Genomic DNA, 230,686 nt, shown 5'->3' on the forward strand with positions numbered 1-230,686 from the left:
CACGCGACGATCAGCGGACTCGGCATCGTCATCAGGACGTCCGAAGCGGGCACCTACCGGGCCCTTCGGCACGGACGCGGGCTCGGCTACCACCTCCGAGGCCGGGACGACGTAAGCGATCAGGCGGTCACCGGCGTGCTCGTCGGCGCGCACGATCACCGCGGACTGGCCGACGCCGGGTACGCGCAACAGGGCGGCCTCGATCTCGCCCGGCTCGACCCGGAAGCCGCGCAACTGGACCTGCTGGTCGCCGCGGCCGCCGTATTCGAGGGTGGGGGTGCCGCGGAACCCGATCCAGCGGCCGAGGTCGCCGGATCGGTAGCGGCGGGCACCCGGTTCGCCGAACGGGTCGGCGACGAAGCGGGTCGCGGTGAGGCCCGGCTTGCCCAGGTAGCCACGCGAGAGTTGATTACCCGCGATGTAGAGCTCACCCGCGACGCCGAACGGGACGGGGCGCAGCCGGTCGTCGAGGACGACGACCGACAGTCCGGGCAGTGCGCGGCCGATGAGGCTGCCCGCCAGTTCGGCGGCAGTGTCGTGCCGATCTTCGGTCGCCTCCGCCGTCCCGGTGTGGTCGGTGTCCGACCCTGCCCGGTGGGCCACGATGTCGGCCGTCCGCTCGGTCAGTACCTGGTGGGAGACATGGACGGTCGTTTCGGTGATGCCGTACATGTTGACGAGTTCCGGTGCGCCCGCGCTGTTTCCGTAGCGGTCGTACCACCGGTTGAGCTTGCGGGGGTCCAAGGCCTCGCCGCCGAAGACCACGTAGCGCAGCGGCAGCGGTGCCGCACCGGCGGCCTGTGCGGCGCGGTCGGCTTCGTCGAGTTGGGCGAAGGCAGTGGGGGTTTGGCTCAGCACCGTCACGTGTTCGCGGGCCAGCAGTTCGCGGAATTCGTTCGGCGAACGAGAAGTCAGGTGGTCGACAACGACGACCGACGATCCGCCTGCCAGCGCGCACCACAGTTCCCAGACGGAGAAGTCGAACGCGAAGGAGTGGAACACCGTCCACACATCGTCGGAGTCGAATTCGAACAGCAACTGGGTGTTGGCGAACAGTTCGAGCACATTGCGATGGGTCACCCCGACGCCCTTGGGCAGGCCGGTGGAACCCGAGGTGTAGATGACGTACGCCAGATGGTCCGGGCGCAGCGCGGCACGGCGCTCGCCGGGCTGCAGCGGTGCGGTGGAGAAAGCGGTCTCCTCGCCGAGCAGCACCACAGGCAGGTTCGCCAGCGATGTTCCCAACGGCACCGTCGACAGCGGATCGCGATCGGACGAGGCCCTGAGCAGGTCGTCTTCACCCGAAGTCGTCAGCAGGACAGTGGGTTTCGCGTCGGAGATCACGTATTCCAGGCGCTGCACGGGATATCCGGAGTCGATCGGGAGATATCCCGCACCGGAGAGCAGTACCGCCAGTAAGGCGACCGGCAGCTCCGAGGTGCGCGGAACGGCAACGGCCACCAGGGTTTCCGGACCCGCGCCCTTCTCGATGAGCGCACGAGCCAGGGCGGAGGCACGCCCGAGCAGATCGGCGAAGGTGAGAGACCGCTCCCCCGCTCTGACCGCGATCGCCTCGGGCCGCTGCTGTGCCTGGGCACTGATCAGATCGGCGAGCGTCACCTCGGGAACCGCGATGCCGGGCGAATTGCCCTCGCGCAGCACGAGTTCACGCTCACCGGGGGCGAGCACATCGATATCGCCGACGGGTGTGCGCGGATCGGCGGCGACCGCGGCGAGCACCCGCATCCAGCGATCGGCGAAGTCGGCGACGGTGGCGCGATCGAAAAGGTCGGCGGCATAGACGAAGGTGGCCGCCATGCCCTGCGCCGCGCCGTCGACACCGATGTGTTCGGCGAGTTCCACCTGCAGGTCGAACTTCGCCAGCGGCACCGTGAAGTCGGCGGCGGAGACGGCGAGGCCGGGGAGCGCCAGGTCGGTACGGGCCAGGTTCTGGAAGGTCAGCATCACCTGGAACAGCGGGTGCCGTGCGGTCGAGCGCACCGGCTCCAGCAGATCCACGAGTCGTTCGAACGGCACGTCGGCATGCCCGAAGGCGGCGAGATCGCGCGCTCTGACCTCGGTGAGCAGGTCGGCGAAGTTCACCGCCGGGTTCACCTCGGTGCGCAGGACCAGGGTGTTGACGAACATGCCGATCAGCTCGTCGAGCGCCTGCTCACCGCGGCCGGCGACCGGGGTGCCGATCGCGATGTCGCGGGTGCCGGAGAGCCGGGCCAGCAGCATGGCCAGCGCGGTGTGCACCACCATGAACAGCGTGGCGTTGTGCTCGCGGGCCAGCACGGACAGGCCAGCGTGGACCGAGGCGGGCACCTGAACACTCAGCGAGCCACCCGCCCGGCTCGACACGACGGGACGCGGCCGGTCCGCTGGTAGTTCGAGCTGCTCGGGCAAGCCGGACAGGGTCTTTCGCCAGAAGGCCAGTTGCGCGGCGAGCAGCGAATCCGGGTCGTTCTCCACGCCGAGCAGTTCGCGCTGCCACAGCGTGTAGTCGACGTACTGCACCGGCAGCGGCGGCCATTGCGGCGCGCCGCCGCCGCGGCGCTCGGCGTAGGCGGTGAGCAGATCCCTGGTCAGCGGCGCGAACGAGAATCCGTCGGCGGCAATGTGGTGCACCACGCACACCACGACGTGTTCGTTGTCCGAGATCGCGAGCACCCGCACCCGCACCGGCGGGCCCGCTGTGACGTCGAAGCCGGTCAGCGCGGCTGCCCCGATCGCCTCGGTGAGCTCGTCCTCGCCGACCTCGACGACCTCGAACTCCGGCATGGCGGCGGGATCGCCCGCCGCGAGCACCAACTGATGACCCTCGCCGTCGAGTACCACGCCGTCACCGATGGGTCCCTCGGCCACCGGGTACACCGTGCGCAGCACCTCGTGCCGCGCGATCAGATCGGCGATCGCGGCGCGCAGGGCGGGCAGGTCGAGGCGCCCGGACAGGCGAACCGCGACCGGGATGTTGTCCACCGCCGACGCGGGATCGAAGCGATTGAGGAACCACATCCGTTGCTGCGCATACGAAAGCGGGACCAACTCGGGGCGCGGCCGCGGCGTCAGCGGCAGCGCGTTCACCGAAAGGCGTTGCTGCTCGGCACGATTGGCGAGACCGGCGACGGTCGGCGCCTCGAAGACCGCCTGTACCGGCACCCGCACGTCCAGCGCGGCACCGATGCGGGCCACCGCCTGCGCGGCGAGCAACGAGTCACCGCCCAGTTCGAAGAAGTCGTCGTCGGCGCCGACCCGGCCAGCGCCGTCGCGCAGCAACAGTGCGGCGAATACATCGGCGACCACCTGTTCGGCCGGGGTCGCGGGCGCGCGGAAGCCACGCGCGGTGAACACCGGCGTCGGCAGCGCGGCGCGATCGAGCTTGCCGACCGACGTCAGCGGCAGCGCGTCGAGGACCATGATGACCGACGGAATCATGTACGCGGGCAACGATTCCGCGAGGAATTCCGCCAGTTCCCCGGTGTCGACCGTGCGGCCGACGCGCGGCAGCACGTAGGCGACCAGCGCCGTCGCGCCCGAGGGCATCGTCTTGCCCAGTGTCACCGCGTAGTCGAGGTCGGGGTGGGCGGTGAGCGCGTTCTCGATCTCGCCCAGCTCGATCCGGAAACCGCGCACCTTCACCTGGAAGTCGGTGCGACCCAGGTATTCCAGCGTGCCGTCGTGTTCGAATCGGCGCACCAGATCACCGGTGCGGTACAGCCTGCCCGGCCCGAACGGCGAGGCGACGAAACGTTCCGAAGTGAGCCCCGGCCTGCCCAGATACCCCTGTGCGAGGGCGGGACCGGACAGGTACAGCTCGCCGACCACCCCGGCTGGCACCGGCCGCAGCCGCGCGTCGAGCACGTACAAGCCCATGCCAGGCACCGCGGTGCCGATGGTGATCGGCGCGTTCGCGTGCAGCTTTCCGGTGCTGGTGGCGAGGATCGTCGCCTCGGTCGGCCCGTACCCGTTGTAGAACGCGCGCCCGCCGGTGGCCCAGCGGCCGACCAGCTCCGGCCCGAACCGGTCGCCCGCGACGATCACGGTCGTCAGGTCCGGCAGCCCGGCCGGGTCGACCGACTCGAGCGCGCCCGGGGTGATCAGCAGGTGGGTGATGCGTTCGCGGCGCAGCAGGTCCGACAGTTCGAATCCACCGAACACGCGCGGCGGCGAGATCACCAGCGTCGCACCGGCCCCGAAGGCAAGCAGCAGCTCGAGCACCGACACATCGAAGTTCGGCGAGCAAACGTGCAGCACACGCGAATCCGCCTGCACACCATAGTGTTCGCGCTCGGCGGCGACCAGCGTGGCAAGCCCCGCGTGCGTGACCTCGACACCCTTGGGCTTGCCGGTCGAGCCGGAGGTGTAGATGACGTAGGCCGGATGACCCTCGTCGATCGGACGGATCCGGTCGGCGTAGCTCACCGCGTGCCCGGGCCGCACCGCGATGCGTCCGGCGACCACCGGGTCGTCGAGCTCGATCCAGTACGCGGTGGTGCCGAGGCACGCGCGGTGCGCGGCGGTGGTCAGGCCGATGGTCGCGCCGGAATCGGCCACGATGTGGGCGATCCGGTCGGGCGGGTAGGCCGGGTCCACCGGCACGTACGCGGCGCCGGTTTTCGCGATGGCCCACACCGCGAGCACGGACTCGATCGAGCGGGCGATGGCGATCGCGACAACGTCGCCCGCACCCATGCCACGGTCGATGAGTTCTCGTGCCAGGCGCGAGGATCGCTCGTCGAGCTCACGATAAGTGAGGCACTGTTCCGCGCCGGGCGACCCGGTGGGGTTGTAGCGCAGCGCGATCGAATCGGCCGCGGACTCGACGGCGGCCGTGAGCAGTTGTCCGAACAACGGTGCGCCGGTTGCACGTCGGCGACCGGCACGGCCCGTGCGGCGGGGGGTTTCCACAGACCAATACACCTCTCGCGTCCGGCGGCCGAGTCGGACACAGCATAGCCACACCTATATAGCTATCGCCGACCGTCGCCGAGGTGTGCGCCACGACACACCACCTCTATCGCAACGGAATCGTAATACCCGTGTAGTCCGTTACGGAGAGGTATGGACGGATCGGTCCGCACCCGCGACGACCTGCGCAATCACCGGTCCGGCTGTAGCTAACGCCACAGGCGAGAGCATCTGCTGGTGGGTGGCCTCGACCGGGTGGTCAGCAATGATCCCGCTGACGAAAGGCCGCCATCTGGATGCTCCGTCCCCCAGTTTTTGGGGGGTCCGCACGGCCGTGAAATAGGTCAGATCGCCGTCGAATCGGGCGGGCCGGAGTTCGGTGAGAAGGGCCACCGAGCGCAGTGCGCCGCGATACATACCGACGAATTGCGCTCGCGAGATCGGTGCGTCTCCCGCCAGCGCGGCGTGCAGCGATCCCAGCGCGGCGTCATCGAGTTCGGCGAGCCGCTCGGGTAGCTGGTGTTCAGTGAGGCCGAGTTCGGTGAGCACGTGCCGCAGTTCGGCCTCGAAATCAACGAGGGCAGCGCCCGGAAGGCTGTCGAGCATCGTCAGCGACGCCACGGTTTCGCCCTCGGCCTGCAGGCGGGTCGCGACGGCCTGAGCGAGCACGCCGCCGAGCGACCAGCCGAGCAACTGATAGGGGCCGTGCGGTTGGACGCCACGAATTTCGGCCAGGTAGCGGTCGACGAGCTCCTCGGCCGAGGTGGGCCGGAAATCCGGGTCGTTCAGTGCGGGCGACTGGATGCCGACGACGGGCTGATCGTCGGGCAGATACGGCACCAGGCTCGCGTAAGCCCATGCCAGGCCGGAGACCGGGTGCACGCAGATCAGCGGTGCGCGGGTGCCGCGGCGGGCGATCGGGAGCACGACCGACAGCGCGGCTTCCATGTCCGCCGCGGTGGCCGGGCCTTCGCTGATTCTCGTCGCGAGACCCGCGACGGTCGGATCGGCGAAGAACGCGGCGACGGTGAGCTCCACGCCGGTGTGTTCGCGCAGGTGGTGCACCACGCGGGTGGCCAGCAGGGAGTTGCCGCCGAGGGCGAAGAAGTCGTCGTCGAGGCCGGGGGTTCGCGCGCCGAGAACCTCGGTGAAGACCGTGGCTACCGCGATCTCGTCGGCGGTCTCGGGGGCGCGGTAGCGGCGGGGTTCGAGCACCGGTGCCGGGAGGGCGGCTCTGTCGAGTTTGCCGTTCGCGTTCAGCGGGAGGCGGTCGAGGACCACGAAGGCCGCGGGCACCATATATGACGGCAGTACCTGCGCCACTGCGGCTTTGGCGTCCGCGGGGGTGAGCGTTGTCGCGGGTGCGGGTACGACGTAGGCGGCGAGACGTCCGCCGAGTCGCGGATCCTCGGTGGCGACGACAGCCGCATTGGCGATCCGCGGTGCGGCGAGCAGAGCGGCTTCGATCTCGCCGAGTTCGATACGGAATCCGCGAATCTTGACCTGGAAGTCGGTGCGGCCGCGGTATTCGAGTTCGCCGTCGGCGGTCCACGCGACGAGGTCACCGGTGCGGTACATGCGCGCGCCACCGGCGAAGGGATCGGCGATGAATCGGTCGGCGGTGAGGTCGGGGCGGGCGTGGTAGCCGCGAGCCAGTTGGGCGCCCGCGAGATACAGCTCCCCCGCGACCCCCACCGGGACCGGGCGCAGCCGGGCATCGAGGACGTAGACGCGGGTGTTCCATGCGGGTCGGCCGATCGGGACCGTGGCACTGTCGGTGGTGGTGACGCGGTGATCGGTGATGGAGACAGCGGCTTCGGTCGGGCCGTACAGGTTGTGCAGTGCCGCGGGGTTGCTCGCGAGGAAACGCTGGGCGGTCGCGGCGGGGAGGGCTTCACCGATGGCGAGCACCCGGCGCAGTGAATTCGGCAGGGTGCCTTCGGATTCGGCGAGCAGAGCGTCGAGCATGGAGGGCACTATGTGCAGGGTTGTCACCGATTGCTCGGCGAGGACGCGAAGCAGGTAGGCGGGGTCCCGGTGACCGTCGGGGGCGGTGATCACCAGGCGGCCACCACAGACCGCGGCCGACCAGAACTCCCAGACCGAGAGGTCGAACGTGGCGGCGGTCTTCAACAGCACCGAGTCGTCGCGGCCTAGGCCGAAAGCCGCTGTCTTCCAACGCAACTGATTGACTATCGCACCGTGCGAGACCGCCACGCCTTTCGGCTTACCGGTCGAGCCGGAGGTGAAGATGAGGTAGGCCGTGTTCTCCGGACGCAGCACACCGATGCGCTCGCCCGCCGTGATCGGGGCTGACGAGATCGCGGACAAGTCGATCGTGTCGATGGCGATCACCGATGCAGACGCACTGCCGGTGGCCTCGATGACGCCATCGCGCGCGAAACCGTCACGCGCGGTGGTCAGGACGCAAGCGGGCGCAGCCGTCTCGAGCACATACGCGATACGGTCGGCCGGTTGATCCGGGTCCACCGGGACATAAGCGGCACCTGCCTGGGTCACCGCGTACATGGCGATGACGAGGTCGGTGGATCGGCGCACGGCCAGCGCGACGCGGTCCTCGACTCGCACCCCCCGCGCGATCAGGTGCCGTGCGAGCTGATTCACGCGGGCGGCGAGATCGCGGTAGGTGAGCTGCGTGCCGTCGGCATCGACGAGTGCGACGCCATCGGGGTCGGCCGCCGCGGTGTCGGCGAAGAGGGAGGCGAGGGTCGCACTCGGATAGGGGTGGTCGGTTGCGTTCCAGCCGTGCAGGATTCGTTCCCGCTCGGCATCGAAGAGTAGTTCGATGTCATCGACGGGGCGTTGCGGCGCGGTGGCGATCGCGGTGAGAACTCGCGCGAACCGGTCCGCGTAGGTCCGGGCGGTCGATGCGTCGAAAAGGTCGGTGGCGTAGGTGAACACGCCGCTGATCCCCTGCGCGACACCGTCGCTGTCGTAGGCGTCGGCGACGATCGCGTGCAGGTCGAACTGAGATACCGCGAGGTCGACGTCGACACCCTCGACCGCGGTATCGCCGAGTTCGAGGCCGGTACGGCTGAGGTTCTGGAAGGACAAGCCGACCTGGAACAGCGGATGGCGGGCGGTGGAGCGGGCCGGGTTGATCGCCTCGACGAGGCGTTCGAAGGGCAGGTCCGCGTTCGCGAACACCTGCAGGTCGATATCGCGTTGGCGGGCGAGGAGTTCGGTGAACGACTCGCCCGGTTCGAGGGTGGTGCGGAAGACCAGGGTGTTGACGAACATGCCGATCAGGTCGTCCAGCGCGGCGTCACCACGGCCCGCGATGGGGGTGCCGACCGCCAGATCGTCGGTGCCCGCAAGCCTGGCCAGGGTCACCGCGAGGGCGGTGTGCACAACCATGAACAGGGTCGCGCCACTGTCGCGCGCCACGGCCAGTAGTGCGCGGTGGGTTGCGGCGTCGACCTCGATCGGGACGCGCCCGCCGGCGAAGGACTGCATCGCGGGGCGTGGCCGGTCGGCGGGCAGGTCGAGCTGGTCGGGCAGACCGGCCAGCGCGTCCCGCCAGTAGGCGAGCTGGGCGGCGGCCAACGACCCCGGGTCGTCCTCGCTGCCGAGCAGAGCTCGCTGCCACAGCGCGTAGTCGGCGTACTGCACGGCCAGCGGTGCCCAATCCGGCGCGTCACCCGCCGAGCGCGCCGCGTAGGCGAGCATGAGATCCCTGGTCAGCGGCGCGAGCGAGGATCCGTCGCCGGCGATGTGGTGCACGACAACGGCGAGCACCGATTCGTCGGCGCCGAGCTCGAACAACGCGACCCGCAGCGGCACCTGGCCGCGCACATCGAACCCGGACGAACCGAACTCGCGCACGGCGGCGGTGAGCTGGTCGGGCGCGATCGAGCGCACCTCGAGCTGTGGTGTCGCTGCCGATCCAGCCAGAATCCGCTGGATCGGCCCGTCGTCGGTCTCTGGGTAGATCGTCCGCAGGGTTTCGTGCCGGGCGACGAGGTCTGCCACGGCCGCGCGCAAGGCCTCGCGATCGATGGCACCGTGCAGCCGCACCGCCATCGGGATGTTGTAGGCGACCGAGCCGGGATCGAACTGATTGAGGAACCACATCCGCTGCTGGGCCAGCGACAGCGGAATCCGCGCGGGCCGCTCCCCCGCCACCAGCGCGGGACGTGCGCCGGCGCCGGCGGATTCGGTGAGGTGCCGCGCCAGGGCTTCCACGGTCGACGCCTCGAACAGCAGCCGGACCGGGAAGTCGGCATCCAGCGCGGCGCCGAGGCGGGCGGCGACCTGAGTGGCCATCAGCGAGTTGCCGCCGAGCGCGAAGAAGTCGTCGTCGCGGCCGATCTGCATGTCGCCGAGGCCGAGCACCTGGACGAAGGTGCCCGCCACGATCTGCTCGACTGGTGTTGCAGGAGAACGGAATTCGGCGTGTTCGAGAACGGGCGTGGGCAGTGCCCTGCGATCGAGTTTGCCGACCGGGGTGAGCGGGATGGTGTCGAGTTCCATCAGCACGGTCGGCACCATGTGCGCGGGCAGGCTGCGCTCAGCGAAGGCGGTGAGGGCGGCGGTGTCGACGGTGGCGCCCGGCACCGCATGCACATAGGACACCAGAATGGTTGCGCCACTGTCCAGTTCGTGACCGATAGTGGCGGCGAAGTCGAGACTTTCGTGAGCCGCGAGTACCGCGTCGATCTCACCGAGTTCGATCCGAAAACCACGAATCTTGACCTGGAAGTCGTTGCGGCCCACATAGTCCAGTGCGCTGTCGGGGGTCCAGCGGACCAGGTCGCCGGTGCGGTAGAGGCGAGACCCGGCCGGGTCGAACGGATTCGCGACATATCGGGAAGCGGTGAGGCCGGGGCGGGCGTGGTAGCCGCGGGTCAGCTGGGCGCCGGTGATGTAGAGCTCGCCGGTGACGCCGGGCGGGACGGGACCGAGCCGGTCGTCGAGAACGTATTCGGCGACGCCGGTGATCGGGCCGCCGATGGTCATCGGGTCACCCGGCTTCAGCGGCACACTGATATTGGTGACGATGGTCGTCTCGGTGGGACCGTACACGTTGAGAAATGCGCGCAGCGTGCCGTCGGCGAGCGGAACAGCCCAGCGCCGCAACAGATCAGGGGGAACAGCCTCGCCACCGGCCGCCACCACCCGCAAGTCGTCCAGTCCGTCCGGGTCGACCGACGCCAGCACGGCCGGGGTGATGAAAGCGTGACTCACCCGCTCACGTCGAAGCAGCGCGGCTAGGTCGTCGCCGCCGTACACACTCGGGTCGACGATCACCATCGTGGCGCCCGCACCGATCGCCAGCAGCAGCTCCAGCATCGAGGCATCGAAGGACGGCGACGCGAAATGCAGAGTGCGCGAGTTGGATTCGACGCTGTAGTGCCGACTCTGCTCCGCACAGAACCCAGCGAGCCCGGCCTGGGTCACCGCGACGCCCTTGGGCAGACCGGTGGAGCCGGAGGTGTAGATCAGGTAGGCCAGATCCTCAGCCCGGACAGGACGCAGCCGGTCTGCCGCAGTGATCGCCTCGCCGGAGAGATCGTCGAACAGTCGGCCGGTTGACTCGGCGTCGAGTTCGAGCCATCGGACCTCGGCGGGAAGACCATCGGCCACGGCGGCGACCGTCAGACCGAAGACCGCGCCGGAGTCGGTGACCATGTGGGCCACGCGGTCCGGGGGGTAGTTCGGGTCGACCGGGACGAAGCCCGCGCCGGTCTTGGTGATGGCCCAGACCGCGAGTACCGATTCGATGGAGCGTGGGATTCCGATAGCCACCAGGTCGCCCGCGCCGATGCCGCGGCCGATCAGGAGGCGGGCGATGCGGTTGGAGCGCTCGTCGAGTTCGGCGTAGGTGCGGGCGCCGAGGGTACGGGTGGCGTCGGCGAGGACGACCGCGAGACCGTCGGGGCTGATCTCGACCGCGGTGGCCAACAGCTGTGCCAACGCGGTGACGCGCGGGCGACGAGTACGTACCGGTCGGGTTCTCGCCGGTCGTGTCATAGCTGTTCCACCTCACCCATCACCGAAACCTTTGTCCCGCACAGGGACCCGTGACGCGAACTCCGGGCTCACGCCACCGGGGCGCGCAGATCTCCGATTACCAGCACGACCTCGGCCGATCCCGGATTGCCCGGTACGGCATCCGCAGCGATCAGCGCCTGCAGATCGCCCAGTCCGGCGGTATCGAGCGCCTCGATACCGGCCCGATCACCGAACAGGTGGGTCACCCATTCCTCGGCCAACACCGTCGACAATTCGTTCGCGTGCGACTGGCCGTTAGCAGCCGCGACCGCCGTCGAATCCGAGGCCTGCACCGGCACTCCTGCGTCGGCGGACCCCGATACCGACGAGGCATCCGCGAACGACGCACCTGCGACACAGGGTGCCAACACCATCGACGCGCCCGCGACACCGGCGGCCACCGGCTCGACGAGCGCGGTGAAGCTGTCGACGGCGCTGTAGCCGAAGGTCCGTGCTTCGAAGGTCAGGTCGGTGTCGGTGCGCACTTGCGCACCCGCCGTGGCGAGTTCGTCGTAGCTGCGGGTGCCGTCGGCGCCGACGAAGGCCGGATCCGTGCCGCGCAGGGCACGGGTGCGGTCGGCGTAGGTGACGGGGCGAGCGGACTGGGTGGACAGTTCGGTTCTGATCGCCGGGTCGTCGAGGGAGATCCAGTCGACGCCGCGAGGTTCACCGACGGTGATACCCAGCTTCGCGGTGGGTTCGGTCCGCGGCTCGGAGCCGGTCAGCGGGATCACCGCCGCGCCCGCCTTGAGGATCGCCCAAACCGCGACGGCCCAGTCGACCCCGCGCGGAAGATCAACGGCCACACCGTCGCCGGGGCCGAAGCCGCGGCCGATCAACAGCCGGGCCAGGCGTGCGGAGCGGGTGTCGAGCTGGTCGTAGGTGAGCACGTCGTCGCCCCATACGAGGGCCGGGCCGTCGGGGTCGTCCTCGGCGGCGGCGGTGAAAGCCTGGGCGAGGGTGGTACCGCCCGACGGGGTGCTCGGCGCGGGAGCCGTCGCCGCACCGGCGAGCAGCCGCGCGCGTTCGGACTCGTCGAGGATGTCGATGTCGCCGATGCGGATCTGCGGGTCGGCGGCGACAGCGGTCAGGATGCGGGCGAAGCGGGCGCCGATGCCGCGCACGGTGGCTTCGTCGAACAGGTCGGTGGCGTAGTTGAACAGCGTCACCAGTTCGCCGGGCTCACCCGCGGCGGTGAAGCGCGGTTCGACATCGACCTGTAGGTCGAACTTGGCCGCGACCGCGGTATCCAGCGCATTCACGGTCAGACCGGGCAGTTCGAGCGCGGCCGTCTCGTTGTTGCTGAAGGTGAGCGCCACCTGGAACAGCGGGCTCTGCGCACTGCCGCGACCCGGCGCGACGACCTCGGCGACCCGCTCGAACGGCAGGTCGGCATTGGCGAACGCGCCGAGATCCGTCTCGCGGGCCACGTCGACGGCCTCATCGAACGATCCGGCCGGATCGAGCGTGGTCCGCAGGGTCAGGGTGTTGACGAACATGCCGACCAGATCGTCGAGCGCCCGCTCACCGCGACCGGCGACGGCGGTGCCGATGGCGATATCGGCAGTGCCCGACAGCCGTCCGAGCAGCACGGCCAGCGCCGCGTGTACGACCATGAACAGCGACGACTTGTGTTCGCGCGCGAGGTGGTTCAGTGCGGTGTGCACCTCGGCGGGCATGCGTAGTTCGGCGGTGGCGCCGCGCAGGGTCGGCACCGAGGGACGCGGGCGATCCTGCGGCAGCTCTAGCAGCGGTGGCACATCGGCCAACTGGTTACGCCAGTAGTCGAGCTGGGCGGCGGCCAGGGATTGCGGCTGCTCGTCGTCGCCGACGACCGCCCGCTGCCACAGCGCGAAGTCCGCGTACTGAACTTCCAGCGGCGCCCACGCTGGGCTCTGCCCCGCCGCACGGGCGACATAGGCGGTCATCAGATCGCGAGCGAGCGGCGCCAACGATGCGCCGTCGGCCGAAATATGGTGCACCACAACGACAAGCAGCCAGTCGGCCGAGGTTCCATCGGTCAGCAACCGTGCGCGCAGCGGAACCTCACGCGTCACGTCGAAACCCGCACCGGCCAATTCGGCTGCACGAGTAAGGATTTCGGTAGTCGTCTCGACCTGGAGCCCATCCGGCAGCACGTCGGCTACCGAGCGAATCTCCTGGACCGGCATCCCATCGGCCACTGCGGTGTCGTCAGCAGCGGCCTCTGCGCCACCAGCCACCGGAAAGTACGTGCGCAAGGACTCGTGTCTGCCGAGCACGTCGGTCACGGCGGCGTCGAGCGCGGCCACGTCGAGGTCGCCGGAGAGGCGGATCGCGAAGGGGATGTTGTAGGAACCCGAGGTGGGGTCGAGCTGGTTGACCACCCACATGCGCTGCTGGGCCAGCGACAGCGGAATGCGTTGCGGGCGTTCGGCGGCGACCAGCGGCGGGCGGGCGGGCGTACCGCTCGCCCCGCCGATGCGCGCGGCCAGGGCCGTCACGGTGGGCGTCTCGAAGAGGTCGCGAATGGTGAGCTGGGCGTCGAGGGCCTCGTTGATGCGGGCGATCGCGCGGGTGGCGAGCAGCGAGTTACCGCCGATGTCGAAGTAGTCGTCGTCGGCGCCGACCCGGGCCATGCCGAGCAGTTCCGCGAAGACCCCGGCGATGATCTCCTCGGCGGGGGTGGCGGGCGCGCGGAATTCGCCCGCGGTGAAGGCGGGTGCCGGCAGGGCCTTGCGGTCGAGTTTGCCGCTCGGGTTGAGGGGGAAGCTGTCCAGCACCGTCACGACGGTGGGAACCATGTACGCGGGCAACGATTCCGCGACGGCCGTACGCAGCTCCGTCGGCTCGGGCTGTTCGCCGGGGCGCGCCACCACATACGCGACCAGGTGCTGGCCCGACGCCGTGTCGAGCACCAGAGCCACGGCCTGGGTGACCGAATTCCGCGCGAGCAGGGCGGTCTCGATCTCGCCGAGTTCGATGCGCTGACCACGGAACTTCACCTGGAAGTCGGTGCGGCCCAGGTATTCCAGCGCGGGCTCGGCCGAAGTTCCACCCCAGCGAACGAGGTCACCGGAGCGATACATCCGCGCACCGGGCTCGAAGGGGTTGGCGACGAACCGATCAGCGGTCAGGCCTGGACGGGCAACGTAACCGCGAGCGAGTTGGTCACCGGCGAGATACAGCTCGCCGACGACCCCGGCTGGCACGGCACGCAGCCGCGAATCCAACACGTACACACGGGTGTTCCACTCCGGCACGCCCATCGGCACCGAACCACGATCGGAGTCGCTTGCGGGCCAGCGCGTCACAGTGACAGCAGCCTCGGTAGGTCCGTACAGGTTGTGCACACGGGCCGTGGACACCCTGGCTACGTCGGTCACGGTCTCGGTGGGCAGCGCCTCACCGGCGGCGAACACCGCACGCAGACTCGAAATCGACCCCGCGGTGGTGTGCGCGGCGAAGACCGACAGCATCGACGGAACGAAGTCGGTGAGCGTAACACCCTGCGCCGCAATGGTTTCAGCGAGATACACCGGGTCACGATGTCCGTCGTGGGTCGACACGACCAGCTTGGCGCCGGTCCGCAGCGGCAGGAAGTAGCCCCACAGCGACACGTCGAACGTGGCGGGCGTCTTCTGCAGATACACATCCGACGGGCCGATCCCGTACTCGGCGCCCATGTAGACCATCTGGTTGACGATCGCCGCGTGCGACACCGCCACGCCCTTGGGCCGCCCGGTGGAACCGGAGGTGAAGATGACGTAGGCCGGATTCTGCGGCAGCACAGGGCAAGCCAACTCGAGCGGCTCACCCGAGAACTCCTCGAGCGACACGGAATCCACCAGGATCACCGGCACACCGGCGGGAACCTCGACAGCATCCGCGGTGGTGCTCAGGACAGCGGCGGGCGCGGCGGTATCGAGAATGTGCGCGATGCGATCGGCCGGATGATCCGGGTCGATCGGCACGTACGCCCCACCGGCGGTCACGATCGCGTACATCCCGACCACCAGGTCGAGCGAACGCCGCATCGCGAGCCCGACCAGGGACTCGGGGCCGACACCCTGCGCCACCAGCAACCGCGCGAGTCGGTTGACCCGCTCATCGAATTCCCGATAGGTCAGCTCTGCACCCTCGTAGGCAACAGCGACAGCGGAGGGATACTCGGCCACGGCACGCCGATAACCATCGAGCAGCAGCTCCGGTGCGAGATCGTGGCGAGTGTCGTTCCACTGCACCAGGATTCGATCCAGCTCAGCGGGCTCCATGAGCTCGATCGCACCGAGCGGCTCGGCCGGGGCGGCGACGATCGATGCCAGCAACCGCTGGAACCGGTCGGCGAACCCGGCAATGGTGTCGGCGTCGAACAGATCGGTGGCATAGGTGAGCCCGACCGCGATGCCGTGCGGCGCACCGTGGCGATCGGTGTCCTCCACCATCTCGAACTGCAGGTCGAACTTGGCGAACGGCATGGTCAGCTCGACACCGGAGACCGTCATGCCGGGCAGCTCGAGTGCCGTCCGCGCCATGTTCTGGAAAGCGAGCATCACCTGGAACAGCGGGTGGCGCGCGGTCGACCGAGCCGGATCGAGCAGCTCGACCAACCGCTCGAACGGCACGTCGGCGTGGCCGAAGGCCGCGACATCGACAGCGCGGGTCCGGGTGAGCAGCTCTTCGAAACCGGCCGCCGAATCGACCTCGGTGCGCAACACCAGCGTGTTGACGAACATGCCGATCAGGTCGTCGAGCGCGGCGTCACCGCGACCCGCGACAGGCGTGCCGATGGCGATGTCGGTGCTACCCGACAGCCTGGCCAGCAACGCCGCCAGCGCAGCGTGCACAACCATGAACAGCGTCGAATTATGTGTGCGCGCAAGCTGATCCAGCCCGGCGTGCACCTCGGCCGGGATACGGAAGTCCAGGCTCGCACCCCGGTAGGAGGCGGTGGCGGGCCGCGGCCGATCGATCGGCAGCTCGAGCTGATCGGGCACACCGGCGAGCTGGGTGCGCCAGTAGTCGATCTGCTGGGACAGGATCGACTCCGGGTCGTCCTCGGTGCCGAGCACGGCACGCTGCCAGAGTGTGAAATCGGCGTACTGGACGGCCAATTCGGGCCAGCCCGGCGCATTGCCCGCGCTGCGCCGCACGTAGGCGGTCATCAGGTCACGGGTGAGCGGACCCATCGACACACCGTCACCGGCGATGTGGTGCATCACGCAGACCAGCACATGCTCGGTCGCGCTCAGCCGCAGCAGGCGCAACCGCAGCGGCGGGGCGACGGTGACGTCGAAGCCAGCACCGACGGTCTCGGTGACCAAGGCCGCGATCGCGTCCTCGGTGGCGTCGTCCGCCGCGAGGGCGGGCACGGCGCGCGGGTCCGACAGCGGCAGCACCAGCTGCGTGCCGACCCCGTCGACCGGCGGATACATCGTGCGCAGCACCTCGTGGCGGGCCACCAGGTCGGTGACCGCGACGCGCAACGCGTCGACATCGAGCGCACCCGACAGGCGCACCGCGATCGGCATGTTGTTCACAGCGCTGGCCGGATCGAACTGGTTGAGGAACCACATCCGCTGCTGGGCGAACGACAGCGGAATCGAATCGGGGCGCTGCTGGGCCACCAGCTCCTGGCCCGAACCGGTGCCGATACGCCGTTCGACGCGTTCGGCCAGTCCCGAGACCGTGCTGACCTCGAACAGCACCTGCACCGGAATCCTGGTGTCGAGCGCGGCGCCGATGCGCGTGGCGGCCTGCGCCGCCAACAGCGAGTTGCCGCCGAGTTCGAAGAAGTCGTCGTCGGCGCCGACCCGGATCTCCTCCGGCGCACCGGCGGTCAGCAGTTCGGCGAAGACACCCGCCACCACCTGCTGCACCGGTGTCGCGGGTGCACGGAACTCGCGCATGGCGAAGACGGGTTCCGGCAACGCCTTTCGATCCAGCTTGCCCACCGGAGTCAGCGGGATGCGGTCCAGGACCATGATCGCGGCAGGAATCATGTAGCCGGGCAAGGATTCCGCGAGGAAGGCGTCGAGCGCGGCGACATCGACCGAGGCGCCGGGGCGGGGCATCACATACGAAACCAGTGCTGTCACACCGGAAGGCAGGGTCTTGCCGAGGGTGGCCGCGAAATCGATATCGGGGTGCGCGGTGAGCGCGTTGTCGATCTCACCGAGCTCGATCCGGAAGCCACGGATCTTCACCTGGAAGTCCGAGCGGCCCATGTACTCGATGACGCCGTCGCCGGATTCGGCACGGCGCACCAGGTCACCGGTGCGATACAGGCGCGCGTTCGCGTCACCGGACTCGGCACCGAACGGGCTGGCGACGAATCGTTGCGCGGTCAGCGCGGGTCGGTTCAGATAGCCCTGGGCCAGTGCGGGACCCGACAGATACAGCTCACCGATCACGCCGACGGGGACCGGGCGCAGCCGGGAATCCAGCACGAACGCGCCGACGCCCGCGATCGCGGCACCGATCGTCACCGGCGCGGCCGGGTCCATCGGCGCAGTGCTGGTGGCCAGGATGGTGGCCTCGGTGGGGCCGTACCCGTTGTAGAACTCACGCTCGCCGACAGCCCAGCGACCGACCAGTTCCGGACCGAACTTGTCACCCGCGACGACCACAACCCGCAGCTCGTCCAGGTCGGCCGGATCGACCGATTCCAGCGCGCCCGGCGTGATGAGCATGTGCGAAACATGTTCGCGGCGCAGCAGATCCGCGAGTTCGAAACCACCGAACACGCCGGGCGGCGCGATCACCAGGGTGGCGCCCGCGGAGAAGGTGAGCAGCAGTTCGAGCACCGACACGTCGAAGTTCGGCGAGCACACGTGCAGCACCCGCGAGTCGGCGGCAACACGGTAGTGCGCGCGCTCGGCGGCGACCAGCCCGGCCAGACCGGTGTGGGTCACCACAACGCCCTTCGGCTTACCGGTGGAGCCCGAGGTGTAGATGACGTAGGCCGGGTGCCGCTCGTCGAGGGTGCGGATCCGGTCGGTGTAGGAGATCGGGTGCGCGGGCTGGGCCGCGATGTGGGCGGCTGTCGCGGCATCGTCGAGTTCGAGCCAGGTCAGCGCCGTGCCGAGCACCTCGTGCTGGGCGGCGGTGGTGAGCCCGAGCACCGCGCCCGAGTCGGACACGATGTGCGCGATGCGGTCGGCCGGATAGTTCGGGTCGACCGGGACGTAGGCGGCGCCGGTCTTGGCGATCGCCCATACCGCGAGCACGGATTCGATCGAGCGGGCGATGCCGATGGCCACCACGTCGCCGGGACCGATGCCGCGGGCGATGAGCGCGCGGGCCAGCTGGGAGGACTGCTGGTCGAACTCCGAATAGGTGAGCTGACGCTGATCGGCGGAGTCACCGGACGGGTTGAACCGAACCGCGACCCGATCGGCGGCCGATTCGACGGCGCCCGTCAGCAACTGCCCGAATGTCGGACTGCTCGACCGGCGACGGCGGGTACCGCGGGCAGAACGACGGGCAGTTTCCATTCGAGTTCATTCACCTCTCATCGAGCCTGTACGCGCGGCTGCCCCGCATCGTGCAGATCGAGCCATCATATAGACCGACAGCATCATGTCCGAGTCGCGTGCCCCCAGTGCTCGGGGCCCAGAGACGTATCGACCCGGCCCAGCGAGGTGTTGCCCCCGTCAACGGCAAAGTGACGGGGTTCATAGAACCACCGTCACTCGCTGTGCGGAGAAAGCTCCGCGCTCATAGGCGCTCAGTGCGCGGAAGGGCCCCACTCCAGCGGCACGCCCTTGGACGCGAGGTACGGAATCGGGTCCATCTTGTCGCCGCCCTGATCCCAGATCTCGAGGTGCAGGTGCGGGCCGGTGGACTGGCCGCGGTTGCCCACGGTCGCGATGACCTGGCCCGCGTTGACCCGCTGGCCCTCGCTGACCAGCATTTCGTTGACGTGGCCGTAGACGCCGGTGGTGCCGTCGTCGTGCAGCACGCGCACCCAGAGACCGAAGCCCGAGGCCGGGCCCGCCTCGATGACGGTGCCGTTGGACACGGACTTGATCGGGGCGCCGATCGAGTCGGCGAAGTCGATGCCGTAGTGCATGGCACCCCAGCGGGCGCCGTAGCCGGAGCTGATCGGACCCGCGACCGGCCGGGCGGCCTGCGGCGGCGCGACCTGGTGCTGGATGCCCTGCAGGATGTCCTCGACCTGCGAGAGCGGGCCGGAGATCTCGGGAGGCAGGTTGCCGATACCGAAGGGCGCGGCCACGGGGGCGGCGATCGCCGCGGCGACCGCGTTCACCGGTGCGGGGGTCTCGACGTGCGCGGAGACCTGCTGCGCGGCGACGAGGTCGACATCGGCGCGTGCGGACTCGGGTACGACCGATTCCTCGACGCTGTCGTCGTGGGTCGGCAGCAGCGGCGCGGCGAAGGCCAGGGCCGGTGCGATCTGGGCTGTGACGCCGACCAGGGCACCCGCGGCGACCGCGGCACTCGCGGCGACGCGCACCCGATCGGTGCGCGAGGCCTCGGCGCGGTGCCTGCTCCTGCTCGGGCTCCGAACATCCGCGTGCGCAAGCAGAGCCTGCACGGAGATGGATTCGGGACCCACACGGTGCTGCGACAAGATCTCGTCCTAGCGTCCGACCAACAAGGAAACGAAACCGGTCTGCGACCGGCCCGGAGCCCACCTGGGTGTTCTCCACTGCCGAACTATGTGTAACGGTTCGGCATACGTTGTGACGCGAACACTACTCGGCCGTGACCATTCCGCAACCTTCGATCACAAAATCGCAGGTAGATGACGGTGCCACACAGTAACGATCACGGTGTCCGACGCATCACACGTGTTGTCATGGGGCCTGAACACGGCCGCGACCGATCAGACTCGACCCATGGTGATCGAGACCTTGACTGCCCCCATCATCGCCGCGCCCATGGCAGGCGGCCCTTCCACACCCGAACTGGTGGTCGCCGTGACGGCCGCGGGCGGGTTCGGCCAGCTCGCCGCGGGCTACCTCGGCACCGAGGCGGTGGCGGCACAGATCGCAGCGACGCGAGCGGCCACCGCGGCACCGTTCGGCGTGAACCTGTTCGCACCGGGGCCGGTGGCCGATCCGGTCGCCTACGCGACCTACCTCGCCGAACTCGGCGCCGAATTCCCCCTCGGCACCCCGGAGCACGACACCGACGGCTGGGAGGACAAGCTCGATCTCCTGGTCGCCGATCCGGTCGCGGTGGTCTCGACGACCTTCGGGTGCCCCACCGCGGTGGAGGTGGACCGGCTGCACGCGGTCGGCTCGGAGGTGTGGGTGACGGTCACCTCGGCTGCCGAGGCACTGATCGCCGTCGACGCGGGCGCCGACGTGCTGATCGCCCAGGGCGCCGAGGCGGGCGGGCACCGCGCGAGCTTCCTCGACGACCCCGCCGACGACCCGATCGACCCGCCCGGCCTGCTGACCCTGATCCAGCTGCTCACCGCCGTCACTTCCCGACCGCTCGTCGCGGCGGGCGGGATCGCGACGGGCGCGGGCGTGGCCGCAGTGCTGGCAGCAGGCGCGTCGGCGGCGCAGATCGGGACCGCGCTGCTGCGCTGCCCGGAAGCGGGCACCAATCCCGTGCACCGCGGCGCGATCGGGACGGCGGAACCGACGATGCTCACGCGCGCGTTCACCGGACGCCGCGCCCGCGGGATTCGCAACCGTTTCCTCGTCGAACACACCGCCGACGCGCCGGCCGCCTACCCCGAAATCCATTACGCCACTGCCCCGTTGCGGGCCGCCGCGCGAGCGGGCGGCAACTCCGACGAAGTGAATCTGTGGGCGGGACAAGCGCATTCGCTCAGCACCGGGCAACCAGCAAGCGAACTGGTCGCCGACCTGGCCGCCGACGCGAAAAGCGCACTCCGAAAAGCACTTTCGGAACGAATCCAGGGTTATTGACAACGAATTTCGTTTAGACTCGGACCTGGCATCGCATCCCGCCGACCACCCCCAAGCAGGAGGAGAGCGCCATGTCCCTCGATGTTCCCGCCGCACTACTCGAACGCGCCGAACAGGGCAATATCGACGACGCCGAATTCGTCGAATGTGTCCGTACGTCACTGCCCTACGCATGGGAGGTGGTGAGCCGGGTCGCGGACGACCTGCGCACCGGCACCGACGAATACGCCGACAACCGGATCCCGCCGCCGGACGAGGTGGCCCGCGGTCAGCTGCTGCGCGCCTTAGCCTCCGACGCCATTCGTGGCGGCCTGGAACGGCATTTCGGTGTGAAGCTGGCCTTCCAGAACTGCCACCGGGTCGCGGCCTTCCCGCTGTCGGCCGTCGGCGGGGAGACCTACACCCGCTACATCAGCCCGCGAGCCCAGCTCCTCAACCAGAGCCCGGAGCTCCGCAACTGCTGAGGTAGAACCGAAAAGGGCGGGCGTGGAAGCAATTCCACGCCCGCCCTTTTTGCGCTTACTTCGTCATCGCGGCCCGAAGGGCCGCGATTCGAGCGCGCCAGCGCTCCAATTACACCGTGGTGACTTCCAGTTCACCTTCGGCGTACTGGGCGCGCAGGCGCTTCTTGTCGAACTTGCCCACGCTGGTCTTGGGGACCTCGGCGATGAAGGTCCAGCGCTCCGGCAGCTGCCACTTGGCGAACTTGTCGGCCAGGTAGTCGCGCAGTTCGGTTGCCTCGGCGGCGGCGCCTTCGGCGAGCACGATGGCGACCAGCGGGCGCTCGTCCCACTTCTCGTCCGGAACGCCGATGACCGCGGCCTCGGCGACGGCCGGGTGGCCCATCACCGCGTTCTCCAGGTCCACCGAGGAGATCCACTCGCCACCGGACTTGATGACGTCCTTGGAGCGGTCGACCAGGGTGAGGTAGCCGTTGGGGCTGATCTTGCCGACATCGCCGGTGCGCAGCCAGCCGTCGTCGAACTTGTCCGGGTCGATCTCCGCGCCGGTGGGCGAGTAGTAGGAGCCGGTGATCCACGCGCCGCGGACCTCGAGCTCACCGAGCGCCTCGCCGTCGTTCGGGACGACCTTGCCGTCGTCGCCGACCAGCCGCGCCTCGACGTTGGCCGGGAAACGACCCTGGGTGTAGCGGTACTCCCAAGCCTCGTCGTCGCTGACGCCCGCGGGCGCGTGCGCGACGCTGCCGAGCGGGGAGGTCTCGGTCATGCCCCACGCGTGCAGGATGCGCACGCCGTGCTTCTCCTCGAACGCGCGCATCATCGCGGGCGGCACCGCGGAACCACCGACCACGGCGGTGCGCAGGTGTGAGATGTCCTGCGGTGCGGCGGCAAGCGCGGCCAGCACGCCACCCCAGATGGTGGGCACGGCAGCGGCGAAGGTCGGCTTCTCGGCCGCCATCATCTCCAGCAGCGGGCCGGGCTGCAGGAAGCGGTCCGGCATCAGGATGTTGGCGCCCGACATCAGCGCCGCGTACGGCAGGCCCCACGCGTTGGCGTGGAACAGCGGCACGATGGCCAGCACGTAGTCCGAGCCCTGGAAACCCATGCCGTTGGGCGAGTTCACCTGCATGGCGTGCAGCCAGTTGGAGCGGTGCGAGTAGACGACGCCCTTCGGGTCGCCGGTGGTGCCGGAGGTGTAACACATCGCGGCAGCGGAGCGTTCGTCGATGACCGGGAAGTCGAAGTCGGCCGACTGCGCGTCGAGAAGTTCACGGTAGGAGTGCACCGTGACGCCCTCGGGCGCGGTGAGCGCCGCGGGGTCACCGTTGACAACGATCACGTGCCGCACGGTCTTCAGGTTCGGTAGGTACTGCGCGAACAGCGGTAGCAGCGTGCCGTCGACGAGCACGACCTTGTCCTCGGCGTGATTGGCGACGAACACCAACTGCTCGGGGAACAGCCGGATGTTGAGCGCGTGCAGCACCGAGCCCATCGCGGGCACCGCGATGTAGGCGACCATGTGCTCGTTGTTGTTCCACATGAAGGTGCCGACGCGGTCGCCCTCTTCGATGCCGAGCCCACGCAGCGCGTTGGCGAGGCGAGCCGAATCAGCACCCAGCTCGCGGTAGGTCATGGTGCGAACACCGTCACCGGTCCATGTGGACACGGTCGAATCGCCCTGGAAAGTTGCGGCATAGTTGAGCAGTTTGGCCAGCGAGAGCTGGTCTTCCTGCATGGTGCTCAGCATCGATGCTCCTTCAAGTCCCTGCCGTGGCATGAGCCACGTCACAACGGATGCTACCGAAAGGTTTGAGCCTCGCAATCGTTTACTCCGACAACATTCCTGCAGGTCGGCTCGTCATCATTAACTAGACGGCGGCTCATGGGGCGGCTGACCATCAGGGCCGCTATGGTGCGACGGCACGCCCGGGCCAGCGTGTTCGGCGTTGTGTACCGCGTCGACGACCAGCCTGCGGACGTGATCATTATCGAGGCTGTAGTAGATGGTGGTGCCCTCTCGGCGGGTCCGCACGAGTCGTGCCATGCGCAGTTTCGCCAGGTGCTGGGATACCGAGGGGCCCGGCTTGCCGACCCGGTTCGCCAGTTCGTTCACCGAGAGTTCATGGTCGGCCAGAGCCCACAGGACCTGGACCCGAGTCGGATCGGCCAGCATTCGGAACACCTCGACCACCAAGCCCACCTGATCCTCGGCCAGCGGCGAGCGGGCATCTGCATTCATGCGCAGATAATAGATCGCCCGAGGCGGTCTCCCGTCACCGCCGATCCGGGCGTTCGTCAGACGGGCATCCCCAGTGCCGAGGCGAGTGTCTGGCCGAGGGCTCCGACCAACGCGTCGAACGCACCGGGATCGAGGATCTGGCTGTACACATCGCGGCTGTGGCAGCCTGCCGGCGCAGGCACGCCGTTGAGCCGGTCGTTCAGCCAGAGGGCGACCGAGCCCGCACCGGAGACGGCCGCGATGCCGTGTTCGCTGAACAGGTCGCGGGTGTAGGAGACCGTGGCGGCCGGATCCTGGCAGTAGGTGTCGTAGAGCTTGTTGACGGCGTTGATCGGCATCGCCTCGTCCAGCGGCGCCTGATAGATGTAGAGCGGGGCGGTCGGGGTGCCACGGTTTCCGAGGGTCAGTTCGCCGAGCACGGCCTGCATTTCGGGCGCGCCCATCGGGTCGCCGGGATAGTCGAAGAGACCTTTGATGTTCACGAACGGAAATGCCGCGAATTGCACCGCGACACATTGCTCTTCGTGCACCAGTCGCAGACCCTTGCCGAGCGGGTTCATGTACCGCTCGATGAATCGGTCGACTTCGGGATATTCGCGGGCGACACCGAACAGTCCGCCGAGCACGGCGCCGCCGAAGGTCGACGTCGCGTTGTTGTAGTCAACGGCGGCCCGGATATCGGCGAGCAGGCCGCCGGTCGCCGAGCCGACCAGGTTCAGTTCGGGCGCGTACGCCGGCTGTAGTTCGGCGGCATGCGCGGTGGGAATCGCACCGCCGGAGTATCCCCACATCGCGGTGCGGGTCGCCGCGCCCGACAACTCGGCTTGCTCGAAGTTCTGCGCGGCGCGAATGCCGTCGAGGGTGATCCGGCCGCCGAGTGGACCGACGGCGTAGGCCGCGTCGGGGCCCTGATGATCGGGCACCACGACCGCGTGGCCGAGTTGCAGCATCGACTGCACCTCGATGAATTCCAGCCCGATCACGCTGTTGAGCGGGTTCGGCAGCGATCCCATCTGCAGGGCATAGGACGGCGCGCAGTTCTGCGACAACGAATCCTCGGCGAACTGGAAGGAGACCAGACTGCGCTCTCCCGTCGGCGCGGGCCGATGCGGCACGATCACCGTCGCGACGGCGGGAATCGCTTCGCCGCGGGTATTGGTGCTGCGGTAGGACAACTGCCATGCGCGCACGTTGAGCGGTATCAACCAGAAGTTGGCCAGGTTCACCTGTCGCGCGGACAGAATCTCGCCGGGGGCTGCCGCGGCCACCCGTGCCTGGTCCGGGTTGTAGAAGGCGGGGTCGAGGAACGGCGGTGCGGGCGGCACCGGGAACGGCAGCGGCGGGGCCACCGGCACCGGATCGGCCACGGCCGGACTCGCCACGGCGGGGCAGGTCGCGATCGTGAGCCCAGCGATCAGCGCCAGACACGCCCGCGCGAGCACCCTGCCGGTGCTGCCTGTGGTGGCGATCTTCATATTCGGCTCCTCGAATCCCCAGGTGGCGGCGCATGCCGACCATAAAAGAGAGTGAATGTTTCCTAAAGTGTGACGACTGTAGGACGCGCCGAGCCACTGTGTCAACGATCACGTCCCCCGGGGATCGCCCGCGACTGCCGCAACGGCAGGATGATCGGCCATGACCGCCGCGACCCCACGCCCACGCCGCACTCAGCAGCAACGCCGTGCCGCGACGGTGGCCAAACTCGTCGACGCGACCATCGCGGCGATCGGCGAGCTGGGGTACCAGCGCACCACCGTCCAAGAAATCTGCGGCCGCGCCGGACTGTCCGTCGGCGCGATGTTCCGCCAGTTCGACAGCAGGCTGGACCTGATCGTGCGGACCGCCGACGAAGTCTTCGCTCGCCAACTCGCCGCGTTCCGAGCACTGATGGAACACCTGGGCGCACAAGAGGATTCGCTCGACACCGCCCTGCGATTCCTGCGCGAGGCCCAATCCTCCAACATCACCCACGCGCTGCGCGAGATCTACCTCGCCGCCCGCTCCGATGCCGAATTGCGCGCCCGCATCGAGCCGACGGTGGCGAGCTACTACGCCGCGATGGTCGAGGGCGTCGAGCAGACCGGCGTACTGAGCCAGTTCCCCGACAGGCTTCGGGAATCTGTCTTCTTCCTGCTCCTGCACCTGTTCTCGGGCGAGGCGATCGTCCGCCCCGTCTATGCCCGCCCTGACCTGGATGCCTCGATCCTCACCTTGATCGAAGACATGCTCAGGACCTACGCCGAGTCCCTGCCCACCGGCGATTAGTTACCTGCTCGGGTTCACACCGCGGCCGGATCCGCTCAGCGCAGAGCGATCTCGGCCAACGCGGTCCAGTCGGCCAGCACCTGTTTGCGACGAACGCGGTCACGGCCGACCATCTCGTCGAGCGTGGCGCCACGGACCAGGTTGATGGTGAGCCAGAAGGTGCTCTCCAAGCGCTCACCGGTGATGGCGGGGTCGATCAGCCCGGCACAGCGGTCGAGCAGTTCGACGGTGAGTTCGTGCTGCACCCGCAGCATTTCGCGGCGCAGCGCCGCGTCGTTAGCGATGCCCACATACAACTCCACCGCGGCACGACCGAGCTTGCCCGCGAAGGTAGCGGTGACCAACTCGACCAGCACAGCTCCCGCCGACCTGCCGTCCGGCAACGCTTTCGCCTTGCGCAGCATGGCTTCTCGCTGACGATCGGTGAGGTGGCCGATGGCCTGCGCGAAAAGTTCACCGCGCGTGTGGAACTGGTGCAGCTGCGCGCCACGCGTCACCCCGGCCCTGGCTGTGATGTCGGCGATGGAGGCACCCGCGTAGCCGACCTCGGCCAGGCTCTCGATGGCGGCATCGAGCAGCAGCGTCCGGGTCCGCAGACTCTTCTCCTGATGCTTGTTCGGTGGAAGCGCAGCCATAACTCCAGTATAGGGGTACGAAATTCCATGTCGCATTGCACGCAATTCAGTGCTCGACGTACTGTGATGAGTATGGCTGTAGACCGGATGTTGCCCACCGACGAGGCACGCGAGCTGATCGAACTGACCCGCGACATCGCCGACAAGGTGCTCGAGCCGCGTGTCACCGAGAGCGAGAAGACCGGAGTCTTCCCGGACGGCGTGTTCCCCGCGCTCGGCGCGGCCGGGTTGCTCAGTCTGCCGTACCCGGAGGAATTCGGCGGCGGCGCGCAGCCGTACGAGGTGTACCTGCAGGTGCTGGAGGAGATCGCGAGTCGCTGGGCCGCCGTCGCTGTCGCGGTGAGCGTGCACGGACTGTCCTGCCATCCGCTGTTCACCTACGGCACCGACGAGCAGAAGCAGCAGTGGCTCGAAGGCATGCTGTCGGGCGAAACCATCGGCGCCTACAGCCTTTCCGAGTCGCACGCCGGTTCCGATGCCGCCGCGCTGCGCTGCCGGGCAACGGGAATCGACGGGGGCTACCGGCTCAACGGCACGAAAGCCTGGATCACCAACGGCGGCCGCGCCGACTTCTACACCCTGTTCGCCCGCACCGGCGAGGGTTCGCGCGGCATCTCCTGCTTCCTGGTCCCCGCCGACACCGATGGCCTGAGCTTCGGCAAGCCCGAGGAGAAGATGGGCCTGCGCGGCATCCCCACCACCACCGCCGCCTACGACGACGCCTTCCTGCCCATTGACCGTCGCATCGGCGAAGAGGGACAAGGACTTTCGATCGCCTTCAGCGCCCTCGACGCGGGCCGCCTCGGCATCGCCGCCGTCGCCACCGGCGTCGCCCAGCGCGCCCTCGACGAGGCAGTCGCCTACGCCAAGGAACGAGAAGCCTTCGGCCGCAGGATCATCGACCACCAGGGCCTCGGCTTCGTCCTGGCCGACATGGCCGCCGCCGTCGACAGCGCCCGCGCCACCTACCTCGACGCCGCTCGCCGCCGCGACGCGGGCCTGGCGTATTCGCGCCAGGCCTCGGTCGCCAAACTGGTCGCCACCGACGCGGCCATGAAGGTGACCACCGACGCGGTCCAGGTCTTCGGCGGCTACGGCTACACCCAGGACTTCCCCGTCGAGCGCTACATGCGCGAAGCCAAAGTCATGCAGATCTTCGAAGGAACAAACCAGATCCAGCGCCTGGTGATTGCCCGGAATCTCGCAGGTAGCTAATCGGCAACGCGCTGATCAACGCCGGTCAGCGCGTTTGGGCAACTGATCAGTAAACTGGATGGCATCTCGAGACCTCGACGAAATGAGGCACGCGATGCTGTGGTGGTTGATCGTGATCGTGGTGGTGTGCGTCGGTACCCTGCTGTACCTGCGTGCCGAACAGAACAAGCGCAACGCGCGCGAGCTCGAAGAGGCCAAGGCCGACGCGAGGGTGACGAACGAGCGACTCGGCGGACAGGTCTACCAGCTCTCCCCCCGCAACGAAGCCGCCCGCCAGGCGTTGGCCGACGGGTCAGAGCGGTACAACGCCGCGGGCAGCCAGATCGACCGCGCGAGCTCCCCCGCCCAAGCCCGACTCGCCAAGCAATCCGCGCTGGAAGGCCTCTACTACATCCGCGCCGCCCGACTCGCGATGGACATGGACCCCGGACCCCCGATCCCCACCATCGACGGCCAGGACATCGCCGGTCAGGTCGACGAGAAACGCACCGTCGCCCACAACGGCCGCACGATCACGGCCTCCCCTTCCCCCTCCGCCGGCACCCCGAACTACTTCCCCGGCGGCCGCGTGGCAGGCCGCCCCGTCCCCGCCGGCTGGTACTCCGAGCCATGGTGGAAACCCGCCCTGATCGCAGGCGCGTGGGGCGCGGGTTCGGTGCTGCTGTTCACGACAATGTTCGCCGGAATGGGCGGGGTCGGCTACGACGCCCAAGCCTTCGAAGACGGCACCGGCGAAGCGGCCCTGGATCCCGGCTACGACCAGGCCGGACTCGACCCCGGCGATAGCGGCACCGATTTCGGCAGCAACGGCGGTTACGACAGTGGCTTCGACAGCGGCGGCGGCGGTTTCGACGCCTTCTGAACAGGCCCACACCCCCACCCTCGACCCCACGCTATACTCACCTCGGCCCACCGAAGCGGCCCCCCGCCCTCGTAGCTCAGGGGATAGAGCACCGCTCTCCTAAAGCGGGTGTCGCAGGTTCGAATCCTGCCGAGGGCACCACAAACGATCGAGGCCTTACCCGATTGCCCTAAGGGCAGTCGCAGGTTGGAATGTCACTGTTCAACCCCGAAACCGTCGCTTCGAGTCACCCCGTAATACGTGCCCAGGCGTCTCTCACCGCGGACATCGCGATCTCGGCGCTGATCACCAGGCGAGTTTGCCCGGCCAGTTGTGCGTTCCAGTCGTCCTCGTCAGGTGCTCGGTCGAACAACTGCGGGGCTGGCAGCCGGTTGGTCGGGCCGTGCCTGCGGTACAAGGTTCCCGCAGTGGCGTCGATCGCGCCGATGCCGTTCAGCGCCCAGAGGTCCCACAGGTCGCGTGCTGCGCGCCGGTCATGCCATGTCACGGTCTTCCCCGCGACGAAAGCTGGCAATGTGGGCACGAGAAGTTCGGCCGGTGGCACGTCGGTGTACCGCTGCTCGAGGTCGCGGAGTTCGGTCGGCCAAGCCGCTCTGCCACGTGCCGACAGCAACTGGATTTTGACCGAAACACCGGACGCGGAGCGAAGGTGGGCGGCACCGGTATCCGGAACATTGCTCAACGACGGCGCCCATTCCAGCCGACCGTAGCTTCGCGCGACGGATCGCGGTAGTGCAGCGTCGAGTTCGCCTGCCAGTACTGTCCGGTTGTCCAGGGCAACGAGATCGATGTCTTCGCTGAGTCTGCCGCTGACCAGATGCGTACGAGCAAGGGCGGTTCCGCCGATGAAGTGCAGCCGCTCGCCGAACGTTGCGCTGATTGCCGCCAGTAGATGGGAGATCAGATGGTCTCGTTCCACCTGCTCCGGGGAAACACCGAATTGAACTGCGACACTGTCGCGTTCGTCGATCCTCATGCCTCCACCCAACTTTGCGCACGCCGAAGGGCCGCACCCAGGCGCTGGTCAGTAGCGAGCTGCGCGAGTCTCACCGGATCGCTACGACGGTAGAGCGTCTCGATCGACGGACGAACCTCCGCCTCGGCATTGCCCAGCTCCGGGCGTCGGGCCAGATCGAGCACGGTCTGCTCCGGCGTCGTGACCAGCGCAGGGCCCAGCGGCGTTTCGACACGCTCGGCGTCGAGCGCTTCGGTATCGCGGCGAACGAACCGGACTTGCGCCGAGCGATCGGTCAGTGCGATCGACCGGTGCTGGCGCGGAACGGCGACAATCGCGGTCGCCAGCGCACGCGGCACGGCTCCCAGTACACGAGCCGCGCTGATTCCCATGACGATGGCCTGATCCGGCCCGTAAATCGATGCCGCGATACCTGCGGCGACAGCCTCCAGAGCGGGCAGCCAGGTCTGGCCGACATGGTCCGGCGCGACGACTACGTAGTAGCCGTGAGCAACGCGATGCAGTACGCCCCGATCGACGAGCCGCGCGATCTCGGGACGCGGTTGGGCGTAGATGTCGGCCAAGTCCTGCGGCCGAAGGGTCCGAAGGGGTGCCCGCCAGAGTTCGCCGGGCAGCGCGGTGCTGCGATGCTCAGCCATCAGCGCCATCCCTCCTGGTGAGAGTATGCATTTAGTTGGCTATTACCCAACTAAATGCATACTACTGGATTGGTGACGGACGCCCAATCCACCGACTGGATTTGTCGCCCGTCTGAACGTTGCCGACCGACCAGCATGATCAGCAACGCTGCTCAGACCAGATACATCCCCTCTACGACCAACCCCCAAGAACTCGCCGACGCAGGCGAGCAGGTCTGGCGCCGGCTGTTCGGATCACCCCGCTGACGGCACCAAGGTGTTCTGCCGGGCTGCGGTCCACCACTGCCCGTCCTGCTTGACCAGCACATAGAGCGCGACCATCGCAGGTTCGGTGTCGATCAGGGTGCCGTCGGCGGTGATGGCGCGTGCTGTCTTGTGGGCGATGGCTACGTCCGGGCGCAAGAAGGTCACGTCGACGACGTCGTATCGGACGTATTCGTCCTTCAGGAATCCGGCCAACCCGCGCCTGTTCGCGTCGAGCAGCGCGTCACGTCCACTGATCAGCATGCCAACGGCATTGCCCACCACAGCATTCGCGGTGAACTGTGCGGTCATGAGTTCTGCGTCGTTGGTGTTGTACGCCGTCTGCGTGTCGGTGATGATCTGACGAATCGCGGCGATGTCGGCGGTGTGGTCCACGGTGTCGTCGTCGACAACCGGGGGCTGAATCATGTTCGTAGTCATGAGTGTAACCCTCTAACCTCAACCATAGTTCAAGTCAAGAGTTATGGGCAGGACAGGCCTACCTCGCCGAGGATGACCAGGAGACAACGCCCCTCTATGGATGAACCGACGCGTTCGAGATTTGACGTACATGGATCGGCAGATTGACGACTATAGGTAAGCCTGCGGGGTTTCTCCGAGGTGACCAAACGCTACCTCGACGACGTACGAACCCGTACCTCTGCGGCAGCGGATCCCGCCGGTTTCCTCGATGCCCCGGCACGATGATGATCGATGAAGTCCAACGCGTCCCTGACCTGTGGCTGTCGATCAAACACGCAGTCGACCGCGACCCACGGCCCGGACACTTCCTACTGACCGGCTCGGCCCGGCTACTCGGACTGAGCAAGTTGGGTGATTCACTACCTGGGCGGTCGGAAACCGTGGAACTGTTCCCTCTCTCCCAAGGTGAAATCAGCGGCACTCCAGATGGTTTCGTCGATGCAGTGTTCGCCGCAGGCAGCAATTTTCGCACCGGCCCGTCGGAGCTCAGACGCAAGGACTATCAGGCATTGGCCGCCAGGGGCGGATATCCCGAAGCCATCCGCCGCACCGCACCCCGACGACGCGCCCAGTTCTATAGCTCCTACCTCGATGACATCATGAGCCGCGACGTGCATCAGGTCGCCGACATTCGACGCCGAAACTGACCTTCACCGACTCCGGTCTCGCCGCCCACCTTTTGACTGGCATCACCAACGACGCGGCCACCGGCGCCATCATGGAAACCTTCGTACTCGGCGAAGTGACCCGCCAACTCACTTGGAGTACGACCATGGCCAGACTGCATCACTACCGCGACCGCGACGGCTACGAAGTCGACGCGATCCTCGAGGACAACGCAGGCCGCGTCGTCGCGATCGAGGTCAAGGCCGCCGAGACCATCCGCACCGATGATTTCCGGGGACTGCGGGCCCTCCAACGCCGACTCGGCGACCGCTTCCACGCCGGTTTCGTCGTCTACAGCGGTGACCAGCAACTCCCCTTCGGAGACGGCCTGTCCGGCATCCCGATCAGCGCCCTGTGGACCACCCCGCCCCCTGACCATCCAGGTATGCCGACACCGCCGGAACGGCGAGCCTGAGCCGAGCTCAATTGCTCAATGGGTCAAATCCCGCTAGTGCGAGGGTCTCGAACTCCCGGACCCCAGCAACGGGGCGGTCGAAAGGGATCAGGGAATGAGTACGACAGTTTTGCCTGCCAGACGGCCGGCGGCTGCGTCTGCGTGTACGTCGGCCAGTTCGGCCAGCGGGCGGCGGTCGGCGATGTGGATCTGGAGCTTGCCTGCGTCCACCTTGGCGACCAGCTCGCTCAGTTGTGCTCCGTCGCTGCGGACCCACAGGCTCGCGGTGCGGACTCCGCGGGTGGTGTCTTCGGGAATCGGGCCCGCCGAGCTCACTGCGACCCCGCCGTCGGCGACGTAGTTCGTCAGCTGGGCGAGTTCCTCGGGGGAAAAGCGCACGTGGTTCACCACGACCTCGAACGGACCGCCCACCGCGGCCGGACCAGCGGCGAGGTCGAGGGGGCCGTTGACCCGGACCGCGCCGTAGCCGCGAAGGCGGTCGGCGTGCTGCGGTGCGTCCATCGCGGTCACCTGAGCTCCCGCGTCGACGGCCAGTTGCACGACGAGGCTGCCCACCGCGCCCGCCGCACCGTTGACCAAGACGGTCTGGCCGGGCTTCAGCTCGGCGAGCTCGAACGCCAATTGCCAGGCCGCGAGGCCGGTGAGCGGCAGCGCCGCGGCGTCGACGAGCTCGGTCGTCCGCGGCGCCGGGGCCACGGATTCGACGGGGACGAGCGCGTATTCGGCGCCGCCGCCCGCGGAGTTCAGTGGCAGCATCGCCACGACCCGGTCGCCGACCGCAACACCGGTCACGTCCGCGCCGAGTTCGGTGACAGTGCCCGCCAGGTCGAGGCCCGGCACGTAGGGCAGCGCGATCGGGAGCATCTCGACCATGTGGCCTGCGCGGATGTGGTCGTCGACCGGGTTGAACGAGGTGGCCGCCACCTGCACCAGCACCTGCCCAGCGCCGGGAACCGGACGGTCGATGTCTTCGTAGCGCAGGACTTCGCTGGTACCGAAATCGTGGAAACGGATTGCCTTCATGGAACTGTCCTCCAGGGTGTTCGGTTTCCGTCGCCACGAGATGAGGCGCTCGAGTAAGAAGGTGAAAGTCGAATCCGCTCAGTCGAATTGGACCGAGCGGATGGAGTTGCCCATGACCAGGCGGTCGATGGCGCTCACCGCGCTCGCGGGGTCGTCGGCGGCGCCGACGGCGAGTAGCAGCGGGACGAAATGCTCGGCCGTCGGATGGGCGACCGCGACACCGGGCGCCTTCTTCCGGTAGTCGGTGAGTGCGTCGACGTCGCCGCGGGCGAGGGCGTCGACCGCCCATTCATCGAAGGCAGCGGTCCGGGTGGCGAGCTCGGGCCGCCCGAACACCGCGAAGCTGTGCGTCATGAACCCCGAGCCGAGCACGAGAACGCCTTCTTCGCGCAGGGGCCGCAGGCGTGCTCCGAGCGCCAAGAGCGCGCCGGGGTCGAGGCTGGGCATCGACAGCTGAACGACCGGCACATCGGCCGCCGGATACATCGCCATGAGCGGGATGAACGCGCCGTGGTCGAGCCCGCGATCGGCGAACTCGTGCACCGGGGTGCTGCCGAGCAGACCCGTGAGTCGGTGAGCCAAGTCGGTGGCGTCGGGAGTGGCGTAGGGAAGAGTCTTGTAGCGGGGGTGGAAACCGCTGAAATCGTAGTAGAGCGGGGTGCCCGCCTTGGCCGCGGTGATCGAGACCGGCGCCTGTTCCCAGTGGGCCGAAATGACAACGACGGCACGAGGTTTGGGCATCGACTGCGCCCAGGCGAAGAGGTCGCCGAGCCACTGCGGATCGTCGAGGGTGAACGGGGCACCGTGGCTGACGAACAGGCTGGGCAGTGGCCCGTCGGACGGATTCCACTCGCGTTGCGCCCGCGCCTGCGGCAGAACGCGGGCGAGGAGATCGTCGTACGCGCCAGCCGGTGTGCGGGAATTCGGGTCGCCCCTGGATGTGAGGGTGGTCATCGAAATCAGCTCCTTTACTTGCCTAGGCAAGTTAAAAGGTAGCCCACAATGACTTGCCTAGGCAAGTGCGAGTTGTCCAGGCAAGTACGATGTGCTCATGAACACCCCCTCAACCTGGCTCGATGAGGATGAACAGGACCTGTGGCAGGCGCTGCTCACGGTCGTCATCGCCCTGCCCTCAGCCCTCGATCGCCAGCTACAACGCGACGCGGGCATCTCCAACTTCGAGTACGGGGTGCTCGCTCAGCTGTCCATGGCCGACGACGACACGATGCGCCTGAGCGATCTCGCCCGGGTCTGCGACAGCACCCAGCCCCGCCTGTCGAAGGCGATGGACCGCTTCGAAGCCCGCGACTGGGTCACCCGCCGCCCCGACCCCAGCGACGGCCGATACACCTTCGCCACCCTCACCGACGGCGGCCGCCGTAAGCTCGTCGAGAGCGCTCCGGCGCACGTCGCGCACGTCAAACGGCTCGTGTTCGATCCGCTGACCGCTGCTCAGCGCCGCAACCTCGGCCCCGCTCTCACCCGCATCGCCGCCACCGTGCGCGGAGAACTCGAACCGAGCTGAGCGGCCCGAGCTTCCATCCGGCGAGTGGAATCTAGAACGCCGCCTCGTCGAGTTCCATGATGTCGTTGTCTATGTCGGACAGAATGTTTCGGGTCGACGCCAGTTCCGGGAGGACATTCTTCGCGAAGAAAGCCGCAGCAGCGACCTTGCCCGCATAGAAAGCGGTGTCCCCGTTGTCGGCGCCGGTATGCAGTGCGGTCAGCGCGATCTCGGCGTGACGCAACAGCTGCCAACCGATCACCAAGTCACCGACCGCCAACAGGAACCGCACCGAGCCGAGACCCACTTTGTACAATTCGATCGGATTCTGCTGTGCGGCAACCAGATAGCCGCTCATCGCGGTGGTCATCCCCTGCACCTCACCGAGCGCGGTCTTCAGCAGCAGACGTTCGGCCTCGAGCCTGCCGTCGACCGCGTCGCTGTCGATGAATTCGGCGATCTCACCCATCAGATGCGCCAACGCCATGCCGCCGTCGCGGGCGATCTTCCGGAAGAAGAAGTCCTGCGCCTGGATCGCGGTCGTGCCTTCGTAGAGGCTGTCGATCTTGGCGTCACGGATGTACTGCTCGATCGGATAGTCCTGCAGGAAACCCGATCCACCGAGCGTTTGCAGCGACTCGGTCAGGTGTTGGTAAGCCCGTTCCGAGCCGACGCCCTTGACGATCGGCAGCAACAGATCGTTGACCCGGAGCGCGGTCTTCGCGTCCGCACCGGAAACCAGCGCGGCGATGTCGGGATCCTGATGCGCCGCCGTATACAGATACACCGCGCGCAGACCTTCGGCGTACGCCTTCTGCAGCATCAAGCTGCGACGCACATCCGGGTGGTGGGTGATGGTGACGCGAGGTGCGGCCTTGTCCGCGACTCGGGTCAGGTCAGGGCCCTGCACACGCTGTTTCGCGTAGTCGAGGGCGTTCAGGTAGCCGGTGGACAAGGTGGCGATCGCCTTGGTGCCGACCATCATCCGTGCGTTCTCGATGATGTCGAACATCTGCACGATTCCGTTGTGGACCTCGCCGACCAGCCAGCCGACCGCGGGAACCCCGTGGCCGCCGAACGTGATCTCACACGTGGCCGAAGCCTTGAGGCCCATCTTGTGCTCGACATTGGTGACGAAAACACCGTTGCGCGCACCGACCTGCCGGGTCTCGAAGTCGAAATGGAATTTCGGCACGAAGAACAGCGACAGCCCCTTGGTGCCCGGGCCCGCGCCTTCGGGCCGGGCCAGGACCAAATGCATGATGTTGTCGAACAGGTCGTCCGAGTCACCAGAGGTGATGAACCGCTTCACGCCCTCGATGAACCATGTGCCGTCCGCCTGCTCGATCGCCTTGGTGCGGCCCGCGCCCACGTCGGAACCGGCATCGGGCTCGGTCAGAACCATGGTGGCCCCCCACTTGCCCTCGGCGATGACCTTCGCCCACTCCTTCTGCGCATCGGTGCCGTTGCGGTAGAGCACGTTCGCGAAGTTCGCGGCACCGTTGTACAGGTACGCGGCCGGCTGTGCGCCGAGGATCATCTCGTAGAGCGCCCACGACACCGCGTTCGGCGCGGGCGTACCGCCGAGCTCCTCGGCGATGCCGATGTGCGCCCAGCCGCCCGCCTCGAGCGCCCGGAAGGACTTCTTGAACGATTCCGGCAGCGTCACGCTGTGCGTCTCCGGGTTGAATACCGGGGGGTGGCGGTCCGCCTCTGCATAGGATTCGCCGAGCGGCCCCTCGGCCAACCGGCGAACCTCACGCAGCATCTGGCGAACGGTGTCGGAATCCAAGTCGCCATAGGCATCGGAGTCCAGGATCGGACCGATTCCGAGCGCCTCGAAGAGATTGAACTCCAAGTCGCGGAGGTTGCTTTTGTAATGACCCACTTTTCTGGATCCCTTCTTTGATGAGTATCGGTTCCTGCGGGTAGGGCTTCGGAGAACAGCGACGGGACGGCTACGGTCGACTCGGCGTCCAGTCAGGTGAGCGCCCGAGGAGGCGCAGGATCCGGTCGAGGGTCGCCGCCGCGTCGATGCTTTCCTTCGCCTGACCGGGCTGGTTGACCAGCCCGCCCGGCAAATTTGTGACGTCGAGCGCGGGAGCGAAGGCAGCGTCGGGGCGCAGACGTGACGCACCGGCGGGGACCGCTTCGGCGATACTCAGGGCCGTCGGGGCCAGGTCGTGGTCGAGGTCTATCGAGCGGCCGATGGATCGGGCGACGTCCCAGGCGTGGACGACGCTGTCGATGAGGTGGAAGCCGAGGGCGATCGGGGCGGGGAACCGGCCGGGTGGGATCTCGGGCAGGGCCCAGGTGTGAGCATCGGATTCGGCGACCGCGGCGACGACTTCGTTCGCGGAGCGCAGGTAGTCGTCGATCGGGTCGGCGGCGGAACGGACCTCCCAGACCGTCGGATCCTGCGCACCGCGCGCGGCGGCAGCGAAGCCGCGGTTCTGGGTGCTCATGTGATCCAGCAGTGCGCGCAGATCCCATCCCGCGCAGGGTGTTTCGATTTTCAGCGGCACGTCGACGGCCGCCTGGACCGCGTCGGTACTCAGTCGAACCGCGCGCTCGTGGCGGGTCAGCAGAAGGCGATCGTCCAGAATGCTACGCATATGCAGACCATACGCTTATGCTTATCATCTGCCAAGGGTTACCGACGCCCGACCTCGCCACAGTAGATTTCGACCATGCCCGAACCCACCCGCCCCGACCTCGCGGCCATGCTCGTGCCGCTCGGCCGCGCACTGACCGACGCGGAACGACCCGTCCTGGAACGACACGGGCTCACCATGTGGGCCTACATGGTGCTGCTCGGGCTGGACGAAGAGCCCGTCCACACCCAGGCCGCGCTCGCCAAGGCGATCCGAGCGGACAAGACGCGCATCATCCCCGTCCTCGACGACCTCCAGAGCCGCGGCTTGATCCTGCGCGAACCCGACCCGGCCGATCGGCGAGTCAATCTGATCCGGCTCACCGCCGACGGCACGAGCCTGCGCGAGCGCGCACAGCGCGACATTCGGGAGCAGGAGCGGCAGTTGCTGGCCGACCTCCCGGCCACCGATCGCCGCGTCTTCCTGCGAGTGCTACAACTGCTCGCCGACCGCACCGCAACCGCGACGTGAGAAGTGACCCGGCCGGGCCTATTCTTCGCAGAGCGCGCGGTCTACCAGTTCGTTGACCGCCCGCAATTGCGCGAATCCCCTGCTCCGCGTGACGTCTTCACCGACTGCCAGAGCGGCGGACAGGGAGACCACGGCGCTTCGGGTGCCGTCGTCGGTCACGCCGGCATTGGTGAGGAACCCCGTCTGGCCGCCGTTGTGCATCCAATACGTGCCGCCGCAGGACAGCGGCACCGAGAACAGTCCGAGGCCGTAGCTCGCGCCGGGCCATACCAGCCCGGTGACGCCGTCGACCGGCACCGTGGTGCGCATCTGGGCCAACTCTTCGGGTCGGAGCAGTTGTCCGCCGAGCAGGCTTCGGTAGAAGGTGCCGACATCGGCGGTGGTGGAGAGGTAGCCGACGGAGGCGTCGGCGTCCACCAGTTCGGTGACATCGATCAGTGGACCGTCGACCTCGAATTGCTGATAGCCGTTCGCGTGGGGTTCGGGGAGCGTCGGCGCGTCGCCGGGCCAGTGGGTGTCGCGCAGTCCGAGAGGTTCGAGGATTCGTGTGGCGACCTCGTCGTGCCAGGGACGGTTTCCGACCTGTTCGATGATCAGACCCAGCAGGACGTAGCCGACATTGGAGTACGACCACCCCGCACCCGGCGCGAGATCGGGTGCGTGCCGCATGGCCGCGGCCACCGTGTCGCGCGGATCGCGCACCTGATAGCGGAGCCGGTAATAGTCCTCGGCAGTGGCCATTTCGGGCGGACTTTCATGAATACCGCTGGTGTGCTGCAGTAATTGCCGGACAGTGATCGATGAGCCATCATTTCCGTTGCCGTGCAACATATTCGGTAGCCACTGCTCGACGGTGTCATCGATCGACAGACGACCTTCGCCGACCAGCATGAGAACCACGGTGGCGACCATCGTCTTGGTCAAACTGCCGATCCGGAAGTGGCCGTCGGGCGAAACATCTTCCAGGGAAACGATATTCGAGTAGCCCGCTACCGCTGTCCGGTCGCTGCCGTCGCCCACGACCCTGGCCTGTACTCCGGTAGTGCCCAGTGCCGCGATCGCATCGACGTCACTTCGCAGAGTGTCCATGGCGGCGCATCCGCTGATCACCGAGGCCAGTGCGAGCACCACAGCTACTGTTGTGTATCGCATCGTTCCCCTCTCGAATCAATGGGAACTTATCGACGCCACACACTCCCAGCCATCGCGCTGCGGTACTGCGGCCCACTCACCCCGGGGTACCGACTCCGGCCATAGGGCGCGCGGCGGCGAGGTTGGAGGTGAACCCGTGCCATGGGCTCGGGTCGGCGGTGAGGGCGGACTCGAGTCCGGCGGGCTCCGGGATTCGGAGGATGACCCGACCTGATCATGCGAAGGTAGAACCACGCACAGAGAGGACAACCCATGAATGTTCGGACTCGCCGATTCGGCTTTGCTGTGATGCTCGGCGCCGTGCCCGCCATGATGACGGCCGCACCGAATGCGACCGCGGCAGTGACCGGAATCAGTGTGGAACAGTCGGCCGAGGGCCTTCGTACCGGCTGCTCTTATACGGTCACGGTCGGCGTCGACGCGCCGGTTTCCGAAGCCGGTGAGGTGACCATCGGCATCAGTGGGGGTTCGGTTCCCGGCAACGGAAAGCAGCTGGGGGTCGCTGTCTATCATCCCGAGAACGGCACCGCGACCTTCGACTGGACACCTGAGTACACCGGTCGGCAAAATCTGGTCGCCCAGCAGTTCAAGCCCGGCCAATACACCTCCGCGCAGTACATCGTGGTCGAGGTCGGCGGGCGCGGTCTGGATACCGGAAGCTCCTGCCTGCCGCTGCCGTAGCACCGCGGGCCGGGCCTATTTCACCGGAATTCCGGCAGGCCGCGCGATTAGGATCGCACGGTGGGATTGGTGTTCGAGACCCGATTATCGGATTCGCCGTGGGTGGCGTCGGTCTGGACCTGCCGCAGTGAGCGGGTCGCGGAGATGACTTCTGTGGCGACCGAGACCTGGGGTTTGGTGTTCTGGGAGCAGCAGGGTCTGCCCTGTGCGGCGGTCACCGGGCCCGAAGTCACCACCAGTACCGCGCCCGTTCCCGAGGGTGCCGACTTCGTCGGGATCCAGTTCGCGGTCGGCACATCGTTGCGGGCGGTGCCCGCCACGACCCTGGTCGACAGTGGGATCGTCCTGCCCGATGTGAGCTCACGGGGTTTCTGGCTGGACGGCGACCGCTGGGAGACGCCGGGCGCCGACGACGCGGAAGCGCTGGTCGAGCGGCTTGTCGACCAGGGTGTCGTGGTCCGCGATGCCCTGGTCGCCGACACGCTGCGTGGTCTGCCTGCCGCGATCACCGAACGCACGCTCGAACGTCGCTTCCGGGCGGCGACGGGCCTCACCCAGGGCGCGGTCCGCCAGATCGAGCGGGCGCGCACCGCGGCGCTGCTGCTGAGCGCGGGTTCGGCGCCGGCCGATGTGATCGACAAACTCGGCTACTACGACGAGCCCCACCTCGCCCGCGCGCTGCGCCGCTTCGTCGGCCGGACGGCGCGGCAGCTGCGCGAGGGTAGCGAGGGCGCGATCGCGCTGGATGTCGGTCAGCGCACGACGTCGTAGACCATTTTGGCGACGCCGTTGGCATAGGCCGCCGAGTCACGCAGGCGCAGTTGCTGTTTGGGTCGATCGGCCCGACCGAACAGGCTCTTGCCAGCGCCGAGCAGCACCGGGAACACGAGCAGGTTGTACCGATCGATCAGGTCGGCGTCCGAAAGACGCTGTGCCAGTTCGGCACTGCCGTGGATATAGATCGGGCCACCGTCGGTCTGCTTGAGTTTCTCGATGTCCTCGGTCGAGCGCAGAATGGTGATCTCGCCCCACCCGTCGATCAGCGCGTCGTCGGCAAGCGACGAGGAGACAACATATTTGGGCAGAGCTTTGTAGGCGGCGTGGTCCTCGGAATCGCGCCAGATCGGGGCGAACGCCTCGTAGCTGCGACGGCCGAACATCAGCGCGGTGGTGTCGGCGAGTTCCTCACCCTTGAGCGAGAACGCCTCCGGCACGAACTCGGTCTCCATCACCCACCCGCCGCTGCGATGCCCCTCAACCGTTCCACCGGGCGAGTCCACCACGCCGTCGAGCGACATGAACCCCGTGTAAACCAGTTCGCGTGCCATCACAATCCTCCTGAATACGAACGTCGGAAACTGCCTGCGGTCAGCCTAGAGAACCTCCCCGACCGCGTCTTGGACGAAACCGACACGCGTGTTCGGGAGAGCAAGGCCGACGCCGACAGACCGAACGACGAGCGCAGCTTTCGGCAGTGCGGCGGGTGTTCGTCGGGGGCTCGGATGACCCGCGATCGTGCTTCGCGGGTGTGCGGGACCGCTATCGACGTGCCGGCGATGGGCCGGTGTGACGGTGACGGTCGCCGAGACAGCTCAGCGCTGGCGCCAGCTCATGGGGCCGGGCAGGTCGACGCTGTTCTTCCGGGTGCGGGAGTTCCAGGACCAGGGGCCGATCTTGATGCCCCAGGACGACAGTCCCGACTGGGTGAAATTGAACTTCAGCGGTCCGAAGGATTTGCGCTGACGGAACTTGATAGGCATGAGTGACCTCCCTGATCGGCTCCAGGATAGCTGATCCGGTTATGCCCCACCGGTTTCCGCAGGTGTCGGCTACGAAGGGCTGACGATCGTCATGTCCTGAGCGTCTCATTCGAGCCGAGGCCCGAGCGACCGGGTCAGTGCATGTCGACCAGTTCACGCCCACGCAACGCGTCGACAGTGTCGCTCGCGGGCGAGGCCGGGTCCACCGTGTAGACCACCAGCAGCTGATCCTCGTCGCCGGGCAGATCCAATGTCTCGTAACCGAATTCGATGCGGCCGACCACCGGATGCTGAATCAGCCTGTTGCCGTGCGGATTACCCGCGGGGGCCTGGACCGACCAGATGCGGTGGAACACCGGGTTCCCGGCGATGAGTTCGTCGATGAGCGAGGTCAGTCGGCGATCGCGCGGGCAGCGGGTCACCTGGCGACGGAGGTAGGCGGCGGTCTCCGCGGCGACCGGTTCCCAGTCGGGATAGAAGACGCCAGCGGCGGGGTGCAGGACGGTGAAACGGGCCAGATTGCCTTCGGGTTCGGCCGCGAAGCCGAACACCTTGTCGCCCATGGCATTCCACGCCAGAACTTCCATGTGGCGACCGAGGATGAACGCGGGCGTGGTGATCGCGTCGAGCAGTAGTCGCGTGCCGGGGCGAATCGTCGGGCAGTAGTTGTAATCGGGGTCGGCGGGGCGGACCAGCGTGTAGAAATGGTCGCGCTCTGCATCGTCGAGGCGCAGGGCGCGGGCGACCGAGTCGAGTACCGAATCGGGGAAGTCCGCGCCGCGCCCCCGCTCCAACCGGGTGTAGTAATCCACACTCATCCCGGCCAGTTGGGCGACTTCCTCGCGGCGCAACCCGACCATTCTGCGGCGACCGTATTCGCTCAGTCCGACGGCGGCGGGTTGGATGCGGGCGCGCCGGGTGCGAAGGAACTCGCCGAGAGCGGGTGACGACATGGCAGCCAGCGTAGAAGGTGACTGCCGACCCCACTGCATCGCACTGTGCGAAGGGTTTGTTCGGCTGGTCAACGACGTGCGTCACCCTGCCGGCCACCTACAGCTAGCTGGGCTGGCGCGTTCGCAACAGCTCGATCAACGCGGTGATGCTCTGCGCACCGCGCCCCTCGGCGACCGCACGGCTCAGCAGCTCGTGCATCGGCTCGCGGCGATGGCATCGGCGATGTCGGGATGGGCGGTGGCGCCCGCGCGCAGCAGAGGTGCCGTTCGTGCGTGGGTGCGGTTCCAGACATGGGTGCGGTAGCCCGCGGCGAGGAAGGCGCCTGCCAGCGCGCTGCCCATCGACCCCGCGCCGAGCACCGTCACCGATTCCTTGATCATCGCCACTCCCTGTCCTCGCGGGTGGTCGGGGCGACCTCCCTGGACCGAGTGTCGGTTCGCCGTCCGACCACGGACAAGTACGCACTTTTGTCAGCCGTTGCGCACCGGCGGGTAAGTGACCAGGTTACCGACATCGAGGTCGGCGGCGCTGTGCCGGGGGTCACCGTCGGGGGAAGCGGATTTATGAAGGTTGCCAATGCGATGACGAGGATGACCATCGCTCGCGCGGCGCAGTCGTAGAGTTTGGGTATGCCGGAGGCCGAGATGACCGAGTTGGTGCAGCACACTGTCGAGGAGGCGTTGCTCGGTGGGCCGCGGCGGTATACGCGCACGCAGGTGGCCGAGCAGTCGGGTGTGCCGGAGGCGGAGTCGCGGCGATTGTGGACCGCGCTGGGATTCCCGGCCAATCAGGACGCCGAGGTCGACTACACGCAGATCGATGTCACCGCGGTCACCAACTTTCGGAGCATGAGAGTTGTTGCCGAGTCCGATATTCGGCAGCAGGCCGCGGCGGCGCGGACGATGGGTCAGGGGATGGCGCGGCTGGCGGAGTGGCAGGCCGATCTGGTGTTGGCCGAGATCAAAGCGCGCGCGGCCGCGGGCGACCCCGCGATTGCGCTGGAGGAACGGGTAAGGGCCGCGACAGAGTCCACGATGGCGAGCATCGAACAGTTGCAGTCGTATGTGTGGCGCAGGCATCTGGCGGCCGCGGTCGCTCGGTCCAACGAGACCAAGGGCGGCGGTTCGACGCGGACGCTGGCGGTGGGATTCGCCGATATGGTCGGCTTCACCCGGCTCACCAGGCACCTGCATCCCGACGAATTGTCCACGCTCCTCGAAGCTTTCGAGTCGACCACCACCTCGGCGATCACCGACAACGGCGGCTGGGTGATCAAGAATGTCGGCGACGAGGTGATGTTCGCGGCCGAGACCGCCCAGGACGCCGCCTACATCGCGCTGGCCATCCAGGAGTCGACCATGCTCGTCGGCGGCACCCCGGAACTGCGCGTCGCCTTCGCCTACGGCGAGGTACTGCAACGCTTCGGCGACGTGTACGGCTCGGTCGTCAATATCGCCGCCCGGCTCACCGGTGTGGCCCGTCCCGGCAATGTCCTCATCGACGACGCGGCGGCCGATGCCCTACACGACCATCCCGATTTCGCCATCCGCCACCTGCGCAGCGTCCGCGTCCGCGGGTTCAATCGCCTGCGCCCCCACCGCCTGCGGCAGGCATGAGCCGCGCCACCGCACGCCGGGTGACGACACCATTATCTAGGGTGTTGTAGTGGATTTGGATTGGCGCAGCGTGCGCGAGAACTGCACCGTGTTCGCCGATGACGCGGTGCTCGCGTTGAACAAGCCGTCGGGGATCTCGGTGACGGGGGAACGGCACGACACCGATCTGGTGGAGTTGGCGCAGGCGGCGGGGACGCAGTTGTATCCGGTGCACCGCATCGACAAGGTCACCTCCGGGCTGGTGCTGCTGGCCACCGACCTGGCCGCGCACGGTCCGTTGACCAGGCAGTTCAACAATCAGACCGCGCGTAAGGCGTATCTGGCGATCGTGTCGGGGGCCGACCTGCCCGATCGTGGCGAGATCGATCTGGCCTTGAGTGTGGGGCGCAAGAATCGGGTGCGGATCGCGGCGCCGCGCGAGGCCATCCAGCGCGCGGGCGATCGGTGGTTCCTCGACGAGGCCGACCTGCTGCCCGCGAAGAACTATCCGTCGCGAACACTGTTCAGCACCGTCGCCCGGCACGGCGAGCACGCGCTGCTGGCGCTGCGGCCGGTGACCGGACGCCGCCATCAGATTCGCGTGCAGCTGGCCTGGATCGGCCACCCGATCCTCGGTGACCCGCTGTTCGACCGCACCGCCGCGCTCCCCCGCACCCACCTGCACTCCTGGAAACTCGGCCTCGACGCCGACTGGCTGGCCCCACCGGTCCTCGACCTCGAGGCCACTCCCGGCCCCGATTTCTGGGAGCCGTTCACCAGCGACCCCGACGAGGGCGCGCACCTTCTCCACCTCGCCGCACAGGCGATTTCCGACTGGGATCGCCAGAGTGACGAGTGACACAGACCACTTCTTGGGTTTCGGCCCGTGGTACGGCTCATGCAGACGAATAAACGCAGGTCATCTAGCCTGGAAGGGTGCTGATGAGTCATACCGGCACACTCTGACGCAACGGAGCGATCCCAGAGAAGAAAGCGACTGCCGATGATCCTGGCGGCTCAGCTCAGCGATACCCACTTCGACCTCAGCGCGCGCAACGCCGAACGGGTGGAGGCGGTGATGGGCTACCTGGCGGACCTGCCACGCAGGCCCGACGTCATCCTCGTCACCGGCGACATCACCGACTCCGGCACCACGGAGCAGTACGCGCAAGCACGGATGGCCTTGCAAGCCACCGACATTCCCGTGTACCTACTGCCCGGCAACCACGACGACCGCGTGAACTTCCGTACCGCGCTGCTGGGCGAGCCCGCCTCGACCACTCCGATCAACCACGTCTATCGCGTCGGCGAACTCACCGTCGTCATGCTCGACTCGAGCGTCCCCGGTGAATCGGCCGGGCTACTGGGCGAGGACACCTTCGACTGGCTGCGCGCGACACTCGCCGAGACGCCCGCCGGGCCCGTCCTGGTGGCTCTGCACCACCCACCCAAGCGAGTCTTCAGTCCCGTCGTCGATGTCATCGCGCTCGCCGATCCCGGCAGGCTGGCCGCCGTGGTCGCGGGCGACCCACGCATCGTCGGCATCCTCACCGGCCACGCCCACTCCCCCATCGCCACGACCTTCGCGGGCAAACCCATGATCACCGGCCCCAGCACCGCTTCCGTGCTCGGCGGCGAGTGGGAGGTGACGCCACCCCATCGCGTCATGGACTACGCCCCCGACCCGGCCATCGCCCTGCACGTCATCGACGAGAACTTCGGTCTCACAACGCATTTCCGCACAGTTGCGATGGGCGGTTGGCTGTCCGAACCGCCACCGGCCTGATCGCCAGTGGTCCGGCGCCGATCACGCCGGACTCGCGGCGGTCCGCAGTAACGCCATCGTCCGGGTGACGACCGGGTTGTAGGACTCGGAGTCCTTGATGTGCGCGCAGATCGTGCGGCGCGGGGTCGGGTTGGTCAGTTCCAGCGCACAGGCACCGGGCGGCAGGTCTGTGGCGCCGAGGAGCGGGACGACGGTGATGCCGACGCCGCGCGCCACGAATCGGAGGGCGGACGGGTAGTCGGTGGTTTCCACCACGAATCGCGGGGTGAAACCCGCTGCGACGCAAGCGTTCAGCATGGCCTGCCTGCAGGGTCCGTGGCTGGTGTCGTTGTCGATCCAGCGGTACTGCTCGAGTTCGGCGACGTCGACGGTGGTGCGCGTCGCGAGTTCGTGGTCGGCGGGGACCACCGCGACGTAGGGCTCGGTCATCAGGTCGTGGTGGGTGTAGCCGGCCACCTGGGCCGGTTTGTCGAGGCGGACCGTGAGGGCGATGTCGGGGCGGTTGTCCGACAGCGCGGCCAGTTCGTCGACGATCCGGAGCCGGACCCTGGTGTCGGGGAATTCGTGGGTGAGGGTGGCGACCACGTCGGGCATCCAGTTGGTGCCCGCCGAGCTGAACGAGTTGATCGTGATCCGGGCGGCCTTGCCCGCGCGCAGGTCCGACACCGTCGACCCGAGCGCGGCCAGCTCGTCGAGCACCTTGGCGGCCTCGCCCGCGATCACCCGGCCCGCCGGGGTGGGCTCCACCCCGCGGCCCACCCGTTCCAGCAGCCGCAAGCCGGTTTCGCGCTGGAGCGCGGTGAGGTGCTGCGAGATCGCCGATGGTGAGTAGCCGAGGGTCGACGCCGCCGCGGCCACCGAGCCGGTCGCGACCACGGAGCGGAAGATCATCAAGCGATGCGTGTCGATCATGCGGACTCCTCAATTCAGTCTTACTGAATATTAGATGGCAAATAACCGCTTGTGCTTATCTCTGGACAAGGCCACCGTAGAGGCATGAAGTCACGCCTGCCCGCTCTCGCCCTGGTCGCCGTGATGCTGGCCTGGGCATCGTCGTTCGTGATCATCCGCGGCATCGCGCCGTACATCTCGCCCGCGGCGATGGCGTCGGGACGAATCCTCATCGGCGCGATCGTGTTGGGGGTGGTGCTCGCGGTCCGGGGTGGGCGGATGCCGCGCGGCCTGGCGCTGTGGCTGACCCTGACGTACGGCGCGCTGTGGTTCGGGCTGTACACGGTGCTGGTGAACGCCGCCGAGCATCATCTCGACGCGGGCACCACGGCACTGCTGGTGAACATCGCGCCCATCGTGGTGGCAGTGCTGGCCGGGTTGTTCCTCAACGAGGGCTTCCCGCCGCTGCTCCTCGTGGGAATCGCCGTCAGCTTCAGCGGCGCGGCGATCATCGCGTTCACCGGGCCAGGGCAGCGCGACCGCATCGGTGTCCTGCTCGCGGTGGCCGCCGCACTGCTCTACGGGGTGAGCGTGGTGGCACAGAAACTCGTGTTGCGAACAACCGATCCGGTGACCACGACGGCAGTGGGCGCGATCGCGGGGGCAGTCGTCCTGCTCCCGTGGGCGCCCCGAATGGCGCGCGAACTGGCCGAAGCCCCGCTGTCGACCACCATCGGCGTCATCTACCTCGGCCTGGTCCCGACCGGGCTCGCCTTCCTGCTCTGGGCCTACGCCCTGTCCCACACCCCCGCCGGCGTCACCGCCTCATCGAGCTACGCCGTCCCCGCCCTCGCCATCGTCATGTCCTGGATCTTCCTCGCGGAAGTCCCCACCCCCACCGCCCTCCTCGGCGGCACCCTGTGCCTGACCGGCGTGGCGATCGCCCGCCTGAAGCCCAGCATGTTCCACCGCACACCCCAGGACCACACCCCGCGGGCAACACCCGCAGCCCTACCGCACTCCTAAGTCCACAAATCCCACCAACCCCACACAACCTCCACATCAGCCCCACACCCGCAATCACAACCCCCTGGCAGACTGGACACGTGAGAGACAAGCCCGTGGACCTGCCGAGCGGTCCCCTGCGCCCGATCGAACTCGCAAGCGGCGCGGTGATGGCTGGACTCACGGTCGGCCTCATCACCGTCGGCTCCCTGGTTCCCATGGCCGCCGCATTACAGCTCGTCGCGGCAGTCCCCCTCGGCCTACTCGCCCAGCGCTATCGTCTCCGCGCACTGGTCACCGCCACTATCGCGGCGGGTCTGGTCACCTTCGTGGCAGCGGGCGTGATGCCCGCACTCGGCGTGCTGGGCGCGGCCACCATGGCGGGCATCATCGGGACGGTGAAGCGCCGGGGTGGCGGATTTCCCGCGGTGCTCGGGCTCGGACTCGTCGCCGCGATGGGCTGGGGCGTGTTCACCGTCGGCAGCCTCCTGGTCTTCGCTCGAACCAGAGAGCTCTTCTTCGAGGCGTTCCGAAACACCGCGAAGGGCATCGAGGAACTGGCGGGCCAGGTCTCCGCGCTGGAACCGCTGGGCCGCATGGCCGCCGACGCTGTCGAGTTGATTCTGCGCTGGTGGTGGATCTACATCGGCGGCACGGTAGCCCTCGGCGTGCTGGTCAGCACGGTGATTTCCTGGTTCGTGCTCGGCGCGGTACTCGATCGGCTGGCCTGGTTGCCGGGCAGCGATCGCCTCGACGCACCGGCCGACGATCGTCCGGTCGGACCGCTGCCGGTCTCCCTGCACGGTGTCGGCTACCGGTACGAGGGCACCGCTATCGACGCGCTCGCCGATATCGATCTCACCATCCGGCAGGGCGAATTCGTCGCCATCGTCGGTCACAACGGGTCCGGCAAATCGACACTGACCCGAGTCCTGGCAGGCAGACCACCGACACAGGGCGCGGTGGATCGCCCGGGTTCGGCGGGCCTCGGTGCCATCGGCGGAACCGCGCTGGTGCTGCAACGTCCGGAGAGCCAAACCCTCGGCGTCTCGGTCGCCGACGATGTGGTGTGGGGTCTGTCGGCGGAGTCGGCCGCCGAGGTCGACGTCGACGCCCTGCTCACCGAAGTCGGCCTCGCCGATATGGGCGCCCGCGAAACCGCCACCCTCTCCGGCGGCCAGCAACAGCGCCTCGCCGTGGCGGCCGCGCTGGCCCGCCGCCCGGCCCTGCTCATCGCCGACGAGGCCACCTCGATGATCGACCCCGACGGCCGCCGCGAACTCGTCGCCCTGCTCGCCGAACTCCCCCGCCGGCACGGCACCGCCGTGGTCCTGGTGACCCACCACGAAGCCGACGCGACCGCCGCCGACCGGGTGATCCACCTCGCCAACGGCCGCACGGTCGACCACCTCGCGAGCTGGCCGCACCCTGCCCGCGACCAGCGCCGCAGGCCGATGGGCGGCCCCGTCCTCGAACTCGCCGACGTGCGCCACACCTACAACCGCGGCACGCCGTGGGAGGCACCCGCCCTGCACGGCGTCGACCTCTCGGTCCGCAAGGGCGAAGCACTACTGATCGTCGGCGGCAACGGTTCCGGCAAATCGACGCTCGCCTGGATCATCGCGGGACTCATCGCGCCGAGCTCGGGACGCTGCGAACTGCGCGGCACAGCGGTCGACAAGCAGGTCGGCGGGGTCGCGCTGGCGTTCCAGCATTCCCGGCTGCAACTGCAGAAGCAGACCGTCGGCGCCGAGATCGCCGACTGGGGTGGACGGGCTACCGGCTCCGGCGCGGTCGGTCGGGCACTGGACGCGGTGGGCCTGGATCGCCGACTCGCCGCCCGCTCGGTCGAGGAACTCAGCGGCGGGCAGGCCAAGCGGGTTGTCCTCGCCGCCATGGTGGCCAGTCACCCACAGGTGGTCGTCCTCGACGAACCGCTGGCCGGCCTCGATCCACAGGGCCGTGCCGAGATCGTGGAACTGCTTGCCCGGCTGCGGGATTCGGGGCTGACGCTGATCATCATCTCCCACGATGTCGCCGAGATGTCCATGGTCTGCGACCGCACGGTACACCTGGACGGCGGCGTGATGGTCTCGGCGGACGGTCACGCGATCGCGAGAACCGAACGCGCACTGGAGAAGTCGTCGTTCGCGGCCGGTCTGCCGCTCGGTCGCCGCGGCGACGAAGGCGCGACGGCCCACACCAGCGCACCGAAAGGCACCACCCCATGAGCACAGTGCTGCTGCGTGAAGTACCGGTCGACAGCGTCGTGCACCGCCTGTGGGCGGGGACGAAGATGATCGCGGCGTTCGGAATCAGCCTGCTGCTGATGTTCCTGCCGTCCTGGCCGGTACTCGGCATGATCGCGGCCTTCCTGGTCCTGATCTGGGTGCTCGCGCGGCTGCCGCTCGGCGCGATCCCCCGGCTGCCGTGGTGGTTCTGGGGACTTGTCGTACTCGGCGGCCTGATCAACGCGCCGATCGGGATGAAGGCGGTGCTCGGCTACCTGCAGATCTTCGTGTTCGGCATGGTTCTGGTAGTGGCCTCCTTCCTGATCGCCTTCACCACCCCGATGGGCGAGATCGCCCCCGCGCTCGCGAAACTCGGTGCGCCACTGCGTAAATTGCGACTGCCGGTCGACGAGTGGGCGGTGGTCGTGGCCCTCACCCTGCGCGGACTCCCGCTGCTGTTCGACGAGATCCGGGTGCTGCGCGCCGCGCGCAAGCTGCGTCCGAAGGACAACCTGCTGCACCGTGCCGCCGACAACCCGCTCATCGACATCCTCACCGCGTGCATGGCGGTGTCGTCGCGGCGCGCGGGTGAGCTGGGCGAGGCGATCACGGCGCGTGGCGGGACGGGGATGCTGACAGCACACCCGAGCGCACCGCATCGTCGCGATGCGATCGCCCTGGCCGTCGTGGTCGCGGTCTGCGCGGGCGCCGTGGTGTTGAGCAACGTCATCGGCTGATCCGAAGCCCGCAAGCAATACCCGGAATTCACCGCCCCGAAACCCTACTGCGGGCTATTGTTCGTCACGGATATCGAGCTAGGCAGCTTCAAGCGCCGGTCACGAATTTTCGGGGGAAATCGCTACCACGGCGCATGTTCGGACACCTCACACCTGATGAATTCCAGATGGGAATGTTCATATGATCATCCGCAAAATCGCCGCTGCCACCATTCCGGTGCTCGCGGCAGCGCTGGTGGGAACCGGCGTGGCCGGTGCCGACCCGGTGACACCGAATGTCGAGTACCGCACCGAACTCGTCGGCAACACCGTCATCACCACCCTCACCCACGGCACCTTCGTGATCACCGGCGGCGCGGTCGACATCCGCGACGAGGCGGGCGCGACCCTGATCTCGCTGCCACTCTCGGTCCGCGACGGCGCTCTCGAATACCCGCTGCCGCACACGGTTCGCGAGGACAGCCGAGTGCTCGAGCTGACCGCGGTCAAGGATGTCGCGGCGGCACGGCCCAACCTGACACCGGTCGCCTCGCCCGCGGAGAACTACGCGGCGCAAGCGAACTTCGCCTCCACCTTCGGCCTGGCCACCGCCGTCGGTAGCTTCGTCGGCATGGCCATCGGTGCCGTCATCGGCCTCGTGATCGGCGCGGCGGCGGGCGGGGTCGGCGCGATTCCCGGCCTCATCACCGGCGCCAGCGTCGGCGGGATCATCGGCACCCTGGTCGCAGGTGGGCCGATGCTGATCATCGCGGGCATGGATCTGATCAACACGTGGAACGCCCCGCCGGGAACCACCCAGTGGGCAACGAAATAACTTGCGCCACAGCTGAATTACTCGATCGCCCCGACGCCGACAGCGGCGGCGGGGCGACTCGGTTTCCGGTGCTCGGCAGTCCGGTCACCTGGTCGCTCGCAACGGGGTCGGTGAGTCTCGACAGACTCGCGAAGCACGACGATACTGGCGCCGGTGCGACAAGGAAACGGACTCGACATACCCGACACCCTCGGCGATCTGTGCGCGCCCGACCGGATGGCGCTGATCGTCTACGACATGCAGGTCGGCGTCCTCGGCCAGCTGCCCGACGGGCAGGAGATCGTCGAACGCGTCGTGCGCGTGGTCGAAGCGGCCCGGCGCGGCGGCTATCCGGTGATCTTCCTGCGGCACTTCTTCCCGCCGCGGCGACTGACCGGCGTGTACGGGATGCGGCTGCTGATGAGCTGGCAGAACGCCGAATCCGTCGACGACGTGGCCTTCATTCTGCAACGCGATACGCCCGCGTTCGAGCTGGTACCGGAACTGGTGCCGCGCGCGGACGAGCTGGTCTTCGACAAGATGTCGATGTCGGCGTTCGAGGGCACACCCCTGGCCACCCTGCTGCGCGATCTACGAATCGGCTCCTACGCCATCGCCGGTGTCGCGCTCGAAATCGGGATCGCGCCCACCGTCACCCACTCCACCGATCTGGGTTTCGTCCCCGTGGTGATCAGCGACGCCTGCGGCGGCCGCGACTCCGAAGCGATCGCGCGCGCCTACGACGACTTCACGTTCCAGGGCAACGCACTGGTCACCGACGTCGACACGATCTCCGCACTGATGACCGGAAACTGACACCACCCGGCGAACTTCCAGCAGTGGGTTTTCGGCCGCCTCGGATCCGAGGGACGAGACGGAACGCCGAAGGCGCAGTATCGTCCCTCGGATTCGAGGCCCACAGGGCCGAAAATCCCGCGGCGCCAGCCGCTAAAGATTCAGCGCAGGGCTTTCTTGGCAGCGTCCTGGGCGGAATCGACCTGGCCGCTGAACTTGCCGCCGGTCTTGTCGTCCACCACGTCACCGGCCTTGTCGATGACGCCGTCGACCTTGTCCGCGTGCTGGGCGGCCATGTCCATCGCCTTGCCTGCCAGGTTCTTGAAATCCACCGCGCACTCCTCGTTGATTCGACACCGGGTCTACCGCGATTACCGTAGCAACATCACAGCTTTCGCGGTGCGCGTCATCGTGGCTTGCTCGTCACACCGTCCCAAACGGGATGCCAGAGCCGTCCGGTATCGGTCCACGCCTGGAAGCGGACCGTGCCGGTGAGCTCCGGGTTGACCCATTGCGCGTCGTGGCGTTCGTCGGCGGTCAGCTCATTGATGAACGGTGACGTGTCGCGGCGCAGCTTCGCCAATTCGTCGGCGATGCGGCGCGACTGTTCGTCACCGAATCCGGTACCCACCCGGCCGATATAGATGAGGCCGTCCTCGTGCGGCATACCGAGCAGCAACGACTTGAACAGGCGCTTGTCGCTGCGCCGCCACCCGCCGACCACCACCTCACGCGATCGCCAATTGCGCTGCTTGAGCCAGGTCTGACTGCGCTTACCCGGCTGATACACCGAACCGAGCCGCTTGGCGACCACCCCTTCCTGACCTTGCTCGCGGCTGGCTTTCATCGCCTCGGAGCCCGAACCAGCCAGCAGCGCAGTGACATTCATCGATGGCGACAGCCTGCCCAACGCCTCGAGCACGGCGCGGCGGTCGGTGTACTTCTTGCGCAGCAGGGAGGTGCCGTCGAGGTAGAGCACGTCGAAGGCGACGAACACCGCGCGGGCCGAATCCGCTTGCAGCGCGGAGATATCGGAGAGGCCGGTGTCATCGAGGACCACCGCTTCGCCGTCGAGCACCACCTGGTGTCCGGCCAGTTCCTCGCCGAGGGCAGCCAGGCGCGGATAGCGGGCAGTCACCGTGTTGCCCGCGCGACTGCGCACAGTGACTGTGCCGTCGTCGATCTCGACGATCACCCGGAAGCCGTCCCATTTGGTTTCGAAGGCCCAGTCGACGGGAGTCAGCGATTCGACATCGCCCGCGGTGGCCAGCATGGGCGACAAGCCGCGCGGAAAACCGCTGTCCACCATCGGTTCTCGACGGGACTGGTCGCGCATGAAGTGCATCAGCCACTGGTTGCCCTTGGTCTGGATGAACGCGTAGCGGCCGGCCACCCGCTCTCCGTCGAGTTCGACGATCACCTCGTCGGAGCGCCACTTCTCGGTGACATAGGTGCCCGAATCCCAGATCGTCATCTCCCCCGCACCGTATTCGCCCTTCGGAATACTGCCGTGGAAGTGCAGGTATTCGAGCGGGTGATCCTCGGTGCGCACAGCGAGGCGGTTGTGTTTCGGCTCGGTGGGCGGGCCTTTGGGCACCGCCCAGGAGGCGAGGACACCGTCGCGTTCGAGGCGCACATCCCAGTGCAGGCGACGGGCATGATGCTCCTGGATGACGAAGCGATTGCCGGGGCCGGGTTCGGGTGTTGTCTCGGGGACCGGTTCGGGAGTCCGTTCCGGGTCGCGCATGCTGCGGTACTTGGCGAGGGAATCGGGGCGCGTCCGACCGGAGTCGGCGGGAAGCGGCGGATCGAGGTCTGCTAGCAGGTCGCCGTCGGCCTTCCAGCGGGCGAGAACCTCGTCGAAACGTAACTGGCGCAACGTATCCGCGTCTTCGATCTCGGCCCAGACCCGGGGGGCAGCCACCGTGGGTTCAGCGCGACCGCGCAGTGAATAGGGGGCGATGGTGGTCTTGGCCGCGTTGTTCTGACTCCAGTCAAGGAACACCTTGCCCTTGCGGGCCGACTTCGCCATGATGGCCGTCACCAGATCCGGGTGCAGCGCTTCGAGATTGGTGGCCACCTGCTTGGCGACCGTGGATGCGCCACGCGAACTCACCGGCCGATCCAGCGGCACATAGACGTGAATCCCCTTGCTACCGCTGGTCACCGGGAAAGCCCGCATGCCGATATCGGCGACCAACTCGCGCACAGCCAGCGCCACCTGCGCGCATTCGGCCAGCCCGGCACCGGGGCCGGGGTCGAGATCGAACACGATCCTGGTGGCGTGGCCACGCTCGTCACCGTCGAAACGCCATTGCGGCACATGGATTTCCAGCGCTGCCTGCTGCCCGAGCCAGGCCATCCCGGCCTCGGAATCGATGAGCGGGTACACCACCCGGCGGCTGGAATGCTCGATCGCGGCCCGGTGGATCCACGCGGGCGCGTGCTCGGGGAGGTTCTTCTCGAAGAAATCGGAGTGGTCGACCCCGTTCGGCCACCGTTTCCTGGTGACCGGGCGACCGACGAGATGGGGCAGCGCGGCCTCCGTGATCGCCGAATAGTAGGCGATCACTTCGCCTTTCGTGGTACCGGTCTCCGGGTACAGCACCTTGTCGAGGTTGCTGAGCTCAACCTCGATGTCCGGTTCACCCGGCGCGCCCCGAAATTCCCGGCGGACCATCGACGCGAAACGGCCGCGGGGACCGACTACCGGTCCCCGCGCACCGAATCAGGCCTTGGGTCCCGGATCGGTCGGAGTGGGGCCGGCCGCCCTGGGCGTGCCGGGGATGTTGCCGGGAGCAGTGCCGTTGGTGGTACCGGGAGCCGTGCGGGGAGTGGCGCCGGGAGTAGTACCGGGGCCTGCTTGCGGCGGCACGATTTTCTTGGCCGCGACCTTGCCCTTTTCGATCTTGTCGGTGTACTTGCCCTTGGTCTTGCCGTCGATGAAGGTACCGGCCTTGTCGACCGCTCCATTGATCTTGTCGGCGTTCTGCTCGGCCGCCACCTTGCCCTTACCGAGCAAGCCCTTCAACGTATTTACGAGACTCATATGCGACATTCCTTTCGAGAGGAGGGTCACTCCACATCTTCCCACCACGAATCCCGTGGTGGAAGGTCATTCGGAACCACCCTCTGGCCCGGCTTGGGCACTACCACGGGGGTACCCGCTTTCTCGGCGGCCGACACAAGCCGCCGTACGGGTTCGGACCAACCGTGGAAGGCCAGGTTGAACGTGGCCCAGTGGATCGGGACGAGCAGGCCGTAGCCCGGATCGCCCAGGCAGAGGTCGGCGTGCGCTTGCACCGCCTCTTCGGGATTCATGTGCACATCGGTCCAGCGCTCGTCGTAGGCGCCGATGGGCAACAGTGTGAGATCGAAGGGGCCGAGCACCGCGCCCGCCTGGGCGAACGCCTTCGTGTAACCGGTGTCGCCGCCGAAGTAGACCCGCTTGGACGGGCCCGACAGCGCCCACGACGCCCACAGTGTGGTGTTGCGGACCAGGCCGCGGCCGGAGAAATGCCTGGCCTCGGCACAGGTGATGGTGAGGCCGCGGTCGTCGGCGTCGTGACCGAGGGAGACCGAGCCACCCCAGTCGAGTTCGATGATGCGGTACTCGGGCACACCCCACTGCCGCAGGTGCGCGCCGATGCCGGTGGGCACCACGAACGGCGCGAGCTGGGTGCGAACGAGCTCGTCGACGGTGGCCTTGTCGAGGTGGTCGTAGTGATCGTGGGAAATGATCACGGCGTCGACCCGTGGCACCTGCGACAACTCACCGGGGACCGGATGCAGTCGGGCCGGGCCGAGCACCGGGGACGGGGAGACCCGCTCACTCCACACCGGGTCGGCCAGCACCCGGTAGCCGTCGAGTTCGACCAGGGCGCTGGCGTGTCCGTACCAGGTGACCGCGAGTTCGGCGGCCTGCTCGGGAGCGGCCGGGGTGACCAACGGGACGGGCTTGGCCGGACGGCCGACGCGTCCCTTGGTGAGCCCCGACCACAGCAGCGACGGTGCAGCACCGGCGGCGAGCATCGAGCTCGGCTCGGTGTTGTGGAAACGACCGTCGCGATAGGAGGACTTGCCGATCGCGGTCGGCGCGATGGCCGACGGGCCCGCACCGATCGAGGTGGGCAGGCCCCACACCGCGCGCGCCATCCAGGCGAGACCAAGGGTGCTCGCCACCGAACCCGCCAGACGTGTGATCCGCATCAGCGCCCCACGAACTTCGCCGGACGCTTCTCTTGCCGGGCCAGGCGGCCCTCTTTCGCGTCGTCACTGCCCCACGCGGCGGCCAGCGCGGCCTGCTGCTGCGCGCTCGCCGGATCGCCGGTGCCGTCGTCGTTGAGCATCAGTTTCATGGCCTGCAGCGACAGCGGCGCGAGTGCGGCGATGGACTTGGCCCAGTCCTGAGCATCGGCCAGGGTGCCGAGTCTGTTGGCGAAACCGTACGCGTAAGCGTCTGCGGCGGAGACGGATTCGGCACCGAGCAGGATCGTGCGGGCCGGGCCGCCACCGATCAGGGCCGCCAGCCGCGACACCGTCCAGCGATCGACAGAGATGCCGAGCTTGGCCGCGGGCACCGCGATGTAGGCATCGGGCTCGATCACCCGCAGGTCCGAGGCGAGCGCCAGTTGCACGCCGGCGCCGAGCGCACCGCCGTTGATCGCCGAGATCACCGGAACCGGAACCGATTCGATGGTGTGCAGCATGTCGAGCAGACCGCCGAGGAACGACTCGGAGTACACCCCCGAGAGATCGGCACCCGCGCTGAAGATCGGCCCGCGGCCGGTGAGCACGATGGCACGCGCACCTTGCGCCACCGCGTCGAGTACCGCGGCGCGCAACTGCCCGACCAGGTCCTCGTTGAGCGCGTTGCGCCGTTCCTCGCGCTGCAATTCGATGGTGATCACGTCACCATCGCGAGTCACGCCGAGCATTGCATCCTCCCCAGAATCGGCAGATTTCGTGGATGTTCACACTCTGCCACAGGCCACCGACAACGCCCGGCAAGGCGATAGCATCCACCACTGTGCGTCATGCCGCCGTGAGCTACGACTTCGACATCCTCGTGATCGGTGCGGGTCAGGCCGGGCTCTCCGCCGGTTACCACCTGCGCAAGCTCGGGCTGGTGCCCGACCGCGACTTCCGCATCGTCGACCACGCGCCGGGTCCCGGTGGGGCCTGGCAGTTCCGGTGGCCTTCGCTGACGTTGACGACGGTGAACCGGGTGCACGATCTGCCGGGGATGTCCTTCGCCGAGACACTGCCCGCAGGATCGGAGTCGGCACCCGCAGCCACCGCGGTGCCGCACTACTACGAACTCTACGAAAAGCGCTTCGACCTGCGAGTTCAGCGGCAGGTGACGGTGAAGGTGGTGTGTGACCGGACCGCTGACGGCCAGAGCTGCGCGGGCCGAGGCGAGGTCTTACAGGTCGAAACCGAAGGCGCGGGCACCCTGCGCACGCGCGGACTGATCAACGGCACCGGCACCTGGGAGCGCCCGTTCATCCCCCGATATCCGGGCGCCGACACCTTCGCGGGCCGCCAATTGCACACGCGCGACTATCGGACCGCCGACGAGTTCGCCGGCAAGCATGTGGTCATCGTCGGTGGGGGTATCTCGGCCGTGCAATTGCTCGACGAAATCTCGCTCGTGACTTCCACCACATGGGTCACCAGGTCGGAGCCGCGGTGGCGGGAAACGCCGTTCGCGGAGCAGGACGGGCGTGACGCGGTAGCCCTGGTGGAGGACCGCGTGCGCGCCGGACTGCCGCCGGGGTCGGTCGTCTCGGTGACCGGCTTGCCGCTCGACGAGCGTTTGCGGGCAGCGCGCGAGCGCGGTGCGCTGCGTCGATCGCCGATGTTCGAGCGGATCGAGCCGACCGGCGTGCGATGGGCCGACGGCGGTTTCCAGGCCGCCGATGTCATTCTGTGGGCAACCGGTTTCCGCAGCTCACTGGACCATTTGGCGCCGCTGCGGCTGCGCGGACCCGGCGGCGGGATCACCATGACCGGGCGATTGGCGACCCAGGTGGCTGTCGATCCGCGCATCCATCTCATCGGCTACGGACCCTCGGCCAGCACGATCGGCGCCAACCGGGCGGGCCGGGCCGCCGCCCGTGAACTGACCGACTACCTCGGGATCAGTCCAGACCGAGGCTGAACGTGGCCGGATCGCCGCCGACCCTTTTGCCCACGTCCAGGCCGCTGATCGATTCCATCGCCGCGGCATCGAGCTCGAAGGTGAACACGTCGAAGTTCTCGGCGATCCGCGACGGCGTGACCGACTTCGGGATGACGATATTGCCCAGCTGCAGGTGCCATCGGATGATCACCTGCGCGGGCGTGCGGTCGAGTTCCTTCGCGATGCCCGCGATGGTCGGGTTGTCGAGCAGGGTGCCCTGCCCGAGCGGGCTCCACGCCTCGGTGGCGATCGCGTGATCGGCGTGGTAGCGGCGCAGTTCAGGCTGGGACAGCGTGGGATGGAGTTCGATCTGGTTCACCGTGGGGATCTCGCCCAACTCGGCGATCAGGGTCTCCAGATCGGTCACCCGGAAGTTGGAGACGCCGATCGAAGCGATCCGGCCCTGCGACTTCAGTGCCTGGAACGCGCGGAACGTGTCGATGTACCGACCGGCCGACGGAACGGGCCAGTGGATCAGATACAGGTCGAGATAGTCCAGGCCCAGGCGCTGCATGCTCGTATCGAAGGCGCGCAGGGTGCTGTCGTAGCCCTGGTCGGAGTTCCACAGCTTGGTGGTGATGAACAGTTCGTCGCGGGGGATCCCCGACTCACGGATGGCGCGGCCTACGCCTTCCTCGTTTCCGTAGACCGCGGCCGTGTCGATACTGCGGTAGCCGACCTTCAACGCCTCGGCCACCACCCCGGTGACGTCTTCCGCGGGCACCTGGAACACCCCGAAGCCGAGCTGTGGGATCACGTTCCCGTCATTGAGCACGATGGTGGGGACAGGGCTGCTATCACTGCGAAAGGTCACCCCTTCGACCGTAGAAGCGGTTCGGGGTGCCGTCAACGACGGTGCGTGGTGTGTTTCACGTGCCCGCGAGTCCGATTCGTCGGTATCTGGCCTGGCGCAGGGTACGTAGTTCGGCCGGATCGCCGCCGCGCAGGGCCGCCAGTTCGGCCGCGATCGCGAGGACCGTGCGACGGGCGAAGGCGACCGGCTCGTCCGCGGCGTCGGGGTACTCCTCGACGATCCGGTCCACCACACCGTCGGCGAGCAGATCAGCTGACCGGATGCCTTGCGCCGCGGCCATTTCCGGTGCGTGCGCGGTATCGCGGAAGACGATGGCGCTCGCCCCTTCCGGTGGCAGCGGGGCCAGCCAGCCGTGTCGCGCGGCGAGCACCCGGTCGGCGGGCAACAGCGCAAGCGCGCCGCCGCCGGTGCCCTGGCCGAGCAGCACGGAGACGGTCGGAGTGTCGAGGGTGACGAGATCGGCCAGGCAGCGGGCGATTTCAGGAGCCAGCCCCCGTTCTTCGGCCTCCTTGGACAGGGCCGCACCGACAGTGTCGATGACGAGCACCAGCGGCAGCCGCAATTCCCGCGCGAGAACCATCGCCCGTCGCGCCTCGCGCAGGGCGGCCGGGCCCATGGTGTGCTCGCCCTCCTGGCCGGATCGGTCGTGTCCGAACACGACGCACGGTTGCCCGGCGAAGCGAGCGAGGGCGAGCAGTACGGTGCGATCGGACTCACCTCGGCCGGTGCCACTGAGCGGAACCCGTTGTGTCGTATGACGAAGCAGGTCACGAATGCCCGGTCGTCCCGGCCTGCGCGAGCTGAGTACCGAATCCCAGGCGCTGGCGGTCGGATTCGCCTGCGTCACCGGACTGCGCACCGGCGCAGCCCAACCCGGCTCGGTCGTCACCGGCTCGACCGCGCCACTGGCGACACTCATCGCCCGGTGCGCGATGCGGCGAAACACCTCCACCGACACCACGCCGTCGATCACACCGTTGCGATAGAGGTTCTCCGCGGTCTGCACGCCCGGCGGAAAAGGCCTGCCGTACAAGGCTTCGTACACGCGTGGCCCGAGGAACCCGATGAGTGCGCCGGGTGCGGCAAAGGTGATGTGCCCCAACGAACCCCACGATGCGAACACCCCACCCATCGTCGGACTACGCAGATACACCAGGTACGGATGACCCGCCGCCTTGTGCACGGCCACCGCACCCGCGATCTTCACCATCTGCACGAAAGCGACTGTCCCCTCCTGCATCCGAGTGCCACCGGAGGTAGGCGAGGCGATCAACGGCAGCCCGAGTTCGGTAGCGCGCTCGACCGCACACACGATCCGCTCCGCCGCGGCCACCCCGACCGAACCGGCCAGAAACGCGAACTCACAGGCGATCACCGCGACGCGGCGCCCGCGCAACAGGCCCTCCCCCGTCAACACGGCCTCATCGGTGCCCGCCCGATCGGCCGCGGCCACGAGCTCCTGCCGATAGCGGGGCGACGTCGCTACCTCGATCGGCGGCCGATCCCAACTCACGAACGAGTCCGCGTCGAGCAACTGTTCGAGCAGGTCATCCGCCGACATATGCACGCTGTGAGCGTAGCCGGACCGGGTCCGAGTGGTTCACACATTCGTGGCGCCATGTTAGAACACCTTGACTTTATGTTGTGTTTTTACAACACTCTGTTAGGTGAGCCCAGTCAGACGAGGGGAAACCCTGCCGATCTTCAATCGCATCGCCGTGTTGCGCGCGGAGCATCGGATGAGCCGGGCGGCGCTTGCCGAGGCCGTCAACGTCAATGTCCAGACGATCGGCGCGCTCGAGCGTGGCGATCACTATCCGAGCCTCGATCTGGCGATGCGCATCTGCGATGTGTTCGCACTACCGATCGAAGTCGTGTTCTCCCGCAAGGAATTCGGGCCGCTCTCGGCCGAGCTGTACCCACGCACGAAAGGTGAAATGCCATGACCAGCACACTCATCGACCGCTATCAGAACTATCGGGTCCGGCGCTGGCTCATCCAGGAACAACGAACCGCGGGGATGCTGCGGAGCTGGCGACCGCTTCGTCGGCGACGGATGCTGGTGATCGGTGTGGTGATCGCGCTGCTCGGAATCGCCGTCGCGGGGGTGATGTGCGCGCTGAATCTGGCGGCGGCTCCGGTGGTCGCGCTCATCGCGCTGATACTGTTTCTGCCCAGCTGGACAATGCTGCGGATCGCGTCGGGCGGGCAGGACCACGCGCCCGACCCGATGCTCGATGAGCTGGAGATCGCCGAACGCAACAAGGCGCGCTCGGCGGGACTGGCGATCACCCAGACGCTGACGGTGCCACCGCTGGCGTACCTGGTCTTCGTCAGCGCGATCGCGCCGGAAGCCGAGGCCTATCGCACCGCCTACGCGGGCGGACTGATGATGCTGGCCACGATCTTGGCAGGCGGTTGCGCGCCCGCGATGATCCTCGGCTGGACCAGGCCCGATCCGGAACCCGAGTCCTGACACGAGCACGAACTGAGCGAGGAGCGGGGCTGCTGCCTTCATCGCGGCAGCCCCGTCCATCGCTGGAGAACCAGCTCAGTAGCCCTGCATGACCTTGCGCAGTGCGTACTCGGTCAAGGCGACCAGTGCCTGCTTGGCAGGCTCCCGGCGACGGGCGTCGATCGACATGATCGGCACGTCGGCGGGAACCGCAAGGGCCTGGCGGATGTCCTCGAGCGGGTACTTCGGCGCGTCGTCGAACTCGTTGAGCGCCACCAGGAACGGCAGCCCGCGGGCCTCGAAGTAGTCGACAGCGGCGAAGCTGTCTTCGAGCCTGCGGGTGTCGACCAACACCACGGCGCCGATGGCGCCGCGGATCAGGTCGTCCCACATGAACCAGAACCGGTACTGGCCCGGCGTACCGAACAGGTACAGGACCAGGTCGTCGGCGAGGCTGATACGGCCGAAGTCCATCGCCACCGTGGTGGTCGATTTCTGCGGAATACCGGTCAGGTTGTCGATTCCGGTACTGGCGTTGGTGACCAACGCCTCGGTGCGCAGCGGAACGATCTCCGACACCGCGCCGACCATCGTGGTCTTACCCACGCCGAAGCCGCCGGCGACCACAATCTTCGCCGAAGTCGGCTTGGCCGTACGGGTGTCGACCTGCGCCGTCGAATCAAATACGCCGGAGTCCACTGAGAACCCTTTCGATCAGCTCGCGACGTTCATCGTCGCTGGAATCGTCTTTCAAAGTTGCCGAAACCCGGACGTGACCGGCCTCGATCAGATCGGCTACGAGTACCCGGGCCACCCCGATCGGGATGTACAGCTGGGCAGCTATCTCGGCAACGGACGGCGATTGCCTGCACAACTCCACGATGGACGTTTCGAGGTTGTTCAGTTCGTACTGCCGCTCCATGGCGACCGGATGCGATGCGACGAGTGCCTCCAGCGCCAACTCGACCGCCGGCCTGGTACGGCCGGCAGTCAAGGAGTACGGGCGAACGAGGCTGGGCTCGGCGCTCCCCATGCGGTGATCGTCTATGTCCATCCCACCATCAGGAACCCATCGTGACGCGAGGCGTGGCTTGGACCGTCTGGCCAACGCGCTCGACCAGAAGTGCCATTTCGTAGCCGACCTGACCGATGTCACACGAGGTGTTGGTCAGGACCGCGAGATACGAGCCGTCACCGACTGCCATCAGCAGCAGGTAACCGTGCTCCATCTCGACGACGGACTGGAGTACCGTACCGCCTTCGAACAGATTCGACACGCCGACGGACAGGCTTGCCAGTCCGGCGGTCACGGCGGAGAGCTGCTCGGCGCGGTCGACCGGGAGCTGAGCGCTCGCGGCCATCAAGAGTCCGTCAGCCGAGACCAGAACGGCATGGGCTACGCCAGGAACCTCGTTGGCGAAGTTCGAAACCAGCCAATCCAGCTGACGGTTCGTACCACCTAGATCGGGGTTCATCGGTCTCCTTTATCTCCGGTTAGGTTCATTGCCTTCATTGCGCGGCCATCCCGGACGCCCTGCTGGTGACGACTCAGGCTGTTGCGGATCGTGGCGGGATCGCGTTGTTGCGGGGTGCGATCGGCGGTGCCGCTCACACCACCCGGTACGAGCCTTCCGCCTGGACTGCGCTGAGGCAAGCCGGCGGCGGTACGCACCTCGGACTGGGCTTCGCTGGCCGCGCGAGCAGCCTGCCAGCCGTCGTCACCCGGCGATTCGAAGGCGGCGGCCATCTGGTTCCGGTCAGAACTCTCGTCCGTGAGCCACGCCGACATCATCTCAGCGAAGATCGGTGTTCCGCCCATCACGGAATCACCTTCCGGTGCCGGCTGCAACCTGGTCTGGAAGAACGACGCAGCCTTGACCGGATTGGACCGGAAGCTGTGCCGACCCGGATCACGCCCTGCCGACGCAGCGTTATCCGGACCCACAGGGTCCCGATCCCGTTGCGGCAGAGCTACTCCGGGCCCGGCGGTCGCCTGCGGTACAACACTAGCCCCGGGATCGCGCTGCGGCAGCCCAATCGGCGCAGCCGCACGCTGGGGCAGGCCGTTGGACGCGTCTCGCTGCGGTTGACCTGCGGCTGGGGTGCGCTGGGGCAGACCGTTGGCGGCCGGATCCTGCTGCGGCGCGGGGTTTGCGCGCTGCGGCAGACCGTTGGCCGCACGGGCGGGCTGGGCCCGCGGCGGGAGTCCGTCGGCCGGCTCACGTTGTGGCAGACCACCGCTCGGATCACGCTGCGGCAGACCGGTCGACGGATCACGCTGCGGGAGGCCGCCGCTCTGATCCCGCTGTGGTAGGCCCATTGACGGATCGCGCTGGGGCAGACCACCGCTCGGGTCGCGCTGCGGGAGACCGGTCGACGGATCACGCTGCGGCAAACCACCGCTCGGATCACGCTGGGGCAGACCAGTCGACGGATCACGCTGCGGCAAACCACCGCTCGGATCACGCTGGGGCAGACCACCGCTCTGATCGAGCCTCGGCAGACCGCCGGACTGATCTCGATGCGGCAGGCGCGGCGTGGGTTCACGCTGCGGCAGACCGCCCGAGGCATTGCCCCGCTGCGGGAGACCGGTCGCCGGATCACGCTGCACCGGCGGCGCGGAATCACGCTGCGGCGCAGTGTTTCCCTGGCCACGCTGCGGTAGACCCGTTGCCGGGTCACGCTGCGGCAGGCCACCGGTCTGCTCACGCTGCGGCAGACCCATCGACGGATCACGCTGCGGCAAACCACCGGCCTGATCACGCTGCGGTAGTTGCTGCGACGGATCACGCTGGGGAAGGCCGACCGAAGGATCACGCTGCGGTGCGCCGTTGGCGCCGGGCGAACGTTGCGGCAGACCACCGGGGGTGCTCCCCCGCTGAGTCTGTGCCGGATCACGCTGGGGTGCCGAATCACGCGGCGGCTGCGCGGGCGGCTGCGCGGAATCCCGCGAGGGCGCGCCGTTCGCACCCGGCTGACGCTGCGGCAACCCACCGGCCTGCGACGGCTTCTGCTCACCCGGACCCTGCGGCCCCGGCCCGGCGGGCGGACGCTGCGGCCCACCCGGTGCCAGATTGCGCTTGGGCATGCTCGCCGCGGCGAGCTTGCCGCGCTGCGGCACATTTCCCTGTCCCGGTGCGGGCGGACGCAGCGACGGCGACGGCTGGTCGGTCGCGTCCTGAGCCATGCCCGAAGACATCGAGTTACCCGGCTGACGCTGTGGCAACCCACCGCCGGCACCCGCCGGGGCCGGTCCGCTCACGCCGGGATCCACGGTGACCATCACGTTGCCACCCGGGGTGCGGGTGATCGCGCGGGTCTGCATGGTGCTCGGCTGCTGCTGCGGGTTCGGCCGCTGCTGCTGCGGGTCCGGTGCCTGCTGCTGCTTCTGCAGCTGATGCGGCGGTACGACGGGCCCACCGCCGCCACCCGAGACGATCAGGCCGACCGGCACGTGCACGGTGACGGTGACGCCGGGATCGCGGGCGGTGTCGAAGGTCGGGCGCAGTCGCACGGTGAGACCGTGCCGCTCGGCCAGTCGGCCGACCACGAACAGACCCATGTGGCGGGCGGTGTCGGGGCCGGGCTCGGCGGTCTGCTCGAGCCGGTGGTTGATCTCCGACATCTCCACGGGCGGCATACCGATACCGCGGTCGGCGACCTCGATCAGCAGACCCTGGTCGTGCGCCTGGGCGAAGGTGAACTTGACGTCGGTTTCCGGCGGGGAGGCCCGCAGCGCGTTGTCGAGCAGCTCGGCGAACAGGTGCGCCATGTCGGAGGCGGCCGGTTCGACCAGCGAGCCACGCGGGGTGGCGCCGAGCTTGACCCGCTCGTAGTCCTCGACCTCGGAGATCGCGGCGCGCAGCACGTCAGCGATCTCGACCGGGGCCGACTTGGTCCTGCGCTGCTTGGTGCCGGCGAGGATCAGCAGGTTGTCACCGTTACGGCGCATGCGCGCGGCGAGGTGGTCGAGCCGGAAGAGGTTCTCGAGCAGGCGCGGGTCCTTCTCGTCGTACTCCATCGCCTCGATGAGGGTGAGCTGATGGTCGACGAGCGACTTGGACCGGCGCGCCAGGGTCTCGAACATGTCGTTCACCTGCGAACGCATCTGCGCCTGATCACTGGCAAGGCGCAGGGCCTGACCGTGGATATCGTCGACGGCGCGGGCGAGCTGGCCGATCTCCTCGTCGGAGCGCACCGGCATCGGCTCGAGCGGCACATCCTCGGGCGCGGCACCGTTGCGGAGCTGGGCGACCTCGTGCGGCAGATCGGATTCGGCGACGCGCAGCGCGGCCAGGCGGAGGCGGTGCAGCGGCACGATCATCGAGCGGGCCACGAACACGGCGAGCATCAGCGCGGCGAGGATCGTCGCGATGACCACCGCGGTGTAGGTCCAGGCGCCGGTCGCGGCCGTGTTGGTGAGCTCGTTCATGGAGGATTCGATGGCCTGAGTGGCCTGGTCGACGACGCCCTCGTAGCCGGCGAGACTGGTGAGCAGCGAGGTACGCATGTCACCGACGGGGAGTTTGCCCGCTTGCACGTCGGGACCGGTGGCCAGGTTCTGGCGGACGTCGGCCTGCGCCTTGAGATCGGCGATCACCCGGTCACCGTCGGGGAAGCGGTTGGCGAGCACATCGAGCAGGTGTCGCTCGGTGCTGACGCCGGTGAGGTAGTTCTGGCCGCCGGTCGGAATACCGCGCAGCATCTCGGAGATGCCTGCGAGCTGGTCGACGAGAACCGAGCGCGTGTTGAGCGAGTCGACCAGGCGCAGCTTGGCCGTGTCCATGACCGGATCGCTCACCTGGGCGATCGTGGACTCGACGATGCTGACGCTGTCTTTACGCATCTGCTCGACCGAGGCCAGCGCGGGCTCGGGCGAGGAGGTGAGCGCATGGCCCTGCGCGCGCACCGCCTTGGCTTGGGAGATCATCCGCTCGAGAGCGGAGTGCGCCCTCGGCAGTTCGGTGAGCCTGCCGAGCGATGTCTGCGCCGCGGCGATGGCGGTGTCGAGGTCGGTGAGGTCCTTGTCGGTGACAAGGGTCGCCCCCGGCCCTGCGGGCACCATCTGGCTGCCGGTCACCTTCGCCGAGGTTGCGCTCAGCGCGGTGACCGACGGAATCGTGTCTACCTGCTCGTTGATACTGGAGAGCCGGTTGGCCTCCGAGAACTCGGCGGTAATTCTCGACACGCCGAGCCCGACCGCGACCGCGAGTGGCACGGCAAGCACGGCCGTAACCTTCCAACGCAGGTCCCAGTTGCCGAGCGCCCAGCGTTTGCTGCCGGACCTAGCGGCGTCACGCATCTCCCACTCACTTTCCAAACTGGCCTCGTACCGTACGCCTGAGGCGAACCTCCACAGGCGCGATGGTGGCTCGCCAGTGGCTGCTGGCCGAGAACTACGGCTGGCCGAGAAATTGCGTCTACGACTGCCCGAATAAGTGACATCGGATTCTAACGGATCAATAACTTCTTGGCTGACTCCCGGTCGAGGTCCGCTCGATGACCAGCCTGTTGTAGGCAAAACCAAAGGTCGCGGCACCCCCTCGGGTGTCGCGTGAAGTCTGCCACAATCATCTGGATCTATCGAGCGGGCATCGAAGCGAGGCTAGGGAGTCACGGGGTTGGACACCGAACACGAGTACCGGCCGGTCTATCAGACCAGCCTGGTCGACCCGGCCGAGTTCTGGTCCGCCGCAGCTCAAAGCATCGAGTGGGATGCCGAACCGCAGCAGATCGTGGACGCCGCCGACAAACGGTCGGCCCGATGGTTCCCGGATGGGCGCCTCAATACTTGTGTGAACGCACTTGACCGCCACGTCCGGGCAGGCACTGTCGACCAGGGTGGACACGCCGATCAACCCGCCCTCATATATGCCTCCGCTATGACGGACACCACCACGATTTACACCTACGCCGAATTGCTCGACACCGTGGCGGAGTTCGCCGGTGCCATGCGCGATCTCGGGGTGGTGGCCGGTGATCGGGTGGTGATCTACCTGCCGATGATCCCCGAAGCAGTGATCGCGATGCTGGCGTGTGCCCGCATCGGCGCGGTGCACTCGGTGGTGTTCGGCGGATTCGCCGCACCCGAGCTGGCCGCCCGCATCGACGACGCCGAGCCGGTCCTGATCATCACCGCCTCGGGCGGGCTGGAGCCCAACCGCCGCATCGAGTACCCGCCGATCGTGATGGCCGCGCTCGATCTGGCCGAGACCGCGTCGGTGCGCACGGTGATCGTCAAGCAGCGACCCGAGTTCACGACGATCGAGTTCGCCGCCGCCCTGCCCGCCACCGACGTGCTGCCGTCCTCGGAGCAGACGGTCGCCGCCCGCTGGGTCGATTGGCAGGCCACGGTCGACGGCGCCGCGCCCGCCGATCCGGTCTCGGTGGCTGCCACCGATCCGCTCTACATCCTCTACACCTCCGGCACCACCGGGAAACCCAAGGGCGTGGTGCGCGACAACGGCGGGCACGCCGTCGCACTGGCCTGGTCGATGCGCAATATCTACGACGTCGGCCCTGGTCAGGTGTTCTGGGCCGCCTCCGATGTGGGCTGGGTCGTCGGCCACTCCTACATCGTCTACGCGCCCCTGCTGGTGGGCGCGACGACCGTGCTCTACGAGGGCAAACCCGTCGGCACCCCGGATGCCGGGGCGTTCTGGCGGATCGTCGACGAGCACAACGTGCGGGTGCTGTTCACCGCGCCCACGGCGTTGCGCGCGATCCGCCGCGCCGACCCCGAGGCCACCGCGGCCCACCGGCACGACCTGTCCCGGCTGCGCGCGCTGTTCTGCGCGGGCGAGCGCCTCGATCCGGCCACGCTCGACTGGGCGAGCAACACCCTGCTCGCCGACCATCCCGATACCCCGGTGGTCGATCACTGGTGGCAGACCGAGACCGGCTGGCCCATCTGCGCCGACCCGCTCGGCCTGCAGGAACTGCCCGTCAAGCCGGGTTCGGCGAGCGTGCCGGTGCCGGGTTACCGGCTGCGCGTACTCGACGCGAACGGCAACGCGGTACCCGCCGGAACCGAGGGCAACATCGTCATCGGGCTGCCGCTGCCCCCCGGGTGCCTGACCGGGCTGTGGCGCGACCGGGATCGCTTCGTCCGCTCGTACCTGTCGGCCTTCCCCGGCCACTACCTCACCGGTGACGCGGGCTACTTCGACGAGGACGGCTACCTCTACGTCCTCGGGCGCAGCGACGACGTGATCAATATCGCCGGGCACCGCCTGTCGGCGGGCAGCATCGAAGCCGCCATCGCCGGGCACTCCGCTGTCGCCGAGTGCGCGGTGATCGGCATGCCTGATGAGCTCAAGGGCAGCCTCCCGCTGGCGTATGTGGTGCTCAAGCAGGGTGTCGAGATCGACCAGCGGCAGTTGCGCGCCGAACTCGACGACCGGGTGCGCGCCCAGATCGGCGCCATCGCCACCCTGCACGACTCGATCATCGTCACCGGCCTGCCCAAGACCCGCTCCGGCAAGATCCTGCGCAAGACGATCCGCCAGCTCACCGCCGGTGAACACGTCGAAACCCCCGCCACCATCGAGGATCCCCACGTCCTCACCGCACTCGCCGACCGCATCCTCGCCAACCCCCCGCTGGGCAACCCGCCGTCGGAAGTCCCGACCGGGAACGGCGATCCGGTAGCTCCACCTGCGTAACTCCCCCACCTAAGATCAGCGGGGTGACTACCTCAACGGTGCTTGTCGTCGATGACGACGAGGACGTTCTCGCCTCTGTCGAACGGGGCCTGCGACTGTCCGGGTTCCGGGTACTGGTCGCGCGCGACGGTGGTGCCGCGCTGCGGGCCGTCGCCGAGCAGGCACCCGACGCGGTGGTCCTCGACATGAACATGCCGGTGCTCGACGGTGCGGGTGTGGTCACCGCCTTGCGTGCGATGGGCAACGACGTGCCCATCTGCGTGCTCAGCGCCCGCGCTTCGGTGGACGACCGGATCGCCGGCCTCGAATCGGGCGCCGACGACTACCTGGTGAAGCCGTTCGAGCTGGCCGAACTGGTGGCCAGGATCAAGGCCCTGCTGCGCCGCCGCACCGACACACCCGACCCCGTGGCACCCGGCGCGCTGACCGTCGGTCCGCTGCTGGTCGATGTCGCGGGTTATCGCGCCCTCCTGCACGGACGCGAAATCGAGCTCACCAAAAGGGAATTCGAATTGCTGTCCACCCTCGCCCGCAATGCCGGGGTGGTGTTGACGCGCGAACGGCTGTTGGAATTGGTGTGGGGTTACGATTTCATAGCGGATACGAATGTAGTGGATGTGTTCGTCGGATACCTGCGCCGAAAACTCGAAATAGATGACACGCCAAGGATTTTGCATACGATTCGCGGGGTGGGTTTCGTACTCCGGGAATCGAAATGATCTCCCTGTCTACGAAACGTCGTCGCCGACAATCGTTTTCGCTGCGAACAAGAGTCGCGGGGGCGGCCGCGGCAGGGGCCGTCATCATCGTCACGATCGCCGCTTTCGTGGGTTTCCAGGCTATCGAACGCAATAATGTCACCCAAACCGATCAGCAACTGGAAATCGCGTCGCGCATCGTCCTGATCGAGCCGGTGCTCGCCACCGGTTTTGTCAATCTGACCGGCCTGCAGAACACCATGGCGCTCACGGTGCGCGACAACGGCCAGGTCACCGCGTCGAGCTCGACCCAGCTGCCCGATCTGCCGCCCGGTTCGCAGACCGTCGAGATCGACGACCAGCCCTACCGGGTGCTCACCACCACCGAGAACCAGCCAGCGGGTCGCACTGTCTCCCTGGCGATTCCGACCACCGAGGCGACCAAGGCGACCGACGACCAGCAGCGCTGGGTGCTCGCGGGCGCGGCGATCGCGGTGGCGGCCGCGGCGGCGCTTGGCTGGTTGCTCGCCGGGCGCGCGGTCGACCCGATCGTGAAGCTGACCAGGCAGGTGTCCGCCGTCGGCGAGCCGGGCGATCCCGCCCAACCGGTCGACGGTTCCGGCGTCGATGAAGCGGTGAAGCTGGCCGACGCGGTGAACACCATGCTCGCCCGCGTCGACCAGGCCCAGGCCGAGACGGCCGCCGCGCTGGAGACGGCCCGCGATTTCGCCGCCGTCTCCGCCCACGAACTACGCACGCCGCTCACCGCGATCCGCACCGATCTCGAGGTCCTGCGCACCCTCGACCTCACCGACGAACAACGTCGCGAGATCCTCGACGACCTCGCCCGCAACGAAACCCGAGTGGAAACCACCCTGTCCGCGCTGGAGCGACTCGCCCGCGGCGACCTCACCGCCGAAACCGAGCACGTCCCCACCGATGTCGCCGACCTGTGCGACCAGGCCGCCCATGACGCCATGCGCCACAATCCCGGCTTGTCGGTGCACATCGACACCGACGCCGAACTGGTGACCCGCGGCCTGCCCGCAGGCCTGCGCCTTGCCGTCGACAACGCGCTCACCAATTCGGTGAAGCACGGCGGTGCCACCACCGCCGTCGTGTCGGCGCACCGCACGCCACACGGTCGCATCGTCATCGCCGTCGACGACAACGGCACCGGCATCGTGCCCGGCGAGCGCGAGGCGGTCTTCGCACGGTTCGCCCGTGGTACCAACGCCACCAAGGGCGGTTCGGGACTCGGCCTCGCGCTGGTCGCCCAGCAGGCACAGTTGCACGGTGGGCTGGCGTACTTCGAGGACAGCCCGCTCGGCGGTGCCCGCCTCGTCATCGACCTGCCCACCCGACCGGCCCGGTAGAGATACGAAAGCCCCGCACCCCCGGTGATCGGGGTGCGGGGCCGAGCTCGCTACTACTTGTCGCTGGAGAAGCCGTTCTTCACTCTGCCCGCCGCGCGATCGGCAGCTTCCTTCACCTTGGCCGCTGCCTTCTTCGCTTCCGCCTCGATCTTCTCGCCCTCAGCTTTGGCCTTGGCTTTGACATCGTCGGTGTCGGACATCGAACCTCCACTCTCGTGAGTTCCGCGCCTGATCGGCGCGGGGTGAAGATACTCGCGAGACTACCGCACAGTTAACGCCCAGCGACTGAAGCGGGAATCAGGGAAGAACCTGCGGGATCGACTCCGGGATCACCAGGCCGATCACCGCGCCGAGCACCGCGCCGGTGATCGCGAAGGAGACGCCCGAGGTGAACGCGCAGAAGAAGTAGCCGATGATGAACGCGGCCAGGGCGGGGATGCACAGGATCGCCGCGGTAAGGAAGCCGATGGTGGCACCGGCGGCCGCACCGTTCTGGACGGGGTCGTGGTTGCCCGCCTCGGGGTTGGTGGCGATGTTCTTCAGCTCGGCGGTGGTGGCGGCCGAGAGCTGCGGAGCGATCTGCAGCGTGCGACCGTCCTCGGAGATGACCGAAGCCAGCGCGACGTTGTTGCCGCCCGTGGTGGCCAGGGTCAGCGGAAGCTCGCTGACCTTGGCGCCGGTGGCGGAGATGACGGCGACGTTGGTGGAGTCGGGCGACAGCACGAAGGTGCCGTTGTCGACGGTCGCGGAGATGGTGCGCAGGTCCGGTGAGACGGCGGTCTTGTAGCTAACGCCCTCGGAAACCCCTTCGCTGCCGAGTGCGGTCGCGATCTCGGCCTGACGTTCGATAGCGACATCAGCGGCCGCGGTGCCCGTGGTGACGAGCGAAGCGGCGACGACGAGCGGCAGTGCGGCGAAGACCGCCCGGCGACCCGCGCGAGTGATGTTGTGGCTGAACATGTTCGGTTCTCCCTCCCGATGCTTCCGAAGAATCCCCGAACCCCCCGGACGAATCGAAAAAATATTCGATGTCGATTGACTCGAGAGTTGTACCGAACCACCACGGGTTCGCGAAACATGTTGTGACACAAGGCATAGTTCGGCAGGCTAGCTATCGATCGGCGACCGCTCGCGTGACCCGACGAGCATCCCGACAGCTACCCGCGACCCGGCCTTCCTCAACAAACTCTCAGACATCTCCCACATCCGGCACCGAAGTCCGGGGATACCGTGCCGGATGTGATCGACAAACGCGCTCGTCTGCTCTGCCTTGCCACCGCCCTCGCGCTGGCGGGCGGTGCCGTCGCCTGTTCGGGCAAGGATGCCGCACCGACCGGGATCGCGCTCGTCAACGCCGATTCCGGGCCCACCGGTGCGCGGGTGGCCAAGGCCGTGCAGGATGCGGGTGGTTACGAATGGACCGTCGCGAAGCCAGGCGAGATCGATGCGGCCGACTACGCCGCCGTGATCACCCTGCCCGCCGACCTCACCGCGTCGATGGCCACCCTCGCCACCCCGGAACCCAAGCGCGCGAAGGTCACCGTCACCACCCACGATGAGGCCGACACCAACACGGTGAACGGTGCGGTCGACGTGGTGACCCATCGGATCGGCGCATCCGGTGTCGATGCCGCGCTCGCCGCTGTCTCGCAGGCACGCAACCAGATGACCTCCGTGCAGTTCACCGCACAGCTACTCAGCGCGGGAGTGAACGCGGCAGCCGACGGCGCAGGCCAGTTCAGCGGCGGCGCGCAGGAGATGCTCGGCTTCCTCGACTACGCGAAAGAGGGTGCGGGCCAACTCACTTCGGCCATCGAGCTGCTGAATCAGACGGTCGACGGTGCCGCCAAACAGGCCAACCAGCTGGCCGACGCCCTCGGCGCCACCGGCGTCACCATCGCCGGGGTCCAGGCCAGCGCGACCGCACTCGGCTCGGGCCTGGATCAGATCCTGCCACCATTGAAGGCGCTCCCCTTCGCGAGCGACCCCCAGCTCGCCGACATCATCACCAAACTCGAAGCGCTACGCGGAGTGTCGAATCAGGCGGGCACCCAGCTCGACGGCCTCAGCGAACTGACCGGCGCCGCGGTCGACCCCGACACCGACCTCGGCACTCTCCTGCGCACCGTCGTGGCCCGCCTCAACAGCGCCCGCGACCAACTCACCCAGGGCGCTGAACTCGCCAAGGGCCTGCCCACCCTCGCCGAACAGGGCGGCGCCCAACTGGTTTCGGCCATCGAACAGCTCACCGGCGGCGTCGGCGCCCTGCAGAACATCGTCGGCAATCTCAACAACCAGACCGCCAAGGCACTCGAAGCACTCCCCCCGCGCGGCCAGTCCCAACAGTCCGCGCTCGCGCTGGCCCTCACCGACCCGGTAGAGATCGTCCGCGAGTGAACGAACTGCGGCCCGGTCGATGTCGACCGGGCCGCAACGGTTCACACGCTCAGGGCAGGACCTGCGGGATGATATCCGGCGCGGCCAACCCGACCACCGCACCGATCAGCGCGCCGACCAAGGCGTTCGGCAGACCCACCAAGCCGACACACGGCAGGTAGAGGATCATCGTGGTGATCATCGGGATACACACGACCGCGGCGATGAGCGCCCCGACGCCGGCGCCGATGGCGGCCGCGTTCTGGACCGGGTCGGGGAATTGTGCGGTGGGCGTGGTGGCGATGGTCTTCAGTTCGGCGCTCGCCTCTTCCGTTGGCCGCGGTGTCACCGTCATACTTCGCCCGTCGGCCGCGATCTCGGTCGCCACGGCGATCACATTGCCGCTGACCGTGGTGAACGAGGTGGGGATCTCCCCGATCGGATCACCGGTCGCCGACTCGACGACGATCCGGCCCAAGTCGGGTGCGAGCAGGAAGCGCCCCTCGTCGACCGAGGCGGAAACGGAGCGCAGATCCGGCGCTACAACGGTGCGATAACCCTCACCCGCACTCGACAGTCCGGCCGCGTACTGGGTCTGCTGATCGGCCTCGGCCGAGCACACCCCGGCCCCGGCCATACCCACCGCGACGGGCAGCGCCACCGCCAGTACACGGCGAAAAAGCTTGTGTTGGAACATGATCGAGAATCTCCCTCCCGAAACTCCCGAAGAACCCGGCCCCGGGCGAATCGAACAAGTCACTGTCATGGACAACGCATTGGCAACGAATCACGCGGGAGCCGACAGGCTCCGTCATACGCGGGGAACATTACTCCGCGGCCGCGGGCCGACAGTCCGCACCCCTGAAACAGCAACGGCCCGTACCTCCCTGCGGAAGTACGGGCCGTTGCGGCTTAGATCAGTTCGCGTTGAGCAGGTCGATCACGAAGACCAGGGTCTTGCCCGAGAGCGCGTGGCCTGCACCGGCGGAGCCGTAGGCGAGCTCCGGCGGGATGACCAGCTGACGGCGGCCGCCGACCTTCATGCCGGGGATGCCGTCCTGCCAGCCCTGGATCAGGCCACGCAGCGGGAAGGTGATGGATTCGCCGCGGTCCCAGGAGGAGTCGAACTGCTCACCGTTGTCGAACTCGACGCCGACGTAGTGCACCTCGACGGTGCCACCGGGCACCGCTTCCTTGCCTTCGCCCTCGATGAGGTCGGTAATCACGAGCTCGGTGGGCGCGGGGCCCTCCTGAAAGTCGATCTCCGGCTTGGTCATGCGGGCTATCCCCTTCGATAGATTGCGTTGTCCAACAAACGATGACTAACGATTGTCGATCGCACGATAGTCGCGTTCACCGTAGCCGGTGTAGATCTGGCGCGGGCGGCCGATCTTCAGTGGCTCGGAATGCATCTCACGCCAGTGCGCGATCCAGCCCGGCAGTCGGCCCATCGCGAACAGCACGGTGAACATGCGAGTCGGGAAGCCCATGGCGCGGTAGATGACGCCGGTGTAGAAGTCGACGTTCGGGTACAGGCGACGCGAGACGAAGTAGTCGTCGGTGAGGGCGGCCTCTTCGAGCTGCTTGGCGATGTCGAGCAGCTTGTCGTCGCCACCGATCTTCGACAGGATCTTGTCGGCGGCCTGCTTGACCAGCGTCGCGCGCGGGTCGTAGTTGCGGTAGACGCGGTGCCCGAAGCCCATGAGCTTCACGCCGTCTTCCTTGTTCTTGACCTTGCGGATGAATTCCTTGACGTCGCCACCGCTGGCCATGATCTCGTCGAGCATCTCGAGCACGGCCTGGTTGGCGCCGCCGTGCAGCGGGCCCCACAGCGCGTTGATGCCACCGGAGACCGAGGTGAACAGGTTGGCGTCGGAGGAGCCGACGAGGCGCACGGTCGAGGTGGAGCAGTTCTGCTCGTGGTCGGCGTGCAGGATCAGCAGCATGTCGAGCGCGGCGGCGACCTCGGGGTCGACCTCGTAGGGCTCGGCCGGGAACCCGAAGGTCATCCGCAGGAAGTTCTCGACCAGCGACAGCGAGTTGTCGGGGTAGAGGAACGGCTGACCGACCGACTTCTTGTACGAGTACGCCGCGATGGTCGGCAGCTTCGCCAGCAGGCGGATGGTCGACAGCTCGACCTGCTCGGGATCGCGCGGGTCGAGGGAGTCCTGGTAGTAGGCCGACAGCGCGTTCACCGCGGACGACAGCACCGGCATGGGGTGCGCGTTGCGCGGGAAGCCGTCGAAGAACCGCTTCAGGTCCTCGTGCAGCAGGGTGTGGCGACGGATGCGATCGGTGAAGTCGTCGAGCTGGGCTTGGGTGGGCAGCTCGCCGTAGATGAGCAGGTAGCTGACCTCGATGAAGGTCGAGCGGCCCGCCAGCTGGTCGATCGGGTAACCGCGGTAGCGCAGGATGCCCGCTTCACCGTCGATGTAGGTGATCGCCGACTTGGTCGACGCGGTGTTCATGAAACCGGGGTCGTAGGTGACGTAACCGGTGCTGGCCAGCAGCTTGCCCAAGTCGAGCCCGTCGTTACCCTCCGCGGCCTTGGTGACCGAGATCGGGAACTCGCCACCGGGGTACTGGAGTACCGCCTTGGCGTCTTCGGTGACGTTGGTGATGTTCTCAGCGGGCACGGAAGGATCCCTCTCAGGCTAGAACCATAGGCACCGATGCGGTCGGCACAGGTGCACTTGCGCTAACGCTAGCTGTTGTTCGCTCAGGACAAGCAATCAGGGTTGCCCTGTCCGGTTCTCACACCGACCGCGTGCGGCGGTGAGGTCGATGCGGGGCCGGGGACCTGCGCCGATCCGCTTTTCCGCACCGTGACCCCGACGATCTGCGGCGCCGCTGCGGCGACCGCGCTCGCTGCTCGAATTCGATTGCTGCACAATTCAATTCACTACCGGCGTGGCGTGTGCGCGAGTTACCCGATAACGGACGAAGGCGGGGAAGGCCAGCGCGGCCAGCGCCACTCCGATCACCACGAGTACGCCGCCACCGGCGGCAGCTACAGCAGTACCCAAGCTCGCCGCCGCGAAACCGTGGGCAACGTCACCGATCCGCGGCCCACCTGCGACGACCACGATGAACACACCCTGCAGCCGCCCGCGCATCTCGTCGGTGGCGACATTGAGCAACATGGCCGTGCGGAACGCCGCCGACACCATGTCGGCCGCGCCGCCGAGCGCCAGGAACGCCACCGCGATCCATAGCCACACACCCAGCCCGAACAGCCGCCCGGCCAACCCCACCGCGAGCCCGAACCCGACCATCGCCACACCCCACAGCGCGATGCACACGAGCACCGCGAGCCCCTGCCTGCGCACCCGCGGAATCCACCCGGAGAACACCCCGCCCAGCACCGACCCGACCGCCATCGCCGCGAACAACAGACCGAGCGCCACCCCGCCTTCGGCCGGATCGTAGAAGGTCTCGTGCGCGATCTGCGGATACAGCGCGCGGGCCAGGCCGAACACCATGGCGATCAGGTCGACGACGAACGAGGCGAGCAGGATCCGCTGGCCCGCGAGGTACCGGAAGCCGTCGAGCACCGCGCGCACCCCGGCCCGGCGCTGCTCACCGGTCGGCGGAAACGCGGGCAACCGCCACACCGCCCACAGCGTCGCGAGCAGGGCGATCGAGTCGATCAGATACAGGGTCGCCAGGCCGATCACCGGAATGAGCAGCCCGGCAAGCACCGGTCCCACGATCGCCCCGACATGGAACACGGTCATGCTCAGCGAACTGGCCGAGGCCATCTGCTCCGGCGGCAGCAACCGGGCGATCAGGGCGCTGCGGGTGGGCTGATTGACCGCGAAGAACGCCTGCTGCGTGGCGAACAGCCCGAGCACGAGCCACACATTGTTCACCCCGAGCGCGGCCTGCACCCAGAACGCGACCGCGGTCAGCCCCGTGCCCGCCGTGGTGATGACGAGCAGGGTGCGCCGGTCCATCACATCGGCGAGCGCACCGCCCCACAGCCCGAACACGACCAGCGGAACCAGACCGAACAACCCGGCCAGGCCGACGTAGCCGGAACTGCCGGTGAGCTGGAAGATCTGCTGCGGCACCGCGACCACCGACAGCTGCGCGCCGATGACGGTGACGATATTGGTCGTCCACAACCTGCGATATTCGCGATTGCGCAGTGGTTCGGTGTCGGCGAGCAGCTTCACTCGGCGCAGATTAGCCACCACCGGGCGGTCGTCCCATGTTTGCGCGCGGTGAGATTCGTTACGGCTGCAGGCGTTCGACCCGGGTGTCCGTCCCGTCGATCCGCACGACGATGCGGTTGTGCAGCCTGCCGTGCCTGCCCTGCCAGAACTCCACCTCGTCGGGGCGAAGCAGGTAACCGCCCCAGAACGGGGGCACGGGAATGTCGTCGACGTCAGCGAACCGTGCCGTCGTCTCGGCCAGGGTGCGATCCAGTTCGGCCCGCGAGGACACCGGCCGCGACTGCCGCGAAGCCCACGCACCCAGCCGCGACTCCCGCGGCCGCGCCGCCCAGTAGGCCGCGGTCGCCTCTTGCGGCACCCGCTCGGTCACCCCGCGCACATGCACCTGCCTGGCGAGCGCGGGCCAGACGAAGCTCGCCGCCGCGTACGGGTCGGCGGCGAGCTGGCCGCCCTTGGCCGAGTCGTAGTTCGTATAGAAGGTGACGCCGTCGGGTGCGAGTCCCTTGCACAGCACGGTGCGTGCCACCGGTCGCGGCACCGGGCCCGTGAGCGACACCGTGGCCAGCACCATCGCGTTCGGTTCGGCGACTCCGAGATCGCGCGCCTGCTCGATCCAGGTGCGCAGCAACGGTTCCCAGCCACCGGCCACCCAGGTCTCGTCGAGGTCGGGTTCATCGGCCGCGGCGACGAGCGGATTGCCGTAATCGACACGCATCGCGGCGAGGTCGGCCACACGGTCTTGGTCACGCATAGGGGCGAGATTACTCCGCGGTATGTCCGGGTCTAGGGTTCAGAAATATCGGCATGCCCCTGCAAGGAGAGTCACCATGACTACCAGCTCGGTTCCACAGGATTTCGTCAGCGGATTGGAAGGCGTGGTGGCCTTCACCACCGACATCGCCGAGCCGGACAAGGACGGTGGCGCCCTGCGATATCGCGGCGTCGACATCCAGGATCTGGTCACCGGCAAGGTGACTTTCGGTGATGTGTGGGCCCTGCTGGTCGACGGTGAGTTCGGTCGCGGCCTGCCACCGGCCGAGCCGTTCCCGCTGCCGGTGCACACCGGCGATGTGCGCGTCGACGTGCAGGCAGGCCTGGCCATGCTCGCCCCGATCTGGGGCTACGAGCCGCTGCTCGACATCGATGACGAGACCGCCCGCGAGAACCTCGCTCGCGCCTCGGTGATGGCGCTGTCGTATGTGGCGCAGTCCGCGCGCGGCATCTACCAGCCCGCCGTTCCGCAGCGCAAGATCGACGAGTGCGACACCGTCACCGAACGGTTCATGACCCGCTGGAAGGGTGATCCCGACCCGCGCCACACCGACGCGATCGACGCCTACTGGGTGTCGGCGGCCGAGCACGGCATGAACGCCTCCACCTTCACCGCCCGCGTCATCGCCTCCACCGGCGCCGACGTGGCGGCCTCGCTGTCCGGCGCGATCGGCGCCATGTCCGGCCCGCTGCACGGCGGTGCACCGGCTCGCGTGCTCCCGATGATCGAGGCCGTCGAAAAGTCCGGCGACGCACGGGCATTGGTCAAGGGCATCCTGGACCGCAAAGAAAAGCTGATGGGCTTCGGCCACCGCGTCTACCGCGCCGAGGACCCCCGCGCCCGCGTGCTGCGCGCCACCGCCCAGCGCCTGGACGCCCCCCGCTTCGAGGTAGCCGCGGCATTGGAGCAGGCCGCGCTGGCCGAGCTGCGCGAACGTCGCCCCGATCGCGCCATCGAAACCAACGTCGAGTTCTGGGCCGCGGTCATCCTCGACTTCGCCGAGGTCCCCGCCCACATGATGCCCGCGATGTTCACCTGCGGCCGCACCGCGGGCTGGTGCGCCCACATCCTCGAGCAGAAGCAGCTGGGCAAGCTGGTCCGCCCCGCCGCCATCTACACCGGCCCCGGCCCCCGCACCCCGGACGAGGTTCCGGGCTGGTCCACCATCTCGCAGAACTGAGTCGTCGACCGGGTGCCGGATCACCGGCACTCGGTTCGGGCAACTCGTGCGGATCGGTGGGCGGCTATCGGGTCAGCGCCGCGAAGTCGATCGCGACCGAAGCCCCACGGTCGACGGTGAAGAACGCCGCCTCCAACCGTGTGCCCAGTTCGATCTGCCCGATCGCCGAGAGCGGCACCGGCTGGATCAACCGCACCCGCCACGGCACCGGTTCGTCCCAGGCCCGCATCTCCAGGTCGAGCCGCAGCACCGGATCATCGCGTCCGGTGTAGTCGGCGGCGATCGGCGCCACCGCGAGCACCGTCGCCTCGGCTCGCCGCCCGTTCGCCAAGATCTTGGCCGCGGCCTTGCGCCCCGACTCCGGCACCTCGGGGACGAACAACACCACTCGTTCCCGATCCCCTGGATCGACTCGGCAGCCGACCACGTCCCCGGTCTGCATCCACTCCAGATCCTGGCTACGCACCCGCTGCCGCACCCGCGCGTCATAGGCCAGCTCCCCCGGCACCGACACCCGCACGCTGAACCGGTACCCGCCCTCCCCCCGGCGGGTGCGCACGGAAAGCACGCTCGCCGTCGCGGGCAACCCCCTGATCAGCAGTTCCCGCCGAGCCCCCTCCGACAGCAACCCCGGCCGCCGCCCGAACGCCCACACCCACCGGTCGAGCAGGGTCCGACCCGAGTCGGCCACAACGAGGCTCATGGCAGCAGAGTAATGCGAACGCCCTTCGCGCATGGGCAAATTCCCCGCATCACTCGCGGTCAGACTGCGGCGATCCCGGCGAGGATGTAATCGATTCCGGCGAGGAACTGTTCGCGGTCGTCGTGCTCGCGCAGCTGCTCGGCGATCTGATGGGCGAACGGGAATTCCGCTGGATCCTGCTGTGTCCAGCGGTCGGCGACGGCCGCGAGGAAGGCCGCGCGGTCTCCCTCGCGCACATCGAGTCGAGCGTTCGCCGCGTTCTGGCCGGCGACGCCGAGGATGTAGTTCACCAGCGCGGACGCGGCGTAGAACAGCGACCGCTCGGGGACGGCGAGTATCCGCAACTGCGCGCCGACGCGCTCATAGATCTGCAGCATCGCCAGCTGCCACGGCACCCGGACCAGCTGCGCACCCACCCACGGATGAACATCGATCGCGTCGAAGATCCCGAGCGCGACGGCACGGATCGCGGTAAAGGGCTCCGCGCTGTCGTCCGAGCCCGCGAGGACCCGCGCGATGACGTCGTCGGACGCCGCGAGCAGCAGGTCGCTCTTGTTCTCGACATGCCAGTAGATCGCGCCGCTGCCGGTCTCGAGCCGCGACGCCAGGGCACGGAACGTCAGCGCACCCTCACCGTCGGCGTCGAGGATCTCGATCGCGGCATCGACGATGCGCTGCTTCGACAGCGCGTCGGTGCGTCGAGTGGTCCGCTGAGCACGTGTCGTCATGCACACCATCTTGACACTCCTGGAACGATGTTCCAAACTGGGTTCATGGAACGCCGTTCCAAGAAAGGAATCACCATGACAACACCGGTCACGATCATCGGAGCAGGCCTGGGCGGCCTCATCCTCGCCCGCGTCCTGCACGTCCACGGCATCCCCGCGACGGTCTACGAGGCCGAGCCGTCGGCGGGGGCCCGCACCCAGGGCGGCCAACTCGACATCCACGAACACGACGGCCAATTCGCGCTCGCCGCGGCGGGTCTCACCACAGAGTTCCGCGCGGTCATCCACGAGGGCGGCGCGGCGTCCCGCGTCCTCGACCAGCACGGCAAGCTGCTGCTCGACGAGCCCGACGACAGCAACACCGGACGTCCCGAAGTCCTGCGTGGCGACCTGCGACGAATCTGCTCGACTCCCTGCCCGCGGACGCGGTCCAGTGGGGCAAGAAGGTCATCGGCGTCGTCGCCGTCGACAACGGTCACCACGAGCTGACCTTCGCCGACGGTTCGATCGTGCGCACCGCACTGCTCGTCGGTGCCGACGGCGCCTGGTCGCGAATCCGCCCACTGCTCTCGGACGCGCGGCCCGAGTACGCGGGCGCCGTCTTCATCGAGACCTATCTCCACGACGTCGACGAACAGCATCCCGCGGTGGCCGAAGTGGTCGGCGCCGGCGGCATGTTCGCACTCGCGCCGGGCCATGGCATCGCCGCGCACCGCGAGCGGGGCGATGTCGTGCACACCTATGCCCAACTCGCGCGCCCCGCCGAATGGCTCGACGGCATAGACGTCTCCGACCCCACCGCCGCACTCGCCCGAGTAGCGACCGAATTCGACGGCTGGGCACCCGAACTCACCGCACTGATCACCGACGGCGACACTCCGCCGGTCGCACGCATGATCCACACGCTCCCGACCGACCACCGCTGGGACCGCGTCCCCGGCGTGACCCTGCTCGGCGATGCCGCCCACCTGGCGCCACCCGCGGGCGAGGGCGCCAATCTGGCAATGCTCGACGGCGCCGAACTCGCCATGGCGATCGCCGCGCACCCCGACGACATCGAAGCCGCACTCACCGCCTACGAGGCGGCCCTGTTCCCGCGCAGCGCACAGGCCGCCGCGGACGCGCACCTGATCCTCGACCTGTGCATCGGTAACAGCGCGCCGTTCGGACTCGTCGACTTCCTGACCGGTGTGTCCTGAGGATCCACGGCGAACGCGAGTGGGCCGCCTCACAGCGCCACCCACCCCGACGCCCGCGATCCGCCCACCACTAAACTCGCCCCCATGACCAGTGCGTTCCCGACCATTCCCGCCGACCTCAAGCCCGCCGACGGACGGTTCGGCTGCGGTCCGTCCAAGGTTCGTCCGGAGCAGCTGCAGTCCCTGGTGACTGTGGGCGCCTCGGTGTTCGGTACCTCGCATCGCCAGAAGCCGGTCAAGGACGTTGTCGCGCGCGTTCGCCACGGCCTGCGTGAGCTGTTCTCGCTGCCCGATGGCTACGAGGTCGTGCTCGGCAACGGTGGCACCACCGCGTTCTGGGATGCCGCCGCGTTCGGCCTGATCCGCGAGCGTTCGCTGCACCTGACCAACGGCGAGTTCTCCTCGAAGTTCGCCTCGGTCGCCAAGGGCAACCCCTTCATCGGCGACCCGATCGTCGTCAAGGCCGAGCCGGGCAGCGCGCCCGAGCCCGTGTCGGACCCCTCGGTCGACCTCATCGGCTGGGCCCACAACGAGACCTCCACCGGCGTGTCCATCCCCGTGTCGCGTCCGGTCGGTTCGGAGAACGCCCTGATCGCCATCGACGCCACCTCGGGCGCGGGCGGTCTGCCGGTGAACATCGCCGACTCCGATGTGTACTACTTCGCCCCGCAGAAGTGCTTCGCCGCCGACGGTGGCCTGTGGGTCGCGATCATGAGCCCGGCCGCGCTGGCGCGCGTCGCCGAGATCAAGGAATCGGGTCGCTGGACCCCGGAGTTCCTTTCGCTGCCGATCGCGGTCGACAACTCCTCCAAGGACCAGACCTACAACACCCCGGCGCTGGCCACCCTGCTGCTGTTCGCCGATCAGATCGAGTGGATGAACGCCAACGGCGGTCTGGACTGGACCGTGAAGCGCACCCTGGATTCGTCCTCGCGGCTGTACTCGTGGGCCGAGTCGAGCTCCTTCGCCACCCCGTACGTGACCAACCCGGCGCACCGCTCGCAGGTCGTCGGCACCATCGATTTCGACGACGCGGTGGATGCGGCTCAGGTCGCCAAGATCCTGCGCGCCAACGGCATCGTCGACACCGAGCCCTACCGCAAGCTGGGCCGCAACCAGCTGCGTGTCGGCATGTTCCCGGCGATCGACCCGGAAGATGTTTCGCAGCTGACCCGTTCGATCGACTGGGTCGTCGGTCAGCTCTGAGATAAGACCGCGATAGGGCCGGTGCCCCGTGATCCCATTCGGGTTCGCAGAGCACCGGCCCTTCGTGATTTCACTGCACACATTCGTGATATTCGCCGTGTTTCGACAGATCTCGGTACCGAGATTTGATGTTGATCTATCACCAAAACGCCTGTACACAAGCGGAATTCGTGCGGTGAGCCGCTCAGATTAGCCCCCTGGGCAGCGATCGTGCGCGATTTAAGTCGTGCGTGTCTGCTGCCACGGCCAAGTAAAGTGCACTACTGTCGAGGAAAGTGGGCGGTGTCGTAGCCGACGCGATAGGGAGGTAACGGTGCGTGAACTTCGAGTGATCGGGGTGACGCCCGACTCCACCCACATCGTGTGCAGTGACACCGAGTCCGGCACCAAATTCCGGTTGCCCGCTGACGACAAGCTCCGCGCCGCGGCGCGCGGCGACCTCGCACGATTCGGCCAGATCGAAATCGAAACGGAGGCGACTATGCGTCCTCGCGATATTCAGGCCCGTATTCGCGCTGGAGCGTCCGTCGAGCAGGTCACGGCGGAGTCCGGGATGCCGGAATCCAAAGTCGAACGCTTCGCCTACCCGGTGTTGCTCGAGCGCGCTCGCGCAGCGGAACTGGCGCAGAAGGCACACCCCGTGCGCCCTGACGGTCCGTCGGTGGAAACGCTGCACGAGATCGTCACCGCGGCCTTCACCGAGCGCGGACACACCATCGAACAGGCCGAGTGGGATGCCTGGAAGGACGAAAAGGGGTTCTGGGTCGCCCAATTGCAGTGGCGGCACGGACACTCCGAGATCGCGGCGCACTGGCGCTACCAGCCCGACGCGCACGGTGGCTCGGTGTCCCCGCTCGACGATCCGGCCAACGACCTGATCGATCCCGACTTCGGCCGCGCCCTGCGTGGACTGGCCACCATCCTGCCGACGCCGGTTCCGGCCGCCTCGCCGGTGCTCGAACCGCCGACCCCGGTGGAGCCGCGTCCGCGCGAGCAGATCGCCGCGCCTGCCGCACGTCCGCAGAGTCGTCCGGCGCCGAACGTGGACGAGTACTACGAGCAGCGTCAGGTCGCGGCAGGCGGTGGGACGGCGGCGATTCCGGCCGCGCCGATCCCCACGGCACCGATTCCCGCTGCCGCCCCGAAGCCCGCTACCCCGATTCCCGCGGTCCCCGCCGCACCGAGTCAGCCTGCGGCGCAACAGGAGAAGCCGGCCGAGGAGCCCGCGGTCGAGAAGCCCGCGCCGAAGCCCGCACGCACCAAGCGAGGCAAGGCGCCCATGCCTTCTTGGGAAGACGTCCTGCTCGGCGTCCGCAGCTCCGGCAACTGACGAACACCAAGGGCCTGAATACGCACCAGTGGCGGACAGGGAGGCGCGACAGTGGCTTCTACTCTCTGGTACGTCGATACGCCCGACCCCGTCGCGGTGTTGAAGGCGCGGGTCGAGGCTGACCCTGTCGCGGCGGCAGCCTTGGCCGGGCAGCTCTACGGTGACCACGATGTTCGCCCGCACATGGTCGGGACGCTGAGTGGGTGTGCGGCGCCGGATCGGGACGAGGTCTATATCGGCTGCTATCCCGGGTTGACCGTGGTGTGCACGGCCGAGGCCGCGCTGGTTCACCCGACGAAACTGCCCGATCTGCTGGTGCGTCCGCTCGCCTCCGAGCACACGTTTCTCGTGTCCTACGACCAGAAACTGCACTGGGGCGCGTTCGCGCATTGGGAGCGTGGCGAATTCCGGCGGTCGTTCAGTTCCACCAGGGTGGATATTCTCGAGAACGAGGGGCTCCCGATGGTGTGGGAGCGCACGTTCTGGGCTGGTGAGCATCCGGTGCCGTGGCGGGGCCATGACCATCCCGAACCCCAGTCGCTGCCCTTCGATCCGCCGGATTTCGCCGACGCGGCCAATGCCGAATGGCTCGGTTTCCGCCATCTCACCGCGGCCGCACCCGGCCAGCTCTCCCCCGGCGACCTCGAGGTCTGCGGTTTCACTCTGTACCCGAAAGGCCAGGCGCCGGAACAGAAACATGCGCTGATGGGGCGCCCCGGTGCGGCGACGCGGCGCAAGCGGGGGCTCTTCGGATGGCTGCGCGGCGCCGACCGGGTGCAGTGAACCTCAGCCGAGCACGTAGATGATCGCGGCGATCCAGCCGAGCACGACCGCCGCGGCCGCCCCGGCCAGCACCCACCGCACCACCGGCGTGAACCGCCACCGCCACGCCGTCGGCGCCACCCCGACCGCCGCCACCACGTTCACCCCGACCGCCAGCAGCGGATTGACCGCGGCCAGCGCACATCCGAAGGCATACACCGCGACCCCGCCGAGCAGCGCGACCAGCACGACAACGGTGCCGCCCGCCGCCCACGGCACCGAATCCGTGTGCGCCCGGTAGGGCCCCTCGTATTCCTGGCTCATGACGTGCGCACTCGTTCGTAGAACGCCATCGCCGCGGCGGTCGCGACATTGAGCGAATCGGTGCCGGGTGACATCGGGATGCGTGCGCGAATATCGGTGGCACGCATGGCTTCTTCAGTGAGTCCGGGCCCTTCGGCGCCGAGCAGCAACGCCACCCGCTCCCCCGTCATCGCCGTCGCCAGATTCACCGCTTCGGGATTCGGCGTCAAGGCGATGATCTGGAAACCCCTGTCCCGCAGCAGATCCAGACTCTCCGGCCACCGTGGCAATTGCGCGAACGGCACCCGCAGCACGTGCCCCATCGATACCCGCACGGCCCGCCGATACAGCGGATCGGCGCACCGGTTGCCGAACAGCACCGCGTCCGCGCCGAGCCCCGCGGCATTACGGAACATCGAACCCAGGTTCTCGTGATCGTTTACACCTTCGAGGACCGCCACCGTGCGCGCACCGTCGAGCACCTCGTCGACAGTCAAGTCCGCTGGACGCGACGCGACGGCGAGCACGCCGCGATTGAGATGGAACCCGACCACCTCGGCCATCACCTCCGCGCTCGCGCGGTAGTACGGCAGATCGCGATCGGCGAGGTCATCGGCGAGGGTCTCGAAGCGTTTCCCGACCCCGAGCAGCGCGTTCGGCGCGAAACGCGAATCGAGCATCCGCTGCACGACCACCACACCCTCGGCGACGACCAGGCCTTTGCGGCCCGGCAGGTCCGGCCTGCGGTCGGCATCGGACAGGTCACGGAAGTCGTCGACGCGCGGGTCGGTGGGGTCGTCGATATCGATCACTTCGGCCACCGGCTAATCCTGGCATGCTGGAAGCATGAAGATTGTCCAGTTGATCTTGAACGTGCTCTGGGTGGTGCTCTGCGGGTTCTGGATGGCGCTGGGGTACCTGCTCGCGGCACTGATCTGTTTCATCCTGATCGTCACCATCCCGTTCGGGATCGCGTCACTACGCCTGGCCGGGTACGTGCTGTGGCCGTTCGGTCGCACGGTGGTCGACAAACCGAGCGCGGGCGCGGGCTCACTGATCGGCAATGTGATCTGGTTCATCTTCGCGGGCTGGTGGCTGGCACTGGGCCACGTGTTCACCAGCATCGCGCTGGCGGTGACGATCATCGGCCTGCCCTTCGCCTGGGCGAATCTCAAGCTGGTGCCGCTGTCGCTGTTCCCGCTCGGCCACGACGTGGTGTCGGCCGACGAGGCCGGACAACTGCGCTGATCACTCCGATTCGGCGACGATCTGGTTCATGATGCCGACGGCTTCCCCGAGGACCACGATCTGCTCGGGGCGAAGTCCGGCGAGCTGACCGGTCATCCACACCTCGCGGGCATTGGTCTCGTCGGCGATCAGCGCGCGACCGGCGGGCGAGAGCGAGACGATGATCTGTCTGCCGTCGGTCGGGTGCGGGCGGCGCTGGACCAGGTCGAGGTCGGCGAGCGAGGCGATGACCCGCGTCATCGACGGCGGTTGCACACGTTCTTTGCCTGCCAGCACGCCGGGCGTCATGGCACCATCACGAGCCAGCGTCGCCAGAGCCGACAGCTGAGTGAGCGAGATCTGCGCGTCGGAACGGCGTCCGCGCAGGTGTCTCGTGAGCCGTACGACGGCCAGTGAAAGGTCACCGGCCAGGGCACGGACGTCCGATGGCGTTGTCACAGTGCAGAACTCTACGGTAAGTCCGGCTGTGCTGACGGGTTTCACCCAGCTACTGTTTGGGTATGGACGCCGGACCCGTCAGTCCCGAGATGCCGCATCTGCCCCGATTCCTGGTCGATCCGCGCCCGGTCGTGTTGGGTGGCTTCGCCCTGTGGGTTATCGCGACGGTGGTGGTGTGGATGAACGCGAGCTGGGCCGATGCCCGCCCGGTGTGCCTGATGGGGTTCGTTGTGGGGGTGATGGGGTCTTCGATCTTTCTCGCGCAGCGACGTTCCGCCCGTCGCGGCGACAAAGGCGCTCAGGTGGGGCTCGACACCGACTAGTCGTACCCGGCACCTTCGCTGCGTGCCCGCGCCGATCAGGCCACCGCGAATTCGTCGCTGGTCCCGGTGACCGGGCGCAACGTGCCGTCGGTGCCGAGTGCGTCGGCGTAGTGCACGAAGCGGTGCACCCCGGGTTCGGCGCTCGCGGGGATGTCCCAGGTGAAGCGGGCGATCGAGACCGCGGTGCCTTCTTTGCGCCAGTGGAAGCGGACGTCCCATTCGCCTTCGTTGGCCACGCGCGCCCAACCCGCCGCGGTCTTTCGCTGCACGTGCAGGAAGGTGTCGCCGCGGCGCGGGTTGTGTTTCGGGTGGGCCGAGACGAATTCGACGGCCGCCTGTTCGCCACGTCGACACGATGACGGCTGGATCAAGACGTCACCGAAACCACGCCCCGGTGGGGTCGCGTCGGGGCCCGGCGTGCTCGCGAAGTTCGGTTGCAACGCGGAGACATCGCGCGGTGCCGGACCACGGCCGACTTCCTGCCCTGCGGCGAATGCCTGTGCCAGCCTGCTGAATTCCTGCACATACCCGCACAGCGTGTAGCGACCGAACAGGGTCGACGCGCCCTCGTACTGCTGCGCGTCGTATTCCTCAGGCGTGGTGACGTATTCGTGGTAGCTGTTCGTATAACCCTGCAGCAGCACCTGTTCCAGCTCGACGCCGAGTACCGCCGCCACCGCGCGTCGCACCCGAAGACCCGCGACGATCGTGAACTCCGCGCCCGCGGCGGCCAGATACAGGTCACCGATGCGAATCAGCTGGATCGGCAACACATTCGGCACCCACGGCACCGGTGGCATCAGCCCGAGCGGAGCGAAGATCGCCTTGGGGGCCTGCGCGTCGGCCAGCCAGGCGGGGTGCGGGTGGTCGATGCCGCCGAGGAAGTCGATCATCGGATTGCGCACGCCTTCGGGGATCGGTCCGCCGGGCAGGCCGGGACCGTCCTCGACGCTGCCCGCCGCCAGGGAAACGCCCGCCGCGGCCGGTGAGGTGCGTCGCGGTGCGCCGTCGGGGGTGAAGCGGCCGTCGATCGTCAGGTCGGCGAGATCGATGTAGCAGAGCATCGAGGCGACGGCGGCCGACTGCGTAGCGCCTTGGGCCGCAGCCGCTTTCGCGGCGGCGTGCTGGCGTTCGCCGAGGATCCTGGTGTTGTCGAATTCGTCGGTGGTCGGCCCGTTGCCGGGGGTGAGGTTGAGATTGGGCGACATGTCGCCGGCGTTGGTCTGCGCGAAGGCGGCGATGAAGTCGGCGCCGTCGAGGTGGCGGACGCCGTGTTCGAGGTGTTCGGCGGCGTAGCTGGCGTAACCCTTGTTGTCGGAGCTGATCAGGCGGTTCGCATTGGTCATCGAGGTGTTGTGGGTGGCGAACCAGGTGAGCGCACCGACCTGGCGGCCGTTTCTGGCGAACGTCAACGTGGTCACCGCGGGGTCGATCGCGTCGGGGAAAGCAGCGCGATCGGCGGCCGGATTGCGATCGAAGGCCACGCGCGAGCGGTTCACGCTGGCGTCGTGCAATCGCGCGCGGCCCAGTGTGATGGCACCCGGCGCGACATCCGCGTCGGCGGCGACGATCGCCTCGACGATTCCGTCGACCTCGGCGTCGAATACCTGTCGTTGAAATCCCAGCGTCGCCAGCGTGTAGGCGTAATCGTGCGCGGAACCACCACAACCGGCGTGGGTGTGGGTGGAGGTGAGCACCACATTTCGTTCGGTGTACCGGTCACCGAATCGGCGGGCGAGTGCGAACAGCACCGCGCCGTGCACCGAACCGAACACCGCGCCGTTCTCGACCGCGACGAACGCGATCCGGTTTTCCCCCGCACCGATCACGAACGCGCGAGCGCGCGGGCGTAGGTGAATTCCCGCCGTGGTCTGTTCGAGTTGGGAGTAACCCATCATCCCGCATTCCGCGGCCGGGCCGGTGAGATCGGCGATGCCGAGCCCGAATTCGAATCCACCCGGATTCGCTTGGGCGACCGGCATTCCCAGATTCGAGAGGACGGGCAACGCGGTGGCACTCAGTGCCGAGGCGGCGAGCACAGTGCGGCGGGACAGGGACATCGGGCGACTCCTTCGCAACTTTCCATTCCGGAGACAACCACATCAACTGGTCAAATGTCCAGGATTTTCTGGCGGACCGGCGAATTGACTGTTCGTGGTGTGAGCGCTTAACTCGCACAGTGTCCTCCCGATTGAGCGTCGAAGAACGACGAGCCCACCTGATCGAGGCAGCGATCGGTCTCGCCGAGAAAAAGGGCGTTGCGGGCGTGACCACGCGTGATGTCGCCCAAGCAGCGGGCGTCTCGCTAGGCGTGGTGCATTACTGTTTCGAAAACAAGGACGCGCTGATGACCGAGCTGGTCAAAGCGCTCTCGATGGAATTGCGTGATTCCGTCGATGCCGATGAAACGGTATGGGAAGACGCCGGAACAGGAAAAGAAGCACTTCAGAAATTGGTGCGCCGCGGTTTGGAACTGATGTGGCGCAACATCGAAGCCACTCCCGAACGGCAGTTGCTCACCTACGAGACCACCACCTACGCGCTGCGCGAGGGGGAGTCGACGCCGGCCAAACTGGCGATCGCCCGCGAGCAGTACGGGTTCAACGACAGCACCATCGCCGATGTGATCAACCAATGCGGCGAGGCGACCGAAACGCGGTGGAATACACCGGTGACGACGCTGAGCCGGTTCATGCTCAATGTGATCGACGGGATCGTGCTGCGGTGGTTGGTCGATGACGACAGCGAGTCGGTGCAGGTTCAGCTCGACCTGCTCTCCGAGATGATCAGCGCGCACGCGGAATAGCCCGCAGCACGCCGAGCTAGCCGCGTGGCGCCTGTACGTGGGTGACGTCGCCCTCGCACCACCACGGGACGTGGACGGTGCCCGAGATCGCGCCACGCAGCTGCACCTCGAGGGTTTCGTGCAGGACGAGTTCGCCGACGGTGTCGTGCGGCGACCACAGTTGGCGCAGCACCACACCCAAAGGTTCCGCGTCCCAGGTGCTTCGGCGGCCGGTGCCGATCACCTCGGCGCTGACCTGTTCCGAGACCAGCGGTAGGTCAAGCAGGGTGGCCAGCGCTTCGGCGTGTTCGGTGTCGCCGACGATGAGACGTTGCGGCGGGACTACCAGACCGAAGCAGGGCTGGTCGAGGACCATGGCGGTGCTCGCGTCGATGACCTCGCCCGACAGGGCCCGGACCTGTTCGGGGAGATCGAGTTCGCGCGGATCCAGCACGCCGGACGCGACCGCGGCGGACAGGCGGGCATTGGTTCGGGCGATGACCTCGGGGGCAGGGGAATTCGATGGATCGGCGAGCGCGTCGAGAAGTTCCTCGGCCAGCGCGGCGGACATGACATCGGGGCGGACGAGGACCGGGCGCAGGGCATCGAGGTCGGTGCCTTCGATGCCGGGCACCGCGAAAGTCGGCAGGAGTCCGGCGAATTCGTTGTCGTCCGGGTGATGGAGGCGGCCGAGTGCGATGCCGTCGATGTGGGCGTGGCGGTGCAGCCACCAGGTGGTGTAGCCGTCACGGTCGGCGAGTAGCGCGCGGGTGCGCGGCTCAGACAGTAGGTGGCGCAGGGCTTGTGGCCAGCGGTCTTCGTCGACCAGGTCGAGGTCGCGGACCGCGGTGAGTTCGCGGGGATCCTCGGAAAGGCTGTTCCACCAGGACTGTTCGTCGTCGAGGTCGTGGTCGGGGCCGGTCGGCTCCGGATCGGTGAGTACCGCGAAACCCCAGCCGACACCGATCGCCCGCAAGGCCCGCTCGCCGTATTCGGCGACGGTGGCCTCGGCGATGGTGGCGAAGGGCGCGTCGGGTGCCAGGACCTCGGCCAGCGGTGCACCGGGCAGCAGCAGTTCGTCGGCGGGGCTCAGTTCGCCTGTGTCGTCGGGTAGTTCGAGCAGGCCGAGCCAGTCGGGCAGCGAGCCAGGCGACGCGAACGGCGCCAGCTGGAGTACGGCGGCGACGGTGTCCGGGTCGGCCGGATCCTGCTCGAGCAGATCGCGCAGGGCGGGATCGGTGAGCAGGTCGTCCGAACTCGCGCTGCGGGCCCCCAGACGGCCAAGGAGCGGGTGCGTGGCGTCCGGGTGAACCAGGCGAGCCCAGTGCACCGGCACGGCGACTGTGAGCTGATCATCGAGCACCACGGTGCGCGGCCCGGTGACCAACCGCCCGTCGGCCAGCGGCACCGCGAGCGCGCCCAGCTCCTCGGCGGTCCTTGTGTCGACGACGAACGGTTCCAAGGCGGTGTAAAACCGTCGCCACCAGCGTGGTTCGCGCTGCAACCCGCTCGACAGGTCGGCCAGCGACGCAGGTCCGAGCCGATGGACATCGAGGACCGCCAGCTTGTCCTGACCGGCTCGACCGGACAGTTCCGGAATCACCAACGGGCCGGTGATCTCGGCCAGGATCTCAGCCGATTCCGGTGTGAGATCGGGGATGACGCTCGCACGCGTCGGAGTGCTGCACGGCGTGTCCGCGCCGGCCTGCCCCCACGGCTCGTCAGACGCGAAGGGATCGCCGCCCAGTGTGGATTCGCCCGGGCCGAACGAGGTCGTGCCGTGGGGACCGAAGCTGTCGATCTGGTCGGAATCCTCGGATGCGAAGAGCGCCGCGAGATCTGGCAGGTCGGGATTTTCGGGCGAGGATGGCGTGACGAGGTCCGACGGGTCGACCGTGGTGTCACGCGTCGCGCACACCGGGAGCCACGGGTTGGTGCGAAGTTCGGTGATGAGGGCTTCGCGCAGGATCGCGTCCGCTTCGCTGCGGGCGAAGCCGGGTGTGGGGACCAGGACGAGGCGATCCCGAGGCGGGAGTGCGCGGGCGAAATCCGCGTAGCCCGCGGCTGATTCGGTGATCCGGGCGCCGGGGAGGAGGCGGCGGCGGTCGGGTTGCATGGGGACGTCGGCGATCAGGATCGCGGGGAGGGAGAGTTCCTCGTCGGATCGAGTGGGCGCGCGCAGGACGTCCGGGGCGGTCGCGACCGGGCGACCCTGACGGAGTGGGAGTAGCCAGCGAGCCCTGGGGGTGCGGTACTGCCACCACGCTCGGCGTGTGCCGGACGGGAGGGTGATCGTCAGCTTGGAGAGGGTGCCGGGCTCGTCAGCGCCGACGTCGACGGCAGGAGCAGTGGCGTTCGCGGCAGCAGCAGCGGCGCTCGGGGCAGCAGCGGCGGCGCTCGGGGCAGCGGCAGCGGCAGCGGCAGCAGCGGCGTCGGCGTCGGTGGTGGCGTCGGCGTCGGTGGTGGCGTCGGCGTCGGTGGTGGTGGTGAGAATGGTTACCGCGCTGGTGAATTCGTCTGCTTCGATTCGGATGCGCTGTAGGGCCGGTAGTTCGAGGAGGAGGTCGGGGGCCTCGGCTCGCATGGCGGCGAGGAGGGCTTCGGGGTCGATGTCGTCGCGCAGGTGGACGACGATTTCGGTATCGGTGCCCGCGAGCGGGGTGGTCGGGACCGGCCAGACGAGTCTCAGGACCGGGGGTGCGACGCTCACGAGGTCATCGGGGATGCCGATGCCGTTCTCGTGCAAGGCGTTCAGCGTCGCCGTGCGGGAGAAGCGGAGGGAGCCGGTGGTCGAACGGACCTCGATCTCGTCGCCGACCGAACGCACCGCGGTGAAGCCGACACCGAAGCGGCCGACCTCGGTGGTGTCGACCTTTCCGGAGGCACGCAGTGCCGTCAGCGCGTGCACACCGGAAACGCTGAGTGGCGCACCGGTGTTCGCGACGTGCAGCCGCCCGTCGAGCACCCGCACGATCAGCTCACCCGCGACACCGGCCTTGGCCGCCGCGTCGGCCGCGTTCTGCGCGAGCTCGGTGAGCAGCCGATCCCGGTAGCCCGCGGCCACCAGATCCGCCTCACTGGCACTGTCCTCGCGCAGCCGCGTCGGCGAATCCCGCCACGCCGCAAGCACTCCGGCCCGCAGCTCGGCGGTGCCGAACGGGTCCCCCGCTCCGTTCAGCGCGACACCGACGATCCGTGCTCGTTCAGATCAGCAGATCCCACCGCTTCGCCGGACTCCGCGCCACCCGAAGTGGCCTCGGCGTCAATCTCGGCGGGAACCTCGGTGTCAGAAGCGATTTCGGCGGTGACGACCTCTTCGGCCGACTCGGGCAGCGCGCCCTCGGCGAGCGCCGCACGCTCCGCGTCTACCGCAGCGACCGCTGCTGCCTCGGCGGTTTCCTGCTGGTCGCCGGCACGCTCCGCGGCGGCCTCGCCGACCTCGGTCAACGAGTCCGCGGGGCTCTGCTCAGTCGCGGCCTCGTTGATCGCGGCTTCGACAGCCGGGCGGACGATCTCGACGAAATCGACCGCGTGGTCGTCGAAGGCCTCGTACAGCGGTGATCCGTTGCCGCTGGGGGCGACCACGTCGGAGTGGGCGCCGCAGCCGTATTCGATGTGGACGACGTGGCCGTCGGCGCCCATCGCGTTGCCGCAGACGCCGAAGGATTCGCGCAGCGCGCCGGCCAGTGGCAGGTAGAAGCCGCACATGCCGCAGGTGGCGGGGGCGGCCTTGGCCATCTCGGTGTCGGGGCCGTACTCGGTGAACCAGCGCTGGGCGGCGTCGGCGCGGCCTTCCACGCTGAGTACCTGGACGCGGCCGAGGCCGACCTCGCGGGCCACCTCGTCGATCACCGGGTCGCCGGTGGCGACGTAGCCGGGGACCAGGCGTGGGTCGTCGGCCGAGGTGGCGATCAGGTCGCCGGGGCCGAGGTCGCCGGGGCGGACACGCTGATCCCACGGGACGAAAGCGGGGGCGATCAGTGCGTCGAGGGCAGGCAGCAACGCCGACTCGCTGACCGTCGCGTGGTCGGCCCCGGGGGGCGCGGCGACCACGACGGCCCACTGCCAGCCGCGGTAGCCGGGCAGGGTCGCCTCGAACCGGTGGGTGGCCGCGGTGTCGTCCTCGGCGCTCACCCCCAGATGGACTCCTACCCCGTCGGGTTCCAACGCGACGAGCGCACGACGTGCGACCTCGGCCGCGTCGGCCAGAACGGGACGCACGCCGGACTCCGAAACAGATACTGCGCTCACGGCATACATTTTGCCGTATGAAGTGCAATCGCAGTTCGTTGGCCGTCGTAGTGCTGGTCAGTGTGCTCGGCGTGGGGGCTTGTAGCGGACCTGAGGAGCCCGGTCCGCCACGGTGGCGAGTCGAGGTGATCGGCTCGTCACCGCACGATCCGCAGGCCTTCACCCAGGGCCTGGAAGTGGTCGACGGCGTCCGCTACGAGAGCACCGGAATGTGGGGCGTGTCGACCGCGCGAGCCGCCGACCAGCGCACGGGCACCGAAACGGCCCGCGTCGCCCTGCCCGGGCGGGTGTTCGGCGAGGGCATGACCAAGGCGGGCGCGATCGTCTGGCAGCTGACCTGGCAGGACGGCTTCGCCATCGCCCGCGACCCGGTGACCCTCGCCGAAACCGGTCGAGCCGACTATCAGGGCGAGGGCTGGGGTCTGTGCGCACAGCCACACCGGCTGGTGATGAGCGACGGCACCGACACCCTCACCTTCCGCGACCCGGTGACGTTCGCGCGGACCGGCTCGGTGACCCTGTCCGGCTTCCGCGACCCGAAGCCGAACGAACTCGATTGCGCCGAGGACGGCACGGTGTACGCCAACAATTACCCGTCGGACGAAATACTCCACATTGATCCACAGGACGGCCGGGTGCTGGCCGTCATCGAGGCGGGCGGCCTGCTCACCCCCGCCGAACAGAAGGGCGCCGAGGTGCTCAACGGCATCGCGCAGCTGCCCGGCACCGACCGGTTCCTGCTGACCGGAAAGTACTGGCCGCGCATTTTCGAAGTGCGCTTCGTCGAGAAATAGATGAACCTTCGTCTTCGCCGCGGTCGTGCGCGGCGGAAAATTTGCCAGGCAAACAGTGTGTGCCGCCACGCTGTGGCCGACATTGCTACGGCGCGAGTGAACACGCACAGCCCGAGTGCGACAGAATTGGACCTGTGACTACGCCCCGCGAACCATCCGGTCCCGACCGTGGTCGCCGGGACGGTACTGCCGCCGACCCGCACCCCGGCTACGGGCAGTACCCGCCGCGCGCACCGCGCAAGGTCTTCCCCCGGCCCGAACGGCCGCTGCCCGCCGAGCCGCCGACGGTCCGGTCCAAGAGCCTGTTCCGCCGCAACCGCCCCGTCGACCCGGGCGCCCCGACCACCCCCGTCCCGAACGGCGGCCCCACCGGGCGCATCCCGGACGAGCCCTCGAAGAGTCGACAGGTTCCGCCGTTCGACGAGCGGTCCCGTCCCGTCCCGGGCGAGGACCGGGCTCGACCGGACGACGTCGGCCCGGACGGCACCCGCCCCTTCCCTCGCGACGAGGGCATCGACGATCCGATCAACCAGCGCGTCCCCCGCAAACTCACCGTCACCCGCGTGGCCGCCATGCGCAGCCGTGAACTCACCGAACGCGGCATCGCCACCTTCCAGCGGGCCGCCAAGGCCGACGGCGCCGACCAGTCCGGCCTGACCGCGCTCACCTACGCCACGATGGCGAACTTCGCGCTCGACGCCGCGATCGCCGTCGCCCTGGCCAACACCCTGTTCTTCGCCAGCGCCACCGCCGAGTCCAAAACCAAGGTGGCCCTGTACCTGCTGATCACCATCGCCCCGTTCGCGCTGATCGCGCCGCTGATCGGCCCGCTGCTGGACCGGCTGCAACGCGGTCGCAGGCTGGCTCTGGCGACGACGTTCGGTCTCCGCGCGGGTTTCGCACTGCTGTTGATCTTCAACATCGACACCTGGGGTCTGTATCCGCTGGCCCTGTGCATGATGGTCGGTTCGAAATCCTTCGCGGTACTCAAGAGCGCGGTGACCCCGCGCGTGCTGCCACCGGATATCGACCTGGTTCGCACCAACTCCCGGCTGACCGTCTTCGGCCTGGTCGGCGGCACCATCGGCGCGGGCGCACTCGCCGCGCTCGCCGCCCTGATCGCCGGTTCCACCGGCGCGCTGATCTTCGCCACCGGCATCGCCGTCGCGGGCGTGTTCCTCAGCTTGCGCATTCCGCGCTGGGTCGAGGTCACCGAGGGCGAGGTCCCCGCGACGCTCACCTATCACGGCCCGGACGCGCACACCGAGGTCATCCACCGCGGCCAGGAATCCTCGGTGCCACCGCGGAAACGTCGTCAGCCATTGGGCCGAGCCGTGGTCACCGGCCTGTGGGGCAACAGTTCGATCCGCGTGCTCACCGGCTTCCTCACCTTCTACATCGCCTTCGTCGCCAAGGGCTCTGGCGGCAGTCCCACCGAACAGGCGGCGATGCTCGGCCTGGTCGGCGCGGCGGCGGCTGTCGGTAACTTCAGCGGCAACGCGACCGGCGCCCGGCTGCAATTGGGCAGGCCGTCGCCGGTGGTGCTCGGCTGCACCGGCGCGTGCGCGGTGGTCGCGCTGTTCGCGGCGTTCACCGGGAATCTGTTCGGCGCCGCCGTGGCCGCGCTGGTGGCCTCGGCGGCCAGCGCACTCGCGAAGGTGTCCCTCGACGCCGCCATCCAGGACGACCTCCCGCCGGAGTCGATCGCGTCCGGCTTCGGCCGCTCGGAGACCGTGCTGCAACTGAGCTGGGTCATCGGCGGGGCGGCCGGTGTGCTGATGCCGACCGAGTACTGGAAGGGTTTCGCTGTGATCAGCGTGATCCTGCTGGCCGGACTGCTCCAGACGTTCGTCAGCTACACCGGACACTCGCTGCTGCCGGGGCTGGGCGGCAATCGCCCCCAGCACGTCGAGCAGGAAGTGCCGAGCACCCATCCGAGAGGGACAGGAGACCCCACCTGGTGAGCAAACTCAACGCTCGAACGATCATCGCGCTGGTCGCGGCCGGATTGTTCGCCGTCGCCGCGGTGACCGCGGGGCTGGTCGCCTTCGCTGTCTCGAAGGCGCCCGCGCACAGTCCGCAGCTCACCGCCTACGCCAACGGCACGACCATCACCGTCGACCCGTTCATGTACTGCACGGTGCGGATGCAGGAATGCCAGTACGGCGAGACCGCGCCGTTGGAAGTACCGGCCGGGGCGCCCGTGCAGCTCTCGCTGCCCGCCGAGGTCTCCGAGTCACCCTGGCTCATCCAGCTGATCTACCAGCGGCCCAGCGGCGAACAGCTGGACCGGGTGCTCAGCTTCGCCGACTACCCGGACCGCGCCAGGGCCCTCACCATCGAGTCGAAGCCGGAGCCGGACCTGCGCCTGATCGGCATCGAAGTGCAGCTCCCGATCCTGGCTCGTGACGTCGCCACCGGCCAGGAGAGCTACATCCCGCACGCCGCGTGGTCGATCGTCACACCCGAGCCCGAGCCTCGCGAGTCCTGAGACGAGACCGGCCCCGAACGAATAGTCGTTCGGGGCCGGTTCCGCGAAAACCTCAGTGATCCAGTTCGCGAGCCACGGCCCGCACAACCTCGGAAATACGCTGGGACATCTTGCGATCCGGGTACTTGCCCCGCCGCAGGTCCGGCTGCACGGTGCTTTCCAGCAGCGTGATCATGTCCTCGACCAGGCCGTGCAGTTCGTCGGGTGTCTTGCGCGGCCCGGCGTCCTTGCGCGCGGGCGCCTGCCCACGGTCCCGATCACGAACGACGGTCGGCGGTGCCTCGAGCACCGTCACACTCAGCGCCTGCGGCCCACGACGGCCGGCCGCCATACCGAATTCGACGCGTTGTCCGGGCTTGAGCCCCTCGACGCCGTCGGGCAGCGCGGACGAGCGCACATAGACATCCTCGCCCTCGTCTTGAGACAGGAAGCCGAAGCCCTTCTCGACGTCGTACCACTTCACCCGGCCGGTCGGCACTGCGCTCACCCGTTCATCATTCGGCACCCGAGCCCTTGTGGCCCGCGTTACACAATCTTGCTAGTCGCGAAAAGAACGCGCCCCCCAACAAGGCGGGACGCGATGCGGTGCGAGTCTACCCCGGTGGCTATTACGCGAGCACATCAGTTTTACGGTTCACCGGTGACGAACTCACCCGAGCCGGCCTCGACCGGTCCGCGACGCTCCGGCGATCGCCTGCTGCACGTGGCCCTTGCCCTCTTCGGGATCGGACTCCTGGCGGTGATCGGGATCTTCGTGACACCGATCGTGTCCGACGGCGAACCGGGGCTGTGGCTGTACGGACTGGCGATGCTCGCGCCGGTCGGCTTCCTGCTCGCGCTGATCTTCGCGCTGTGGTCGGGCCGACGCGCACGTTGATGCGTCAACCGATTCCCCCGGAAACTTCATCCACCTAAACCTGTGATCCTCGTCACATAACGGCATGGTCACGAAGTGAGCGCACAGCCGTAGCGCACATTCGCCACGGCAACTACCTGCGCGGACGCATCAGGGATCACCCTGAGACGACCCCGAGACCACCCGGGACCCGCCGGTTACCAAATAGTGACATTCGACGCTGACCGTCGTACCGTTTCTCTCAGCCGGGGCAAGTCCCCGGAACCACCGGCCCGCCGCATCGAACCTCACCCCGCGGGTACCGGACCCCGATTCAAAACACGGGGTGAGGGCGGACCGGGAGACCTCTCAGTCCGGGCCACATGCAGGTGCGAACGAGAGGAAGAAACCCGATATGAGTGGACGCCACCGCAAACCGACTTCCACCGGGCGCGCCGCGGCCAAGGTCGCCGTCACCGGCGCGATCTTCGGCACCGCAGCCGCAGCCCTCGCAGGAAACGCCAGCGCTGCCCCCGACTCCGACTGGGATCGCCTCGCACAGTGTGAAGCCGGCGGCAACTGGGGCATCAACACCGGCAACGGCTACCAGGGTGGGCTGCAGTTCTCGCCCTCCACCTGGACCGCGCACGGTGGTGGCGAGTACGCCGCTTCCGCCAACCAGGCCTCCCGCGAACAGCAGATCGTGGTCGCCGAAAAGGTTCTCGCTTCCCAGGGTTGGGGCGCTTGGCCCTCGTGCTCGTCCAAGCTGGGACTGAGCAGTGGACCGTCCGAGCGTGTCGCCCCGTCGGCCCCGAGCTGGGCCCCGCAGGTCAACGTCCCGCAGGTGCACGATCCGAGCGCCGAAGTGTTCTCGGCCGTCGACCGCGCCCTCACCGTCGTGCAGCAGCAGGGCATCGCCGTGCCGCAGCAGGCTCTCGACTTCGTCAACTCCGCCAAGGGCGCTCCGCTTGACCCGGCCGTGATCGACTTCTTCCAGGCGAACAAGGGCCTGCTGCCCTCCTGATTCGTCTCCCCGGAACACAACAAGAGCCCGCATCCTCGAGGATGCGGGCTCTTGTCTTTCTCGTCCGAATTACACCCGGTTGATGGTGGTCTGGGGGTGTAGGTACGGCAGCGTTGCGGCCGGGACGGGAAACTCGGTGTCCTCACCGAAAGGCGAGAGATTACCGGCGCGGGCCGCCGACAGTTCGGTCACGGCGTGCTCGCCGTCGGCCACTTCGGGCCAGCCGTTGTCGACATAGGGTTTCTTCGATTTGTTCACCACCGGCTCATTCTGACATAACCGGCCACGTAGTCTCGATCGCGTGATCGCGACAGACTCTCTCGCCGACTGGCTCGGTGCGCGCACCGATGCCCAGCTGGTGAAATTGCTGCAGTTGCGGCCCGACCTGGCGGTGCCGCTGCCCGCGTCGATGTCGGTGCTCGCGGTGCGTGCCCAGCAGCGCGCGTCGGTGTTGCGTGCCGCCGACGACCTCGACACGCTCGAGTTCGCGATCATCGAGGCGCTCACGACCAACGAGGACGCCCGCACGATCGGCGCCGACCTCACGCCGCTGACCCGAACCACCCTGCACGCGCAGCTCAAAGATCGCGTCACCAAGACCGCGTTCACCACCGCGCTGACGCGACTGCTCGACCGCGCCCTCGTCTGGCAGGTCGGCGACGACCTCGACCTGACGCCCAGTGCCGCCGAGGCCCTCCCCTGGCCGCTCGGCGCGACGACAGCGCTGCCCGACGCCCTCACCGAGCCCGAGGTCACCACCGCGCTGGCCACGGCCAGCCCGCCCGAACGCGCGCTGCTGGACAAACTCGCCACCACCGGCCCCCGCGGTCGCACCAGGGACGCCGCGCCCGGCACCGACCCCGACCGCCCGGTGCCGCGTCTGCTCGCCGCCCGGCTGTTGCACTGGATCGACGACGAGACGGTGGAATTGCCCGTCACGGTCGGCCAGGTGTTACGCGGCGAGCCCGTCACCGACCCGCACGCCCTCGCCCCGCCCAAACCCGCACTCGCGAAGAACGCCGCCACCGAGGTGAATGCCGTCGGCGCGGGCGAAGTCGGCGAACTGCTGCGCGACGCGGGCGATCTGATCGACGCACTCGGCGCCATGCCCGCCCCCGCCCTGCGCGCGGGCGGCCTCGGCGTGCGCGAGCTACGCAGGCTGGCCAAGCAGACCGGCATCGACGAGCAGCGCACCGGCCTGCTGCTCGAATTGCTTGCCGCCGCGAAACTCGTCGAAAAGGGCCTGCCGGAGCCAACGCCTGATCTCGACTCCACCGACGACTTCTGGGCGCCGACGCCCGCCGCCGACGCCTGGCTCGACGCCCCGCCCTCGACCCGCTGGGTCACGCTCGCGCAGGCGTGGCTGGAGCTGGACCGGATGCCGTGGATGATCGGTTTTCGCGATGCCGCCGACAAGCCGATCGCGGCACTGTCGGCGGAGCTGCGCGTGCCCCACGCGGTGCGCGACCGCGCGTCGATCCTCGGCCTGCTCGCCGAATACCCGACCGGAACCGCGCTCACTCCCGGCGACATCGGCAAACTGCTGGCCTGGCGAATGCCGCGCCGCCGCAGACACTTTCGACTCGAAGCCGTCACCGCCACGCTCGCCGAAGCGGCGGTCGTCGGCCTGCTCGGCCGCGGCGCGCTCGACTCCGCCGCCAGGGCCCTGCTGCACGGTTCCATCGCCGACGCCGAATCGGAAATGGCCGCGGCACTACCGAAACCGGTCGACCACGTGCTGGTCCAAGCCGACCTGACCGTGATCGCCCCCGGCCCACTGATCCCCGAACTGCGCGGCAAGATCGCCCTGGTCGCCAACGTCGAATCAGCGGGCGCCGCGACGGTGTACCGAGTCAGCGACGCCACGGTCCGGCGCGCACTGGACGCCGGCCTCACCGCCGCCGAACTGCACGCCCTGTTCGCCACCCACTCCCGCACCCCCGTGCCGCAGTCGCTGACCTACCTCATCGACGACGTGGCCCGCCGCCACGGCCAACTTCGCGTCGGCATGGCCCAGTCGTTCCTCCGCAGCGACGACCCCGCGCTGCTGGCGCAAGTCCTGGCCGCCCCCGTGGCCGAAACCCTGGCCCTACGCGCCATCGCCCCCACCGTGGCGATCGCCCTGGCCCCACTGGCCGAAATGCTCGACCAGCTCCGCAAGGCGGGCTTCGCCCCCGCAGGCGAGGATTCCGGCGGCACGATCGTCGATCTGCGCCCTCGCGGCGCGCGAATTTCGGTCCGCCCCCTCGCCCGCAGGCCCTACCGCCCCACGCCCCCGAACGACGACCAGCTCGCCCAACTGGTCACCGAACTCCGCGCGGGCGAACGGGCCGCGGGTGCGCGCACCGGCCGCTCGGTCCGCACCGACGGCTCCCGCACCGGTACCGCGGCCACCCTCGCACTACTCCAGTTGGCAGCGAGGGTCGGCCGTCCGGTGAACATCGGCTATGTAGACGCCCAGGGCGTCGCCACCCAGCGGGTGGTGGAACCCCTGCGCGTGGGCAACGGCCAACTGGACGCCGTAGACCCGGTCTCCGGCGCCACTCGCCACTTCACCCTCCACCGAATCGCGTCGGTGGCCCTGCTCGATTAGGGCCTCGATCAGGGCTTTGCCATGCACAACGTCGTCTTCGGATCGGGAACGGTGCGGAACTGCGTCGCGTCGGCTCCGCACAGCAGCTCGTCGGCCTCCCCGTCGATCCGCTTGACCACCTTGAACGAAGCCTCCGGCGCGGTGCAGGCGACAGCCTCCGCGGGCCGCTTCCCGGCATCCGCGTAGCAGCTGCCCTCGGCGAAGTTCGGCGCCAGGCACAGTGTGTTCTTCGCGTCCCCGACAGTGCCGTTGAACACCGCGTTGTCCGCGGCGCAGTCCGCGCCCACCTTCACGATCCGGTAGTTGGACTTCGCCGAGGAGCAGTCGCCCACCGTCGCCTTCATCGCGTCGGCAGCGTTGTCACTGACCTCCACACACGATCCCACCGCGACAGCACCGGCCGACGACGCGTCATCGGACGAGCACGAAACCACCGCACCGACCAGGGCCATCGCGGCCACCGGTCCGAGCACGATCCGCGCCAACAGTCGCTTCTCCGGGAAAATCACTGAAAACCTCACTCACCGAACGGTTCAGGGTGAACACAACCGCCGGTGACGATACCCAAGTGCCCCGCGCCCGCGCTCCCCCATGTCGCAACCTGTCTACCATCACAAAGATGACCCTCGACGACGTCGCAGGCGAGCTGTACTCCCTCGACCCCGGCGACTTCGTGTCCACCCGCGCCGAGCGCGCCGCCCAGGCCCGCGCCGACGGTGATCGGGACCTGGCCAAGGCCGTCACCGCCCTGCGCAAGCCCACGGTCGCCGCCTGGACGGTCAACCTGCTGGCGCGGCACGCGCCGCGCGAGATCGCCGCCCTCCTCGCGCTCGGCGACGCTCTGCGCTCGGCCCAGCGCCAACTCTCCGGCGAGAAGCTGCGCGCCCTGGGCACCCAGCGTCAACAGGTCGTGAACGCGATGACCAAGCGCGCCGCCGAACTGGCCGACGAACACGATCGGCCCGCGAGCGAGCAGGTGCTGCGCGAGGTCGGCCAGACTCTCACCGCGGCGCTGGCCGACCCCGATGTCGCCGACCTGGTCCGCGCGGGCGTCCTGCCGACCACGGTCACCTACGACGGCTTCGGCCCGGCCGGTCTGGTCGCGATCACCGGCGGCAAGGCGACTCCCAAACGTGCGAGCAAACCCGCCCCGAAGGACACGCGAGCCGAGGCCCGACAGGAACTCGACGACGCCGAATCCGGCCTGGCCGCGGCTCGCGCCGACCGCGATGAAGCCGAAGCCGCTGCCGCACAGGCGAAATCGGACCTCGATGCGATCGAGAGCCGGATCGCGGACCTGCGCACCGAACTCGAGCACGCCGAACAGCAACGTCACTTCGCCCACACCGCCGAACATCGAGCGCGCGGCGAGTTCACCGCCGCGCGTAGTCAATTCGATCGAATGCAGCGCTGGGTCGAGCGAGCCGGCGCGCGGCTGAGCGAGGACTAGCGGCGCAGCGTGCCGGGGTAGAGGAACGCGTCACGCGGCGGCCTCGTCCCATCGAGCCATTCGGCCAGGAACTCACCGAGCGGCATCGAGGTCCGGCTCTGCAGGAACGCCCGGAACTCCGGCATCGAGGCGTGACCGTCGCGGTGGGCGTTCACGAAATCTCTGATCGCCGTGAAGAACACGTTCTCACCGAGCAACTTGCGCAGCGCGTGCAGGAACAGTGGCCCGCGGTAGTAGACGGAGGTGAACTCGTCGCCGACGCCGGGCGCGGCCAGCGCGATCTTCCAGAACTCGGGCTCCCAGAGGTACTTCGCGACCGTTTCGCGGTACTCGGTGTCCACATCGGCGTTGTCGATCCGCTCCGGCCACAGATAATCGGCGGTGTAGCTGGCGAAACACTCGTTGAGACAGATGTCGGACCACTGACGCACCGACATCGTGTCGCCCCACCACTGGTGGGCCAGCTCGTGCACCACGGTGTTGAGATCGGCCCACGGCGCGTAGATCGGGCGGGTCTGGGTCTCCAGCGAGAACGGCAGCTCCGTATCCACATAGATCCCGCCTGCCACATCGAACGGGTAGGGGCCGTAAAGATTTTCGAGGAAGTCGAGGATTTCGGGCAGTCGCTGCTCGTCTGCGCGGTTGTCCTCGGATTCCGGCGCGAACGCGCTCAGCACCGCGGTCCCGTTCGCGCGCCGCTGTTCGAGGAAGGTGAAGTGATCCACCGCGAGCGTGGTCAGGTAGCCGATCGTGGGCTGACGGGTTTCCCAGGTGGTGTGCAGGCGCCCGTCGCGCAGCACGTGCTCGGTGCGATCGCCGGTCGACATGACTTCCCAGTCCGCGGGCACCGTGGCGTGCAGCGTGAACGTCGCCTTGTCCACCGGGGTGTCGTTGAGCGGGTACCAGGTGCTCGCGCTGTGTGGCTGGCCGACGGCGAACGCTCCGCCGCTGGGTGCATGGGTCCAGCCTTCGCCCACGGTGTCGGCGGCCTCGCCCGCGTAGTCGACGATGACCCGCATCGGCAGGCCGGGTGGCAGGGGTAACAGGGGTGTGACCACCAGCTCGTGCTCGTCGTCGCGCGTGAACCCCGCGGGCTGGCCGTTGACCGTCACCATCAGCACCTCGGGCCCGCTGTAGTCGAGATTGAACTGCGCCAGCGGTTGGGTCACGCGGCCATCGATGCGGGCGGTGCCGCGCAAGTAGTGATCCACCGGCTCGTAGTCGATCGACACGTCGTAGTGGGTGACGTCGTAGCCACCGTTTCCGTCGAGCGGATAGTACGGATCACCCAGCCCCGGGGCCCCGATCAACGTCGAATCCGCCGCTACCGGACGCACTCCCAGCGCCAGCAGCGCCACCACCACCCAGATCCCGGCCGACCATCGCATGTCGAGGACACCTTTCGCCGACCGGACCGCACAGACTCGACCATCGTCGCAGGCGCACGCCCCGGGCCCTAATAGGCAGGGCGCGTCCGTCCTCGCATACGGCCGGCGCGAAAGTCGAGGTCCGGGCGCTGTGATCTAGCCCAGGTCGGAGGGCAGCTGTTGCGGGTCGAGGAGCAGGCGCTTGGTCGCGGTGCGTTTCACCCGGGCAGCCAGCGCCAGATTCTCCACGAGCAGCTGCCATTCGACGTCGTTGATGGCAGCGCGCGCCCGCTCGATCACCGCGTCGTCGCGGGTGCCCCAGGCGATCGGCATCGCGGTGACCACCTGCCAGCGTTCGCCGACCTGCCGTGGGGCGCGATCGGTGCGCACCGCGATGGCGGGCACCCGTTCACCCGGCTGCGGCGCGTGTCCGGGCAAGGTGCGGACTTTGCGGGTGATCAATGCCCAACTACGCACCGGCGCAGTGGGTTCGGCGATATCGACCAGGGCGAGCAGCACGATCGAGCCCGGCTCGGCATCGCTGACCACAGCGGGGACCAGCACACCGTCGTGGTAGAGCTTTTCGATACTGGATCGGTGCGGCGTCCACAACGCCACCCACAGCGCGATGCCCGCGACCAGCACGCACACCCCCGCGAGCAGAAACCCCCACGCCTGCCCGCTCCACACCAGCGCCACCGTGGCCGCGACGGCGAGGGCAGCGACCAACAGGGCCACCAGCCGCAACCTGCGCAAACCGGTGAACGTCTCGTTCACCGCATGGGCGTGTTCTCGGTCGACCACGAATTCGAAGCGGCGCACGCCTTCCTTCCTAGCACAAGTTGCGGAGGAGTTGCCTCCACTTATCTGCTCAGGGTTTTCACACACCGGACGTTACCCCCCTTTGACCTGGCGAACAGTGCTACACGCCGTCTCCGATGGGCGGCCCGAGCAGGTCGTCGGCATCGACGATGCGGTAGGCATACCCCTGTTCGGCGAGAAAACGCTGCCGGTGCGCGGCGTATTCGGCGTCGAGGGTGTCGCGCGCGACCACCGAATAGAAATGCGCCTGTCCCCCATCCTTTTTCGGGCGCAGCAGTCGGCCGAGGCGCTGGGCCTCTTCCTGGCGGGAACCGAAGGTGCCCGAAACCTGCACCGCCACGGACGCTTCCGGTAGGTCGATGGAGAAGTTGGCGACCTTGCTCACCACCAGGACGGGGATCTCGCCGGAACGGAACGCGTCGAACAGCGCCTCACGTTCCTTGTTCTTGGTGGCACCGGTGATGACCGGGGCGTTCAGGTCGACGCCGAGTTCGTCGAGCTGGTCCAGGTAGGCGCCGATCACCAGGGTCGGGGCGCCTTCATGGCGGGCCAGGATGGACTCGACGACCGGGATCTTGGTACGCGCGGTGGAACAGAGCTTGTAGCGTTCCTCCGGCTCGGCCGTGGCGTAGGCCATCCGCTCGGCATCGGTGAGCGTCACCCGCACCTCGACGCAGTCGGCGGGCGCGATCCAACCCTGTGCCTCGATGTCCTTCCACGGCGCGTCGTAGCGTTTCGGGCCGATCAGCGAGAACACGTCGCCCTCGCGGCCGTCCTCGCGCACCAGCGTGGCGGTGAGGCCGAGCCTGCGGCGCGACTGCAGGTCCGCGGTCATGCGGAAGACCGGCGCGGGCAGCAGGTGCACCTCGTCGTAGATCACCAGGCCCCAGTCGCGGCTGTCGAACAGCTCGAGGTGCTTGTACTCGCCCTTCGTTTTGCGCGTGATGACCTGGTAGGTGGCGATGGTGACCGGGCGGATCTCCTTGCGCTCGCCGGAGTATTCACCGATCTCCTCCTCGGTGAGCGTCGTCCGCGCCAGCAGCTCGCGCCGCCACTGCCTGCCCGCCACGGTATTGGTGACCAGGATCAGGGTGGTGGCCTTGGCCTTGGCCATCGCGGCCGCGCCGACCATCGTCTTGCCCGCACCACACGGCAGCACGACCACACCGGAACCACCCGCCCAGAACGAGTCGGCGGCCATCTGCTGGTAGTCGCGCAGGTGCCATTTGCCCTCGGCGTAATCGAGGCCGATGTCGTGCGCCTCACCGTCGACATAACCGGCCAGATCTTCCGCGGGCCAGCCGATCTTCAACAGCATCTGTTTGATGTGGCCGCGTTCGGAGGGGTGCACGATCACGGTGTCGTCATCGATGCGGGCGCCGAGCATCGGTGCGATCTTCTTGTGCCGCAACACTTCCGCGAGCACCGCACGATCCAGGCTGATCAGGCACAACCCGTGCGTGGGATGTTTCACCAGCTGCAACCGGCCGTAGCGGCCCATGGTGTCGACGATGTCGACGAGCAAGGGCTGCGGCACGGCGTACCGCGAGAAGTTCACCAGCGCGTCGACGACCTGCTCGGCGTCGTGACCCGCCGCGCGGGCGTTCCAGAGCGCCAGCGGCGTGATCCGATAGGTGTGCATGTGCTCGGGCGCACGCTCCAGCTCCGCGAACGGGGCAATGGCCTGCCGCGCGTTGCCTGCCAGCTCGTGGTCGATCTCGAGCAGCAGGGTCTTGTCGCTCTGCACGATCAAAGGACCGTCGGTCACACGTTGCTCCTGTGTTCATGGGCGGCCGGAGCCGCGTCGGTCAGGGCTTGTCACCCGAACGACGCGTAAGACTTCGCCTGTGGGCGGGGACTTGCTGAATGCCCCGATCGGAAGGTCTCCGGTGGGACAGCCTTGTCAATTGTACGGACCGATACCGACATGACCTGGGCGGAGAACACCGAAGCTCCGATGCGCCGTCGCCGCGCGCCGGTCACGGCCGGGGTCCACCGAGTGCTGACTGGACCGCGACAGCACCCTCCTGACCGGGGGAAACTCAGTGCATGCTTCAGACAACGGCGGTTCTCGGGGTTGCGGCGGCGGCGCTCGGCATGGTGCTGACGCCCGGGCCCAACATGATGTATCTGGTCTCGCGCACCGTCGCGCAGGGGCGGCGGGCGGGGATGATCTCGCTGCTGGGGGTCGCGGCGGGGTTCGCGGTCTATCTGACGGCGGCCGCGGCGGGGATCACCGCGCTGTTCGCGGTCGTTCCCGGTCTGTACATGGCGGTGAAGCTGGCGGGGGCGGGGTATCTGCTGTGGCTGGCCTGGCAGGCGGTGCGGCCCGGTGGGGTTTCGGTGTTCGCGCCCGCCGATCTGCCGCATGATCGCGCGCGACGCCTGTTTACCATGGGGTTGGCCACCAACCTGCTCAATCCGAAGATCGCGATCATGTACATGGCGCTGATCCCTCAGTTCGTCGACCCCGATCGCGGTGCGCTCTGGTTGCAGAGCCTGTCGCTGGGCGCCGTCCAGATCACGATCGCCCTCACTGTCAACGCCATGATCGTTCTCGGCGCCGCAGGCCTGGCCGGATTCCTCACCGCCCGCCCGCTGTGGCTGCGCACCCAGCGCTACGTCATGGGCACCGCCCTCGGCGCCATCGCCGTGCTCCTCGCCACCGACAAGGCCCGCCCCACCCCCGCCTGACATCGCTCACCTCCACAACGGTTGTGCCTTTACCGCCCCGGCTCGCCGACCCCCGCGCCCTCTCATGTCACGCTGCTCCGGACAGTTGATGGAAGGAGCGTGCCGTGAGCACCGGGATGCTGATGGGAATTGTGGCGGCGGGCCCCTCCGTGACAGAGCTCGATTCGGCCGTGGCGGCCGTGCATCGAAGCGGCGAGATGATGGGAGTGATCTCGTTCGCGGCCTCGGGCGCGCTGGTCGCCGTGCGCAAGCGGCTCGACCTGTTCGGGATGGTCGTGCTGGCGTGCGCGACCGCGCTCGGCGGCGGCATCGTGCGTGACCTGCTGATCGGGCGAACGCCACCGGCCGCGTTCACGAACCTGACGTACCTGTCCGCGTCGATGGTGACCGCGCTGATCCTGTACTTCATCGCGCCGTCGCGCCGCCTCACCAAGGGGCCACTCGAAATCGCCGATGCGATCGGGCTCGGGCTGTTCTGCGTCACCGGCACGGTGATCGCCTACTCGGCGGGCATCGGCGCACCCACCGCGGCCCTGCTCGGGATGACCACCGCGATCGGCGGCGGGGTGATCAGGGACGTGCTCAGCGGCGAGGTGCCCAGCGTCCTACGGCCCGATCAGGACCTCTACGCGATCCCGGCCCTTTTCGGTGCGGCCGCCACCGCCACACTGCTGCACTTCGACGTGTACGAAACGTGGACCGGGCTGCTCGCGGCAGCGGGGGCGGTGGGGTTTCGGCTGCTGGCTCGCCATTATCAGTGGCATGCGCCGTTGGCCCGGCATGCGCGCGACTGATCCCCACGAATCAGGTTGCCTGCCTGTGGTCAACGCATGGTGACGCCGGTTCGGAGTCGGCGAATTCCTTCGTCGATCGTCTCGTCGCGCTTGCTGAAGGTGAAGCGCACCAGGTGTTTCCAGTCGTAGGGGTGGTCGGCGAAGACGCTGACCGGTACGGCGGCTACCCCCAGTCGCGCGGGCAGCTCGCGGCAGAACGCGAGCCCGTCCTCGGCGCCGAGCGGTCGGATGTCGGCGCAGACGAAATAACCGCCGTCACTGGCAGACACCTTGAACCCGTTATCGCGCAACGCATTCGACAGACGCACCCGTTTGTCCGCCAGCCCGTCGCGCTGCGCGTGAACCCAGTCGAGTTCCTCGTCGATCGCATAGGCGACCGCGGGCTGGAACGGGCCGCCGCCCACGAAGGTGAGGAACTGTTTGGCCGCGAGCACACCGTCGAGCAGTGGCGCGGGCGCACAGGCCCAACCGATCTTCCAGCCGGTGACATTGAAAGTCTTGGCGGCACTGGATATCACGATGGTCCGCTCGCGCATTCCGGGGAGCGTGGAGATGCTGATGTGTTCGGTGCCGTCGTAGACGAGATGCTCGTACACCTCGTCGGTCAGCACCAGCAGATCGTGTTCGACGGCCAACTCGGCGATCGCGGCGAGGTCGGCGCGGCCGAGGACGGCACCGGTGGGGTTGTGTGGCGAATTGACCATCAGCATGCGGGTACTCGGCGTGATCGCGGCGCGCAGGCTGTCCAGGTCGAGCACGAATCGGTCGCCGTCGGGCACCAGGCGGGCCGTCCGTCGCTGCGCACCGGCGAGGGCGATCGCGGCGGAGTAGGAGTCGTAGTACGGCTCGATCAGCACCACCTCCTGGCCCGGCTCCACCAGGCCGAGCACGGTGGCACTGATCGCTTCGGTCGCGCCGACGGTCACCAGGATCTCGGTGGCCGGGTCGTAGGCGGTGCCGTAGCGGCGAGCGCGGTCGTCGGCGATCGCCTGACGCAGTACCGGCATCCCGCGACCGGGCGGGTACTGGTTGAGCCCGTCGGCGATGGCCGCGCGCGCGACTTCGAGCATGCCCGCAGGCCCATCCGTGTCGGGGAAGCCCTGCCCCAGATTCACCGCGTCGTGGCGGACGGCCAGCTCGGTCATCTCGGCGAAGATGGTCGACCGGAACGGGCGCAGGCGGGCGACAGTAGGCGGCACAGGCGGCATCTTCGCAGCGTAGCCCACTGATCATCGACGTTGCCGAACGATAGCGAACACACATGTTTCACAAACGTTTTCCTATGTTGACCTGCGCTATTGTGCGGTTCCCCAACCTCAGCTAGCCTCGCCGTGTTCTACCTCACACACCACGATGGCGTGGTATATCGAAAGGGGCGCTCTATGGCCTCACCTCTGCTCGACTTCCTCCTGCAACCGGCTGCGTCGGAGGTAGCCGGTTCAGCCCTGCAATTCATTCGGGAACAACTGTTCGGCAGCCCGATCGTGGACCTGTTCACCGGTTCGGCCACGCCGGACAACAACATGGGTTCCTCGACCGGCGACCACAACCTCGGCTCGTCGACCGGCGACCACAACTGGGGATCCACCTACCCGTAACAAGTCCTGACCGCTGACCCGCGGGCCTGACGGTGTTGCGGGTCAGCGGGGGCGGGCGCCGGAGAGTTTCGCCACATTGGCGAAATCGTAGGTGGCCCAGATCTTTCCCTCGCGCACGGCGAAGGCGAGGACGCGCACCGGGCGCCCGAACGGCGAGTTCGGGTCGGTGAACACCAGACCCGATTGCCCGTTCACCGTGGCGGCGCCCATGTCCAACCCCGGTTCCTCCTGATGCCTGCGCCACAGGGCAATCGCCAATCGGGCGACCTTCTCCTGTCCGGCAACCACATTCAGCGCGGTCTTGGTCGTACCCCCGGCATCAGCCGTGAAGGTCGTGTCCGGATGCAGCGTCGCCGCCACCGCGGCGACATCGCCGGTGGCCAGCGCCGCGAGGAACCGTCGCACCGCCTGATCGTGCACATCGTCGGCGACCGGCTCGGGTGCCCGAGCCGCCGCCCGGCGCGCCCGCACCGCCAATTGCCTTGCGGCCTCGGCAGAAACACCGAGGATGTCGGCGATCTCGCCGAACGGAACCCCTAACCCCTCGTGCAATACCAGCGCGACTCGCTGCTGCGGCGTCAACGCGTCGAGCACCACCATCGCCGCCATCCGGCTGTCCTGATCGCGGACCACCACATCCAGCGGATCCGGTGTGCGCGAGGACGACGCGGCGGACACGATCGGCTCCGGAAGCCATTGCCCCACATAGGTTTCGCGGCGCACAGCGGCACTTCGCAAGTGGTCGAGGCAGATTCGGCTGACCACTGTCGTCAGCCACGCGCGCAGATCGTCGATCTCGGACTGGTGCACCCCGGCCATCCGCAGCCAGCTCTCCTGCACCGCGTCCTCGGCGTCGCCGACGCTTCCGGTGAGCCGGTAGGCGACGGAAAGCAAGTGCGTTCGATGCGATTCGAACAGGTCGGCGAGAAACGGGGAAACCATCGAGGCCGATCCTACGGAGTACCCCACCGCGTTCGGACCCACGGGTCGGGCACCGGTGATTCCGCGCGGGCCATCTCGTCTGTACTACTACTGCCAACAACAAGGACGGCGCTGGATGAGTACACCCGAGGTTGTGTTAAACGGGATCGTGTTCGGCGAGTCGCCGCGCTGGCACGACGGTCGACTGTGGTTCTCGGATTGGGGCGCGAACCAGGTGATCGTCGTCGACGAGCACGGCCCCGAGGTCGTCGCCACGATCCCGTCCTTTCCGATGTGCATCGACTTCCTGCCCGACGGTCGATTGGTGATCGTCGACTCCGCGGCCCGGCGGCTGCTGCGCCGCGAACCCGACGGCTCGCTCGTGGCCTACGCCGACCTCTCGCCCGTGTCGGACAAACCGTGGAACGACATCGTGATCGACGAGCGCGGCAATGCCTACGTCAACAACATCGGCTTCGATTTCCCCGGTGGGGACTTCGTGCCCGGCGTCATCGCGCGCATCACGCCCACCGGTGAGGTGCGCCAGGTCGCCGACGGACTCGCGTTTCCCAACGGCATGGCGATCACCGCCGACGGCACGACCCTGATCGTGGCCGAGTCGTACGCGAATAAGCTCACCGCCTACGACATCGCGGCCGACGGCGAGCTGACCGATCGCCGCGTGTGGGCGGCGACTCCGGGCGATCACCCGGACGGGATCTGCCTCGATACCGACGGCCAGCTCTGGTACGCGGATGTGGGCAACCAGCATTGCGTCAGGGTTCGGGAAGGTGGCGAGGTGTCGGAGACGGTCACGCTCGACCGTGGCGCGTTCGCGTGCACGCTCAGCCGGGACGGGGATCCGCGGTTGTACGTGGTCGGACAGAGCTGGGGCGACGCCGAAGCGACCGGGCCGACGGGACAGGTCGTTGCCTTCCCCGCGCCCGCACCGGGTGCGGGAAGGCCGTGAAAATGCGGCGAGATTTTCGGGGCCGACTGCCAAGATGACCGGATGTACGAGCACACGCTCACCGACAGCACGGTCTGGCTCACCCGCCCGACCGGGGCCGATATCGACCGTATCGTCGAGTGCTGTCAGGACCCCGATGTGCAGCGCTGGACCACGATCCCCGTCCCCTATCACCGGTCCGACGCCGAGGAATTCCTGGACCGCGTAGTGGCTCCCGGGTGGGCGGACAACGTGCCGGTCTGGGCGATCCGCACCGCCGAGGACGGGCGAGTCGAGGGGATGGTCGGCCTGCACACGCGCGGGCCTGGCACCTGCGAGATCGGCTTCTGGCTCGCCCCGGGACACCGCGGGCGCGGCCTGATGTCACGCACCGTCGCTCTGGTGTGCGATTTCGGTTTCGCCGCCGACGGTCTCGCGCTGGACCGGATCACCTGGCGCGCGATAGTGGGCAACAACCCTTCAGCCGCCGTCGTCCGACGCAACGGCTTCCACTACGAAGGGCTGACCCGCTCGGGCGGGGTGCAGCGCGGCACCCGGGTCGACGAGTGGCTCGCGGCCCGACTCGCCACCGACCCGGCCGGGCCGGTAGACGGGTGGCCGGCTTCGGCGCAGACCGGGCACTTCGCGACTGCCGGCGAGATCGAGTCCGTCGATGGCGGATGACGCGCCGCCACTCGCCTGACGATCGAAGTCAGTTCGGGCGGTCAGGAGCTCGGCGAGCGGTGCCTCGGTGGGCGAGGACGGTGGTGGGGTCTTCGGGCCAGGCGTGCTTGGGGTAGCGGCCGCGCAGGTCGGCGCGGACCTGGGGCCAGCCGTTCTTCCAGAAGGAGGCCAGGTCGGCGGTGACGGCGACGGGGCGTTGGGCCGGGGAGAGCAGGTGGAGCAGGATCCGGGCGCGGCCGTCGGCGAGGGCCGGTGGGTCGGTCCAGCCGAAGATCTCTTGGACTTTGACCGCGAGGATCGGCTGGTCGGCGGCGTAGTCGAGGCGCACGCGGCTGCCGGAGGGGACTTCCAGGCGTTCGGGAGCCAGTTCGTCGAGGCGGGTGGCGGTGGGCCACGGAAGCAGGCGGCGTAGCGCGGTGCCCGCGTCGATGCGGGCGAGGTCGGAACGGCGGCGGGCCGTCGACAGTTCGGGGCCGAGCCAGGTGCCGAGGTCGGCCAGGAGTGCGTCGTCGTCGACAGCGGGCCATGGTGCGCCGAGGGTGCGGTGCAGGAAGTCCAGGCGTTGACGCAGGTTGCGCGCGTCATCGCTCCACCGAAGCAGATTCAGTCCTTCCGACTGAAGTCCTTGCCGCAGAGCCTGTTCGACCAATCGCGGATCCGGCCGACGTATCGCCTGCTCCGACAAGACGATCGCACCCAGCCGTTCCACCCGCCGAGCCACCACATCACCGCCGTCCCACCGCACCTCATCGGCCACGACCACCAACCCCGGCGCCGCTTCCCGCGCGAGATCCTCATCGGCGATGGCCGCCAGGCGAATTCGCCCCTCGGCCCGCCCAGGATCACGATCAGCGATCGCCACCGCGAGCCATTCCGCCGCGGCCAACCCCGAACCGGGCGGCAGCGTCACCGCGGTGCCGCCCGCCATGAGATACGTCGGCGACCCACTCGACCGCCGACGAGCCAACCGCTCCGGCTGCGCCAGCGCGATCAGCAGGGCCGCGACATCAGTTTCGGAACCACCACTGTCGTTGCCCGACCCGCTGACGCTCGACCGGTCACGCGGGCCCACCCCGGGCGGAGCAGCGGCCTGCGCGCCCTCGCCGAGCGGTCGGTCGGGCTTGTCGCTGGTCGACGTGGTCGTGACGAGTCGCGTCAGGCGTTGGACTTCGCGGGACCACCGGGGCGGGCGTTCGGCGCGGAGGGTGCGCAGGGCTGCCGCCGCGTCGACGGAGTGGGCAAGGGAGTCGTCGTCCATCAGGACCACCATTTCGGCGGCGGCTTTCGCGCCGACCCTGGCTTTCCCGTCGAGCAGCGCGCGGGCGAGGCGTGGGTGCAGGCCGAGATCGGCCATGGCCTTGCCGCGCGGGGTGATGTGGCCGGAATCGTCGAGGGCGCCCAGGGCGCGCAGGACGGTGTGGGCCGCGGCGAGGCCACCTTCCGGTGGGGCGTCCCACCAGGCGAGGCCGGTGCCGTCGGGGGTGCCCCAGCAGGCCAATTCCAGTGCGAGACGGGTGAGTTCGGCGGTGCGGATCTCGGGTTCGGGATAGGCGGGCAAGGTTTGATGTTCGTATTCGGGCCAGCAGCGCCAGACGTGGCCGGGGGCTTCCCGGCCCGCGCGGCCTGCGCGCTGTTCGGCTACCGCTGCCGAAACACGCACTGTCGCGAGGCCGGACAGGCCGCGCCGGTGATCGACGCGGGAGACACGGGACTGGCCCGAGTCGACCACCGCGCGTACGCCGGGGACGGTGAGGCTGGATTCGGCTACCGCAGTGGACAATACGACTCGTCGCCGCGATCCCGGCCGGAGCGCGAGGTCCTGCGCAGCGCCCGCCAGCCTGCCGTGCAACGGGACCACGTCGACATCATCGAGGTCACGCAGAAGCCCTGCCGTGCGGTTGATCTCCCCGACACCTGGTAGGAAGACGAGCACGTCACCGTCGATGGTGGCCAGCGCACTGCGGGTAGCCCGCGCGACCTGCGCTTCGATCCGCTCGCGAGGCAGGGCGGGGACGTAGCTGACCTCGACCGGATAGGTCCGCCCGTGTACTTCCAGAACCGGGGCACGCGAGCTGTCGAGCGAGTGCGCCTGTTGCGCGGGCACCGAAGTTCCGCCTCCGTCCGCATCGATGACACCCTGTCCAGCACCTCGACCGGTCTCTCCGGTGCCGAGCAGTTGTGCCAGGCGATCCGAGGCCACCGTCGCCGAGGTCGCGAGTACCCGCAGATCCGGCCGCAACCCTGACCGCGCGTCGAGCAACAGTGCCAGCAGCAGGTCGGCGTCCAGGTGTCGCTCGTGACATTCGTCGAGCACCACCGTGCCGACCCCTGCCAACTCAGGATCGCTCTGCAGCCGGCGCACCAACAACCCGGACGTCACCACCTCGATCCGCGTCCGCGCCCCCACCTTCCGATCCCCCCGCACCGCGTACCCCACGGTCTCCCCGACCCGCTCCCCCAGCAGCGCCGCCATCCGCGCCGCCGCCGCCCGCGCCGCCAACCGCCGAGGCTCGGCCACCACGATGCGCCCCGCCGACCCGGCCGCCAGCGCCAACGGCACCAGCGTGGTCTTACCGGTGCCCGGCGGCGCGACCAGCACCGCGACCCCGCGCTCGGCCAGCGTCGCGGTGATCCGCTCCAGCTCCGGTCGCACCGGAAGGTCGGGAAGTTCGGGAAGCTTCATCACCGACCAGTCTGCCGCCCCGCCGGCTCGCCCGAGCAACCGGTGATCACCGGTGCGGAAAGGGCGCGGCGCGCTCGCTGTCTGGTTACGCTGCGGGAGATGAGCATCGAGTTCGCGTTGACCACGCTTGTCATCGTCGCCACGCCGGGGACCGGGGTCCTGTTCACGTTGGCGGCTGGGCTTTCCCGTGGCACGAAGGCGAGTGCGATCGCCGCCTTCGGGTGCACGTTGGGGATCGTTCCGCACATGATCGCGGCGATCACGGGGCTGGCCGCGCTGTTGAACACCAGCGCTGTCGCGTTCCAGACCTTGAAGTATCTCGGCGTCGCGTATCTGCTGTACATGGCGTGGAATACCTTGCGGGACAAGGGCGCACTCGCTGTTCCAGAGGAGCGCAACACGGCGCGACCTTCGGCGCGACAGGTCGTCACCTCGGCGGTGCTGCTCAATATCTTGAACCCGAAGCTGACGATCTTCTTCTTCGCGTTCCTGCCCCAGTTCGTCCCGACGGGCGCACCGAACGCACTGGGTCGCATGCTCGAGCTCAGCGGGCTGTTCATGCTCGCCACGTTCGTGGTGTTCGCGGGTTACGGGGCTGTCGCCGCGGCGATGCGCACCTATGTGTTGTCTCGCCCGGTGGTGGTGCGGTGGATGCGGCGGGTGTTCGGTGTCTCGTTCGTCGTCCTGGCGGGACGTCTCGCGGTGCAGAACCAGTAACGCCCTGGACAGACAAGTGCGGGCCCCGGAATCCGAGGCCCGCACCGAACAGCTGTCGAACGAACTACCCGCGGCGCGCGGCCACAGCGTCGGCCAAACGGTCGAGCTGGGTGGCGGTGGTGTTCCAGTCGATGCACGCGTCGGTGATGGACTGGCCGTAGGTCAGGTCAGCGGCCTTGCCGAGAGTCAGGTCCTGGCGACCCGCCACCAGGAACGATTCCAGCATCACGCCGACCACACCCTGCTCGCCCGCGGCGATCCGGTCGGCGATGTCGGTGACGACGTCGACCTGCTTGTTGTGGTCCTTGTTGCTGTTGCCGTGGCTGGCGTCGACGACCAGGCGCTGGGCCAGCGACGACTTCTCCAGGCGCAGCTTGGCCTCCGCACAGGAGGCGGCGTCGAAGTTGGTGCCGTTGCTGCCGCCGCGCAGGATGACGTGGCAGTCGGGGTTGCCCGAGGTGCGGATCAGCGCGGAGCGACCGTCCAGGTCGGTGCCGGGGAAGACGTGGCTGGCGGCGGCGGCGCGTACACCGTCGACCGCAACCTGCACGTCACCGTCGGTGCCGTTCTTGATGCCGACCGGCATCGACAGCGCCGAGGACAGCTGCCGGTGCACCTGGCTGGCGGCGGTGCGGGCACCGATCGCGCCGTAGGAGACCAGGTCGGCGATGTACTGCGGGGTGATCGGGTCGAGGAACTCGCACGCGACCGGCAGGCCGAGGGCGGTGATGTCGACGAGAACCTTGCGGCCGATGCCGAGGCCGGTGTTCACGTCGAACGAGCCGTCCAGGTGCGGATCGTTGATCAGACCCTTCCAGCCCAGCGTGGTGCGCGGCTTCTCGAAGTACACGCGCATCACGATGTGCAGCCGGTCGCTCAGCTCGGCGGCCTTCTCGGCCAGCTTGCGCGCGTATTCCAGCGCGGCGACGGGGTCGTGCACCGAGCACGGGCCGACGATCACCATAAGGCGGTCGTCATCACCGTTGAGCACGTCGACGGTGGCCCTGCGACCCGTTCGCACGGTGTCGGCGAGGGCGTCGGTGATCCGGTGGACCGTGCGGACCTCGGCGGGCGAGCGCAAAGGGCTCACGCTCAGGGTGCGCTGGTCATCGAGGTCAGAATGCCGCGAGTCAACATCGGCTGCGGTGGTCATGGGATGTGGGTCCTTTGCGTTAGGAGGCCGACCCACGGAAATCGCTACCGTCGAGCCGGGCGTTATCCGGCTCGAGGTGGAGGAAGTCAGCGCGCAGGGTCGCAGACCGGCCCACCCAGGGCCGGATAGCTAAACCAGAAATATGCGCGCTGCATGCCGTGGACTGTACCACCGGTAAAACGCCGAGAGGCCTGCCATGGTTGCCCAGAGTGTGGACCGTCACATCGCGCGCGCCGCGAAGAATGTCTTGACCTCAACCTTGCTCGAGCTCCTAGCGTCGTGGTCGAGGAAAGGAAATCGACTGTGACAACACTGGTTACGGGCGCGACCGGCAATACCGGTCGCCAGGTGGTGCGAGAACTCGTCAGCCGGGGCGAGAAGGTCAAGGCGGTAACCCGGGATGCCGATGCGGCCCGGGCGCTCCTCGGCTCCGAGGTGGAACTGTTCGCCGGAACGCACAACGTGCCGTCCACGCTCGACGATGCCTGGCACGGCGTCGACCGACTGCATGTGACGGTGACCAATGGGCTCGCCGACGTCGGTGCCGAGCTGATCGGCAAGGCGGTCGACGCGGGCGTGCGGCGCATCACCGTGGTCTGGGGTGGCGGGGTCGGGCCGGTCGAGCAGGCGATCGCGGAGTCCGGGGTCGAGTGGACGCGGCTCGAACCGCAGGAGTTCATGGCGAACACGCTGACCTGGATCGATCCGATCCTGGCCGACGGCGTCGTGCGTGAGCCGTACGCGCATCCGAGCGCGCTGGTGCACGAGGCCGATATCGGGGCGATCGCGGCCGTCGCGTTGCTGGAAGACGGGCACGCGGGCCGCGCGTACAACCTCACCGGCCCGCAGGCCCTCACTCCGCCGCAACGGTTGGCGATCCTGGGGCAGGCGGCGGGCCGCGAACTCACCTTCACCACGATCACCCATCAGCAGGCGGTGGAACGGCTGATGGCGACGGGGGTCTCGAAGGCCGACGCCGACTACGTGATCGGCTGGTACGCCGAGTCGAGTCCCGAGTCGTACACGGTCGACCCGACGGTGGAGCAGGTGCTCGGCCGACCCGCGCGCACTTTCGTGCAGTGGGCGGCCGAGCACGGGCACCGGTTCCGTTGACCCTCAGCCCCACTGGCCGGGCACATAGTCGCCCGCGGGGGTGTGGGCGATGGCGTTGAGGCGGTTCCAGGCGTTGATCAACGCGATGCCGGCGATCAGGGCGGCGATCTGGTCGTCGTCGTAGTGCTTGCGGACCTGATCGAAGGTGTCGTCGCTGACGTGGCCGCCGTCGGCGGTGCGGGTCGCTTCCTCGGTGAGGGCGAGGGCGGCCCGTTCCGCCTCGGTGAAGACGTTCGCTTCCCGCCAGGCGGCGACCAGGTTGATCCGCACCGAGGTTTCGCCCGCGTGCGCGGCATCCTTGGTGTGCATGTCCACGCAGTAGCTGCAGCCGTTGATCTGCGAGGCCCTGATCTTCACCAGTTCGTAGGTGGACTTGGGCAGCGGGGAATCGTCGATGACCTTGCCCGCCATGTTCATTCGCTTGCTGAAGCTCGCGGTGATGGCGTTGCCGTAGAGATTGAAGCGCGCTTCCATGATGTCTCCTTCGTCGTGGGCTCATCGAGATGACGAAGTAGCCGCTCGCAGTGTGACATCGGCGTGACGCCGATCACTCAGATCAGGCCGCAGAGCTTTTCGGAGAGCTCCCACAGTTCGGCCGCGACCTTGCGATTCCTGGCCGCCGGCGCGCTGCCCGCACGGGCGGGGTTACCGCGCAGGCCGAGGAATCCGTCGGGGCCGTAGAACGCGCCCGGCACCACAGCGGCGGTGGCGGCGAACAGGATGGGCAGCGCGCCCTGTTCGGCGGTCGGGGCGAGGACGCGGTTGCCCAGCCACATGATCGCGTCCTGGATGGTTTCGGTGTGCGACATGAGTTCGGTCGCGGCGTAGCCGGGGTGAGCGGCCACCGAGATCACCGCCGCGCCCTCACCGGCCAGTCGACGTTGCAGTTCGTAGGCGAACATCAGGTTGGCCAGTTTGGACTGACCATAGGCGAGCCAGCGGTCGTAGCCGCGCTGTTCCCAGTTGGGGTCGACCAGGTCGATCTTGCCGATCCGGTGCGCGACGCTCGAGACCGTCACCACCCGGTCGGTGACGCGGTCGAGCAGCAGATTGGTGAGCGCGAAATGGCCGAGATAGTTTGTGCCGAACTGCATTTCGAAACCGTCGGCGGTGCGGCGCAGCGGCAGGGCCATCACGCCCGCGTTGTTGATCAGCACGTCGACGCGCTCGATCGAATCAGTGAAGGCGCGCACCGAATTCAGATTCGCCAGGTCGAGTTCGCGCACTTCGGTGTCGCCGCGCATCCCCTCGGCTACCCGCTCGGCCTTGGCGACATCGCGACAGGCCAGGATCACCTGCGCACCCGCCGCGGCCAGCGCACGCGCGGTGGCGGCGCCGAGACCGCTGTTGGCACCGGTGACGATGATGGTGCGGCCGGTCTGGTCCGGCAGGTCTGCGGTAGTCCACTTGCTCACTGGCAAAAGTGTAGCGACGCTGGGCAGATGCGCGAATCGGCAAGCGCCGGTGCGAGGTTCATGACTGCGCCAGGATCTCTTCGTCGGTCATCGCGGCGACTTCCAGGTACATCGTCGCCACCAGCTCGAGCCTGCCCGCATCGCCGGAATTCTGTTCCCGCTCCAGCATTCGCACCGCCAGCGCGGCGACGCTGCGGGCGGTGAACAGGTCGGCGACGACGGTGTCGGGGGCGTCGAGCCATTCGCGCACGCGGGCGACGGCGGTGGTGGCGAGCACCGAATCGCCACCGAGGGCGAAGAAGTCGTCGGTGACGCCGATCCGCTCGGTCGCCAGCACTTCGGCGATGACCGTGGCGAGCGCGCGTTCGAGATCGGTGCGTGGCGCGACGAATTCCGCTGCGCTCTCACCTTTTTCGAGGACAGCGCGGATGGCCTTGCGGTCGGGCTTGGCGTTCGGGGTGAGGGGGAGTTCGGACAGCAGTTCGAGCCGGGTCGGCACCATGTAGACCGGGACCAACTCGGCGGTCGCGGCCAGCACCGCGTCGACGTCGAGGACGGTGCCCGGGATCGGCACCACCAGCGCGACCAGTTTCGGCGCGGCCGTCCCGATCACCGCGGCGACCGCGTGGCGGACACCGGGCACGGCGCGCAGCGCGCTCTCCACCTCACCCAGTTCCACCCGGTAGCCCCGGATCTTGACCTGGTGATCGGCGCGGCCGAGGAACTCCAAGCAGCCGTCGGGCAGGTAGCGGGCCAGGTCGCCGGTGCGGTACCAGCGCAGACCCTCGTGGGTGACGAACCGGTCGGCGGTGCGCTCGGGGTCGTTGCGGTAACCGGCTGCCACACCGTCCCCACCGATCCACAGTTCGCCGCTGACCCAGTCGGGGCAGTCGTTGCCCGCGGGCCCGACGACGCGGCACCGGACGTTGCGCAGCGGGGTGCCGTAGGGCACGGCGGTCCATTCGGCGGGGACCCGCGCGTCGACGACCTCGCAGATGGTGGAGTGGATCGCGGTCTCGGTGGCGCCACCGAGACCGGCGAACCGACAGTTCGAGGCCACCGCGGCGAGGCGGGCGGGCAGGGCGACATCGACCCAGTCGCCGCCGAGGATCACCGTGCGCAGCGATGTGAGCGGCTCGCCCCGCGTCGCGGCGGTGAGCAGCATGTCGAGCAGGCTCGGTACACAATTGAGCAGCGAGATCTGGTGGCGGCGAATGAGTTCGACCCAGACGGCAGGGTCGGTGCGCTGCGTGTCATCGACGGTGACCACCGCGCCACCTGCCGCGAGCAGGCCGAAGATGTCGTAGACGGAGAGATCGAATTCGAGAGCCGAGAGGGCGAGCGCTCGGTCGGCGGGGCCGAGGTCGAAGCGCTCGTTGAGGTCGTCGATGGTGTTCATGGCGGCGCGGTGCGGCACCTCGACACCCTTGGGCTTGCCGGTGGAACCGGAGGTGAACAGCACGTACGCGATGTTCTCCGGATCGCCGAAGACCGGGCGCGCCAACGGTTCTGCATGCGTACGGGCCCGCGCGAGGTCGATGGCGTGTGCGTTCGGGATCTGCGCGCCGTCTGTGGTGAGCACGGCGACAGCGCCTGCGGTACTGAGGATTTCGGCGCGACGAGCGTTGGGCTGATCGAATCCGATCGGCACGTACACCGCACCGGCCGCCAGCACACCGAGTACGGCGACGATCTGGTCAGGACCCTTCGGGAGCTGAACGGCCACCGAATCACCCGGCGCTACACCAGCTTCCCGCAGCGCACCTGCCACGGCCAGCGCGTCGGTAGCCAGCTCACCGTAGGTGAGGCTGCCCGAGGGCTCCGACAGCACTGCGGGCGCAGACGGATTCGTCGCGGCGTTCGCGAAGAATCCGGTGTGCAGCAGACCACCACTGACCGGCCCGGCGGTCGCATTGACGCGAGCCCGAGTAGCCGCCTGCTCCAACGGGATTCGCACCCCGGCCTCGGCCTGCCAGCCCGCGCCGCCGATCACGGTTCGATCATCGCCCGTCGGTGTTCCCGTTGCGCTGTCGAGGTTCTCGACGAGTGCGCTGTCCGCACTATCGACGACAGCCTCGGTGGAGGCCTGCCCACCGAGGCGTTCGATCGCTTCGATGTAGCGGGCGAACATGGCCTCGACCATGCCCGCGGGGAAGACGGATTCGCGGATGTCCCAGTTCAGCAGCAGACCGCCGCGGACCTCGGTGATCTGGGCGTCCATGAGGACCTGGGGGCCCTGGGAGATGATCCAGGCGGGGTCACCGAAGGTGTCGGTGACAACGTCGGGGAACAGTTCGCCGAGGTTGAGGGCGCTGGTGTAGACGATGGGAGCCAGGACCGGTTCGCCGCGGTGGCGGCCGAGGTCGCGCAGGACCTCGAGGCCCGAGTACGCGGAGTGGGCGCCTGCTTCATGGAGACGTTGCTGGAGCGCACGCGCGCGGTCGGCGACGGTGGCGGGCTCGGTGACGTCGACTTCCAGCAGGACCGAGGAGGTGAAGTCGCCGACAACACCGTCGACCTGCGGGTGCACCGGTTCACGGTGGAACAGCGGCAGATTCAGCAGGAAACGGCGCTGCGCCGACCAGCCGCCGATGGTCTCGGCGAACACCGAGGCCAGCGCCATGGCCGGCGTGATGCCGCGCGCGTGCGCGGCATCGAACACCTGCGCCTTGGCCTGCGGGGAAAGCCACCGGTGCAGGCGGATCGTCCGGTTCGGGTCCGAGATGTGCTGGGCCAGTGGTAGTTCCGGGGCACCGGGCAGCTCGCCGAGCCGGTCCTGCCACCAGGCACGGTCACGGGCCCGCTCGTCGGCGAGAGAGCGGACAGCATCCGGCCGTTGGGCCGCGAGGGCGCCGGACTGCTGCGCTTCGGCCGTGCCCGCCCGGTAGGCGTCAGGGTTCTGCGGCTGTTGGGCGGCCAGGTACTGGCGGAAGGTGTAGTCCTGGGGCGGTAGCTGTTCGCCGTGGTAGAGGCGGGCGAGGTCGGTGATGAGGATCCGGTAGCTCATGGCGTCGGCAGCGAGCATGTCGACGTCGAGGTGCAGGCGGGTGCGGCCGACGGCGAGGCGGGTGAGGGCGATATCGATCACCTGGCCGTCTTCCACCGCCATACGCTGATGGGTGCGCGCGCTGCGCAACTCCGCGAGCCGCCGCTCGGCTTCCTCGGCAGTAGCCTCGCGCAGGTCGGTCACGCCGAAGACCGCACGGCCGGGCCGGTCGAGGGTCTGCTGGGTGCCGTCGGGCAGGAACCGGGTGCGCAGCATGGGGTGGCGCACCAGCAGTTGCTCGACTGCCTGCTCGAGCCGCTCGGGATACACATCGGAGCCGTCGAATTCGACGTAGAGATGCGCCGCGACACCGCCGAGTTCCTGCGCGTCGGAGCGGCCGATCCAGTACGCGTGCTGCATGGGCGCGAGTGCGAACGGCGTGCCGTCGTCAGGCACGATCACGGATTCTATTGCGACAGAATCCGAGTCATGAACATCCGGACCGGCCACGACCGAGTCGGCAGCAGCGGCCGGGTCCGCGGCGTCACTGATCGCGGCGAGATCGTCGGGGTCGGCGCCGTTGAGGAGGGCGTGCCAGGCATCGACGGTGGGGTGAGCGGCCAGGAGGGCGAAGTTCACGGCGATGCCGCGTTTGCGCCAGGCGCCCGCGAGTTTCATGGTGCGGATGGAGTCGAGGCCGAGCTGGATGAGATCGTCGGCCTCGGCGACGGCGTCGGGGGTGATGTCGAGATGGCGGGCGATCGCGGCACGGATCTCGGCACGGTCGATCCCGTCGGCGCCTGCGGGTGCTGTCTCCATCTGCCGATCACTCCTTGCTCGCCGCCCATCCAGGACGGATTCGGTACTGCCCGGCGGCAGCCTACTCCATTGAGATAGGGTTGCCTAACCTTCTAAAGGGTACCCTGCAGCGTCGGGGTGGGTCTCGGACCACCTCGGCCGGGGAGAGCGCATGCGGCGGCAGCCGCCGAGAACACAGTGAGGCAGTCGTGACTTCGACATCCGTAACCGGCCATCGCGAGGGCTATGTCCCGTTTCCCGACGCCGCCGCGCAGGAGTATCGGGATGCGGGCTACTGGACCGGGCGCACGCTCGGCGATCTGCTGCGCGACACCGCGCGCACCCAGCCCCAGCGGCCCGCCGTGCTCAGTGACACCGGTGCGCAGACCTATGCCGAACTCGACGCCGCCGCCGATCGGATGGCGCACGGACTACTGGCGCTCGGCATCAATCCCGGCGATCGCGTGATCGTGCAGTTGCCGAACATTCCCGAATTCGCGACGGCGCTGTTCGGTGTGCTGCGGGCCGGGCTCATCCCCGTCCTCACGCTGCCCGCGCACCGCCGCGTCGAGATCGAGCACCTGGCCGCGCTGTCCGAAGCGGTGGCCTATCTCATCCCCGACCGCCTCGGCGACTTCGACTACCGCGAGCTCGCCACGACGGTGCAGCAGGCAGTGCCGAGCCTGCGCCATGTGCTGGTCGCAGGCGATCCGGGCGTGGGGAACGGCAGCACCACCGGGTTCGTCGCACTTGATTCGGTTGCCCGCGAGGGTGGTTCGCTGCCGGTGCTCGATCCGTCCGACATCGCGGTGATGCTCGTGTCCGGCGGCACCACCGGCCTGCCGAAGCTGATCGCCCGCACCCACGACGACTACGTCTACAACGCGACCGCCAGCGCGCAGGTCTGCGAGCTCACCGCCGACGACGTCTACCTCACGACGCTGCCAGCGGCGCACAACTTTCCGCTGGCCTGCCCCGGCATCCTCGGCACCATCGCGACCGGCGGCGCCATCGCCTTCACCCTCGATCCGAGCCCGGAGGCCGCGTTCGCCGCGATCGAGAAGCACCGGGTGACCGTCACCGGAGTCGTCCCGCCGCTGGCCCAATTGTGGAGTGCGGCGGTGGATTGGGAGGACGGCGACCTGAGTTCGCTGCGCCTGTTGCAGGTGGGTGGCGCGCGGCTGGCCGAGGTGAACGCCCGCGAGGTGGAGCCCGCGTTGCAGTGCACCTTGCAGCAGGTGTTCGGGATGGCCGAGGGGCTGCTCAACTACACGCGACTCGACGATGACAAAGAGCTCGTCTGCACCACCCAGGGCCGACCGCTCTCCCCCGCCGACGAACTGCGCGTCGTCGATGCCGACGGCAACGATGTCGCCCCGGGCGAGGAGGGCGAACTGCTCACCCGTGGCCCCTACACCCTGCGCGGGTACTACCGCGCGCCCGAACACAACGCACGCGCCTTCACCCCCGACGGCTTCTACCGCAGCGGCGACCTGGTCCGTCAGCTGCCCAGCGGCCACCTGGTCGTGAGCGGCCGGATCAAGGATGTGATCAACCGCGGCGGCGAGAACATCTCCTGCGACGAACTCGAGGAGCACCTGCTCGCCTACCCCACGGTCCGCCACGCCGCCGCGGTCGGCCTGCCCGATGCCTCACTCGGCGAAAAGGCCTGTGTCGTCCTGGTTGTCACCGGCGAGCTGCCCACCCTCGGCGAGGTCAAGACCTTCCTCACCGAACGCGGCCTGGCCACCTACAAGCTCCCCGACCTCGTCCGCCGAGCGGATGCACTGCCGATCACCGCGGTCGGCAAAATCGACAAGAAGGCCCTACGAGCCCTGCACAGCTGAATAGGCCTTGACCACGTAAGGGGCTACGCTGCCGAGCTTTTCGCAGGTCTCCTCGAACTCACGCTCGGGCCGCGACTGCCCCACGATCCCCGCACCGGCGCGCAACCACGCACCCTCACCGTTCTGATAGACGGCCCGCAGCACCAGCGTGGCCTCGAGCGCGCCGGTCGGCGAAACACAGACCACCGCACCGGAATACAGCCCACGCGGGTCGTGATCATTGCGGAACACCGAGTCGACCCCCTCGCGCTTGGGGATGCCGGAGGCGGTCACCGACGGGAACAGCACCTCGAGCGCGTCCCACGCGGTGTGGTTCGCGGCCAGGGTGCCGCGCACGGTGGACGCCAGATGCTGCACACTGCCGCGCTCGCGCACCGCCATGAAATCGGAGACCGCCGACGTGCCCGGCACGGCCACCGCCGAGATCTCGGCGAAGGAAGTCTGCACCGAGATCGCGTGTTCCACGATCTCTTTCGGGTCGGCGAGCAGTTCGGCGCGGGCGGCACCGTCGGCCTCGGCACCGAGCCCGAAGGCCCGCGTACCCGCCAGCGGCTCGGTGGTGACGATGCGTTCGTCGTCGACCGAGGCCACCAATTCGGGGCTGAACCCCGCCGCTTCCAGCCCACCCAGCCGCAGCAGGAACGAGCGGGCGGGCGTGTTGTTGGCCCGGCCGAGGCGATAGGTGGCAGGCACGTCCACCGCGAACGGCAACTCGACCTTGCGCGACAGGATCACCTTCTGATAGCTGCCCGAACGAATTTCGGCGACAGCGGTAGCGACCCGATCCGCGTAACCCGTCGGGTCGGACCGCACGTCGACCGGCGACGCGACCGGCAGGTCGGCATCCTGTGACCCGGCGATCAGATCGTGGATGTCGCACGCTTCGTTCGGGGTCGCGCCGCTGATCCGCACGCCGGTGGCATCGATGCGCACCTCGATCCGCGGAATCATCAGGTGCGCCAACGAGGTCAGCGGATTGAGATACTGGGTCGCCGCGAGCGAGTAGGCGCAGAACTCGAAGCCGATCCAGCCGTAGGCATTGCGGCCGTCGAGTGGCAGGCCCGCCAGCGCGGTGTCGATGACGGCGGCCGGGCGGCCGGTCCACGCGCTGGTGGTGGTCTGCCCATCCCAGACGGTGCGCAGCTCACCGGCGTCGAGTTCCACGCTGCCGAGCGGATCGGCGGCGAACACCCACGCATCGGGCTGCTCGTACATCACGTACTCACCGAAGCGATCGGAGACAGCCAGGCGTGACATCGCTGCCGCGGGGTCGGTCACATACTCCACCCGTACGGGTTGTTCCGTCGACGACAACGATCCTCCAAGGTAAAGCTGACCTAACTTAGCTTGGTTAGGTTAGCATTACCTCGCCGTTTGGCCAGATCCACTATGGGTATTCTTCGACACTCCCGCGTCGCGCAACGCGCTGTAACCCAAGTTCGATGCGCCGAACCAGAACTGCGGCTTCAATGGAGGAATGATCGACACAGGTGGGCGGCCCGGACCGCAGGCAGACTCGGTGGTCGCCCTCGTCGACGCGGCCTCCGGCGTCGAACGCGCAGTGATCGGCGACTGGATCGCCCGGGGTGGTCTCGGCGACGAGATCGACTCCATCGCCCCGGTGACCCAGCTCGACCTCGACGCGAAGGCCATCATCAAACGCCTCGCGACAAGGCAGGACGACCCGCTGGTCGTGCCGGTCCGGGTGCTGTGGCTGCCGCCCGAACGCGACGGTGTGCGCCGGGTGACCTTCGCCGACCTCGCGATGGGAACCAATCCGCGCAAACCCAACCGGCTCGTGCAGCGCAGACTGCTGCGCACCGAACCCGACCGCCACCGCGTGCTGGTCGGCGCACCCGCCCGGCTCAGTGCGCTGCGCACCAAGAACCCCGAGGCCGCCGCGCTGTTGCGCGCGGGCTCGGCCGACCCGTTCGCGCGCGCGGTGGTGCGTGCCGCGGTGGTGGCGCTCGAACGCGCCGAACGCACCGTCATCGGCGATCGCTACAAGGTGCCGCAGCTGGTGGCCGAGGAGATCCTCGACTCCCCCGAATTCCAGCGAAAACTCGACTACATCGCCGACGAGATCGGCTCCGAACCCGACCAGGTGTATCGCAACGCGGAAAAGGCGCTGCGGGAATTGGTCGCCGCGCAGAGCCGACTGGTCTCGGACCTGTTCACGCAGGCGATGCGACCGGTGCACGCCTCGACCTGGAAGGTCGACACCGATCTGCGCGGCCTCGACGCACTGCGCGCACTCAACCGCAAACATCCGCTGGTGTTCCTGCCCTCGCACCGTTCCTACGTCGACGCGTTCGTCCTCGGTGATGTGCTGGCACGCAACGACTTTCCGCCCAATCATGTGATCGGCGGAGCGAACCTGAACTTCTGGCCGATGGGACCGATCGCCCGGCGCACCGGCACGGTGTTCATCCGGCGCAGCTTCGGCGACGACGAGGTCTACAAGGCGGTGGTCGAGGAGTACTTCGCCTACCTGCTGGCCAAGCGCTTCAATATGGAGTGGTACTTCGAGGGCGGTCGGACCAGGACCGGAAAACTTCGCCCGCCCCGCTACGGACTGCTCAATTACCTTGCCGCCGCGGTGCGTTCGCGCCGGGTCGACGATGTGATGCTGGTGCCGGTGTCGATCACCTATGAGCGGCTCAACGAGCTGGGTGCGATCGCGAGCGAACAGGCGGGTGGCACCAAGAAGGCCGAGGGTATCGGCTGGCTAGCTAAATATGTTCGCCTACAGCAGCATTCGGCCGGTCGTGTGTACGTACGCTTCGGCGAGGCCATTTCGGCGCGCGAACGACTCGGGGTGCACGGTGACCCACTGGATCAACGGCCGGTGACCATTCCGCTGCGCGATACCGAGACCGGCTCCGCCACTGTTCCCGATGAGAAGGCTGTGGCCGCCGCCGAGCAAAAAGCCGTGCAGCGCTTGGCTTTCGACGTCGCGGTCGGCATCAACGACGTCACCCCGATCACCGTCAACGCGCTGGTCACCCTGGCCCTGCTCGGCGTGCACGAGCGCGCGCTCACCCTCGGCCAGGTGCGCACGGTCCTCGATCCGGTGCTCGGCTACATCGCCCGTCGCGGGCTGCCCAGTGGCGAATTGTCCACGCTGCGTGATGAACACGGCCTGCGGGTGGTGCTCGAGCAGCTCGCGCTGGCCGGCGTCGTCACCGTGTATCGGGGCGGGCTGGAGCCGGTGTACGCGATCGAACCCGGCGTGCATCTCGAGGCGGCGTTCTATCGCAACAGCGCGGTGCACTGGTTCGTCAACCGCGCCATCCTCGAACTGTCGGCCCTCACCGCCGTGGAGCAGCCGGGCGACGACCCACTGCGGGCCGCGTGGAAGGCGGCGTTCGCGCTGCGCGACCTGCTCAAGTTCGAATTCTTCTTCCCGGAACGGCAGGAGTTCGCCGACCAGATCATCGAGGAAGTGCGCATCATCGTGCCCGAGTGGGACGAGCACACCCCCGACGACCGGCTCGATCGCCAGTTCCTCGGCGCTGTCACCGAATCCGGGTTCGTAATGGCTCATCGCGTGCTGCGTTCGTTCTTCGACGCGCAATTGGTGGTGGCCGAGCGGCTGGTGGCCCGGCCCACCGATGCGACGATCGATCGCAAGGAATTCATCGACGAATGCGTGGCGGTCGGCAAGCAGATGCTGCTGCAGCAGCGGTTGCACAGCCCGGAATCGGTGTCGTCGGAATTGTTCACCAGCGCCTGGAAACTGGCCGACAACTACGGTCTCATCGCACCGGCCGACGAAGGAGCCGAGGCCGAATTGATCGAGAAGCGCCAGGCATTCGCCGATCAGCTGCGTGATCTCGGCGACCGTATCGCGCGGGCGGCCTCGCTCGATCCGTCGAACAGGAACACGCACTGATGAGCACACTCGCCGAAGCCGTGGCCGCGATCCGGTCCGGCCCGCAGGGTACGCAGATCGTCGCGGTGTTCGACTTCGGTGGCACCGTGGTCGACGCCATGCCACGACGTGGGTTGGCGGGCAAGGTGTTCCGGCGCGGTGACGAGCGCCTGGCCACTCTCCTGGGCGGAATTCAGCGCGGGGGTGAGGACGGCGATTACGGCCGGTTCCTCCAAGCCGTCGAACGCACCTGGGCCGGCACCTCGGAATCGGAACTGGAACAGCTGGGCCGCAAGGCTTTCAGCAAGGCGATCTACGGGCGGCTGTTCCCTGAAGCGTGGCAGCTGGTGCGCGCACACCAAGCGGCCGGGCACACCGTGCTGGTGGTCAGCGAGCTCACCCGATTCCAGGTACAGCCCGCCGCCGAACAACTCGGCATCGGCAACATCCTGTGCACGGAACTCACCGTCCAGGACGACATTCTGACGGGCAACACCGCGGGTGCACCGCTGTGGCGCACCGGAAAGTCGACGGCAGTCAGCGAATTCGCTGCCGGGCGCGAGATCGGTTACGTCTACACCGACAGCGTGACCGACCTGCCCCTGCTCGAACTCGCCGGTCGACCGACCGTGATCGACCCCGACCCCGCCCTGGCCGCGATCGCCGCCGACAACGGCTGGCCGACACTGAGTTTCCGGCTGCGCCGCGCCCCACGCCCCCTCGACTACCTGCGCACCATCGTCGGATTCACCGGCCTCATCGGCGGCGCGCTCGTCGGTGTCCTGCGCAAGTCCTACACCGGCAAGCGTCAGGCGATGGCCGACGCACTCATGCACGACGCCACCACCGCCACCCTGCGCGCCGTCGACGTGCGGCTGCGCGTCGTCGGTGCCGAACACGCCCGTGCGCCAAGACCTGCGGTATTCCTGTTCAACCATCAGAGCCAGTTCGACGTGATCATCGTCCCGAAGGTCCTCGACGGTGCGGTGACCGGCATCGGCAAGAAGCAACTCGCCAACCACCCCCTGTTCGGCCCGCTGATGCGCTTCGTCGGCGTCACCTTCATCGACCGCACCAACACCGAACGCGCGAAAGCCTCACTCGCCCCGGTTGTTTCGACCCTGCGTGACGGGCTCTCGATCGCGGTCGCGCCCGAGGGCACTCGCTCGTTCACGCCGAGCGTCGGCCCGTTCAAGAAGGGCGCCTTCCATATCGCCATCCAGGCGGGCGTGCCGGTGATCCCCGTGGTGATCCGCAATGCGGGCGAAATCGCCTGGCGGGATTCACCTATCGCACGTTCGGGCATCGTCGACGTGGCGGTGCTGGCGCCGATCGATGTCTCCGGCTGGGACCCGGCCGACATGAGCGACGAGGTCGAAGGTGTCCGGCAGCTGTTCGAGAACACCCTGTTGAACTGGCCGACCGAACCCTGAGAATATTTCTCGAGCCGAGGACTTGACCTGAACCTCCGTTTCGGTTTCATGATTGTTCTCAACACCGAATGAGGGAGAACATCATGTCCACCACCACTGCCACCACCACCTACACCGTCCCCGCCCTGAACCGGCCCGTCGCCGTGCTGGGCGCCGTGGCCGCCGCCGTGGTGCTGAACCTGATCGTCTGGGCCATCGGCGCCGCCGCGGGCGGTTCGTTCATCATGACCGACCAGGGCAAGGCTTCCAGTGTCGCGCCCGGCGGCGTGATCATGATGTCGGCCGTGCCGCTGCTGATCGGCCTGACCGTCGCCGTACTGGTCTCCTACGTGTGGACCGGCGTGCTGCGGACCGCCGCGGTGGTCGGGTCGGTGCTGTCGATCGGAACCATCGCGCTGACCGTGTCCACCGACTTCGACACCGCCTCCACCATCGCCCTGTCGGTGATGCACGTGGTGCTGGTGCCGGTGATCGTGATCGCGTTGGAAGGTGTGCGCCGCGGCATCACCGCCAAGTGACCGACAGCGAAACAGGCCCCGCCGACATTCATCGGCGGGGCCTGTTTCGCGTCGGGAATTACACCGAGCGGCCGAACAGCAGCTTCCACGGCATGAGCGCCGACTCGAGCTGCACCTTCAGGCTCATCTTCGACGCGCCGATGGTGCGCTCCTCGAAGCGGATCGGCACCTCGGCGATCGTGTAGCCCTTCTTGATCGCGCGGTAGTTCATCTCGACCTGGAACGAATAGCCGTTGCTGCGGATCGAGGCCACGTCGATCGCGCGCAGGGTGTCGGCCTTCCAGGCCTTGAAACCGGCGGTCGCGTCCTTCACACCGAGGCGCAGGATCAGGTTCACGTAGAAGTTGGCCCAGGCCGAGAGGGCCTTGCGGTACCACTTCCACTCCGCGGCGGTGGAACCACCGGGCACATAGCGCGACCCGAGCGCCACCCCGACATCATCGGAGCTCAGCTTCTCGAGCATCGACGGGATGACCTCGGCGGGGTGCGACAGATCGGCGTCCATCTGGATCACCACGTCGGCACCCTCGTCGAGCGCGCGGGTGATGCCCGCGATGTAGGCACGGCCGAGACCGTCCTTCTCGGTGCGGTGCAGCACGCTCACCACATTCGGCAGCTCAGCTGCCAATTTGTCAGCGACATCACCCGTGCCGTCGGGTGAATTATCGTCTACGACCAACACGTGCAGATCGGACACCGGCAGAGCCGTCAGCCGCTCCACCGCCACCGGCAGATTTTCCCGCTCGTTGTAGGTCGGCACAACAACGGTAACCCTCAAGGGTCGCCCTCCCTGCTCACCTGGATAGCCCCGCGGCCCAGGATGCGGGCACGGGGCATGTCATCGATTCGTTATGACGGTACTCGATGGCCCTGACGCTTTCCTGAGTGGCCGGGCGGGCGCTCACCACAGCCGCCCCGCGTGGACCAGCGCGTCCACGACCAATACGATGCCGAACACGACGAAGAGCACGCGGATCGCGGGCGGTCCGTAGCGGGTGATCGCGCGCACCAGCAGGCGGTACATCCGGCGTGTGCGCGGTGTCCGCCGCATCGCCAAGGCCAGCACGACCAGTGGCAGGACCAGCGCGATCGCGCAATAACCCATAACGATCAGCGGCCAACCAACGGGCAGCGGGCGCTGCGCGGACAGCAGCGCCAGCGCCGCGAGGTACGGCACCGAGGTCGGCACCTTCGCCAGGCCGAGCGTGAATCCGAGCACGCCCATCAGCCACGGGTACTTGCGTACCGGCTCGACCCAGCGACCGCCCGTGGCTGCCGGAGTACCGACCGGCAGCGCGGCGACGGCGATCAGCACCAGGCCGATCACCAGCTCACCCCAGTAGCGCAGGGTCGGCGTCAGCTCGAAGTCGAGCAGCCTGACCAGGAAGTCGATGCCGAGCACAGTGGCGACGCCGAAGGCCACCGAGACCGCGAAAACGCCACCGAGGAAGCTGAGCACCCCCGTCATCGGCGAGCGCCGGGTGAGTCTGGCGTCGGCGACGACGGCCGTGGTGATCGCCACCAGCAGCACATCGAGCGCGTCGAGCAGGGCGAAACCCAGGAGGGCGAGCAGCAGGACAGACATGACGTGGCTGACCTTACTCGTCGGTCATGTGTGGATCGCCGAGCCGTCAGTCACACCAGCCCCACCCGACCTCCTAGCCGAAAGTCCTTGACCTGCGCAGTCTCGAGATCGATCCGACCATCTGGACTGGACTCCCCCGCAAACCGCGCGGGGTGGTTACGCTTTTCAGCACCGGCTGTGCCGGGATCCGCGATCGTGAAGGGGCAGACATCGTGGCAGAAATGTCTTTCGACCCGTCAGCGCTCGACGCTTACCAGCGTGCGGCGGCTCGGGTTTCCGAACTTCTTGGCTCAGCGGCCACCGATACGACGACCGCGGCCGGAGTCGACCTGTCCGGACTCGGCGTGCTCGGACGTGAATTCGCCGCCGCCTGGGCACAGGCCGCGGGCGACCACGCGTCGACGCTGAGTACGGCGGGCAATCTGGTCACCGCCTATCAGGACATCTTGAATCGCTTCGGCATCACCGTGACCGGGATCGATACCGGGCTGGCAGGCGATCTGCGCGCAACCGAGAGTGAGGTGGCGTGATGGCCGCCAAGTCGCTGGTCACCGAGACCACGGTGAGCACGATCACGCCCGCCGAGGCCGAGGCGAAGATCGCGCCGGTGATCGCACTGCTCGAGGTGCCGTTGCTCGAATTGCGTAAATCGCTGGGCAGTAATACTTCCGCCGATCCCGATGCGTCGGTGGTCGCCGCGCTGACGTCGGCGACCGCGGCCACCACGGCGACCGAGGACCCGCATCGGCTCGGGTTGTACGCGCTCGAGTCGACCGAGACGGCGGCCCCCGCGACACCCGCGCTGCGCCAGACCGCGACCGAGGTCTCGGCCGCGGCCGATCGCGGGACCAGGTTGAGTTCGCTGCTCGGACAAGCGCATTCCACCCAGTCGACGGCAGCCGCCAAGGTCGATGCGATCATCGCGGACTTCCGGGCCAAGGCGAAGAAGGCCGCGCCCGCGGTGAACGAGAACAACCTGGATGCCATCGTCGCGCTCGCCGAAGAGGCCATCTCGGAAGCGGTCGGGGTGGTGGGCAATGCCAGCACCGAGATGGATCAGTACACGCGCGACACCAAGGGACTCACCAGCGATCTCGGCGGGACCAACGGGGTGACCGTTCCCCCCGGCGCGACCGAGGTGGCGCCCGGGGTCTACGTGCTCGGCACCGGCGGCACCGATACGTCCTCGTGGAGCGACAACTCTTCCTGGGATGACGACGACGAGGACCTCGATCCGGCGACAGCGGCGCAGATAGCGTTGCAAGAGGCGCTGATCGACGGTGGGGTGTCGTTGGGGACGGCGGCGATCGATGCGGGTGTCACCTTCGGTACACATCTGATCGACAAGATCGCCGAAGTCGCGATGCACGGGCTCGACAAGGGTACCGAATTGGCGACCGCCGGGATCGACACGCTCGCCGCGAATGCCGCCGGAACAGAGGGCGGCACATCGACGGCACCTGCGGGCACCGCGCCGTCGACCAATGGCGGCGGGACCGGCACGAGCACCTTGTTCGGCGGCTTGAACGGCGGCACCAGCGGCGGCGGCACCAGCGGCGGCGGCACCAGCGGCGGCGCGAATTCCGGTGGCGGCACGAATCCGGGTGGCAGCGCCAATTCCGGTGGCGGTGGCGGTGGCGCCTCCGCGAAGCCGGACACTCCAGCCCCCGCCGCCCCGTACCAGGCACCCAAAACCGAACAGCCCCAACAGGCTCCGAGCGCACCCGCGCCCGCTCAGCAGCCGATGCAGGGCGGGGTGGTTCCGCCCGGCGCTCGTCCGCAGCAGGAGCAGGAGACCGAAAAACCCTCCGCCTCACCTAAACACGGTCAACCGGGAGTCGTCCCGGCGCCGGCGTAGGACATCCGCATGGACAATCCGTTCGGTGCCTACTTCGCGTCGTCGGACGCCACGCCGCCCGGCCGCCGTCGCCCGCAGGGTAAACGGCGGCGCAGGCGGCGGGAGGCCGAGCCGCAAACGATCGGTACCAACCCCGAGATCTGGCCGCCCCCCGATCCGGAACCGTTCGACAACAACCCCTTCCAGCCCGCGCCCGTCGAACCGGTGTATCTGAACCCCGCCGACGACGACGGGTTCACCGGCGACTGGAACGACTGGAACGACGCCGACGTGCCCGCTCAGCCCCACCGCGGCGACGATGTCGACTGGAACGACTGGGCCACCACCACCGCGACCGAACAGAGCGGAGACCACGTCGAGATGCCGGTATTGCCGCGCCTCAAGGACTTCGGCGGCGGCGGTCAGATCGCGCGACGTCCCCGCAAGAACTTCGATGACGAACGCTACGACGACAGCGGTGGCCGAACGAAAGCCGCGGCCGCGATCAAAGGCATCGTCGGTGCCCTCGCCTTCGTCGTCATCCTCGGCGTGGCCGCCACCATCTTCCTCGGCCCCGCCGACAAACCGACCACCACCACCCAGGCCGCCGTATCGGGCACGCGCGCGACGACTTCCACGGTGGTGCCCCCGCTGCCGGCCCACGCCCTGTCCGGCTGTGAATCCTTCCGCACCCCCTCGATCACCATCAGCGCCGAACGCGGCGACACCGCCACCCCCGAGGGCGCCATCCTCGGTTTCGAGTACAGCTACTACGTCGACCGCGACGCCGCGAAGGCCCGCTCCTTCGTCACCGACAACGCCCACGTCGGCGATGCCTCCGCCCTGGCCGCAGGCATCGGCTCGCTGCCCCTCGACGTCAAGTACTGCGTCCACATCACCAAGGCCAACGCCACCGACGCCACCCTCTGGAATGTCACCATCCACCAGAAATGGCCGGGCGACGCCACCACCGAGAAGATCGACCAGGTCATGCGCACCACCGAGGTAGCCCCCGGCCGCCACCGCATCACCAGCATCGACCACCGCATCTGAAGACCGGCCGGCCGCAGGCTTGGAGCGACCAGCGCACTGAGTGCGCTGATACAGAAAGTCCCCCACACCGGAATGGGTGTGGGGGACTTTGTCGTGTTGCGACCCTGACGGGACTCGAACCCGCGACCTCCGCCGTGACAGGGCGGCGCGCTAACCAACTGCGCTACAGGGCCATGCTTACGTCGGGGGATATTACCCGGTGGGCGTCGGTTTCGGTAACCGAACAGGTCAGGCGATGGATCGGTCATTGACATTGACATCAACGTCAATAAGGCTGTGACGGTGACCACTAGTGGTCGTCGGGGCCACCACGCGAGCGTTCACCGAATCCGAGGACACCCAGTGAAACTGCTCATCGCCAACCGCGGCGAGATCGCCCTGCGGATCATCCGCACTGCCACCGAACTCGGCATCGACACCGTCGCGGTGTACGCCGAGGACGACGCCGACACTCCCCACGTGCACGCGGCCGGTGCGGCGATCGGGTTGGCCGGCACCGGCGCAGCGACCTATCTCGACCACGCCGCGATCCTGGCCGCCGCCAAGGAATCCGGCGCCGACTACCTGCACCCCGGCTACGGCTTCCTCAGCGAGAACGCCGAATTCGCTCGTGCGTGCGCGGCCGACGGCGTCACCTTCGTCGGCCCCGAGCCCTCGGTTCTCGACCTGTTCGGCAACAAGTCCTCGGCCCGCGCGACGGCGATGGCAGCAGATGTTCCCGTCTTACCCGCCACCGAAGGGCCGACCACTGTCGAGGAGGTGCACGCCTTCTTCGGCACCCACCCCGGCGCGATCATGATCAAGGCGCTGGCCGGTGGCGGTGGTCGTGGCATGCGGGTGGTGCGGACCGCCGCGGAGATCGACGACGCGTACCGGCAGTGCGCCGCGGAGGCGAAGCTCGGATTCGGTGATCCGGCCGTCTTCGCCGAGCTGCTGTGCGAGAACGCCCGGCACATCGAAGTGCAGATCGTCGCCACCGAGCACACGGCGCTGGCGCTGGGTGATCGCGACTGCAGTGTGCAGCGCAGACATCAGAAGCTCCTCGAAATCGCTCCTGCGCAGGGGCTTTCGGACACCCTGCGGCGCCAGCTCCATGCGGCGGCGGCCCGGCTGTGCGCCCAGGTCGACTATCGCGGGCTCGCCACCGTCGAATTCCTCGTCTCCGGCTCCGAATTCGTGTTCCTCGAGGTCAATCCACGAATCCAGGTGGAGCACACCGTCACCGAAGAGGTGACCGGCGTCGATCTGGTTGCCGTACAGCTCGCGATCGCCCAGGCCACGCTCTTCGACGACCTGCGGTTGCCCCTCGGAATCCGCTCCGACGGAATAGCATCCACCGGCGATCCGGCACTCGCGGACGGCATCGCGATCCAGGCCAGGGTGAACATGGAGACGATGGCGGCCGACGGTGCGGCGCTGCCGACCACCGGCACGCTGAACACCTTCGCGCCCCCCACCGGCCCTGGCGTACGAGTCGATACCTTCGGCCGCCCCGGGCTGACCCCGAGCCCGCGCTACGACTCGCTGCTGGCCAAGGTGATCACCCGCACCCGCGGCCACTCCTTCCCCGCCGCCGCCCGCAAATCCGCGACCGCGCTCGCCGAGTTCACCGTGACCGGCATCGGTACCAATATCTCGTTCCTGCGAGAGATCTTGGCCGACAACATCTTCCAGTCAGGCCAGGCGACCACAGGATTTCTCGCCGAGCGACTGACGGACCTGGTCGCGGCGTCGCAGACAGATCAGCCCGAGCACGCGATCGCCGCGGTCGAGCTGTATCCGGGCCAGGACGCCGTGCGCGCGCACCTCGCGGGCACGGTGGTCGAGGTGACGGACGAGGGTGTCGACATCGGCGCTGGCGGGCAGCTCGCCGTGCTCGAGGCGATGAAGATGCAGCACGTGCTCACCGCCCCGGATGCGGCCAGGACCGTCCGGGTTCTGGTCCGCCCCGGCCAGATCGTCGCACCGGGCGACCCCCTCGTCATCATCACCCGCACCGATGCCGACGAAACCGGCAGTGCGCACACCGATCTGGACCCCGACCGGCCCCGCGCCGATGTCGAGGAGGTCCGCGCCAGGCACCTGGTGACCCTGGACGAGTCCCGCCCGGCCGCCGTGGCCAAACGACACAGGCTCGGCCGCCGCACCGCAAGGGAGAACATCGCCGACCTGGTCGACGAGGGCAGCTTCGTCGAATACGGCGCACTCACCTTCGCCGCCCAGCGCACCAGACGCACCGAAGACGACCTCATCGCCAACACCCCCGCCGACGGCCTGGTCACCGGCTTGGCGACCATCGGCGCCGACCGTTTCGACAGAGCCGAAGCGGTGGTGGTCTCCTACGACTACACCGTGCTCGCAGGCACCCAGGGCAAGAACAACCACGCCAAAACCGACCGCGCCTTCGAACTCGCCGAACGCAAACACATCCCGGTGGTCCTGTTCGCCGAGGGCGGTGGCGGCCGACCGGGCGACACCGACTGGACCGGTATGGGCCTGGACGTGACAACCTTCCGCGCCCTCGGCGCCCTGCGCGGCAAGGTACCGCTGGTGACGATCGTGTCGGGCCGCTGCTTCGCGGGCAACGCCGCACTGGCCGGCGCCTGTGACGTGATCATCGCGACGCCCGACGCCAATATCGGCATGGGCGGCCCGGCGATGATCGAGGGCGGCGGGCTCGGCGCCTACCGCCCCGAAGACATCGGCCCGATCGACGTGCAACGCCGCAACGGCGTGGTCGACCTGGTCGCCCGCGACGAGGCGCATGCGGTGGCGCTGGCCAAGCAGTACCTGAGCTACTTCCAGGGTCGCACCGACGATTTCGAGGCGCCCGACCCACGACTGGCCCGACATGTGGTGCCGGAGAACCGGTTACGCGCCTACGACATCCACCGCGCCATCGACGCGATCGTCGACGTCGGCTCGTCGCTCGAACTGCGCCCGGACTACGGTGTCGGCGTTGTCACCGCGCTGGTGCGGGTGCACGGCGAACCGTTCGGCCTCATCGCCAACAGCAGCCACCACTTGGGCGGCGCCATCGACGCCGAAGCCGCCGACAAGATGGGCGAGTTCCTCACGCTGTGCCAATCCTTCGGACTGCCGATCGTCTCCCTGTGCGACACACCGGGTTTCATGGTCGGGCCCGAAGCGGAGAAGACCGCGACGGTACGCCGTTTCAGCAAGTTGTTCGTGCTCGGCGCACAACTGAGCGTCCCATTCGGCACGATCATCCTGCGCAAGGGCTACGGTCTCGGCGCGATGGCGATGACGGCCGGCCACTTCCACGCACCGAACTTCACCGTCGCCTGGCCCACCGGCGAGATCGGCCCGATGGGACTCGAGGGCGCCGTCCGCCTCGGCTTCAGGAAAGAACTCGCCGCCGTGACGGATCCGGACGAGCGCGAAACACTGTTCCAGCAGTTGCTCACCCTGGCCTACCAGCAGGGCAAGGCGCTCACCGCCGCCACCGGTTTCGAACTCGACGACGTGATCGACCCCGCCGACACCCGCACCTGGATCGCCACGCTCGCCAACTGATACCTCTTCGCTATGCCTGTGATTGACATTACCTATCGGTTGAATCAGACTGAGCGAATACTCACTCACTTGAAGTTGACGTCAAGTTCTAATAGCTTCAGCTGTACACATCGGAAGGATTTCTCGTGAGAGTTGCTGAGAAGGTGGCCATCGTGACCGGCGGCGGCGCGGGCATCGGCGCCGCGCTGGCGGCCGCACTCGCCGCGGCCGGAGCGAAGGTGGTGGTCTCGGACCTCGACGAGCCCGCCGCGCTGGCCGTGTCGGAGCAGATCAACGCCGATCACCCCGGCGCCACCGTCGGTGTCGGCGCCGATGCCGCCGACACCGAGGAGATCAGAGGTCTGATCGCGTTGGCGCAGCGGCACTTCGGGCCGGTCGACCTGTACTTCGCCAACGCGGGCATCGTCGGCGCGCCCGGGCTCGACATCGCCGACGACCAGTGGGATCGCGCGCTCGAGGTGAACCTGCGCGCCCACGTCCGCGCCGCGCGACTGCTGGTGCCGGAGTGGGTCGAACGCGGCGAGGGCTACTTCATCAGCACCGCCTCCGCCGCGGGCCTGCTCACTCAGATCGGTTCGGCCACCTACTCGGTGAGCAAGCACGCGGCCGTCGGGTTCGCCGAATGGCTCAGCATCACCTATGGCGACCAGGGCATTCGCGTCAGCTGCCTGTGCCCGATGGGTGTGAACACCAAGCTGCTGTACGCGGGCCGGGATTCGGGCGAAGAACTCGGCGCCACCGCGACCCGCGCCGTCGTCTCGGCAGGCGATGTCCTCGAACCCGCCGACGTGGCCGACATCGTCCTCGCGGCCGTGGACACCGAGCAATTCCTGATCCTGCCGCATCCGCAGGTACTGGACATGTACCGCCACAAGGGCGCCGACTACGACCGTTGGCTGCGCGGCATGCGGCGCTACCAGTCGTCGTTGCTGGCCGAAACCCACTGAACGAGAGAGAAATCCATGTCGCTGTTCGATCTGTCCGATCGCGCCGAGAAATACTCCGTAGACCTGCTCGACTTCATGGACGCGCACGTCTACCCGGCCGAAGCCGTCTACGACGAGCAGATGCGCGAATCCGGTGATCCGCACTTCCAGCCACCGATCATGGAAGAACTCAAAGCCGAGGCCAAGCGGCGCGGCCTGTGGAACCTCTTCCACCCGCACCCCGGCCGCGGCCCCGGCCTGACCAACCTCGAATACGCGCCGCTGGCCGAGATCATGGGCCGCAGCCACCTCGCGTCGGAGGCCTGCAACTGCAACGCCCCCGACACCGGCAACATGGAAGTGCTCGAACTGTTCGGCACCGAAGAGCACAAAGAGAAGTACCTGAAGCCACTGCTCGACGGCACCATGGCCTCGGCCTTCGCGATGACCGAACCGCGAGTGGCCAGCTCCGACGCCACCAATATCGAACTGTCGATGGTGCGCGACGGCGAGGACTACGTCCTCAACGGGCGAAAGTGGTTCGCCACCAACGCTTTGCACAAGAACTGTCGCGTGATGATCGTGATGGGCAAGACCGATCCCACCGCCGCACCGCACCGCCAGCAGTCGATGATGGTGGTCCCGATCGACGCGCCGGGCGTGACGATCATCCGCGGGCTGCCGGTGTTCGGCTATCAGGAACGCGAAGGCCACGCCGAGATCGACTTCGCCGATGTGCGCGTACCCGTCACCGACGTGCTCAAGGGCGAAGGTGAAGGTTTCGCGATCAGCCAAGCCCGGCTCGGCCCCGGCCGCATCCACCACTGCATGCGCAGCATCGGCATCGCCGAGCGCGCACTGGAGATGATGTGCAAGCGCGCGCAGCAGCGGGTCACCTTCGGTAAGCCGGTGGCCGAGAACGCCAACATCCAGGACTGGATCGCCGAGTCGCGCATCGACATCGAGATGATCCGGCTGCTCACGCTCAAGGCCGCGCACTTGATGGACACCGTCGGCAACAAGGCCGCGCGCACCGAGATCGCCGCCATCAAGGTGGCCGCGCCGAACATCGCGCTGAAGGTCGTCGACCGGGCCATTCAGGTGCACGGGGCGGGCGGCGTCACCGACGACTTCCCGCTGGCCGCCGCCTGGGCGGGCCTGCGCACGCTGCGCCTGGCCGATGGGCCCGACGAAGTACACAAGCGGGCCATCGCCCGCCAGGAACTGGGCAAGTACAAGAGGAGCAACTGAGATGAACGGACTTGATCTGACCGGCCGCACCGCCATCGTCACCGGCGCCTCGCGCGGTATCGGACTGGCGATCGCCCAGGAACTGGCCGCGGCCGGCGCGAATGTCGTCTTGACCGCGCGCACCCAGGAAGCCGCTGACGCGGCCGCCGCCAAGGTCGTCGGCACCGCGATCGGCGTCGGCGCCCACGTGGTGGACGAAGAAGCCGCGCGCCGCTGCGTGGAGCGGACCATGGAACGGTTCGGCAGCATCGACATCCTGGTCAACAACGCGGGCACCAACCCCGCCTACGGTCCGACGATCGACCAGGATCACGCCAAGTTCGCGAAGATCTTCGACGTGAATCTGTGGGCTCCGGTGCTGTGGACGTCGCTGGTCACCCGGGCGTGGATGGGCGAGCACGGCGGCGCCGTCGTCAACACCACCTCCATCGGCGGCCTGACCATGGAACCGAACATCGGGCTGTACAACGCGTCCAAGGCCGCGCTGATCCATCTCACCGAGCAGTTGGCGCTGGAGCTGTCGCCGAAGGTGCGGGTCAACTCCGTGGCACCGGGCGTGGTGCGGACCAAGCTCGCCGAGGCACTGTGGCGCGAGCACGAGCAGGCCCTCACGGCCACGACCGCGCTGGATCGGATCGGCGAACCCGCCGATATCGCCGCCGCGGTGGCCTTCCTGGTCTCCGACGCGGCGAGCTGGATCACCGGCGAGACCCTGGTGATCGACGGCGGCCAGCGACTCGGTGATGCCGCGCAGTTCCGGCGCGGCGCCACGGTCAGTGCCTGAGGTGGGCGAGGTCGTCGGCGTCGATCCGGTCGCGGTCGCCGGGTGGTTCAGGACCCTCGGCATCGAGTACACCGCGACACTGCGTTTCGACCGGATCGGCCTCGGCCAATCGAACCTGACCTACCTGGTGCGCGACGACGCGGACCGTCGGTGGGTGCTGCGCAGGCCGCCACTGGGTCACCTGCTCGCCTCCGCGCACGACGTGGTGCGCGAGGCCAGGATCATGGCGGCGCTGGAAACCACCGCTGTGCCGTGCCCGCGGATTCTCGGCGTCGTCGACGACCCGGCGATCTCCGAGGTCCCGATGGTGCTGATGGAATACGTCGACGGGCAGGTGGTCGACACCATGGCCATCGTGGAATCGCTCACGCCGCAACATCGTCGGGCCATCGCCGAATCGCTGCCGCGCACGCTGGCCGAGATCCACGCCGTCGACCTCGGCGCCGTCGGCCTCACGGATCTGGCCAGCCACAAGCCCTACGCGCAGCGCCAGCTCAAGCGGTGGGGCGGCCAGTGGGAGCAGTCCAAGACCAGGGAACTTCCCGAACTCGACGAACTCACCCGACGTCTCGTCGCGACCATGCCCGAGCAGCGTGAGATCACCCTGGTGCACGGCGATTTCCATCTGCGCAATGTCATCACCTCCCGGACCACCGGCGCGGTAGTGGCCGCGCTGGACTGGGAGCTGTCCACCCTCGGCGACCCGCTGGCCGATATGGGCAGCCTGCTCGCCTACTGGGCAGAACCGGGTGAGAACACCGGCGGCGACTTCCCCGCGTCCGCGCTGCCCGGTTTCCCGAACCGCGCCGAGATGTCCGAGGCCTACCTCGCACTGACCGGGCGCGACCCGGCGGCCCTGCGCTACTGGCACGCCTTCGGGCTGTGGAAGCTCGCCGTCATCGCCGAGGGCGTGCTCCGGCGAGCACTGGACACACCGCAGAACAAGGCGGCCGCGGGCACCCCGACCATCGAAAGAATCGACGCGATCGTGCACAAGGCACTCGACGTCACCGAAGAAAGCTAGACAGGAGCAGACATGACTCGCACTGCCATCGTGACGGGCGCGGCCCGCGGCATCGGCGCCGCCATCGCGACCGAATTGGCCGCCGCCGGTATGGCCGTCGCCGTGCTCGACCTCGACGAATCCGCCTGTAAGACAACGGTCGACGCCATCGAGACGGCAGGCGGCAAGGCACTCGCGGTCGGCGCCGATGTCGCCGACGAGGCCGCCGTCGCCGCGGCCGTCGAGCGGGTGGCCGCCGAACTGGGCGCGCCCACCGTGCTCGTGAACAACGCGGGCGTGCTGCGCGACAACCTGCTGTTCAAGATGTCGGTCGCCGACTGGGACACCGTCATGAACGTGCACCTGCGCGGCGCCTTCCTGATGTCGCGCGCCGTGCAGAAGCACATGGTCGAGGCGAAGTACGGTCGCATCGTCAACCTGTCGAGCACCTCGGCGCTCGGCAATCGCGGCCAGGCCAACTACGCCGCCGCCAAGGCAGGCATGCAGGGCTTCACCAAGACCCTGGCCTTCGAACTCGGCAAGTACGGCGTCACCGCCAACGCGATCGCGCCCGGCTTCATCGAGACCGAGATGACCGCAGCGACAGCCGCGCGGATCGGAATGGACTTCGAGGAGTTCAAGCGGGCCGCGGCCGCGCAGATTCCGGTCAACCGGACCGGTACGCCGCAGGATATCGCGCACACCGCGTCGTTCCTGGCGAGCGAGGGCGCGGGCTTCGTCTCCGGCCAGGTCATTTATGTCGCCGGCGGACCGAAGGACTGACAGCGATGAAAGCATGGCAGGTAGCCGAAGTCGGCGAACCACGAGAGGTATTGCAGCTCAACGATATCGACGATCCGGTAGCCGGACCGGGGCAGGTGCTGGTGCGCGTCCTCGCGGCGCCTGCCAACTTCCCCGATGTGCTGCTGTGCCGTGGGCAGTATCAGCTCAGGCCACCGCTGCCGTTCACGCCCGGCGTCGAACTGTGCGGGCAAGTGCTGGCGGTCGGTGCGGGCGTTGACCGGTTCGCCGTCGGTGATCGGATCGTCGGCACCGCGAATCTGCCCGGCGGTGGGTTCGCCGAATTGGCGGTACTCGATGCCGACAGCGCCTTTCCCGCACCGGATTCCCTCGACGATGCCGAGGCGTCCGCGCTGGTCGTCGGCTATCAGACGAGCTGGTTCGCGCTGCACCGCCGGACTCGGCTGCAGCCCGGCGAGACGCTGCTCGTGCACGCCGCCGCCGGTGGCGTCGGCAGTAGCGCGGTGCAGCTGGGCAAGGCGGCGGGCGCGCGGGTGATCGGTGTGGTCGGCGGGCCGGACAAGGCCGAATACTGCCGCAAGCTCGGTGCCGACCTCGTGATCGACCGGCACACCGAGGACTTCGTGCCGATCGTCAAGGAGTTCACCGATGGCCGCGGCGCCGACGTGATCTACGACCCGGTCGGCGGCGACGCCTACACCAAGTCCACCAAATGCATCGCCTTCGAAGGCCGCATCCTGGTGATCGGTTTCGCGGGCGGCACCATCCCCCAGCCCGCGCTCAACCACGCGCTGATCAAGAACTACTCGATCATCGGTCTGCACTGGGGTCTCTACAAGCAGTACAACCAGCAGGCGATCGCGGACTGCCACGCCGAGCTGACCCGGCTCGCCGCGGTCGGCCAGGTGAAACCACTGATCAGCGAACGGCTTTCGCTCGCCGACGTCCCCGACGGCCTCGGCCGCCTCGGCGACGGCGACACCGTCGGCAGGCTCGTCTTCCAGCCGTGAACACCACGACGAACAAGCGATAAGGAGAGCGTGGACCGATGCCGCCGACACCCGGCGACTACTCGCCGGACAGTTCGGCATCGGCACCACGCTATAAATAGGACATGGAACGACGCGCGGAGACCGCAGGCGACGACTCGGCGCCTTCGATGGCGCGCACCTCGCTGCTGCGCGAGCTGCCCGTCACCCCGCGTGGCCTGCGGACCAGGACGGCGCTGATCGACGCGGGCCGGAAGGTGTTCGAGCGCATGGGTTATCTCGATGCCCGGCTCGTCGATATCACCCAGGAAGCCAAATGCTCCTCGGGCACCTTCTACACCTATTTCGCCAGCAAAGAGGAGATCTTCGCGGCCATCCTGGAGCACGCCCAGGAAGACATGATGCATCCAGGAATGGAGCATGTGGACGGCGACAACGATCCCGTGTCGATCGTCGAAGCCAGCAATCTGGCCTACTTCGAGGCCTATAAGCGCAACGCGAAATTGATGGGGTTGCTAGAGCAGGTCGCCAATATCGACCCCGAGTTCAGCAGGCTCCGCCAGGAGCGGGCCGACGCGTTCATCCACCGCAACGCCCGCAGCATCGCCGATCTCCAGCAGCGCGGTCTCGCCGACCCCGAGCTGGATCCGATGCTGTCCTCGCGGGCGCTGTCGGGGATGGTCAGCAGGATGGCCTTCAACTACTTCGTCACCGCCGACGGCCTCCTCGACGGCAAGGTGCGCCCGATCGAGGAGCTCGTCTTCACGGTGACCCGGCTCTGGGTGAACGCACTGCGGATGCCGATCAAGAGCTGACCGGCCCGATCGACGAAAAAATCCCCCCACCATCTGATGGTGAGGGGATCAAAGGTGGCCAGAGCCGGGATCGAACCGGCGACCTACCGCTTTTCAGGCGGTCGCTCGTACCAACTGAGCTACCTGGCCGGAAGTACCGGATTGCTCTGGTACTACGTGCGACCCTGACGGGACTCGAACCCGCGGCAACTCCCATGTTGCCCACGAGTCCTACGCACCCTTCAGGCGGAACGTGAGTATGCCTGAAACGTACTTGCGACCCTGACGGGACTCGAACCCGCGACCTCCGCCGTGACAGGGCGGCGCGCTAACCAACTGCGCTACAGGGCCATGCTTCTGCAGTACTGCTAGACACAGTCCGAAGACTGTACCCCCTACGGGATTCGAACCCGCGCTACCGCCTTGAAAGGGCGGCGTCCTAGGCCGCTAGACGAAGGGGGCTCGTTCCGAATCTCTCCGGGGCGGCTTCAACGTTTCCGTTGGGAGCTCGCATAGCTTATGACAGGTGTACTCAGAGTTCCAAATCGCCTGGTCAGGCGCCCAAACCGAGGTCATCCAGGCGTGCTTGCTCGCGCCAGCCCTCGGTGCGGAAGTTCTGAATCCACAGCGGGGTGGCCATCGCCTCCACGATAACCTCCAGCACCTCGGCGAAGCGGGCACGCAGGTCGGCGGCGGAGCCGTTGGTGATCGGGTCGACCAGATAGCGCTGGCCTGCCAGCGCCGCGGCCAGGGTTCGAGTGAAGCGATCGGGGTCGGCGTCGGCGCGCAGCTGACCGTCGTCGATGGCGCGGACGGCGAGCACGCGGGTGGCGCGGCCGACGATGCGCCCGCCACCGTTGCCGGAGTCACGATGGAAGTCGGGTTCGATCACGAGGCGGTACTCGGCTTGCACGATGGTGTCGTGCTCCAGGCGCAGCGCGATCTCGTCGACCATGCCGTGCAGCACGTCGAGCGGACCGAGGTCGGTGCGCGCGAGCCAGCGCTCCGCGCAGATCTGGTAGCGCTCGACCGCGGTCTCGAGTACCGCGCGCGCCAGGTCTTCCTTGGAGTCGAAGTGGAAGTACATCGCTCCCTTGGTGGCACGCGAACCTTCCAGAATCCGGTTGAGCGATGCCGCGGCATATCCGCTCTTCCCGAACTCGACGGCCGCGGACTTGATTATCGCCGCGCGCGTCCGGCGCGCCCGCTCTTGCTGCCGTGCCATCCTCGAAACGCCTCCGAACCTTCTCGACGCCGACGACCGATACAGACCGTGGCGCGAATTGTGGTTTTAATTCAAACTTTCGGTATGAAAGACTCGCGGCGCCTCGCACAGCGGCCCCGCCACCAGTGAGAACCGCCTCCTCCTGCGGTAACGACAACCCCTTTGCCGGGAGTTCGCGCACCCATCGCGATCACCTCGGCCTGCAATCTGTCGATGAATTCCGAAACGCCGCACCCTGCACCGGAGCCACGGAAAAGGCAGCACCGGTGATTGTTTCAAAATTCACCAGGCGATCACCGTACCCGTATTCCCGAGTCGACACGCGGCGATTGGAGTACCTATCCGAACATCCGGTTCGGTTATCCAGATCAGCAAACGAGGCGCAACCGGAACGGCTACTTCGCGCACGAATTCCGTAGGCGCGCAGCCCGGTTGACCGGCGGATCGGCATCGCCGACGTTCGCCGAACGGTCGCGAGACCGGCGCCCACTGTGGACCACTCCATCGCTGCTGCACCCCTGCTCATCGAAAGATGTTGCGATACAACAGTATTCGATGACCATCCGCAACTCCCGGCGCGAACGACACTGGGCACCAGGTGTTTACCACCGAATCGTCACCCACGGCCGCGGTGTTACCTGACGCCACCAGCGACGATCAGCGGCCCACGACCCGGCCGGGGACCACGGTTCGGCCGTTCGGCACAGCGTCCGCTAGACTCCGCTGCGCGCCCCTTTAGCTCAGTTGGTAGAGCTGGTGACTTTTAATCACTAGGTCGTAGGTTCGAGTCCTACAGGGGGCACCACGAACGACCACCGTGACCATCGTCACGTGGCGCGCTCGCCTCCGTGGCCGAGCAGCTCACCAGCGGCGCAGCAGACGCGGGCCCCCGGCTGCGATCCGCTCGGCGGGAGGCGCTGACAATGTTCATCTACCCGCCGCTAACGGCGCGAGCCCCCCAGCGATAGTCCCTATGCTGCGGGCCGAACGCCTAGACTCGTCAGCACTACCACCGAGCCGTTCCGCGAGTTGTGGCCTTGCTCAAATTCGATGGAAAAGCGCTCTGTTGCGTTTCGCATCACACCTACGGTGCCGTAAGGTATGGCCGCATCGCGACGTTCGACCGCAAGCAAGCGAAGGGTTTTTACATGGCAAGGGATCTGACTCAACTCGAACTGCTCACGGAGTTGGAGCCGGTTGCCGAGGAAAACGTCAACCGGCACATGTCGCTGGCCAAAGAATGGCATCCGCACGACTACGTCCCGTGGGATGAGGGCCGCAACTTCGCCGCCATGGGCGGCATCGATTGGGATCCTGAGCAGTCCAAGCTCAGCGAGGTCGCCAAGGCGGCCATGATCACCAATCTGCTCACCGAGGACAATCTGCCGTCCTACCACCGTGAGATCGCCGAGAACTTCTCCCAGGACGGCGCCTGGGGCACCTGGGTCGGTCGCTGGACCGCCGAGGAGAACCGCCACGGCATCGTGATGCGCGACTACCTGGTGGTCACCCGTGGCGTGGATCCGGTCGCCCTCGAAGAGGCGCGAATGATCCACATGACCAACGGTTTCGCCTCACCCTCCGGTGTCGACGCCGGCTTCCTGCACTCGGTCGCCTACGTGACCTTCCAGGAACTGGCCACCCGGGTGAGCCACCGCAACACCGGCAAGGTCTGTGACGACCCGATCGCCGATCGCATGCTGCAGCGCGTCGCCGCCGACGAGAACCTGCACATGATCTTCTACCGCAACCTCTGCGGCGCGGCGATGGACCTGAGCCCCGACCAGACCATCGAGGCGATCTCGCTGATCGTCGAGAACTTCCAGATGCCCGGCGCGGGCATGCCGAACTTCCGTCGCAACGGCGTGCTGATGGCCAAGCACGGCATCTATGACCTGCGTCAGCACCTCGAAGAGGTCGTGCAGCCGGTGCTCAAGAAGTGGGACGTCTTCGAGCGCACCGACTTCACCGCGCGTGGCGAGGCCACCCGTGAGCGGCTGGCCGGCTTCCTGGAGAAGCTGGGCGAGGACGTGCTGAAGTTCGAGGAGCAGCGCGACCGGATGCTGGCCCGCGAGGCCAAGAAGCGCGAAATGGCCGCGGTTTAGGTTTCACGAAAAGCGCTGCGCACCTTGATAGCAAAGGTGCGCAGCGCTTTTTCGTGACCTACTTCATCGGGAGGGCACCGTCGGCGCTGCCGACATCGGTGATCTTCCAGTCCTGGCCCGCATCGACGGTGATGTTGTAGGTGACCGTGTTGCGCAGGCCGTCCGGGTTCTGCGCGTTGGTGGTGCTCACGTCGACGAAGGCCGCGACCTGGTAGACCTCACCCTCCTGTGAGAGCACCTTGGCGGTGATCGGCGCCGCGGTGGAGGTCCACTTCAGCGGGATGATGATCTGCTCGAGCTTCGCGCCGGTGGCGTCGAACTTCTTCGACAGTTCCGGGGAGGTACCGGCCTTGAGCTTGGCGACCCAGGCGTTGACGTCCTGGTAGTTCAGGCTCGCCGAGCCGACGGAGTAGTCGAGCGCGATCTGCTCGGCCTTCGCGTTGTCGGCGGCCTGCTCCTTCGTGTCGGAGATCTCCGAGCGGGCCGAGCCGAGCAGCACGCCGAGCACGAGCGCGATGATCGCGAGGACGGCGATCACGGCGCCGCCGACCAGCGAGGAAACGCGCACGGCGACGGTGCCCTTCGCGGGCTCGGCGGGGGTTTTCGTGAGGTCGGTGGCGCCTTCGTTGCTTTCGGCCATGGGGGGTCTTCTCCGATTACGTGGGGACAGCGCACCGCCGGAGGCGACGATGCCAGCCCGTCCAGGCTACTGAGTCGCGAACAATGCTCGTACTTCGAGTAACAGGTAAAACGAGGCGCACGGTCGTGATGGCGGTCATGACCCGGGCAAAGTCCCGCATGCGCGAGATCGATCACATCGGGCCGGATGAGAGAATGGCAGCCGTGACTACCACGATGCCCCAGGCGCCGACGGCGCTGCGGATCGGGCCCTACCCGGTCGATCCGCCGGTTGTGCTCGCGCCGATGGCGGGCATCACCAACCGCGCCTTCCGCAGACTGTGCCGGGAGTTCGGCAGCCCGACGTCGATCTACGTGTGCGAGATGATCACCGCACGCGCGGTGGTCGAGCGCAACGAGAAGACGCTGCACATGATGTCGTTCGACGCCGACGAGCATCCGCGCTCGATGCAGCTCTACGGGGTGGACCCCAAGACACTCGGCGAGGCCGTGCGGATCATCGTCGGCGAGGGCTGGGCCGACCACATCGACCTCAATCTGGGCTGCCCGGTCCGCAAGGTGACCAAGCTCGGCGGCGGCTCGGCGCTGCCGTACAAGCGCAGACTGTTCGCCAATATCGTCCGCGAGATGGTGTCCGCGGCCGAACCGGCGGGCGTTCCGGTGACCTTCAAGTTCCGCATCGGCATCGACGACGACCACCACACCTACCTCGACACCGGCCGCATCGCCGAGGCCGAGGGCGCCGCCGCCGTGGCGCTGCACGCGCGCACCGCGGCCCAGCTGTACTCGGGCGCGGCGGACTGGTCTGCGATCGCGCGGCTCAAGGAAGCCGTCACCTCGATTCCGGTGCTCGGCAACGGCGACATCTTCACCGCCGACGACGCGCTGCGGATGATGGACGAGACCGGCTGCGACGGTGTGGTCGTCGGCCGCGGCTGCCTCGGTCGGCCGTGGCTGTTCGCCGAACTCAGCGCGGCCCTGCGCGGCGAACCGGTCCCCGAGGGGCCGACGCTCGGCCGCGTCGGCGAGATCCTGGTGCGCCACGCCACCCTGCTCACCGAGCACGACGGTGAGGACAAGGCCATGCGCGATATCCGCAAGCACATGGCCTGGTACCTGATGGGGTTCCCGGTCGGCTCGCAGCTGCGGCGCAGCTTCGCCACCGTGTCGAAGCTGTCGCAGATCGAGGATCTGGTCGGACAGCTCGACCCCACCGTGCCGTTTCCCACGGACGCGCTCGGGCCGCGCGGGCGGCAGGGATCGCCGCAGACCAAGGTCGTGCTCCCCGAGGGCTGGCTCGATGACCCCGAGGACGACACCGTCCCCGCGGCGGCCGATGTGATGCACAGCGGCGGCTGAGCACCACAGCGGTAATTCGCAAGCGGTCGCCATTTCGAGCCACCGCACTCGCTCGAACTGGGCGTTCCGTCCGATATTCGAGCTTCGCAATCAAATTGTCAGCGATTCCGATGTGCACTGGAGTGGCTACCCGTGGCGGAATCGTTATCATTGCGGGATCGGTCGACTTCGGTTCGAATCGGAGCCGGGCGATGACGCGCAGGCTGCGCCAGATAGAGAAGTGAGGTTCGTTGGTGGGTGACGATCGGCGCGGGCATACGCCCCGGCCCGGAAATCGCGCCCCCTGGGAGCGCTACCCGAGGGCCGAACCCACCGAGCAGCCGGAAACCGGCTCGCGACGGTCCCGACACGCGGACGCGCCCCAGGACGCGGCGCCGCTGACGGTGGCCGATCTCGTCAACCGGGTCGACAGCGAACGCACCAGGCGCGGCAGGCGCACCCCCGCCGCCGAAAGCCCCGAGCCCGGCTCGCGCGCGGGTCGCCGCGCCCGCGAACAGGCACCGCGGCCCACCCCACGTCCCGACATCACCACACGCACCGACGGCTCCCCCATCGTCGCCGACATCGCGGGTGCGCAGCCGCATCGCGCCGAATCCCCCGCCGACCGCACCGCGACCACCGCGCTGCCCGCCCAGTCCAAGGAACCGGCGCGCCCCGCCGCCCCAGCGCGACGCGTGGGCGCTCCGGTCGACCCGCCCACCGATATCCTGCCAACGGTCAACGCGGAGCCCGAGCGGGCAAGGCCGGTCAAAACCGCCGCCGCCGCACCGCCACGTCGTCCAGACAAGCGCGCGGGCACGACAGGCCCTCGAAGCAAGCAGGCACGGTATGCCGGACGGGTCGCCCTGACGATCGTCGCGGTCCTCGCGCTGGTGATCACCGGCGGCGGCTGGAGCTACCTGCAGGCCACCGGCAACAGCCTCAACCAGATCGACGCCCTCGGTGGCGGTGTCTCCGGCGACGTGCTCGACGGCGACATGCAGCTCGGCGACGAGAACTACCTCATCGTCGGCACCGACACCAGAGCGGGCGTCAACGTCGACATGGGCGCGGGCTCGGCCACCGACATCGAAGGTGCCCGCGCCGACACGGCGATGCTGGTGCACATCCCGAAGAACCGCTCGCGGGTGGTGGTCGTGTCCTTCCCGCGCGACCTCGACGTGACCCGCCCGGTGTGCTCGGGCTGGGACAACGAGAAGGCCACCTACACCGACCAGAAGTTCCCCTCGGCCATGGGCGACAAGCTCAACGCCGTCTACGCCCTCGGCGGCCCCAAATGCCTGGTCGACGTGGTGCGCAAGATGTCGGGCCTGACCATCGGCCACTTCATCGGCATCGACTTCGCCGGCTTCGAAGCCATGGTCGACCAGGTCGACGGCGTCGAGGTGTGCTCGACCAAACCGATCATCGACGGTGTGCTCGGCCCGGTGCTGGAGACCTCGGGCAAGCAGCGGATCAACGGCGAGACCGCGCTCAACTATGTGCGCGCCAGGCACGTCGTCGGCGAGGAGCGCAGCGACTACGACCGGATCAACCGGCAGCAACGCTTCCTCGCGTCGCTGTTGCGTGGGGCCTTGTCGAGCAAGGTGCTCTTCGATCCCGGCAAGCTCAACGGATTCATCCAGGAGTTCTCCAACCACACCTTCGTCGACAAGGTGACCCCGCAGGACCTGCTGCTGCTCGGGCGTTCCCTGCAGAAGATGGACGCGGGCGCGGTGACCTTCCTGACCATCCCGACCGCGGGCACCACCGCCTACGGCAACGAGATTCCGCGCGAATCCGACATCAAGGCGATCTTCCGCGCCGTCATCGATGATCAGCCGCTGCCCGGCGAGACCAAGGCGCCCGAGGTGCAGAGTTCCACGCAGACACCGGCGCCGGTCGCGCCCAAGCAGTACGCGGTGGCGCCGAGCACGACATCGCTGCTGGTGTCCAACGGTTCGGGCTCATCGGGCGCGGCCAGGACCGTCGCCTCCAAGCTCGACTACCAGGGCTTCGGCATCTACAGCGTCGGCAACTACTCCGGTGGCACCTCGACGACGTCGAAGATCCGCTTCGCCGCGGGGCTGGAAGCCGAAGCCGCCACCGTGGCGAGCACCATCCCGGGCGCGGTCCTTGAACAGGCCAACGAGCTGGGCAGCATCATCGAAGTGGTGGTCGGCGCCGATTTCGGCGGCATGGTCCGCACCGCCACCGCGGTCGGCGCGGAACTGCCGAACGTACCGATCGGTGAGCCGCTCAGCGCGGGCCCGGTCGCCCTGCCCTCCGACCTCGAGCACATGAACGCCGCCGACGACACCTGCAAGTGAAACCGCTGACCTGCCATGACACTGCCACGCGGGATTAACCCGGTGTTGGGTGACAGCGGTGCGGGTACCCACTAGGGTCTGCAATCATGCGTGTCATCTACAACGAGCAAATGGCCGACCTCGCCAACCTTCTTGGTGAGATGGCCGGTCTCGCTGGCCAGGCCATGGAACAGGCCACTCAGTCGCTGCTGCAGGCCGACCTGGGTCTGGCCGAGCAGGTCATCGGTGAGCAGGATCGGATCTCGGTGATGATCACCGAGGCCGAGGAGAGGGCCTTCGCGCTGCTCGCACTGCAGGCACCCGTCGCGGGCGATCTGCGCCAGGTCGTCAGTGCGATCCAGATCGTCGCCGACGTCAACCGGATGGGCGCGCTGGCACTGCACGTCGCCAAGGTGACCCGCCGCCGCCACCCCGCCCACGCCCTGCCCGAGTCGGTCAACGGCTACTTCGCGGAAATGGGTCGCATCGCGGTCAACATGGGCGCGGGCGCCAAAGAGGTACTGGAAACCCGCGACCCCGAACGCGCCGCCCAGCTCAACCATGACGACGAGGCGATGGACGACCTCCACCGCCACCTGTTCACCCTCCTGATGGACCGTGACTGGAAGTACGGCGTAGCCGCCGCCGTCGACGTCACCCTCCTCGGCCGCTACTACGAGCGCTTCGCCGACCACGCCGTGGAGATCGGCCGCCGCGTCATCTTCCTGGTGACCGGTGTCCTCCCGTCCGACGAGGACCTCGAAACAAGCTGAGTGCGAAGGAGAAAAGGCCCCCGCTTCGATGCGGGGGCTTTTTCGTGTCGGCATACAACGAGAAAAGCCCCCGCACTCCGTTGAGAAGGAGGCGAGGGCTTTCTCGGTATCACTTACCCGAAACGGCCGGAGATGTAGTCCTCGGTGGCGCGCTGGGTGGGGTTGGAGAAGATCTTCTCGGTGTCATCGATCTCGATCAGGCGGCCGGGCTTGCCCTGTGCCTCGAGGTTGAAGAAACCGGTCTGGTCACTCACGCGGGCAGCCTGCTGCATGTTGTGGGTGACGATGACGATCGTGAACTCTTTCTTGAGCTCGGTGATCAGGTCCTCGATCGCCAGGGTGGAGATCGGGTCCAGCGCCGAACACGGCTCGTCCATCAGCAGGACGTCGGGCGAGACCGCGATGGCGCGGGCGATGCACAGACGCTGCTGCTGACCACCGGAGAGGCTGCCACCGGGCTTGTCGAGGCGGTCCTTGACCTCGTTCCAGAGGTTCGCGCCCTTGAGCGAGCGCTCGGCGACCTCGTCGAGTTCCTTCTTGTTGCGCACACCCTGCAGCTTCAGCCCGGCCACCACATTGTCGCGAATCGACATGGTGGGGAACGGGTTCGGGCGCTGGAACACCATGCCGATGGTGCGACGCACGCCGACCGGGTCGATCGAGGAGCTGTAGATGTCCTCACCGTCGAGCAGCACGGCACCTTCGACGCGGGCGTTCGGGGTCACCTCGTGCATGCGGTTGAGCGAGCGCAGCACGGTGGACTTGCCACAGCCGGAGGGACCGATGAAGGCGGTGACGCTGCGCGGCAGCACGGTCAGTTCCACATTCGCCACGGCGTGGAAACTGCCGTAATAGATGTTGAGATCTTTGACGTCGATCCGCTTGGCCATCTGAGTATTCCGTTCGCTTCTATCGGTTCCGGGTGAGCAGCTTGTTGACGCCGGCGGCCGCCAGGTACAGCACCGCGATCATCAGGATCAGCGTGAACGCCGCACCCCAGACACGTTCGCGGCCCGCGGGCTCCGGGTTGGCCAGCTCTTGGTAGATCAACAGCGGCAGCGAGGCCATGTTGCCGTCGAAGATGTTCTGGTTGATCGACTTCGAGTAGCCGACCAGCACCAGCACCGGCGCGGTCTCGCCCATCACACGAGCGAGCGCGAGCAGGATGCCGCTGATCATGCCGGGGGCCGCGGTGGGAATGACGATCCGCAGGATGGTCTTCCACTTCGGCACACCGAGCGCGTAGGACGCCTCGCGCAGCTCGTCGGGGACGAGCTTCAACATCTCCTCGGTGCTGCGCACGACCACCGGAAGCATCAGCAGCACCAGCGCCAACGAGACCGCGAACGAGCTCTGCGGCATCCCGAGCGTGGCGATCCACAGCGCGAAGATGAACAGCGCGGCGACGATCGAGGGCACACCGGCCAGGATGTCGACCATGAACGTGGTGACCTTGGCGAGCCGACCGCGACCGTATTCGACCAGGTAGACCGCGGCCATGATGCCCAGCGGCACCGCGATGACGGAGGCGACCGCCGCCTGCACGACAGTGCCGTAGATGGCGTGATAGACGCCGCCACCGGTCTGGTCGGGCAGGATGCCCTTCTGCGAGTTCAACCACCAGTCGGACGAGATGATCGCGGTGAAACCCTTGCTGACCACCAGTCCGAGCACCCACACCAGCGGGACCAGAGCGATGATGAAGCAGAGGGTCACCAGGGCGGTGGCGACGTTGTTCTTGATCCGCCTGCCGGAACTGACGTGCCGGAAGGTCGGGGCCTTGACCGGCTTGTCCAGGGTCGTCGTGGTGGTCATCAGCCGTTCACCTTTCCACCGGAGGCCAGGCGGGCCAGTGCGTTGACCACGAAGGTCAGCGCGAAGAGAACGAAGCCGGCCGCGATATAGGCGCCGGTGGGCAGCGGTGAACTGAATTCCGAGGCCGCCGAGGCGATCTTGGAGGCGAAGGTGTAACCACCGTCGAACAGCGACCAGGTACCCGCGTTGCTCGCGGTGCGAAGCACGACGAGAACGGCGATCGTCTCACCGAGCGCGCGGCCGAGGCCGAGCATGGAACCGGCGATCACACCGCTGCGGCCGTAGGGCAGCACGGTCATCCGCACGACTTCCCACTTGGTGGCGCCGAGCGCCTGTGCCGCTTCGATGTGCGCGCGAGGCGTGAGCGCGAACACTTCGCGGGCCACCGAGGTGATGATCGGCAGGATCATCACCGCGAGGACGACACCGGCGGTGAAGATGGTGCCGCCGCCCCCGATCGAGACGTTGCCGTCGGCGAACAGGAAGAACCAGCCCAGGTTGCTGTTGAGGAATTCCTGCACCGGCGCGATCTGCGGCGCCAGCACGAGGAAGCCCCACAGACCGAACACGATCGACGGCACCGCGGCGAGCAGGTCGATCAGCATCGTGAACGGCTTGCCCAGCCGCGACGGCGCGTAGTGCGTCAGGAACAACGCGATACCGACACCGATCGGCACCGCGACGATGAGCGCGAACACCGAGCTCAGGACCGTGACCATGAACAGGTCGCGGATACCGAAGCGGAGATTGTCGGCGTCACCGGTCGAGAACTCGGTGCTGGTGAAGAAGTTGGCGTTGTCGGCCATGAGCGAGGGGACCGCGCGGATCAGCAGGAACAGCGCGATCAACGCGATGGCGGCGACGATCGTCGCGCCCGCCGCGGTGGCCATCCACCGGAAGATCGTCTCGGCGTTCAGGCGGCCGGTACGACCCCCGTCAGGGGCCTTGTCGATTTTCGGTTCGGTCGGCATATTCGCAGTATCTCCGGCCGCCCGCGGGCTCGTCGAATTCGACGAGCCCGCTGCGGTCACCTCAGGGTGCATGGTCATGGCCAGGAAGCGATCAGGAGATTGCGTTGATCGCGGTGGTCAGCTTGGTCTTGAACGCGTCGGGCAGCGGCACGTAGCCGGCCTCGCTCAGACCGTTCTGGCCGTTGGTGACGGCGGACGTCAGGAACGCCTTGACCGCCTTGCTGACCTCAGCGTCGGCGTACTTCGAGCACACGATCTCGTAGGTGGCCATGACGATCGGGTACGAGCCCGCGACGGTCGGCTTGTAGAACGAGCTGGTGTCGAGGATGAGGTCGTTGCCCTCGCCCTTGACCTTCACGCCGTCGATCGCCTTGGCGGCGGTCTCGGCCGTCAGCTTGACCGGGTCCTTGCTCGCGGAGGTGATGATCTGCGCGATGGACAGGTTCTGCGCCTTGGCGAAGGACCACTCGTTGTAGGTGACCGAGTTCTTGGTGTTCTTGATGGCGGCCGAGGTGCCCTCGTTGCCCTTGGCGCCTTCACCGACACCACCGTTGAAGCTCTTGCCGCCGCCCTTGCCCCACGCGCCGTCCGAGGCCGCGTCGAGGTAGAGCTGGAAGTTGTCGGTGGTGCCCGACTCGTCGGAGCGGAAGATCACGGCGATCTTCTCCGCGGGGAGCTTGGCGTTGGGGTTGAGCGCCTTGATCTCCGGGGCATCCCAGGTGGCGACGGAGCCGTTGAACACCTTGGCGGCGGTCGGGCCGTCGAGCACCAGGTCGGTGACGCCGTCGACGTTGTAGGTGATGGCGACCGGGCCGAAGACGGTCGGCAGGTTCCACGCGGCAGCGCCACAACGCTCGGCGGCCTTGGCCGTCTCGCCCTTGGAGGAGCTCAGCGGCGAGTCGGAGCCACCGAAATCGGTCTGGCCACCGAGGAACTCGTTGACGCCCGCGCCCGAGCCGCTGGAGGTGTAGTTCAGGGTGGAGCCGTCGCAGTTGGCCTCGTAGGCGGCGACGAAACGCTCCATGGCGTTCTTCTGCGACGAAGCACCCGACGCCTTGAGCGCCTGCTTGCCGCCGCAAGCGACGCTGGTGTTGGCAGCGTTGCTGGCGTCGCCAGTGGAGTTCTCGTCACTGCCACAGGCGGCCAGGGTCATCGCGCCCGCGGCGAGAACGCCGACCAGGGCACTGGTGCGCTTGAAGTTCACTTTTCCTCCGACAATGCTGGGTGTCTCACTCGGTCCCTCACCGGCCCGAGCGAGGCTGGTTGGCGCTCGCGGTCCCGGAGGAATGCGCACACCAGGCGACGACGGTGCCGCCCAGAAATAACCTAGGGTCGCCCGGTTGACAGTTGGCCCGGTGTGGGTTAACGGAAAATGAACAGCCCGGCGCGATCGATGCCGTGAATGTGACGTTAGCCCCAGTTTTACTCGTACGTACCCGGTCATCCTCGCAATATTCTCCTGGCGCGCGAGAATTCACCTTGCCTGTGAGGTGCCTCGCATCAGGGCAGCGAGTACGCGACATCGATGTGGGCCGGGGCGAATCCGAGCTTGGTATAGGTGTGCACGGCGGCGGTGTTGTCGGCCTCGGTGTAGAGCAGGACTTCGGTGGATCCGGTCGCGCGCAGGTGCCGCAGTCCGGCCAGGGTCAGCAGTCTGCCCAGGCCGCGGCCCTGCGCGGACGGGTCGATGCCGACCACGTACACCTCACCGGCCGGGGCGGCGTCGGGGTGCTGTTTGGTCCAGTGGAAGCCGAGCAGGCGGTTCGGGTCGGTGGCGTCGAAAGCCAGGAACAGGCCGGCCGGGTCGAACCAGGATTCCGCGCGGCGGGCGGCGATATCGCGCTCGGTCCAGCCGCCCTGCTCGGGATGCCAGGCGAATGCCGCGTTGTTCACGCGCAGGAGTTCGAGGTCGTCGACGGGGCCCGCGTAGGTACGCACGATGAGGTCTGCGGGAATGTCGAGTTCCGGTAGCTCCGGGGTTGCCAGCGAGCGGCGCATCTGCCACAGCTCACGGGCGGTGATCAGCCGGAGCTCAGTTGCCAGCGCCTTGGCCGCGGGGAGGTCACCGTGCGCCCACACCCGCGCGCCCGCCCCACCCTCGGCCAGCGCGGCACGGACCAGATCAGCGCCGATGCCCGCCCCACGCGCGGCCGGATCGACGGCGACCTCGGCCATCGCGGGATGTTCCTCATGTGCCGCAACAAGATTCGCGTAACCGACCACCTCGCCCGCGCGCTCCGCGAGCGCATGTCTTGTCGAAGGGTCGGCCTCGGCGAGTGACAGCACGGCCTGCTCGGAGACCGCGGCGACACCGTCTTCGTCAGCCGCGCGTTCGAGCAGTGCGCGCACCTTGTCGGCGGTACCGGGCTCGACCTGATCGGTCCAGGTCAAGGTTGCTGTATCCGGCATCGCCATCCTCCTCGGGGTGCGGCCGGGGCCACCGCGCGGTCGGCCCGAACGCTGGTGCTGCACCTCGACCACCGTATTGCGGCACGCCGACGAGCGCTACCGTGCGGCGCCCGCGGTGCTACTGCGCGCTGCCGTTGACCGGGACGAAGGAGTCGTCGCCGTCGATGTCCTCGTCGACGAAGGTCACCGTCTCGCCCTTGGCCGCGGCGGTGCGAGCCGGGCGCACCGCCTTGTAACCGACATTGCGCACGGTGCCGATCAGCGACTCGTACTCGGTGCCGAGCTTGGCGCGCAGGCGTCGCACGTGCACGTCGACGGTGCGGGTGCCACCGAAGAAGTCGTAGCCCCAGACCTCCTGCAGCAGCTGCGCGCGGGTGAACACCCGGCCCGCGTGCTGCGCGAGGTACTTGAGCAGCTCGAATTCCTTGTAGGTGAGGTCGAGCGGGCGACCACGCAGCCGCGCGGTGTAGGTGCCCTCGTCGATCACCAGCTCACCCAGGGTGATCTTGCCGGTGTTCTCCGGGCTGGCGACCCCGCCGTTGCGCCCGACCAGCAGCCGCAACCGGGCGTCGAGCTCGGCGGGCCCGGTGCCGGGCAACAGGATGTCGTCCAAACCCCAGTCCGCGTTCACGGCCACCAGGCCGCCCTCGGTCAGGACCGCGACCACCGGCACCGACGACCCGGTGCTGCCGAGCAGTCGGCACAGACCGCGCGCGGCGGCCAGGTCGGTCCTGGCATCGACCAGCGCGACATCGGCACTACTCGCCTCCAGCAGGGACGACACCTCGGTCGGCGCGGGCCGTACGTTGTGCGCCAGTAGCGTCAACGAAGGCAGGACCGCATCGGGGTTGGGGTCGGAGGTCAGTAGGAGCAGCTCCATGGGGCTCTCCTCCTATCTCGTTGCTCCGCGGACGACAGCAGCCGCGTAGCTACGTCGCCGAAACACAGGTTAAGTCGACTGCAACATTAGCGCCTCCGGACTGATGACCTCGCAACACGGCGTCCCTTTTGTGTCTTTGTCACTTGCTCTGGTCGCGGACCAGGGGCCCGCAACCCGCGGCGCCGGCCGCCGAGAAGATACTGTCGTCCTCATGCGCAAGCTGATCATCGGGCTTCTCTGCCTGGCCGGTTTGGCGGTGGTCATCGATTTCGGCACCGCCGCCTACTCGGAGTACCACGTCTCCCGGCAACTGCGGGCAGGCGCGGATCTGTCCGCTGACCCGGAAGTCACGTTCCACGGATTCCCGTTCACCGCCCAGGCGATGAGCGGGCGCTACGACGACGTGACGATCCGCGCGCGGGCCGTGCGCCCCGAGATCCCCGGCGAGGTCGGCATCGAGGCCAAGCTGCAGGGCTTGCACGCCACCGGCAGCGACTTACTCGACGGCGCCGCGCGCACGGCGCAGGTCGACCGGATCGACGCGTTGATGCGTTTCGAGCCCACCGAGCTCGGCAAACTCTTCGGCATCCCGGACCTGCAGGTGCACACCCCGCCCGCCGACAAGTCCGACGGCACGGGCGGCTCCGGCGGGTCGGGAATGACCACCGCGGGCGTGCTCGTCCTCAAGGGCACCCTGCCGACCGCGGCGAACGGCCGCGTCCTGCCCGCTGGTGTCACCCCGTCCAGTTCCGCGACGCGCGTGCCGGTGCAGATCCAGGCCGACCTGCTGCTCGAGGGCGACAAGGTCCGCATTCAGGCGACCGGTTTCTACACCGACAAAACCAGCACCGTCGACACGACCGCCGCGGTGACCACCGATTCGAAGATCCCCGAGACCGATCACGCCGCCGTCCTCGCCCGATTCAGCCGTACGATCGATATCAAGGAGTTGCCGTTCGGCGTCGCACCGACCGAGGTGTCGGCGCTGGGCGGCCAGATCGTCGTCGAGGGTGTCGGCCGCAACGTCACCATCGACCTGGACCGATTGCAGCAACCATGATCGAGCTCGTCATTCTTGCCGTTGTCATCGCGGCGGCCGTCGCGGTCGGCGTGTACCTCTCGCGCAGGCAGGGACAGGTTCGTCCCGCCACCCTCGACCCCGATACCGAGCAGCGCGCACGCCTGCTCGATGCCGCCGGTGTGACCGGCGAGGTGCCCGCGGTCCTGCACTTCTCGGCTGATTGGTGCGGCCCGTGTGACGCGGTCCGGCGGGTCGTCGCCGACGTCACCGCAGACCTGTCCGAGTCCCCGAATGCCCCGCGCGACATCGAGATCGACATCGACGCCGACCCCGACCTGGCGCGCGAACTCAACGTCCTCTCGCTGCCGACAACCTTCGTCTTCGACGCCGAGGGCAAAGAACGCTTCCGCATCTCCGGTGTCCCCAAGCCCGGCGACCTGCGCACCGCCCTCGAGCCCCTGACTGTGTGATCCCGGCCCCGGATTCAGGGGGGCCGAGACATTCCCCGGGGAGACCGGGTAAACTTCTTCTCGTGCAAACCGACCACGAGCTGATGCTCACCCGACGCCGCACAGTTGATCTGTGTCGCCTCGGTGGTTGTTGCTGCCTGTGCTGCTGACCGATCGGCCTTTTCTCTCCCGAGATTTCTGACGTCGATCTATGCCCGCCGTGCGAGTGATCCTTCCGATCCCCCGGTGACCAGGCAGATTTCCCTGACTTACCCAAGCCCAGGAGTTCGCACAATGACCCCTACCTCTGAATCTCCCCCTCGCGTCGATGTCCGTGGGCCGCGTTTCGTGGCCTGGATCACCACCGGCGTCCTCGTTGTGGTGCTCGCGGTCAGCGCTCTCTCGACCGCCGCGGCCGCGATCCTGATCGGCCTGCAGGCCGTCGTGTTCGCGATCGGCGCGGTCGCGGGTCCTGCCAAGCACCCTTACGGCCGGATCTACGCCGCGTTCGTCGCGCCGCGCAATGGTCCGCCCACCGAGACCGAGCCCGTGCCCCCGCTGCGTTTCGCGCAAGCGCTGGGCTTGGTGTTCGCCGGTCTCTCCCTGCTGGGCTTCGTGCTCGGCTCCTCGATCGTCGGCGCGGTGTTCGCCGGCTTCGCCCTGTTCGCGGCGTTCTTGAACGCGGCGTTCGGGGTCTGCCTGGGCTGCCAGATCTATCCGCTGGTAGCTCGCTTCCGCCGGTCACCAGCCCCGGCACCGAACTGACCCCTTGCACGTCTCTGAAAGGAACAACATGGCTCGCTCCGATGTCCTGGTCTCCGTTGACTGGGCCGAAGAGAACCTCAACGCCCCCGGCGTCGTCTTCGTCGAGGTCGACGAGGACACCTCCGCCTACGAGGGTGGCCACATCGAAGGCGCCGTCCGCCTGGATTGGAAGACCGATCTGCAGGATCAGGTTCTTCGCGACTTCGTGAACCAGGAGCAGTTCTCCGACCTGCTCTCGGCACGCGGCATCGGCAACGATGACACCGTCGTGCTGTACGGCGGCAACAACAACTGGTTCGCGGCCTACGCCTACTGGTACTTCAAGCTGTACGGCCACAACGACGTCAAGCTCCTCGACGGCGGCCGCAAGAAGTGGGAACTCGACGGTCGTCCGCTCTCGCGTGACGCGGTCTCGCGCCCGGCCACCCAGTACAAGGCCGCCGCTCCCGACCTGAGCATCCGCGCGTTCCGTGACGAGGTCATCGCGGCCATCGGCACCAAGAACCTGGTCGACGTGCGCAGCCCCGACGAGTTCTCGGGCAAGATCCTCGCCCCCGCGCACCTGCCGCAGGAGCAGAGCCAGCGTCCCGGCCACATCCCGGGCGCGATCAACGTGCCGTGGAGCAAGGCCGCGAACGAAGACGGCACCTTCCGCAGCGACGCCGACCTGGCCGAGCTGTACAAGGACGCGGGCCTGGACGGCGAGAAGGAAACCATCGCCTACTGCCGCATCGGCGAGCGTTCCTCGCACACCTGGTTCGTGCTGCAGGAGCTGCTCGGCCACCAGAACGTCAAGAACTACGACGGCAGCTGGACCGAATACGGTTCCCTCGTCGGAGCCCCTATCGAGTTGGGAGCGTAATCAATATGTGTGCAGCACCTACCCAGGGACAGGCCATTCCGGCCGGCGTCGATGTGGAGAAGGAGACGGTCATCAGCGGCCGTGTCCTGAGCACCGACGGCCAGCCCGTCGGCGGCGCGTTCGTGCGTCTGCTCGACGGCAACGGTGACTTCACCGCCGAGGTCGTCGCCTCCGGCACCGGTGATTTCCGCTTCTTCGCCGCGCCGGGTTCGTGGACCCTGCGCGCGCTGTCCTCGTCGGGCAACGGCTCGGCTGCGGTCAGCCCCGAGGGCGCGGGCATCCACTCGGTCGACGTCGCGGTCGCCAAGTAAGAAAGCTCACAACGGCCCTGGTAGTTCCTGTGCGGGAACTACCAGGGCCGTTTTCGTATCCGCTGTGCGGAGTAGCTAGACTCCAGTTGTGGTCATCTTCTTCGAGGTACTCCTTGTTGCCGTGTCGATTCTCATCGGCTGGTTCGGCCTGTACGTCTTCTACCGGCTCTTCACCGAGTCATGAGCGGGCTCGCTGGCGAAGGTACTGAACCGGCCGAGCGAGCGAGCACTGAGCAAGGCGCTCCGGCCGAGCGTCGTAGTGGCGACGAGGCAGTGAATGTCGCCGCTGAACGGGCGAAAGAGACCGGCGCCCGCAACATTTCGGTCCTGCCTGGTCTTCCCCTGCCCGAGGACACGGCCAATCTGCGTCTCGGCCCGGATCTGAACCACGCCATGCTCGCCCTGCTGCCCCTGGTCGGCGTGTGGCGCGGCGAAGGCGAAGGCAACCATCCCACCGAGGGCGACTACCACTTCGGCCAGCAGATCATCGTCTCCCACGACGGCGGCGACTACCTGGCCTGGGAATCGCAGACCTGGAAGCTCGACGCCGAGGGCGAATACACCGCACCCGACCTGCGCGAGAGCGGCTTCTGGCGGGTCGGCGGTGAGGGCTCCGACGAGCTGCTCGAGCTCCTGCTCACCCACAGCAACGGCGTCATCGAGCTCTACTACGGCAAGGCCCGCAACACGGCCTCCTGGGAACTCGCCACCGACGTCTCCATCCGCAGCGTTTCCGGCGCGGTCGTGGGCGGTGCGAAGCGCCTCTACGGCATCGTCGACAACGGCGACCTCGCCTACGTGGAAGAACGAGTGGACCCCGACGGCGCCCTTGTCCCCCGCCTGTCGGCGCGGCTGGCCCGCTACATCGGCTGAGATTCTGCGCGAACGGCCCGTCCAGATCACTCTGGGCGGGCCGCTTCCGTCGTGAAATGGAGCGACCCCCGAGCCGTTCCGCCACGTTCTCTGAACGCGATGGTCCCGGTTGGATCTTCCGGGGGCTCGGGGGTCGGGTGACTGCCTGGGATTCGCTCAGCGCACCGCTGGGGAATCTCCTGCAGTGGAGCTGCTAGCGGGCAGCCACCTCACGCATCCGTTGAACATACATTCGTCAGACCACCTCCTCTCTTGTGTACACATGAATTTAGTAGCAGGCGGCGCCATCGGCAATTGATTTAATTGCGGGCCTGACCTGGACGAAGACGCGGGACCGGCAGGGTCGCCACTGGATCAGTTCACCGATTTCGCCGCCGGGCGGGCTCGTTCGACGTGGCAGGTCCCGGTGCCGTCGAGGGTGATGATCGTGTCGGCGTGGTGGTCGGTGGGGAGTTGGTGGGTGACGACGATGACGGTGCGATCGGGGGCGATGAGGCCGCTGGTCGCGTCGAGGAGGTCGCGTAGGAGCTGGTCGCCTTCGGCTGCGGCCAGGTGTTCGGTCGGCTCGTCGAGGAGCAGGGTGTGGGCGGGGGCGACGAAGGCGCGGGCCAGCAGGATGCGGCGGCGTTGACCACCGGATACCGCCGCCGCACCCGCGGTGAGTGAAGTATGGACACCCTCCGGCAGTGAATTCAGCCAAGAACCGAGACCGACTGTGCGTAAAGCACTCTCGGCCTCTTCGATAGTGAGGTCACCCCGCGCGACGCGCAGGTTCTCCAGGATCGAGGTGTCGAACAGATGCGCGTCCTCGGCGAAGAACGTCACCCCGTCCCGATGCGTATCGAACAACCCTGCCCACGCCATCAGCAACGTCGTCTTCCCGGCCCCGCTGGGCCCGACGACGACAACCCGCCGCCCCGTCGGCATCGGCATCCGCCTGGCCGCGCCCCACGGCCCCGTCACCGATTCAGCCGAAGTCGGCTCGACCGACGCCCACTCGCGGTCCTCGCCACTATCGGCGCCGAGGACTCCTGCCGAAATGCCCCGGAGTCGATGCAGGGCCGCTCGGGAGGTGGTGAGGGCGGTCGCGGCGGCGGGCAGCGCTCCTACGGCTTCGAACGCGGACAGCGGGACCAGCACCAGGATCGTCAAAGCCATCGGAGTCATGCCGCCGGTCGGACCGTAGGCGGCGATGCCGACCAGTAGGGCACCGAGCGCGCTGACTCCGATCGAGATCGGAGTCGCCGCAGCCGCCCACGCGCTCCGCGAGGCAGCCGAATCCTCGGCGATCACCGCACGCCGAGAAGCCTTGTCCGCCAGCGTGAGTGCCGCGTCCAGTCGACCCGCGACCCGCAACTCGGCAGCATGATCGAGCACCGTGAGCCCCTCGGCGGCGAACTCGGCCCGATCTGCCCGCACCGCCCGCTCGGCCTCCCGCGCGGCCACCGCCGACAACCACGGCGCGAGCACCCCCGAAACCCCCAGCGCGACAGCCAGGATCACCGCTGCCACAGGTGAAATGAAGGCAATCAATCCCACCGCGGCCAGCGACAGGACCACAGCGACAGCGACCGGTACCAACACCCGAACAACCACGGCCCCGAGATCGTCGATGTCGGCACCGATCCGCACCAGCACATCTCCGCGCCGCAACGCCCGTCCCGCCGACCGGTTCCCCAGCCGCGCCTCGGTCGCCGAGCCCGCCGCCACGTCACGTCGACCGACCGACGACTCACCGCGCTGCGGCCCCGACTCACCAGCCATCGGTCGATCCGACACCACACCAGCGAACCCGCCCCGGTCCCGCCACCACCAGACATCCGACTGCGCCAGCGTGCGATACACCGATGTCCGAGCGGTCGTCATCGCCCGCAACGCCACGTCGTGGGTGGCCAACCGCTCCAGGTACCGGCACAACCCCCGCGAGATGCCAAGAGCCCGCACCGCGACCACCGCGACGCTCAGGTCCAGCACCGGCGGCATCTGCCAGGCCCGCGCGATCAACCACGCGGCCAGCGCGGCCAATCCGAGCCCGCTCCCCAACGCGGCCACCCCCCACGCGATCGCTACCGAGACCCGCGAGGGCGACAACGCGAGCAGCCGCCACATCTCCCGCAGATCGCCGATCACGAGACCTCCATCCCGTCCACGCGACTGGCAGACTCCCCAACGACTACTTCGATCACCGCATCGGCCGCAGCCAGCACGGTCGGGCGGTGGGCGACGACCACGACGGTCGCACCGGCGGTGGCGTATTCGCGCAGGGTGGTGAGCACGCGCTGCTCGCTCTCGGCGTCGAGGTGGGCGGTGGGTTCGTCGAGGAGCAGGATCGGGCGGTGGGCGGCGAGGACTCGGGTCAGGGCGAGGCGTTGGCGTTGGCCCAGGGAGAGACCGGTGCCGTTCTGCCCGACGACGGTGTTCCAGCCGGCCGGGAGTTCGGCCAGCACGGTATCGAATCCTGTTGCGGCGCTCACGGCTTGAAGATCATCAGCGTTCGGTTCCGGGATGGCCCCGAGCAGTTCGACATTCTCACGCAATGTCCCGGGAACCAGCACCGGCCGCTGCGGCAACCAGGCGATGCGACTCCACCAACCCTCGGGGTCGAGTGCGCGAACATCGATACCGTCGACGAGGACAGCACCCTCATCCGGCTCGATCAACCCCAGAATCGCTTGTACTGTGGTCGATTTCCCACACCCGTTCGGCCCGGTCAAGACGGTCACCAGCCCGGGCTCGAGCACGGCCGTCAATCGATCGGGCGCGGTGCCCGTTCTGGCGGCAACAGTCAATCCGTGCAGGGTAATTCGCGCCGTCGCGGCGCCGGATGCGACGACATCGCCCCGAGCAGCGCGATGGGGCACGGCTTCGGTCCGCTGGTGCGCATCCGGTGCGAGCACCGCGAAAGCCCGGTCGGCCGCCGCCATTCCGTCCTGCGCCGCATGGAACTTCTCCCCCACCTGCCGCAACGGCCAATACACTTCGGGCGCGAGAATCAACGCCACCAGCCCGCTGTACAGCGCCATGTCCCCGTATACCAATCGGAGCCCGATCGCGACCGCGATCAGCGCGACACTCAGCGTCGCGAGACTCTCCAGCACCATCGACGACAGAAACGCGATCCGCAGCGCCCGCATGGTCCGCTGCCGCAGCGAATCACCCAGTGCCTGCACCTGCTTCACCATCGAGGGTCCGTCTGCCCCCTCACGACCCAGCGCCCGCAAGGTGGGCATTCCGGCGAAAAGGTCCAGAATCTGGTCCGACAAGCGGGTGGTAGCGGCGAGTGTCGCCTCGGCTCGACCTTGGGTGAGCAGCCCGATCAGCACCATGAACACCGGAATCAACGGCACGGTGATCACCGCGATCAGCGCGGAGGTCGGATCGTGTAAAGCGATGACCACCAACACAACCGGCGGCACCAGGCACGCCAGCAGGAGCGCGGGCAGATAACCCGTGAACCACCCACGCAACCCGCTGAGCCCATTGCCGACCACGACCGCGATCTCGGTGCGTCGCATGTCGAGTTCTCGCGGCGGTAGTTCGGCGCCAGCCCGTAGTACCGCAGTCTCGAGCTCCGCGACCACCGTGCTGCCTGCCCGATGCGCCAACCGCGCCTGCCACCAGCTCGCCAGCCCCCGCACCGCGACAGCTGTCGCGAGCACTACCAATTCCGTGGTCCACGAACCGATCTCACGCTTGGCCGGATCCGTGATGACCCCGGCGAGCACCCGTCCGAGCACGATGGCGATCACCACGATCGTCGCCGTGATGACCAGCGCCAGCGCGACCGCGATCACCAGATGCGGCCGCGCCGACCGCGCGTACCGCCACAACCGCGGATCGACCGGTCCGCGCCTCGACCGCTTCGGCGTCTGCCCGCCTCGTCCCGGTTCATCCTGCGATAAATCTTGCGACACCACCGCGTCCGGCCTTTCGCGAGCCAAACCTTCCCGAGTCGAGGCCGACGCCATCGCCTCAGCCCTTACCGCTGAACGGCAATCCCACCGGCGCCGGAATCTGTTCGACCCGAATCCGCTGCCGGAAAACCCAGTAGGTCCAGCCTTGATAAATGAGCACCACCGGCGTGGCGATCAATGCCGCCCAGCTCATCACCTTCAACGTATACGGCGTCGACGACGCGTTGTAGATGGTGAGGTCGTAGAGCGGGTCGATGGTCGAGGGCAGCACATTCGGAAACATCGACCCGACGATCAACACCGTGGCCGAGACAACAGTGAGCGTGGTGCCGACAAAGGCCCAGCCGTCACGCCCCGCACTGTTCGCGACACCGGCAAGTATTAATCCGAGTACCGCGGTCACCAGCACAATCCAGGTCCATCCGACGCCATAGCCGAGTTGGGTCCACAACCCGAATCCACCGACCACCAGCGCGGCGGGAATCAGCAGCAACCTGGCGATCCGCATGGCGTCCGTACGAACGTCACCGGCGGTCTTGAGCACCAGGAAAACCGCGCCGTGCAGCGCGAACAGCACAGCGGTGGCCAAGCCACCGAGCAGCGCGTACGGGCTGAGCAGATCCCCCACCGACCCGACGATCTGCTTGTCCGCGTTCAACGGCACGCCCCGCACCATATTCGCGAACACCCATCCCCAGACCAAGGCGGGAATCCACGACCCGATCCCGATGCCGATATCGCACCAGGCCCGCCATTTCGGATCATTGATCTTGCCCCGGTATTCGATCGCGCACACCCGCAGGATCAACGCGACCAGCAGGAGCAGCAGCGCCAGATAGAACCCCGAGAACAAACTGGCGTACCACTCGGGAAAGGCCGCGAACAGCGCGCCCGCGGCGGTGATCAGCCACACTTCGTTGCCGTCCCATACCGGCCCGATCGTGTTGAGCACCACCCGCCGACGGGTATCGGACCCCTTACCGAGAATCGGCATCAACATGCCCACTCCGAAGTCGAATCCCTCCAGCACGAAGTAGCCGGTGAACAGCACGCCGATCAAGATGAACCAGAACTGTTGCAGACCCATCGTCGGCTCCTAGTACGCGAAGGAAAGTTGGGGAGTGTCGGAGCCGTCCGGACTCGCGGCGTGCACGTGGGTGTCCGGTCCCGCGACGACATAGCGCCGCATGAGGTAGCACCACACGACCGCGAGCGCACCGTAGAGCAGCGTGAACACCGCCAGCGAGAACACCACGACCCCGGTGGAGTGCTCGGAGACCGCCTGCTGCACCGTCATTCGGATATTCGGGTCGCCGGTCGGATTGGGCACCACCGCCCACGGCTGACGCCCCATCTCGGTGAACACCCACCCCGAGGCGTTGGCCAGGAACGGCGTGGGAATCGCGAGCAGGCTCAGCCAGGAGAACCACCGCTGATTCGGCACCCGGCCCCCGCGCGTCACCCAGAAACCGGCCAACAGCAGCAGCACCGACCCGCCCGCCAGCCCGATCATGGCGCGGAAGGACCAGTAGGTGACGAACAGATTCGGCCGGTAGTCACCGGGCCCGTAGGCGACGTTGTAGGTCTTCTGCAGATCGACCACACCGTCGAGGGTCACCCCGCTGAACTCGCCCTCGGCGAGATAGGGCAGTACATAGGGCACTTCGAGCACGTGGATCACGCCGTCGCAATTGTTGTGCGTGCCCACGGTGAGAACGGAGAAGTCGGGATCAGTTGCCGTGTGGCACAACGATTCCGCTGACGCCATTTTCATCGGTTGCTGCTCGAACATCAGCTTGCCCTGAATATCACCCGTGAAGATCAAGGCGATGCCGGAGAGCGCGACCACCACGAGAGCGAATCGACCCACCGGCCGCCACATCGTTCGCGCCTCTTCGAGTTTCGCCGAGTCGCCACTGCGCGCGTTGCGCACCATCCACCACCCCGCGATGCCGGCCACGAAAGTGCCCGCGGTGAGAAACGCGCCCGCGACCACATGGGGAAACGCCGCCAACGTCGTGTTGTTGGTCAGTAGCGCCGAAATGCTTTCCAGTTCAGCGCGTTTGGTCTCCGGGTTGTACCGCGCCCCGACCGGGTGCTGCATGAACGAATTGGCAGCGACGATGAAATACGCCGACGCGTTCACCCCGATCGCCACGATCCAGATCGTCGCCAGATGCACCAGCCGAGGCAGCCTGGTCCACCCGAAGATCCACAGTCCGATGAACGTCGACTCCATGAAGAAGGCGATCAGCGCTTCCAAAGCCAGCGGCGCACCGAAGACGTCGCCGATGAAGCGGGAGTATTCGCTCCAGTTCATCCCGAACTGGAATTCCTGCACGATGCCCGTCGCGACCCCGAGGGCGAAATTGATCAGGAACAGTTTGCCGAAGAATTTGGTCAGCCGGTACCAGCGTTCGTCGCCTGTGACCACCCAGGCGGTCTGCATCATCGCGATCAGCGGAGCGAGTCCGATGGTCAGCGGGACGAACAGAAAGTGGTAGACGGTCGTGATCCCGAACTGCCACCGGGAGACATCAAGGGTGTCCATCCGACCTCCACCGATCTACTACGACGACTTGTAGTAGATCCTACGCCGGGATTCACCTCGCTCCTGCGTGACAACCGCCACGGCACGCGGAAACTTATCCGCAGGGGCACGCCCACCCGTGCCCCACGCACGGATCACCAGTCTCCGATGGTCCCCGGCCGTTCGATGCCGAGATCGACCATGTCGATGATCTCCTGGGCGTTGTCCGGCGCCGACAGGCGCACACCGTCGAGCTGGTTCACGCGCGCGGCGAGGGTGATGCTCGACAGCAGCCAGATGCTCTCACAGTCGAAAAGGTCCGCGGTGAACAGCGTCTGGTACTTGCACGTCCAACCGGACTTCTCCGCCACGTTGAACAACGCACGCTGCGTGACACCGGGCAGCACACCGCTTTTCGCGGGCACGGTGATGAGTTCCTTGTCGCGCGCGATCACCACCGTCGAGCGCGGGCCCTCCAGGACCTTGTGTTCGGTGCTGTGGAAGATCACGTCCTCGGCGCCCATCCGCCGCGCGAACCGCAGCGCCGCCATATTGGTCGCATACGACAGCGTCTTCGCGCCGAGCAGCTGCCACGGCGCCGCCTGCGCGAGGTCGACGGAGATGCCGCGCGCCAGCGACATCACCTTCACGCCCTCGGCACGCGCCGTCGCGACCCGCGCGGGCACCGGGGAGATGAGCACATACGCGGTGGGCTGCGGGTCCTCCGGCGCCAGTCCCGAGCGTGGGGCGTCGAATTCGGAGTCGCGGCCGCGCGTATAGATCAGCCGCAGCACTCCTTCCTCGTCCGCTCCCCATTCCTTCACGGCCAGTTCCACCGCGGCGCGCCATCGCGACAGCCCGGGCTCCGGTAGTTCCAGCGCCTGCGCCGAACGACGCAGCCGCGCCAAGTGGAATTCCAGCGCGGTGGCCGCGCCGCCGCGCACCAAAATCGTTTCGAATACTCCATCGCCGCGAAGTGCGCCGATGTCGTCGGCATACAGTGACGGCACGTTCGCGTCGGCGACCGTCCCGTCGAGTGTCACAAGAACCCGTTCTCCCATGCGCCGAGCGTAAGCGTTATAGCTCCGTTACGCCTATGGCTGCATCGAATCAGGCTCGCGACGCGCGTCGCCGAGGCGAACCGATATCGGTTGGGGCGAGGTCGGAGTGGACGACACCGGTCGGCGGACAAAGCCCGCGTGCGGCGCGTCTCGGCGGACGCGCCTACAGTGGGTGTCGTGTCACAGGTCGTCGTCCCCAGTCCTGTTCTCCATACGCCGGGTGCCGTCGCGGGTGCTCCCGACACTCCGGACGCCGCGGTCGCCTGGCATTACGGTGACCCGTTCGGTGAGCAGAAGGCCGCCGCACAGCGCGTCGCGATCGTGGATCGCTCCCATCGCCACGTCGCGACGATCACCGGCGCCGAGCGTCTGAGCTGGCTGCACACCATCACCAGCCAGCACATCGCCGCGCTGCCCGACGGGCACAGCGCAGAGAGTCTCGACCTCGATCTCAACGGCCGCGTCCTGCACCACTTCGTCCTCACCGACCTCGACGACACCCTCTGGCTCGATACCGAGGCCGATCGCGGCGCCGATCTGCTGTCGTTCCTGCAGAAAATGGTCTTCTGGGCCGATGCCAAGCCCGCCGCAGCGCCCGAGCACGCCGTGCTGAGCCTGCTCGGCCCCCAGGTGGACACGCTGCTCGAGGCGCTCGGCATCGCGCAACTGCCCGAGATCTACCTCGCGGTGGCGCTGCCCGGTGGCGGATTTCTGCGGCGGATGCCGGACTCGTTCGACCTCGTGGTTCCCCGTGCCGAGCTGTCGACCTGGTGGACCAGGCTCACCGAGGCCGGGGCCGCACCGGCGGGCATGTGGGCCTACGAAGCGCTGCGCGTGGCTGCGCTGCGGCCCCGCATCGGCGTCGACACCGACGAACGCACCATCCCGCACGAGACCCGCTGGATCGGCGGCATCGACGAGCAGGGAGCCGTACACCTGAACAAGGGCTGCTACCGCGGGCAGGAAACCGTCGCGCGGGTCCACAACCTCGGCAAGCCACCGCGCAACCTCGTCCTGCTGCACCTCGACGGCTCGGCCGACGAGCGACCGACCACCGGTGACGACGTGACAGCGGGTGGCCGCACAGTGGGCCGCCTCGGCACCGTCATCGACCACTACGAACTCGGCCCGATCGCCCTGGCCCTGGTCAAGCGTTCGGTTCCCGCGGGCACCGAACTGGTGGTCGGCAGCATGGCCGCGGCCATCGACCCGGACTCGGTCCCCGCCGAGGACACCGTGCAGGCGGGTCGCGCCGCCGTCGACCGGTTGCGCGGGCGATGAGCACTCGGCTCGCGCCCTTCGGTGGGGCCGGCCGCGTCGGGGCCGGCTGCGATATGAACCCGTCGGCCACACTCGTCAGCGAGATCAGCCGCGCCGACCGATCGCGGGCGCGGTGAGCCGCCCGATCATGCGCGTCGGCGATACCGGGCGCGTCGAGGCTGTGTGCGTCGTGCATGCCGAGATCGAAGTGCGCACGCGGGTGGGCCGCACGGCCATCGACAAACGCCCCGTCGATGGTCGCGTAGCCGTCGCCGCCCTCGGCCTCGTCGGCGACCACGTCTGCGACACCGCCCACCACGGCGGCATCGACCAGGCCGTCTACGCCTACGCCGACGAGGACGCCCGCCGCTGGGCGAGCGAACTCGACCGTGACCTGCCCGCGGGGTGGTTCGGCGAGAACCTGCGCCTGACCGGCCTTCCGGTCAGTGACGCGGTGCTCGGCGCGCACTGGGCGATCGGTGACACCCTCCTCGAAGTCAGCGCACCCCGCGTCCCCTGCGCGACCTTCCAGCAGTGGTCGGGCGAGCCGCGCTGGGTGAAACGCTTCGCCCTGCGCTCCGACACCGGTGCCTACTTCCGCGTCCGCACCGAGGGCACCATCGGCGCGGGCGACGAAGTGCGCGTAGTCCACGTCCCCGAACACGGCATCACCGTCCGCGACCTGTTCACCGGCGCCGACCCGGCCCGCCTCGAACGTCTGCGCGCCGAGGAGCCTTCCCTGTCCACAGACGTCCACATGCAGATCGACCGCCACACCCGAACCCGCACCGACCAGGCTCGCGTCAGCACGGAGGTCAACGTATGAGTGTCGAACTGGTCGAAGTCGTCCGTTCCGGTTTCCGTGAATGCGTGCACCGCGGTTCCGTCGTCATCCTCGACGCCTTCGGCACCCCCACCCTCGAACTCGGCGAGATCCACGGCCCGATCTTCCCGCGCTCCACCAACAAGCCGATGCAGGCACTGGCCTTGCTGCGCAACGGTTTCGACCCCGTCGACGACGACGAGCTCGCCATCGCCACCGCCTCCCACTTCGGCGAACCCGACCACATCGCCCTGGTCCGTCGCCTGCTCGACCGCTACGACTTCACCGAGGCGGACCTCGCCTGCCCACCCGACCTGCCCTTCGAGGAAAACGCCCGCGCCGCCGCGCTCACCGGCGAGGGCAAGAGCCCGCTGTACATGAACTGCTCCGGCAAACACGCCGCGATGCTGGCGACGTGCGCGATCAACGACTGGTCGACGACCGGATACCTCGAGATCGAGCACCCGCTCCAACAGGCGGTCATGGCCACCATCGCCGACGTCACCGGCGAACCGGAGACCGATCTGGGCATCGACGGCTGCGGCCTGCCGATCGTGCCCGTCTCGCTGGTCAACCTCGCGCGCGCCTTCGCCGGCTTCACCACGGCCGAGTCCGGCACCGCGCCGCGCCGGATCGCCGACGCCGTTCGGGCGAATCCACGAGTGATTTCCGGCACGAGCGGCCCGGATCTGCTGGCCATGTCGGCGACCCCCGGACTGTTCTGCAAGATCGGCGCCGACGGCGTGCACGCGGGTGCGCTACCCGATGGACGGGCCTTCGCGTACAAGATCGACGATGGTCACGATCGGGCCCGAATGCCGCTGACGCTGGCGATTCTGCGCGAACTCGGCGTCGAGTGGACCGATCAGCACACTCAGCTCGCGGCGACCGCGGTGCTCGGTGGCGACGCCAGAGTAGGGGTGATCCGCGCAATTCCAGGAGTCTTCTGAGACCGGCCGGTCTGGGCGAAGAAAGGGCAAACCGGGGCGCTTCGACAGGTCTTCACCCACTCCTGGGAGCGCGACGCTCTGACACACGCTAAAGTGTCTGTCAGGAAGAGTATTAATTCGAACGGGGCCGCCAACACACCCCAGGCCGCCCCGCAGTGACGCGAGGGGGTCAGCCATGGGCCGTGGCCGGGCTAAGGCAAAGCAGACCAAAGTCGCACGTGAGCTCAAGTACAGCTCCGCGCCGACCGACTTCGCGAGCCTTCAGCGTGAGCTGTCGGATAGCGATGCTCCGCCCTACTCCCAACCAAGGAGTAGTGCAGTGCTGTCCGATGAGCCGGACGAGCCGTCATCTCGTTGGAACGACGAGGACGACGGTTACGACAGCTGGCGCCGCTGACCGAACTGCGCAGAAGGGGGAGGCCGACAGGCCTCCCCCTTCCAGCCGTTCTCAGGTGAGTGGCGACAGGCTTGCACCAGTAGTAGCGAATATCTGAATATCCGACGAGCGTCCTGTGCACACACAGGACGCTCGTCGGGTTCGCCGCCTCAAGGCCCCGACCACCCCGAGCCGACGGGCGAAACCCTCAGGTATGGGTTAACCGATCGGTGGCTGGAACAAACCCCCCCAACGCAGCTGAGCCGGGTCGCGGCTGTCGCGACCCGGCTCAGTACTGAATTCGGTTGATCAGAACCTGGGGTGGTCTCCCAGCAGCACCGCACGCGGCGCCGCGACGTCGGCCGCCTTCTTGACCTGACCCAGCGTCCAGCAGTCGATGTGGCGGGCGGTGAGCACCGCCAGCGCACGATCAGCATCCTCGGGCGCCACGATCGCGACCATGCCGACGCCCATGTTGAACGTCTTCTCCATCTCGATCCGCTCGACGCGTCCGCGCTGGGCGATCATCTTGAACACCGGCGCCGGGTTCCAGGTCCCGCGATCCAGCTCGGCCACCAGGCCAGCGGGCAGCACGCGCGCCAGGTTCGCGGCCAGGCCACCACCGGTGACGTGCGAGAACGTGCGCACATCGGTTTCGGCGATCAGCGCGAGGCAGTCCTTGGCGTAGATGCGGGTCGGCTCGAGCAGTTCCTCACCGAGGGTGCGGCCGAACTCCTCGACGTGGCCGGTGAGCGACATCCGGTCGATGTCGAGCAGCACCTTGCGCGCGAGGCTGTAGCCGTTGGAGTGCAGACCCGACGAGCCCATCGCGATGACGACGTCGCCGGGACGCACCCGGTCGGGGCCGAGCACCGAGTCGGCCTCCACGACGCCGACGCCGGTGGCGGACAGGTCGTAGTCATCGGGATCCATCAGACCGGGGTGCTCGGCGGTCTCGCCACCGAGCAGTGCGCAACCAGCCTTGATGCAGCCCTCGGCGATGCCGGAGACCAGCTCGGCGACTTTCTCCGGGATCACCTTGCCGATGGCGATGTAGTCCTGCAGGAACAGCGGTTCGGCGCCACACACCACGAGGTCGTCGACGACCATGGCGACCAGGTCGAGCCCGACGGTGTCGTGCTTGTCCAGTGCCTGGGCGACGGCGATCTTGGTGCCGACACCGTCGGTGGAGGCCGCGAGCAGCGGTTCCCGATATCCGCCCTTGAGCGCGAACAGCCCGGCGAAGCCGCCGATGCCGCCCTGCACCTCGGGTCGGCTGGCCTTCCTGGCCAATGGTCCGAACAATTCGACGGCGCGGTCACCGGCTTCGATGCTCACGCCCGACGCAGCGTAGGAAGCGCCTGCACCGCTGGGTGTCTGTTCAGTCATTGTGGGGGAAAGCTCCAAACCGAATCGGCGGACAGATGCCTAGTAACAATAAGTGATCCGCCGGTTCAGGTGTCGTGCGGCTCCTCGCTCATTGTTCCAGCTCCGTGGCGAATGTCGACGCTTCCCGCCCGTCGGCGGCGATCTCCGCGCGACGGCGTCGCTGTTCGACCGGGTCGGGGACCGGAACCGCGGCGACGAGGCGACGGGTGTACTCGTGCCGCGGGTTACGCAGGATCTGTTCGTTGTCACCCTCCTCGACGCACACCCCCTCGCGCAGCACCATGATCCGGTCCGCGAGCTGGTCGACGACGGCGAGGTCGTGGCTGATGAACAGACACGCCCAACCGCACTCACGCTGCAGTTCGGCGAACAGTTCGAGCACCGCCGCCTGGACCGACACATCGAGGGCACTGGTCGGCTCGTCGGCCACGAGCAGATCCGGGTCGAGCACCAGCGCCCGCGCCAGACTGGCCCGCTGACGCTGCCCGCCGGACAGTTCGTGTGGATACCGATTCTCGGTGCCCGCGGGCAGCTGCACGTCGTCGAGCATGTGCCTGACCCGCGCGCGAATGCTCGCCTTGTCACCGATGCCGTGCACCACGAGCGGTTCGGCCACACACTCGCCGACCGTCAGGCGCGGGTTCAACGATCCCGCCGGGTCCTGGAACACGAACCCGAACCGCCGCCGGATCGGCCGCAATTTGCGCTGGGACAGCTCCGCGATGTCCTGCCCACGAATCAGCACATGCCCCGCGGAAGGCCGCTGCAACGCGGCCACACAGCGCCCGATGGTCGACTTGCCCGACCCCGACTCACCGACCAACCCCAGCGTCTCCCCCGGCCTGATCTGCAAGCTGACGCCGTCGACCGCACGGAAAGCGGGCCTGCCGAACGGTCCGGGGAACGTGACAACCAGATCCCGCACATCGAGCACCGGCTCGACAGTCCGGTCGATCACCGGCCGCTCGATCGTCGCCGCACCCAGATGCGGAACGGCATCGAGCAGCGCCCTGGTGTATTCGGCCTTCGGACTGGCGAACAGCTCGTGCACGGGCGCCTGCTCGACCACCTCGCCCGCGCGCATCACCACCACCCGATCGGCCAGGTCCGCCACCACACCCATGTTGTGGGTGATCAGCACGATCGCACTGCCGAGCCGATCGCGCAGATCGCGCAGTAGTTCCAGGATCTCGGCCTGCACGGTGACATCGAGCGCGGTGGTCGGCTCGTCGGCGATGATCACCTTCGGCTCACACGAGATGGCGATCGCGATCATCACGCGCTGCTTCTGCCCGCCGGAGAGTTGATGCGGGTAGTAGTCGACGCGATGCTCGGGATCGGGCAGCCCGACCGTGCGCAGCAGCTCGATCGCCTTGGCCTTGGCGGCTTTTCGGCCCATCCCGCTGTGCGCGCGCAGCGCTTCGCAGATCTGGAAGCCCACGGTGAACAGCGGATCCAGCGCACGCGCGGGCTCCTGGAACACCATCGACACCTCGCCACCGCGCAGTGCGGTGAGCTGGCGTTCGGTCATCGAGGTGACCGGCCGATCGCCGATCGTCACCAGCCCGCGCACCGAGGCCGAATGCGGGAGCAGCCCGATCGCAGTACGCGAACTCACCGACTTGCCCGACCCGGACTCACCGACGATGGCGAGCACCTCACCGGGGAACACCTCGTAGGACACATTGCGCACCGCGTTCACGGGCCCGGCATCGGTCGAGAAGGTCACCGACAGACCCGAAACAGCCAGTGCGGCGGTCTTTTCACTCATCGACTGTTTCCTTGTCTGCCGAGGTGACCGCACGCCTGGTGCGCAGCAGCGGGTTCAGCGTTTCGTCGAGGCTCTCGCCGACCAGCGTCATCCCGAGCACGACCAGCACGATCGCGGTGCCGGGGAAGATCGAGGTCCACCAGATGCCGTTGGAGACATCGTTGAGCGCCTTGTTCAGGTCGTAGCCCCACTCGGCGGCCTGGGTCGGCTCGATGCCGAACCCGAGGAAGCCGAGCGCGGCGAGGGTGAGGATGGCGTCGGCGGCGTTGATCGTGACGATCACCGGCAGCGAGCCGGTGACGTTGGACAGGATGTGACGGAACATGATTCGCGTGGTCGAGGCGCCGGTCACCCGGGCCGCGTCGACGTACGGCTCGGTCTTCACCGCGACCGTCGCGTTGCGCACCACCCGGAAGTACTGCGGCACATAGACAACCGTGATCGCGATCGCCGCCGACAGCATGCCGCCGAGACTGCTCGACGTACCACCGGCGACGACGATCGACACCACGATGGCCAGCAGCAGGGACGGGAACGCGTAGATGGCGTCCATGATCAGCACCAGCGTCTTGTCGACCCAGCGCCCCACATACCCCGACAGCAGGCCCAACGGCACCCCGACCAGCAGCGACAGCGTCACCGAGATCGCGATCACCAGCAGCGCGGTGCGCGCGCCGAACAGCACGCGCGAGAGCACGTCCTCACTGCGCACCGAGGTACCGAACCAGTGCTCGGCCGATGGACCCTGCTGCGGTACGAAAGCCACACCATCAGCGGTGTTCTGCGCCAGACCGTAGGGCGCGAGCAACGGCGCGAACACCGCAACCAGTACGAACCCCGCGACCAACACCAGCCCGGTGATCAACGTAACCCGCTGCAGCCCGCCGGTTTTCGACAACAACTCGGCACCGGGCAGACGCCGCCGTTTCACAGAAGCGGTAGTCATCTAGAACCTCACCCTCGGGTCGATCAGCGCGACGATGGCGTCGACGACGAAGCTCATCACCGCGACGACCAGCGCGATGAACGCCACGATGCCCTGCACCGCGATGAAGTCGCGCGCCCGCAGATACTCGGCGAGCTGATAGCCAAGGCCCTTCCATTCGAACGTGGTCTCGGTGAGCACCGCGCCGCCCAGCATCATCGCGATGCACATGCCCATCACCGTGATGATCGGGATCAGCGCGTTGCGCACCGCGTGCCTGCCGGTGACCACCCGCGAGGACAACCCGCGCGCCCGCGCCGCCTCGACGAAATCGCTTCGCAGCGTTTGGATCAGGTTCACCCGTACCAGCCGCAGGAAGATGCCACCGGTGAGCAGGCCGAGTGCCAGCGCGGGCAGCACCGCGTGTTCGAGCACGTCGAGCACATAGGCCGGTTCGCCGTAGAGGATCGAGTCGATGATCAGGATGTTCGTCTTGGGCGAAACATGTTGCAGCGCGAGCTCGACGTCGGTGCTGGCCCGCCCGCCGACCGGGAACCAGCCCAGCCACACCGAGAAGATCAGCTTGAACAGCATGCCGACGAAGAACACCGGCGCCGCGTAGGCCAGCACCGCGGCGAACCGCAGGAAGGCGTCCGAGGCCGTATCGCGGTGTGTCGCGGCATATCTGCCCAGCGGAACACCCACGGCGAACGCGACCACCAGACCCCAGAAGACGAGTTCGAAGGTGGCGGCACCGTAGGTGATCACCACGTCGCTGATCGCCTGGTTGTCCTGTGTCCGCCCGAAATCGCCGCGCAGAAAGCCGGTGATGTACTCCCAATACTGGGTCAGGATAGGGCGATTGAGCCCCGCGGCTTCCTTGCGTTCCTCGATCTGGTCCTGGGTCAGTCGGCCACCCATGGCCGCGCTGATCGGGTCACCGATCACCCGCATCAAGAAGAACACCACTGTCACCAGCAACCATGCGGTCGGCAGAATCAGCAACAGCCGAATCAGCAGGTACCGCAGCAGAGCCACCTGGCGGGAACCCCCGCCGCGCATCCACCCGAAACGCCGCGCCCGGACCGGTGATCCGGGCGCGGCGGCAACGTCACTCACTTGCGGCGTCGCTTACTTGCTCAGCACCGTGAAGCGGAACTTGAAGGAGCCGTCAAGGGTCTGATCGACACCGTTGACGCCCGGCTTCGACACCGCGACCTGCTTACCCGAGAGCAGCGGCAGGGTCGGCAGGAAGTTCTGCGCCAGGTCGGTCTGGATCTTCTTCAGCATCTCGGTCCGCTTCGCCGGATCGGACTCGGTGGCCTCGGCGGTGAGCTGGGCGTTGATGCCGGGGTTCTCGAAGTGCGACTGCAGGAAGTTGTTCGGGCCGAAGAACGGCGTCAGGTAGTTGTCGGCGTCCGGGAAGTCCGGGAACCAACCGAACTGGTACATCGGGTAACCGTCGGAGGCGCGCTCCTTCTGGTAGGTCACCCACTCGGTGGACTGCAGGTTCACCTTGAACAGGCCGGAGGCCTCCAGCTGGGACTTGACCGCCGCGTACTCCTCCGAGGAGCTGGAGCCGTAGTGGTCGGGGTTGTACTGCAGGTTCAGCGTCACCGGGGTGGCGACGCCCGCGTCAGCCAGGAACTTCGCGGCCGCGGCCTTGTCGGGCTTGGCGCCGTAGAGGTCCTTGAGCGGCTCGGCCGAACCGACCATGCCGGTGGGCACGTAGCCGTAAGCGGGCTGGTAGGTGCCCTTGTAGACACCGGCGGCCAGCGCCTCACGGTCCACCGACGACGCGAATGCCTTGCGCACGGCCAGCTTCTGCTCCGGGGTGCTGCCCGGCATGGTGTTCATGTTGAACACCACGTAGCGCAGCTCGCCGCCGGGGCCGTCGGTGACCTTCACCTTGGAATCGGCCCGCAGCGAGTCGATATCGGTAGGGGTGAACGAGCGGTAGCCGACGTCGATGGCGCCGTTCTGCAGGTCCAGCTTCAGGTTGTCGGAGGTGGCGTAGTACTTGGTCGACACCGTGGTGTTCTTCGGCGTGCCGAGGATGCCCTGGTAGTCGGGGTTGGCCTGGTACTCGACGAGCTTGTTCTTGTCGTAGCTCGAGATCGAGTACGGGCCCGCGTAACCCTTGGCCTTGACCACCTCGTCATCGGTGGCGACCTTGTCGGCGGGCAGCGACTTCTCGTCGACGATCGGACCGGCCTGGGTCGGCAGAATCGTCGGGAAGGTCTGATCGTTGGCGACCTTGAGCGTGAACGCGACGGTGAGATCGTCGATCAGATCGGTCTTGTCGAGGTTGCCGAGCAGCGACGCCGGACCGTGCGGATCGTTGATCTTCACCATCCGGTCGAAGGAGAACTTCACGCTCTTGGCGGTCAGCGGATTGCCGTTGGCGAACTTCAGCCCGGATTTGATCTTGCAGGTGTAAACCGTGGGGCTGGTGAATTCGCACTTTTCCGCCGCATCGGGCTTGGGCGTGGTATCGCCCGGCGCGAAATTCAGCAGATACGAATAGATCTGGTTCTGCACCAGCAGCGACCCGTTGTCGTAGGCCGCGGCCGGGTCGAGCGAAAAGATCTTGTCGGTGGTGCCGACGACCAGGCCCGCACCGGAGCCCGCCTCATCGGTGCGGCCGGAGCCACAACCGGCCAGCGCGGCGGCGACAGCGGCGGTAATACCCACTGCGGCAATTTGTTTCGCGCGCGTACTTCGTGCCTTGTTCAACATCAGGTCCCATTCTCGAACGCCGCGCAGCCGTCGCACCCGGATCACAGGGGCGACGACCACATGGTGAGCTAGCGATATAACGAGGGACCGTACAGGTGAACCATTACCGCCCAGTTTCAAATGGTCCGAATTATTGCCGCCATGTTATGAACTAATCTTACGAAATTGCCGGTCACCGGAATTACTCTCGTACACAACACAAAAGGGGCCGATCAGGTTTATCCTGTCCGGCCCCTTGTGGGGTGATGTAAAGAGCCTACGGGCGACTGAGCGCGTCCACGTTGGCATTCTCGCCGAGCAGTTTCGACTCGGCCTTGCCCGAGAGCATCCCCTCGAGCACGTTCTTGCCGATGGCGGCCTCTGGCGGCAGTTCGATCGGGTAGTCGCCGGTGAAGCACGCGGTGCACAGGCGCGAACGCGGCTGTTCGGTGGCGGCGATCATGCCCTCGGTGGAGACGTAGCCGAGGGTGTCGGCGCCGATGGAGCGACGCACGTTGTCGACCATGTCGGCGTAGCTGTCGTCGGCGCCGGTGCCGTTGGCGATCAGTTCCGCGCGCGAGGCGAAGTCGATGCCGTAGAAGCAGGGCCACTTCACCGGCGGGGACGCGATGCGCACGTGGATCTCGAGCGCACCGGCCTCGCGCAGCATGCGGATCAGCGCGCGCTGAGTGTTGCCGCGCACGATGGAGTCGTCGACGACGATCAGCCGCTTGCCGCGGATCACTTCCTTCAACGGGTTGAGCTTGAGCCGGATACCCAGCTGACGAATCGTCTGGCTCGGCTGGATGAAGGTGCGGCCGACATAGGCGTTCTTCATCAGGCCCTGGCCGTACGGAATGCCGGAGCCCTGGGCGTAGCCGACGGCGGCGGGCGTGCCCGACTCGGGCACCGGGATCACCAGATCGGCCTCGACCGGCGACTCCTTGGCCAGCTTGCGGCCGATCTCCACGCGGGTGGAGTGCACCGAGCGACCGGCGATCGTGGTGTCGGGGCGCGCCAGATACACGTACTCGAAGACGCAACCCTTGGGTTCGGGATTGGCGAAGCGCATGGAGCGCACGCCCTCGGAGTCGATGGCCAGCAGCTCGCCCGGCTCGATCTCGCGAACGAACGAGGCGCCGACGATGTCGAGCGCGGCGGTTTCGGAGGCGACGACCCAACCACGATCGAGCCTGCCCAGCACCAGCGGGCGCACACCGTGCGGGTCACGCGCGGCGTAGAGGGTGTGCTCGTCCATGAAGGTGAGGCAGAACGCGCCGCGCAGCTGCGGCAGCAGCTTCATCGCGGCGGCCTCGATGCTGGAGTCCGCCGAGGCGTGCGCCAGCAGCGCGGTGACGACATCGGAGTCGGAGGTGGCGCCGGTCATCTGCGGGCGGCCGTCGATCACACCGGTGCCGATGAGGCCGAGTTCGCGTGCGCGACCGGCCAATTCGGCGGTGTTCACCAGGTTGCCGTTGTGGCCGAGCGCCAGGCCGGAGCCGACGGAGGTGGTGCGGAAGATCGGCTGCGCGTTCTCCCAGGTGACCCCACCGGTGGTGGAGTAGCGACAGTGTCCGATGGCGATATGCCCCGGCATGGCCGCGAGGGTCTGCTCGTCGAAGACCTGGGAGACCAGGCCGAGATCCTTGAAGACCAGGATCTGGGAGCCGTCGGAAACGGCGATGCCCGCCGCTTCCTGCCCGCGATGCTGCAGGGCGTACAGGCCGTAGTAGGTGAGCTTGGCCACGTCTTCGTCGGGAGCCCAGACGCCGAAGACGCCACACTCCTCGCGAGGGTCGTGTTCGATCTCGTCGGGGGTATTGGGCGTGGGGACGATCGTGGGATCGACGTCGGTCACCGTTTGCTCCCTGTTCGGGCGGGCTGGGGGAGTGTCGAGCAGTGCACGGATGCGTCGACGATTACTCCCTGTATTGCGTAGGGCTGGGCGCAATCGTCAGTCTACGGGTCATCTGCGGCAGGTAGCACGCCCGCTCGCATCCCGGCAGCAATCCGCCGGTCACGAACCCGCCGATCGCCACAAGGAGCTGTTACGGTGCGGATCGTGACGACGGACGACAGCGCACACGTTGCAGCCGGTGGGACCGGGTCGGATAGTGAGAACACCAACACTGGGCCGGTTGATTCCGAGCCGACATCCGCCGGCGAAGCGACGTTCGCCACACCGATCTTCGATCGGCGCCACTGGGCTCGGATCGTGCTCTCGCCCACTGCGGTGCTGACCGTGCTCACCGCCCTGCTCGGGGTGATGTACCTCGGCTACATCGCCGACCCGGAGGAGAATCTGCACGACTTTCCGATCGTGCTGGTCAATTCCGATGTCGGCGACGTCATGGGCTCGGGTGATCAGCAGAAGCGAGTCGATTTCGGCAAGCAGGTGGCCGACGCGCTCGTCGCAGGTGTGCCCGCCGACAAGGTGGATCTGCGGGTCGTCGGAAAGTCGGAGTCCGAGCAGTTGTTGCGCTCCGGACAGGTGTACGGCGCGATCATCATCCCCGGCGATTTCAGCAAACGCCTGGGCATCCTCGGTACGGGCAGCATCGTGCCCGGCGAGATGGAACGGCCGATCATCACCCTGCAGTCCAATCCGCGCATGGGCGCCTACGGCGTCGGGATCATGCAGCGCATCGGCGACCAGGCGCTGACCGAGGTCGACAAGCAGGTCGGCATCCAACTGACCGAGCAGGTACGGGCCACCCTGGCCGAGACCCCGGCGGGCGCGCCGCCGCCGCAGGTGTCCGGTGCGGCGATGCTCACCCTCGAAAGTCCGATCGATGTGGTCGAGCAGGACTTCCGGCCGCTGCCGAGCGGCACCGGGATCGGCCTGACCGCGTTCTTCTTCTCGCTGTTGCTGCTACTGGCAGGCATGGTCGGGGCGATGGTGATCCACACGATGGTCGATTCCCAACTCGGTTTCCTGCCCACCGAGTACGGCCCCTGGTCGGTGCACTATCCGCCGACCCCGATCTCACGGTTTCGCACCCTGCTCATCAAGTGGGGGGTATCGGCGCTGGTAGCCGTGGTCGCTTCGCTGGTCTTCCTGCTGGTCGGGAAAGCCGTCGGCATGCCGGTCGACAATCCGCTCGCCCTGTACCTGTTCTCGGTGCTCGCCATGATCGCGGTCGGCTGGACCGCCCTGATGACATTGGCCGCCCTCGGCACCGCGGGTCTGCTGGTGAACCTGACCCTGTTCGTCATCCTCGGCCTGCCGTCCTCCGGCGGTACCGTCCCGATCGAGGCGACTCCGACCTACCTCGCGTGGCTCGCCGAATTCGAGCCGATGCACCAGGTGTTCCTCGGCGTCCGCTCGATCCTGTACTTCGACGCAGGCTACGAAGCCGGGCTCGACCGCGGCATCTGGATGTCGCTGCTCGGTATCGCGATCGCCGTCGTGTTGGGCACGGTCATCACCCGCTACTACGACTACAAGGGCCTGCACCGCAAGCACACCACGGCCGCCTGAGCCGCCGGCCCGGTCGTCGCTACCCGGCGGCCGGGTCGGACTTCGCGGACAGCGGCACGATCGGCAGCCACCCCGCGATCTCCCCCGCCCTGGTCCCGGACGCACTCACCACCCCCGCCCGCACGGCATCCTCGAACCCGAGCAGCCCCGTAGCCAGCAACAACCAGGTCCGAGCATCCGTCTCCACCACATTCGGCGGATTCCCCCGAGTATGCCGAGGCCCCTCGATACATTGCACCGCCACGAACGGCGGCACCCGAACCTCCACCGAATGCCCCGGCGCACTCCCCGCCAACGCCCGAGCCGTCCCCTTCACCGCCGCCCCCAACTCCCCCCGCCCCGGCACCGGCAACCCCGGATCCCGCAACCACTCCCCCACACCCAACACAGCCGCCCGCACCTCGGCAGCATCAACCTTCTGTCGCGCCATTCCCCAGACGCTACCGAGCCTCACCGACACCCAGCGGACACCATGGACCTCATCGAGCTCATGGCATCGATGACACCGATCGATCGCCCGACGGCCGGGGCAGGTGGGGCGCGTCGTACATTCGTCCTATGAGTGTCACCGATCCCCGCGAGCCCACCACGCTGCGATTGCGCGGTGCCGACGGTCTCAGCTTGGCCGCCGACAGCTTCGGCACGCAGGACGGCCCGTTGGTGGTGATGCTGCACGGTGGTGGGCAGACCCGGCATTCGTGGAAGCGGACGGGGCGGGCGCTGGCGGCGGCGGGGATGCGGGTTGTCGCTGTCGACGCGCGCGGGCACGGGGACAGTGATTGGTCGCCGGAGGCGGATTACTCCAGGACCGTGATGGTCGCCGACCTGCACGCCGTGCTCGAACAGCTCGGCGCGACGCGGGCGGTGGGCGCGGTGGTGGTCGGGGCCAGCATGGGTGGGATCACCGGGCTGCTCGCTACCGCGACGCCGGGTGGGAGCGCCATTCGCGCGCTGGTGCTGGTCGACATCGTGCCCCGCTCGGAATCGGTGGGTGTGGAGCGCGTGATGGATTTCCTCGGCAGGCACCGCGACGGCTTCGACACCCTCGACCAGGTGGCCGACGCGGTCGCCGCCTACCTGCCCCACCGCCCCCGACCCGACAACGCCGACGGCCTCCTGCGCAACCTGCGTCAGCGTGACGGTCGCTGGTACTGGCACTGGGATCCCGACCTGATCAGTGACGTCAACGACGACCCGGAGGCCCGCATCGTCGAGATGGAAGCCGCCGCCGAGGCCTTGACCATCCCGGTCCTGCTGGTCCGCGGCGGCAAGTCCGATGTGGTGAGCGACGAGGGCGCCGCGGCGTTCCTCGCCCTCGCACCGCACGCGCGCCTGGCCGAGATCAGCGCGGCGGCCCACACCGCCGCGGGCGACGACAACGACGCCTTCACCGAGGCCGTCGCCGGTTTCGTCGCCACCGCCTGAACCTGGTCGCCCCAGTCGCGGCCGGTCGAGTGGCTGAACTATTGGGAGACATGACTTAAGGCACCGTCACGACCTTCCTCAGCATCGCCGTTCGCTGTAGCACACAGCGTCGCCGCCACCATTTACTGCGAAACCACGGCCTACACCGCGAAACCTCCTCTGACAATCCGTCACCGGCTACTGCGGACGAACATCAACTTCGCGCGATCGATCAGGGTCGGGTCGTCGGCCGCGACGCGGAGCCTTTCGGCAAGTCCCGCGAGCGTGCCCCTTCCCGGCACCTCCCAGCACCGAGGCCCCTGGACAGCTACAGGCGATTCACCCCACTCCGCCTCGGCCCACATATGCATGACCAATCCTGTCGGCGAGTATTGCTGTCCGTCCGCTTCCCACAGCAGCGGTTTGTTGCGATCACGAACCCAGGTCGCCCTGGCGCGTCGGGGATCGGATGCGAGCCATTGCACCATCGCAGATTCCTCACGGGTGGTGGCGGGCTGGTATCGCAGTTCGGTACCGGACGGAATAGACCCGCTGTCCAGGAGCACTGAGACGGCGCTCTTGGCCCGCGTCCTCGGCGGCTTCTTCGCGGGCTGGTATTCAGCAGGCAAGGCTGGCGCAACGGCTCGACCAAGCAGATGAGGAAGTACCTCGTCGATAAGGGCCCGGCATTTGTCCGCATCAGTAAAGGTCTTGGACACAAAGGACTTCGGACCGAACAGCCTGTCATTCGCTGCGATCAACCAGTGCAAGGCAGGGCCGACCTGGGCACCGATGCGGTCCACAACTGCGTCCCAGTCGGTCTCCGGATTCTCGCGTTCATCCGACTCAACCAGCCGAAAGCAGAGGTTGGCGACCAACAGATCCCCGTACTCGGCGACTGATCGCCCACGTTCGCGCACTTTCCTCGTAGCTGACTCCAGCCGTTGCCGAATCTCGCGATGCAGCAGCACACTTCGCCAAATCACCAACGCCGGCGGCTGGTTGCCGAACAACAGTGGGTAGTGGCCCCCGTGCTCGCGCTCCCAAATGGAGTCCAAGTTCAATTTGGCACGCACCACAACAACGACCTTCGGATGAGCGCATGCCAGTGCGAGGCCAGCTTCCCCCACCGTGCAACCCGAGTCTTGCGGGGGAGCAGCTTCACCGCGGTGAAAGACATAGGTCAGCCCGAGACCCAGTGCGAAATCATCACGAATGCGTGCCTGGGTTTCGTCGAGGGCGATGAAGTCACGCACCTCGATCTGATTCTGGGTGTTGGTGCTCTCGGTGATGGTGCGACCCAGGTTGGCGAGCTCCGGTGGAACAGTGATCACGCGAACTAGAACCTCAGCCTCGGCGACCTTGTCACGGTCTTGCTGAGCGGCTCGATACGCGGCATGTACGGTCTGTGCGCCATTGACGACCCGGGCGTCCGACAGGGTCAACTCGATGGGCTGGTCATTTCGAAGCCTACTTCCGAAGAGCTTGGTCTTCTCGGCGTGGGCACTCAGAATCGTGATCCCATTGTTCTTGGCCCAGAACGTTTCCGGCTCTTCGAGCAAGGTTTTAACGATGCGTTGGTTCACGGCAGTCAAACCGAGGGCCTTACGGACATTCGATTCGAACAACCGATCACCATATGTGTCGAACCAATCGGCGAGATTATCGACCGATACCGTGCCGAAGTACGAGTCGGAGAAGGCATCCTGTGGAAGCCAACGGGTCATCGGAACCATCAGTTCCACAGGCTCCGGGCGCATGTCGGAACGAATAAACTCCCAGATGTCGGAGGTACCGATAACGCGAAAATCCAGGTACCTACCTGGGCTGTTGAAGTGCTCCTTCGCATCTGCGATTTCCGCCTCGACATCGGGGTGCAGTCGAGCGTCACCGATCACCGCAAAGACGAGCGTGACCCGCAGTTTCGGATTCTGGATCAAGGTTTTCACACGCCCCGATATGGCTGCGAATCGGTTGTTGAACCGCGTGAAACTCTGGTCCTCGATCCGGCGGTACCCGTCCACCAGGTCACGGACGTACTGCCCTTTGATCCCGGCAGTGCCCTTGTCGTTCCACTTGGCTTGGACGAGGAACAGATCGGGCGCGCCGTCCACCATCCCGACAGCATCGACACCGCGATCGTCGCGCCCGTCGATGACGGACGCTGCCGCCGAGGCCGCGTCACAGCCGGTCAGCATCCGCACCGCCATCGCTGACAGGCCCTGCGAAAGGAGCGCCTGCTCACGTTGGTGGACATCTTTGGACTCGACCGACGTCATATCGATCAATTCACCGAAGTCGCGCAAAATCGCTGTCCGGACATGGTCTACTTGCAGCGTGGCTCGTGCGGTTGTCACTTACGCGCTCCTGCTGGATCGTCGGCAGTTCGTTTGCAGCCCAGATGATTTGGAATCACCCTAACGACAGGGTAACCGCATTACGGGTAGGGGACCTCCAAATATCCCTGGCTTCGGATCCAGCCGACCTCATCTCACTCTGCTGCCCTAGCCCCGCCGGAACAGGCCCCGCAGCGGCGGACTGGAACTGACCGAACAGCAGTGGCGAGACGATGTCGAGACCGTCCGACTACTCAGTCGTGGCGTCGACCGCGGCCCGCTGTTGTATGTCATGACCGGATCACCCTGACAAACAAGGCAATACGTCACAGAGGCGCGATCCGCAGCCGCCCCGCGACCTGACCCGCCCTGGTCCCGACGCACTCACCCCCGCCCACACCGCCTCCTCGAACCCGAGCAACCTGTCGTCAACAGCAGCCAGGTCCGCGCATCCGTCTCCACCACATTCGGCGGATATCCGACTATGTTCCCGCGCAGCCTCATTGGCTGTCGTCAGCGTCTGCGCCCACCTCCCTGGTCGGACCGAAGCGCGCGACGAGCACTTCCAACAACACCCATGGAACGGCACTCCCACCCGCGACGCGGAGCACCTGATCTGAACCATGTCCGCCACTTGATCCGAGAACCTGTCGGTCCTGCTCCCTAGAATTCACGGCAGTATCCATGACCGCCACATTCCGGGGGATTGCTCAGTGAACTCGACAGGCCGCAGGCGCCCGTTCGCCAGTCCAGAGCCAACGATCGTCGCGATCTCACGGATCGCGGACCGCGTACTCACCGGTGAGATCGTGCTGCCGAGGTACCAGCGCGCCTTCGTCTGGTCACCACATCAGATTCTCGATCTGCTGGACTCGGTCCTGCGCAATTACCCCATCGGCAGCATGCTGCTGTGGGAGACAAACGAACAGATCGCGAGCGAACAGACCGTCGCGGGCCTGGCCGTAGACCCACCGCCTCGCGACCAATCGGTCAGGTACATCCTCGACGGCCAGCAGAGACTCGCAAGCATAATCGGCGCGCTGCACGGTGGTACCGGCCTCTGGGACATCGCCTACGACCTGGCAGAGGAACGCTTCTTTCAGCGCACCTCAGCTAGCCCCACCGGGCCGCACATCGTCTCCATGCGACAGGTGAGCGCGGCGGGATCCCTCTTCCGGCAGGTAGCCGACCTGTCCCCGGAATTGCGCGAACGTGCCACCGACCTCTACGAACAGTTCACCAATTACCTTGTCCCAGTAGTGACCTTGAAGCACATGTCGGCCGAGGAGTCCTCACGGGTCTTCGTCCGGATCAACAGCACGGGCACCCCGATGAACATCGTCGACGTGGCGCGCGCGGGAACATGGAGCCCTGACTTCGACCTGAAGGACGAGATCGAATCACTCCTGCGGGTGCTCGACGCGAAGCTCTACGGCCGGGTCGACACCAAGACCATGCTGCGAACGATCGCGGTCGCCGCCGGCTTCGGGTTCTCCGCCAAGGACATCAACCGGCTGCGAGAACTCGACAAACAACCACTGCGGGCTGCGGTGGACGATGCGGCGAAGGCGGCTGCGCGGGCAGTGGACTTCCTCAGCACGCAGATCCGCACGCCGAAAGCCGACGCACTGCCCTACTACAACCAGTTCGCCGTACTCGTCGAAGTATTCCGGCAGCTACCGAAACCTTCATCCGGGCAGTTCGACGCTTTGCGCCGGTGGTTCTGGCTGACTGCGAGCGGTGAGTACTTCAAGGGCTGGAGTGACACCCAGATGGCTCCCGACCTGCAAGCCATCACCGCGTTCGCCAGCGGAGAAGCGCAGGAATTCGAGACCGGAGCGGCGCTACCCCGCAGCGCCCTGTGGCGGCGAAGCGCCTTTTCCAAGCGGAACGCACCGAGCAAGCTTCTGGCCCTGCTCCTCGCCTACGAGGAGCCCCGGGACCTACTCACCGGGCTACGCATCGACGTAGGCCGGTCGCTATCGTGGCAGAACGACAAGGAGTTCCATCATTTCTTCCCGAAGGCGTTTCTACGGTCGCGAGGAGTAAATGGTGCGAGGGCGAACGTCTGCGGCAACCTGGTCATGTTGACCTCCCATAGCAATATCTGGGTGACCGACCGACCACCATCACAGTATCTGCGGGACCTGGCCGACACCGAAGGCGAGGAAGCGCTTCGTGAGCGGTTGCGTACCTGCCTGGTGGAGGAGGACGCCTACCAGGCGGCGTTGCGCGATGACTACGACACCTTTCTGCGCATGCGATCGGAGACGTTACACCGGCGGTTGATGGAGTTGATCGGCCAAGCGGCCGGCTCGAGCAGTTCTGCCGCGACGCGGGCGGTGCCATCCATGGCCGATGACAGTGAGCTCGAGGAATACTCGGACCCCGATTCGCTCATCGACGAACCGGTTGACCGCGATTCGGCGGACTGACCGTCCGCTACAGCTGCCCGGAGAATGCAGCGTCGAGGAGCGCGGTTCGTAGGGTCGCCACTTGTGCTGCTTGCGCTGCGCCGGTTTCGGTAGCCCGCCGAATCAGCGTGAGCTGCCTTGCGATACGCCGTTGTTCGGGGAGGTCGGGAAGTGGAACTTGGGTGGCCAGCAACGTTGCGGGAGTCGTTCGTTTGCGTCTAGCCATCGAACCGCGTGGAGTCAGCGACGCCCAAAGCCGTGGCCAACCGAGCAAATGCTCAATATAGGACGGGTCCACATCCGATTCATTGATATCGAAGGTGGGATACTCGGGCGATACATAGGTCTTGTCGAACGAGTCGCTGACAACCGCAAGCGCGCCTTCCCACGCATTTAGCTTACTCATAACCACTTGACCTGCACGCAGACGGGCAAATGACGCATACGAAGTATCGCTGCCACTAATGATCGGACGCTTGATGAGTCCGCGACCGAAACTGTAAATGCCAGTGATCGGATATTTCGATTCAGGTTCCACTGCAACATAGTCACTGCTGATTCGAAGAGCCATAGAAAGGGGAGCCCGCGCCTCAATCGGCTGAAATATCGAGTCAAGGTATTTATCGGCGATTCGCTTTGAGTGTTCTCGAAGAACTCCGAATCGAGCTATCCGAGACATTACCGCATCGAGCTTGTCCGCAACGCGTCGCTGTTCCTCCACGTCAGGAAGAGGCACTTCCATACTTAACAGCCGGTGCGGGCTAACCCGTTCCCTGCGAGCACCGATACCTTTTGATTCGCTCTGCAGAATCTTCCAGAACGACGGCCACGAACAGAGGTGTTCGAGATATCGAGGTTCAGCTCCGTCCTTCACCACCTCAAACGTCGGGAACTCAGCTGATGCGCAATACCCGTGAAGCTCTTCGGGCACGAAGGCGATTGCGCCCTCGAATGCCTTCAGCCTACTCATAACAAGGTTTCCTGCACGTAGACGATTCAGCACCCTATATGAGGTTTCGTTTCCGGTGATTACGTCACGAGGGAATACACCGTTACCAAACCCCCTGACCCCTGCAATGCGGTATTCATCCTCGGCCACCACATTCACCTGTTCCAGCGCAAGCGAAAGTCCAACTGCCAGAGGACGCATCGGGTAGTCAGTCAATGTTCGCACCAAACTCGTCCCGCAACTCCTGTAGCAGTCCCATGATCTCGCTCTCCGTCTTGAGTAGCTCGTCCGCTAGGTCTGCCGGGGACCGGTGAGTCAGACTTTCCCCGACATGTGGATTCGGGACGCTGAGATTGAATAAGGCTTCCTCGATCGCTGAGGCAGCTACCCGCCACGAATTCCTGCCTTCAACGCGCCCCACGCGTTTGACGCCACCCCACCACTCCACGCACGGCTCGAACTCCTCGACCCGCATTTCTTTTGTCTTGGAGTAGCCCTTACGGCCGTCCGGCGGCTCGATCTCGTAGAACCAAACCTCTTCGGTTGGCTGCCCTTTTTCGAAGAACAGCAGGTTCGACGGGATTTGCGTGTACGGCGCGAACACACCCTGAGGTAGCCTCACGATGGTGTGCAGATTGCACTCTTGCATCAACTTCTTCTTGATGCGGGCACCGATGCTGTTCTCGCCGTTGGCGAAAAGGCTGCCGTTCGGCAGGACGATGGCGCAGCGTCCGCCCTTTTTCAGCTGGTCGATAATCGCGTACAGGAACAGCCACGATGTTTCCTGGGTCTGGTACGCCTTTGAGAACTTCTCGACTACCGAACGTTCTTCCTCGCCGCCAAAAGGCGGGTTGGTCAACACCACATCAACCCGATCCGCGGCTGTGGCATCCCGCATCTGCAGCAGAGCGTTCTCTCGAACCAAGCGGGGCGCGCCAATTCCGTGTAGGAGCAAGTTCATACTCGCCAGCAGGTAGGGCAGCGACTTCTTCTCGATGCCGCGAATATCGTTGTGCAAGCGCCTGCGCTGGGTGTCGGTTTCCACTCGGCGCACCAGATCCTCGTACGCCTGAACCAAGAAGCCGCCGGTTCCGCACGCCGGGTCGAGGATCGACTCCCCTAGTTCGAGAAAGGACTGCTGCACCATGAAACGGTTGACCGGGCGCGGGGTATAGAATTCGCCGGAATCGCCTGCGGCGTCACGCATTTCCTTCAGAATCGACTCGTACAGGAACGCCATCGTGTGGATGTCATCGGATGATTCGAAGTGGATCTCGTCCACGAGATTCACCAAATCCCGCAGCAGTGTCCCCGATTGCATACGGTTGACAACGTCTTTGAAGATGGTCGAGAGAACGTTGCGCGGATCGTCCGCGTCGCCGTCGGCTCCCTTCAGCGCAGCCAGATGTGGGATCAGTTCGTCATTGACGAATGCTTTCAGCTCTGCCCCACTGAAATCTGGATTCGCCGCCCAATCCTGCCACCGATACGGCGCTTCGATCGCCAGGCGGTAGTCGGGGTCCAGCAACGCACCCACCTGTTCGACCCGCTGGTCGAATGCCTTGAGGAACAGCAGCCAGGAGAGCTGCGGGAGGCGGTCGAGATCGCCGTTGAGGCCGGCGTCCTTGCGCATGGTGTCGCGGGCCGACTTGATGACCGACGCCAGCCGCGCCCGTGATGTGGTGGCCACGACCGACTTTTTCCTCGGGGACGCCATCTCAGCCCTTCTTGTTCTGTTCGGTTTCGCCATTGTCGGTTGCCTCGCGCCAGAATTCGCCAACCAAGTCGAACGCGGCGTCGAGTCGAGCGGGCGCTTCAGTGAGGCCCGCCGCCAATTCGGGGTAGGTGTGCGCCCAGCCCGGCGGTGGTTCGGGCAGTCTCGTCGGTACATCGTGCGTTGCCCGAACGGCGAATACGTGGCGCACCGTATCGACTACGGATTTGTCTGGGACCAAACCATTTTCGATGAGGAGTACTACGTCCACCAGATCCTTGACCCGGGTGTTCGGCCGGTCACCGTAGTCACGGGTGAAGGCGTGCAACTTCTCGGCGAAATGCTGGCGGCGGTCGACCGCTTCGATGTCGCGAGGCGGAGTTCCCGCGAAGCCCAGCGTATTCGGCAGCGGAAGCCGCTCGGTCAAGGCGATTTCCTCTCCACGCGCGACGACATCGATGCGTACGGTCGCGAAGATCCTACCCGCCAGGTTGGCCTCGACAGAGAACCGCCAGCCTCCTCGACCAGCGATGTCAGCCTTCAGGTCGATCGCCGGCGAAACCACGAAGACAAAGCCGTCGGAGTCCTCGTCCAGCGCGAGTCCGTCGATGAGCAGCTCACGTACCGCTGGCCCGTCGAGTTCCGGTTCGTTGTCCGGGCGCGCGGCCAGGTCCATGTCTTTGGTCATCCGAGCTCGGCCGCGTAGCCGGAATTCCATGACCGCCCCACCCTTGAGTACCCAGCCAGCCGTCGGGTCGGCGGCGAGTCGGGTCGCGACTCGATCGAAGACCACAAGGCGACGCCGCCGGGCCAGATCTGTCGCGGTATCGGCTGCCTGCTGTTTGAGTCGAACCTCGAGAGCCCGACGGAGCGCAGTCGCGTCTCGATAGCGGTCAGTCAACGCACCTCCCGGAGTGCACGATCGATACCGAGCTCGGCGCGCGCGCCGAGTAGTTGTGCCCCATGCAGGAGCCGCCGCCGCGTGACCAGACCACGCGCCAGCGCGTCGGCGACGGCAGAGTCCAGCACCTCTTGGTCGTTCTGCGCGGCCGCCGCCTCGATGATCGCTCGGGCTGGCGTCGTCACACGGTAGCCGTCGCGAACCTCGATCTCATCATCGGCGAGTTCGGCCCGGTGCAGAATCACCGCTTCGTCCTTCTGACGAAAGCCAGGAGGAACGGTGAGGTGGATCTGCGAAGGGTTGGCAGTGCCGAGGTCGTGGACAGACAGGGCGGTGGCGTGGGAAACGACGGCGCGCCGCTTACTCCACAAGAACCAGCGGACCAGGTGGTCGTCCTCGCCAGCGGGAAGCGAATCGAACTCACGGAAACGGTAGATAGCACGGTCGACAACCGTCCAGTTGCCATGCGTGGCGTGGTAGCGCTGGGCCTGATACGAATATCCGGCCGCCAACGCCTGAGCCGCGGTGAAGTAGCCCCGCTGCCCGCTGGCTACCTGCCAGAGGGCAGCCCTGGTGTCGGTACGGTCCCTCAGCACCGCTCCACCCTAGCAGCGACGTATACCTAAAAGTCAACTTTAGTTATAAGAGCACCGCGGACGTTGAACTAAAGTTGCATTTTAGTTACGAGGCTTCCAAGAGCCGCTTACTCAGCTCGTCAATGGCTTCATGTAGTGCCTTTGCTCCCCCGAAGTGGCCAGTCAGCTCAACCACCGAACCCATCTCCGTGAACGGGCGAACTCCCAGAGTCTCCGGTTTGAGCTGTGCGGAGCCGTGTTCGGCGAACTTCAGCAGCATCTCCTCGAGCACTGCTGTGGCCTGCGGCTGGAACGACTTCAGGAAGTCTCGGTGCTCGTGTAGGAAACGATTCAGCCGTTCCTCCCGACTCACCAGCGGCAGCCCCCAGGCGACATTGAGCAGTAGGTCGATCGGATCGACATCCGGACTACCGAACTCTTCTGGAAGTTCCTCTGCCGCAACATCAGCAGCGCTTAGGAGCTCCATGAGCGCGCGTCGACTCCTGGCGACCGCCCACTGGGAGCGCAGCTGGTCCGGTGCCAGCTCAAGTTCGACGACACGATCGCGTACCCACTGTTGGACGGTCACCAGCCGCATTGTCCGACCGTCCGTATCGAGTTGATATCGACGCTCGCCCCACTTGTACACGTACACGCCGTTCACCACGTATCGACGACCCCGGGCCCGGATGAGATCCACCGCATCCGGGTCTTCTACCCGGTCACGGGCATTCGGCTCATCGAATCCATCGCCACCCGTGCGGTCGTATGCGGGCGCAGGCTCTGCCATCTGTGCCGAATCGAGCTCACCACCATCGATCGTTTCTTGTGCACTATCGACCACATGCCCAAGCTCATCCGCGATTTCTCGCACTACACGGAGGGGAGGACCGTCGAACCCTGGGTCGTTGAAGAGCCGCGTGGCCTCGACGAAGTCGATGATGTCGAAGGAGCCCTTTCCGATCTCTGGGCACAATCGGGTGCCTCGGCCAATCGTCTGTTTGAACTCGGCCATCGAAAGAATCCGCCGGAATAGCACGATATTCCGCACGACGGGCAGATCGATACCGGTATTGAGCAGCTTCGACGTCACCGCGATCACCGGCTCATCCGAGTCATCCTTGCGGAAGTCATCGAGTAAAGCACGTCCATGCGAGCCATCGGCGTCGGTGATCCGCACGACATAGTCGTGGTGCGCATCTACTTCCGCCGATGCCAAGTTGAACAGCGCGTTGCGCATCCGCGCCGCGTGGTTGTTGTCCTGGCAGAAAATGATCGTTTTGCCGTGCTTGCCTTGCTCCGCAGTGCTGCGAAGATAGTCGACGATGTATTGCGCAGCAGCCTCGGTGCGCTCCTCGATGACGATGGTCCGCTCGAAGTCCTTCGGGCCATAGACCCCCTCCGGAATCTCGTACCCGTACTTGTCCCGCTGGCCTGGCTCGGTCTGATAGCCCTCCATGTCGACGTTGAAGCGGACGCGGCGCACCCGGTAGGGCGCGAGAAACCCATCCTCGATGCCGTCGGCAAGCGAGTAAGTGTAGACCGGATCACCGAAATAGTCGACGGTGTCGGCCTCTTTCCTACTGATCGGAGTCGCGGTCAGCCCGATCTGAGTCGCGGGCGAGAAGTGTTCGAGCACACGACGCCATTGCGAATCGTCCCGGGCACTGCCTCGATGGCATTCGTCGACGATGATCAGGTCGAAGTAATCGCGCTCGTATCGACGGAAGAGTTCTTCTTCATCGCCCTTTTCCAGCGCCTGGTAGAGGGCGAAGTAGATCTTCCGGCCCCGGACAGGCTCACCGCTGATCTTGTGGACATCATCCTCACCGAAGACGGGCAGAAAGTACTTGTCTTTGGGATCGTCGACCAGCATCGAACGGTCCGACAAATACAGAACTCGCGCCTTACGACCCGAGACCCACTGCGATCCATGCAGTTTGGCCACCGTTTGCAAGGCAACCATCGTCTTGCCGGTACCGGTCGCAAGCACAAGCAAGATCCGCTTCTGCCCACCGGCGATAGCCGCGAGAGTACTGGCGACCGCGACGCGCTGGTAGTAGCGAACGCGCTTGATGGTGTTGTCCGAGTTTCGCAGCGTGTGATCGTAAGGTGCGGCAAGCAGCTCCCGCCCGATATCGGAATCGGCCTTCTGATCGGCCAGGTACCGGTTCCACAGCTCCTCCGGACCCGGGAAACGGTCTATTTCCCTGATTGTCGGGGCAGCACCGCTGTAGTCGATCTCGACGATCTGCCGACCGTTTGTGGCGTACGCGAAAGACAACCCGAGCTTCGCGGCGTACCGACGAGCTTGCTCGACGCCATCATTGACATCGACGCGGTAGCGCTTGGCTTCGACAACTCCAATGGGCACATCTGGCGCGTACTCCAGAACGTAGTCCGCAACCAGAGGATCGCCGGGAATGTGCCGCTTCGGCGTCGCGGTCAACCTTCCGTCGTTGATGCGGAACTGCGGGCGAATCTGCTCGTTGGCCCACCCCGCCTTGGTCAGGGCAGGAATCACCAGTGCCCGGCATGTCTCGTCTTCGGTCATCCCCTGCGCAGCAGCCACAGTAGAACAGTAGTCCCGACTGCTGCAGCTGTCATTGCTGCGACTGCAGGGCAGACGCAAATCTGCTCGCTGTCAACACTATTGACTTGACGTGAGGTCGCCGGCCACCGGTTCGCTATGCGCTCTCGACTAGCGCCGCAACCCGTCGACCCACCGGGCCGCAGCGGGTGCGAGGGCTCCCCCGGCGTTGATTGCCAGGTGCAGGAGGGCGGGGGCGGTGGCGCTGTCCGAACGGCGGCGGAGTTCGGTGAAGATCAGCCCGGCGAGGGTGGTGGCCAGGATCGTGAGGGGGATCGAGTCGTTTGCGGCTTTTGCGGGGTGGATGTGCCAGAGCCCGAAGTCGACGGCGCCGATCGCACTGGCCGGTCCGCCGATGCTCTCGGCGAGCAGCGGATCCAGCGTGCCGCGGAAGATCGCCTCCTCGGCTAGGACCGTGCCGACGGGGATGTGCACGGCAATCCATTCCAGCGTCGAGGTTTCGGGTGCGCGGACGGCGACCTCGAGCGGCAGACGACGAAGCGACGGAACGGCGAGAGCTACCGCGTAACCCGCGAGAACGATCGCAGCGCTACCGGAACCCCACCGGAATCCACTGCGCGACAACCAATTCGGATTACCGCAGAAAACCTTCGTGTATCCCGCAGCGAACGCGACGTTCGCGACGGTACGGCCGCGCAGCGGAAGGTCGAGCGCAGGAAGCACGCTATTGCTCCAGAGCAGCGGAAGACCCAGCGCGACAACTCTTTCGATCACGCTCACTTCACCCCCCGCTCGTACTCCTCCGCCGATTCCAATGCGGCACGGATACTTTCGACGACATCACCGTTCACCCCGTCGGGCGCCCCCACCGCCAGCCACCCGTCCAACACCAAACTCCCGTACCGATGCCCGTGCCCGTCCACCACCCCCTGCGCATTGGTGAGATCGGCCGTGACCTGCCAGAACGTCACGAAAGGCGCCCACCGCATCTGCGTCGACACATCGGACCCACGTGGCTCACTCAACCAATCCGGCCGCGTGAAGATCAGATCGGCCGACCACCACACGATCGGGTCGGAGGGATGTTGCAGGTAGGCGATGCGCGGTGCCCGCCACGGCTCCGAGCCGGCCAAATCTGTTGCATCATCAGCGAATCGAACAACGAGCCCGTCGGCGTACACCGGTGCTACCGCGAGCGACCCCGGATCGCGCCGATCGACGAACTGCCGCCACAACCGATTCGAATTCGGCGGCCCCACCCACAACGCCCCGTCGACCTCCTCGCGCAGATCGGCCAGCCCGTCGAACGCCTCCTCCGACCCCTGCGAACCGAGACTCTCCCCGTAGACGAACAACTTCGGCCGATCCCCCGCCGGCCGAGTCAACCATCGCGCGTACACCGCGTCGAACAACTCCCGACTGGCCGCGGCCGCCTTCTCCCGGTCCGACAGAAACGACAGCACACTGGGCAGATACGAGAACTGCGTCGCCACGATCGCCGTGTCACCGCCGTAGAGATACTCCACCGCGCCTGCCGCCATCCCGTTGACCCAGCCGGTCCCGGTCGTCGTCACCACCACCATCGCCGCACGGTCGAAGGCTTCGGTGCGCTCCAACTCGGCAACAGCCAACTGCGCCGCCGTCTGGTCCCGCGTCCTCGATTCCAACCCCACATACGCTCGGATAGGTTCGCGCGCGGTCTTTCCCGTCACCTCGGTGATCGCCGCGGCACTCGGGCCGTTGGACACGAACCATCGCCCCTCGAACCCCAGCGACTCCCACGGCGCGAGTGAGGCGGGACTCCCCGATCGTTCCGGCGCGACAGGCTGCACCGCGTACGGCGTGCTCCGATCATTGCGCACGCTGAACGCCGAGTTGGCCACCGCGAAGAACGCCCGCGACGCGACACCGTTGAAAATCGTCACCGCGAGCACAACCAGCACCAGCAACCCCGCGGCCGGTGCCACCTCACGCGGCACCCGCACCCACCGATTGAGCTGACGCGCCAGCCCGAGCACCATCACCCGCACCGTCCGATACGCGGCCACCACCGCCACCCCGACGGCCACGCTGAGCAGTCCGGTCCGCAGATACGCGGGTGTGGTGGTCCCCGCCATCCCCATCAGCGAGGTGATCTCACGCTGCCACCGCGCCGACTGCACCAGCATCAGCGCGGCGACCAGTCCACACCCCACCAGCACGGTCGCCTTGATCGCGTAGCGCACCCGACCGTACGGACTCGGAATCGGCAGCCGCGACCGCACCCACCGCCGGAACACCCACTCGAGCACACACCCGAGTCCGTACCCGATCGCCGCGTTGATCCCACTGATCAGCCCCTGGAAAAGCCAGTCACGCGGCACCAGCGACGGTGTCACCGACAGCCCGAAAAACAGCGTCGCCAGCACCAATCCGACATAATTCAGATCGACGACGTCCTCCACGCGCCGCGCGATCGCGCCGCCGCGCGCACGCAGCATCGCGGAAGTCGGAGCGCGCTCGGTCACCGCCCCAGTATGGCGGGCGGTACCGACAATCCTCGGATTCGCCACTGCGCAGCCGCTCACAAACTACGTAGCGCACTCGAGTAGTTGTACGCGCGATCGCGACGCCACGGCTGACCACACTGAGAACCATGAGCACAAACACCAAGCCGAAGAACACCTCGGCCTACATGGCCCAGGCCGCGATCGCGTTCGCTGTCAGCCTGTTCGGGACCGGCGCCGGAATCGCCTACCTGCCGTTGGACGGCTGGCAGCGCGCGTTCCTGGCGATGTCGGGCCTGTTCCTGGTGACCAGCTGCTTCACCCTCGCCAAGGTCGTGCGCGACCAGCAGGAGACGCAGTCACTGATCGGCCGGATCGACGAGGCGAGGCTGGAACAGCTGATCGCCGAACACAATCCGTTCAAAACGGTGTCGTGAGCCGAGCCGGCGGCGCCGATCGAGGGGTTCGGCGCCCCGGTTCGTCACTTCAACTGACGTTCGGTCACCATGGCCTCTTCGACGAACACCCGAATCCTGGCAGCCAATTCCGGTGTGTAGTCCGGCGGTTGGGCTACCGCGGCCCATGCGTCGGGCACGAGGTTGCCGTAGTTGTGACCGTGCCCGTCCGAAACCGTCTGCGCGCGAGGAAGATCCGCGGCGACCTGCCAGAACGTGACGATCGGGTACCACGACATCGCCGGTGACACATCGGGTCCGCGCTTCTCCCGCAACCAGTCCGGCCGACTGAACAGCAGATCCGGCGACCACCACACCACCGGGTCGGAGGCGTGTTGCAGGTAGGCGATGCGCGGGTCGTTCCAGGTCGGCGTCGGCCGGATCAGCTGATCGGCGTCGGCGGCGAACCGCACCGACATCCCGTCGGCGTAGACCGGGGTGATCTCGTCGGTGCCGGGGTCACGTCTGGCAACGAATTCCGACCACAGCCGGTTGGAATTGGGCGGGCCGACCCACAGCACGCCGTCGGTGCGGTTGCGGATATCGGCCAGCCCGGAGAACGCGCCCTCTGACCCCTGCGAACCGAGGCTCTCGCCGTAGACGAGCAGCTTGGGCCTGGCGTCTTCGGGTAGCGCCGACCAGCGGTCGTACACCTTGTCGAACAGCGTGCGTCCCATGGTCATCGACTTGTCCCGGTCGGACAGGAACGACAACGCGCTGGGCAGATACGAATACTGCGTAGCCACCAGCGCGGTGTCCCCGCCGTACATCAACTCGACCGCCACGGCGCTTGTCGTATCAACCCAGCCGGTGCCGGTGGTGCTGACCACCACCAGCACCTCGCGTTCGAATGCCTTGGTGCGCTCGAGTTCGGCGATCGCCACGTCGGTCTGCGCCTCGACACCATCGCCGGATTCCAGCCCCGCGTAGACCCGAATCGGTTCGCGCGCGGGCTTTCCGGTGACCTGACCGATCGCGAGGGCGGTCGGTGCGTTCGCCACGAACCATCGGCCTTCCGACCCCAACGTGTCCCACTTCGCCAACGACTCAGGGCTACCGGAACGTTCGGGCAGGGTCGGCTGGACCGCGTTCGGCGAAGTGTGACTGTTGCGCGCGCTGAACGCCGAATTGGCCACGGCGAAAAAGCCTTTCGCCAGCACGCCGTTGAAGAGCAGCACCGCCGCCACCACGACAACGATCACCCCGAGCGGCCGGGCGAACGCGGCCGGGATCCGCACCCAGTGATTCAGTGCCCGTGTCACCGTGCGCACTAGCCGAACCACCAGCCGCGAGATCCAGATCAGCAACCCCACCACCACCGCGCCGACCAGCACCGTCCGCGGATACCCCGCGTCCGACACCGGCGCCATCCCCATCAGATCGGTGATCTGTCGCTGCCATTTCGAGGACTGAATGCTCATCAGCACCGCGAAGATCAGGCACGCCACCACGATCGCGCTCTCCACCGCCACCAGCAGCCAGCTGGGCCTGCGAGCCCACGTCGTGCGCACCTGTTCGGGCACGGTGATCCGCGGCACCACCCACTTGCGCCAAGCCCAGGCCAGCGCGCAACCGAGCCCGTAGCCGATGGTCGCGTTGATCCCGCTCACCAGTCCCTGGAAGAACCAGTCACGCGGCAGCAGCGAGGGCGTCAGCGACAGTCCGAAGAACATCGTGGCCACGACGAGACCGGTGTAATCAGGATGAAAAAACCTCTCCACCAGGTGAATTACCCTGATGAAGAGGTTGTCTCGAACTGCCGGTAGAGGAGTCGAACCATGAGTGGTCACAAGCTCGACTCCTCTAGTTGATCAGGCGGTATGGGCTCCGAACAGCTTAGGCAGCGTGGCTTCGAATGCCTCGCGCAATTCGGCGAGTGTCACGGAGAACTGCCCCTGCACCTCGACCGAATCCGAACCCTGGTCCACCACGCCGATGCGCACCCACGGCAGCTGCCGCGCGTCACACATCTTGCTGAACCGGGTCTCCTCCGAACGCGGCACCGCGACGAGCACGCGCCCTGCCGACTCGGAGAACAGCTGCACGAACGGATCCGAACCCTCGGGAAGCACGATGCGACAACCGGTTTCGCCTGCCAGGGCCGCCTCGATGACGGTCTGCGCCAGACCACCCTCGGACAGGTCGTGCGCGGCGGAGATCATGCCGTCACGCGAGCCCGAGGTGAGCACCTCCGAGAGCAACTGCTCGCGGGCGAAGTCGACCTGCGGCGGCACGCCACCGAGGTGATCGTGGACGACCTGCGACCAGATCGAGCCGTCCAGCTCGTCGCGGGTCTCACCGAGCAGGATCAGCGACTCACCCGGCTCGAGGCCGAGGCCGGTCGGGATGCGGCGGTGCACATCGTCGATCACGCCGAGCACGCCGACCACCGGGGTGGGCAGGATGGCGTCCTTGCCGGTCTGGTTGTAGAAGCTCACATTGCCGCCGGTGACCGGAATGCCAAGGGCCACACAGCCATCAGCGAGACCGCGCACGGCCTGCTGGAACTGCCACATCACGCCCGGATCCTCGGGCGAACCGAAGTTCAGGCAGTTGGTGACGGCCTTCGGGGTGGCGCCGGTGGTGGCGACATTGCGGAACGCCTCGGCCAGCGCCAGCTGCGCGCCGGTGTACGGGTCGAGCTTGGTGTAGCGGCCCGACGCGTCGGTCGCCAGCGCGATACCGCGGCCCGACGACTCGTCGATGCGGACGACGCCCGCGTCGGCGTGCTCGGCCAGCACGGTGTTGCCGCGCACGTAGCGGTCGTACTGCTCGGTGATCCACCGGCGGCTGCACAGCTGCGGGCTGGCGATCATCGTCAGCAGCGTTTCGCGCAGCTCGTCGCCGGTTTTGGGCCGGTTCAGGGCGGCGGTGGTGTCGGCGATCAGCGCGTCCTGGGTATCGGGACGCTGGACGGGACGCTCGTAGACCGGGCCGTCGTGGGCGACGGTGCGCGGCGGCACGTCCACCACGGTCTCGCCGTGCCAGGTGATGACGAGGTGGTCGCCGTCGGTGACCTCACCGATGTCGGTGGCCAGCACGTCCCACTTCTTGCACACGGCCATGAACGCGTCCACGTTCTCGGGCGTGACCACCGCGCACATGCGCTCCTGCGATTCGCTCGACAGGATCTCCGCGGGGGTCATGTGCTTGGCGCGCAGCGGGACCTTCGTCAGGTCGATGTGCATGCCGCCGTCGCCCGCCGCGGCGAGTTCGGACGTGGCACAGGACAGTCCGGCGCCGCCGAGGTCCTGGATGCCGACGACCAGCCCGGCCGCGTACAGGTCGAGGCAGCACTCGATGAGCACCTTCTCGGTGAACGGGTCGCCAACTTGCACGGCGGGCAGCTTCTTGCGGCCGGTGCCGGACTCGTCACCGGAGAAGGAGTCCGACGCGAGCACGGACACGCCGCCGATGCCGTCGAGGCCGGTGCGCGCGCCGAACAGGATGATCCGGTTGCCGTTGCCCGAGGCGAAGGCCAGGTGCAGGTCTTCCACCCGCATCACGCCCGCGCACAGCGCGTTGACGAGCGGGTTGCCCTGGTAGGAGGCATCGAAGACGGTCTCGCCGCCGACATTGGGCAGGCCGAGCGAGTTGCCGTAACCGCCGACGCCGCGCACCACACCGTCGACCACGCGACGGGTATCGGGGGCATCAGCGGCGCCGAAACGCAGCTGGTCCATCACCGCGATCGGGCGCGCGCCCATGGCCATGATGTCGCGCACGATGCCGCCGACGCCGGTGGCCGCGCCCTGGTAGGGCTCCACGTAGGACGGGTGGTTGTGGCTCTCCACCTTGAAGGTGACAGCCCAGCCGTCGCCGATGTCGACCACGCCGGCGTTCTCGCCGATCCCGGCCAGCATCGAGGCCTTCATCTCGTCGGTGGTGGTCTCACCGAAGTAGCGCAGATGAACTTTGGAGGACTTGTAGGAGCAGTGTTCGCTCCACATCACCGAGTACATCGCCAGCTCGGCATCGGTGGGCCGACGGCCCAGAATTTCCTTGATGCGGGCGTACTCGTCGTCTTTGAGACCGAGTTCCTTGTACGGCTGCGGAGCATCCGGGGTGGCTGCGGCGGTAGCGACGGTGTCGACCTGCAGTGTCACGGGAGACCAGGGTCCTTTCGGCCGGGGGGAACTTAAGGCATGAGTCTAATGGTTGCGGGGTAGCCGCCCGCCGCCCGTACTGCCTCACGCGGGGCAGCACCGTCGGATTCGGTCTGATCACACTTGCGGTGGGGCAGTGGGAGTACCCATTACTCTGGCGCCGTGAACGAAAGTCCGGGGGTTTCCGAGCAGGTCGAGCCGCCTGTTCCCGCGCAGAGCAAGGAACCGAACGCCATTTCTCTCGAACAGAATGCCGACCGCCAACGGCGCTGGTTGACCGCGGCGATCGGATTGTTCGTGTTCTCCGCCGCCGTAGCACTGCTGGCGCACTGGTGGCACGGGTTCATCGACCTGCAGGTCTACCGCAACGGTGCACGGGTGTGGCTGGACGGCGGCGAGCTCTACGGCCCGATGCCGCCGGTCCACGGGCTGGGTCTGCCGTTCACCTATCCGCCGCTGGCCGCGATGTTCTTCGTGCCGCTGGCGTTGATGCCGTTGGTGGTCGCCGAGGTCGTTGTGCTGGCGACCTCGCTGGCGAGCCTGGGGATCGCGCTGTGGCTGGTGCTGGTTCGCGTGCGCCCCGAACTCGACCGGATCGCGGTGCTCACCGTGGTGATCGCCGGGCTCGGTCTGGCCCAGTACCTCGAGCCGGTCCGCCAGACCGTCAACTTCGGCCAGATCAACCTGATCCTGATGGCCGCGGTCACCATCGACGTGCTCGTTCGCAAGCCGTTCTGGCCGCGCGGGATGCTGATCGGCATCACGGTGTCGATCAAGCTGATCCCGGCCGGTTTCCTGCTGTATTTCCTGCTCCGCCGGGATTGGAAGGCCGCGGCCACCATGGTCGTCTCGGCCGCGGGCGCCATCGGCGTCGGCTTCCTGCTGTTCCCGACCGACTCGGTCGAATACTGGTTCCACACCGTCTCCGACACCGGCCGCATCGGCACGCCCTACTTCGCGGGCAACCAGTCGATCAAGGGCACGCTGTTCCGTCTCGGCCTGGACGAATCACTGGCGACGGGGCTGTGGATCGGGCTGTCGGCGCTGACGATCGCGCTGGCCGCGGTGTGGATGTACCGCCTGATCGGCGCGGGCAACGATGTCGGCGCGCTGCTGGTGAACGCGGCCGCGGTGTTGTTGGTCTCACCGGTGTCGTGGTCGCATCACTGGGTCTGGGTGGCGCCCGCGCTGGTCGTCGTGGTCAGCCTGGCGTACCGCCGCCGCTCCCGCGCCTTCACCACCGTCATCGCCTTGTTCACGGTGATGTTCATCGTCGGCCCGCAATGGGTCCTGCCCCATTCCGGCGACAAGGAACTCGCCTGGGCGTGGTGGCAGCAGATCATCGGCAGCAGCTACGTGTGGACCACGTTCGCCGTGATCGTCTACGCGGTGATCACCTACCGCCCCGCCCGAAAGTCCTCGGCCACACAGGAACTCGCGAGGACCTAGTCCGTCGCTTCGGGCGTCAGGAACGCCGCGAGCGCCGAGGCGTAGGCGGGGACGTCGGCGGCGCCCATGAGTTCGCGGCACGAGTGCATGGCGAGTTGGGGAGCGCCGACGTCGACCGTCGACATCCCCGTCCTGGCTGCCGTCATCGGGCCGATGGTCGAGCCGCACGGCAGGTCGGCGCGGTGGACGTACCGCTGCAACGGCACGTCGGCCTGCGCGCACGCCAGCGCGAACGCACCCGCGCCCGCCGCGTCGGTGGCGTAGCGCAGGTTCTGGTTCACCTTGAGCACCGGCCCACCGCCGACCTGGATGCGATGCGCGGGCTCGTGCCGGTCCGGATAGTTCGGATGCGTCGCGTGCGCCATATCACCGGAGGCGACCACCGAACCGGCGAGCGCCGCAAGGTAATCCGCACGACCGCCGCCGCGGGCCAAGACGATCCGCTCCAGCACGGCGGGCAGCAGATCCGATTGCGCTCCACGATCGGACTGACTCCCGACCTCCTCGTGGTCGAACATCACCAGCACCGCCGTTGCCGCCCCCGGCTCGTCGGCGGCCGCGAGAAACGCCTGCAATCCGGCGTAGCAGGTCCCCTGGTTGTCGAGCCGCGGCGCGCTCACCAGATCCAGATCGCGACCCACGATCGTGCTCGACGCGAGGTCATGGGTCATGAGTTCCCAGCCGAGCACATCACCACCGTCGACCCCGGCCCGCTCGGCGACGAAGTCGAGGAACGAGGCAGGCGCGTCGCCGATCCCCCAGATCGCGTTCACGTGCCGCTGTGGGTCGAGGGTGACCCCGCGCCGATCCTCGGACAGGTGGATCGCCAATTGCGGCACCCGCAGGATCGGTTCGTCGATCCGCACCAGCACATCGCGCATCCGCGCGCCCTCGCGCACACTGAGCCGCCCCGACAGCCCGAGCTCCCGATCGAGCCACGAGTTCAGCCAGGCCCCGCCGTACGGCTCCAGCCCGACCAACTGCCATCCGGCACCCGCTAGATCAGGGTGCTGCTTCACCCGCAGGTTGGGACTGTCGGTGTGCGCGCCGACCACCCGGAACGGTGCGGCGGGCACCGCGTCGTAATCGGCCCACGCGATCAGCGAACCACCGCGCACCACATAGTGTTTCCCGCCCGCGTCGTCCCAGGCCGACGCCTCGGTCAACGGCGTGAACCCGTTGCCGTCCAGCTCGGCCGCCACCGTCGCACACACATGGAACGGCGAGGGTGACGCATCGATGAAGGCACACAAACCGCTGGCCGTGGCCGCTGTCAAGGAAACCGGCATCCTGCGATCCTAGGCACGACACCGTGCCCGGGCACCCCGCCCCGGAATACTGCCCGCTCGGATCAGTCCTCGCGTTCGGCGATCACCGCGAGCGCGGCCAGTAATTCGCCGTACCGGCGAATCCCGAGCTGGGACCGCAGTTCCTCTTCGGCGAGCTTTTCCTGCGCGCGGATCCTGGCGACCAGTTTCGCGCCGAGACTGCTCAGTCCGATCAGGATCCGTCGACGGTCATCGGTGGCGGCGACCCGGAAGATCAGCCCGCGTTCGGCCAGGTTGTCCGCATGTCGGGTGGCCGAGGAGGGCGCGAGCCGCGCTTGGGCGGCCAGTTCCGACATCGTCATCCCGTCGTCGGTGGACAACTGCGACAGGATCGCCCAGTGGTCGGCCGTGAGATTGTCGGCCGTCAACGCCGATTCGAGCCGACACACCCAATTGCGTTCCGCCGAGCGCAGTGCGCAGTGCAGCGTGGAATACCCACTGATGATGGACACGGATCGCATACTCCACCTGCCGAGAAAATCATTCGAACGTTGCTGTTCGCGTAAGGCGATAGAGTACAGAGTGCATAATTTCGGCCCGAGTCGGGATGAAACGATCGAGATTCTCTCGATCGTCCCCATACAGGGTCCCGGTGGCATCATCGCGCCTTCGTGCACCGCCTCGATTTCGCTGGCCGTGGACGAAATCAATAGCGGCACAGGAATTCTCGGCCGCGAAATCCGGCTCACCACCATCGACGGCGGCCGCGAACCACAAGAGGTAGCCGCCGAGGTGGCGGCCTTTCTGGCCACCGGAATGGTCGGCGCGATCACCGGCTGGCACACCTCGGCGGTGCGCCGGGCAGTCGCCGACGCCGTCGACGCCCGCGTCCCCTACCTCTACGCCACCGACCACGAGGGCCTGCCCGACGAACGCCCCGGCGTCCTGCTGGTAGGCGAACATCCCGACCACCAGACAGTGCCCGCGGCGGCCTGGATGGCCCGCGAACTCGGCGTGCGCCGCTGGGCCGTCATCGGCAACGACTACATCTGGCCCCGCCGAACAGCTCACGCCTTACGCCGGTCCCTGCCGAACCCGTACGACATCATCGTCGAGCAGTACGTCCCCCTCGGCACCACCGATTTCGGGAATTTCCTGGAAAACCCCGCGCTCCTGCTGGCCGACGCGGTCCTGATCCTCATGGTCGGCGCCGACACCGCCCGCTTCAACCGCCAGTTCACCGCCACCGGCCTGCCCGCCGTGATGCCCCGCCTCAGCCCCGCGGTCGACGAGAACGTACTGCTCAGCGCGGGCCCGTCGGCGAACACCAACCTCTACGTGGCGTCGAGCTTCTTCATCGACAACCACACCAACGAAGGCCGATCCCGCCGGGCCCGCTATCGCGAGCACCAGGGCCGATTCGCCCCGGCGCTGACAACGTTCAGCAACTCCACCTACGAAGCGATCCACCTGCTGAACACCCTGGCCGACACGACCGGCACCCTCGACGTGGAGACCATCACCGCCGCGGTGGAACCCGGCCTGGTACTGGACGGACCAGCCACTCGCCGGGGATTTCTCGGCAATCAAGCAGTCGGCCCCGCCCACCTGGCACAGGCGAACGGGGTCGACTTCGACCTCATCGACAGTCTCTAGTGCCGAGCGGGTCTGTCAGGCCTTGACGAAACTGTCGATCACCGAGAAGAAAATGCCGAGACCGTCGTCGCTGGGTCCGGTCAATGCCTCGGTGGCGTGCTCGGGGTGCGGCATCAGGCCGACGACCCGCCCGTTGGCCGAGGAGATCCCGGCGATTCCGCGCTGCGAACCGTTCGGGTTGTCGCCCGCGTACCGGAAGACCACGCGACCTTCGCCTTCGAGCTCGTCCAGGACCTGCTCCGACGCCTGGAACCGTCCCTCGCCCGACTTCAGCGGAACGAGAATCTGGGCACCCGACTCGTACCGCGAGCTCCAGGCGGTATCGGTCGCCTCGACCGTCAACCACTCGTCCCGGCAGATGAAGTGCAGCCCCTCGTTACGAGTCAGCGCACCCGGCAGCAGCCCGGCCTCACACAGCACCTGGAATCCGTTGCAGATACCGAGCACCGGCAGACCCTGCCCGGCCGCCCGAACAACCTCGCCCATCACCGGCGCGAACCGTGCGATAGCGCCGGCCCGCAGGTAGTCCCCGTAGGAGAACCCGCCGGGCACGATTACCGCGTCGACACCTTTGATATCGGCATCGGCATGCCACAGGCTCACAGCCTCGGCGCCGGCCAACCGAACCGCCCGAGCCGCGTCGACATCATCGAGCGTCCCGGGAAAAGTAATAACGCCGATACGCGCGCTCACGCCTCCGCCTCGCTGGCGCTCGGCTCCGGCATGACCGCGTGGGCGGCTGTGCTTATTGTGAGCTCGCTACGCTCCCTCATGAGACCCGAACAACCTTCCAGTCCTCGATCACCGTGTTCGCCAGCAGCGCCTCGGCGATCTGCTCGAGCTGGGCGTCCGACACACTGTCGTCCACCTCGAGCTCGAATCGCTTGCCCTGCCGCACGTCCGAGATTCCGGCGAACCCCAGACGCGGGAGGGCGCCGACCACGGCCTGTCCCTGGGGGTCCAGAATCTCGGCCTTCGGCATGACCTCGACCACGACTCGTGCCACGCGTTGCTCCTCAAGTGGTGTGGGGGTTACCTCGGAAATCTTAGTTGACCGGGCCGTCGTGCCCGCGTTCCGGGGTCGCGGCGGCTTAGCATCGGGTATGCGCATCGCCCACTTCGGTCATTCCTGCATCCTCGTGGAACTGCACGGTGTGAAAGTGCTGTTCGACCCCGGCACCTTCGCGCACGGGTTCGATGGCATCACCGGCTTGGACGCGATCGCGGTGACCCACCAGCACCCCGACCACATCGACCCGAACCGAATCGGTGCCCTCATCGAGAACAATCCCGCCGCCCGCCTGCTGTCCGACCCGCAGACCGCGCAGCAGCGCAGCGAGGGCTGGGAGCCGGTGTCGGCTGGTCAGGTGCTCGATATCGGCGAGTTACAGATCACCGGCGGTGGTGGCAGGCACGCGGTGATCCACCCGGAGATCCCGGTGGTCGACAACACCGTCTTCCAGCTCGGCACCGCGGCCGACCCCGCCCAGTTGGTCCACCCCGGCGACTCGCTGTGGGTGCCGCCGGTCCCGGTCGGCGTGCTCGCCATCCCCGCCGTCGCCCCGTGGATGCGCATCTGGGACACCGTCGACTACCTGCGCGCGGTCAATCCCCGCACCGCGGTGCCCATCCACCACGGCATCATCGACCCGTCGGCCCGCGGCATCTACTTCGGCAGGCTGACCGAAATGGCCCCAGCCGGAACCGAGTTCCGCGTTATCGAACCCGAGGACCAGGGCCAGTTCTGATCAGCGGTAGTTGGTCAGGAACAACGCCTCGGCCAGGGCCATATGCTCGATCTCACTCGGGTCGACGCTCTCGTTGGGTGCGTGGATAAGACATTTCGGCTCTTCGACGCCGATCAGCATGATCTCGGCCTTCGGGTAGGTGTCGGCGAAAACATTGCACAGCGGGATCGAGCCGCCCTGCCCCTCGGTGGTCACGTCGCGGCCGTAAGCGGTCGCCATCGCCTGTTCCATCGCCGACCGGGCGGGCCCCTCGGTGGACGCGACGAACGGTTCGCCGAGCGCCTCGACCTCGATATCGAGCTCGGCGTTCCACGGCACATGCGCGCGCAGGTGCTTCTCCAGCAGGTCACAGGCCTGCTTGGGCTCGGTGCCCGGCGGGATGCGCAGGTTGAGCCTGGCCCTGGTGCTCGGCTGGATCGCCGCCGACGACCCCACCACGGCGGGCACGTCCATGCCGAGCACGGTCAGGGCGGGCCGCGCCCACACCATGTCGGAGACGGTGCCGCTGCCGAGCAGGTCGACACCGTCGAGCACACCCGCGTCGGCGCGGAAGTCCGCCGACGGATACTGCGCACCGGTCCACTGCTGGTCGTCGGTGAGTCCGTCGATCGTGGTGTTGCCCTCGGCATCGCGCAACGACGACAGCAGCCTGATCATCGCGGCGAGCGCGTCCGGCGCCGGACCACCGAACATCCCCGAATGCATCGGCCCTTCCAGGGTTTTCACCGTCAGCACCACATTCACCATCCCGCGCAGGGTCTGGGTGAACGTCGGCACGCCGACGGCGAAGTTGCCGCAGTCGGCGACCAGGATCGCATCAGCTCGCAGCAGTTCGGGATTGGCGACAACGAACTTCTCCAGGCCGCCGGTGCCCTGTTCCTCCGAACCCTCCGCCACCACCTTGATCCCGATCGGGAAGTCGGGCCCGATCGCGCGCAGGGCGGTCAGATGCGTGACGATATTGCCCTTGCAGTCGGCCGCCCCGCGCCCGTACCAGCGGCCGTCCTTGTCGGTCAGCGTCCACACCGGTGTGTGCCAGGCGTCGTCGCCGAGTGGGGGCTGCACGTCGTAGTGGCAGTACAGCAGCACCGTCGGCGTGCCGGGCGGTCCCGGCTTCGACGCGATCACGGCCTTACTGCCGTCGGGCGTCTCGTGCAGACCGACCTCGGTCAGCCCCGCCGCGGCGAACGCATCGGCCACCCACTGCGCGGTCTGCTCGCATCCCTCCGGCGGGAACTGGCGCGGGTCGGCGACGGATTTGAACGAAACAAGCTGGGTCAGATCCTTTTTCGCCTGGCCCATCAGGCCGGATACCTTGCCGCGCAGCGCCGTCACATCGTCGGTCATCTCTTCGCGCCTCACTTCGTCGTGTCGTCCAGCTTCAGGGTGTCGAGATGAGAAAGGTAGTCCTGCAGGCGATCCGGGCAGTACGTGGCGATCGTGAGCGCCACTGCCTCGGTGGTGGCGCGCGGGCCGATTACTGGGCGCTGGCCCGGCCCCGCCGCACCGTTGGTGATCGAGGCCTGATATTTCGCCCTGATCATCGGCGAACTGGGGTCCTGGCAGACCGACCCGCCGTCATCACCGAGCGCATTGGCGATCACGCTCGCCTCCGGCGCGGGCAGCCCAGCATCGACCAAATTATTGTGCAGCTCTTCGGCTTTCGCTGCGGACTGGGTGTTCTCGTGTATCGCGGTGAAGGTGAAAAGCCCGATCAGGGCGAACACCACGAGCAGCACACCGGTCGTGATATAGATCCAGCGGCGTTTGTGGTCGGGGGCATCTCCGGTTGTCATGCCTTCTGCCCTTCCGGTATGTCGAGTTTCCAACTGTCCCTGCGGCTTCGGTAGAACAGGTACGGAATCAGCAGGCCGACGATGCCCATGCCACCGCCCACGATGAGCACATACACCCACGGACTCCCCGCCCCGAATTGCGAAGGCGGCACGAAGCCGATCGTGAACGCGGCGATCGAGGAGGCGGCGCCGAGCCCGCACAGCGCCATCAATGCGGGCGCCCGGTAACCGCGCGGGTGATCCGGGTCGTTCTTACGCAACTTGGCGGCCGCGGCGAACATCAGCACGTACATGATCAGATACACCTGCGTGGTGATCACCGACAGAATCCAGTACGCGCTGGAGACATTGGGAATGAAGGCGTAGAGCAGCGCGATCAGCGTGGTGAACCCGCCCTGGGCCACCAGCATGTTCTGCTGCACGCCGTGCTTGTTGAGCCTGGTCAGGATGGGCGGCAGGTACCCCTCGCTGCGCCCGATCAGCAACAGTCCCTTCGACGGTCCGGCCAGCCAGGTGAGCATGCCACCCAGCGCGGCGGCCACCAGCGCGATGCCGATGATCGGGGTGAGGAAGCCGACGCCGAAGTGGCCGAAGAAGGCGTCGAAGGCCTGCATCACGCCCGCCGTGAGACTCAGGCTGGCCGCGGGAACGACCCAACTGATCGCCAGCGCGGGCAGGATGAAGATCACCAGCACCAGGGCCATCGCGAGGAACATCGCCTTCGGGAATTCCTTGGCCGGATTCTTCAGCGACGACACATGCACCGCGTTCATCTCCATGCCCGCGTAGGACAGGAAGTTGTTCACGATCAGCACCAGGCTCGCCAATCCGGCCCAGGCGGGCAGCAGGTGTGACGAATCCATCGGGGCCGCAGACTGATTGCCCTGTGCGAGGAAAACCAGACCGAGGACGACCAGCAAGGTGCCGGGAATCAGCGTGCCGATGACCAGACCCATACTCGAAAGCCCGGCAACAGTTTTGGTGCCTTGTGAGGATACGTACACCCCCGCCCAATAGACGGTGATGATCACGATCGCCACATAGAGGCCATTGGAAGCCAGCGACGGATGAATGATGTACGCGAAAGTGCTCGCGACATAAGCGAGCAGGCTCGGATAGTAGAAGATCGTCATGGCGAACTGGCACCAGACGGCAAGAAATCCGAGCGGCTTGCTCAATCCCTCACTGACCCATTGATATACCCCGCCCGGCCACCCCGACGCGAGTTCCGCGGCGACCAGCGAGGTCGGCATCAGAAACAGAATCGCGGGAATGACATAGAGGAATACGCAGGCCAATCCGTACACGGCCATGGTGGGCGCCGATCGCAGACTGGCCACCGAACTCGTGGTCATCAGCGCCAATGTCAGCCAGGACATATATTTCGTCGTTGTCGCAACTTTCGTCGCGGTGCCCGTCATCAGCGCTGCCTCCTGCTGTGTCTACACAACTAGCGGAAACCACTCGATCAACTGATGAATGATAAATCGCGCAGGGAGGTAACGGGGCCACCGCCGCGCGCTGATCGCCAGTACGCGCGGCGGCGGTGGCCGGGTCAGGCAGCTCTGACCACTGGGTAGGGCTCCCAGCGATATACGTCGCTGCGGGCGCCGTGATAGAGCGCGAGGTCGACCGCGTCGAGCATCGCCTGGCGCGGACCCGATCGCTGCAACTGCGCCGCCGACACCGCCAACCGCAGCACCCCGCCGCGCCGGGCGATACGCGCGGAACCCATCACCAGCGCCCGGCACCACCACGGCTCCGCACGGAACCCCTCGCCGATCCCGTACACCCGAGCACGCTGGGCCACATCACGTTCCAGGTCGAGCATGCTGGTGAGCCCGAACGCCATCCGAAACCCCACATCGGGCAACGCGGCAAGCGCACCGGTCGAGGCATCCCAGCGCGGCGCGGCGAACAGCCGGGTGCGCAGTTCCACCCGCTCCATCACCCGATCAGCGGCCTTTAGCCGCAACGTGGCCTCGTGCCTCGGCAGATCGGCGAACTCCGCCCGCCGAGCCTTGGTCGCCGCCTGGTCGTACCCGTGCAGCACGATCGCATCGCCCTCGAGCCGTCGCCCCCGCAACCACGACTGCGTGGCCGGATCGTCGACCAGCCGGTACTTGCCCTTCAACCGCGGCGCCACCAGCAACGACAACCGCACCCCCCGAGCGTCCATCTCCCCGGCGAACTCGATCGCGGCATCGCGAGTCGTATCCCGGATCCCCGACACCGAAACGATCAACTCAGCGTTCATACACCCCACGGTGACAGCCCGAGGTGACACCCGCGTGCTGCACCGATGACGCCCGGACGAATTTCGGCGCACTCCTCACCACCACCACCGGTGCAGTCGTACCCGCACCACACACAGAAGTCACCTGCCATCGACCGGTCCGCGGACGGTTCGAGCAGGACTCAGCGCCAACGGCCCGACACCGCAGCGGAAACGGTCAGCGGCCCAGCGCGTTTGGTACGGCGGCGGATCAGATTCGTCTCGATGCGGGTCACCGCGGGGAGCGCGGCGAGGTCGATGGTGACGAAGTCGTGCAGGTCGCCGACCACCTGGAGTTCGACGATCGCGAACACCGACCAGGAACCCGTGGTGGTGGCCGCGAAGGCGACACCCGGATGCTCACGGAGCACGCCGACTACCTCGGCCAGACCAGCGGGCGCGACCGCGAGCCAGACCAGCGCCTCCTCGCGGTAGCCGAACAGCGCGGGGTCGATCTCGACCTCGAACTCGAGTACGCCCGCCGCACGCCAGGTCGCGAGTCGGCGGCGCACCGTCGGTTCCGACCAACCGGTGGTGGCCGCGAGACGGTGCAGTTCGGCGCGTCCGTCGGCACCAAGCTCGGCTGCGAGGCGCGCGTCTTGTTCGGTCCAATTCGGTATCGGCACAGCCGGTTCCGCATTCGACGTGGCCAGTGTCAGCATCTCGTCGGCGGTCAGGGCGTTCGTGCGAACAGCCCAGCCCTCGGTACCCGCGATGAACCGCAGGATCGTGCTCACGGTCAGATCGCGCACGCCGGGTAACCGGGCCAGCCCCGCGGCGAGATCGGTTCCGGCCGGCGTGGCGAACATGCAGGTCAGCTCGGCGCCACCGGCCAGCAGCGCCACCCAGGAGGTGTCGGGCCGCCGAGCCAGCGCGGCGGCGAGTTGTTCGTCGGCGCCCGGCGCGCACCGGATCAACACCACCGCGTCGACCAGCCCCACGCGCGCGCTGTTCACCCGGCCGACCACTCGAAGCACGAGATGTGACCGCAGCCGCTGATACCGCCGCGCGACCGTGCGCTCGGAAACACCGAGCACCTCGGCCATCCGCCGGAACGGCGCACGCCCGTCGAGTTGCAGGGCGTGGATCAGCCGCCGGTCGAGTTCGTCGAGATCGACGGATTCCATCGCTGCGAACTGCCCCCATGTCGGATTCCGAAAACCTGCTTCGAGCTTAGCGGCCGTCACAGCACCTGCGCGCCGATGCTGGGTCAGTCCGCCACCTGAAGGAGCCACCAGATGTTGACCGTTCTGCCCATCCGCTACGTCGCCGATGTCGAAGCCACCCGCGCGTTCTACTCGGGCCTCGGCCTGACCTTCCGCCCCGAGCTCAGTGTCGCGGTGTGGGCGCACCTCGACGCGAATGCCGGCGCGCTCGGCATCCATGACGCCGCGGTGTCCAAGGGCCGCCCGCCAGGCACCACGGAGCTGAACCTCGCCACCGACGAACCGCTCGAGGCCATCGCCGAGCGCCTCACCCGAGACGGTTACGCGCCGTCCCTGCACAATGAGGACTTCGGCCGCAGCCTGCGCGTGACCGACCCCGACGGTGTGGTGGTGCAGATCCAGCAGCTCGACGTGGACACCATGCGCGAGTCCGCCGAGGCCGTCGCCGCCGAATCCTGAACACCGCCGCCCTGACACAAGAAATGGGCCCTGGCTGTACATGGCCAGGGCCCACCCGTCACGATCAGGCGTCCGCGAGACCGACCCGGTCGAGGACCCACGCGTACTCGAAGCCGACTTCCTTCCACTTCTCGTAGCGCCCGCTCACGCCACCGTGACCTGCGGTCATCTCCGTTTTGAGCAGGACCTCGTTGTCGCCGGTCTTGGTGGCGCGCAGTTTGGCGACCCACTTGGCCGGTTCCACGTAGAGGACGCGGGTGTCGTTGAGGCTGGTGATCGCCAGGATGGCGGGGTAGTCCTTGGCTTCGACGTTCTCGTAGGGCGAGTACGACTTCATGTAGTCGTAGACGTCCTTGTCGGCCAAGGGATTTCCCCACTCGTCCCATTCGATCACCGTCAGCGGGAGCGACGGGTCGAGGATGGAGGTGAGGGGGTCGACGAAGGGCACGTTGGCGAGGATGCCGGTGAACAGTTCGGGGGCCAGGTTGGCGACGGCGCCCATCAGGAGCCCGCCCGCACTGCCGCCGTCGGCGATCAGGCGGTCGGGTGCGGTCGCGCCGGAGTCGATGAGATGGCTCGCACAGGAGACGAAGTCGGTGAAGGTGTTCTTCTTCAACAGCGTCTTGCCGTGCTCGTACCAGAGCCTGCCCATCTCGCCGCCGCCGCGCACATGCGCCACCGCGAACACCATGCCGCGATCGAGCAGCGACAACCGCGACACCGAGAACGACGGATCGATACTGGCCTCGTAGGAGCCATATCCGTAGAGCAGCAGGGGTTTCGGGCCGTCGGGCAGTCCGCTGCGCTTGATGATCGAGATCGGAATCCGGGTGCCGTCTGCGGCGATGGCCCAATCACGGTGCTGCTCATAGTCGTTCGCGTCGTAGCCGCCGAGCACCGGCTGCTCCTTGCGCAGCAGCAGCTCGCCGGTCGCGGGCACGTAGTCGAACACCTGCATCGGCGTGATGAACGAGGTGACCCCGACTCGCAGCGTCGGCTGCTCCCACTCCGGGCTCGAACCGGCACCGGCGGAGAACAATTCGAGGCCGAAGTCGAGCTCGGTCAGTTCGCCGAAGCCTTCCGGCGTGAGCGGCCACACCGACAGGCGCGGCAGCGCGTCGCGCCGGTAGCTGAGCACCAGGTGGTTGGCGAAGGCGTCGATGTCCTCGAGCCGCACGTCCTCGCGATGCCCGACGAGCACCGTCATGTCCGACGGATCAGTGGCGGGTGCGACGGCGAGGACGAAATTCTCCGCCTTCACCCCGTCGACCACATCGTTGTGCAGGATAAGGAACTTGTCCTCGCCCGCGATCACCGCGTGCTCGGCCGAGTACTCCACGCCTTCGCGACGCGGCAGCAGCACCCGGAACTCGCCCTCGGGGTTGTCCGATTCCAGCACCCAACCCTCGGTGGTGATCTTGGAACCGAGCCACACCATCAGATACTTCTCGGAGCGGGTCGCGCCGACGCTCACCCAGTAGCGCTCGTCGGGCTCGTGGAACACTGTCACGTCGGCGTCGGAGCCGGTGCCGACGCGGTGGCGCCACACGGTGTCGGGCCGCCACGACTCGTCGACCGTCTGATAGAAGATGTGCGTGCTGTCCAGCGACCAGGTCGCCCCCGGCGCCGCGCCCGCCACCTCGTCGGGCAGCAGCTCACCGGTGCGCAGGTCCTTGATCCGCAGCGTGTAGCGCTCGTCGCCGGAGCTGTCGACCGAGTAGGCCAGCAGGTTGCCGTCGTGGCTCAGCGAGAACGCGCCGAGCGCGAAGAAGTCAAGGCCCTCGGCGAGGATATTGCTGTCGAGCAGCACCTGCTCGCCCTCGATCGCCGAGCCCACCTCCAGCTGCGGCGGCGTCCACGCGTCGATGCCCTCGGCGTTCGCGTCGACGGGACAGCGGCAGTGCACGCCGTACTGTTTGCCCTCGAAACTGCGCGAGTAGTACCAGTAGTCGCCCAGTCGCGTCGGCACCGAGAGGTCGGTCTCCTGCGTCCTGGCCTTGATCTCGTCGAAGATCTTGTCCCGCAGGGGCTGCAACTGGTCGGTCTGCGCCGCGGTGAAGGCGTTTTCCGCCTCCAGATACGCGATGACCTGGGGATCTTCCTTGTCCCGCAGCCACTCGTAGTCGTCGACGAACGTGTCACCGTGGTGGACCCGCTCGAAGGGCGCCCTCTTCGCGATCGGCGCCGACACAGTCTCATTCTCGCCAGCCATCCGTCCACCGTAGCCGCACCGCTGCCACCGGGCCCGCCAACTCGGCCGCGGGCAGTGTGCGCACGCCGGCAGCGCACCGGACGACTGAGTATTTCCGCGCATCTACCGGCGGCCGTTCCTGCGTAACCTGACCGCATGGGGATGCGGTACGCGATGCGATCGTTGGTTGTGACGGCCGGGCTGGTGCTGGCGGCCGGATCCGGGGCGGTGATGTCGGCGAACGCGTGTGCGTGCGGTGGTGTCGTCAGCGGGGACAGTTCGGCGCGGGTGAACAGCGAGACAGCGGTCCTCGGCTGGGACGGACGACGCGAGACCGTGCTGATGCGGTTGGGCATGCAGTTCGCCGGCGACGACGCGGCGCTGATCGTGCCGACGCCGACCCCCGCGACGGTCTCAGCCGGGAATTCGGACTCGTTCAGCGAGCTGTCGCGCATGACCGCGCCCGAGCGGGTCACCGAATACGACTGGTTCGGCAGCGGTTCGCTGGGCGGCGAAACCTCCGGTGCCGCGCCGGGTTCCGGCCCCGATGTGCTCGGTCAGGTGCAGTTGGGCCCGCTCGAGGCAACCACCTTGCGTGGCGGTGATCTCACCGGCATCCGAGAGTGGTTGGACACCAACGGTTATCACCTCCGACCAGAGGTGAGCGCCACCCTAGACCCCTATCTCCGCGAGGGCTGGTCCTTCGTTGCCATGCGCCTCACCAGCGCGAAGCCGCTCTCCGGCGCCCTGGACCCGGTCCGTCTCACCTTCGACTCCGACCGCTTCGTCTACCCGATGCGCATGTCGGCCGCCGCGACCACACCGCAATCGGTGCATCTCTACGTCTTCGGTGACCACCGAATGACACGCGTCGATGCCGACACGCAACCCCACACCATCACCACCGAATTCGCCTCTCCCGTCAGCGAACCCAGCAACCCGGACCTCAAAGCGCTTGCCGCGGGCGACAACTACCTCACCGAACTCTCGATCTACATCCCCGACCCCACGACGATCACCAGCGATTTCCTCCTCGGCCCCGCCGCCGAGGACGTCCCCGTGCGCGACCGCGTGGTGAGCAAGGAATACGTCGAAATCCTCGGCCTGCCCGCGGGTTACGTACTGATCGTCGCCGGACTCTCGCTGGTCGGCGTGATCGCGGGCGCGACCCTGCGCCGCCGGTCAGCGCAGTAACCGACCCGGGCAGTGCGGACTCTCAGGCCCCGAGCGCGGGACCGATCACCGGCCACGAGTGATGCAGCGCGTCCTGCCAATAGGACCAGGAGTGCGTGCCCACCGGGTGGTAATCGATCTTCGCGCCGATGCCCGCGGCACGCAGGCGCTGGTCGAAGGACACCATGCAGGTGTTCACGCCGAGTTCGATGGGTCCGCCGAGGAAGATGTTCTCGGCCAGCGTCGGCTTGAGTTCGGCCTCGTGCGGGCCGGGGATGCCGGTGCCGGTGGACAGGTACAGCGCCTTGCCGCGCAGCCCATCGATCATCAGAGCCGGGTCGTGCGCGGCCCACTCGGGGCTGCCGGGCGCACCCCACATGTTGGCGGGATTGCCGCCACGGTTGACGATCGAGAACATCATCGCGCCTGCCGCCATCGCGATGTCCGGGCACGCGCTGTAACCGGCGACGGCGCGGTAGAGGCCGGGGTGGCGGGCGGCCAGGATGTAGGCCGCGTTGCCGCCCATCGACAGCCCGCCGATGCCGTTCAGGCCGTTGCCGTCGAAGTGCCCGTCGATCAGGCCCGGCAGTTCCTGGGTGAGGAACGTTTCCCACTTGTACCGGCCGAAACGCGGATCGTCGGCGATCCAGTCGGTGTAGTAGCTGGCCTGGCCACCCATCGGCAGCACCACGTTGACGTGCTTGCCGCGGAAGAAGGCTTCGGCGTCGGTGGCGTTGGTCCAGGTGCTCTGGCCGATGCCCGGGTCGAGCCCGTCGAGCAGGTAGTACGTGCCGCGCGAGCCACCGCCCGCGGGGTGCAGCACCTGGAGATCGACATTGCGGCCCATCGCGGGCGAGGCGACGGTGATGGCCGTCCGGTGCGGAGTCAGTTCGTGGACGCCGATGATCTGTGCGGCGGACACCGTAGCGGGGTGAACCACCGCCGGTCCGAGCACACCGAGAGCAATTGCCAGCACTGCAGCAGCAACACCTGTACGACGCACGATCTACCCTCCATAACCGCATGCCAATGACAGTCCAAAGTAACCCACGGGTGAACGAAGTGGAAGCATTCGGAGTTTCGGGCGTTTCTTCAGCAAACTTGCTGGTTTGCAATGACCGCTTCGCCGGAATTCGGGGTCAGCGGGTGAGGGCGCCTCGGATCGAACCGGCCAGGTAGTCGAGATCCGCCCGCGCCGGGGACGTCGGCCGCGCACGCAGGCCGAAGCCGTCACCGGGCGTTCGCGGGATCACATGCAGATGCACATGGAAGACCTCCTGCCCGGCCGTCACCCCGTCGGCGAGAAAGAAATTCACCCCGTCGGCCGCCACTTCACTGCCGCGCAACGCGGCGGCGATCCGCTGCCCGACCTGAAAGAGCTTGCCGCCCAACGCGGGATCGAGATCGGCCAGGCTCGGTGCGGGCACCTTGGGCACCACCAGTACGTGCCCCGGCGTCACAGGACGAATGTCCATGAAGGCGAAAACTTCGTCGTCCTCGTAAACCTTCGAGGACGGGGCGGCCCCGGCGATGATGTCGGCGAAGATCGTGTACGGATTCACCCGCACACGGTATCGACCTCGACGCGTGAAAGCCCGCCACCGGCGCCGAAAAGGCGGCAGTGGCGGGCTGATTCGCATGGTTCTACAGAATCGGCGCCGGCGTGTAGCGCGCCGCTTCCGGATTCGCCTCGACCAGCTTCTGCACCTGAGCGACGACCTCGGAGACCTGGTCCGCAGCCGCACCGATGAACGCGGCCTTGTCGGCCAGCGCCGCGTCCAGCCCCGCACGGTCGAGCGGCATCCGCTCGTCGGCGGCGAGCCGATCCAGCAGATCAGGTTCGCGACCCTGCTCGCGCATGGCCAGCGCCACCGCCACCGCGTGCTCCTTGATGACCTCGTGCGCGGTCTCGCGGCCGACGCCCGCGCGCACCGCCGCCATCAGGATGCGGGTGGTCGCCAGGAACGGCAGGTACCGGTCGAGCTCACGCGAGACCACCGCCGGGTAGGCGCCGAACTCGGCGAGCACGGTCAGGAAGGTCTCCATCTGCCCGTCGATGGCGAAGAACGCGTCCGGTAGCGCGACGCGGCGCACCACCGAGCAGAACACGTCGCCCTCGTTCCACTGCGCGCCCGCCAGCTCGGCGGCCATCGAGCCGTAGCCGCGCAGGATCACCTGCAGGCCGTTCACCCGCTCGCACGAGCGCGTGTTCATCTTGTGCGGCATCGCCGACGACCCGACCTGGCCCGGCTGGAAACCCTCGGTGACCAGCTCGTGCCCGGCCATCAGCCGAATCGTGTGCGCGAACGACGACGGCCCGGCACCCAGCTGCACCAGCGCGGACAGCACATCGTGATCGAGCGAGCGCGGGTACACCTGACCCACGCTGGTGAACACGTTCGCGAAGCCGAGATGCGTGGCCACCTGCTGTTCGAGGGCGGCGAGTTTGTTCGCGTCACCGTCGAGCAGGTCGAGCATGTCCTGGGCGGTGCCCATCGGGCCCTTGATCCCGCGCAGCGGGTAGCGGTCGATCAGATCGCGCATTCGGGCCAGGCCCACCAGCATCTCGTCGGCGGCGGAGGCGAAGCGCTTGCCCAGCGTGGTGGCCTGCGCGGCGACATTGTGCGAGCGCCCCGCCATCACCAGCGTCTGGTACTCGGCGGCCCGCTCGGCCAACCGCGCCGCGATGGCGATGCCGTGGCGGTAGACGTGCTCGAGCGAGAGCCGGATCTGCAGCTGCTCGACGTTCTCGGTGAGGTCGCGGCTGGTCATGCCCTTGTGCACGTGTTCGTGCCCGGCGAGCGCGTTGAACTCCTCGATGCGCGCCTTCACATCGTGGCGGGTGACCCGCTCACGCTCGGCGATCGAGGCCAGGTCCACCTGGTCGATGACGCGTTCGTAATCGTCGACAACCCCAGCGGGGACTTCGATTCCGAGTTCGGCCTGCGCACGCAGCACCTCCAGCCACAGCCTGCGCTCGAGCACGATCTTGTTCTCGGGCGACCAGAGCGCGACGAGCTCCGGGCTGGCGTATCGGGTGGCGAGGACATTCGGGACGAGGCTCACGAGACTTCAGTCTAATTGCCGCACCCGTTCGGCCTGGGAGGGCATCATGTTCGGGACCACGGGCGGGGCGACGATGTCGATCATTTCGAGCAGACCGGCCCTGGCGGGTCGGCGCGGTTCCGGGTGGCCTTCGATCAGCGCGGCGACCACCGCACCGTCGACGACGGCCACCATCCTGCGTAACTGCTCGGGGCGCACCACTCGGTCGGAGCGGCGCAGCACGTCGGCGAGCAGGTCTTCGAGCTGGGTGCGTAGTCGGAGCTGGACCTCACGTAACTCGGGATGGCGGGCCGACGCCACGGAACGCTCGTAACGGGCGATGAGTTGGCCGCGGGCGTCGAGGTCGCCGTCGTCGGGGCCGACGAGCACATCGAGCAGCAGCTCGACCGTCGCCTCGGAGCCGCGCCTGCGATGGCTGACCTCACCGACCCGACGGCGCATCGCGTCGAGTTCGATCGCGCCGCTGAACTCCACGGCGTGGGCGATCAGATCTTCCAGTGATGCGAAATAGTAGGTGGTCGACGCCAGCGGAAGATCGGCTCGCGAAGCCACCGAACGATGTCGTACGGCGTCGAATCCGCCCTCGAGCAACAGCTCGGCCGCCGCCGCCACCAGAGCCTGTCGACGTCGTTCGCCTTTCGGAGTCGTTGCGGTGGTCACCGTGCAGCAGTGCCAGTCATCATCAGTTCAACCGTGCGCAATCGTCATCGGGGAAACACTGGGAATTCGGGATAACTGATTTTTACCGTATCCCGGCACAGATGTGTTCGTACTACGCAAAGTTGTTGTCTCACATCACTGTTGACACGACACCGGATCACCCTTTCATGAACCGTCCCAGACGCTCCAGAGCTGCGGTGATGTCGTCGGTGGCGCCCGCGAAGGAAAAACGGACCGTGTGGTTTCCATTGATGGTGTCGAAATCGAGACCGGGCGCCAGAGCGACGCCGGTTTCGGTGAGTACCTCGGCGCACCAGGCGCGGGAATTATCGGTCAAATGACCAATATCGGCGTAGGCGTAGAAGGCGCCGTCGGCGGGCGCGAGATCGGTGATTCCGATCGCGGGCAAACCCTCCAGTAGCAGTGACCGGTTGCGCGCGTACCGACGGACGTGCCCGTCCAATTCGTCCTTGGCTTCCGGCCCGAAAGCGTGCACGGCCGCGTACTGGGAGATCGCGGGCGGGCACACCGTCATGTTCGACGCCAGCCGTTGCAGCGCCGGGCGCAGGTCGGCCGGGGCCAGCATCCAGCCGAGCCGCCAGCCGGTCATCGAGAAGTATTTCGACACCGAACCGATCACCACCGATTCGCGGGAGAACTCCCACGCCGAGGAGGTCGGCGTGCTCGCGCCCGCGTAGGTGATGCCGTGATAGATCTCGTCGGAGATCAGCAGCGTGCCGTGCTGTTCACACCAGCGGGCCAGCGCGGCGAGTTCGGCGGGGTCGATCATGGTGCCGGTCGGGTTGGCCGGGCTGGCCACCACCAGGCCCTTCGGCGGCTCGGGCAGCGCTTCGAGCATCGCGACGGTCGGCTGGAATCTGGTCTGCGGCCCGCAGTCCAGTTCGACGACGGTGCAACCGAGGGCGCTGAGCGTGTTGCGGTAGGCGGGATAGCCGGGGCGCGCCACCACCACGGTGTCACCCGCGTCGAAGGCGGCCAGGAAGATCAGCGTGAAAGCGCCCGACGAGCCGGTCGTCACCACCACCTCGTCCGGGTGCACGTCATAGCCGTAGGTCTCGCTGTGATGGCCCGCGATCGCCTCCCGCAACGGCAGAATCCCGAATGTCTCGGTGTAGCCGAGCAATTCGTGATCGATGGCGGCCCTGGTCGCCCGCAGCACCGGCGCGGGCGCCTGCGTCGAGGGCTGCCCCGCGGCGAGTACCAGCACATCCCCGTGCGACCTGGCGCGTTCAGCGGCCGCTTTCCATACATCCATGACGTAGAAAGGGGCAATGGCCGACCGGCGCGATTCTCTGGACACTCGAGAGACGGTAGAGCACCCGATTGGGAGCGTTCACAGATATGGTCGGCACAATGGCTCCGACAGCGAATACGCAGCCACCGACGCGGCCCCCGTGGGTACGTCGGGGCAGGGGCGCGGGGGCGGAATGAAGCGGACAGGGACGGGCGTGGGCGCCGACATGGCGTCCGACGAGGACGCGGAATCGACAACGGCGGACTCGGCCGCGAACAGCAGCGCATCCACTGCGGACAGCGCGTCCGACAGCACCGAACCAACCGATGCCGAGGGGACTGCCCGATCGAGCACCGGGCGTGCCAGCCGTCGGGCAGTCAGCGTCAACGGCCGGATCTTGCAGGCGAATTGGCGCGAACAGTTGCCTCCGAAGGTCGCGGCGCGGGATCGGACGGCGGAGTGGGCCGCGCGGTATCCGGTGGTCGGGGAGATCGCGGGCGAGCTGCGCAGTGGCGAGGTGCGCAAGGTTTTCTGGCGGCGGCCCAAGGCGCAGGCCGAGGGGATGTGGGCGCGGCGGCCGAGCCGCGAGCGGGTGCGTCAGGTGCTGGTCGAGCGGCGGGCACTCATCGCCGGAATGGCTGCTGTGGCGGTGTTAGTCGCTGCCGACGGGCAGTTCGGCGCCACCGTCGACGGGCCTCCTCTGGCACCGGGCGAAGCGTTGCACGTGGCCATCGCCTATCCCCCGCAACTGCTACCCAACCCCCAATCGGCGACCCGCATGCTCACCGCGATCGACGCGGGTGAAAAGCGCCGCGAGGCACTCGTGGTCGCCGCGGCGGCCCGCGCCACCCTCGAACGCGCGAAAGCGGAGGCGGCGGCCGCGGTTTCCGGCGAATGGCAGGACTGGATGGGCCAGCGCGCCCCGGTGGTCCCCGGCGCGATGGTGCCCGGCTCGACCCCGTCGGTCGGCGGGTTCAGCCTGCCCGCGAAGGGCGCGTTCACGTCCGGTTTCGGCTCCCGCTGGGGCACCTTGCACCGCGGCATCGACATCGCGGGCCCCATCGGCAGCCCCATCTACGCCGTGGCCGACGGCACCGTGGTCGAGGCGGGCCCGGCGCAGGGCTTCGGCCTGTGGGTCCGTATCCGCCACGACGACGGCACCATCAGCATCTACGGCCACATGTACGACTTCTTCGTCTCCCAAGGCGAGCGCGTCCCGGCTGGTATGCAGATCGCGCGCATCGGCAATCGCGGCGACTCCACCGGCCCGCACCTGCACTTCGAAATCGTGCAGAACGGTCAACACGTGGACCCGCAGGCCTGGTTGGCCGTCCACGGGCTACAACTGACCTAGATCGGTGCGGGACAGCTCGCCCCACCACGTCCGCTTCGTTGTCCGACGACCGCCGGGGCACGCCACCCCGTCGAAGATTACGGCGCGGCCGTAACCCGTTCCGGCACAACGACTTCGGTCGCACCGATGTCGGTTCGGAAGTGACTGCCCGGCAGCTTGATTCCGGCCAGTCGCGCATAGGCGCGTTCCCTGGCCTGCGCGAGATCCGCGCCGACACCGACCACATTCAGCACGCGTCCGCCCGCCGACACCAGCGCCTTGTCCTCGCGCTGACCCGTACCGGCATGCAGCACAAGGGTTTCGCCCTCGAGCGCACTGTCATCGGCGCCGGTGATCACATCGCCGGTGCGCGGGCGGGCCGGGTAGTTCTCAGCGGCGAGCACGACGGTGATCGCGGCGCCGTCCTTCCAGCGCGGCGCGTCGACCTCGGCGAGGCGCCCGGTCGCGGTGGCGTGCAGGAGTTCGGCGAAGGGGCTGTCCAGCAGGGCGAGCACCGCCTGGGTCTCGGGATCGCCGAAGCGGCAATTGAATTCGACGACGGCGGGGCCGTGCGTGCCGATCGCCAGACCCGCGTACAGCAGGCCCGAGAACGAGCTGCCACGCGCGACCAGCTCGGCGGCAACCGGTTTCACCACGTCTTCGACGATCTCGGTGAGCGTTTCCGCAGACAACCACGGCAGCGGCGTGTAGGCGCCCATACCACCGGTGTTCGGGCCCGCGTCGCCGTCGCCGACGCGCTTGTGGTCCTGCGCGGGCAGCAACGGGATCACGGTTTCGCCGTCTACCAGGCAGAACAGTGACACCTCCGGGCCGTCGAGGAACGACTCGAGCAACACCGGGTGTCCCTGTTCGAGCAGTTCGGCACCGTGGTCGCGGGCCGCGTGCCGGTCGGCGGTCACGACTACGCCCTTGCCGGCGGCGAGCCCGTCGTCCTTGACCACCCAGGTCGGGCCGAAGCGGTCGAGCGCCGCGTCCAGCTCGGCCGGGGTGTCGACGATCTCGCTGTGCGCGGTCCGAACACCGGCCACCGCCATCACATCTTTGGCGAACGCCTTGGACCCTTCGATCCGTGCCGCGTCGGCCGACGGGCCGAACACCGGGAAACCGGCCGCGCGCACGACGTCGGCGACGCCGAGCACCAGCGGTACCTCGGGACCGATCACCACCAGGTCAGCGGCCGTCTCGGCGGCGAGGGCGGCGACGTCTTCGCCGGAGCAGGGGTCTACCGGGCGTAGCTCGGCGTGCTGGCCGATGCCGGGGTTGCCCGGTGCGGCGATCACCGCCGTCACGGACGGATCCCGGCGCAGCGCCAGGACGAGGGCATGTTCACGGGCTCCGGAACCGATGACGAGTACGCGCACGGGTGCAAGATTAGTCGCGCGCTTCGCACGCATTTCGCACGCCCCTGACCGCGCACTTCGCGCACCGCGAACCGATGCGAAGTATCGCTACCGAGCCGCGGTTTCCGCGTACCGATACCTCGAGCAGCCACACCATAGACCTCGCGGCTCGGGTTCACTTGCGCCACAATGGAACGCAGGTATGGCGCGAGAGCCGCCACCGAATCGGGGAGCACACCATGGGCCTGCTCGACGGAATGATGGGCAATGCCGGTCGCGTAGATCCGGCCGCCGCCCAGCGGGAGTACGCGAAGCTGTTCGGGGAGGGCGAGCAGGTGTATGCGGCGTTCATCCTGGTCCGCGACGCGATGCTGTTCACCAATCGCCGCCTGATCATGGTCGACAAACAGGGCGTCACCGGCCGCAAGGTGAGCTACCACAGCATCCCCTACCGCTCGATCAGCCACTTCGCCGTCGAAACCGCGGGCACCTTCGACCTCGACGCCGAGCTCTACATCTGGATCGGCAGCGGCGGCGAGCCGGTCAAGCAGCGCTTCAACCGCCAGGTCGACATCTACGAGGTGCAGGGCATCCTGTCGCATTTCGCGTCGATCTAGCTACGCTCGGCGGTATGGCATCCGTTTTCAGCGCGATCATCGCCGGTCAGATTCCCGGTCGTTTCGTCTGGGAAGACGACGAGTTCGTCGCCTTCCTCACCATCGCCCCCGTGACCCAGGGCCACACCCTCATCGTCCCGCGCGCGGAGATCGACCAGTGGCAGGACGTGGATCCCACCACGATGGCCGCGATGATGGGCGTCGCCCAGAAGGTCGGCCAGGCCGTCCGCGTCGCTTTCGACGCGCCACGCGCGGGCCTGCTCATCGCCGGCCTCGAGGTCCCCCACCTGCACACCCACGTCTTCCCGGCCTACACCATGGGCAACTTCGACATCTCCGGCGCCGATTCCGACCCCGCCCCCGAATCCCTCGACGAGGCCCAGAAC

General features: G+C 67.4%; 197 protein-coding genes, 6 tRNA genes and 1 pseudogene (2 of these 204 running past the window's edge). 91 read left to right on the top strand and 113 right to left on the bottom strand.

Annotated features, from left to right (window positions below):
• From ACLJPD_RS20000 to ACLJPD_RS20015, 4 genes are all read right to left on the bottom strand, one after another.
• A protein-coding gene (locus tag ACLJPD_RS20000) for an amino acid adenylation domain-containing protein (protein ID WP_410874022.1) crosses the window boundary here: on the bottom strand, positions 1–4,911 show its 5' portion. Its footprint begins 2,640 nt before the window's first position; the window shows 4,911 of its 7,551 coding nt (coding positions 1–4,911); it begins with the start codon at positions 4,909–4,911; the stop codon falls past the left edge of the window.
• Positions 4,912–5,052: 141 nt separating this feature from the next.
• Complete coding sequence (locus tag ACLJPD_RS20005; protein ID WP_410874023.1) at positions 5,053–10,905, bottom strand: amino acid adenylation domain-containing protein; 5,853 nt, start codon at positions 10,903–10,905, stop codon at positions 5,053–5,055.
• Between the two features lie 68 nt (positions 10,906–10,973).
• Positions 10,974–18,401 carry an amino acid adenylation domain-containing protein gene (locus ACLJPD_RS20010; RefSeq protein ID WP_410874025.1) on the bottom strand — a complete coding sequence of 2,476 codons (7,428 nt, stop codon included), beginning with the start codon at positions 18,399–18,401 and terminating at the stop codon, positions 10,974–10,976.
• A 233-nt stretch (positions 18,402–18,634) separates the two neighbouring features.
• Positions 18,635–19,501, bottom strand: coding sequence for a M23 family metallopeptidase (locus ACLJPD_RS20015; RefSeq protein ID WP_410874027.1), 867 nt, complete (start codon positions 19,499–19,501; stop codon positions 18,635–18,637).
• Between the two features lie 268 nt (positions 19,502–19,769).
• On the opposite strand from ACLJPD_RS20015, the gene ACLJPD_RS20020 reads away from it, so the two are divergent.
• Positions 19,770–20,816 (top strand): nitronate monooxygenase, encoded by a 1,047-nt coding sequence (locus ACLJPD_RS20020; protein ID WP_410874029.1) that lies wholly within the window; start codon positions 19,770–19,772, stop codon positions 20,814–20,816.
• A gap of 71 nt (positions 20,817–20,887) precedes the next feature.
• Positions 20,888–21,280: an SCO5389 family protein gene (locus tag ACLJPD_RS20025; RefSeq protein WP_410874031.1), complete on the top strand. Its 393-nt coding sequence runs from the start codon at positions 20,888–20,890 to the stop codon at positions 21,278–21,280.
• Between the two features lie 109 nt (positions 21,281–21,389).
• Here the strand turns inward: ACLJPD_RS20025 and ACLJPD_RS20030 are convergent, their stop codons facing one another.
• The 3 genes from ACLJPD_RS20030 to ACLJPD_RS20040 all read right to left on the bottom strand — a co-directional run bounded on the left by ACLJPD_RS20030 (position 21,390) and on the right by ACLJPD_RS20040 (position 24,991).
• A complete protein-coding gene (locus tag ACLJPD_RS20030; RefSeq protein WP_410874033.1) occupies positions 21,390–23,024 on the bottom strand; it encodes a long-chain fatty acid--CoA ligase in 1,635 nt (544 codons plus the stop codon).
• A gap of 117 nt (positions 23,025–23,141) precedes the next feature.
• Positions 23,142–23,516 (bottom strand): ArsR/SmtB family transcription factor, encoded by a 375-nt coding sequence (locus ACLJPD_RS20035; protein ID WP_410874035.1) that lies wholly within the window; start codon positions 23,514–23,516, stop codon positions 23,142–23,144.
• A 56-nt stretch (positions 23,517–23,572) separates the two neighbouring features.
• Positions 23,573–24,991, bottom strand: a complete 1,419-nt coding sequence (locus ACLJPD_RS20040; protein ID WP_410874037.1) for a lipase family protein — start codon at positions 24,989–24,991, stop codon at positions 23,573–23,575.
• A gap of 160 nt (positions 24,992–25,151) precedes the next feature.
• Between ACLJPD_RS20040 and ACLJPD_RS20045 the strand changes: the two genes are divergently transcribed.
• Positions 25,152–25,781, top strand: a complete 630-nt coding sequence (locus ACLJPD_RS20045; RefSeq protein ID WP_410874039.1) for a TetR/AcrR family transcriptional regulator — start codon at positions 25,152–25,154, stop codon at positions 25,779–25,781.
• 35 nt (positions 25,782–25,816) lie between these two features.
• Here the strand turns inward: ACLJPD_RS20045 and ACLJPD_RS20050 are convergent, their stop codons facing one another.
• A complete protein-coding gene (locus ACLJPD_RS20050; RefSeq protein ID WP_410874041.1) occupies positions 25,817–26,416 on the bottom strand; it encodes a TetR/AcrR family transcriptional regulator in 600 nt (199 codons plus the stop codon).
• A gap of 72 nt (positions 26,417–26,488) precedes the next feature.
• Here ACLJPD_RS20050 and ACLJPD_RS20055 point away from each other — a divergent pair, with 72 nt between their 5' ends.
• From ACLJPD_RS20055 to ACLJPD_RS20065, 3 genes are all read left to right on the top strand, one after another.
• Complete coding sequence (locus tag ACLJPD_RS20055; RefSeq protein ID WP_410874043.1) at positions 26,489–27,631, top strand: acyl-CoA dehydrogenase family protein; 1,143 nt, start codon at positions 26,489–26,491, stop codon at positions 27,629–27,631.
• 94 nt (positions 27,632–27,725) lie between these two features.
• Positions 27,726–28,493 carry a DUF1542 domain-containing protein gene (locus tag ACLJPD_RS20060; RefSeq protein WP_410874045.1) on the top strand — a complete coding sequence of 256 codons (768 nt, stop codon included), beginning with the start codon at positions 27,726–27,728 and terminating at the stop codon, positions 28,491–28,493.
• Between the two features lie 65 nt (positions 28,494–28,558).
• Positions 28,559–28,634 (top strand) — tRNA-Arg (locus tag ACLJPD_RS20065).
• An 85-nt stretch (positions 28,635–28,719) separates the two neighbouring features.
• On the opposite strand, the gene ACLJPD_RS20070 is transcribed toward ACLJPD_RS20065, so the two are convergent.
• From ACLJPD_RS20070 to ACLJPD_RS20080, 3 genes are all read right to left on the bottom strand, one after another.
• Positions 28,720–29,469, bottom strand: a complete 750-nt coding sequence (locus ACLJPD_RS20070; protein ID WP_410874046.1) for a nucleotidyl transferase AbiEii/AbiGii toxin family protein — start codon at positions 29,467–29,469, stop codon at positions 28,720–28,722.
• A complete protein-coding gene (locus ACLJPD_RS20075; protein WP_410874048.1) occupies positions 29,466–30,107 on the bottom strand; it encodes a type IV toxin-antitoxin system AbiEi family antitoxin domain-containing protein in 642 nt (213 codons plus the stop codon). Before ACLJPD_RS20075 ends, ACLJPD_RS20070 begins: the two co-directional genes overlap by 4 nt.
• 234 nt (positions 30,108–30,341) lie before the next feature.
• Positions 30,342–30,791 (bottom strand): SgcJ/EcaC family oxidoreductase, encoded by a 450-nt coding sequence (locus ACLJPD_RS20080; RefSeq protein ID WP_410874050.1) that lies wholly within the window; start codon positions 30,789–30,791, stop codon positions 30,342–30,344.
• 266 nt (positions 30,792–31,057) lie between these two features.
• Here ACLJPD_RS20080 and ACLJPD_RS20085 point away from each other — a divergent pair, with 266 nt between their 5' ends.
• Together ACLJPD_RS20085 and ACLJPD_RS20090 are read left to right on the top strand one after the other, a co-directional pair.
• Positions 31,058–31,480, top strand: coding sequence for an AAA family ATPase (locus ACLJPD_RS20085; RefSeq protein WP_410874534.1), 423 nt, complete (start codon positions 31,058–31,060; stop codon positions 31,478–31,480).
• A gap of 32 nt (positions 31,481–31,512) precedes the next feature.
• Positions 31,513–31,914 carry a DUF4143 domain-containing protein gene (locus tag ACLJPD_RS20090; protein WP_410874052.1) on the top strand — a complete coding sequence of 134 codons (402 nt, stop codon included), beginning with the start codon at positions 31,513–31,515 and terminating at the stop codon, positions 31,912–31,914.
• Between the two features lie 87 nt (positions 31,915–32,001).
• Here the strand turns inward: ACLJPD_RS20090 and ACLJPD_RS20095 are convergent, their stop codons facing one another.
• Positions 32,002–32,937 carry an NADP-dependent oxidoreductase gene (locus tag ACLJPD_RS20095; RefSeq protein WP_410874054.1) on the bottom strand — a complete coding sequence of 312 codons (936 nt, stop codon included), beginning with the start codon at positions 32,935–32,937 and terminating at the stop codon, positions 32,002–32,004.
• A 78-nt stretch (positions 32,938–33,015) separates the two neighbouring features.
• A complete protein-coding gene (locus ACLJPD_RS20100) occupies positions 33,016–33,891 on the bottom strand; it encodes a dioxygenase (protein WP_410874056.1) in 876 nt (291 codons plus the stop codon).
• Between the two features lie 97 nt (positions 33,892–33,988).
• On the opposite strand from ACLJPD_RS20100, the gene ACLJPD_RS20105 reads away from it, so the two are divergent.
• Complete coding sequence (locus ACLJPD_RS20105) at positions 33,989–34,462, top strand: MarR family winged helix-turn-helix transcriptional regulator (RefSeq protein ID WP_410874058.1); 474 nt, start codon at positions 33,989–33,991, stop codon at positions 34,460–34,462.
• A gap of 31 nt (positions 34,463–34,493) precedes the next feature.
• On the opposite strand, the gene ACLJPD_RS20110 is transcribed toward ACLJPD_RS20105, so the two are convergent.
• Positions 34,494–36,329: an acyl-CoA dehydrogenase gene (locus tag ACLJPD_RS20110; protein ID WP_410874059.1), complete on the bottom strand. Its 1,836-nt coding sequence runs from the start codon at positions 36,327–36,329 to the stop codon at positions 34,494–34,496.
• Positions 36,330–36,399: 70 nt separating this feature from the next.
• Positions 36,400–37,056, bottom strand: coding sequence for a TIGR03086 family metal-binding protein (locus ACLJPD_RS20115; RefSeq protein ID WP_410874061.1), 657 nt, complete (start codon positions 37,054–37,056; stop codon positions 36,400–36,402).
• A gap of 75 nt (positions 37,057–37,131) precedes the next feature.
• On the opposite strand from ACLJPD_RS20115, the gene ACLJPD_RS20120 reads away from it, so the two are divergent.
• A complete protein-coding gene (locus ACLJPD_RS20120; RefSeq protein ID WP_410874062.1) occupies positions 37,132–37,566 on the top strand; it encodes a MarR family winged helix-turn-helix transcriptional regulator in 435 nt (144 codons plus the stop codon).
• Between the two features lie 18 nt (positions 37,567–37,584).
• On the opposite strand, the gene ACLJPD_RS20125 is transcribed toward ACLJPD_RS20120, so the two are convergent.
• A complete protein-coding gene (locus tag ACLJPD_RS20125; protein WP_410874064.1) occupies positions 37,585–38,718 on the bottom strand; it encodes a serine hydrolase domain-containing protein in 1,134 nt (377 codons plus the stop codon).
• Between the two features lie 252 nt (positions 38,719–38,970).
• Here ACLJPD_RS20125 and ACLJPD_RS20130 point away from each other — a divergent pair, with 252 nt between their 5' ends.
• Positions 38,971–39,399 carry a hypothetical protein gene (locus ACLJPD_RS20130; protein ID WP_410874066.1) on the top strand — a complete coding sequence of 143 codons (429 nt, stop codon included), beginning with the start codon at positions 38,971–38,973 and terminating at the stop codon, positions 39,397–39,399.
• 60 nt (positions 39,400–39,459) lie between these two features.
• Positions 39,460–40,170: a helix-turn-helix domain-containing protein gene (locus ACLJPD_RS20135; RefSeq protein ID WP_410874067.1), complete on the top strand. Its 711-nt coding sequence runs from the start codon at positions 39,460–39,462 to the stop codon at positions 40,168–40,170.
• On the opposite strand, the gene ACLJPD_RS20140 is transcribed toward ACLJPD_RS20135, so the two are convergent.
• The 4 genes from ACLJPD_RS20140 to ACLJPD_RS20155 form a co-directional block, all read right to left on the bottom strand.
• Entirely contained in the window at positions 40,152–40,727 is a 576-nt protein-coding gene (locus tag ACLJPD_RS20140; protein ID WP_410874069.1) for a dihydrofolate reductase family protein, read from the bottom strand. The two genes, ACLJPD_RS20135 and ACLJPD_RS20140, sit on opposite strands and share 19 nt — an antisense overlap.
• A 264-nt stretch (positions 40,728–40,991) precedes the next feature.
• Positions 40,992–41,159 (bottom strand): DUF4236 domain-containing protein, encoded by a 168-nt coding sequence (locus ACLJPD_RS20145; protein ID WP_410874071.1) that lies wholly within the window; start codon positions 41,157–41,159, stop codon positions 40,992–40,994.
• 134 nt (positions 41,160–41,293) lie between these two features.
• Positions 41,294–42,112, bottom strand: coding sequence for a helix-turn-helix transcriptional regulator (locus ACLJPD_RS20150; RefSeq protein WP_410874073.1), 819 nt, complete (start codon positions 42,110–42,112; stop codon positions 41,294–41,296).
• Between the two features lie 183 nt (positions 42,113–42,295).
• Complete coding sequence (locus ACLJPD_RS20155; RefSeq protein WP_410874075.1) at positions 42,296–42,493, bottom strand: NAD(P)-binding domain-containing protein; 198 nt, start codon at positions 42,491–42,493, stop codon at positions 42,296–42,298.
• A gap of 249 nt (positions 42,494–42,742) precedes the next feature.
• Between ACLJPD_RS20155 and ACLJPD_RS20160 the strand changes: the two genes are divergently transcribed.
• The 3 genes from ACLJPD_RS20160 to ACLJPD_RS20170 all read left to right on the top strand — a co-directional run bounded on the left by ACLJPD_RS20160 (position 42,743) and on the right by ACLJPD_RS20170 (position 45,494).
• Positions 42,743–43,729 (top strand): adenylate/guanylate cyclase domain-containing protein, encoded by a 987-nt coding sequence (locus ACLJPD_RS20160; RefSeq protein ID WP_410874077.1) that lies wholly within the window; start codon positions 42,743–42,745, stop codon positions 43,727–43,729.
• Positions 43,730–43,778: 49 nt separating this feature from the next.
• Entirely contained in the window at positions 43,779–44,567 is a 789-nt protein-coding gene (locus ACLJPD_RS20165; RefSeq protein ID WP_410874078.1) for an RluA family pseudouridine synthase, read from the top strand.
• 144 nt (positions 44,568–44,711) lie between these two features.
• Entirely contained in the window at positions 44,712–45,494 is a 783-nt protein-coding gene (locus tag ACLJPD_RS20170) for a phosphodiesterase (RefSeq protein ID WP_410874080.1), read from the top strand.
• Positions 45,495–45,515: 21 nt separating this feature from the next.
• On the opposite strand, the gene ACLJPD_RS20175 is transcribed toward ACLJPD_RS20170, so the two are convergent.
• Positions 45,516–46,406, bottom strand: coding sequence for a LysR family transcriptional regulator (locus ACLJPD_RS20175; protein WP_410874081.1), 891 nt, complete (start codon positions 46,404–46,406; stop codon positions 45,516–45,518).
• 84 nt (positions 46,407–46,490) lie between these two features.
• On the opposite strand from ACLJPD_RS20175, the gene ACLJPD_RS20180 reads away from it, so the two are divergent.
• The 5 genes from ACLJPD_RS20180 (at position 46,491) to ACLJPD_RS20200 (ending at position 51,967) form a co-directional block, all read left to right on the top strand.
• Positions 46,491–47,411 (top strand): DMT family transporter, encoded by a 921-nt coding sequence (locus ACLJPD_RS20180; RefSeq protein WP_410874083.1) that lies wholly within the window; start codon positions 46,491–46,493, stop codon positions 47,409–47,411.
• 80 nt (positions 47,412–47,491) lie between these two features.
• Positions 47,492–49,621 carry an ABC transporter ATP-binding protein gene (locus ACLJPD_RS20185; RefSeq protein WP_410874085.1) on the top strand — a complete coding sequence of 710 codons (2,130 nt, stop codon included), beginning with the start codon at positions 47,492–47,494 and terminating at the stop codon, positions 49,619–49,621.
• Complete coding sequence (locus tag ACLJPD_RS20190) at positions 49,618–50,358, top strand: CbiQ family ECF transporter T component (protein WP_410874087.1); 741 nt, start codon at positions 49,618–49,620, stop codon at positions 50,356–50,358. Before ACLJPD_RS20185 ends, ACLJPD_RS20190 begins: the two co-directional genes overlap by 4 nt.
• Positions 50,359–50,539: 181 nt before the next feature.
• A complete protein-coding gene (locus ACLJPD_RS20195) occupies positions 50,540–51,172 on the top strand; it encodes an ammonium transporter (RefSeq protein ID WP_410874089.1) in 633 nt (210 codons plus the stop codon).
• Positions 51,173–51,325: 153 nt separating this feature from the next.
• Positions 51,326–51,967: a cysteine hydrolase family protein gene (locus ACLJPD_RS20200; RefSeq protein ID WP_410874091.1), complete on the top strand. Its 642-nt coding sequence runs from the start codon at positions 51,326–51,328 to the stop codon at positions 51,965–51,967.
• A 140-nt stretch (positions 51,968–52,107) separates the two neighbouring features.
• Here the strand turns inward: ACLJPD_RS20200 and ACLJPD_RS20205 are convergent, their stop codons facing one another.
• The 5 genes from ACLJPD_RS20205 to ACLJPD_RS20225 all read right to left on the bottom strand — a co-directional run bounded on the left by ACLJPD_RS20205 (position 52,108) and on the right by ACLJPD_RS20225 (position 56,883).
• A complete protein-coding gene (locus ACLJPD_RS20205; RefSeq protein WP_410874093.1) occupies positions 52,108–52,278 on the bottom strand; it encodes an antitoxin in 171 nt (56 codons plus the stop codon).
• Positions 52,279–52,352: 74 nt separating this feature from the next.
• Positions 52,353–54,626 (bottom strand): ATP-dependent DNA ligase, encoded by a 2,274-nt coding sequence (locus ACLJPD_RS20210; RefSeq protein WP_410874095.1) that lies wholly within the window; start codon positions 54,624–54,626, stop codon positions 52,353–52,355.
• A gap of 48 nt (positions 54,627–54,674) precedes the next feature.
• Positions 54,675–54,995 carry an antitoxin gene (locus tag ACLJPD_RS20215; RefSeq protein WP_410874097.1) on the bottom strand — a complete coding sequence of 107 codons (321 nt, stop codon included), beginning with the start codon at positions 54,993–54,995 and terminating at the stop codon, positions 54,675–54,677.
• A 26-nt stretch (positions 54,996–55,021) separates the two neighbouring features.
• Positions 55,022–56,155, bottom strand: a complete 1,134-nt coding sequence (locus ACLJPD_RS20220) for an MBL fold metallo-hydrolase (protein WP_410874099.1) — start codon at positions 56,153–56,155, stop codon at positions 55,022–55,024.
• On the bottom strand, positions 56,155–56,883 hold the full coding sequence (locus tag ACLJPD_RS20225) for an enoyl-CoA hydratase (RefSeq protein ID WP_410874101.1): 729 nt from the start codon (positions 56,881–56,883) through the stop codon (positions 56,155–56,157). The genes ACLJPD_RS20220 and ACLJPD_RS20225 overlap by 1 nt, the downstream gene beginning before the upstream one ends.
• Before the next feature lie 107 nt (positions 56,884–56,990).
• On the opposite strand from ACLJPD_RS20225, the gene ACLJPD_RS20230 reads away from it, so the two are divergent.
• Positions 56,991–58,109, top strand: a complete 1,119-nt coding sequence (locus tag ACLJPD_RS20230) for an NAD(P)-binding domain-containing protein (protein ID WP_410874535.1) — start codon at positions 56,991–56,993, stop codon at positions 58,107–58,109.
• Here the strand turns inward: ACLJPD_RS20230 and ACLJPD_RS20235 are convergent.
• The gene (locus tag ACLJPD_RS20235; protein ID WP_410874103.1) at positions 58,090–58,944 is read right to left on the bottom strand and encodes an aldo/keto reductase; all 855 of its coding nucleotides are present in this window, start codon (positions 58,942–58,944) and stop codon (positions 58,090–58,092) included. The genes ACLJPD_RS20230 and ACLJPD_RS20235 overlap by 20 nt on opposite strands.
• A gap of 55 nt (positions 58,945–58,999) precedes the next feature.
• Positions 59,000–60,505 (bottom strand): carboxyl transferase domain-containing protein, encoded by a 1,506-nt coding sequence (locus ACLJPD_RS20240; protein WP_410874536.1) that lies wholly within the window; start codon positions 60,503–60,505, stop codon positions 59,000–59,002.
• A gap of 106 nt (positions 60,506–60,611) precedes the next feature.
• On the opposite strand from ACLJPD_RS20240, the gene ACLJPD_RS20245 reads away from it, so the two are divergent.
• Together ACLJPD_RS20245 and ACLJPD_RS20250 are read left to right on the top strand one after the other, a co-directional pair.
• The gene (locus tag ACLJPD_RS20245; RefSeq protein WP_101464495.1) at positions 60,612–60,890 is read left to right on the top strand and encodes a helix-turn-helix transcriptional regulator; all 279 of its coding nucleotides are present in this window, start codon (positions 60,612–60,614) and stop codon (positions 60,888–60,890) included.
• Positions 60,887–61,420 (top strand): hypothetical protein, encoded by a 534-nt coding sequence (locus ACLJPD_RS20250; protein ID WP_410874105.1) that lies wholly within the window; start codon positions 60,887–60,889, stop codon positions 61,418–61,420. Before ACLJPD_RS20245 ends, ACLJPD_RS20250 begins: the two co-directional genes overlap by 4 nt.
• Before the next feature lie 75 nt (positions 61,421–61,495).
• Here the strand turns inward: ACLJPD_RS20250 and ACLJPD_RS20255 are convergent, their stop codons facing one another.
• Genes ACLJPD_RS20255 through ACLJPD_RS20270 form a run of 4 tightly spaced genes read right to left on the bottom strand, consistent with a single transcriptional unit; the run spans position 61,496 to position 66,701 of the window.
• Positions 61,496–62,098, bottom strand: coding sequence for a GTP-binding protein (locus ACLJPD_RS20255; protein ID WP_174551063.1), 603 nt, complete (start codon positions 62,096–62,098; stop codon positions 61,496–61,498).
• Positions 62,079–62,453 (bottom strand): DUF742 domain-containing protein, encoded by a 375-nt coding sequence (locus tag ACLJPD_RS20260; protein ID WP_056818578.1) that lies wholly within the window; start codon positions 62,451–62,453, stop codon positions 62,079–62,081. Before ACLJPD_RS20260 ends, ACLJPD_RS20255 begins: the two co-directional genes overlap by 20 nt.
• 7 nt (positions 62,454–62,460) lie before the next feature.
• A complete protein-coding gene (locus ACLJPD_RS20265; protein ID WP_011207200.1) occupies positions 62,461–62,874 on the bottom strand; it encodes a roadblock/LC7 domain-containing protein in 414 nt (137 codons plus the stop codon).
• The gene (locus ACLJPD_RS20270) at positions 62,871–66,701 is read right to left on the bottom strand and encodes an ATP-binding protein (protein WP_410874108.1); all 3,831 of its coding nucleotides are present in this window, start codon (positions 66,699–66,701) and stop codon (positions 62,871–62,873) included. Before ACLJPD_RS20270 ends, ACLJPD_RS20265 begins: the two co-directional genes overlap by 4 nt.
• 319 nt (positions 66,702–67,020) lie before the next feature.
• Here ACLJPD_RS20270 and ACLJPD_RS20275 point away from each other — a divergent pair, with 319 nt between their 5' ends.
• Genes ACLJPD_RS20275 through ACLJPD_RS20285 form a run of 3 tightly spaced genes read left to right on the top strand, consistent with a single transcriptional unit; the run spans position 67,021 to position 71,137 of the window.
• Positions 67,021–69,063: an AMP-binding protein gene (locus ACLJPD_RS20275; RefSeq protein WP_410874110.1), complete on the top strand. Its 2,043-nt coding sequence runs from the start codon at positions 67,021–67,023 to the stop codon at positions 69,061–69,063.
• 14 nt (positions 69,064–69,077) lie between these two features.
• Positions 69,078–69,782 carry a response regulator transcription factor gene (locus tag ACLJPD_RS20280; RefSeq protein WP_410874537.1) on the top strand — a complete coding sequence of 235 codons (705 nt, stop codon included), beginning with the start codon at positions 69,078–69,080 and terminating at the stop codon, positions 69,780–69,782.
• Entirely contained in the window at positions 69,779–71,137 is a 1,359-nt protein-coding gene (locus tag ACLJPD_RS20285; RefSeq protein WP_410874112.1) for an ATP-binding protein, read from the top strand. The genes ACLJPD_RS20280 and ACLJPD_RS20285 overlap by 4 nt, the downstream gene beginning before the upstream one ends.
• Positions 71,138–71,190: 53 nt before the next feature.
• Here the strand turns inward: ACLJPD_RS20285 and ACLJPD_RS20290 are convergent, their stop codons facing one another.
• Together ACLJPD_RS20290 and ACLJPD_RS20295 are read right to left on the bottom strand one after the other, a co-directional pair.
• Positions 71,191–71,337, bottom strand: a complete 147-nt coding sequence (locus tag ACLJPD_RS20290) for a hypothetical protein (protein WP_410874114.1) — start codon at positions 71,335–71,337, stop codon at positions 71,191–71,193.
• A 97-nt stretch (positions 71,338–71,434) separates the two neighbouring features.
• The gene (locus ACLJPD_RS20295; protein ID WP_410874116.1) at positions 71,435–72,097 is read right to left on the bottom strand and encodes a hypothetical protein; all 663 of its coding nucleotides are present in this window, start codon (positions 72,095–72,097) and stop codon (positions 71,435–71,437) included.
• Between the two features lie 279 nt (positions 72,098–72,376).
• On the opposite strand from ACLJPD_RS20295, the gene ACLJPD_RS20300 reads away from it, so the two are divergent.
• Positions 72,377–73,534, top strand: a complete 1,158-nt coding sequence (locus ACLJPD_RS20300) for a hypothetical protein (RefSeq protein WP_410874118.1) — start codon at positions 72,377–72,379, stop codon at positions 73,532–73,534.
• Positions 73,535–73,583: 49 nt separating this feature from the next.
• On the opposite strand, the gene ACLJPD_RS20305 is transcribed toward ACLJPD_RS20300, so the two are convergent.
• The 5 genes from ACLJPD_RS20305 to pdxH all read right to left on the bottom strand — a co-directional run bounded on the left by ACLJPD_RS20305 (position 73,584) and on the right by pdxH (position 78,442).
• Positions 73,584–74,210 carry a hypothetical protein gene (locus tag ACLJPD_RS20305; RefSeq protein ID WP_410874120.1) on the bottom strand — a complete coding sequence of 209 codons (627 nt, stop codon included), beginning with the start codon at positions 74,208–74,210 and terminating at the stop codon, positions 73,584–73,586.
• A gap of 220 nt (positions 74,211–74,430) precedes the next feature.
• Entirely contained in the window at positions 74,431–74,790 is a 360-nt protein-coding gene (locus ACLJPD_RS20310; RefSeq protein WP_410874122.1) for an FKBP-type peptidyl-prolyl cis-trans isomerase, read from the bottom strand.
• 45 nt (positions 74,791–74,835) lie between these two features.
• Entirely contained in the window at positions 74,836–76,149 is a 1,314-nt protein-coding gene (locus ACLJPD_RS20315; protein WP_410874124.1) for a citrate synthase, read from the bottom strand.
• A 258-nt stretch (positions 76,150–76,407) separates the two neighbouring features.
• The gene (locus tag ACLJPD_RS20320) at positions 76,408–77,691 is read right to left on the bottom strand and encodes an MFS transporter (protein ID WP_410874126.1); all 1,284 of its coding nucleotides are present in this window, start codon (positions 77,689–77,691) and stop codon (positions 76,408–76,410) included.
• Positions 77,692–77,749: 58 nt separating this feature from the next.
• Entirely contained in the window at positions 77,750–78,442 is a 693-nt protein-coding gene (gene pdxH, locus ACLJPD_RS20325; protein ID WP_410874128.1) for a pyridoxamine 5'-phosphate oxidase, read from the bottom strand.
• Between the two features lie 76 nt (positions 78,443–78,518).
• Between pdxH and ACLJPD_RS20330 the strand changes: the two genes are divergently transcribed.
• Complete coding sequence (locus ACLJPD_RS20330; RefSeq protein WP_410874130.1) at positions 78,519–79,643, top strand: citrate synthase 2; 1,125 nt, start codon at positions 78,519–78,521, stop codon at positions 79,641–79,643.
• Positions 79,644–79,707: 64 nt separating this feature from the next.
• On the opposite strand, the gene ACLJPD_RS20335 is transcribed toward ACLJPD_RS20330, so the two are convergent.
• Both ACLJPD_RS20335 and ACLJPD_RS20340 read right to left on the bottom strand, forming a co-directional pair.
• A complete protein-coding gene (locus ACLJPD_RS20335; protein WP_410874132.1) occupies positions 79,708–80,346 on the bottom strand; it encodes a hypothetical protein in 639 nt (212 codons plus the stop codon).
• A gap of 59 nt (positions 80,347–80,405) precedes the next feature.
• On the bottom strand, positions 80,406–81,074 hold the full coding sequence (locus ACLJPD_RS20340) for a TetR family transcriptional regulator (RefSeq protein ID WP_410874134.1): 669 nt from the start codon (positions 81,072–81,074) through the stop codon (positions 80,406–80,408).
• Between the two features lie 75 nt (positions 81,075–81,149).
• Between ACLJPD_RS20340 and ACLJPD_RS20345 the strand changes: the two are divergent.
• From ACLJPD_RS20345 to ACLJPD_RS20360, 4 genes and pseudogenes are all read left to right on the top strand, one after another.
• Positions 81,150–82,273 (top strand): annotated as a pseudogene (locus tag ACLJPD_RS20345) (FAD-dependent oxidoreductase).
• An 84-nt stretch (positions 82,274–82,357) separates the two neighbouring features.
• Positions 82,358–83,479, top strand: coding sequence for a phosphoserine transaminase (serC, locus tag ACLJPD_RS20350; protein WP_410874136.1), 1,122 nt, complete (start codon positions 82,358–82,360; stop codon positions 83,477–83,479).
• Positions 83,480–83,792: 313 nt separating this feature from the next.
• The gene (gene sepH, locus ACLJPD_RS20355) at positions 83,793–84,809 is read left to right on the top strand and encodes a septation protein SepH (RefSeq protein WP_410874138.1); all 1,017 of its coding nucleotides are present in this window, start codon (positions 83,793–83,795) and stop codon (positions 84,807–84,809) included.
• A gap of 51 nt (positions 84,810–84,860) precedes the next feature.
• Positions 84,861–85,592, top strand: coding sequence for a DUF6928 family protein (locus tag ACLJPD_RS20360; protein ID WP_410874140.1), 732 nt, complete (start codon positions 84,861–84,863; stop codon positions 85,590–85,592).
• 3 nt (positions 85,593–85,595) lie between these two features.
• Here ACLJPD_RS20360 and ACLJPD_RS20365 read toward each other — a convergent pair whose 3' ends face one another.
• Both ACLJPD_RS20365 and ACLJPD_RS20370 read right to left on the bottom strand, forming a co-directional pair.
• Positions 85,596–85,895, bottom strand: coding sequence for a DUF2537 domain-containing protein (locus tag ACLJPD_RS20365; protein ID WP_410874142.1), 300 nt, complete (start codon positions 85,893–85,895; stop codon positions 85,596–85,598).
• Positions 85,892–86,695: a TrmH family RNA methyltransferase gene (locus ACLJPD_RS20370; RefSeq protein WP_410874144.1), complete on the bottom strand. Its 804-nt coding sequence runs from the start codon at positions 86,693–86,695 to the stop codon at positions 85,892–85,894. Before ACLJPD_RS20370 ends, ACLJPD_RS20365 begins: the two co-directional genes overlap by 4 nt.
• A gap of 25 nt (positions 86,696–86,720) precedes the next feature.
• On the opposite strand from ACLJPD_RS20370, the gene ACLJPD_RS20375 reads away from it, so the two are divergent.
• Entirely contained in the window at positions 86,721–87,122 is a 402-nt protein-coding gene (locus ACLJPD_RS20375) for a YccF domain-containing protein (protein WP_410874146.1), read from the top strand.
• Here the strand turns inward: ACLJPD_RS20375 and ACLJPD_RS20380 are convergent, their stop codons facing one another.
• Positions 87,123–87,560 carry a MarR family winged helix-turn-helix transcriptional regulator gene (locus ACLJPD_RS20380; protein ID WP_410874148.1) on the bottom strand — a complete coding sequence of 146 codons (438 nt, stop codon included), beginning with the start codon at positions 87,558–87,560 and terminating at the stop codon, positions 87,123–87,125. It lies immediately after the preceding gene.
• Positions 87,561–87,622: 62 nt separating this feature from the next.
• On the opposite strand from ACLJPD_RS20380, the gene ACLJPD_RS20385 reads away from it, so the two are divergent.
• Positions 87,623–87,883: a DUF2530 domain-containing protein gene (locus ACLJPD_RS20385; protein WP_410874149.1), complete on the top strand. Its 261-nt coding sequence runs from the start codon at positions 87,623–87,625 to the stop codon at positions 87,881–87,883.
• 35 nt (positions 87,884–87,918) lie between these two features.
• Here the strand turns inward: ACLJPD_RS20385 and ACLJPD_RS20390 are convergent, their stop codons facing one another.
• Positions 87,919–89,943, bottom strand: a complete 2,025-nt coding sequence (locus tag ACLJPD_RS20390; protein WP_410874151.1) for a neutral/alkaline ceramidase — start codon at positions 89,941–89,943, stop codon at positions 87,919–87,921.
• Between ACLJPD_RS20390 and ACLJPD_RS20395 the strand changes: the two genes are divergently transcribed.
• Positions 89,904–90,689 carry a TetR/AcrR family transcriptional regulator gene (locus tag ACLJPD_RS20395; protein ID WP_410874152.1) on the top strand — a complete coding sequence of 262 codons (786 nt, stop codon included), beginning with the start codon at positions 89,904–89,906 and terminating at the stop codon, positions 90,687–90,689. The two genes, ACLJPD_RS20390 and ACLJPD_RS20395, sit on opposite strands and share 40 nt — an antisense overlap.
• 16 nt (positions 90,690–90,705) lie before the next feature.
• Here the strand turns inward: ACLJPD_RS20395 and ACLJPD_RS20400 are convergent, their stop codons facing one another.
• Together ACLJPD_RS20400 and ACLJPD_RS20405 are read right to left on the bottom strand one after the other, a co-directional pair.
• Entirely contained in the window at positions 90,706–93,798 is a 3,093-nt protein-coding gene (locus tag ACLJPD_RS20400) for a sacsin N-terminal ATP-binding-like domain-containing protein (RefSeq protein WP_410874154.1), read from the bottom strand.
• Positions 93,799–93,842: 44 nt separating this feature from the next.
• Positions 93,843–94,928 (bottom strand): DUF3027 domain-containing protein, encoded by a 1,086-nt coding sequence (locus ACLJPD_RS20405; RefSeq protein WP_410874156.1) that lies wholly within the window; start codon positions 94,926–94,928, stop codon positions 93,843–93,845.
• Positions 94,929–94,936: 8 nt separating this feature from the next.
• Here ACLJPD_RS20405 and ACLJPD_RS20410 point away from each other — a divergent pair, with 8 nt between their 5' ends.
• The 3 genes from ACLJPD_RS20410 (at position 94,937) to ACLJPD_RS20420 (ending at position 98,204) form a co-directional block, all read left to right on the top strand.
• On the top strand, positions 94,937–95,713 hold the full coding sequence (locus ACLJPD_RS20410) for a glutaminyl-peptide cyclotransferase (RefSeq protein ID WP_410874157.1): 777 nt from the start codon (positions 94,937–94,939) through the stop codon (positions 95,711–95,713).
• A 134-nt stretch (positions 95,714–95,847) separates the two neighbouring features.
• Positions 95,848–97,677 (top strand): MFS transporter, encoded by a 1,830-nt coding sequence (locus ACLJPD_RS20415; protein ID WP_410874159.1) that lies wholly within the window; start codon positions 95,848–95,850, stop codon positions 97,675–97,677.
• A complete protein-coding gene (locus tag ACLJPD_RS20420; protein WP_410874161.1) occupies positions 97,674–98,204 on the top strand; it encodes a DUF2771 domain-containing protein in 531 nt (176 codons plus the stop codon). Before ACLJPD_RS20415 ends, ACLJPD_RS20420 begins: the two co-directional genes overlap by 4 nt.
• 52 nt (positions 98,205–98,256) lie before the next feature.
• Here the strand turns inward: ACLJPD_RS20420 and ACLJPD_RS20425 are convergent, their stop codons facing one another.
• Positions 98,257–98,682, bottom strand: a complete 426-nt coding sequence (locus tag ACLJPD_RS20425) for a cold-shock protein (RefSeq protein ID WP_410874538.1) — start codon at positions 98,680–98,682, stop codon at positions 98,257–98,259.
• 162 nt (positions 98,683–98,844) lie between these two features.
• Here ACLJPD_RS20425 and ACLJPD_RS20430 point away from each other — a divergent pair, with 162 nt between their 5' ends.
• Together ACLJPD_RS20430 and ACLJPD_RS20435 are read left to right on the top strand one after the other, a co-directional pair.
• Entirely contained in the window at positions 98,845–99,081 is a 237-nt protein-coding gene (locus ACLJPD_RS20430) for a hypothetical protein (protein WP_410874163.1), read from the top strand.
• Positions 99,082–99,454: 373 nt separating this feature from the next.
• Positions 99,455–100,063, top strand: a complete 609-nt coding sequence (locus ACLJPD_RS20435; RefSeq protein WP_410874165.1) for a transglycosylase family protein — start codon at positions 99,455–99,457, stop codon at positions 100,061–100,063.
• Between the two features lie 69 nt (positions 100,064–100,132).
• Here ACLJPD_RS20435 and ACLJPD_RS20440 read toward each other — a convergent pair whose 3' ends face one another.
• A complete protein-coding gene (locus ACLJPD_RS20440; protein ID WP_410874167.1) occupies positions 100,133–100,324 on the bottom strand; it encodes a hypothetical protein in 192 nt (63 codons plus the stop codon).
• Positions 100,325–100,364: 40 nt separating this feature from the next.
• On the opposite strand from ACLJPD_RS20440, the gene ACLJPD_RS20445 reads away from it, so the two are divergent.
• A complete protein-coding gene (locus ACLJPD_RS20445) occupies positions 100,365–102,656 on the top strand; it encodes a helicase-associated domain-containing protein (protein WP_410874169.1) in 2,292 nt (763 codons plus the stop codon).
• Positions 102,657–102,664: 8 nt separating this feature from the next.
• On the opposite strand, the gene ACLJPD_RS20450 is transcribed toward ACLJPD_RS20445, so the two are convergent.
• Positions 102,665–103,177, bottom strand: a complete 513-nt coding sequence (locus ACLJPD_RS20450) for a hypothetical protein (RefSeq protein WP_410874171.1) — start codon at positions 103,175–103,177, stop codon at positions 102,665–102,667.
• A gap of 98 nt (positions 103,178–103,275) precedes the next feature.
• Between ACLJPD_RS20450 and ACLJPD_RS20455 the strand changes: the two genes are divergently transcribed.
• Positions 103,276–104,106, top strand: a complete 831-nt coding sequence (locus ACLJPD_RS20455) for a hypothetical protein (protein ID WP_410874173.1) — start codon at positions 103,276–103,278, stop codon at positions 104,104–104,106.
• Here ACLJPD_RS20455 and ACLJPD_RS20460 read toward each other — a convergent pair.
• From ACLJPD_RS20460 to ACLJPD_RS20470, 3 genes are all read right to left on the bottom strand, one after another.
• Positions 104,103–105,494, bottom strand: coding sequence for a M1 family metallopeptidase (locus ACLJPD_RS20460; RefSeq protein ID WP_410874175.1), 1,392 nt, complete (start codon positions 105,492–105,494; stop codon positions 104,103–104,105). The two genes, ACLJPD_RS20455 and ACLJPD_RS20460, sit on opposite strands and share 4 nt — an antisense overlap.
• Positions 105,495–105,629: 135 nt before the next feature.
• Positions 105,630–106,295 (bottom strand): DUF3239 domain-containing protein, encoded by a 666-nt coding sequence (locus ACLJPD_RS20465; protein WP_410874177.1) that lies wholly within the window; start codon positions 106,293–106,295, stop codon positions 105,630–105,632.
• 100 nt (positions 106,296–106,395) lie between these two features.
• Positions 106,396–108,063: a DNA repair helicase XPB gene (locus tag ACLJPD_RS20470; protein ID WP_410874179.1), complete on the bottom strand. Its 1,668-nt coding sequence runs from the start codon at positions 108,061–108,063 to the stop codon at positions 106,396–106,398.
• A 281-nt stretch (positions 108,064–108,344) separates the two neighbouring features.
• Here ACLJPD_RS20470 and ACLJPD_RS20475 point away from each other — a divergent pair, with 281 nt between their 5' ends.
• Both ACLJPD_RS20475 and ACLJPD_RS20480 read left to right on the top strand, forming a co-directional pair.
• Positions 108,345–108,989 carry a LysE family translocator gene (locus tag ACLJPD_RS20475; protein WP_410874181.1) on the top strand — a complete coding sequence of 215 codons (645 nt, stop codon included), beginning with the start codon at positions 108,345–108,347 and terminating at the stop codon, positions 108,987–108,989.
• 116 nt (positions 108,990–109,105) lie between these two features.
• Entirely contained in the window at positions 109,106–109,783 is a 678-nt protein-coding gene (locus tag ACLJPD_RS20480) for a trimeric intracellular cation channel family protein (protein WP_410874539.1), read from the top strand.
• A 29-nt stretch (positions 109,784–109,812) separates the two neighbouring features.
• On the opposite strand, the gene ACLJPD_RS20485 is transcribed toward ACLJPD_RS20480, so the two are convergent.
• The gene (locus ACLJPD_RS20485; protein WP_410874182.1) at positions 109,813–110,991 is read right to left on the bottom strand and encodes a pyridoxal phosphate-dependent aminotransferase; all 1,179 of its coding nucleotides are present in this window, start codon (positions 110,989–110,991) and stop codon (positions 109,813–109,815) included.
• Positions 110,992–111,165: 174 nt separating this feature from the next.
• On the opposite strand from ACLJPD_RS20485, the gene ACLJPD_RS20490 reads away from it, so the two are divergent.
• The gene (locus ACLJPD_RS20490) at positions 111,166–111,381 is read left to right on the top strand and encodes a hypothetical protein (protein WP_410874184.1); all 216 of its coding nucleotides are present in this window, start codon (positions 111,166–111,168) and stop codon (positions 111,379–111,381) included.
• A 42-nt stretch (positions 111,382–111,423) separates the two neighbouring features.
• Here the strand turns inward: ACLJPD_RS20490 and sigJ are convergent, their stop codons facing one another.
• Entirely contained in the window at positions 111,424–112,323 is a 900-nt protein-coding gene (gene sigJ, locus ACLJPD_RS20495; RefSeq protein WP_410874186.1) for an RNA polymerase sigma factor SigJ, read from the bottom strand.
• A 115-nt stretch (positions 112,324–112,438) separates the two neighbouring features.
• Between sigJ and ACLJPD_RS20500 the strand changes: the two genes are divergently transcribed.
• Both ACLJPD_RS20500 and ACLJPD_RS20505 read left to right on the top strand, forming a co-directional pair.
• Complete coding sequence (locus ACLJPD_RS20500; protein WP_410874188.1) at positions 112,439–113,272, top strand: SMP-30/gluconolactonase/LRE family protein; 834 nt, start codon at positions 112,439–112,441, stop codon at positions 113,270–113,272.
• Positions 113,273–113,314: 42 nt separating this feature from the next.
• A complete protein-coding gene (locus ACLJPD_RS20505) occupies positions 113,315–113,935 on the top strand; it encodes a GNAT family N-acetyltransferase (protein WP_410874190.1) in 621 nt (206 codons plus the stop codon).
• 28 nt (positions 113,936–113,963) lie between these two features.
• Here ACLJPD_RS20505 and hrpB read toward each other — a convergent pair whose 3' ends face one another.
• On the bottom strand, positions 113,964–116,618 hold the full coding sequence (gene hrpB, locus ACLJPD_RS20510) for an ATP-dependent helicase HrpB (protein WP_410874192.1): 2,655 nt from the start codon (positions 116,616–116,618) through the stop codon (positions 113,964–113,966).
• A gap of 99 nt (positions 116,619–116,717) precedes the next feature.
• Here hrpB and ACLJPD_RS20515 point away from each other — a divergent pair, with 99 nt between their 5' ends.
• On the top strand, positions 116,718–117,335 hold the full coding sequence (locus tag ACLJPD_RS20515; protein WP_410874194.1) for a LysE family translocator: 618 nt from the start codon (positions 116,718–116,720) through the stop codon (positions 117,333–117,335).
• A 64-nt stretch (positions 117,336–117,399) separates the two neighbouring features.
• Here the strand turns inward: ACLJPD_RS20515 and ACLJPD_RS20520 are convergent, their stop codons facing one another.
• On the bottom strand, positions 117,400–118,488 hold the full coding sequence (locus ACLJPD_RS20520) for a 3-deoxy-7-phosphoheptulonate synthase (RefSeq protein ID WP_410874195.1): 1,089 nt from the start codon (positions 118,486–118,488) through the stop codon (positions 117,400–117,402).
• Between the two features lie 303 nt (positions 118,489–118,791).
• On the opposite strand from ACLJPD_RS20520, the gene ACLJPD_RS20525 reads away from it, so the two are divergent.
• A complete protein-coding gene (locus ACLJPD_RS20525) occupies positions 118,792–119,601 on the top strand; it encodes an NAD(P)H-binding protein (RefSeq protein WP_410874197.1) in 810 nt (269 codons plus the stop codon).
• A gap of 3 nt (positions 119,602–119,604) precedes the next feature.
• Here the strand turns inward: ACLJPD_RS20525 and ACLJPD_RS20530 are convergent, their stop codons facing one another.
• The 3 genes from ACLJPD_RS20530 to ACLJPD_RS20540 all read right to left on the bottom strand — a co-directional run bounded on the left by ACLJPD_RS20530 (position 119,605) and on the right by ACLJPD_RS20540 (position 124,821).
• The gene (locus tag ACLJPD_RS20530) at positions 119,605–120,075 is read right to left on the bottom strand and encodes a carboxymuconolactone decarboxylase family protein (protein WP_410874199.1); all 471 of its coding nucleotides are present in this window, start codon (positions 120,073–120,075) and stop codon (positions 119,605–119,607) included.
• 77 nt (positions 120,076–120,152) lie between these two features.
• Positions 120,153–121,016 (bottom strand): oxidoreductase, encoded by an 864-nt coding sequence (locus ACLJPD_RS20535; protein ID WP_410874201.1) that lies wholly within the window; start codon positions 121,014–121,016, stop codon positions 120,153–120,155.
• A gap of 58 nt (positions 121,017–121,074) precedes the next feature.
• Complete coding sequence (locus ACLJPD_RS20540; protein WP_410874203.1) at positions 121,075–124,821, bottom strand: amino acid adenylation domain-containing protein; 3,747 nt, start codon at positions 124,819–124,821, stop codon at positions 121,075–121,077.
• Positions 124,822–125,009: 188 nt separating this feature from the next.
• Here ACLJPD_RS20540 and ACLJPD_RS20545 point away from each other — a divergent pair, with 188 nt between their 5' ends.
• Positions 125,010–126,647, top strand: a complete 1,638-nt coding sequence (locus ACLJPD_RS20545) for a (2,3-dihydroxybenzoyl)adenylate synthase (RefSeq protein ID WP_410874205.1) — start codon at positions 125,010–125,012, stop codon at positions 126,645–126,647.
• On the opposite strand, the gene ACLJPD_RS20550 is transcribed toward ACLJPD_RS20545, so the two are convergent.
• Positions 126,627–127,934: a salicylate synthase gene (locus ACLJPD_RS20550; RefSeq protein WP_410874207.1), complete on the bottom strand. Its 1,308-nt coding sequence runs from the start codon at positions 127,932–127,934 to the stop codon at positions 126,627–126,629. The genes ACLJPD_RS20545 and ACLJPD_RS20550 overlap by 21 nt on opposite strands.
• Before the next feature lie 190 nt (positions 127,935–128,124).
• Between ACLJPD_RS20550 and ACLJPD_RS20555 the strand changes: the two genes are divergently transcribed.
• From ACLJPD_RS20555 to ACLJPD_RS20565, 3 genes are all read left to right on the top strand, one after another.
• A complete protein-coding gene (locus tag ACLJPD_RS20555; protein WP_410874209.1) occupies positions 128,125–130,542 on the top strand; it encodes a glycerol-3-phosphate 1-O-acyltransferase in 2,418 nt (805 codons plus the stop codon).
• On the top strand, positions 130,542–131,954 hold the full coding sequence (locus ACLJPD_RS20560; protein ID WP_410874210.1) for an HAD-IB family hydrolase: 1,413 nt from the start codon (positions 130,542–130,544) through the stop codon (positions 131,952–131,954). The genes ACLJPD_RS20555 and ACLJPD_RS20560 overlap by 1 nt, the downstream gene beginning before the upstream one ends.
• An 83-nt stretch (positions 131,955–132,037) precedes the next feature.
• Complete coding sequence (locus ACLJPD_RS20565; RefSeq protein WP_410874212.1) at positions 132,038–132,472, top strand: DUF6069 family protein; 435 nt, start codon at positions 132,038–132,040, stop codon at positions 132,470–132,472.
• 58 nt (positions 132,473–132,530) lie between these two features.
• Here ACLJPD_RS20565 and ACLJPD_RS20570 read toward each other — a convergent pair whose 3' ends face one another.
• Positions 132,531–133,250 (bottom strand): polyprenol monophosphomannose synthase, encoded by a 720-nt coding sequence (locus ACLJPD_RS20570; protein WP_410874214.1) that lies wholly within the window; start codon positions 133,248–133,250, stop codon positions 132,531–132,533.
• A 123-nt stretch (positions 133,251–133,373) separates the two neighbouring features.
• A complete protein-coding gene (locus tag ACLJPD_RS20575) occupies positions 133,374–134,057 on the bottom strand; it encodes a GAP family protein (RefSeq protein WP_410874216.1) in 684 nt (227 codons plus the stop codon).
• A gap of 212 nt (positions 134,058–134,269) precedes the next feature.
• Here ACLJPD_RS20575 and ACLJPD_RS20580 point away from each other — a divergent pair, with 212 nt between their 5' ends.
• Genes ACLJPD_RS20580 through ACLJPD_RS20590 form a run of 3 tightly spaced genes read left to right on the top strand, consistent with a single transcriptional unit; the run spans position 134,270 to position 136,947 of the window.
• Positions 134,270–134,587 carry a hypothetical protein gene (locus ACLJPD_RS20580; protein WP_410874218.1) on the top strand — a complete coding sequence of 106 codons (318 nt, stop codon included), beginning with the start codon at positions 134,270–134,272 and terminating at the stop codon, positions 134,585–134,587.
• Positions 134,587–135,915, top strand: a complete 1,329-nt coding sequence (locus ACLJPD_RS20585; RefSeq protein ID WP_410874220.1) for a hypothetical protein — start codon at positions 134,587–134,589, stop codon at positions 135,913–135,915. The genes ACLJPD_RS20580 and ACLJPD_RS20585 overlap by 1 nt, the downstream gene beginning before the upstream one ends.
• Before the next feature lie 9 nt (positions 135,916–135,924).
• A complete protein-coding gene (locus ACLJPD_RS20590; protein ID WP_410874222.1) occupies positions 135,925–136,947 on the top strand; it encodes a hypothetical protein in 1,023 nt (340 codons plus the stop codon).
• A 99-nt stretch (positions 136,948–137,046) separates the two neighbouring features.
• Here the strand turns inward: ACLJPD_RS20590 and ACLJPD_RS20595 are convergent.
• A tRNA-Asp gene (locus ACLJPD_RS20595) sits at positions 137,047–137,120 on the bottom strand.
• 169 nt (positions 137,121–137,289) lie between these two features.
• Here ACLJPD_RS20595 and ACLJPD_RS20600 point away from each other — a divergent pair.
• From ACLJPD_RS20600 to ACLJPD_RS20635, 8 genes are all read left to right on the top strand, one after another.
• Complete coding sequence (locus tag ACLJPD_RS20600) at positions 137,290–140,484, top strand: carboxyl transferase domain-containing protein (protein WP_410874223.1); 3,195 nt, start codon at positions 137,290–137,292, stop codon at positions 140,482–140,484.
• Positions 140,485–140,609: 125 nt separating this feature from the next.
• The gene (locus tag ACLJPD_RS20605) at positions 140,610–141,431 is read left to right on the top strand and encodes an SDR family oxidoreductase (protein ID WP_410874225.1); all 822 of its coding nucleotides are present in this window, start codon (positions 140,610–140,612) and stop codon (positions 141,429–141,431) included.
• Positions 141,432–141,446: 15 nt separating this feature from the next.
• Entirely contained in the window at positions 141,447–142,661 is a 1,215-nt protein-coding gene (locus ACLJPD_RS20610) for an acyl-CoA dehydrogenase family protein (protein WP_410874227.1), read from the top strand.
• A 1-nt stretch (position 142,662) separates the two neighbouring features.
• Entirely contained in the window at positions 142,663–143,445 is a 783-nt protein-coding gene (locus ACLJPD_RS20615) for an SDR family oxidoreductase (RefSeq protein ID WP_410874229.1), read from the top strand.
• Positions 143,405–144,469 (top strand): phosphotransferase family protein, encoded by a 1,065-nt coding sequence (locus tag ACLJPD_RS20620; RefSeq protein WP_410874231.1) that lies wholly within the window; start codon positions 143,405–143,407, stop codon positions 144,467–144,469. Before ACLJPD_RS20615 ends, ACLJPD_RS20620 begins: the two co-directional genes overlap by 41 nt.
• A gap of 12 nt (positions 144,470–144,481) precedes the next feature.
• Positions 144,482–145,231 carry a 3-oxoacyl-ACP reductase FabG gene (gene fabG, locus ACLJPD_RS20625; protein ID WP_410874233.1) on the top strand — a complete coding sequence of 250 codons (750 nt, stop codon included), beginning with the start codon at positions 144,482–144,484 and terminating at the stop codon, positions 145,229–145,231.
• A gap of 5 nt (positions 145,232–145,236) precedes the next feature.
• Positions 145,237–146,220 carry an NADPH:quinone oxidoreductase family protein gene (locus tag ACLJPD_RS20630; protein WP_410874235.1) on the top strand — a complete coding sequence of 328 codons (984 nt, stop codon included), beginning with the start codon at positions 145,237–145,239 and terminating at the stop codon, positions 146,218–146,220.
• A 104-nt stretch (positions 146,221–146,324) separates the two neighbouring features.
• Entirely contained in the window at positions 146,325–147,014 is a 690-nt protein-coding gene (locus ACLJPD_RS20635; RefSeq protein ID WP_410874237.1) for a TetR/AcrR family transcriptional regulator, read from the top strand.
• Between the two features lie 55 nt (positions 147,015–147,069).
• Here ACLJPD_RS20635 and ACLJPD_RS20640 read toward each other — a convergent pair.
• From ACLJPD_RS20640 to ACLJPD_RS20655, 4 genes are all read right to left on the bottom strand, one after another.
• A tRNA-Phe gene (locus ACLJPD_RS20640) sits at positions 147,070–147,143 on the bottom strand.
• 127 nt (positions 147,144–147,270) lie between these two features.
• Positions 147,271–147,344 (bottom strand) — tRNA-Asp (locus ACLJPD_RS20645).
• A 38-nt stretch (positions 147,345–147,382) separates the two neighbouring features.
• Positions 147,383–147,455 (bottom strand) — tRNA-Glu (locus ACLJPD_RS20650).
• A gap of 91 nt (positions 147,456–147,546) precedes the next feature.
• Positions 147,547–148,218, bottom strand: a complete 672-nt coding sequence (locus ACLJPD_RS20655; RefSeq protein WP_410874239.1) for a TetR family transcriptional regulator — start codon at positions 148,216–148,218, stop codon at positions 147,547–147,549.
• Positions 148,219–148,947: 729 nt separating this feature from the next.
• Between ACLJPD_RS20655 and ACLJPD_RS20660 the strand changes: the two genes are divergently transcribed.
• A tRNA-Lys gene (locus tag ACLJPD_RS20660) sits at positions 148,948–149,023 on the top strand.
• A gap of 343 nt (positions 149,024–149,366) precedes the next feature.
• Complete coding sequence (locus ACLJPD_RS20665; RefSeq protein ID WP_410874241.1) at positions 149,367–150,323, top strand: acyl-ACP desaturase; 957 nt, start codon at positions 149,367–149,369, stop codon at positions 150,321–150,323.
• A 58-nt stretch (positions 150,324–150,381) separates the two neighbouring features.
• Here ACLJPD_RS20665 and ACLJPD_RS20670 read toward each other — a convergent pair whose 3' ends face one another.
• Positions 150,382–150,963, bottom strand: a complete 582-nt coding sequence (locus ACLJPD_RS20670; RefSeq protein WP_410874243.1) for a hypothetical protein — start codon at positions 150,961–150,963, stop codon at positions 150,382–150,384.
• 194 nt (positions 150,964–151,157) lie between these two features.
• Here ACLJPD_RS20670 and dusB point away from each other — a divergent pair, with 194 nt between their 5' ends.
• The 3 genes from dusB (at position 151,158) to phoU (ending at position 155,382) form a co-directional block, all read left to right on the top strand.
• The gene (gene dusB, locus ACLJPD_RS20675; protein ID WP_410874245.1) at positions 151,158–152,321 is read left to right on the top strand and encodes a tRNA dihydrouridine synthase DusB; all 1,164 of its coding nucleotides are present in this window, start codon (positions 151,158–151,160) and stop codon (positions 152,319–152,321) included.
• A 233-nt stretch (positions 152,322–152,554) separates the two neighbouring features.
• On the top strand, positions 152,555–154,630 hold the full coding sequence (locus tag ACLJPD_RS20680) for an LCP family protein (protein WP_410874247.1): 2,076 nt from the start codon (positions 152,555–152,557) through the stop codon (positions 154,628–154,630).
• 86 nt (positions 154,631–154,716) lie between these two features.
• Positions 154,717–155,382 (top strand): phosphate signaling complex protein PhoU, encoded by a 666-nt coding sequence (gene phoU, locus ACLJPD_RS20685; RefSeq protein ID WP_410874249.1) that lies wholly within the window; start codon positions 154,717–154,719, stop codon positions 155,380–155,382.
• A 113-nt stretch (positions 155,383–155,495) separates the two neighbouring features.
• Here phoU and pstB read toward each other — a convergent pair whose 3' ends face one another.
• The 6 genes from pstB to ACLJPD_RS20715 form a co-directional block, all read right to left on the bottom strand.
• Positions 155,496–156,272, bottom strand: coding sequence for a phosphate ABC transporter ATP-binding protein PstB (pstB, locus tag ACLJPD_RS20690; protein WP_056818713.1), 777 nt, complete (start codon positions 156,270–156,272; stop codon positions 155,496–155,498).
• A 19-nt stretch (positions 156,273–156,291) separates the two neighbouring features.
• Positions 156,292–157,197: a phosphate ABC transporter permease PstA gene (gene pstA / locus ACLJPD_RS20695; RefSeq protein ID WP_410874251.1), complete on the bottom strand. Its 906-nt coding sequence runs from the start codon at positions 157,195–157,197 to the stop codon at positions 156,292–156,294.
• Positions 157,197–158,168: a phosphate ABC transporter permease subunit PstC gene (gene pstC, locus ACLJPD_RS20700; RefSeq protein ID WP_410874253.1), complete on the bottom strand. Its 972-nt coding sequence runs from the start codon at positions 158,166–158,168 to the stop codon at positions 157,197–157,199. The genes pstA and pstC overlap by 1 nt, the downstream gene beginning before the upstream one ends.
• A gap of 91 nt (positions 158,169–158,259) precedes the next feature.
• Positions 158,260–159,372 carry a phosphate ABC transporter substrate-binding protein PstS gene (gene pstS / locus ACLJPD_RS20705; protein ID WP_410874255.1) on the bottom strand — a complete coding sequence of 371 codons (1,113 nt, stop codon included), beginning with the start codon at positions 159,370–159,372 and terminating at the stop codon, positions 158,260–158,262.
• Positions 159,373–159,668: 296 nt separating this feature from the next.
• Positions 159,669–160,577 (bottom strand): mycothiol synthase, encoded by a 909-nt coding sequence (gene mshD, locus ACLJPD_RS20710; RefSeq protein ID WP_410874257.1) that lies wholly within the window; start codon positions 160,575–160,577, stop codon positions 159,669–159,671.
• A 118-nt stretch (positions 160,578–160,695) separates the two neighbouring features.
• Positions 160,696–161,457 carry a winged-helix domain-containing protein gene (locus ACLJPD_RS20715; protein ID WP_410874258.1) on the bottom strand — a complete coding sequence of 254 codons (762 nt, stop codon included), beginning with the start codon at positions 161,455–161,457 and terminating at the stop codon, positions 160,696–160,698.
• A gap of 211 nt (positions 161,458–161,668) precedes the next feature.
• Here ACLJPD_RS20715 and ACLJPD_RS20720 point away from each other — a divergent pair, with 211 nt between their 5' ends.
• The 6 genes from ACLJPD_RS20720 to ACLJPD_RS20745 all read left to right on the top strand — a co-directional run bounded on the left by ACLJPD_RS20720 (position 161,669) and on the right by ACLJPD_RS20745 (position 165,738).
• Entirely contained in the window at positions 161,669–162,517 is an 849-nt protein-coding gene (locus ACLJPD_RS20720) for an LmeA family phospholipid-binding protein (RefSeq protein WP_410874260.1), read from the top strand.
• Complete coding sequence (locus tag ACLJPD_RS20725) at positions 162,514–162,948, top strand: thioredoxin family protein (protein WP_410874262.1); 435 nt, start codon at positions 162,514–162,516, stop codon at positions 162,946–162,948. The genes ACLJPD_RS20720 and ACLJPD_RS20725 overlap by 4 nt, the downstream gene beginning before the upstream one ends.
• A gap of 273 nt (positions 162,949–163,221) precedes the next feature.
• Complete coding sequence (locus tag ACLJPD_RS20730; protein WP_410874264.1) at positions 163,222–163,692, top strand: DUF4395 domain-containing protein; 471 nt, start codon at positions 163,222–163,224, stop codon at positions 163,690–163,692.
• 28 nt (positions 163,693–163,720) lie between these two features.
• The gene (locus ACLJPD_RS20735; protein ID WP_410874266.1) at positions 163,721–164,554 is read left to right on the top strand and encodes a sulfurtransferase; all 834 of its coding nucleotides are present in this window, start codon (positions 163,721–163,723) and stop codon (positions 164,552–164,554) included.
• Between the two features lie 5 nt (positions 164,555–164,559).
• The gene (locus ACLJPD_RS20740) at positions 164,560–164,865 is read left to right on the top strand and encodes a DUF1416 domain-containing protein (protein WP_410874268.1); all 306 of its coding nucleotides are present in this window, start codon (positions 164,560–164,562) and stop codon (positions 164,863–164,865) included.
• Positions 164,866–165,045: 180 nt separating this feature from the next.
• Positions 165,046–165,738, top strand: coding sequence for an FABP family protein (locus ACLJPD_RS20745; RefSeq protein ID WP_410874270.1), 693 nt, complete (start codon positions 165,046–165,048; stop codon positions 165,736–165,738).
• A 354-nt stretch (positions 165,739–166,092) separates the two neighbouring features.
• Here the strand turns inward: ACLJPD_RS20745 and cydC are convergent, their stop codons facing one another.
• The 5 genes from cydC to ACLJPD_RS20770 form a co-directional block, all read right to left on the bottom strand.
• A complete protein-coding gene (gene cydC / locus ACLJPD_RS20750; RefSeq protein ID WP_410874540.1) occupies positions 166,093–167,847 on the bottom strand; it encodes a thiol reductant ABC exporter subunit CydC in 1,755 nt (584 codons plus the stop codon).
• A 17-nt stretch (positions 167,848–167,864) separates the two neighbouring features.
• Positions 167,865–169,652, bottom strand: a complete 1,788-nt coding sequence (gene cydD / locus ACLJPD_RS20755) for a thiol reductant ABC exporter subunit CydD (RefSeq protein WP_410874271.1) — start codon at positions 169,650–169,652, stop codon at positions 167,865–167,867.
• A gap of 58 nt (positions 169,653–169,710) precedes the next feature.
• A complete protein-coding gene (gene cydB / locus ACLJPD_RS20760; protein WP_410874272.1) occupies positions 169,711–170,739 on the bottom strand; it encodes a cytochrome d ubiquinol oxidase subunit II in 1,029 nt (342 codons plus the stop codon).
• A gap of 9 nt (positions 170,740–170,748) precedes the next feature.
• The gene (locus ACLJPD_RS20765; protein WP_410874273.1) at positions 170,749–172,203 is read right to left on the bottom strand and encodes a cytochrome ubiquinol oxidase subunit I; all 1,455 of its coding nucleotides are present in this window, start codon (positions 172,201–172,203) and stop codon (positions 170,749–170,751) included.
• 134 nt (positions 172,204–172,337) lie between these two features.
• Positions 172,338–173,243, bottom strand: coding sequence for an aminodeoxychorismate lyase (locus ACLJPD_RS20770; protein WP_410874274.1), 906 nt, complete (start codon positions 173,241–173,243; stop codon positions 172,338–172,340).
• A 177-nt stretch (positions 173,244–173,420) separates the two neighbouring features.
• Here ACLJPD_RS20770 and ACLJPD_RS20775 point away from each other — a divergent pair, with 177 nt between their 5' ends.
• The 4 genes from ACLJPD_RS20775 to ACLJPD_RS20790 all read left to right on the top strand — a co-directional run bounded on the left by ACLJPD_RS20775 (position 173,421) and on the right by ACLJPD_RS20790 (position 176,673).
• Positions 173,421–174,524 carry a YgfZ/GcvT domain-containing protein gene (locus tag ACLJPD_RS20775; protein WP_410874275.1) on the top strand — a complete coding sequence of 368 codons (1,104 nt, stop codon included), beginning with the start codon at positions 173,421–173,423 and terminating at the stop codon, positions 174,522–174,524.
• 127 nt (positions 174,525–174,651) lie between these two features.
• Positions 174,652–175,329, top strand: coding sequence for an MOSC domain-containing protein (locus ACLJPD_RS20780; RefSeq protein ID WP_410874541.1), 678 nt, complete (start codon positions 174,652–174,654; stop codon positions 175,327–175,329).
• Positions 175,326–176,276, top strand: a complete 951-nt coding sequence (locus ACLJPD_RS20785; RefSeq protein WP_410874276.1) for an asparaginase — start codon at positions 175,326–175,328, stop codon at positions 176,274–176,276. The genes ACLJPD_RS20780 and ACLJPD_RS20785 overlap by 4 nt, the downstream gene beginning before the upstream one ends.
• Before the next feature lie 175 nt (positions 176,277–176,451).
• Positions 176,452–176,673, top strand: coding sequence for a DUF3073 domain-containing protein (locus ACLJPD_RS20790; RefSeq protein ID WP_410874277.1), 222 nt, complete (start codon positions 176,452–176,454; stop codon positions 176,671–176,673).
• A 288-nt stretch (positions 176,674–176,961) separates the two neighbouring features.
• Here ACLJPD_RS20790 and purM read toward each other — a convergent pair whose 3' ends face one another.
• From purM to purF, 6 genes are all read right to left on the bottom strand, one after another.
• A complete protein-coding gene (gene purM, locus ACLJPD_RS20795) occupies positions 176,962–178,041 on the bottom strand; it encodes a phosphoribosylformylglycinamidine cyclo-ligase (RefSeq protein ID WP_410874278.1) in 1,080 nt (359 codons plus the stop codon).
• A gap of 88 nt (positions 178,042–178,129) precedes the next feature.
• On the bottom strand, positions 178,130–179,812 hold the full coding sequence (locus ACLJPD_RS20800; protein WP_410874279.1) for an ABC transporter ATP-binding protein: 1,683 nt from the start codon (positions 179,810–179,812) through the stop codon (positions 178,130–178,132).
• Positions 179,805–180,758: an ABC transporter permease gene (locus ACLJPD_RS20805; protein ID WP_410874280.1), complete on the bottom strand. Its 954-nt coding sequence runs from the start codon at positions 180,756–180,758 to the stop codon at positions 179,805–179,807. Before ACLJPD_RS20805 ends, ACLJPD_RS20800 begins: the two co-directional genes overlap by 8 nt.
• The gene (locus ACLJPD_RS20810) at positions 180,759–181,799 is read right to left on the bottom strand and encodes an ABC transporter permease (protein WP_410874542.1); all 1,041 of its coding nucleotides are present in this window, start codon (positions 181,797–181,799) and stop codon (positions 180,759–180,761) included.
• Between the two features lie 69 nt (positions 181,800–181,868).
• The gene (locus ACLJPD_RS20815; protein WP_410874281.1) at positions 181,869–183,476 is read right to left on the bottom strand and encodes an ABC transporter substrate-binding protein; all 1,608 of its coding nucleotides are present in this window, start codon (positions 183,474–183,476) and stop codon (positions 181,869–181,871) included.
• Between the two features lie 256 nt (positions 183,477–183,732).
• Complete coding sequence (gene purF, locus ACLJPD_RS20820) at positions 183,733–185,313, bottom strand: amidophosphoribosyltransferase (protein WP_410874282.1); 1,581 nt, start codon at positions 185,311–185,313, stop codon at positions 183,733–183,735.
• Positions 185,314–185,670: 357 nt separating this feature from the next.
• Here purF and ACLJPD_RS20825 point away from each other — a divergent pair, with 357 nt between their 5' ends.
• Entirely contained in the window at positions 185,671–186,936 is a 1,266-nt protein-coding gene (locus ACLJPD_RS20825; protein ID WP_410874283.1) for a YhgE/Pip domain-containing protein, read from the top strand.
• A 19-nt stretch (positions 186,937–186,955) separates the two neighbouring features.
• Here ACLJPD_RS20825 and ACLJPD_RS20830 read toward each other — a convergent pair whose 3' ends face one another.
• Entirely contained in the window at positions 186,956–187,366 is a 411-nt protein-coding gene (locus tag ACLJPD_RS20830) for a sterol carrier family protein (protein WP_410874284.1), read from the bottom strand.
• 128 nt (positions 187,367–187,494) lie between these two features.
• On the opposite strand from ACLJPD_RS20830, the gene ACLJPD_RS20835 reads away from it, so the two are divergent.
• Positions 187,495–188,361 (top strand): alpha/beta fold hydrolase, encoded by an 867-nt coding sequence (locus ACLJPD_RS20835; RefSeq protein ID WP_410874285.1) that lies wholly within the window; start codon positions 187,495–187,497, stop codon positions 188,359–188,361.
• 170 nt (positions 188,362–188,531) lie between these two features.
• Here ACLJPD_RS20835 and ACLJPD_RS20840 read toward each other — a convergent pair whose 3' ends face one another.
• Positions 188,532–190,697, bottom strand: a complete 2,166-nt coding sequence (locus ACLJPD_RS20840) for an AIPR family protein (RefSeq protein ID WP_410874286.1) — start codon at positions 190,695–190,697, stop codon at positions 188,532–188,534.
• A 692-nt stretch (positions 190,698–191,389) separates the two neighbouring features.
• Here ACLJPD_RS20840 and ACLJPD_RS20845 point away from each other — a divergent pair.
• A complete protein-coding gene (locus ACLJPD_RS20845) occupies positions 191,390–193,111 on the top strand; it encodes a DUF262 domain-containing protein (protein ID WP_410874287.1) in 1,722 nt (573 codons plus the stop codon).
• A 7-nt stretch (positions 193,112–193,118) separates the two neighbouring features.
• Here ACLJPD_RS20845 and ACLJPD_RS20850 read toward each other — a convergent pair whose 3' ends face one another.
• The 7 genes from ACLJPD_RS20850 to ACLJPD_RS20880 form a co-directional block, all read right to left on the bottom strand.
• Positions 193,119–194,255, bottom strand: coding sequence for a restriction endonuclease subunit S (locus tag ACLJPD_RS20850; RefSeq protein ID WP_410874288.1), 1,137 nt, complete (start codon positions 194,253–194,255; stop codon positions 193,119–193,121).
• Positions 194,248–195,729, bottom strand: a complete 1,482-nt coding sequence (locus tag ACLJPD_RS20855) for an N-6 DNA methylase (protein ID WP_410874289.1) — start codon at positions 195,727–195,729, stop codon at positions 194,248–194,250. Before ACLJPD_RS20855 ends, ACLJPD_RS20850 begins: the two co-directional genes overlap by 8 nt.
• Before the next feature lie 28 nt (positions 195,730–195,757).
• Positions 195,758–196,546, bottom strand: a complete 789-nt coding sequence (locus ACLJPD_RS20860; protein ID WP_410874543.1) for a nucleotidyl transferase AbiEii/AbiGii toxin family protein — start codon at positions 196,544–196,546, stop codon at positions 195,758–195,760.
• A 104-nt stretch (positions 196,547–196,650) separates the two neighbouring features.
• On the bottom strand, positions 196,651–197,250 hold the full coding sequence (locus ACLJPD_RS20865; RefSeq protein ID WP_410874290.1) for a type IV toxin-antitoxin system AbiEi family antitoxin domain-containing protein: 600 nt from the start codon (positions 197,248–197,250) through the stop codon (positions 196,651–196,653).
• Positions 197,251–197,335: 85 nt separating this feature from the next.
• Positions 197,336–199,801, bottom strand: a complete 2,466-nt coding sequence (hsdR, locus tag ACLJPD_RS20870; RefSeq protein ID WP_410874291.1) for an EcoAI/FtnUII family type I restriction enzme subunit R — start codon at positions 199,799–199,801, stop codon at positions 197,336–197,338.
• A gap of 129 nt (positions 199,802–199,930) precedes the next feature.
• A complete protein-coding gene (locus ACLJPD_RS20875; RefSeq protein WP_410874292.1) occupies positions 199,931–200,554 on the bottom strand; it encodes a CPBP family intramembrane glutamic endopeptidase in 624 nt (207 codons plus the stop codon).
• 2 nt (positions 200,555–200,556) lie between these two features.
• Positions 200,557–202,260, bottom strand: a complete 1,704-nt coding sequence (locus ACLJPD_RS20880; protein WP_410874544.1) for an alpha/beta hydrolase — start codon at positions 202,258–202,260, stop codon at positions 200,557–200,559.
• 155 nt (positions 202,261–202,415) lie between these two features.
• Between ACLJPD_RS20880 and ACLJPD_RS20885 the strand changes: the two genes are divergently transcribed.
• Positions 202,416–202,703: a YiaA/YiaB family inner membrane protein gene (locus ACLJPD_RS20885; RefSeq protein ID WP_410874293.1), complete on the top strand. Its 288-nt coding sequence runs from the start codon at positions 202,416–202,418 to the stop codon at positions 202,701–202,703.
• A gap of 44 nt (positions 202,704–202,747) precedes the next feature.
• Here ACLJPD_RS20885 and ACLJPD_RS20890 read toward each other — a convergent pair whose 3' ends face one another.
• Positions 202,748–204,394 carry an alpha/beta hydrolase gene (locus tag ACLJPD_RS20890; protein ID WP_410874545.1) on the bottom strand — a complete coding sequence of 549 codons (1,647 nt, stop codon included), beginning with the start codon at positions 204,392–204,394 and terminating at the stop codon, positions 202,748–202,750.
• 138 nt (positions 204,395–204,532) lie between these two features.
• Positions 204,533–206,827 (bottom strand): phosphoribosylformylglycinamidine synthase subunit PurL, encoded by a 2,295-nt coding sequence (gene purL / locus ACLJPD_RS20895; RefSeq protein ID WP_410874294.1) that lies wholly within the window; start codon positions 206,825–206,827, stop codon positions 204,533–204,535.
• Between the two features lie 162 nt (positions 206,828–206,989).
• Between purL and ACLJPD_RS20900 the strand changes: the two genes are divergently transcribed.
• The gene (locus tag ACLJPD_RS20900) at positions 206,990–208,276 is read left to right on the top strand and encodes a glycosyltransferase 87 family protein (protein ID WP_410874295.1); all 1,287 of its coding nucleotides are present in this window, start codon (positions 206,990–206,992) and stop codon (positions 208,274–208,276) included.
• Here the strand turns inward: ACLJPD_RS20900 and ACLJPD_RS20905 are convergent.
• Together ACLJPD_RS20905 and ACLJPD_RS20910 are read right to left on the bottom strand one after the other, a co-directional pair.
• Positions 208,273–209,565 carry a M18 family aminopeptidase gene (locus ACLJPD_RS20905; RefSeq protein ID WP_410874296.1) on the bottom strand — a complete coding sequence of 431 codons (1,293 nt, stop codon included), beginning with the start codon at positions 209,563–209,565 and terminating at the stop codon, positions 208,273–208,275. The two genes, ACLJPD_RS20900 and ACLJPD_RS20905, sit on opposite strands and share 4 nt — an antisense overlap.
• Before the next feature lie 62 nt (positions 209,566–209,627).
• Positions 209,628–210,065 carry a MarR family winged helix-turn-helix transcriptional regulator gene (locus tag ACLJPD_RS20910; RefSeq protein ID WP_410874297.1) on the bottom strand — a complete coding sequence of 146 codons (438 nt, stop codon included), beginning with the start codon at positions 210,063–210,065 and terminating at the stop codon, positions 209,628–209,630.
• Between the two features lie 61 nt (positions 210,066–210,126).
• On the opposite strand from ACLJPD_RS20910, the gene ACLJPD_RS20915 reads away from it, so the two are divergent.
• Positions 210,127–211,200, top strand: a complete 1,074-nt coding sequence (locus tag ACLJPD_RS20915) for a substrate-binding domain-containing protein (protein WP_410874298.1) — start codon at positions 210,127–210,129, stop codon at positions 211,198–211,200.
• A gap of 15 nt (positions 211,201–211,215) precedes the next feature.
• Here ACLJPD_RS20915 and purQ read toward each other — a convergent pair whose 3' ends face one another.
• Positions 211,216–211,893, bottom strand: a complete 678-nt coding sequence (purQ, locus tag ACLJPD_RS20920; RefSeq protein WP_410874299.1) for a phosphoribosylformylglycinamidine synthase subunit PurQ — start codon at positions 211,891–211,893, stop codon at positions 211,216–211,218.
• Between the two features lie 76 nt (positions 211,894–211,969).
• Complete coding sequence (purS, locus tag ACLJPD_RS20925; RefSeq protein ID WP_056818769.1) at positions 211,970–212,206, bottom strand: phosphoribosylformylglycinamidine synthase subunit PurS; 237 nt, start codon at positions 212,204–212,206, stop codon at positions 211,970–211,972.
• 97 nt (positions 212,207–212,303) lie between these two features.
• On the opposite strand from purS, the gene ACLJPD_RS20930 reads away from it, so the two are divergent.
• On the top strand, positions 212,304–212,948 hold the full coding sequence (locus tag ACLJPD_RS20930) for an MBL fold metallo-hydrolase (protein WP_410874300.1): 645 nt from the start codon (positions 212,304–212,306) through the stop codon (positions 212,946–212,948).
• Here ACLJPD_RS20930 and ACLJPD_RS20935 read toward each other — a convergent pair whose 3' ends face one another.
• The 5 genes from ACLJPD_RS20935 to ACLJPD_RS20955 all read right to left on the bottom strand — a co-directional run bounded on the left by ACLJPD_RS20935 (position 212,949) and on the right by ACLJPD_RS20955 (position 218,146).
• Positions 212,949–214,295, bottom strand: coding sequence for a dipeptidase (locus ACLJPD_RS20935; RefSeq protein WP_410874301.1), 1,347 nt, complete (start codon positions 214,293–214,295; stop codon positions 212,949–212,951).
• 11 nt (positions 214,296–214,306) lie between these two features.
• Positions 214,307–214,744: a hypothetical protein gene (locus ACLJPD_RS20940; protein WP_410874302.1), complete on the bottom strand. Its 438-nt coding sequence runs from the start codon at positions 214,742–214,744 to the stop codon at positions 214,307–214,309.
• Complete coding sequence (locus ACLJPD_RS20945; RefSeq protein WP_410874303.1) at positions 214,741–216,165, bottom strand: APC family permease; 1,425 nt, start codon at positions 216,163–216,165, stop codon at positions 214,741–214,743. The genes ACLJPD_RS20940 and ACLJPD_RS20945 overlap by 4 nt, the downstream gene beginning before the upstream one ends.
• 134 nt (positions 216,166–216,299) lie before the next feature.
• Complete coding sequence (locus tag ACLJPD_RS20950; protein ID WP_410874304.1) at positions 216,300–217,001, bottom strand: DUF2334 domain-containing protein; 702 nt, start codon at positions 216,999–217,001, stop codon at positions 216,300–216,302.
• A gap of 161 nt (positions 217,002–217,162) precedes the next feature.
• The gene (locus ACLJPD_RS20955; protein ID WP_410874305.1) at positions 217,163–218,146 is read right to left on the bottom strand and encodes an Lrp/AsnC family transcriptional regulator; all 984 of its coding nucleotides are present in this window, start codon (positions 218,144–218,146) and stop codon (positions 217,163–217,165) included.
• 111 nt (positions 218,147–218,257) lie between these two features.
• On the opposite strand from ACLJPD_RS20955, the gene ACLJPD_RS20960 reads away from it, so the two are divergent.
• A complete protein-coding gene (locus ACLJPD_RS20960) occupies positions 218,258–218,644 on the top strand; it encodes a VOC family protein (RefSeq protein ID WP_410874306.1) in 387 nt (128 codons plus the stop codon).
• Positions 218,645–218,708: 64 nt separating this feature from the next.
• Here the strand turns inward: ACLJPD_RS20960 and ACLJPD_RS20965 are convergent, their stop codons facing one another.
• Positions 218,709–220,856 (bottom strand): S9 family peptidase, encoded by a 2,148-nt coding sequence (locus tag ACLJPD_RS20965; protein ID WP_410874307.1) that lies wholly within the window; start codon positions 220,854–220,856, stop codon positions 218,709–218,711.
• A 153-nt stretch (positions 220,857–221,009) separates the two neighbouring features.
• Between ACLJPD_RS20965 and ACLJPD_RS20970 the strand changes: the two genes are divergently transcribed.
• Positions 221,010–222,029: a DUF2330 domain-containing protein gene (locus tag ACLJPD_RS20970; protein WP_410874308.1), complete on the top strand. Its 1,020-nt coding sequence runs from the start codon at positions 221,010–221,012 to the stop codon at positions 222,027–222,029.
• A gap of 22 nt (positions 222,030–222,051) precedes the next feature.
• Here ACLJPD_RS20970 and ACLJPD_RS20975 read toward each other — a convergent pair whose 3' ends face one another.
• The 5 genes from ACLJPD_RS20975 to ACLJPD_RS20995 form a co-directional block, all read right to left on the bottom strand.
• Complete coding sequence (locus ACLJPD_RS20975; RefSeq protein WP_410874309.1) at positions 222,052–223,011, bottom strand: alpha/beta hydrolase; 960 nt, start codon at positions 223,009–223,011, stop codon at positions 222,052–222,054.
• A 136-nt stretch (positions 223,012–223,147) separates the two neighbouring features.
• Positions 223,148–223,570 carry an HIT family protein gene (locus tag ACLJPD_RS20980; protein WP_410874310.1) on the bottom strand — a complete coding sequence of 141 codons (423 nt, stop codon included), beginning with the start codon at positions 223,568–223,570 and terminating at the stop codon, positions 223,148–223,150.
• Positions 223,571–223,652: 82 nt separating this feature from the next.
• Positions 223,653–225,074, bottom strand: coding sequence for an adenylosuccinate lyase (gene purB, locus ACLJPD_RS20985; RefSeq protein ID WP_410874311.1), 1,422 nt, complete (start codon positions 225,072–225,074; stop codon positions 223,653–223,655).
• Positions 225,075–225,080: 6 nt separating this feature from the next.
• Positions 225,081–225,734: a TetR/AcrR family transcriptional regulator gene (locus tag ACLJPD_RS20990; RefSeq protein ID WP_410874312.1), complete on the bottom strand. Its 654-nt coding sequence runs from the start codon at positions 225,732–225,734 to the stop codon at positions 225,081–225,083.
• Positions 225,735–225,891: 157 nt separating this feature from the next.
• Positions 225,892–227,055 carry a pyridoxal phosphate-dependent aminotransferase gene (locus ACLJPD_RS20995; protein WP_410874313.1) on the bottom strand — a complete coding sequence of 388 codons (1,164 nt, stop codon included), beginning with the start codon at positions 227,053–227,055 and terminating at the stop codon, positions 225,892–225,894.
• A gap of 127 nt (positions 227,056–227,182) precedes the next feature.
• Between ACLJPD_RS20995 and ACLJPD_RS21000 the strand changes: the two genes are divergently transcribed.
• Positions 227,183–228,343, top strand: coding sequence for a M23 family metallopeptidase (locus tag ACLJPD_RS21000; protein ID WP_410874314.1), 1,161 nt, complete (start codon positions 227,183–227,185; stop codon positions 228,341–228,343).
• Between the two features lie 77 nt (positions 228,344–228,420).
• Here the strand turns inward: ACLJPD_RS21000 and purD are convergent, their stop codons facing one another.
• On the bottom strand, positions 228,421–229,704 hold the full coding sequence (gene purD, locus ACLJPD_RS21005; RefSeq protein ID WP_410874315.1) for a phosphoribosylamine--glycine ligase: 1,284 nt from the start codon (positions 229,702–229,704) through the stop codon (positions 228,421–228,423).
• 218 nt (positions 229,705–229,922) lie between these two features.
• On the opposite strand from purD, the gene ACLJPD_RS21010 reads away from it, so the two are divergent.
• Both ACLJPD_RS21010 and ACLJPD_RS21015 read left to right on the top strand, forming a co-directional pair.
• Positions 229,923–230,300 carry a PH domain-containing protein gene (locus tag ACLJPD_RS21010; protein WP_410874316.1) on the top strand — a complete coding sequence of 126 codons (378 nt, stop codon included), beginning with the start codon at positions 229,923–229,925 and terminating at the stop codon, positions 230,298–230,300.
• Positions 230,301–230,314: 14 nt separating this feature from the next.
• On the top strand, positions 230,315–230,686 hold the 5' portion of the coding sequence (locus ACLJPD_RS21015; RefSeq protein WP_410874317.1) for an HIT family protein. The gene runs 54 nt beyond the window's last position; the window shows 372 of its 426 coding nt (coding positions 1–372); the start codon lies at positions 230,315–230,317; the stop codon falls past the right edge of the window.

This window comes from Nocardia sp. A7, from assembly GCF_046549215.1.
Lineage (GTDB): Bacteria > Actinomycetota > Actinomycetes > Mycobacteriales > Mycobacteriaceae > Nocardia.

What these genes read in the sequence shown, in the direction of transcription:
- ACLJPD_RS20340 (WP_410874134.1), bottom strand. Translation starts at nt 81,074, where the DNA reads ATGACGACACGTGCTCAGCGGACCACTCGACGCACCGACGCGCTGTCG.
- ACLJPD_RS20210 (WP_410874095.1), bottom strand. Translation starts at nt 54,626, where the DNA reads ATGGTCCGCCGGGAATTTCGGGGCGCGCCGGGTGAACCGGACATCGAG.
- ACLJPD_RS21010 (WP_410874316.1), top strand. Translation starts at nt 229,923, where the DNA reads ATGGGCCTGCTCGACGGAATGATGGGCAATGCCGGTCGCGTAGATCCG.
- ACLJPD_RS20540 (WP_410874203.1), bottom strand. Translation starts at nt 124,821, where the DNA reads ATGGAGACAGCACCCGCAGGCGCCGACGGGATCGACCGTGCCGAGATC.
- ACLJPD_RS20060 (WP_410874045.1), top strand. Translation starts at nt 27,726, where the DNA reads ATGCTGTGGTGGTTGATCGTGATCGTGGTGGTGTGCGTCGGTACCCTG.
- mshD (WP_410874257.1), bottom strand. Translation starts at nt 160,577, where the DNA reads ATGCCGGATACAGCAACCTTGACCTGGACCGATCAGGTCGAGCCCGGT.
- ACLJPD_RS20770 (WP_410874274.1), bottom strand. Translation starts at nt 173,243, where the DNA reads ATGGGAGAACGGGTTCTTGTGACACTCGACGGGACGGTCGCCGACGCG.
- ACLJPD_RS20520 (WP_410874195.1), bottom strand. Translation starts at nt 118,488, where the DNA reads ATGACCACCGCAGCCGATGTTGACTCGCGGCATTCTGACCTCGATGAC.
- ACLJPD_RS20830 (WP_410874284.1), bottom strand. Translation starts at nt 187,366, where the DNA reads ATGGCGCGACAGAAGGTTGATGCTGCCGAGGTGCGGGCGGCTGTGTTG.
- ACLJPD_RS20785 (WP_410874276.1), top strand. Translation starts at nt 175,326, where the DNA reads ATGAGTGTCGAACTGGTCGAAGTCGTCCGTTCCGGTTTCCGTGAATGC.
- ACLJPD_RS20715 (WP_410874258.1), bottom strand. Translation starts at nt 161,457, where the DNA reads ATGGAGCTGCTCCTACTGACCTCCGACCCCAACCCCGATGCGGTCCTG.
- ACLJPD_RS20045 (WP_410874039.1), top strand. Translation starts at nt 25,152, where the DNA reads ATGACCGCCGCGACCCCACGCCCACGCCGCACTCAGCAGCAACGCCGT.
- ACLJPD_RS20085 (WP_410874534.1), top strand. Translation starts at nt 31,058, where the DNA reads ATGATCGATGAAGTCCAACGCGTCCCTGACCTGTGGCTGTCGATCAAA.
- ACLJPD_RS20560 (WP_410874210.1), top strand. Translation starts at nt 130,542, where the DNA reads ATGAGCACACTCGCCGAAGCCGTGGCCGCGATCCGGTCCGGCCCGCAG.
- ACLJPD_RS20330 (WP_410874130.1), top strand. Translation starts at nt 78,519, where the DNA reads ATGACTACCAGCTCGGTTCCACAGGATTTCGTCAGCGGATTGGAAGGC.
- ACLJPD_RS20480 (WP_410874539.1), top strand. Translation starts at nt 109,106, where the DNA reads ATGCTGATGGGAATTGTGGCGGCGGGCCCCTCCGTGACAGAGCTCGAT.
- ACLJPD_RS20335 (WP_410874132.1), bottom strand. Translation starts at nt 80,346, where the DNA reads ATGAGCCTCGTTGTGGCCGACTCGGGTCGGACCCTGCTCGACCGGTGG.
- hrpB (WP_410874192.1), bottom strand. Translation starts at nt 116,618, where the DNA reads ATGAAGCTTCCCGAACTTCCCGACCTTCCGGTGCGACCGGAGCTGGAG.
- pstA (WP_410874251.1), bottom strand. Translation starts at nt 157,197, where the DNA reads ATGACCACCACGACGACCCTGGACAAGCCGGTCAAGGCCCCGACCTTC.
- ACLJPD_RS20455 (WP_410874173.1), top strand. Translation starts at nt 103,276, where the DNA reads ATGACCCTCGACGACGTCGCAGGCGAGCTGTACTCCCTCGACCCCGGC.
- ACLJPD_RS20035 (WP_410874035.1), bottom strand. Translation starts at nt 23,516, where the DNA reads ATGAATGCAGATGCCCGCTCGCCGCTGGCCGAGGATCAGGTGGGCTTG.
- dusB (WP_410874245.1), top strand. Translation starts at nt 151,158, where the DNA reads ATGGCAGCCGTGACTACCACGATGCCCCAGGCGCCGACGGCGCTGCGG.
- ACLJPD_RS20665 (WP_410874241.1), top strand. Translation starts at nt 149,367, where the DNA reads ATGGCAAGGGATCTGACTCAACTCGAACTGCTCACGGAGTTGGAGCCG.
- ACLJPD_RS20410 (WP_410874157.1), top strand. Translation starts at nt 94,937, where the DNA reads ATGAAGTGCAATCGCAGTTCGTTGGCCGTCGTAGTGCTGGTCAGTGTG.
- ACLJPD_RS20190 (WP_410874087.1), top strand. Translation starts at nt 49,618, where the DNA reads ATGAGCACAGTGCTGCTGCGTGAAGTACCGGTCGACAGCGTCGTGCAC.
- ACLJPD_RS20955 (WP_410874305.1), bottom strand. Translation starts at nt 218,146, where the DNA reads ATGGAATCCGTCGATCTCGACGAACTCGACCGGCGGCTGATCCACGCC.
- ACLJPD_RS20505 (WP_410874190.1), top strand. Translation starts at nt 113,315, where the DNA reads ATGTACGAGCACACGCTCACCGACAGCACGGTCTGGCTCACCCGCCCG.
- ACLJPD_RS20215 (WP_410874097.1), bottom strand. Translation starts at nt 54,995, where the DNA reads ATGAGTCTCGTAAATACGTTGAAGGGCTTGCTCGGTAAGGGCAAGGTG.
- ACLJPD_RS20735 (WP_410874266.1), top strand. Translation starts at nt 163,721, where the DNA reads ATGGCTCGCTCCGATGTCCTGGTCTCCGTTGACTGGGCCGAAGAGAAC.
- pstC (WP_410874253.1), bottom strand. Translation starts at nt 158,168, where the DNA reads ATGCCGACCGAACCGAAAATCGACAAGGCCCCTGACGGGGGTCGTACC.
- ACLJPD_RS20740 (WP_410874268.1), top strand. Translation starts at nt 164,560, where the DNA reads ATGTGTGCAGCACCTACCCAGGGACAGGCCATTCCGGCCGGCGTCGAT.
- serC (WP_410874136.1), top strand. Translation starts at nt 82,358, where the DNA reads ATGACCAGTGCGTTCCCGACCATTCCCGCCGACCTCAAGCCCGCCGAC.
- fabG (WP_410874233.1), top strand. Translation starts at nt 144,482, where the DNA reads ATGACTCGCACTGCCATCGTGACGGGCGCGGCCCGCGGCATCGGCGCC.
- ACLJPD_RS20945 (WP_410874303.1), bottom strand. Translation starts at nt 216,165, where the DNA reads ATGACGGGCACCGCGACGAAAGTTGCGACAACGACGAAATATATGTCC.
- ACLJPD_RS20285 (WP_410874112.1), top strand. Translation starts at nt 69,779, where the DNA reads ATGATCTCCCTGTCTACGAAACGTCGTCGCCGACAATCGTTTTCGCTG.
- ACLJPD_RS20225 (WP_410874101.1), bottom strand. Translation starts at nt 56,883, where the DNA reads ATGCTCGGCGTGACTCGCGATGGTGACGTGATCACCATCGAATTGCAG.
- ACLJPD_RS20025 (WP_410874031.1), top strand. Translation starts at nt 20,888, where the DNA reads ATGTCCCTCGATGTTCCCGCCGCACTACTCGAACGCGCCGAACAGGGC.
- ACLJPD_RS20290 (WP_410874114.1), bottom strand. Translation starts at nt 71,337, where the DNA reads ATGTCCGACACCGACGATGTCAAAGCCAAGGCCAAAGCTGAGGGCGAG.
- ACLJPD_RS20390 (WP_410874151.1), bottom strand. Translation starts at nt 89,943, where the DNA reads ATGTCCCTGTCCCGCCGCACTGTGCTCGCCGCCTCGGCACTGAGTGCC.
- ACLJPD_RS20265 (WP_011207200.1), bottom strand. Translation starts at nt 62,874, where the DNA reads ATGAACCCCGATCTAGGTGGTACGAACCGTCAGCTGGATTGGCTGGTT.
- ACLJPD_RS20130 (WP_410874066.1), top strand. Translation starts at nt 38,971, where the DNA reads ATGAATGTTCGGACTCGCCGATTCGGCTTTGCTGTGATGCTCGGCGCC.
- ACLJPD_RS20175 (WP_410874081.1), bottom strand. Translation starts at nt 46,406, where the DNA reads ATGATCGACACGCATCGCTTGATGATCTTCCGCTCCGTGGTCGCGACC.
- ACLJPD_RS20385 (WP_410874149.1), top strand. Translation starts at nt 87,623, where the DNA reads ATGGACGCCGGACCCGTCAGTCCCGAGATGCCGCATCTGCCCCGATTC.
- ACLJPD_RS20745 (WP_410874270.1), top strand. Translation starts at nt 165,046, where the DNA reads ATGAGCGGGCTCGCTGGCGAAGGTACTGAACCGGCCGAGCGAGCGAGC.
- ACLJPD_RS20080 (WP_410874050.1), bottom strand. Translation starts at nt 30,791, where the DNA reads ATGACTACGAACATGATTCAGCCCCCGGTTGTCGACGACGACACCGTG.
- ACLJPD_RS20970 (WP_410874308.1), top strand. Translation starts at nt 221,010, where the DNA reads ATGCGATCGTTGGTTGTGACGGCCGGGCTGGTGCTGGCGGCCGGATCC.
- ACLJPD_RS20115 (WP_410874061.1), bottom strand. Translation starts at nt 37,056, where the DNA reads ATGCGTAGCATTCTGGACGATCGCCTTCTGCTGACCCGCCACGAGCGC.
- ACLJPD_RS20800 (WP_410874279.1), bottom strand. Translation starts at nt 179,812, where the DNA reads ATGAGTGAAAAGACCGCCGCACTGGCTGTTTCGGGTCTGTCGGTGACC.
- ACLJPD_RS20140 (WP_410874069.1), bottom strand. Translation starts at nt 40,727, where the DNA reads ATGGCACGCGAACTGGTTTACACGGGGTTCATGTCGCTCGACGGCGTG.
- ACLJPD_RS20250 (WP_410874105.1), top strand. Translation starts at nt 60,887, where the DNA reads ATGACCAGCACACTCATCGACCGCTATCAGAACTATCGGGTCCGGCGC.
- ACLJPD_RS20460 (WP_410874175.1), bottom strand. Translation starts at nt 105,494, where the DNA reads ATGCGATGGTCGGCCGGGATCTGGGTGGTGGTGGCGCTGCTGGCGCTG.
- ACLJPD_RS20150 (WP_410874073.1), bottom strand. Translation starts at nt 42,112, where the DNA reads ATGTCGTCACCCGCTCTCGGCGAGTTCCTTCGCACCCGGCGCGCCCGC.
- ACLJPD_RS20475 (WP_410874181.1), top strand. Translation starts at nt 108,345, where the DNA reads ATGCTTCAGACAACGGCGGTTCTCGGGGTTGCGGCGGCGGCGCTCGGC.
- phoU (WP_410874249.1), top strand. Translation starts at nt 154,717, where the DNA reads ATGCGTGTCATCTACAACGAGCAAATGGCCGACCTCGCCAACCTTCTT.
- ACLJPD_RS20160 (WP_410874077.1), top strand. Translation starts at nt 42,743, where the DNA reads ATGCCGGAGGCCGAGATGACCGAGTTGGTGCAGCACACTGTCGAGGAG.
- ACLJPD_RS20100 (WP_410874056.1), bottom strand. Translation starts at nt 33,891, where the DNA reads ATGACCACCCTCACATCCAGGGGCGACCCGAATTCCCGCACACCGGCT.
- ACLJPD_RS20905 (WP_410874296.1), bottom strand. Translation starts at nt 209,565, where the DNA reads ATGCCGGTTTCCTTGACAGCGGCCACGGCCAGCGGTTTGTGTGCCTTC.
- ACLJPD_RS20610 (WP_410874227.1), top strand. Translation starts at nt 141,447, where the DNA reads ATGTCGCTGTTCGATCTGTCCGATCGCGCCGAGAAATACTCCGTAGAC.
- ACLJPD_RS20940 (WP_410874302.1), bottom strand. Translation starts at nt 214,744, where the DNA reads ATGACAACCGGAGATGCCCCCGACCACAAACGCCGCTGGATCTATATC.
- ACLJPD_RS20020 (WP_410874029.1), top strand. Translation starts at nt 19,770, where the DNA reads ATGGTGATCGAGACCTTGACTGCCCCCATCATCGCCGCGCCCATGGCA.
- ACLJPD_RS20835 (WP_410874285.1), top strand. Translation starts at nt 187,495, where the DNA reads ATGAGTGTCACCGATCCCCGCGAGCCCACCACGCTGCGATTGCGCGGT.
- ACLJPD_RS20170 (WP_410874080.1), top strand. Translation starts at nt 44,712, where the DNA reads ATGATCCTGGCGGCTCAGCTCAGCGATACCCACTTCGACCTCAGCGCG.
- ACLJPD_RS20485 (WP_410874182.1), bottom strand. Translation starts at nt 110,991, where the DNA reads ATGCCGCCTGTGCCGCCTACTGTCGCCCGCCTGCGCCCGTTCCGGTCG.
- ACLJPD_RS20950 (WP_410874304.1), bottom strand. Translation starts at nt 217,001, where the DNA reads ATGAACGCTGAGTTGATCGTTTCGGTGTCGGGGATCCGGGATACGACT.
- ACLJPD_RS20040 (WP_410874037.1), bottom strand. Translation starts at nt 24,991, where the DNA reads ATGAAGATCGCCACCACAGGCAGCACCGGCAGGGTGCTCGCGCGGGCG.
- ACLJPD_RS20030 (WP_410874033.1), bottom strand. Translation starts at nt 23,024, where the DNA reads ATGCTGAGCACCATGCAGGAAGACCAGCTCTCGCTGGCCAAACTGCTC.
- ACLJPD_RS20500 (WP_410874188.1), top strand. Translation starts at nt 112,439, where the DNA reads ATGAGTACACCCGAGGTTGTGTTAAACGGGATCGTGTTCGGCGAGTCG.
- ACLJPD_RS20720 (WP_410874260.1), top strand. Translation starts at nt 161,669, where the DNA reads ATGCGCAAGCTGATCATCGGGCTTCTCTGCCTGGCCGGTTTGGCGGTG.
- ACLJPD_RS20295 (WP_410874116.1), bottom strand. Translation starts at nt 72,097, where the DNA reads ATGTTCAGCCACAACATCACTCGCGCGGGTCGCCGGGCGGTCTTCGCC.
- ACLJPD_RS20125 (WP_410874064.1), bottom strand. Translation starts at nt 38,718, where the DNA reads ATGCGATACACAACAGTAGCTGTGGTGCTCGCACTGGCCTCGGTGATC.
- pdxH (WP_410874128.1), bottom strand. Translation starts at nt 78,442, where the DNA reads ATGCGTGACCAAGACCGTGTGGCCGACCTCGCCGCGATGCGTGTCGAT.
- ACLJPD_RS20195 (WP_410874089.1), top strand. Translation starts at nt 50,540, where the DNA reads ATGATCATCCGCAAAATCGCCGCTGCCACCATTCCGGTGCTCGCGGCA.
- ACLJPD_RS20615 (WP_410874229.1), top strand. Translation starts at nt 142,663, where the DNA reads ATGAACGGACTTGATCTGACCGGCCGCACCGCCATCGTCACCGGCGCC.
- ACLJPD_RS20935 (WP_410874301.1), bottom strand. Translation starts at nt 214,295, where the DNA reads ATGACCGACGATGTGACGGCGCTGCGCGGCAAGGTATCCGGCCTGATG.
- ACLJPD_RS20885 (WP_410874293.1), top strand. Translation starts at nt 202,416, where the DNA reads ATGAGCACAAACACCAAGCCGAAGAACACCTCGGCCTACATGGCCCAG.
- ACLJPD_RS20965 (WP_410874307.1), bottom strand. Translation starts at nt 220,856, where the DNA reads ATGGCTGGCGAGAATGAGACTGTGTCGGCGCCGATCGCGAAGAGGGCG.
- ACLJPD_RS20155 (WP_410874075.1), bottom strand. Translation starts at nt 42,493, where the DNA reads ATGATCAAGGAATCGGTGACGGTGCTCGGCGCGGGGTCGATGGGCAGC.
- ACLJPD_RS20780 (WP_410874541.1), top strand. Translation starts at nt 174,652, where the DNA reads ATGCGCGTCGGCGATACCGGGCGCGTCGAGGCTGTGTGCGTCGTGCAT.
- ACLJPD_RS20075 (WP_410874048.1), bottom strand. Translation starts at nt 30,107, where the DNA reads ATGGCTGAGCATCGCAGCACCGCGCTGCCCGGCGAACTCTGGCGGGCA.
- ACLJPD_RS20055 (WP_410874043.1), top strand. Translation starts at nt 26,489, where the DNA reads ATGGCTGTAGACCGGATGTTGCCCACCGACGAGGCACGCGAGCTGATC.
- cydC (WP_410874540.1), bottom strand. Translation starts at nt 167,847, where the DNA reads ATGTGGCGGCTGCTCGCGTTGTCGCCCTCGCGGGTCTCGGTAGCGATC.
- ACLJPD_RS20375 (WP_410874146.1), top strand. Translation starts at nt 86,721, where the DNA reads ATGAAGATTGTCCAGTTGATCTTGAACGTGCTCTGGGTGGTGCTCTGC.
- ACLJPD_RS20630 (WP_410874235.1), top strand. Translation starts at nt 145,237, where the DNA reads ATGAAAGCATGGCAGGTAGCCGAAGTCGGCGAACCACGAGAGGTATTG.
- ACLJPD_RS20890 (WP_410874545.1), bottom strand. Translation starts at nt 204,394, where the DNA reads ATGTTCTTCGGACTGTCGCTGACGCCCTCGCTGCTGCCGCGTGACTGG.
- ACLJPD_RS20725 (WP_410874262.1), top strand. Translation starts at nt 162,514, where the DNA reads ATGATCGAGCTCGTCATTCTTGCCGTTGTCATCGCGGCGGCCGTCGCG.
- ACLJPD_RS20095 (WP_410874054.1), bottom strand. Translation starts at nt 32,937, where the DNA reads ATGAAGGCAATCCGTTTCCACGATTTCGGTACCAGCGAAGTCCTGCGC.
- ACLJPD_RS20270 (WP_410874108.1), bottom strand. Translation starts at nt 66,701, where the DNA reads ATGCGTGACGCCGCTAGGTCCGGCAGCAAACGCTGGGCGCTCGGCAAC.
- ACLJPD_RS20565 (WP_410874212.1), top strand. Translation starts at nt 132,038, where the DNA reads ATGTCCACCACCACTGCCACCACCACCTACACCGTCCCCGCCCTGAAC.
- ACLJPD_RS20145 (WP_410874071.1), bottom strand. Translation starts at nt 41,159, where the DNA reads ATGCCTATCAAGTTCCGTCAGCGCAAATCCTTCGGACCGCTGAAGTTC.
- ACLJPD_RS20585 (WP_410874220.1), top strand. Translation starts at nt 134,587, where the DNA reads ATGGCCGCCAAGTCGCTGGTCACCGAGACCACGGTGAGCACGATCACG.
- ACLJPD_RS20240 (WP_410874536.1), bottom strand. Translation starts at nt 60,505, where the DNA reads ATGTCGGCGGATGACCTGCTCGAACAGTTGCTCGACGCGGACTCGTTC.
- ACLJPD_RS20805 (WP_410874280.1), bottom strand. Translation starts at nt 180,758, where the DNA reads ATGACTACCGCTTCTGTGAAACGGCGGCGTCTGCCCGGTGCCGAGTTG.
- ACLJPD_RS20005 (WP_410874023.1), bottom strand. Translation starts at nt 10,905, where the DNA reads ATGACACGACCGGCGAGAACCCGACCGGTACGTACTCGTCGCCCGCGC.
- ACLJPD_RS20880 (WP_410874544.1), bottom strand. Translation starts at nt 202,260, where the DNA reads ATGCTGCGTGCGCGCGGCGGCGCGATCGCGCGGCGCGTGGAGGACGTC.
- ACLJPD_RS20070 (WP_410874046.1), bottom strand. Translation starts at nt 29,469, where the DNA reads ATGAGGATCGACGAACGCGACAGTGTCGCAGTTCAATTCGGTGTTTCC.
- cydB (WP_410874272.1), bottom strand. Translation starts at nt 170,739, where the DNA reads ATGGGTCTGCAACAGTTCTGGTTCATCTTGATCGGCGTGCTGTTCACC.
- ACLJPD_RS20530 (WP_410874199.1), bottom strand. Translation starts at nt 120,075, where the DNA reads ATGGAAGCGCGCTTCAATCTCTACGGCAACGCCATCACCGCGAGCTTC.
- ACLJPD_RS20910 (WP_410874297.1), bottom strand. Translation starts at nt 210,065, where the DNA reads ATGCGATCCGTGTCCATCATCAGTGGGTATTCCACGCTGCACTGCGCA.
- ACLJPD_RS20260 (WP_056818578.1), bottom strand. Translation starts at nt 62,453, where the DNA reads ATGGACATAGACGATCACCGCATGGGGAGCGCCGAGCCCAGCCTCGTT.
- ACLJPD_RS20435 (WP_410874165.1), top strand. Translation starts at nt 99,455, where the DNA reads ATGAGTGGACGCCACCGCAAACCGACTTCCACCGGGCGCGCCGCGGCC.
- ACLJPD_RS20105 (WP_410874058.1), top strand. Translation starts at nt 33,989, where the DNA reads ATGAACACCCCCTCAACCTGGCTCGATGAGGATGAACAGGACCTGTGG.
- ACLJPD_RS20590 (WP_410874222.1), top strand. Translation starts at nt 135,925, where the DNA reads ATGGACAATCCGTTCGGTGCCTACTTCGCGTCGTCGGACGCCACGCCG.
- ACLJPD_RS20305 (WP_410874120.1), bottom strand. Translation starts at nt 74,210, where the DNA reads ATGTTCCAACACAAGCTTTTTCGCCGTGTACTGGCGGTGGCGCTGCCC.
- ACLJPD_RS20555 (WP_410874209.1), top strand. Translation starts at nt 128,125, where the DNA reads ATGATCGACACAGGTGGGCGGCCCGGACCGCAGGCAGACTCGGTGGTC.
- ACLJPD_RS20220 (WP_410874099.1), bottom strand. Translation starts at nt 56,155, where the DNA reads ATGCGGATCACACGTCTGGCGGGTTCGGTGGCGAGCACCCTTGGTCTC.
- ACLJPD_RS20655 (WP_410874239.1), bottom strand. Translation starts at nt 148,218, where the DNA reads ATGGCACGGCAGCAAGAGCGGGCGCGCCGGACGCGCGCGGCGATAATC.
- ACLJPD_RS20815 (WP_410874281.1), bottom strand. Translation starts at nt 183,476, where the DNA reads ATGTTGAACAAGGCACGAAGTACGCGCGCGAAACAAATTGCCGCAGTG.
- ACLJPD_RS20765 (WP_410874273.1), bottom strand. Translation starts at nt 172,203, where the DNA reads ATGGACACCCTTGATGTCTCCCGGTGGCAGTTCGGGATCACGACCGTC.
- ACLJPD_RS20310 (WP_410874122.1), bottom strand. Translation starts at nt 74,790, where the DNA reads ATGACCAAGCCGGAGATCGACTTTCAGGAGGGCCCCGCGCCCACCGAG.
- ACLJPD_RS20180 (WP_410874083.1), top strand. Translation starts at nt 46,491, where the DNA reads ATGAAGTCACGCCTGCCCGCTCTCGCCCTGGTCGCCGTGATGCTGGCC.
- ACLJPD_RS20120 (WP_410874062.1), top strand. Translation starts at nt 37,132, where the DNA reads ATGCCCGAACCCACCCGCCCCGACCTCGCGGCCATGCTCGTGCCGCTC.
- ACLJPD_RS20050 (WP_410874041.1), bottom strand. Translation starts at nt 26,416, where the DNA reads ATGGCTGCGCTTCCACCGAACAAGCATCAGGAGAAGAGTCTGCGGACC.
- ACLJPD_RS20960 (WP_410874306.1), top strand. Translation starts at nt 218,258, where the DNA reads ATGTTGACCGTTCTGCCCATCCGCTACGTCGCCGATGTCGAAGCCACC.
- purM (WP_410874278.1), bottom strand. Translation starts at nt 178,041, where the DNA reads ATGACTGAACAGACACCCAGCGGTGCAGGCGCTTCCTACGCTGCGTCG.
- pstB (WP_056818713.1), bottom strand. Translation starts at nt 156,272, where the DNA reads ATGGCCAAGCGGATCGACGTCAAAGATCTCAACATCTATTACGGCAGT.
- ACLJPD_RS20790 (WP_410874277.1), top strand. Translation starts at nt 176,452, where the DNA reads ATGGGCCGTGGCCGGGCTAAGGCAAAGCAGACCAAAGTCGCACGTGAG.
- ACLJPD_RS20635 (WP_410874237.1), top strand. Translation starts at nt 146,325, where the DNA reads ATGGAACGACGCGCGGAGACCGCAGGCGACGACTCGGCGCCTTCGATG.
- ACLJPD_RS20010 (WP_410874025.1), bottom strand. Translation starts at nt 18,401, where the DNA reads ATGGAAACTGCCCGTCGTTCTGCCCGCGGTACCCGCCGTCGCCGGTCG.
- ACLJPD_RS20670 (WP_410874243.1), bottom strand. Translation starts at nt 150,963, where the DNA reads ATGGCCGAAAGCAACGAAGGCGCCACCGACCTCACGAAAACCCCCGCC.
- ACLJPD_RS20575 (WP_410874216.1), bottom strand. Translation starts at nt 134,057, where the DNA reads ATGTCTGTCCTGCTGCTCGCCCTCCTGGGTTTCGCCCTGCTCGACGCG.
- ACLJPD_RS20810 (WP_410874542.1), bottom strand. Translation starts at nt 181,799, where the DNA reads ATGCGCGGCGGGGGTTCCCGCCAGGTGGCTCTGCTGCGGTACCTGCTG.
- ACLJPD_RS20405 (WP_410874156.1), bottom strand. Translation starts at nt 94,928, where the DNA reads ATGTATGCCGTGAGCGCAGTATCTGTTTCGGAGTCCGGCGTGCGTCCC.
- ACLJPD_RS20490 (WP_410874184.1), top strand. Translation starts at nt 111,166, where the DNA reads ATGGCCTCACCTCTGCTCGACTTCCTCCTGCAACCGGCTGCGTCGGAG.
- ACLJPD_RS20365 (WP_410874142.1), bottom strand. Translation starts at nt 85,895, where the DNA reads ATGAGCCAGGAATACGAGGGGCCCTACCGGGCGCACACGGATTCGGTG.
- ACLJPD_RS20730 (WP_410874264.1), top strand. Translation starts at nt 163,222, where the DNA reads ATGACCCCTACCTCTGAATCTCCCCCTCGCGTCGATGTCCGTGGGCCG.
- ACLJPD_RS20930 (WP_410874300.1), top strand. Translation starts at nt 212,304, where the DNA reads ATGCGCATCGCCCACTTCGGTCATTCCTGCATCCTCGTGGAACTGCAC.
- sigJ (WP_410874186.1), bottom strand. Translation starts at nt 112,323, where the DNA reads ATGGTTTCCCCGTTTCTCGCCGACCTGTTCGAATCGCATCGAACGCAC.
- ACLJPD_RS21000 (WP_410874314.1), top strand. Translation starts at nt 227,183, where the DNA reads ATGAAGCGGACAGGGACGGGCGTGGGCGCCGACATGGCGTCCGACGAG.
- ACLJPD_RS20515 (WP_410874194.1), top strand. Translation starts at nt 116,718, where the DNA reads ATGAGCATCGAGTTCGCGTTGACCACGCTTGTCATCGTCGCCACGCCG.
- ACLJPD_RS20620 (WP_410874231.1), top strand. Translation starts at nt 143,405, where the DNA reads ATGCCGCGCAGTTCCGGCGCGGCGCCACGGTCAGTGCCTGAGGTGGGC.